We start from the raw sequence: 230,686 nt of genomic DNA on the forward strand, positions 1-230,686 counted from the left end.
TTGGCTTTAAATTGATCCCGGTAGCCAAGGGCATTGTAATCCCAAAGCAGCGCTACGGCAATTTCCCCTTTTTCGAGTCTTGCCAGAGAGAGCTCTCCTTTGTCCAGTCTGCCTTGCTCCGCCAGCGTTTTAAAATAATCGATGCCGGGCTGGATGTTGCTCTCTGATCCGCCGTTTGCAATGGCGGCTGAGAGAACTGCATTTTGAGCCTGAGAGGCTTTTACCACATCGCCGACACCCACCATATAATCTCCTTTGAGAATATCCGCAAAGGATTTCGGTGCTTCCGAAACCAGAGCTTTATTTGTAATGATAGCGATGGTTCCATAGTAACCGATGATCCAGTCTCCATTATCATCTTTAGCCCAGTCCGGAATATCATCCCAGTAGCTGGTCTTATAAGGAAGGGTCAGTCCTTTTTCCTCTGCAATTGGGCCAAAGGCTTGACCGACATCACCAATGTCTTTTGTAGCATTATTCTTTTCTGATTCAAAAACCGCAAGTTCTTCTGCCGAAGACATATCCACATCGGTATGGGTCAGTCCATAAAGTTCGTTGATCTCTTTCCATGTGTCGCCCCAGTTCGCCCATGTGTCAGGCATTCCTACTGATTCAACTTTGCCTTCCTGCTTAGCCTTCTCAATCATCTCTTCCAGGGAAATGCTGTTGAGGTCGACCTTTCCATCTCCTTCACCCGCACTGCTGCTTCCGGCACATCCGGTCATTAGGGTTGTTCCCAGAGTCAAAGCGAGAACTGCTGATATGATTTTCCTTTTCACAATAAATCCTCCTTGGTTTCTGACGAATTTATACGGAAACGCTGATTCGATGTGCACCTGGAGGAGTGCCGGAAAGAATCAGCATTTCTTTCTAACTGGATTATATGGAGAAAGTTCAGAGGGAGATAGCATAGTCTTGTTAGCGGTTCGTTAACTTTCTGTTAAATCCTTCCTCGCATTGACTTCACAAAGATAACGCATAGGAACCAAAAATCAGCTTCTGAATATTGTATTAAGGGGAAGTGTCTGATCAAGTGATCGGTTGCCTCAGCAGTTAAAACCAACGTATAAGAATGTTCGGCAATCTCCGAAAAACCTTGAGTCCAGGCCTTTTCTAAACTCCTATAGGAGTAATCTATTGAAAGGCGTGATCCTATGGCGATTATAAATGTGTCGCCTTCCGATAATCTAACCGAGCTAATCGCATCGGATGCCGTATCGGCTGGAGATGTACTGCTGCTTGCCGACGGTCTCTATCTCCAAACAGTTTTTATTGATAAGAACTTTATCAGAATCATATCCCGCAGCGGAAAAGCAGTATTTTCAGGATTCAGCCTGTTGCTGAACGGTTTTATTCTATCCGGAGTAATTGGGGTTGAAATCTATGGCGTAACCGTCAGAAACTATGTCCAAAACGGGATTGCGATTACCGGTGGCTCTGCTAACCGGATTGTGAGCAACACAATCCACGATATGGGAAACAACGGAATCAGAATAACAGGTTCTGCTGCAAATTTGATCTGGAAGAACAATATCAGGGATGTCGGGTTTGATGGAATCCTCATGATCTCAGGAAGCACTTCCAACTGGGTCATTTGCAACGAAGTAAACCGATGTGGTAATGACGGCATTGAAACCTTCCTGAGTAATGATGCTAATAATGCCATCGTCGAAAACCGTGTCTGTGATTGCGATGACAACTGTTTTGAAGCGTTCGGCGTGAACACGCTGCTTTTAAGAAATAAAGCTGCAAAAGCAGGCAGCAGTGCCTACTATATCGCAAGTGGAAGCAACACGATCTGCATTGAGAACGAGGGTGTATCCAGCGACCGAGGCGCTTTGGTCACAATCACAAATGTGTTTGCTGCATGCAACAATTTCAGTAATAACAGCGATACAGGACTACTGGCACTTGATGATTTTGGAATTTACCAGGGCAACTTCATTTCCAGAAATCGTGACTCTGGTCTGGTTTTCGCAGAGGGTGCAGACTACAACTTTATCTATTCTAACAAGATCGTATGCAATGAGCCAGCAGATATCCTCGATAACGGAACGGGAAACAATTACCTTAAGAATATTACCGGATAGTATAGCTGAGAAGAGATAGAAAGGTGGTATTACGATGAACGATTCGGAACGAATCAGCAAAATGATCGAACAACAGAAGGAACTTCTTGCCAAAGCAGAGGCGAAAATGGGTGAAGTCCCAGCTGAAAATCTCAAGACCCAGAACATTTCCTTGGATTTGATAAGAAAAGAACTGGCATATTTCGAACAGAGATTGGCCGAACTGGGATAGTTCGTTAATAAAGAGAAAATCAATCCGGATCGCCTCTGCTGCGATCCGGTTTCAATATATGAGATTTAGGGGAGCATATGGAATGAATCAGCGCTTCCTTAGAATGAATCAGATATAACGATAAGAAAGGCGTGGTTTTATGGCGATTATCAATGTATCGCCTGCCGACAATCTCACAGAACTCATTGCATCAGCTGCCGTGTCCCCGGGAGACGTACTGCTCCTTGCCGACGGCATTTACACCCAGTCTGTTGTGATTGAAAAGAATGATATCAGAGTCATATCCCAAAGTGGGAAAGCCATTTTCTCAGGGTTCTTCGTTTTGATTAACGGCTTTATTCTTAATGGGGTAACGGGAACTTTAATCTACGGAGTAGAAATCAGAAACTATTTTCAAAATGGAATTGTGGTGACTGGAGGTTCAGCAAACCGCATTGTAAGCAACCGCATCACAGTTGTGGGTGGCACTGGAATCGTAATCACCAGCTCTGCCGAAAATCTGGTCTGGAAAAACAGAATTTCAGAGGTCGGAGCTGATGGCATCCTTATGATCAGCGGAAGCACCGGTAACCGGATCCTCGAAAATCATATTTCTGACTGTGCATTTGATGGTATTGAAACCTTCCTCAGTCCCGATGCAAATAACGTAATTGTGGAAAACGATGTACGAGGCTGCGGAGATAACTGCTTTGAAATCTTCGGGATCAATTGTTTTGTCTATGGGAATAAAGCGGTTGAGGCAGCGCAAAACGCATATCTTGTTTTTTCCGGCCCGTATACTGCACTTTTGGAAAATAAAGGGTTGATCAGCGGCAGGGGCTTATATGTGAATATCAGTAACATTTTCGCAGCCTGCAACAGCATGGTCAGCAACGGCGGAACAGGTGTGCTTTCTCTTAATGACTACGGCATTTATCAGGAAAACCTGATTGAAAACAATGGCAACTCCGGTCTGCTGCTCAGCATTTCGGCGGACAATAATTTTATCTTTGAGAATCGGATCGTTGGAAATGATCCGGCGGATATTACGGATAGCGGCACGGGAAACACATTCCTGAAGAATCAAACCGGACCGATTTTTCCGCCGATCGTCTGTGATAAAGAATAAGGCGTGAATCGTTTCAATCACTCAAAGCAAGCGAGCGGCGATTAGGCTGCTCGCATGTAAAAAGGGCGGCTGTTTTACCGCCCTTTTCAAATTATTTGAAGTTTTTTGGTTTATCCGCTAGCGGATACTTTGTGGAAAGTGAAATACATTATACGGGTCATACCGATATTTCACACTACGGAGCGCATTGGCATTTCCGCCGTAGTAGGCATTCATATAGTTGGTCGTACGAAGGTAGGGGAAGTTGACATAGGAACCTTGCGTGATCGATTCCACGTAAGGGAATCTACGGGCAAGCCATTGACGGTTTCCCTCTGCATATCGATCTTCTTCCCATACAGTCTGAATTGCAAGGATATACTCAGCATCTCGATAGAAAAATGCAGTAGCCCTGGGACTTAACGCTTTGATTTTACCGCCTAGGGAGTAGAGGTTTAAAGCGTTATATACAGAACCCTGGGGTATTTCCCGAATTAGGGATGCGGCTTTTTCAATTTCCAGGTCCGTCAGTGGTTCCGTCACAAACCGTCCAGCAGTCTGGAATTTCTCAGAAGGAGGATATTGGGAGCCGATGAGCTTGATCGCTTCATAGAAGGACAAGACTTTGAAAGAAGTTTGGGCGCCGCCCAGACTGAGAATGGGGCGAAGCAGTCTTCTTGCTTCTTCCTCTGTTCCGTAGAACAAACCTCTGCCATAGATCGCATAACCATCGGTTGCATGCCAATAAACATTTGCCTGAAGGGACATCCGGATATCCAGTTCGGGAAGCCAGCTTTGCCATACCTTTATGAAAGAGGCTTGCTTTTCAAGCTCGGTATTAGGGTAATAAAACTCAAAATACGTCACGCGTTCCACTTTTTCCGGCAGCCGGAAGACCATGGATACCACGATTCCAAAATTTCCTCCGCCTGCACCGCGACAAGCCCAGAAAAGATCTGGATTCTCCCGGGCATTTGCTCGAATGATCCTCCCCTCCCAATCGACGAGCTCCAGCTCTACAAGGCTGTCACAGCCAAGTCCAAACAAGCGGCAGGACAAACCCCAGCCTCCTCCCGTGAAATAGCCGCTGACTCCTACGGTGGGACAGGTGCCTCCCGGAAAGGGATATCCCAGGGGGCCGATAAAATCATAAAGCTGTTCATTCTTCACACCCCCGTCCAGAAAGAGGAAGCCTTTCTGAATCCCGATGCGGTTCATTCTGCTGATGTCGATTACCAGAACGCCGTTTCCCGTGGAAAAACCTTCGTAATTGTGGCCGCCGCTTCGGATTCTTATGGGTATACATCGCTGCCTTGCCCAGATTACAGCATGGGAAACATCAAATTTGTTGTAACAATAGACAATTGCCAGGGGAAATCGCTGAATTGCACGGTTCCATTCCTGCCTGGCACTATGATAGAAAGGATTGTCCGGAGTGATAATCTCCCCGGTCAGTCCGTAAAAATACTGATTCACAAAAACACCTTCCTACTACTTGGATTCAAAGATACGAATCGTATTGATCTCTAACGGCGAATCCATTCTCTTACCCATAATGTTACAGGTCTCATACTCATAATATTACAGGCTGATGGAGAAGGTGAAGAATGCCACTAACAGCGGCACATTTGGTTTACAGTTAATCCCTGGTTTTCTTCGGATTGCTCTGAAGTGAGGACTACGAGATAATCTCCGGGAATCAATTTGGTACTGCCTTTAGGGATAATTTCTTTTGCACCACGTTTAATTCCTACGATCAACATGCCTTTGGGCCATTCGACTTCGCTGATCAGTTTCCCAGAAACCAGACTTCCAAGTTCCACGGGGACCTCCAGCAAAGCACTCTTTTCCATTTCACGATTAGTATAATTGCTACGGGAAAAAATTCGTTCCAACAGAGATTCATATAACGGATCGGTTTTTAGCATATCGGAAAACAACAGAGAAATAAAAGAACACGCGGCTACAGGCAGAAGATATCCGAAAGAGCCGGTCATTTCCGCCGCCAGCATGATGCCTGTGAGAGGTGCCTTTACAGAACCCGACAGAGCCCCAGCCATTGCGCAGACGGCAAAGAATGGGATATACTCGGGAGAAAGACCTAGCTTTACTGCGCCAAGTCCGAGGCAGCTGCCGGTTAATGCACCTATAGAAAGAATGGGCATGAAGATTCCTCCAGGTACACCGCTTCCAAAGCTCAGTGAGGTAAAAAGTATCTTTCCAAACAGACAGATGAGAACAAGGAGGATTCCGCTTTCCGGATTTTCTGAAAGTTTAATCAAATTCTGACCGCCTCCCAGAACCTGAGGAAGAAATAGCCCGAAGGGCAAAGCGATGAAAAACGCTGTTGCCGGGCGTAAATACCAGGGCAGTTTAAAATAAAGACTTTGAAAAGACAATAATGATCTGTTAATGATGACACCGGATAATCCTGAGACAATACCGACGGGAATCAACCAAAGATATAGATTCACAGGTAGCTGTTCAATTACGGAAAAGCGCAGAATTGGCTCCAGTCCGAAAACAAATTTTGATATTACGTCTGCTGTAAGTGCAGATGTTGTTGCTGCAATTAGGATGAGTGGAGAAAAGCTGCGGTGAACCTCTTCTAAAGCAAACAGCATTCCGGAAATCGGTGCGTTGAAAGCAGCGGCTAGTCCTGCTGCTGCACCTCCTGTAATCAGATAGTTTTCCTCCAGCTTATTTCTACTAATTCGCTTTGCCAGTGACTGAGCTCCTGCCGCTCCGATTTGTATGGATGGGCCCTCTCTTCCCAAAGACAGACCAAGAACGGAAGCAAGAAGTCCTCCCGAAAATCGGACCGCCAGAATTGTGTGCCACTTCATTTTCATCCCATAAAGCAGAACGCCTTCCACCTGAGGAATTCCGCTACCTGATGCCATAGGCTCCATCTTTAACAGCCATGCAACGAGCAGACCAATTATAGCAGCGACACATAGCCAGGGCAAGATCGCTACGGGATGGGATCTCAAATACCCGTAGATTTTTAATGATGATTCCGTACCATATTCATAAGCCAGACGATAAATAACGGACAATGATCCTGCCAATGCTCCGCAGAGCAGCCCCTTTACCGTTAGGCTCCATTTCAATTCATTCATACCGGATAATAATTTATGTATCTTTGTTTTGCTCATAAGTAGTTCCTATCAAATCTTTCTCTTGTTTCTAGTGATTCACATATCCAGTCAAATAGTATATACCTGTTTGCAAGCGGAAGTCAAATGCTAGGGGGGAGATGGATCGCGTCAAGTTAGGATAATCACATCATGATCAGAAGATCTTCTGCTAAAAACTAAAACCAAAGTATCTAGAGCTTGCGCCGCTTGCATAAAAAAAAGATTCTATGTTAGAATGAACAAAACAATGGATTATACTGAAATAAAAATAAACAGAGTGCTGCGCGATGCAGGGGGAGGTATGGAATGAGCAAATTATTGGTAGTGGTGGATTATCAGAAGGATTTTGTAGATGGGAGTCTGGGCTTTCCGGGCGCAGAGAAGCTGGATGAAGGAATTGCTGCAAAGGTTATCAACCATGACGGCCCTGTAATATATACGATGGACACCCACCCGGAAAACTATCTTGAAATGAGAGAAGGCAGAGCTTTGCCGGTGGATCACTGTATCAAGGGAACCCAGGGCTGGGAGGTGTTCGGAGAGACGAAGAAGGCACTGGCTCAAGTTGGTGCAAAGGGTCTTGAAAAACGAAGCTTCGGGTTGTCGCCTCAAGAACTGACCGCCATGAAGGAGGAGCTCTTTCAGAATGAGTGCTTTGAGGAGATTGAACTGGTCGGGCTTGTTACAAACATCTGCATTATAAGCAATGCCGTCATCTTTCAGGCAGCTTACCCTGAAACACAGATTATAGTGGATGGATCGCTGTGTGCAAGCTTTGATCATGAACTTCATGAAAAGACGCTGGATGTATTGACGGGACTTCAGGTTCGGGTCTTAAACCGAACGAATGACCCAATCTAAAAACATCAAAAGGTTCATCAGTCATGAAAGAAACCCTTGCCGGATATTGCAGCAACTTAATGCAGCATGAGTGGCAAGGGTTTGTTTTTTTATGACCTTTCTTACCATGAAATGGATTACCGTGACGGCGCTGGGACAGAAAAAATATGTTTACGAGAGGTTTGGAAACTGATATTATAAGATCTTAAAATAAAAATGCTTCGAGCAACAGCCTGAAGCACACTCCCTTTGTGAGTGCAATAGATAGGAGGAATGATATGAAGCCGCTGAAGATCGCTTGTACGATGGCGTCATTGGCGTACTTTACCACCGGACGGAGCATTGTGCTGGTTGATGAGACCGATTTTACCGACGTCGCCGCGGTGGTACTGACCGACATGGACCTGAAATGGGTCGATTCGGTAACCGAAACGAGATTTGGGATACCGCTGTTTCTTCTGATGAGAAGCAGCAGGGAGTTGGATGACGAAATCGAAGAAAAAATAAGCTGTACCTTCGACTGCAGCCGAGCGAGCAAGAAAGAAATCAGTCAGGAAATTGAGGTATTTGCAGGCGAGTACCAGGACAAGGTGCTTCCGCCTTTTTTTAAAACCCTGTGCAATTACGTGGAAATTCATAATACCCAGTTTGACTGTCCCGGACATCAGGGAGGGCAGTATTTTATGAAACATCCCTCGGGGAGGTATCTTTATGAATTTTATGGAGAGAACGTATTCAAAACAGATATCTGCAATGCGGATGTTGCTCTTGGTGATCTTTTGATCCACGAGGGGCCGGCTGTTGAGGCTGAAATGAATGCGGCCAGGGTATATAAAGCCGACAAAACGTATTTTGTAATGAATGGAACGAGTACCGCCAACACCATTACCGTCAATGCGCTGGTGGTTCCCGGTGATCTGGTTCTGTTTGACCGCAACAATCATAAGTCGGTTTATAATTCTGCACTGGTTCAGTCGGGAGGGAACGCGGTCTATCTGGAAACAGAGCGCAATCCGTACGGCTTTATCGGCGGAATAGACGATCACTGTTTTGAAGAGGAATATTTGCGAGAACTGGCATCTGCTGTTGATTCGGTAAAGTCAGAGGCGAAACGGCCTTTTCGTCTGGCTGTAATTCAGCTTGGGACTTATGATGGCACAATTTACAATGCAAGGCAAGTTGTAGACAGGATCGGACATCTTTGCGATTATATACTATTTGATTCTGCATGGGTTGGATATGAGCAGTTTATCCCTATGATGCGGGACTGTTCGCCGCTCCTTTTAGAATTGAACGAAGCGGACCCGGGCATTATCGTGACCCAATCAGTGCACAAGCAGCAGGCTGGATTCTCACAATCCTCCTATATTCATAAAAAGGATGAACATATCAAAGGACAGAAACGGTACATCGATCATAAGCGGTTCAATAATGCCTTCCGCCTGCACACGAGTACCAGCCCCTTTTATCCGTTGTTTGCGGTTTTGGACGTCAATGCCAGAATGCAGGATGGAGAAGCGGGCAGGCACTTATGGGCGGAGTGTGTCAAAATGGGAATTGAAGCAAGAAAGCAGATCATGAAACGCTGCACTATGCTGAAGCCCTTTATTCCTCCCAGAGTAAGGAATCGGAATTGGGAAGACTGGGATACGGAAGAAATTGCTTCCTCCATCGAATTCTTCAAGTTTGAGCCTGGAGCAAAGTGGCATTCTTTTGAAGGATACGGGGAAGATCAGTATTTTGTCGATCCCAACAAGCTCATGCTTACCACCCCCGGAATCAACGCAGAAAGCGGAGAATATGAGGACTTTGGCATACCGGCCTCCATTTTGGCCAATTACCTGAGAGAACACCGGATCATACCGGAAAAGAATGATCTGAATTCCATATTGTTTCTGATGACTCCGGCAGAATCCCCTCAGAAGATGGAGCTGCTGATCTCACAGCTGGAAGAGTTTGAAAGGCTGGTACGAGAGGATGCACCGGTCAGCGAAGTACTTCCTGACCTGTATCGGCAGAATCAGAAACGCTATGAGGGTTACACCATCAGAACGCTTTGTCTGGAAATGCATCAATTCTACCGGAAAAATGATGTAAAAACCCATCAGAAAAAGCTGTTCCGTGCAGCGTATTTTCCTGAACGGGTGATGACACCACAGGCTGCTCACTATGAGTTCCTGAAAAATAACACGAAGCTCGTGAAGCTTCAGGATATTCTGGGAGAGATTGCCCTGGAAGGGGCACTGCCATATCCGCCGGGCATCTACTGTGTTGTGCCGGGAGAGCGCTGGAATGAGACCGCTCAAAAGTACTTTCTGATCCTGGAAGAGGGAATCAATCAGTTTCCCGGCTTCGCACCCGAAATACAAGGTGTTTACCTTGAGAAGGAAGGGAACAGCGTGAAGGCATACGGGTATGTACTGGCAAAGGAAGATTAGCATCTGTTGAAAAGGGTCTGACCGGACATAATAGCTATGCCCAGTCAGACCCTTTTTTCTTTCTCATTCGCGCTCGTTGCGCCCATAGCCTGCAACGCCGGATTACGGTGGGGCCAACGACAGCTTGCGCGGAACGCTGCCTAGCGAATACTTTGAATGGCAGTCAGCATTTCCGTCTCGGAAATTCCTTCTGTAAAATCCAGGGAATAGGAATAGCCGTCGGACTGCCATATTGCCAGTACATACTTATCTCCGTCACCCTTCAAAGTAACGTTGCTTCCGTTGACCGCAAGGACCTTTGTATTGGAATACTCGGTACTGTTTCCGCTGATGTCTTCACTGCCTTGCGCCATTCGAAGCAGAACGGTATTCTCCTGGCCGGTGTACTGTACTTCCGCAAGTTCTTTCCAGTAGACTGTGTATTGTATCGTTTCAACTTCAAAAGGAAGCGATTGTACTTCCTTTGCCCCAAAGCCGACGGCTTTCGAGAGTTCCTCCACAGTATCGTAGTTGACGATATCCGGAACCACCTGCTCCTGAGGAGAATTCTGAATCAGATTGTGAACCATGACCGAACCAAAAAATAAGATCATAAAGCAGGCTGCAATGGAAAGGTACTTTCTGTATCTGGAGAAAGAGACAACCGTTCTGGGTGCTTCAACTTTTACCTGGTCAAAATCGAGATCATTGATATTATCCAGAATCCGATTTCGAATCTCCGGGGTGACTTCTATTTTATTCATAATTTTATCATATCTGTTTTTCAAAGTCATACACCTCCTTTAGCACCTCTTTCAGTCTGCTTCTTGCCCTTTGCAATAAAGAGCGTACCGTCGTTTCCTTTTTCGACAGCAATGAGGCTACTTGGGCGGTAGAGTAACCTTCGTGGTAATATAAATGAACAACTTCACTGTATTTAGAAGGCAACTGCTTTACGGCATCCCATACAAACGCCAGATCTTCTGCTTCTCCTGCTGCCAGAGTTTCGCTGAGCTCATCGGTCTTTCTGATGCTGTTATAGTTCAGCTTGTTTTTGCTGGTGTTAATGGCAACGCGTAAAAACCATGCTTTTTCGTGTTCAGACGTTTCAAACTGAGGCTGAGTTTTCAGAAACTGTATCAGCGTATCTTGAAGGACGTCTTCGGCATCACTCATATTGTGCAAATAAGAATAAGCGAGGCGGAGAACATTATTTCCATAAGCTGTCATTAATGTTTCGGCCTGATCATTGATCAGGGCAGAACGTAGCGTGTCCTGTATCTGTTTCGTTTTCCCGCAGCCCAAACCTTCTGAAGAAACCAGCGAAAAAAATAGATTATATATAAAGTTTTTCAGGAAGGAGATAGAATCCCCAAACCTTCTCTCGAATTGATATGCATCAACCATGCAGGTCACCTCTCTGAATCATAACCGCCGATACTGCTGCTATGCAGTATTGGCGGTTACTGATAATTTATTTTACCCTCATCTCTTTTGTGGATACCTTAATATTACTCAACATCATTCGCTTCCATACTGTTAATCATATCACTGATTGCAGTATTGGCAAGTCCATTGCCATCAGAATCAGCCATCAGCGCAAAGGTATATGCTCCATTCACCCAAGTGGCTACGCTAACGGTGCCTTCATTCCCCTTGACCGTAACCTCGAGGCTGCCAAGGGTCATCGTGTTTTCCTCCGGGTATTCGACGTAGCTGCCGCTGATATCATCGCTGCCCTTCGCTTGACGATAGGTTATTTCACCTTCGCCATTTTCATAGATCATTTGTATCAAATCGTTTTTGATAGCCTGAATGCTGTCCAAAGAATAGCCGTCCGGAATCCTTTGGGGAAGAATTGCGGTAAATCCAGCAAGATCCTCAGCTTCTTGGATGGTACTGCAATCTACAAAGGGGTTTGGGATTTGCGTGTTATCACCGGTTTTGCGGTCCGGGCCGTTGGCACTGCTTTCGCAGGCTGCAAAAGAGAATGCCATGACAGCACATAGAACAATTGTAATTACTTTTTTCATGATTTATCGTCCTTTCATCTTGGGATTTATTTTAATTCCCTTTTGTTGTTCTGTACTGTATACAAATGAGATCAGGATAATGTTGCATGCAAATCAAATCTTTTTTATTAAGTTGACAAAAAAAATATATGGCATAAACTGGATATGTGAGAAAATATATCTATGTACTTATTTACAAATGTTAGAGGAGAATCATAAAGAAATAGAGAGGAGGCATTATGTTTGCCATACGTAACGCATTGCTGAATGCAAAGCGCCATAAATTGAAAAGTATTTTGGTAATTCTGGCCTGTATGCTGATCGTTATCTTTTTATTTTTATACATAGGAGGATTGAAGGCCAATAGCCGGATGCTTGAAAATTTACCGGAAGCAATAACCATTCCTGCGCGCATCAGCAATTTGAGCGGAACACTTAGTACGGGCATGATGATTAAGGAATCGGTGATCCAGGGCATAGAAGAGAGCGATTACATAGCGGATTTTTTTTATACTGTCGAGCTGGGAGCGGCTTTGGGTGACATTCCGGAGGACCAGGTGCCTGAGATGGAACAGGGAAGGATGAACTTTCCACTCTGCCTGGGGGTCAACCGCTTGAGTGCTTACTCTGATCTGGACGACAAGGATATTACTTTTATCGATGGATATGGTCTTGAACTGATGGAAAGCGACGAGCCGGTATGCATTGTGAGAGATCGTGATCTGGCTCTATGGGAGCTAAATGCAGGTGACACCGTTGATATGACCTTGTTCAATATTACTTATCCAAGCGATAACGCGGTAAAAGATTTTCGTTGGCTGGGCTCCTATTCAGTAAGAATTGTTGGCAGTTCAAGGGAAATCATAAAGCCTGACGCCGAACGGCGGAGCATGCAGGTGATTTTCCCAATTAAGTGGCTCCAAAAGCTTTGTAACCAAAAGGGAACCATGTTTTTTGCAGACTCTGCGCGCTTTCTAGTTGCAAAGCCGCTGGAACTGAATGCCTTTAAAGGCGAGATGAAAGAATTGGGGCTTATGTCGGTAATCTCCCAGGCCAAGCCTTCGCCAAGAGGCATTTCATTGATTGTAAATGATGAAACCTTTATCAAATCAGCAACCCGTCTTAAAGAGAATATTAGCTTAATGAAGGCTTTCATGCCATTTCTGCTCATCGTTGTCGGACTTGTTGGCTTTGTTATTTCTTATCTTTTATTGAATAGTCGTAAGCCTGAATTTGCTGTCATGCGCTCTCTTGGAGTAAGCAAGAGAAGCTGTTTTGTGACACTGTTTCTGGAGCATGCTATCCTGGATTTTGTCGGAAGTTTTCTTGGGATTCTCACTGCTTCTATGTTTATCGGAATGACTGCAGGCTTAGCCGCAGCAGTTGTTATTCTGTTTTTTATCTCGTACATGGCAGGGACATCTGCCGCTGTTGTTATGCTGAACCGATTCAGTGTTATGGAGGTCTTGTCTGCGTTGGACTAGGGCTCGCGTTTCATAGTGTTGGCGCACCTGTTCTTTAGCAAATGAACTCAGGAAAGAATGGTGGGGCCGGAATTTGATCATGAAAGGAAAAAGAGACATGAGTATGTTGTCTGTCAGGGATGTCAGTTATATTTACCAAAGCAAATATCAATCGATCGAGGCGGTCCGGCACGTCAGCTGCGTCTTTGAGTCAGGAAAGCTGTATGCTGTCACAGGACCGTCAGGCAGCGGAAAAAGTACGCTGCTTTCCTTATTGGCTGGGCTGGATTTGCCTACCAGCGGGGAGATTTTGGTGGAAGGAAAGTCCATGGCTTCTTTAGACAGAGACCAGTATCGGAGAGAAATTGCATCCGTGGTGTATCAATCTTTTAATCTGTTCCCTCTTCTGACCGCTTTGGAAAACGTGATATATCCGATGGAACTGCTTGGAAAAAAGAAACCGGAGGCGGTGGAAATCGCCATGCAGTTGATTGGTGAAGTGGGGCTGGGTGAAAAGACCTATCAACAATTTCCAATCATGATGAGCGGCGGAGAGCAGCAGCGTGTTGCAATTGCACGTGCCTTGGCTGCAGGAGGAAAGATTCTTCTGGCTGATGAACCCACAGGAAATCTTGATTCCGCTAACGAAAAAAATGTTGTAGAGCTGCTCAGGACATTGGCACATAAACAAGGCTATCTGGTGATCGTCATTACCCACAATCCGTATGTGGCAGAACAGGCAGATGCGGTCTATCGCATGAGGGACGGAGAACTTCAAACGGATGGGAGGGCATGAGAATGAGGCATGTCGGCAATAGCTTGCGGCAGATGGCCCGTACCCCTGGGCGAACCATGCTGTTCCTGGTGCTGCTCAGCCTGTCATCGATCCTATTGACCCTTGGGGAAGGACTTTATCTGCTGAGTGAAGAAACTGTGAAAAAGCTGGAGAGTGTTTTCACAACAATCGGAACGGTGGAGCAGACCCCCGATGCGATGACGGAGCAAAAACTGTGGGATACAGAGAAAAAAGCCTACATGAACAGTACGCCGCAAGCGGAGTATCACACCATCATTCCTGTGGAAAAACTGAATTTTGAGGGTGCAGACTATATCCATCCACCGGTGCGCAGACCGTATTATGGGGCAACACACCCCGACTTTATTTATCGTGATGATTCTTTCATCAGAGTCATTGCACAGACCCGGGATCGATTACCGATTGTGGAGGTAACACCGCTTCAGGATTGCGTGCCGGATCACACTGTAAGGCTTAAACTCCTCCGTGAGCTGTACGGCAGAAATGGAGCTGCGGGGAGGGAGGTCCAGGAATGGGAGACCATATTGTTCTGCGACCACTATAACCCCAATCCGCAGACCTTGTATGCTGGAAAAACTTATGTAATGGCGCTGGAATGGAGGCGTTCTCACGCAGAATGGCAGAGAACACATACCGGCGTGGATCGGCTTTCCGGAGAGTACTTTCCGCGCTCCTCCGATACAAATTATGTTTTATCCACTCAGTATAGATCTAATGGGGAGAAGATTCCGGAACAACTACCAATGCAGGATAGATGGGATATTGTCACAGATGGGTTTTATGATACGCCGGAAGGGCAGCGGTGGCTTGAGCTTGCGAAAGCAATGGAGCAGCTTGAGCATGCCATTCCAGTGATTCCAACAGACAGCACGCAGCTTCTCATGTCTTTTTTCAATGGCAATGCAACCGTTATAGCAGGAAGAGACATTTCTAAGCAAGAATACCAAAGCGGTGAACGCGTTTGTCTGATCAGCCAGGAGTTTTCACAAATGCATGGATATGGCGTGGGAGATACCATACCACTTCCGCTGTTCTTTGCGGATTACAGGGATTCGGCAAGCCGTGATTTCCCGCCTGACAGCCTTCCAATAGGAATCCCGAATCACCCCCTCAATGCAGAGGGAAAGGCATATCAGGTTTTCGATGACCATCAATATGTTGTTGTTGGTATCTATAATGAGATCAATAAAGCTACTAGCTCATCCGGCTATGATATGGCGGGATACGGGGTAGTGGTTCCTGCCGCATCAATCCACAGCAGTGATGAAAACAATATACTGGATTATGGCCCCATGATGGGGTATAACACGGTCTTCCAAATCCCCAACGGTACCATTGATCAGTTTCGGGAAGCATGGGAAAAACAAGGAATGAAAGGGCTCAAAATCAACTTCTACGATAAGGGTTACACAAGGATCAAGGAGAGTTTGGATAAGATCAAACAGATTGCACTTGCCCTTTCTGTAGCTGGGATGTTGGTTGCTGTATTGATTTTACTACTGTTCTGTCATCTTTTTATCGGCAAACAAAAAAAGCGTACCGCTATTGAACGGTCGCTCGGTATGAACAAGTTTTCTTGCACCATATCCCTGCTTGCTGGAATCCTGGTTATCGTGCTGCTTGGCAGTGCTTTCGGCAGCGTGATCGGATATCTATTTACCGGCAGCGCCATGAGTCTCTTTTCAGCGCAGGCTCAGGGACAAATATACAGCACCGCATACAGCAGCTGGGCCAGTGCAGCCGGAGAATTGAATGAACTTCCTTTTGAAGCAGGAGCAGTTAGCCCATTTGTGTGCTTGTTCACGGTTGCATTTCTTGTGATCTTGTCCTTTGGGATTGCCCTTGCGCAGATTTGGCAGAATCTGAAAAGCGAACCACTGAAGCTTTTAAGCATGAGGGAAAATTGATAATCTTATTATTTTTCCCGAAACGATAGCAGGGAACTGCAGGGGGGTATAATGGTCAATGCAACAAATTAAATAAAATGTTATATTAGAGCCGACTATGAATAATATAACACTGTAGTTACAGGAATTCAATGATTTATGAAAATTTATACAATATTCGACATAATATATAATAAATTGACGCAACTTATTCCGTAAATTTGATTCAGCCTCTTATTTTTCAGAAAAATAAGAGGGCTGATCTGTTCAGTAATAAATTGCCATTTTATATCATTTGATCCTTAGAACCTTTACAGCACAAAGGCTTGTCTTAATCGTTTAAGTAACATTTTATTTAAAATGTTACATTGGGCTTTGGAGTCAGAACGAAATTTTAAAGAAGGGAGTTAAGGCATAGTATAATAGCAGTTTGATTGAAATTTGATAGGAATATATGAATAATGGAAGTATCTGTATCCTATTGTTTCCGAAGGTATCTATGTTTAATTAGAAAGCAGTATAAGATGCGCGTAAAGGAGAGAATGATGAAATGGTTTTATGATTTAAAAGTAGCAACAAAATTGATAATCGGCTTTACGATATTAGCAGTAATCGCAGGAATCGTTGGAGCGGTCGGCGTTATTAACATCCATAAAGTAAGCAATTTAAGTGCAGAAATGTACGAGACGCACACGGCATCGCTGCCGCCTCTTTCTGAGATTTCGAGAGCATATCTCAGGCAGCGCGTCGTATTAAGGAATCTGTATATTGAAAAGGATCCGGGAAAAAGACAGGAATATGTCAGTGAGTTTGAACTGCAGAAGACTAACGTTTTTAATGCAGCTGACAGCTTCCAATCCTCTATAAAAAGTGATGCAGTAAGAGAAAATTACAATACTCTGATGCAATCTCTGGAGGATTTTGAAGATTTGGGTGCTGAAACCATCAACATGATCGAACTGGGACGTATGGACGAAGCCTATAACCTGCTCAGCGGGACACGAGGCTCAGAGATTGCAAACACGGTTCAGCAGCAGACTGATAAGTTGATGGAAATGAAGACGAGTCAGGCAAAAGAAAGTGCTGATTATAATAAAGCTTCGGCGAATAAAGCCTCTGTAACTATGATTACTGTAATTGCAGTGAGTATTGCGATTGCTATCGGGTTGGGAATTGTGATTTCTCGGATTATTGCAGTTCCAGTGAAAAAGATTGTTGTGGCTGCAGAACAGATTGCAGACGGCGATCTGAATGTGGAGATTGATTATCATTCCAAGTGTGAAATTGGAGCTCTTGCCGCCGCCTTTAAGAAAATGTCCGATAATCTGAACGAGGTGATGACGGGGATCAATACTGCTTCGGAGCAGGTCGCGGTGGGGTCAAAGCAAGTTTCCGATTCCAGTGTCGCCCTTTCTCAAGGAGCTACAGAACAGGCCAGCTCCATAGAGGAACTTACTGCCTCCTTGGAAGAAATTTCTTCTCAGACGAAGCTCAATGCGCAAAATGCCAATCAGGCCAACGAACTGGCTGAGAGTGCAAAATCTAGTGCTGTAATGGGCAATGATCAGATGAAAGATATGCTTGTTGCCATGGAGGAGATTAATTTTTCTTCTGGAAACATTTCAAAAATTATAAAGGTAATAGACGATATTGCCGCACAAACCAATATTCTGGCACTTAACGCTGCCGTGGAGGCTGCCAGGGCCGGACAGCAGGGGAAAGGCTTTGCCGTAGTGGCGGAAGAGGTTCGAACACTGGCTGCACGGTCTGCCGGAGCTGCGAAGGAAACCACAGCGTTAATTGAAGGCTCTATCCAAAAGGTAGAAGGTGGAACTAAAATTGCGAAGGAAACAGCAGCTGCACTTGGTGAGATTGTCGGAGGCATTGAAAAAGTAGCCAATTTAGTCAATGAAATTGCTGTTGCGTCCAATGAGCAGGCGACAGGAATCGGTCAAATCAACCAGGGAATCATGCAAGTCTCAGAGGTTGTTCAAACCAATTCTGCCACATCAGAAGAGAGTGCTGCTGCCAGCGAAGAACTCTCTGGACAGGCATCCCTTCTTAGGGAGATGGTGGGTAAATTCAAACTAAGAAAAGTCAGAGCTTCCTACGGAAAGCTGGATGATCTTAGTCCGGAGGTCATGAAGTTTATCGAGAGTATGTCCGGCAGGATGAAAGGCGGAATGCTTACTGATGTTGGGGAACCATCAGATGAAAAAATGAAAAAACCGGCCAAGGAAAAGGGGATTATCCTAAGTGATCTGGAGTTTGGTAAGTACTAATATAGACATAGGAATATTCCAATGAATCAAAATGTTGTACAAGGAAAGGATATGCGGCCGTATGGTTGCCATAACGGAACAAGAATTCAGGAAATTATCGGAACATATAAAATCTCATTACGGGATTCATCTCAAAGATGAAAAAAAAACTATGATAGCCGGCAGGCTTCACAATGTATTACTGGAGCAAAATTTTGATAATTTTACCGATTATTATAACTATTTGATCACGGACTCGTCGGGAACCGCTGCCAGAACACTGATGAATAAGATTACAACCAACCATACCTTCTTTATGAGGGAATCTGATCATTTTACGTATTTAAGTGAGCAGGTATTACCCTATCTGAAAGGAACGGTGAAGGATCGTGATTTGAGAATTTGGAGTGCTGGATGTTCGTCGGGGGAGGAACCTTACACCATCGCAATGCTCCTCGACGAGTTCTTCGGTGGAGAAAAGTCTTCTTGGGATACAAAAGTTCTGGCAACTGATATTTCCGACAGAGTACTGGGGGAAGCAAAACAAGGCATTTATTCCAATGAAGGAATTAAAAAGCTGCCTGACAGCTGGAAGGGGAAGTATTTTCAGCGATATGACAGTGAAAACAGTCAGGTCGCATTAAAGATTCGAGATGAAGTCATCTTCAGAAAGCTAAATCTTATGGATAAAACCTTCCCTTTTAAAAGAAAATTCCATATTATTTTCTGCAGAAATGTAATGATCTATTTTGACAGTGAAACGAAATGGAAGCTTGCAAATCGCTTCTATGACATGACAGAATATGGAGGGTATCTCTTTATAGGTCATTCGGAATCACTGGACAGGAAAGAAACCAAATATCGTTATCTTATGCCTGCTGTTTACAGAAAGCTGTAAAAACAGCAATAAAAAAGAGGGCTTCTGCTCCCGCAAAACGGTACCAATATCAGTACCGTTTTGCACACCAATTGTGGTGGTGAGGGCAGAAACCCTTTTTTAATCATGAACAAATAGCTTAATCATGGACAAAAGCTTGATTTTGATTCAATAACTTAATTATGATCAAACAGTGTCGTGCTGAGATATTTTTCCCCTCTGTCTGCGAAGGTAACCACAACAAAACCTTCTTCTAGATCTCGGATGCATTCCAATGCTGCAACCATAGCAGCGCCGCTGCTCATGCCGACAAAGATGCCTTCCTTTAGAACGATCTCCCTTGCCATTGCAAAGGCCTCCTCGGATTCGATCATAACCGTTCGATCGATTTTTGAGGGATCGTAGATTTCAGGCACGATGGCTTCTTCCATGTTTTTCAGCCCCTGTATGTAATGGCCCTTGACCGGGTGCGCTTCCACGATTTGAATTGCCGGGTTTTTATCCTTCAGGCCCATACCCACTCCCATGATGGTTCCGGAGGTTCCCAAAGAGGAAACAAAATGAGTAACCTTGCCTTGGGTTTCTTCCCAAATCTCGTTGGCAGTGGTGCAGTAGTGGGCAAGTTTGTTGTATTGATTGGAAAACTGGTTGGGCATGAAATAAAGCTCAGGGTTGTCTTCTGCAAGTTCATGCGCTTTTCTGATAGCCCCGTCAGTTCCCAGTGCAGCGTCCGTCAGCAGCACTCTGGCACCGAAGGCTTCTATCATCTTTCTTCGCTCTACCGATACCGCCTCGCTCATGACGATCATGACCGGATATCCTTTTACCGCTCCGATCATAGCCAGACCGATTCCGGTGTTTCCTGATGTGGGTTCAATGATAATTTTTCCCGGAGTCAGTGCGCCGCATTCTTCTGCCTGTTCAATCATCTTCAGTGCGATGCGGTCCTTGATGCTTCCGGTTGGATTAAAGCCTTCAATCTTTGCATAGAGCGGAATTTGAGGCTTGGGGTTGAGTCTGTTGATGCGCACCAGCGGAGTCCGTCCGATGGCGTCGAGAATGTTGTCATACATTTTGTCAGTCCCTCCTGATTCGATAGTTACACTATACCACCGATAAGAGTTGGACTACAATATGAATTTCTAATCTGCATCTTTCAGCGCATGAAAAGCATCTTCTGCAATTTCGATGGATCGGTTGATGTCTTCTTCCGTCAGTGCCGCATTGATAAAATGATTGTGATGGGAGGTCAGGAAGATTCCGCGTTTCACACATTCTGCCACCCATTGTTGATGAAGCATCAGGGATTCATCATCGGCCAGCCTGAGATAGAATAAGGAGGGGGCACCGGATACTGCCAGATCAAACCCGTTATTTGCTGCTGCAGCTTTGAAACCTTCTGTAAGCTTCGTGCCAAGTTCGTGAAACAGCTTTGGAGCATTCAGGGCTTTCAGTTTGTTGATACAGGCAATTCCGGCAGCAAAGGGAACTGCACTCATCCAATAACTTCCGGTATAGGACAGGCTGCTGACCACATCGCGAAGGGAATCTCGGCCGCAGAGGGCGGATACGTTATACCCGTTGGCAAGTGCCTTGCAAAAGCAGATTAGATCAGCCTGAAAACCGAAGTAATGATCCGAACCGGCCAGGTCGAGTCGAAAACCACAGCGTACATCATCCACAATCAGCACACTCCCGCTTTCGTCACAGAGCTTCCGTATCTTCTGCCAATAACCTGCATCGGCAAAATAGTTATCATTAAAATTACCGTGGGCATAGGGCTGAGTTATGATTCCTGCAATTTCACCCCGGTGTTCATTGAATAGCTTTTCCAGAGCAGGATAATCATTAAATTTTACATAGAGGTTGTTTGCCACATCTTCTTCAAGGACACCGGGATAATCCAGCTTTTGCGTCCAGGGATGAACCCCATGATAGTAGCCGTTAAAGAAAATAATCTTTTTTCGTCTTGTTGCAGCTCTGGCGGTAAGTACAGCCAGTGTTGTCACATCACTGCCATTCTTGGCAAAAAAAGCCCAGTCCGCACTTGCTACGGTATCGACCAGAAGCTCTGCGAAATCAACCATAACAGAGGATGGAGCCGTTACGCAGTCCTCCTTTTTCCGCTGCTCCAGGGCGGCGGTGTCCACGTCGGAATCACCGTATCCAAGAACATTGGGCCCATAGCCGCACATGTAATCAATAAAATCATTGCCATCCAGATCCCAGAAATGAGCGCCCTTGGCATAAGAAGAAAACAGGGGGAAGGCGCTTTGAGGGATATAACACCCCTCAGAAGGCCCCTGATGTCCATAGATCCCCGAAGGAATTACACGGAGCGCACGCTGAAACGCCTCGCGGCTTTTGGGATATTCGTAAATCGGAAATTGCATCATGCACCTCCTAGCTTAAGTATTGGGAAACACGGTCGAGAATACGGTTCATATTGTCAATCATGTTGAGCATGCCGTGCATTTCAATGCTTCCATCGCTGATACAGGCCATAGCACTGACCTCTCCGGAAAGGAGCTTTCCTGCGACGTCAAGGCTTGAAAAGACCATGGATGATCTTGGGTTTCGGCACGGCTGTTTAATGGTTGTGAGCCGATGATTTTTTACATCGACCGTAATCCCCATCACGTTTTTTACATCAATGGCAATCTCTCCGTCTGGAATCTGACTTGCACTGACCATTCCGCTCTTATCGTTGTTGCCGACCTGTGCGACTGCAGCAGCTGCGGTATAGAGCATTAGTCTGGTGCTGATCTCGCGAAAGCCGGGGCTTTGAAGTGCAGCCTTCGAAGGCTTTAAGTAATTCTTCATTACTTCCGTCAAAGGAACAAAGGTTTTGGTTAGCAGGGCCAGCTTGGTGAAGCCTTTAGAAGGCATAGGAGAATAGGTTCCATTGATCATACCGTTAAATTTTTCGCATGAAGGGAACGGCAGCAATATGGTGCAGCCGCTGCTTCCTTCACGGAGCTCACAATGCCCGTTTTTAAATGCGAGAACCGCTTGGGGACCTCCTTTTACTGCAAATCCGATGGAAAAGGGCTCCTTGCCTTTTAAGATACTCTTTGCTTCAGGGGCGAGTTCACATAGATTTTCCAATGTACCCAGTACTGCAAAGAGGTTTACATAGGCAAGGGTTCTGCTGTCTATTTGCGTGAGCAAGAAATAACACCTCCTTCATTAGGGAGCCGCTGATTCATTCCAGGCGCACATCTTTTGGTTCATGTTTCGCTTGGTGCGTACCTTCCATTCAATCAGCGATTCCTTCCATACTTAATCTTATGTTTGATATATCATGAAATTTCTGATTTTGTATAGTAAAAATGGGAATAAGTCGATATAATATAGGAAAAATTCTGAAAATTCAGAGGGAATCTCGATGAAAAGCACGATCGTACCGGCAAATTACATCCCGTTTCAGCCCGGATTCGAACAGAAGATTCATTACCGGAATTTTGTGGTGCCTGCTGATCATCCCCTCCATGGTTTGGTGGCGGACTTCTATCAGTTTGATTCTATTTCGGCTGAAGGGGAGCTTTGTGTGATCCCTGATGGGTGTATTGATTTGCTCTTTCGATATGGTGGTTGCCGTGTGGTCATGACAGTAGAAGGGTATCATATGAAGAAGGTTCTCATTCCCATTGATCAAATTGGCTGTGCCTTTGGCGTGCGGCTTGCTCCCGGAGGGCTGAGTAATTTCACACGCATTAAGACATGGGAATTAGTAGGGAAGCAGCTTCCGCTGACGGATGTGCTGGAAGACAGTCCGATTCTTGAACGGATGGATCTTGCTGCGGCTTTTGAGGAACGGATTGCAATCGTGACGGAATATTTGGTGCGGCAGCTCCGTAAGTGTCTTGATTCGGCAGGAATTGTACGGTTTTGCACAGAGCGAGTCATTCATTGTCGGGGTCATCTACCAATCAGTGAACTTTCCAGAGAAACCGGATATTCGGTGCGCTATTTGAGAAATCTTTATCAGAGACACGTAGGCATTTCACCTAAGGAATTCTGTGAGATCATCCAGCTTCAAACATCCATTCTGCAATACACTTTGCTGATGAAGCAGAATCAACGTGTTGCCCTATCTGACCTTGCAATACAATTCGGATATTATGATCAATCCCATATGAATAAATGTTATCAGAAGTTAGTCGGTTCTCTTCCTCAGAAATTTTACTATGAGATACAACGCTGAACATTTCATCCCCGTATCCGGTTTTTAACCAACTGGAATACGGGGATTTTTTTATAAAAGTTGCTTGACAGAAACCATAAATAGTAATAATATAATTCCCATAGATATAGTATGAAATGATTACGAACAAAGCTTTGTAATCGTTTCTACATTACACTAGCACGAAATCAGAGTTCCAAAGGAGGTATGATCATGGCAGTTCTGACAGAAGAAATGAAAAAGGTCCTGCGTGTTGTGGGAAAAGGTGGAGCAGTGGTTCACCTGACCACTAGCAGCATTGACGGAAAGCCCAACATTGTAGCGGAACGTTTTGTAACCCATTATAAAGACGAGTACATATTGATCGCAGATATGTTCGCACAGAAAACCAAGGTGAATCTCAATGAAAATCCAGTAGCATGCATCTCTGTGGCACATCCCGTAAAAGACCACACGTGGGTGTTCAGAGGTCCCTGCACTGTGATCAGCAATGCAGCACCAGACCAATACCGCTGGCATGATATCGTCGCTGGTGAAGTTTTGGAAGACTGGGGTGATTGGGTCTCAAAAGAACCGCCGGATGAGGTTCCACCGGATATTGCACCGCCAAAGGTTGCGCAAAGAGGCATTATTGCTTTAAAGGTGGATGAGATATATGATTTTGACGCTGCAAACGCAGGTCAAAGTATTTTATAAGGAGGTGGGAGCATGTCGATAATTTTAACCCCAAGAATGAAAGATTGGTTTGCAGAAAATGGTGCGCATATTGCATTTGCAACAAAAAAGGGTTTCCCTTCTGTGATTGTTGCAGAAAAGATAAATGCGGAGGGTGACACGATACGAATCGCGCTCTCCTCCAGCCAAATCAAGCAGATCGAGCAGATTCTTTTAGAAAATCCATACGCTGCTTTAGCTCCCGGAAATCTTGGATCCGTTAGAGCTCCCTATCAGGTGAAAGGCTCTGCAAAACTTTGGAGTGAGCTCCTCGAGATCAAAGTGGAAGAGGTTTACTGCACAAAGCCGGGAGCTGAAGCTGGCATTCGGCTGGATACGCTTGGTTATGACGGTATGAAGGAATACGACGAAAGTCGCTGGACCGATCTTTCTCCGAAAGCGTAACGGGATCGTCCTGGAAAGGGGGGGAGTAAATGAGCACTGGAAGAGAAGACGGGAAACCTGTGACCCCTGTAGAAGCCGCTAAAACTGAAGGGAAACTACCGAAAAAGCTTCCTTGGGTCATTCCGGTGAATTGTGAAGGCTGCGGTTCCTGTGTAAATGCCTGCAAAAATGGTCTTATGATGAAAGAAACCAATGTTGCGGGTGTATTTGTACCGTGGCTGGATGAACCTAGACGCTGTACCGGATGCGGACGCTGTGCTGCGGTCTGCGTCATGGGTGCCATTTCAATGACGAGCTATGTTGAAATGGCTTTGAGCCGTTTTCTTGAGAAAAAACCGGAACTGCCGTATGAAGAAATCTCCTAAGCAACTAGAGCGTTCACCTGGCGGCAGGAACAAATTATAGAAGGATGAAACGAGGTGCGGAATGGGTAACATTAGAAGCAGTGACGAGCCTGTGGGGAGAATGGCCAAACTTATGGCGGAACTCTACCATTTTATGGCCAGCGAGCTCATCGCTCAGCTTGGCGAAGAAAAGGGAACGGAAGCGATTCGAAATGCCATCACGAGGTTTGGAGAAGCAAGGGCTTCGGTGATGAAGGAGGAAGCAGCGGAGCGGGGTCTGCCAATCAATGGAGAAACCTATGCTCTCGTCAGGGATATGCCTTCCGTCTCTTGGGAAAAAGACCCTGATCAGCCGACAGATATCACCTACTGCCCTATGCACGATATGTGGGAGCAGCTGGATGCTCTAAAGCTGGGTGCACTTTATTGCGAGATTGATGCAGTGCTTTACAGACAGTTTCAAGTTGATTTTGAGAGGCCACTCTGTAAAACAGACGGGGATAGCTGCTGCAGATTTTTAATAAAAGATTGATGAAAGCGGCTAAAACTTCGTTTCCGAAGTGCAGCCATACAGTCATATAGAGGAAAAGACTTAGAAGCGGTTTTACGTAAGCGTAAAGGCCGCTTTTTTTGTGCGAAGCCACTTTCTTGTGAATCAATAAAGGCGAGGACAGTAAAGTCTATTCCTGCAGATTCTAATTATAAAATCCATGGATATATTGCAAGAAACAAAAGGACATAGTACCACTTAAGCGGTTACTTTCACGATACCTTAGGGTATATAAAAACATTGATGTGATTTCGGTCGGCAATTTTGCCTAAGGTGAACTTGCTGAAAGAGGATAAAAAAGAAAAATCAAAATGGTGAAGAAATGTACAAGGAGGATATATTATGAGCAGAATCGTTGTGATTGGAGCGAATCACGCCGGTACGGCAGCAGTGAATACAATTTTGTCTAATTCGAAAGAGCATGAGGTAGTCGTCTTTGATTCAAATTCAAATATCAGCTTCTTAGGCTGCGGCATGGCCCTTTGGATCGGAAATCAAATCAGCGGACCAGAGGGACTATTCTACTCTAGCAAGGCTGCGCTGGAGGCAAAGGGTGCAAAGGTTTTTATGGAGACGCGGGTACTGGATCTCGACTTTGAAAGGAAGACAATCCTTGCCGAAGGAAAAGATGGGAGCATGATCCAGCAGCCTTATGATAAACTGATCTTAGCGACCGGATCCCTTCCCATCGTTCCAATGATTCCGGGGCATGATCTGAAAAACGTCCAGCCGGTAAAGCTGTATCAGCATGCACAGGATGTAATTGAAAAGCTGAAAAATCCAGAAATGAAAGATATCGTCGTAGTTGGAGCAGGTTATATCGGGGTAGAGCTTGCTGAAGCATTTAAAAGGCATGGCAGAAATGTAACGATGATCGATGTGGAAAAGACGTGCTTGTCGGCTTATTATGATGAATCATTCACTGATATGATGAAAAGGAATCTTGAAGAGCACGGGATCAGGCTGGCCTTCGGTGAGAAGGTTACCGAGATCAGAGGAAACGGCTGTGTTGAGGAAGTTGTGACTAATATGAATCGTTATAAAGCGGATATGGTTGTAATGGCCATCGGATTCCGCCCCAATGCTGAACTCGGGAAGAAACAGCTGGCTCAATTCAGAAACGGAGCATACCTCGTCAATAAACAGCAGGAAACCTCCGTTACGGATGTTTATGCCATCGGGGACTGTGCAACGGTTTACGATAATTCCATCGATGGAGAAAATTACATTGCACTGGCTACAAATGCGGTTCGATCCGGCGTTGTTGCAGCTCACAATGTACTAGGAACACCGCTGGAATCTGCCGGCGTCCAAGGCTCCAATGGCATTAGCATCTTCGACCTTAAGATGGTATCTACGGGGCTTACCCTGAACAAAGCCAAGCGTCGCGGGATCAATGCCCTGGCATCAGACTATGAGGATCTGCAAAAACCGGAATTTATAGAAAGTGAAAATGAGCCGGTTAAGATTCGGATCGTTTATGATGGGGAAACAAGAGTGGTTCTTGGGGCACAGATGGCTTCCAGGCATGATCTTTCCATGGGGATTCATATGTTTTCTCTGGCGATTCAGGAGAAAGTTACAGTGGATAAACTGGCACTTACCGACTTGTTTTTCTTACCTCATTTTAATAAGCCGTATAACTATATCACCATGGCTGCGCTTAGCGCTAAATAAGGAAATCGCAGATTAGAGGGTCTTAGAATTAAGAATGTAGTCTCAAATGGCAACGCGTAAACTCATTTGTGAAAAACTGAAAGAGAAATGTTAAAAATTTATCAATAATTCAAAAACCTCCTTGCTAAATAATAAAACACAGGGTATACTTAATAAAAAAAGTGGAAATGACGGAATCAAGGCTTCCTATTTCCAGATGTCGCCAGAGGCGACAACAACCAAAGTGCTTTCTTTGTTATTCCGTCAATATCACTTTCAGTGATATTTTCCTGCATAATAAAAAAAGTGGAAATGACGGAATCAAGGCTTCCTATTTCCAGATGTCGCCAGAGGCGACAACCAAGGTACTTTCTTTGAAACATAAGGAAATATCCACCACTGGATATTTCCTTTGTTATAAAAATAAGTTCTGGAAAGCAATGCTTCTCCCTTTAAAAGGAAGATCATTCCGCAGATTTTAGAAAAGGAATCATTACAGCTTTCCTCAGCCAATGCAAATACAAATACAATTCAGGAGGTTACGATGTCAATTAGAAAAAAACTAGGGATCGATTTTGGAAACATTGATCCGATCACTTCACGCGAAGATAGAATTCAGTACATCAACTTCAAATTGGCATCCCTCGGTCTGCCTATTTATCGCTCTGAATCCGATAATGAAACCGGCACATATTTCATCGATCTGTTTGAAGACATTATCAAGGACTATAAAGAGAAGAAAAGAATGGTTGATGTGAACGAGGTTGGCGTTTATAAGCGTATCAATCAGTTTTTCAGCAGCTATTTCAGTGATAGCTCCTATGTACCGAGGGTTGTTGATGAGTCCCTGACACTGGATCATTACGGCCTGGCAAGAGAAATGTCTCTGCCGCCTGACGGAAATACCTATAAAAATGAACTGATCAGCAGTTACAGGATTAAACAGGGCGTCCTGAACAATCCGAAGAATGACAGACGTACTACAGAAGGTTCGTTCCATATTGTCGAAGGGGGATTGCCCATTCCTTATGATAAAAAAGCTGTTCCGAAGGAGACTTTTGTAAAACTATATCAGTGTGCTGTGAATCCTCCGGAGGATATGAAGCTGCTGCCTTTTACAATCAATCAGGATAATCAGGCAAAAACCTTTGTTTCTCTTATGGTTAAGCCCACTGTATCCCCCAAGGTTCCCGGCGTTCAGGAAGAGAAAAGAATGGAAGTGTTCTTTGTAGCACCCGGCAATTTCGTATCGAATCTGGATTTTATAGAATCGGTGTTTGGAAACAGCGGAGATCCCAGCTCACATAGCAATGACTCCGGCCTTGACATCGACAAGTGGTCCGGGCATACGGGGTACATCCTGCTCGCGCCCCATCTATCCAAAATGAGAAAGATTGATCTGGGTCTTCCTCATTACGACGATGCAACGGAGCGTCAGCGCCGTGACGGCATGTGCTATAAAGATGAGAATGAACTGTACAACGACGGAAATGCATTCAAACTGACCTGCAGAGACAAGAGTGGAGTGGCTGTGACTTTGATCGCTGATAACTACTACGGCTATTCGAAAAAAGAGATCAAAACTCAGATCAGCTTTGCTGCTAACCTCTATGGAAACGTGGAAGAAGAGCATGCTGGAGGTACCATTGCATACCCACAGAAGAATCTTGGAGTGAACTACAATGCGGTTGAGGATGCCAGCCTTACTGGCTATACCTTCGAGGATGTGATCAAGACTTACGGTGATCTGATGGAACTTCAGATTGAAGAGCGTTATGGTATCGATAAGCAGAATAGTCAGATTATCTATGTGCCTGAGAACATCAAGGTCGATTTATATAAGAATGAAATTAAGTGGAATTACAATGAGAAGGAATGCAAGCTAAAGTTGCTGCCAGGCTACTTCTATGTTCTGCCTAATGGTGAAAAAATTCACATAGAAAAGCACCCGGAAGCTCCAGTCTGGAAGCTCATTAGTACCGAGGCAAAAGGAACCTTCTGCCACAAGCCCTGTACGGTTTCCGGCGGAGGTAAATCTGAGATCTCAAAATCCATCAGTAACTCTATTATTTACGGAACCTATTATGTAAATGATCTAGAGAAGGATTTGGACTATGTAGAGCGCATTCTGAACTATGATTACAGACGTCGCTGGAGAGATTGCCCTGATAGAACGAGACCTGCTCGCCCGATTCTTTCCATTGACAGAACCCTTGGATCCGTCATCAAGCTGCTGACGCCTTCCTCTTTGTATACAGATGAGTACAATGCATATATCGAAGAGATTCCAAACCATGTCAAGGCGTTGGTCTTCATGGTAAAGAGGTTCTATCGAACCTCTTGGGGAGATGCATGGAGAAACCACTTCACCGTTGATCTGATCAATGGAAAACCGGGGAACGAGCTGAAATTTGACAATAGAAGAATCAGACCCAGCTATCTGCGGGTCGGCTTTGGAAAAGATAAAGCCTGGAGAATCTTTAAACTCCGGATGGATTTTATGCCAAGCGAAAAGCTTCAGATGGAAGACGATATTACCGCTTCTGTCCTGATACCAGCAGGCAGTCTGAAGAATGTCAACCCGGAATACTGCAACAGCAGTTATAAATTCCCGGTGAACTGTGAGTATCGATTCTTCCAAAGGCCTGATGATGCTGTTCACAAGGGATACGATTTGCAGGCGGAAAAAGATCTGTCCAGCAACAATCTCTTTGCAACAAACTTTGAACCAATGACTAAGGCTGATGTTGAGGAATTAAAAAATGACGTAATGGGATACATCGCATACACTGAGCCGGTCAGAAATCATATTGAAGCATTCTTGAAAGGCAATGACGAATACTGCGTTGTTTCTTCTGAAAGCAGAATTGTTGACGGAAAGCCCAGCAAGAATCCGAGATATCTGGAGCACCGCTCCGATTTCATGAATCCGTTGAAAGGATATTTGGCTGAAGTAGGAGAGCGTCTTTCCAGAAAGATCCCGCTGTCTGAGTCGGTTCCCATGCCCGTGAATGCAGTACTGCCAGGTAGAAGAAATAATCCGCCGGGACTGGAAGGCGATAAAAAGGTTCCGCCGCTCAGCGTGTATAATCCTATTCACTACCAAGAACTCCCAGAGCTGTTTATGGATTTCATCAGCAGCCTGACTGGAAAATCTCCGTCAACCACGGGAGCAGGCTCCGAGGGAGCTCTGACGAAAGGCCCCTTTAATATGCTGCTGCCGGTATATGACCTGAATAACGCCCTGCTTTCTTACCTATTGGGGGATTACAATGTATATACCACACCGGCAGGACATATCGGATCGAATATCAGGGTGGATCATGACATTTCCATGCTGGTTCCTGAAATCTGGTCAAGGCTGAGGGAGTCTGAAAGAAATCCTCAGAAGATGATCCAGGAGGGTTCACTGGAAAAGATGGAGGACTTTGAATACAATGGCGTTCATGTTCCTGCAGGCAGATTGGGATATCGTATTACTGAGGTCTTCTGCTACAAGTATCTCGGCAAGATCTTTGATGAACCACAGTCTGTATTCAGTGAGGATATTCTGAAACCAGAAACTCAGGGAATGGAAGCATTTGTAGATGGAGTGCTGAATATCGTCAGCGGGCAAAAGAAAGCTGCAATGAATTATTTCCAGGATGGCAGTGTAGACGAGGCCATTCCGCCGATCAAAGCGCTGCTTCATATCATGGTCAACGGAGAATACCAGGGCCACACCCTAGAATCTCCTGAAATCAGAGATTTGTTTAAAAGAGAAAGCGTAATTGCAAGCGACTGGTATGCAGAAAGACTGAGAAATAAGCAGCAGATTGATATTCGTCTGATGGAAGAGATGATCTCCAATTTGGAAGCATTCATAGCAAACCCCATCAACACATCGGTGATCAAAGAATTTAAGTATAATGAGAAGCTTAAAAAAGCGACCGAAACCTTGGCCTACTACCGCTCTGATGATTATCTCAAAGCACTGGTAGGAACCCTGGGCGCTGCATCCATCGCACTGTAACAAAAGATCCAAAAGAACAATAAACTAATGAACCAATAAACAAAAGACAGGGCAACGGCTTTATGAGCATGCCCTGTCTTTTTATGTAAAGGAATATTTTATGGAAATGATCCGACGGAAATAATCGTTGTAAAAGATTCGGAATGATTCTCAACTCATATTTATGAAATTAGAATCGCGAAATAATTGTAATATTTCGTAAATATCTGGTAGAATAGAGGCAAGTTTAGTCTTGCGCAATGAGTGCTGCCCGCTGCAGCCGGCCAAGGGCTGTCGTTGCTGCTGCCGGTCGATATTGACTCGCAGTCATTCTATGGCGCATCAGGAGGGTTACCCATGAGAAGAATCGTCATTATCAATTTTATCATGGCGTTGTGTATGATCGTCATTTTATCACTCAACACGGGACAAGTGCCTGCGCCGATGTATGAGGCTTCCGGTTATTACGTTGATCCCGAGGGCTCTGACCGAAATCCAGGAACACTGCAAAAGCCTTGGAAGACAATTCAGAAAGCAGCAGACTCCGCTCTGCCTGGAAGTACGGTATCCATCAAGGAAGGAACCTACTATGAGCGGATCCGCATTAACGTTTCCGGAAATGCAGAACAGGGAGCCATTACTTTTACAAATTACAACGGTGGAAAGGTAATTCTTGACGGATCCCAATCCTCTGTACAAGATCAAGCGGAGCTGATCCTTATAGAAAATCAAAGCAATCTCATCATTAACGGATTAGAGCTAGTTAACAATGTGAATTCCGATCAGAATTATTTCGTTACAGGGATCAGTATCTGGGGTTCGGGAGACGGGATTACCATCAGCAATTGTAAAATTCATCAAATCTGGTACAACAATATTTCAGAGAAGAATGGAGCAGCGGCGATTGCTGTTTTTGGCAGGGATGGGAACGTTCCGGTACAGAATCTTACTATAGACGGAAATGAAATCTGGAATATCAAGTCCGGCACAGCAGAAGCTGTTTTTCTGACCGGCAATATAAAAGAATTTCACATAACAGATAATGTGATTCGTGATAACAACAACTCAGGCTTGGCAGTCAGAGGTGATGACTCCATGGGAGGCGAACCGGTGTGCTTGCCGGAGGAGAACAATCGGGTCAGAAACGGTCTGATCGCAGGAAATCAGCTTATTGGAAACAGCACCGAAGAAAATCCCTTCTATCAATCGGGCAGCTATTCTGCTGCGGGAATTTTAGCAGATGGGGCCGAAGATGTGGAGCTTGCATACAATACCTGTAAGGAAAACGACATTGGGATACGAGTAACCAATGAAAAACAAGAAAAGAGCTGCAGCGGCATCCTTGTGCGGGATAATCTGATCGTTTCCAATTACTCTTCTGGGCTGAGTGCAGGCGGGTCCGGTACCGATAAGGGCTGGACGGTTCAAATGAGAGTCAGGAACAATACCCTTTACGGGAACGATGTCAAAGGCTTGGGCAAAGGCGAAATTTCCATCGGGAAAAGCCATGATTTGAGTTTTACCGGCAATATCATCTATGCGGGCAATAGAAATCTTGTTGTGGCTGCGAAAGATTTTGGTAAGGAATATATCTACAATCTGGGCTTTAATTACAATATATACTTTGGGCCGGGTGGCGCAAAAGGACTTCGGTTCAAGGGTCCGGAAACAGCAGAGGTAGGACTCAATATGTGGAAGAGCAAAACTGGACAGGATAAAATATCAAAGATTGTTGATCCGGCTTTTGCGAATGCTGCAGCTGAGGATTTTCGCCTGACACAGCGTTCTCCAGCCATCGATTTCAGTGATCCTGCCTATACACCCGCAGAAGGGGTTCTGGATTATGCGGGCAATAAGCGTCTGAATGGCAAGGCAGTGGACTGCGGCGCCTATGAATCTATCTGATCGATTCAGAAAATCAGTATTGGAACTGGATTCAGAAATTTGATTTCAATTATGAGGCCGGGCGGCAGAAGTCCCGGCCTCTGTTCTCTTTTTGACGTCTTTCTCGTTGAAAACCATGAATATATCGGTAAAAAATGGGAGATATTATTTATTGGTATCATTTCAGCAAACCCTCTTTTGGCAAGAGACAACACAACTTAAGTGTTGGAATTTGAGCGCCAGTTGTGCTCAAAGGAGGGTAAGGATTAAAAGGAGACGCAAATTGTATTTAGATGGAATAATCATGATTAGCATTGCATTTTTTGCTGCAGTGCTCTTATATTTTGTTTTGATTCGGATCAGAGAAGGAAGAGATATTCAGGTCAGAGGAGCTGCCTTATCGGAAGAGGTGCTGGAAACCCATGCAAAAGCTATGGCTCAGGAACACTCTGTGGAATTCAAGAAATACAGCGCAGGATGGCCCATGCTCCGAATGAACGATAATTATAACATCATATTATCTGTTTGTAAGAGCTTAAATGAGGATATTGTTCAAAAACGGACCGTTCCTCCGGCAGCAGAGTGGCTTTTGGATAATTTCTATATCGTGGAGGAACAGGTCAAAAGCATTAGAAGAGATTTAAGCCGCAAGGAATACAACGATTTGCCGGTGCTGAAGAGAGGACCTTTCAAAGGGTATGCCCGTATCTTCGCAATATCCGCCGAATTTGTTTCTCATATTGACGGGCAAATTGAAGTTGAAACTCTTCTGAAATACCTGGATGCTTACCAGTCCCACACCGTTCTCCTTGAACGGGAAATCAGCATCATCCCCATCATGATTAAACTGGCTTTGATTGAAAAGATCAGAACCATCAGTGAAAAGGTAAAAGAAACCAAGGAGCAGTGGAATGCTGCAGATGAAATCTTTGAAACATGGATGGCGGGTGAAGGAGATACGGAAAGCATTGTCAGATTGATGAAAAGCAATCTTGACGTCATGGGCGTAGGTGCGGTGAATCCATCCTTCGTGGAGCATCTCTTTTATCGACTCAGAAGATCAGGAAGAAGCTATGCAGGCGTACTGAAATACATCGATGAAAACCTGGAAAAGTTCCATACATCTACGGAAGCAACAGCCCAGAAGGAACATAATGTTCAGGCGGTTCATACTGTTTCCATGGGCAACTGTATTGCCAGTCTGAAATATATCTCCAGCGTGAATTGGTCTGATATCTTTGAATCCATCAGTTTTCTTGAAAAGATACTGATGCAGGACCCAGATGGAACCTATCCGCAGATGGATATCAACTCAAGAAATCATTACAAGGTACAAATCGGCTCGCTTGCGCGAATCCATCAGGTATCTGAGCTTCATATCGCGCAGGAGGCGATCGAGCTGGCGAAAGAAGCAATGCATGAGATTGCGGCTGGACAAGAAGAACGTGTTGTAAAGTCAGACCGCATCCCCAAGGAAGCAGATCAGTCAAAGCAAAGAGCTGATATGAAACGCTGCCATGTGGGTTGGTATCTTGTCGGTAAGGGTCTTAAGACTTTGGAAGATAGGCAGAAGGGCGAAAAGACTTTTGCTGAAAAGCTAAAGCAGAAAATCACAGGCAGTATGGGAGTTCTTTATATGAGCTTCATCGCGGGTGCGACTCTTGTCACTGTTTGCCTTGCTGTTTTTTATGCAGGGAAAAAGCTGGAATCTGCTTCGGTATATCTGGTCATTCTTACGGCAGTAGTGGTACTTATTCCGGCCTCAGAGCTGGCCATTACTGTTGCAAACTGGCTTATCTGTAAAGTCAGAAAACCGGCATTCTTTCCCAGGATGGAACTTACGAGCGGGATTCCGGAACAGTTTTGCACCATGGTGGTCATTCCTGCACTGCTCTCGGACGAAAAGAGAGTGGAACACCTGATTGAAAACTTGGAGAGTCATTATCTGGCGAACAGAGAAAAGAATCTTTATTTTGCGATCCTGGGTATGTTTTCTGATGCAAAGGGACCCAGCAAAGAAAACGATACCGCCATACTCCATGCTGCATCCTACGGTGTGAAAGCGCTGAACGCCAAATATGCAAAGGATGGAAAGGATCTGTTCTACTTCTATAACCGCCTTCGAAAATATAATGAAAAGGACAACAAGTGGACCGGATGGGAACGAAAACGCGGCACCCTGATGGAATTCAATGAAATGCTGCTGGGCTCTCAGGAGACCAGCTTTATCTTCTATTCCAGCCGAAAGCTACCGGCGGAAAAGATCAAATATGTGATTACGCTTGATGCTGATACCATACTGCCCTTCGGCATGGCAGCAAAGATGATCGGAGCCATGGCTCACCCCTTGAACGCGCCCGTGATCGATCCGAAAAGAGGCATCGTAATCGATGGGTACGGTATCATGCAGCCAAGGATATCTTTTGATATAGAAAGTGCAAATCGGTCGATCTTTTCCAGAATCTATACTGGACAGGAGGGAATTGATCCCTATGCCTGTGCGATTTCCGACGTGTACCAGGATCTGTTCGGGGAAGGAATCTTCACCGGCAAGGGGATCTACGAGCTGGAGACCTTCCAAAACGTGCTGCGGGATGCATTTCCCGATAACGCTGTCTTGAGCCATGATCTGCTGGAGGGTTCCTACGTCAGAGCCGGTCTCGTCACTGATCTGGAACTGGTGGACTCCTATCCAACAAAATATAATTCCTATATGGCCAGACACCATCGTTGGATCAGGGGAGACTGGCAGCTCATTCCCTGGCTGAGACGGAACATCCGCAATCGAAGCGGAAATCGGATCAGAAATCCACTCTCTTCCATTTCCATATGGAAGATTACGGACAATTTGCGGAGAAGCCTGTTTATGCCATCGGTTCTTCTCCTGATTTTGCTTGGATTTAGCGTCCTTCCCGGAAATGGGAACCTATGGGCCGCGCTGGCATTGCTTGCCATGGGAATGCCTTTCATCCTGAATTTTCTGGATCAGCTGCGGAATCGAGTGAAATACGACAAAATCAAACGGTACATGCCGGGTTTCTTCGGGTTGAAATCCTCATTATTTCAGTTTTTGTTATCGATGATTTTCCTGCCCTATCAAGCTGTTCGAATCATGGATGCGGTGCTGGTGACTCTTTATCGAGTCTGGATCTCCAAGAAAAATCTGCTGGAGTGGATTACTTCCGCTGATGTGGAGCGATTCCAAAGCGGAACGCTGCAAAGCTATTGGCGAACCATGGTCACGAGTCCGCTCATAGGGATTCTTATAGCTGCTGCCGCGATGTTCTGGAAACCGGAAAGTGCAGTCTTTGGGATTGTTTTTTTAGTGATCTGGAGTGCGGCACCCTATATTGCGTACTTGATCAGCAGAGATGATGACGAGGAAGCGGAAGTCCTTACAAAAGACGAGCGCAATGAACTTGGGAAGATTGCACGAAGAACCTGGAGATATTTTGAGGAGTTTTCCAACTCAAAAAACAATTATTTAGCACCGGATAACTTTCAAGAGGACCCTCCAAGAGGGGTTGCCTACAGAAGCTCCCCTACCAATATCGGCTTAGGTCTTCTTGCCTCACTTTCCGGCAGAGACCTGGGATATACGGGAATTAAAGAAGCGGTGGAGATGATTTCAAAGACGATCTCTACCATTGAAAAAATGGAGAAATGGAACGGTCATCTGTATAACTGGTATGATACGAGAACGCTGGAACCTTTGCATCCACTGTATGTTTCAACTGTTGACAGCGGGAATTTCGTCTGCTATTTAATCATTTTACAGGAGGGTTTGAAAAAGTATCTTTCTGCGCCTTTGGTGGATGCTGTGTTTGTACGGGGAATCAAGGATACCCTGCGCAACGGCCTTGCTGACAATGAGCCAATCCCGGCAGAGTTTCACTATTTTGACTTTATGGATGAAGCCGCACCCATCGATCTGACCCAGTGGAATAGAGCCCTGGATGAAATGATGAAGGGACGTGTGGTGACAGGATTAAAACGACCCATCTGGAGAGCGAAAACGGAGAGAATGGGAAGAATGTTCAAGGAGGAATTGAACGCCTTTACACCATGGGTTCCATTGATTGAAGCCATACCGGAAGTATTATGCTGCGAGGAGCTTGCAGACGAATCGGGGCGTCTCCTGGAACTGCTGAATACCAACGTCTCGCTGGAAGGCATTGCGTTGCTGAATAAAAAAATTCTTCGACAGATTGATTCCATTACTAAGCGAACGGCTAAGATAAAGGATCAAAATTTTGAGGAAGGTTATCTGTGGCTAAACCAGATGATTGAGGCCATATTGGAGTCAAACCGATTCTCGCAGAGCTTTCTGCAGCGGTATCAAAGCTTGATTCATCGGATTGAGACCCTGTCCTCTGAAATCAGCTTTAGACCCCTATATAACGACAGTCGGCAGCTGTTTTCCATCGGATACAATGTGGATGAAAAGAAACTTACCAACTCCTATTACGATCTGCTTGCTTCTGAGGCAAGACAGGCTAGCTATATTGCCATTGCACGGGGTGAGGTTCCGCCGAAGCATTGGTTCATGCTGGGAAGACTGCTTACGGTAGTAGATCATTATAAAGGGCTGGTCTCCTGGAGCGGGACCATGTTTGAATATCTCATGCCGCTGCTGGTCATGAAGAGCTATCGGAATACCTTGCTGGATGAAACCTACTCCTTTGTGGTAAAGAGTCAGCAAAAATACGGTAAAGTCAGGAATATGCCCTGGGGTGTTTCTGAATCATCATTCCACTCCCTGGATATCAATCTGGATTATCAATACAAAGCCATCGGTGTGCCATGGCTGGGACTGAAGCGGGGACTCATCGAGGACGCGGTGACCTCGCCCTACTCAACCTTCATGGCATTGATGGTCAATCCAGCCGATGCGTTTAAAAATATCAAGTATCTGAAAGCAGAAGGACTGGAAGGACCCTATGGTTTTTATGAGGCTGCCGATTATACGCCCGAAAGAGTCAACTTCCAGGCGAAGAAGGTAATCATAAAAAGCTTCATGGCACATCACGAAGGAATGAGCTTACTGGCGCTGAACAATTACCTCAACGAAAATATCATGCAAACACGCTTCTCATCAGATCCGTCCGTAAAAGCAGCAAGGCTCCTTCTTCATGAGAAAGTACCTGTGGACATTCTATTTACCAAAGATAACAAAGAGAAGGTTGTTACTAGCAAGGCAAAGATTTATCGTGACAAGGGTGCAGTGAGACGGTTTACCGCTCCTGATTTTGATCTGCCTAAGGTTCATGTACTTTCCAATGGTCAATATTCTGTCATGCTGACGGACAAGGGGACAGGCTACAGCAGAAACAAAACCGTTGATATTTCACGCTGGAGGGAAGACCCGGTGCTGGATCAGTACGGAATGTTCTTCTATATCAAGAATGTGACGGAGAACCGCTATTGGTCTGCAGCCTATGCGCCCTGTAATGTGTTTCCAGAAAAATATGAGGTTGTGTTTACACCGGATAAGGCAACCTTTGAGCGGATGGATGGGGATATTGAAACCATCATGGAAGTTTCCGCAGCCTCAGAGGATCAGGCTGAAATTCGCAGAATCAGCCTTAAGAATAATGGGGATTCCACTTGTGAAATCCAGATAACAAGCTACTTTGAAATCGTACTGGCACCCAGAAACAGCGATATTGCCCATCCGGCCTTCAGCAATCTGTTTGTCAGAACAGAGTACGATTCGGCGCATAGCGCCCTGCTTGCCAACAGAAGACCAAGAACGCCAGAGGATAAGGAAATCTGGATGGGGCAAATGGCTGTAATTAATGGAGATCTGGCTGGTGAAATTCAGTATGAGACCGACCGGATGCATTTTATCGGCAGAGGACATTCCCCTGTCAATCCTGCAGTAATTGAACGGGACAGACCTCTTTCCGGCACCGTTGGACCGGTCCTGGATCCGGTACTGAGCCAGAGAATCAAGCTTACCATCGAGCCGGATGAGACTGCGTCGGTTTCTTTTGTCACCATAACAGCGGCGACGAGAGAATCCGTTCTGGAATTGATGGAGAAGTATGACAATATGGAGGCTTGCGATGCGGCGTTCTGGCTTGCACTGACCAGAAGTCAGGTGGAAACCAAATATCTTAATATCAAAGCGCAGGAGATGGAACTGTACCAGGATATGATTTCCAATATTGTATTTTCGGGTCCTCAGAAGCTACAGTACCGCCAGTTCATCAGGGACAACCGGAAGGGTCAGTCTTCCCTTTGGCCTTATGGCATCTCCGGCGACAGACCTATCGTGCTCGTCGTGCTGGAAAAGACGGAAGAGGTAGAGATTCTATATGAGGTGCTAAGAGCTCATGAATATTGGAGAATCAAGGATTTGCGGGTGGATCTTGTGGTACTTAGCCATGAGGAAAACAGCTATGCCAACCCTCTGCATTCACTGATTTCGGAAATTGTCTGTTCCAGTCAAGCAGCAGATATTTTAAGCTGCTATAACGATATCTATATCATCAATGCCAATAACATGCCTGCTGATGATTTATGCCTGTTCTATGCAGCAGCAAGAATGGTCTTCAAGGGGGGCGAGGGCACGTTGAGAGCACAGGCTAGATCAGGCTTTGACAAACTGATCTCTGTGCAGCCGGAAACGGAGAGGCAACCTCAGGGGAAAGCTTTGCGTAAAAACGTCAAGGAAGAGCACTCCATAAGGAAGCCCACCGAGAGTGATTATCTGGATTCGGCTGAGTACGATGGAAGAAAGGGCAATGAGAGAGAACCAGATCAGCTTGATGAGGGCGGCGGCTCTGCGGAGAATCAGCTTCAATTTTATAACGGATTGGGTGGATTCGATGCAGAAGGAAGAGAATATGTGATTGTGCTGGAGCAGGGACAGGCTACGCCTGCACCATGGGTGAACGTGATTGCAAATCAGGAATTCGGATTCATGGTAACCGAATCGGGAGGAGGATATTGCTGGAGCGAGAACAGCCGTGAAAATAAGCTGTCACCTTGGTCCAACGATCCGGTCAGCGATCGTCCATCGGAGGTGTTCTATCTGACAGAGCGATCAGCTTCTTCGGACGGAAATTCTGACGGTAGTGAGGCAGAAAAAAATGAACGGGAAACATGGAGCCTTACCCCTCTGCCCGTGCGTGAAGAGGAGGCGTACCGCATTCGCCATGGATTTGGTTATACGGAATTTCAACATACCAGTCATGGGATCGCGCAGAAATTAACTCAATTCGTTCCTCTGAAAGGAACCGTAAAAATCAATCTAATAAGTCTTTTTAATGAAAGTAACGCAGAGAAAAACCTGAACGTAACGTATTATGTAAGCCCTGTGCTTGGCGTCAATCAACGAGAGAACGCGATGCACTTAATCAGCGGCATGAGTGATGGCACACTAACGGTGAGAAACCACTATAACCGAGAGTTCCCCGACCGAGTTTTCTTTCTTGAGACTTCATCAAAGGAACGGTGGGTTACGGGAGACAGAAAAGCATTCTTTGGGCTGGGCGGAATGGAAGCTCCTGACGGGCTAAAGACGTCCCAGCTGGACGGCACCCTGGGAGTCGGGTATGATCCTTGCGCAGCGGTGCAGATCAAGCTCTCGCTGAAGCCTGGGGAAACAAGGGAAGTGGTATTCCTTCTTGGGATGACCGAGCAGGAAGAGCGGATCGGCAGTTTGATCGCTTCCTATGGTGATACGGATAAAGCAAAGTCTGCGCTTACAGAAGTGAAGCGTTTCTGGGCAGGCATGCTTCAGACGGTACAGGTCAATACACCGGATACCGCAATGAATTATATGCTGAACGGCTGGCTGCTTTATCAGTCACTAGCCTGCAGAATGTGGGCCAGAACGGCGTTCTATCAGGCTGGAGGCGCGTATGGCTTCAGGGATCAGCTTCAGGATAGTCTTTCTCTTCTGGCGATCAAACCGGAAGTGGCCCGAAGCCAGATTATCCGCCATGCAGGACGGCAATTCCTGCAGGGGGATGTGCTCCATTGGTGGCATGAACCGGCAGGGAAAGGTCCAAGAACTCGTTTCTCAGATGATTATTTGTGGTTAGCCTTTGTTACAGCAGAATATATCCGTGTAACAGGAGATGATTCAATCCTTCAGGAAGAAGCACCTTTCCTGGATGCAGAACCGCTGAAAAATCATGAAGACGAACGATATTGTCTTCCCCGGGTGACCGAGGAGAAGGGTACCATTTTGGATCACTGCCTGAGAGCCATCGAGTATGGTCTCAAATTCGGTGAGCGGGGAATTCCGCTGATCGGAGGTGGAGATTGGAATGATGGAATGAATACGGTAGGCAATGGCGGTAAGGGGGAAAGTGTCTGGCTGGGATGGTTCTTATGTGCAACCCTTCAGCGATTCATTCCCATCTGCAGCCGCATGGGCAGAGCAGAGCAGGCACAGCGTTATGATGAAATGATCCATAAAATTTCCGGAGCCATAGAGGAAAACGCGTGGGACGGCAACTGGTATAAGCGAGCATTTTTCGATAATGGAGCTGTGCTGGGTTCATCCAAGAACAAGGAGTGCAAGATTGACTCACTGGCACAGACCTGGGCAGTGATTTCCGGTAAAGGTGAACCGGGGAGAGTGAAAAAGGCGATGGGCTCTTTAGAGGATTATCTCGTCATGAGAGAGGAAGGACTGATCAAGCTCTTAACACCTCCCTTTGACAACGGTGATTTGGAGCCAGGCTATATCAAAGGCTATGTCCCGGGAGTAAGAGAGAATGGCGGTCAGTACACCCACGCAGCGGCATGGGTCATCATCGCTTTTGCCATGCTTGGAGATGGAGATAAAGCGCTGGAACTCTTTGACCTCATCAATCCCATCAACCACTCCAGAACAGGAAGAGAGGCTTCTATTTATAAAGTGGAACCCTATGTCATTGCAGCCGACGTCTACTCAGTATATCCTCATGTAGGAAGAGGCGGATGGACCTGGTATACCGGTTCTGCGGGCTGGGTTTATAAGGCTGGAGTAGAGAGCATTCTTGGCCTGAGTAAAGACGGGGAAACACTGACCATAAACCCATGTATTCCAAGGAAATGGCAGGGGTTCACTCTGACCTATCGGTACGGTACTTCCGAATATCGAATCACGGTGAAGAATCCGAAAAATCTCAGCAGCGGCATAGAACTTACTTCCGTCGACGGCAAGGAAATTAAGGGGAACACCATTGAACTTTCGGATGACGGAAGGACTCATGAGGTTGAAATTATGATGGGCTAACGAGGAAATATCATAGACCCCATGCCTTCGCATATGATATATTGATTATTAAGGAAGTGAGCAGCCCGCGAAATGCTATATTAATAAAAAGCTCATTGGCTAACAATTAAGTTCAATGACTGTAATCGGCTCAGTGGAGTATCATAAGCTTGGGCTTGATAAGGGAAAGGTATGGAGAATTTTATAGGCAGCGCTAACGGACTGACTGTCAGCGCTGCATCGATGATGGAACGTATCACGGCATGGTTTGGAAGTGTTGCCGCATGGTTTGGCAACGTTTTTGATTGGCTTGGAAGCGTTTCAGCCTGGCATGAAGGTATGAAAGCAGCCGTGGAAGGATATTTTGCAGATCCAATAGAATTCGTTGAATTCTATACCTTTGTGGTGCGATGGATTTTTCCGGTCTTGGCAGTCGCCATATTTTTTCGCTGTGTTTTGCCGCTGCTGCAGGGTGGTATCTCCAGCCGGATCTGGGGATTTCTCGAAATCAAGGGAGGCTACCGGATCGCTGTAAGGCACTGGGAAAATTCCATCGGAAGAAGCAAGCTTTCGGACATTGTGATTAATCTTCCCTTTGTATCAAGAAGCCATGCGGTTCTTTCCTATGGGGAAGAGGGCTGGAGCATTACGGATCTTGAGTCAACCGGCGGCGTTTTGGTAAATGGAACAAAAGTCGAGAAAACGGGAAGTGTTCAAATTGGTGACACCATCTCTCTCTCCGGAGCAGATTTTTTGTTTCTGCCAGGGGACGATAACTGTGAATCTCTGAAAAAGGAAGGTCGGTTTCAGTCGCTTCTCAAGCTGGGGAAGGGATTCTCATCGTGGAAAACACTGCTGCTGATTCTTGCCTTTCAATTACTAGGCGGTATTCAGCTTTGCCTTTCCATCGGCAGTGAATGGGCATTAAAGGCGGCTTATACCTTTTTCTTTTACATCATTGCGGAAAGTGTCTACTTTTTTCTGCTGCGAAAATTTACAAGAAAATATACGGAACTGGAGCTATTGATTTTTTTCCTCTGCGGAATGAATCTCTTTGTGGTGGCGGCGGCAGCACCGGAGCAGCTTTATAAGCAGCTGGCTGCCATCCTCTTAGGGCTGGCTTCTTATAGTGTAATCCAAATGTTGATCAGAGATCCCGGCCAAGGAAGAAAGCTCAAATATGCCCTTGTTGCATTCTCTATAGTGTTGATTTTACTCAACCTAACCATGGGCGAAGCCAGATTCGGAGCGCGAAACTGGATCAATCTGGGCTTTATCACCATTCAACCGATGGAATTTGTAAAGGTAGCCTTCGTTCTCGCGGGGACAGCTACTTTGGATAAATTGCTGACAACGAGAAATCTGACCGCTTTTATTGGTTTTTCCGGAGCATGTATTGGAGCTTTGATCCTAATGCGTGATCTGGGAACTTCCGTCATATTTTTTGTAACCTTTCTGGTGGTAGCTTTTATGCGTTCAGGAGATATCCGAACCATTGCGCTGATCTCGTCGGGAGCAGCGCTGGGCGCGTTTGCTGTTGTTTCTTTTCTTCCCTATATTGCATCCAGATTTCAAGCCTGGGGTCACGTTTGGGATTATGTGGACACCATTGGGTTTCAGCAGACCAGAACGTTAATCGCAGCAGCCAGTGGGGGACTGGTGGGACTCGGGGGCGGCAACGGATATCTGGTGGGAGTCGCGGCCTCGGATACGGATTTGGTGTTTGGCATACTCAGCGAAGAGTGGGGCTTTTTAATCGCTATGATCGTGGTACTGATCGTGGTGTTTCTTGCACTCCTGGCATTATATCTGATGAGAGATTGCAAATCTTCCTTCTATGCTATTTCAGCCTGCGGCGCGGCATCCATCTTTATCATACAAACGATTTTAAATGTGTTTGGTTCACTGGATTTACTGCCCCTTACCGGGGTGACGCTGCCCTTTGTATCCAATGGAGGATCCTCCATGGTGGTCTGCTGGGCTCTGCTTTCCTTCATTAAGGCTGCGGATGAAAGGGTTCGACCAGATCTTAGCAGTGAAGAAGCAGCCGCTGCAGGTTATGATGATGGATACAATCACGTTGAGGATGACCAAGGTTACAACGATACAGATAATAACGAGAATTCAGTTGCCGAGAACGTTGAGAAGGGATTCTATGGACGCACGGCGCAGATCATATACGATGAACGGGATGAATTTGAACGATGGTTTGATGAAGAGACTTCGAAACAGGCTGCAGATTCAGATGAAAATCATGGTAAGGGAGGCACGGAAGGATGAAAATACTTACAAAACGTGCTTTCGGACTTCTTCTTTTGGTGCTGATCTTATTATTAGGACTTACAGTGTTCACATTTCGGTACGTAAAGGATGCCCGCACATGGGCCCAGTATCCAACCAATAAGCACTTGTTTCAAAATGGACAGCTCCTGTCTACAGGGGAAATTCGGGATCGGAACGACGAAATTCTTTACAAAGCTGAGAACGGCGTGCAGCGTTTTCACAGCAGTGAAACCATCAGAAAAGCATTGATGCATACCACGGGAGATTCTTATGGGAATGTGGCGACCAGTGTTCAGGTTGCTTTTGGAGATAAACTATCCGGGTGGGGTCCGGTGAACGGAGCGTATCGGTTCAACGATAGCAGTTTTGGATCAAACCTCAAGCTAACGCTGGATGCGGAGCTTTGCGCCGAAGCCTATCAGGCATTGAAGGGCAGAAAAGGAACCGTCGGTGTGTACAATTATAAAACGGGTGAGCTTTTATGTATGGTCAGTTCTCCAACCTTTGATCCTGAAAATCATCCTGATGTTGCAGCAAATCCTGAAAAATATGAAGGTGTCTACCTCAATCGGCTGATTTCAGCTGCATATACGCCGGGGTCGGTCTTTAAGCTGGTTACTGCAGCCGCTGCAATTGATAAGCTGCCGGACTACAGCAACAGAGTTTTTCATTGCGAGGGTGAAAAGCTGATCGATGGTGATAAAGTGACCTGCCCATCTCCTCATGGAGATGTAACGTTAACCCAAGCGCTTGCGGTATCTTGTAATATCGCATTTGCAGAAATCTCCCTGGAGCTTGGGGGTGATACGCTCCAAAACTATGCAGAAAAAGCAGGCTTTAATGGGAATCTTGAGATAGACGGAATCAAAGCAGCGAAAGGGAAGATCAATACAGCGGGGGCAAAGGGGGGAGACCTTGCTTGGGCAGGGATTGGACAGTATAATGATACCGCAAATCCGCTGACCTTTATGGCATATATGGGATCCATCGCGAATCAAGGCATTCGTGTGAGCCCCAGACTGATCGATAAAAACAGCGGTATACTGAAGCTTCTGCCAGATCTCGGTCCGGAGAAGAAACGGATTCTCAACAAAGCGACAGCGGATACGCTTAAAGCGATGATGCGCAATAATGTCACTGAAGAATACGGCGAAAAAAACTATAAGGGGCTGGAGTTATGCGCAAAATCGGGTACTGCGCAGGTGGGAGGCGATAAGGCACCTCATTCCTGGTTCGCAGGCTTTATGGATCGCCAGGATTGCCCCCTTGCTTTTGTGGTTGTCGTTGAAAACGGAGGAGCAGGAAGTAAAGTCGCAGGCGCTGTTGCTGCAAAAGTGCTCAAGGCTGCTGCGGAAAGGATGGTCTCTGACAACACACAATAAATCAAAAATCCCTTGACAGAATAGGTTTATCGCGATAGACTCATATTGAAGTTTATCGCGATAAACCTATTCTTTTTACAAAAATGCCACATCAAGAGAAATGAGGAGGGGGAACAATGTACGGATATAAGCTTTTTGAAGCGGAGTACAAATTTATGGAAGTGATCTGGAAGCATGCGCCGGTGAATTCCACGAAGCTGGCTCAGTTGTGCTCAGAAATTTTGGGTTGGAAAAAGTCCACTACATATACAGTCCTAAGGAAGTTGTGTGAAAGGGGATTGCTGAAGAACGAAAACGCGGTGGTGACTTATTTGGTGGAGAAAGAGGAAATCGGGATACAGGAGAGCCTGGAACTCTTGGATAAGTCCTTTGGAGGTTCGCTGCCTATGTTTCTGACTACATTCCTGAAGGGAAAGCCACTGACGGAGCAGGAAGCGGCGGAATTAAAAAAGATTATTGACGAAAACAAAAATGGGAAGGGTGAGTAACATGGCGGATGTGTTCTTAACAGTGTTGAATATGAGCATAACCGCTGGTTTTGCCGCTCTGATCGTCCTGTTCATCAGGGGAAGTCTGGGACGAGTAATGCCGCAACTCTTTTCCTATGGGCTATGGATGATTGTCCTGTATAGAATGGTGTTTCCTTTTTCGTTCCCTTCTATTTTCAGCGTCTTCGGCGACCTGAAAAGAAGCCTGGATACCTATACGACTGTGCTGAAAGATATCCCTCTGAGAGGGACAGTCAATTCAGAGCTGCTAGGCAGTCAAGCACAGGAGCTGATGGCTTCTCCTATAAAAGAAACAATGACAGAAGGGGCAGGAGCCATGGGTGCCATTGGAAACGCCGCAGCTCCCACTTCCATAGATTCTATCTTCACTGCATTGATGGTGCTTTGGATTGCCGGAATCTTGATCCTTATGCTATATAACGGAATCTCCTACATCAGATTATGCAGAAGTCTGGCAACTGCAACGCTCTTTGAGAAATCGGAACTGACGGAGGAATGCAGATCCTTAGTCCGACTGGGAAGAACTGTAAGGGTGTTTGAGTCTGACAAGGTGGAGAACCCCTTTGTGTATGGAATTTTGTCTCCCAAAGTTGCGTTGCCTGCTTCCATATGCAAGGATCACGATCCAGAAGGCCAAGAACGGCTTAAACATATTCTTCTTCATGAGTTTTACCATATCAAAAGATGGGACTATCTCTTGAAGCCATTGGCTTTTCTGGTCTTATGTATTCATTGGTTCAATCCTGTTTTGTGGCTTGCCTTCCGGTTCTTTGACAAGGATATGGAGATGTCATGCGATGAAGGTGTGGTAACGTTTTTAAGTGCCGGGGAAAAAGAGAATTATGCGGTGACCTTGCTCAATATGGCTTTGGCAGCATCCGGGCAAGGGAGACGAAGTGTTCCGGCCTTCCATGCAAACGATGTGAAGGAACGGGTAAAACATATCGTAGCATATAAAAAGCCAGGACGGGCAGCAGTTTTGCTGTCAGCGGCCGTTCTGATCCTCTGCGCGGTAGGCCTTTTATCAAATCCGATCTCGTTGGCTACAGGGATGAAAGTGGATCAAGCCAACGTTCTGGTTCTGTGTAATGCGGAAGGCTCACAGTTTCCGGATACAATACTGCTGCTGGGTTACGACGCAGACAGAGAGGGGATCAACGTCGCCTTCGTTCCCAGAGATCTGCTTGTGGGAGAAGAACTGAACGGCGCAGGCAAACTCTCTGGATATGCAGCAAACAATCCGCCGCAAGCAGTAGTGGAAAAACTCGGTGAGATTCTTGGTATTGAAATCAATCATTACGTCAGATTTGATACCGGTGTTTTCCGCGATCTGGTGGATGCCGCTGGCGGGGTGGAGTTTGACGTCCCCACGAAAATGGTGTACGACGACCCAATGCAGAATCTGCATATTGATTTGCAGCCAGGAAAACAGATCCTAGACGGAAAGAAGGCCGAGATGCTGGTGCGGTTCAGAAAGGGTTATAAGGAAGGGGATCTTGCGCGCATCAATGTACAGAAGGAATTTCTCGAAGCGGCACTTGCACAAAAAGGAGAACTGAACCTACCGGCTGAAACGGTCTACCGCATGCTTTCTTCGGGGATGGAAACTGATCTGGATATGAAAACAGCGATGGCAATGATAACGCTGCTTCAAAAGCCTCCATCAAAAGGGGGGCAGGTAAATTTCGTTGAAATCCCAGTTATTGTAGACAATGACCCACCATGGATGCTGCATCTTGACCCGGAGAAAGCCGGTATGATAAGCGACAGCTTCTAACCATTCATAATAAAAGGAAATGTAAAAGGCTCCCGTCCTCTGCTCTGTGAAGTGGGCGGGGGCCTTTGGTCGTTTCTACAGCGGAAAAGACGGAAACTTGTTATCCCCGGCTGGTGCTACTGTATTTCGAACTCACAGTGAACGATCGCTGTAATTTCCTTTTCCAGAGAATAGGTGTCATTCATTCCGTAATCCGAAACCTCATTGGAATAGAGCGGCGTGATCTGAATGATACCCATGTCAGCGTATTTCAGACTTCCAAGCTTGTTTCCTGCATTCTCTGCGATCATTTCCGCGCGCTTTTTAGCGTCTTTCGTAGCTTCAGCCAGCATGGTTACCTTCATATCAGCGATTTTCGTGTACATGTACTGGGGCGGATTGGACTGGAATTGAATCCCCTCATTGATGAGCTCCGTAACCTTCCTGGAGATGTCAGTGATTTTCTCGATTTCTCCTGAGCTTATGGTAACGGTCTGATTCAGCTCATAATAATCAATATCGCTGGAATACATACCGTTAGGAAGGATCATGTAATTGGTGGTGGTGTTAATGGATGAAAATACGATAGCATCCTCTGGTACACCCTGGCTGATGAGATAATTATGAACCTTACTCTTGTCTGTTTCTAGAATTCCGTATGCCTCCTGCAGTGACGGAGATTTCGCGGAGAAGTTTCCGGTCCAGACGATCAGGTCGGAAGTGATCTGCTGTTTGGCCGATCCGGTAACAATGATACGGTTGCCTCCGCCTTTCACCTTTTCAACTCCATTTGCAAGGATCAGTGAAGCGGCAACGATGGCGGCTGCGGCAATGACGGCAATGATAATGTTCGCCGTGATTTTACTTTTCTGTTCATTCATTTTGTTTCATCCATACCCTTCTTTTTTCATGTCGTTTCTGTTGTTTAAATTTATATTTCTGGTGTGCTCTGTTTTCGACTATTTTCTTATGATAGCCGTTCCTGTATCTTACAATATCAAATTTCATAATAAAATAATTTACAAAATACTTAAAACTCATTACAGAAAGGTTAATTTAAAGAGCAGCTATAATAATACCTAAAAGCTCCTGCTGTTATACACCAGATACATTCTGAGATCATCTTGGAATGGGTAACTGCCTAGTAAAAAATATTTTATGGAAGTTATTGTAGAAAATTTTGTTATGTGCTATCATGAGAATGTTGTGAGAATGTTGTGAGAATGTTGTGAAAATACTTACTTTAATCTTGTAGTTACCAGGCCGGTAATATAATTTTTTTTTAACTAAATAAGCCATAAAATGGAAAAAATTGCATTGTTTACTAATTAACAATGCAATTAACTTTTTAACGAAGAAATTAATAAATTAACGATGCAATTAACTTTTTAACGATGCAATTTATCTTTTAACAAGCTGGAGAAACTTTTAACGAATCGTATTACAAAGTATTATCTAGTACTAATTTCAATTCAATCTATAGACACAAAACAGTTTAACAATATAAAAGGAGAAGAGAAGATGAATCAGAGAAGTTGTCATTGCGACAAAATGAAAGATGAAAGATACCTTGAATTAAAATCCTACCTCGAAGCTTTGACGGAGACTGATGGTATGGCAATGCAGATCCTCCAGGAAGCACAGCGTATTTTCGGCTACCTGCCGCTGGATGTGCACAAGTTTATTGCGGACAATACGCGAATTCCTATTTCCGAACTATTTGGAATCTCCACATTTTACAGTCAATTTTCCACATCTCCGAAAGGAAAACACCAGATATCTGTCTGTCTTGGAACAGCCTGCTATGTCAAGGGAGCACAGAAGATCGTAGACAAAGTTGCGGATGCGCTTGATATCAAGGTCGGGGGAACTACAACGGACGGCTATTTCACCCTTGATGCTGCACGCTGCATTGGGTGCTGCGGACTTTCCCCTGTCATGATGATCGACGAGGATGTGTATGCAAACCTATTGAATGTTGACGCGATTCCCGAAATTTTAGAAAAATACAGAGCATAGGGAGGACGGAGATGCATTCATTAAATGACATCAAGGAAGAAGCCTTGAACCATTATCAGCCGGAAGAAGGGTATCGCGTCGTCGTCGGTATGGGTACCTGCGGAATTTCGGCTGGTGCAAAACAGATCATGGAAACCCTGCAAAGAGAGACTGCAGCTAGGGGATTAAAAAATGTTCAGATCGTACCTGTCGGGTGCATTGGCATGTGCACCTATGAACCGATTGTAGAAGTATTTGAGCACGGCAAAGAAAAGGTTTCTTACATACACGTGGATGATCGCATTGCAAACTCCATCGTTTCCGAGCACTTGCAGAACGGGAGACCAATTGCTGAGTACACTGTTGACGGCGGTGAAGACGGTGCGCCGAAAAACCTTAATGACAGTTCGTTTTACAAGAAACAGGTCAGAGTGGTTTTACAGAACTGCGGAAGCATCAATCCCGAGGATATCCAGGATTACGTTGCGATGGATGGGTATCAGGCGCTGTACAGAGTACTGACGGAGATGTCGCCGAATGAGGTCATTGATGTAGTGAAGGCTTCGGGACTCAGAGGAAGAGGCGGTGCTGGATTTTCCACAGGGCTGAAGTGGAGCTTTGCGGCACCGAACCAGGCCGATCAGAAGTACATTATCTGCAATGCGGATGAAGGAGATCCGGGCGCTTTTATGGATAGAAGCGTTCTGGAAGGAGATCCTCATGCGGTGCTTGAGGCCATGGCCATAGGAGGCTATGCAATTGGAGCAACCAAGGGATTTATTTACGTTAGGGCCGAGTATCCCGTTGCGGTACAGAGACTTAGGCTTGCAATACAGCAGGCAAAAGAAACAGGATTTTTAGGGACAAATATCTTTGACAGCGGCTTTGACTTTGATATAGAGATCAGACTGGGGGCCGGCGCATTTGTCTGCGGAGAAGAGACTGCTCTGATTGCTTCGATTGAAGGTAAGAGGGGGATGTCCAGGAATAAGCCGCCTTTCCCTGCCAATAAGGGCTTATGGGGCAAGCCTACCTGCATCAACAATGTTGAGACGCTGGCAAATATTCCTCAGATCATACGAAAGGGAGCGGATTGGTTTAAAGGCTATGGAACAGAAAAATCACCGGGAACCAAGGTCTTTGCTCTGGGCGGAAAGATTAACAATACCGGTCTGGTTGAGGTTCCTATGGGAATTACACTTCGGGAGGTGATCTTCGATATTGGAAATGGCTGTCCTGGTGGAAAGGGCTTTAAGGCAGTTCAGACAGGAGGGCCCTCCGGAGGATGTATTACTTCGGTCAATCTGGATACCCCCATTGATTTTGACAACCTGGTAGCCATCGGTTCAATGATGGGTTCCGGCGGGATGATCGTGATGGACGAAGATAATTGTATGGTTGATATTGCAAGGTTTTTTCTTGAGTTTACCGTGGATGAATCCTGCGGAAAATGTACGCCTTGCAGAGAAGGAACCAAGAGAATGTACGAAATTCTCGGAAAGATCATTGAGGGGAAAGGTTCTTCTAGTGACCTGGCTGAGCTGCAGGATCTTGGAGAACATTTGAAAAACACATCATTATGCGCGCTGGGGCAAACCGCACCAAATCCGGTTTTATCAACAATGAAACATTTTAATGATGAGTATCAATCCCATGTTCTGGATAAGAAATGCCCTGCGGGCGTATGCAGCGGACTTTTATCCTACACAATCACAGAGGGGTGTAAAGGCTGTACCCTCTGTATGAAAAAATGTCCTACCGGAGCGATTTTCGGTGAGGTAAAGAAACATCATAGAATTGATACCGAAAAATGTATTAAGTGCGGAGCTTGCGTGGACTTCTGTCCGGTCAAAGCCATCGTGAAACTGTAGGAGGGTTGACACAATGACGAATTCAATAAAAGTTACCATCAACGGAATTGTGGTAGAGGCACAACCGGATGATACCGTGCTGCTTGCCGCGCAAAGAGCGGGAATTAAAATACCGTCTCTCTGCTATCTCAAGGGTGTGAATGATCCTGCTGCATGTAGAGTTTGCGTGGTGGAAGCAGAAGTAAACGGCGTGCCGATGAGAAATCTTCCCGCGGCCTGTGTTCTGCAGGTTCAAGAAGGCATGAATATCAGAACCAGTACTGGAAAGGTAAGAAAGGCAGTTAGAAAAAATCTGGAATTGATCCTGGCAAATCATGACAGAGATTGTCTGACCTGCGTACGGAACGGCAACTGTGAATTGAACAAACTTTGCGAAGAATTTGGCGTGGATCAGGTTCCATATGACGGCGCGGTGAGAGAGCGTCATATCGACGATTCCTCCTATTCTATCGTTCGTGACTCTGGCAAATGTATTCTCTGCGGAAGATGCATCAGCACCTGCAAAAACGTACAGGGAATTGGTGTTTTGGATTATACGGGAAGGGGCTTTAATACCAGAGTTGCTCCTGCATTTGAATATGGAATGAGAGATATTGACTGCATCTATTGCGGGCAGTGCATCGTCTCATGTCCTGTTGCGGCACTAAAGGAAAAATCCAATATCGATCAGGTCTGGGAAGCAATTGATGATCCTGAAAAATTTGTCGTCGTACAGACGGCACCAGCGGTCAGAGCGGCGCTCGGAGAAGAATTTGGTATCGCAATCGGTACTGCCGTTACCGGTAAAATGGTTGCGGCACTGAAACAAATCGGATTTGACAAGGTATTTGATACCAACTTTTCTGCTGATCTGACGATTATGGAGGAGGGGACAGAGCTGCTTCAGCGCGTCACAAAGGGAGGCGTTCTTCCCATGATCACATCCTGTTCACCGGGATGGATCAGATATTGTGAATTAAATTATCCTGATTTTTTAGAAAATCTATCCACATGCAAATCTCCACAGCAGATGTTTGGAGCTGTGGTCAAGTCCTACTATGCTGAAACGTTTCAAATTGATCCAAAGAAGTTGGTCAGTGTATCCATCATGCCGTGTACTTCCAAGAAGACGGAAGCAAATCGACCTGAAATGGAGGTTGATGGAATCAGGGATGTTGATTTTTCTTTAACAACGAGAGAACTGGCAAGAATGATCAAGCAAGCTGGGATAGACTTTCTGTCACTTCATGACGAAGCAACCGATAGCGTGATAGGAGAATATACCGGTGCGGGAGTGATCTTTGGAGCCTCAGGAGGCGTTATGGAAGCAGCACTCAGAACCGTTGCCGACATTTTGACAGGGGAGGATCTGGACGATATAGAATACAAAGAATGCCGCGGACTGGAAGGCATCCGGGAAGCGAGTGTCACACTACCCATCGAAGGGCGTGATACGGAAATTAAGCTTGCAATCGCACATGGGACCGCCAATGCGGCGAAGCTGCTGGAGTCCATAAGATCCGGTGAGAAAAACTATCACTTCATTGAAATCATGGGTTGTCCGGGAGGCTGTATCAATGGAGGAGGTCAGCCCCATATATCGGCTAGAAAGCGGATGGAACTGGATTCAAAAGCGCTGAGGTCAGCGGTGCTTTATGCAGAAGATGCAAGGCTGCCTGTAAGAAAATCCCATATGAACACAGAAATTCAGAAGCTATATTCCGATTATCTGAGTGAGCCATGCGGTCATAAGTCTCACAAACTGCTGCACACCCATTATCAGGAACGATATACCTACGAGAAGTAAGCGGGGTTTTGGGATTTATTGGGATATTTTTTTTATTGACAAATAAGCGTATGGTTAATATAATGATACCAATATATCAAAAGCAATGACCAGGAACCAGTAACGGTGATTCCTATCCTTACAGAGAGCTTTCGTTTGGTGGAAGAAAGCAGGAAACAGGTACCGCGAATTCATCCTGAGAGCTGCACACTCAAAGGCAAACGCCCTGTAGGCTGTGACGGAATCCAACCGTTATCATGGAGAAGCGATGGCTGTCGCTTACTGAGGTTGTTTTTTGAACAACAAAAACAAGGTGGTACCGCGAATCATATTCGCCCCTGTTAGAGATAACAGGGGCGTTTTTTTATTCCCTTGTCACTGATTTCTGACTCGGCGGGCGAAAAAAACGCATCAATGTCCGGGAAGATTCTTAACTGACTTCAATAAAACCTGGCCAGGTGAATTGAAATATATGAAAGGCCGACAGGCTATTCTGACGGCGAAACGATGAAGTGTCAAATAAATATATGGAGGAGTTCAATATGAAGAAGAATGGAAGATTAATTTTGATGTTAATGCTGTCCCTGTTGATCGCTATCGTGGGAACAGGCTGCGGTGGTTCCGGTGAAAAAGAATCTCAGAGCGGCGGAGAAACAGAAGTTCTTAAGGTAGGTATTGTACAATACATGGACCACGTTGCGCTCGATGCAGCGCGGGAAGGCTTTGTGGCTGCGCTTGCTGACAATGGATATGTTGACGGGGATAATATCGTCATCGATCTTCAGAATGCGCAAGGCGATCAGAGCAACCTTTCTACAATCAGCGACCGCTTCGTAAGCGAAAAGGAAAATCTGGTTCTTGCTATTGCAACGCCAGCAACGCAGGCTGTTGCTGGTAAAACCACCGAAATTCCTATCCTGGGGACGGCTGTAACTGACTATGTTGTAGCAAGACTTGTAGATTCCAATGAAGCTCCCGGAGGAAATGTAACCGGCACAACAGATATGAACCCCATCAAGGAACAGATTGACTTGCTTGTCAAATTGGTACCCGACGCGAAGACGGTAGGTGTACTCTACACCTCGAGTGAAGACAATTCCATCCTGCAAGCAGGAGTTGCAAAAGAAGCCATCGAAAAGCTTGGTCTGAATTACGTTGAAGTAACCGTTACCAACTCCAATGATGTACAGCAGGCAACTCAGTCCATTGTGGGTAAGTGTGATGCAATCTATATTCCGACTGACAACACCTTTGCTACTGCTATGCCGGTAGTATACGGCGTTACCTCTGCATCCAAAACACCTGTTATCTGCGGTGAATCCGGAATGGTAGACAACGGCGGACTTGCAACTCTGGGAATCAACTATTACGATCTGGGATATCAAACTGGCCTGATGGGCGTAAAAATACTCAAAGGAGAAGCGGAACCGGCTTCTATGCCAATTGAAGCATCTACTAAATTTGATTTTGCAATTAACGGAGCAGTTGCTGAAGAAATCGGACTAACGATCCCAGAGGATCTGCAGGAATACGTTATCAATAAAGAATAAGCAATTAAAGGAAGTTATTCTGTGGATACTTAGTTTCGTATGAATAACAGTCAGAATCTATAGGAGCGAGGAAATAATAATGTTGCAAATACTATTGAGTGCCATATCATTGGGCTTATTGTGGGCAATCATGACAATCGGCGTATACATTACTTACAGAATTCTGGATATTGCCGATCTGTCGGTGGAAGGAAGTATTACCATGGGAGCTGCCATCGCGGCAACTTCCATCTATCATGGGATGAACCCCTTTGCAGCTTGTGCTTTGGCAGTCCTTGGGGGTATGGTGGCAGGGCTGATAACGGGGCTGCTGCATACAAAACTTAAAATTCCCGCTCTGCTTTCTGGGATTCTGACAATGATTGCACTGTACTCAGTCAACCTGCGTATCATGGGAAAAGCCAATATATCACTACTTCGGATGGAGACTGTTTACTCCAAATTTGAAGCCATGGGCCTAGGCAAAACAGGAGCAGTCATTCTCTTTGGTTTACTTTGTGTTCTTGGCGTCATTGGTATTCTCTACTGGTTTTTCGGAACAGAAATCGGCTGCGGAATCAGAGCTACGGGAAACAATTCCCAAATGGCCAGAGCCCAGGGAATCAACACCAATCATATGATTATACTAGGACTCATTGTCAGCAATGGACTTGTAGCTCTCAGCGGCGCGCTTATTGCCCAGAGCCAGGGCTTTGCCGACATCCAAATGGGAATCGGATCCATCGTCATTGGTCTTGCATCTGTGATCATTGGTGAAGTGCTTTTCGGAAAGAAAAATTTCTTCAGCCGTTTGATTGCATTAGCTTTGGGAGCACTGACCTACCGGATTATTATTGCTGTTGTGCTGCAAATGGGCATGCCGGCCAATGATCTGAGAATGTTTACTGCCATTACTGTAGCCTTTGCACTTTCCCTTCCGGTTCTAAAAACTTATTTGGTGCCGCTTAAGAAATCTATGAAGGGGGGGATGTAAGGTGCTGATTTTAAAAGATGTATGTAAGAAGTTTAATCCGGGTACGATCAATGAGAAACAGGCCTTGACGGGAGTCAATCTTACCCTTGAAGAAGGAGATTTTGTAACGCTTATCGGAGGAAACGGAGCCGGGAAATCAACCCTTCTCAACTGTGTGGCAGGAGTCCACACCATCGACCAAGGTTCCATCATCATTGACGGCAGTGATGTGACGAAGCTTTCCGAGCATCGAAGAGCCGGTTCTATCGGACGAGTATTTCAGGACCCGATGATGGGAACCGCAGCCAACATGGGAATCGAGGAAAACCTCGCTCTGGCTTTTCGGCGCGGCCAGAACAGAAACCTGAAGTGGGGAATCAGCCACAAGGAGAGAGAGCAGTATAAGGAGTCTTTGAGACAATTGGATCTGGGGCTGGAAAACCGGCTGAGTGCCAAGGTGGGACTGTTGTCCGGCGGACAACGGCAAGCATTGACACTTCTGATGGCAACGCTGGTAAGACCCAAAATTCTTCTGCTGGATGAGCATACTGCTGCTTTGGATCCCAAAACTGCGGAAAAGGTTCTAAAGCTCAGTGATCATTACATCAGGGAGGGGAATTTAACCACCTTGATGGTTACCCACAATATGCTGAATGCTATTCAGTATGGAAACCGGCTGATCATGATGCATGAAGGCCGGATCATACTGGATATCAAAGGCGAGGAAAAGCAGCGATTGACGGTAGAAGATCTGCTGAGGCGGTTTGGCCAGGCCAGCGGCGAAGTCTTTGCAAACGACCGCGCGTTACTTTCTTAAACTGGACTGTATTCTAGTAAAAAAATGAACGGAAAAGAGCAGATGCCTTGGAATTCTTCCCGGGCGTCTGTTTTTTGTTGAATAAACAATTGGGTCTGCATACAATTGGGAAATATCTTTCTTTGCCTGATATCAAATGTTGGGGCACTATGTTATAATAAATGCGCATCTGAAACAAACCCCTTGGGCTTTGTATCTATGCATTTATTGTATCGGTGTGAAGCAAACCGGAGCAACGGTTTGTACGGATGATATAATAAATGCGCATCTGAAACAAACCCCTTGGGCTTTGTATCTATGCATTTATTGTATCGGTGTGAAGCAAACGGTCGCAACGGTTTGCACGAAATAATTCAACAGCAAAGAAGGGTAGCAATGAACGACAAATTTTCCTATACTAAGAATACAGCCGTAATCTTCATGGTAACCTGCGCGATACTTTGGAGTACCGCTGGAATTCTCATCAAGTTTCTTCCATGGAATCCCATGGTCATCGCAGGGACAAGAAGTTTAATCTCTGCAGCAATTTATATGATATACATGAGATATGAGGGAATTCATTTCGTAGTAAACAGGTCTTCCGTATTTGGCGGCGTCGCTCTTTCGGGTACCTTTCTCTTTTTTATCGCGGCAAATAAACTGACCACCTCAGCAAATGCCATTGTCCTGCAGTACTCGGCTCCGATTTTTATCCTGATCATATCAGCACTGCTGTTTCATCAGAGATTTCGAAGAGGGGATATCTTGGCCGTTGCAGTTACTTCGGTGGGAATTTCTCTATTTTTTCTCGATCAACTATCAGGAGGTTATCTTCTGGGAAACCTAATGGGCATTGCTGCCGGTATTTCCTTTGCTTTTATGTTTGTGATCACCGGCAGGGCCGATGGCGACGAACGGGGGAGTGGGATTTTGCTGGGCCACCTCATTACTGCTGTGATAGGAATCCCATTTCTCTTCTTTTATGAGACACCTTTCACGATGGTCAATCTCGCGGTCATACTTGCAATGGGGATCTTTCAACTTGGTATCCCCTATATCCTATATGGTCTTGCCATAAGAAAATGCTCTCCGCTGGCATGTTCCCTGATCAGTGCCGTCGAGCCACTGCTGAATCCGGTATGGGTATTCCTGTTCGATGGGGAAGCTCCTGGATTTTATGCTCTGGTAGGCGGAGCTGTGGTTATTGGAGCCGTCGTCTTCTGGTCGATTTGGAGCAACTTTCAGGAGCATCGGATAGAAAGCACATCCGTATCGGCTAAAGAGTTATAAAAGGTTATCAAATGATAATTTTATTGCCGCTACCGCTGTTCTCTATTTCATGAACTGCCGTGTTTTCCCCATCTTATAGGCAAGAAGGATCATCTGTCGTTCTTGTTCCGTCAGGCTTCGGTCGTACATTTTTTCAAATTGATCAATCAGCTTGGCGAAATCAATAATCTTTTTGGGTGCTCTTTGGTGTGTCGGTTTATCGTCTGGGTCATAAATTGCTGGTTGAATCGATGAATCGTATATTTTCCTCAATATTTCTGCAGTGTAATAAGCATCATAAAATGCGTTGTGGAAGGGATGGATCAATGGTATCTTAAGCAATTCAGCCGCTGTGCTCAATTTTAAGGAACGTCCTTTGGGCAGACCAAAATGCTGCGATACATAAAGCTGGAGGTTCATGTAGTTTCGAGGCATCTGTTTTTTATCCAAACCATGAAATTCGATATTGCGGTAGAATTCCTTTAGGTCGGCCATACCCCACACACACAGGACGGGGGTTTCTGATGAACTAAAGCCGATGAATTCCTGATAAATGTCAGGAAAGTAAGCCTCGGTTGAAAGATGTTCTGTTGTAATGCCTGTGAGCTCGGTGATAAAGGGGCTCACTTCCGGGTAGATCGATGGCTTCACATACCGGTTCAGTTCTGCTGTACGGTTCAGACGCTCATCCAGCTTGACTGCTCCAATTTGAATGATTTCAAAACAAGGCCTGATCTCATTCCCTCTTCCGTTTCCACTGCCGCTAACACTACTGCTGCCACTTTTACTCCCGCAGCCTTTGTCTCGTTCTCTATGAGCTTTTGCCGGTGAAAAATCCTGATTGAATTCCAAATCATATATAATAAAATCCATATCCGCTCCAATCTTAAAAGCTAAGTTTAAGTCTGTTAAGCTATTAGTATACCCAATCTTTCAAGAGTATTAATTTATAGCCGCTCTTTTAGAGCGATAATTACAATACCAATAATGACAAGAAAACCGCCGGACCACTGGCGGAAGCCTGCCTGTTCTCCTAAAAGGAGAACAGATAGCAAAAGAGAGGTGAAAGGCATCATCCCAGAAAAAGCAGCGGCTGTAATGGCGCTGCATCGGCGGATTCCTGCATACCAGCAGATAAATGCGAGAACGGTGACGAAAACTCCATACCACATCAGGGCAAACCAATCGGAATGTGTTAGTATGGACAGTCTTGCAACGGGGTTCTCAAGCGCAGAAGGAATGAGGCAAAGAGCCATAGTAATGGTGGATACCACAGCGGTTTGAACCAAGGGAGTAAGTCTGGTACCGTCTGCTGTAACTGTTTTTTTAACAAAGCTGCGTGAGAGGATATTGAAGATCGATTCGCAGCATGCAGCACAGAGCACAAGAATGTTCCCCAAAAAATGCGCCTTATTGAAATCCGCTCCGGCTGTCAGCCCCTGAATCAGAAGAATTCCTGCAACGGTAGACAAGATACCTGTAGCTTTCTGTCTGTTAATGCGCTCCTTTAAAAAAACTGCAGCAAGAATGGCGGTGATTGCCGGTGTAGCTCCTGTGAGAAGTCCTGCTTCTCCGGCACTGGTATGAAGCAAACCAAGAAGAAGGAATAATCGGAAGAGAAACATACCGAAAAAAGATTGGGCAAAGAGCTGCACCTTTTCTCGTTTGGATAAACCTGATAGAGAGCCAGGGAGGGCTTTTAAGCAGAAAGGTAGTAAAAAAAGCAGTGCGAAAAAAAGACTTACTGTTGTGATCGTGAAGATGCCTAGTTTTCCTGAAAGGTATCTTGCGGACAAAACTCCCGTTCCTGCCAGAGTAAAAGCAAGAAATAAGCAAATGGGGCCAGTGAGTTGTTTCATATTCGTTCTCCGATCATTATGGAGTTGCTGATGGATGTGTTTCCTTTGTCAGGAAAACACAATCATCAGCCTTTCTTAGTTTTTTGAAGTATGATAGAATCATACTAAATCAACCGGTATGGTAAAAGAGCCGGATCAACATAATTTTAAGAGAGCCAATATTCGCAGAAATATTAGAATAGAATAAGGGAGGATAGGATGAGATGCTGGGAATTAAGCTGGAGAAAAAGAAGGAATTGACGCTGAAGAGACAGCTATATCAGGCAATAAAAGAACGAATTGAGAGAGGAGAGCTTGACCAGGGAGATCTCCTTCCCTCCACAAGAGAACTTGCAAGCGCTTTGGATCTTTCTAGAAATACCGTTTGTGAAGCATATGATATGCTGATTGCTGAGGGGTATGTGATCAGCAGGTGTGGTACAGCTACACGGGTAGCGGAAGGGATCAAAAGGAATCAGAGACAGAACCAGACACTCGCCACACATTCCGGAGCATCAGAAGCAGTGCCTGCGAGACCAACTCTGGCAGACTTTCGAACCGGCCAGCCGGATCTGAGACTATTTCCCTGTTATTCGTGGCAGCAGATGGTACACCAGGCTGCAGCAGACCTTGGAGGAGCAGATTTGGGATATACTGGGCCGCAAGGTCTTTACGAACTGCGCGTAGAGCTGGCTGCGTGGCTTTACCGAGCCCGAGGTATGTCCGTTAAACCGGATGATATTTTCATCACCTCCGGTGCAACCTTTGGCCTCCATCTGGCAGCAGCACTTCTTAGCGGTGACGGCGGTGAAATCCTGACAGAAGATCCCTGCCATTCCGGAATGCGGCGAGCATTCCAAAACAGAGGCTGTCGTCTCCATCCGATCCCTGTTGATGAACAGGGAATGAGAACAGAGCTTCTGCCCTTAGGGGCTCAAATCAGAGGTATTTATGTTACGCCATCTCATCAATTTCCGATGGGTGGGATTCTGCCGGCTGTCCGCAGAGCTGCTTTAATCCGCTATGCTGATGCACAGAATGCATACGTGATTGAGGACGATTACGATAGCGAATTTCGGTACAGTGGCGAACCCATTGCTCCTATGCATGCCATGGCTCCCGACAGGGTGATTTACATTGGGACTTTCAGTAAGCTGGCTTTTCCGGCGTTAAGAGTCGGATATGCGATCGTGCCGGAGGCTCTGCAAAGCGATTGGAAGAGGTTAAGAACCCATATCGATGTGCAAAATCCGATCCTTGAACAAGCAGCACTTGCGAAATTTCTGAGAACAAGAAGGCTGGACAGACATGTTAAGAAGATGCGTCGTACTTATGGTGAAAGAAGAAAGGCTATTGCTGCGGCATTACAGGAGGCATTCTCTGATGAATGCAGGGTTTGGGGTGATCAAACAGGACTTCATTTAACTGCCGAATTCCCAAACAAGCATTTTGATCATAATTTTTATGATCGCTGCAGGGAAGGAGGCATTCTTGTTACGCCAGCGGAGAATCATGCAATTGTAAAGGGCAAGCACGAGAATAAGCTCTTGCTGGGATATGGGCACTTAACTCCAGAGGAAATACAAAAGGGTGTGAGGGAGCTGGCGAATTTTATACTTTAGTAGATGCCCCCAGCATGCTGCTGGGGGCATTGTCACACGGGAATGCTTTTCTTCTAATTTAATCTCTCCACAGATGCCAGAGGTGGTTATTCTGGCCACGGGCAAACACATCAAGGCGCGTTCCGCCCCAAGATACTGCAGCGGGATCAGATGTGATCATACCGCCCAGTGACTGCCAGGAGCTCCATCTGCTTCCGTTCCAGTTCCGATAGAGCAATTGATTTTGGGTACCTCTTGCAAAAACTTCAAGACGATTTTGACCTGTCGATGCGGCGGCGGGACCCGAAGTAATTGGTTCGCCTCCAAGATCCTCCCATTCACTCCAGCGCATTCCGTCCCACCATTTGTGCCAGAGAGAACGGTTTTGACCTCGACCAAATACATCAATCCGATTGGGCCCCCAGGATACGGCAGCAGGAGGCGAGGTAATGATGCCGCCTAAATCCTCCCAGTTGCTCCAGCGGGATCCGTCCCACCACTTGTGCCATAGAGCCTGGTTCTCCCCAGTACTGAAGACATCAATCCGATTAGGCCCCCAGGATGCTGCGGCAGGGGCAGTCATTAAAATACCGCCTAAATCTTCCCAATCACTCCAGCGGCGGCCATCCCACCATTTATGCCACAGCGCTCGATTTTGACCCACGGTAAAGACATCGGTGCCATTGGGCCCCCGGGAGACTGCACCGGGAGAAGATGCGAGTACTCCCCCAAGATCCTCCCAGTCGCTCCAGCGGCGGCCGTCCCACCACTTATGCCACAATGAATAATTTTGTCCTCTTCCGAACACATCAAGTCGGTTTGCCTGTGATGAGGAGACGGCGGGGGAAGAGGTCAGGATCCCGCCAAGATCCTCCCAACTGCTCCAATTCCGTCCCGGCTGAGGTCCTGGTCTCGGTCCCGGTCCTGGTCTCGGCCCTGGTCCCGGTCCTGGTCTCGGCCCTGGTCCTGGTGACGGCTCTGGGATATTAAGATTGTTCAAAACAAGAACAATCAATGCAATCAATGCCTGATCCATCACAGTTTGAGGGAGGCCATAGCCTTTTAGCATATTGAATATCATGGCATTGTCTTTTTTCAGATCTGCCAGCATCTTGGCAGCCTTCTGATCGTTTGTACCCTTGTAATTTCCGGCATTCCTAAGAACATAAGTAATTACGCTGATAAATAGCCACTGAGCAATTGACCTCTGTATACCGTAGCCCTGAAGCTGTGTGTAATACCCTGTCAAATCTCTGTCGATGGTTCGCATCATGCGATTAATATTATCGGGCATTTGATTCATCTGTATGTTTCTTTCCAAAGTACTCTGCATTCTATCCGATGCGTCTCTGTTTTCCAATGATATCAGCTTTGTTTCTGATATTTTTTGGTTTTCAGAAGACTTCAGAGCTGCCTCTGATACTTCCCTGGAAAATCTGCTGTGATCCAGTGTCAGCGGGCAGATCGAGCCGGGATTCAGAGGGCAGAGCATTGGTTGATCAAACATTTTATAGTGCATTTCATCACCTCATAAAAAATGATACAGTGCTGCGTTGATCCTTTGGAACGTAAGCATTCAGAGGATGTCTGGCAGCCACTATCATCATATTCAGAGAAAAATTAGAAGTGATAAAAAGAACACCTTCCGGTCAAATTACATATAATGCATCTATGGGAACGCTGACGATTCCATTGGTTAATTCGATCAGTGTTTTCTTAGTGTTTGGAGGTGTACTTATGTGTGGAATTGTCGGATGGACGGACTTTTCAGGAGTCTGCCTGAAAAACCGAGCAGACATATTAAAATCAATGGCGGACAAACTGACCAGCCGTGGGCCAGATGACTCGGGGTATTGGCTCAATGAGGAAGCCGCTTTGGGGCATCGAAGGCTGGTGGTTGTGGATCCGGAGGGCGGACGCCAGCCAATGCTAAGAAATAAGGGCAATCAGAACCATGTACTGATCTATAATGGAGAATTGTATAATACCGAGGATCTTCGCCATGACTTGACGGCAAAAGGATGGACATTTGAAGGCTGGTCTGATACCGAGGTACTGCTGACTGCCTATCTAGAGTGGGGTGAGGAGTGCTTACAAAGGTTGAATGGGATTTATGCCTTTGCAATCTGGGATGATGAAAGTAAGCAGCTGTTTCTTGCAAGGGATAGGATAGGTGTAAAACCGCTTTTCTATTATCAGAAAAATGATTTGTTTATTTTTGCTTCAGAGATCAAGGCAATTCTTGCTCACCAGGAGGTCTCACCCAGACTCGACCGAGAAGGGCTTGCAGAGGTTTTTGCTATCGGTCCTGCCCGAACGCCGGGAAATGGCGTGTTTGCAGGAATATCAGAATTAAAACCGGGTTATTGTATGACGGTGAAAAAGGGGAGTGTGAAAAGCAAACCCTACTGGACATTAAAAAGCCACTCACATGAAGAAAATTTTGAAGGAACTGTAAAGAGGGTCAGGGAGCTTGTTTATGATTCCATCAAAAGACAGCTTGTATCGGATGTGCCGCTATGTACACTACTATCCGGCGGACTGGATTCCAGTGCCATTACTTCGGTGGCATCTGAGGTCTATAAAGCGGAGGGAAGAGATCCCATCCACTCCTATTCCATCGACTATCTTGACAACGAAATTTATTTTCAGGCCAGTGAATTTCAACCAAATGCAGATGCACCATGGGTTACCAGAGTATCGGAGTATCTCGGCACAAAACACTCCATCTGTGTGATTGATACGCCAGAATTGGCAGAAGCCCTTTATCCGGCTGTGAAGGCAAGGGATCTGCCCGGAATGGCAGACGTGGATTCCTCCCTGCTGCTTTTCAGCCGATGGATCAAGCAGTTTGCTACAGTAGGGCTTTCTGGGGAATGCGCCGACGAAGTCTTTGGCGGGTATCCATGGTTTTATAGGAACACAGCAGGGATTCCCGGAAGATTCCCCTGGACACAGCAGCTGGAATCCAGAATGAAGCTCTATTCGCAAGAACTTCTGGACGGTATCAAACCGGAAAACTATGTTTCTATGAGATATGAGGAAGCCATTGATGAGGTTCCGAGGTTTGAGTCTGACAGCGAGAAAGAGAATCGAATGAGGGAATTATTCTACATGAACCTTACCCGTTGGATGCCTACGCTGCTGGATCGCAAGGATAGAATGAGCATGGCCTCGGGTTTGGAGCTTAGAGTGCCATTCTGTGATCATCGAATCGTGGAATACGCCTGGAATATCCCATGGGAAATGAAGTTCTATCGGGAGAGGGAAAAGGGGCTTCTTAGGCAGGCTTTGACAGGCCTTTTGCCTGAGGATGTGCTTTGGAGAAAGAAGAGCCCGTATCCAAAGACCCACAACCCATCTTATCTGGAGGCAATAAAAAAAATGACGCTTTCCATCATTCGGGATCCCCATTCTCCGATTCATCCCTTTATTGACAGGCAAGCGGTTCGTGAGATGATCCTGACAATAGACAGGAATTCAAATATCCCATGGTTTGGACAGCTGATGAATGCCCCTCAGTTGCTGGCATATCTGATCCAGATTGATTATTGGATGAGGGAGTATAACGTTACGGTGCTTTAATGCAGGTAAAATAAATATCTTTAGCTAGCCGTTATGGAGATGATTCAGTCTCACAAACGGCTTTTTTCTTTTCTGCGTAATTTTGTATCAAGAAAAGGATCGAAATGGGAAAATCAGGAACATATTGATTTGCGCAGGGCAGAAAACGTGATATAATGAATGCAAATATGCACGAGGTGATTGGTATTGTTTCGAAAGAAAATACTCCTGATAGACGACAGCGATTTCTTCGCTCGGTTGGTCAAAAATATCCTGGAAGAAGCCGGATATAACGTGCTTCATGCGAATAGGGGAGACTTGGGTCTCAAAATGGTAAGAGAAGAAAAACCTGATTTGGTGCTTCTCGATGTTGTGATGCCCGACATGGACGGTTTTCAAGTCTGCAGCATATTGAGAGATTCAGAAAGTAATAACCTGATGCCCATCATCATGCTGACTTCACAGGACAATCAGGAGGACAAACTCATCGGGCTTGAGCTTGGCGCAGATGATTATATCACAAAGCCTTTCAACAATCGAGAATTGCTCAGCAGAGTCAGAAATACCTTGCGGAGAATTGACCGGAACCGTGGAGCCAATCCACTGACAGGCTTGCCCGGGAACCTTGAGATTCAAGCGGAAATCAACTCAAGAATTGAAAAGAAACAAAGCTTTAACGTAATCCATGTGGATCTGGATAATTTCAAGGCATATAATGACGCCTACGGTTTTGCAAAAGGTGACATTGCCATTAAGCTCACAGCAGACATCTTAAAAGATGAAATTCGCGATTGCGGAAACCCCGATGACTTCATCGGGCATATTGGCGGTGATGACTTCGTTTTTATCACGAGACCAAATACTTCAGAGTTGATCTGTCAGGGAGTGATCAAACAGTTTGACTGGCGTATCAGAGATCTCTACAGTGTACATGATTTGCAAGCTGGATTCATCTGTACGAGCAACCGCTTGGGGACAACCATCCAATACCCAATCATGACAATTTCCCTTGCAATCGTAACAAATGAAAATTGTACTTTTCAGGATTACCTGGAGATGGGAGAAGTGGCAGCTGCTTTAAAAAAGAAAGCGAAAGCCATGTCAGGCAGCAATTTTGTAAAGGACGCAGAATAAGGACATTTTTCATCAAAGGAGCATAGAATAGATGGATTAGAATCTTGTTGATGAGGTGTCATATGGAAAGACTGGATCCTGACAAGCTCTCTGTGGAGTTTCGAACCGGTGTAACCTCGGAAGAGCCTGTGATCGGAAGGAAATATACCCTGACCCATTCGGATGAAACCGGAGAATTGTACTTAACCATAGGGCTGGACTATGCGGTTGATCAGATTAGCTGGATGAGGGATGAGGTGCTGGCTGAATGGGTGCCCCATGAAGAAACTCCCTTTTTACAAGTTTATGTCTATGTAGATGGGGCCAACGACTCCTTTGTATCGGAAATCCGTGACAAGATATTTCGGCGGGAACTGCCGCTGGCACTGGAAGCGATTCGATATGGGGATCGTTATTTTTTTGAAGTGCATCCTAAGCTGGACCAGGCTCCTATATGGATTTACTTTGGTTCAAAAGACCCGGACTACAACAGTTTTGAATACTGGGGAACGCCTGCAGATTATGCGTAGACATATTGAATCCAGAAACAAACAACCCCCTGATGAAATGGTATGACCATTCTATCAGGGGGAATTTTGTATCCGGTTGGTAATAGCTTTGAGGTTGAAAAATTTTTTACGAAGTCATAAAAGATGCTGTTGACATTTAAAATTATACTCGTATAATAGTTATGTTGATATAATTATTATGATTAAATAAGGATGTAAACAATCATTATCATAAATCAAAGGAGATCTCAAATGCAGAAAGCAAAGAAAATCGCCATTGTTGTCATTGCAGGAATCATCTTGTGCGGAGCGATGGCAGGAGGATATTTTATCTATGAGGCAATGTACTATTTCAAGACGAACAATGCTTCCGTATCGGCAAGAACTGTAAATGTCATGCCGCTGGTTTCCGGCACTGTAGCAAGCTGGAATGTTGAGGAAGGCCAGGATGTGAAAGAGGGGCAAGTCCTTGGTAAGCAGGACTTATCCTCATTGATCAGTAGCAGTAAGGTTGACCAGAATGCACTGGAAAACTCCGCTGATTCGCTGCTTTCCAAAGCGGAGATCAAAGCCCCCATCGACGGAAGGGTTGTCCAGTCCAATGTAATCAAGGGTTCGACCGCAGCTGCCGGATCGACTGTCGCAGTGATGGCCGATACCTCAAATCTGTTTATAAAAGCGAATATAGAGGAAACAGATATATTCAAAGTCAAAACAGGCCAGCGGGTAACCATAAAAATCGATGCATATCCGGGGAAAAAATTTAATGGCTATGTCGAATCCATCGGAGCAGCAACCCAAACTGCATTCTCTCAGACTGCATCTCTTAATACCAGTGGAACCTACAGCAAGGTAGTTCAGTTGATTCCTGTGAGGATCAGTTTAATTAACGACGAAGAACTTCCCTTGATTCTCGGTATGAATGCCACCGTTAAAATCAGCATCAAGTAGGGCCGTTTCGGCGAAGGAGTGAGACAATAAAATGATGAATTATTCGAATAGGATCAAGAAAACCGCTGCCCTGCTTGCAGTATTTCTGCTTTTGTTTCTGCCGGGGTGCGGCAGCAATGATAGCTTGATTCAGGTGAAAGCAGTGGAGGCAAAGACTGGAACCATCGAAGGGGTTTTCACGGTAACCGGCGCGCTGGTACCAGCCCAGACAGCTGATGTCTCGGCTACCATGACGGGAAAGGTTGCGGAAGTGAACGTGGAAGAAGGAGCTGCTGTCAGTGAAGGGCAGATTCTTGCAAAACTGGATGATTCCCAGCTGTCAGCCCAGCTCAGCCAGGCGGAAGCCACCCTAAGCGGTTCAAAGCAGAGCCTTGAACAAGCGAAGATCAATATGAGCAACGCAAAAGCGGCACTCGATCGAACCAAAGCCCTCTATGCAGAAGGTGCTGTTGCCAAGGTACAGCTTGATGCTGATCAGAAAACTTATGATTTGGCAAAGAGCCAGTATGAATCCAGCGCAGTGTCGGGAACCGGTGCGGCGAAAGCTTCTGTTGATTCCGTAAGCGTCCAGCTTGGAAACACAGTAATGAAAAGCCCCATTTCGGGGATTGTAGTCAATAAAAATATTACCATTGGAGAAACTGCTGCTGCGGGAAGTACTCTGATTACCGTTGCGGATATGAGTGTGCTGAAACTGAAGGGTACGGTTTCACAGGAGGCACTGCCATATATCAAAGAGAATGATACGGTGGAACTGACCGTTGATATCTACCCGGATCAAACCTTTCAAGGTACTATATCACAGATCGGCGCCATGTCCGTTAGCGCAGGAACGTATTTTCCCATTGAAATCAGTATGGAAAATACCCAGCAGCTTCCTTCCGGAGTTTCCGCTCATGCAGATCTGAAAGCAAAGAGCAGCAACAGGATTCTTGTTCCGCTCAAATCAGTGGTAACAAACAATGGCGAAAGCTACTTGTTCGTATTGGAAGATGGTGTGGCGAAAAAGACAAGTGTTGTAACCGGGCTGAAAAATGATGAAGAAATAGAGATCGTGAAAGGACTCAAGGGAGGAGAACAGGTTGCAGCAGATAACGCCAATCATCTCCTTGATGGGATGTCCGTAGAGATTATGAAAGATTAAAGATTATGCTGAAAATACTAATCAACCTAAGACCCTTCTCATGGACGGTAGTTGCCATCCTGATCTTCACGTTCGGTCAGGCGATGGCGGAGCTGGCGCTTCCGACGTTGATGTCCGATGTGGTCAACAACGGAATGATGCAGGGGGATACGGGATATATTCTGACCTACGGGGGGTACATGCTGCTTTTGGCACTCGTCAGTTCTGCCTGTTCTGTTATCGGAGCTTTCTTCTCAGCCAGAGTTGCGCTGGGTGTGGGAAGAAACCTGAGGAATATGGTATTTACAAGAATTGAGAACTATTCCCTCCATGAATTTGATAAACTTGGCACCTCATCACTGATTACGAGAACCACCAACGATATTGTACAGGTGCAGACGGTACTTGTGATGATGCTGCGCTTTATGATTTATGCGCCTATCATGTGCATCGGCGGCGTCACCATGGCGGTGTCCAGAGATAAAGGACTAACGTTGATTTTACTTGTCGCCATACCGGTGATGATGGGAATCATTGGCGGGCTTGCATCCAAGGTAATGCCTGCCTTTAAGGTCATGCAGAAGAAATTGGATCGGTTGAATATGGTTCTTCGCGAAAATCTCACGGGAATTCGGGTCATCCGTGCCTTTAACAAATTGGATCACGAGAAAAAACGCTTCGAAGAGGCCAATGGCGACCTGACCGATACAGCGATTAAAGTCAACCAGACCATGGCTGCAATGCAGCCAGTCATGATTTTGATCATGAACTTGACTTCCATTGGAATCACATGGTTTGGCGGTGTTCGAATCGCACAGAACAACATGCAGATCGGTGACATGATGGCGTTTATTCAGTACGCAATGCAGATCATGTTCTCCTTTATTATGGTTGCTGTGATGTTCGTTATGGTTCCCAGAGCCCAGGCGTCTGCGGAAAGAATCAATGAGGTGCTTGAAATGGTGCCTGAAATCAATGATCCTGCAGAGGCAAAGCTGTTAACAGGAGAGCTCCGCGGTCACATCGCATTTGAACATGTTACCTTCCGGTATCCGGGAGCAGAGCAGCCAGCTCTTGAAAATATCAGTTTTGAAACGGGTCCTGGGGAGATCACGGCAATCATCGGAGGAACCGGTTCCGGGAAATCAACATTGATCAACCTGATTCCGCGGTTTTATGATGCGGAGAATGGAATGATTTTGATCAACGGCGTTCCAGTGACGGATCTCAAGCAGACGGAACTGCGCAGCAAAATTGGATTTGTTCCCCAGTCTGCGGTCCTGTTTTCGGGAAGTATTTCGGAGAATATCCGGTATGGAAAAACCGATGCCACAGAGGACGAAGTGCTGCACGCTGCGAAAATCGCTCAGGCTGCCGAATTTGTAAAAGACATGCCGGCAGGGTATGAAACGCCTGTGGCGCAGGGAGGAACCAATCTCTCGGGAGGCCAAAAACAGAGATTGTCCATTGCAAGAGCTCTTGTCAGAAAGCCTGAGATCTATATCTTTGATGATAGTTTTTCTGCTCTGGACTTTAAAACCGATGCCCTGCTCAGAGCCGCACTGAAGAAAGAGACAAAAGAGTCTGCGGTAATTATCGTAGCACAGCGGGTGAGTACTGTAATGGATGCAGATCAAATCTTGGTTCTGGACGAAGGGGAACTGGTAGGAGCAGGTACCCACCGGGAACTGATGAAAAGCTGTCAGGTTTACCGCGAAATCGTGGCTTCCCAGCTTTCTGAAAAGGAGATGAGCAGCTATGAGTAACGATAATAGGCAAGGCGGAATGGGTCAGGGGCCGAAGGTAGGAACGCAAAGACCCGCTGGAGGTCCTATGGGAGGACCCATGGGGGGGCGCGGAGGCGGGCCTGGCGGAGCACTTGGAAGGCCTGTCGAAAAAGCAAAGGATTTTAAAGGTTCATTGAAGAGGCTATCTTCCTATTTAGCTCCACAGAAAACACGATTTTTCATCGTTGGAATTCTGGCCATCGTAAGTACCGTGTTTTCGATCTTTGGTCCGAAGGTTTTAGGAAAGGCAACCACAAAGATCGCTGACGGTGTCATAGCAAGGTATGTCTACCTTGCAAAGATTCAGGCTGCCATCAACCAGAATGCTCCTGCATCAGTGGTAGATCATTTGAGACAAGAGCCCATTTTGCTCTTTGACTTCGGATACATCGGGAAAATCATCATTCTAATGATTGTCCTGTATTTCATCAGTTTCTTATGCAGCTATGCCATGTCGTATGTGATGGCGGGAGTTTCGCAACGAACGGTTTATGCGATGAGAAATGAAGTAAAGGAAAAGCTGGATCGTTTGCCGCTAAAATACTTTGACGGCAGAACCCATGGGGAAATCCTCAGCAGGGTCACAAACGACATGGATACCATCGCCACAACACTGCAGCAGAGTTTGACCCAGTTGATTACGTCGGTGGTTACTGTTATCGGTATTCTTCTGATGATGCTGTCTATCAGTCCCGTTATGACGTTGATCGCACTTGTCACACTGCCTGCCTGTGGTGCGATGACAGTGATGATTGCCAAAAAGTCTCAGACTTACTTCTCCAAGCAGCAAAAATCTCTCGGGGAATTGAATGGGCATGTAGAAGAGATGCTGACAGGTCATAAGATCGTCAAAGCCTTTGGACATGAAAAGGAATCGGTGGAAACCTTCCGTAAAGTCAATGATGAACTTTACCGGGCTGGCTGGAAGGCGCAGTTCATGTCAGGAATTATCATGCCTGCATTGAACTTCATCAATAATTTGGGCTATGTATTTGTCTGTATCATCGGAGGACTTCTGGTTGCGAAGAAAGCCATTGACATCGGTGATATTCAGGCTTTTATCCAATATATGAGGCAGTTTACCCAGCCCATCGTACAGACGGCGAATATTGCCAATGTTCTTCAAAGTACTGTGGCAAGCGCTGAACGTGTCTTTGAAGTCCTTGATGAAGAGGAGCAGATCCCCGATGGAACTGACGCTGTAATCTTTGATAAGGAACATGTAAAAGGTGAGGTTCGGTTTGAGAAGGTCAGCTTCCGATATAAGGAAGAGGTTTCATTGATCGAAGATTTGAACATTCATGTCAAACCAGGGCAAATGGTGGCTATCGTAGGGCCTACAGGAGCAGGAAAAACAACTCTGATTAATTTGCTGCTGCGTTTTTATGAACTGAACAAAGGTAGGATCACAATTGACGGCAGCGATATTACGAAAATGACCAGGGGAGACCTGAGAGGACTGTTTGGTATGGTACTGCAGGACACTTGGTTATATAAAGGTACCATTCTGGAGAATATCGGCTACAGTTTAGAAAATCCTGAGAAAGATAAAATAATTGAAGCGGCGAAAGCTGCCCATGCCGATCATTTTATTCGCTCATTGCCCCTGGGGTATGATACAATACTAAATGAAGAGGCTTCTAACATATCGCAGGGTCAAAAGCAGCTGCTGACCATCGCCAGAGCAATTCTCGCTGATCCGCCGATTTTGATTCTTGATGAGGCAACTTCAAGTGTCGATACCCGTACAGAAGCCTTGATTCAGAGAGCCATGTCAACTCTGATGAAGGGGCGTACCAGCTTTGTAATCGCTCATCGACTTTCTACGATTAAAAATGCCGATATGATTCTTGTTATGAAAAACGGCAGTGTAATAGAGCAGGGTACTCATGATGAATTGATCAGCAAGAAGGGATTCTATGAGGAACTGTACAACAGCCAGTTCACAAATCCCAATGTTCAGGAGGAAGAAGCATGACGAAGGAATTAGTAAACGCGGTAGGAGAATCGTTAATTCGATTACGGTTTCTGGTGGGAAGACAATTCATTAAACCCATCAAAGAACTGGAGCGGGATCGGAGTGAACTTTCCCCAGGGCATATCCACCTGATGCGGTGGATGTATTCCAAAGGAAACGTACCTGTTTCGATGACGGATCTAGCCGCGGCGGCATGTATTTCTAAGCCCAACCTGACCACCATGGTGGACCGGCTCAACGGAGACGGCCTGGTGGAACGTTCCGCCGATCAAAATGACAGACGAATTGTCAATGTGGCCTTAACGGAAGAGGGAGTTGCATTTCTTCACAGGCACAAAGCAGAAGTGATGGAGTTTGTTGAGAAAAGACTGTCTCTCCTTGAGGATGATGAATTGATAAAGTTAAAAGAAGCTCTTGATGATATCATGGATGTTGTCACTATCATAGGGGAGAGACAGAAGCAAGAGAAATAACGACCTGATGACCTTCGATACGCTTTAAGGCCGCCAGCAGGAAATCCAATCCTCCATAATTGTGAGGGGGACTTTTCCGTTCATCGCATGAATCAAACGCCGTTCCACTTCGTACCAGTTGACCAGATCCCACCAGGAGTCGATGAATTTTTCCCGTAGGTTTTGATAGTCCAGGTAGTAGGCGTGTTCCCATACATCGCAGACCAGAATGGGGATTCCGCTCCATTGAGTCAGATCTTGATGTTTGCTGGCCTGAAGGATTTCCAGTCTGTTCCAGGTAGGCTGCCAGGTTACTACGCCCCAGCCGGAACCTTCGACTTTCAGTGAAGCATTTTTCAGTTGCTCTTTGAATGCTTCGAAATTGCCGAAATAGCAGTTGATCTGGTGCATTGTATGAGGGCCCGGGTCTCCTCCCTTTCCCAGAGGAGCCATGATCGTCCAGTAAATGCTGTGGAAGATATGGCCTGAACCCTGAAAAGCAAGTTCGTTCTCCCAGTACTTTATGTACTGATAGTCATTGTTTTTTCGTGCCTCTGCCAGGTTGATTTCGGCGTTATTGAGACCGTCAACATAGGCTTTGTGCAATCTGTTATGATGAATCCGAAGGGATTCTCTTCCAATCACCGGCTCCAGCGCGTCATAGCCGTAAGGAAGCGGCGGAAGCTGATGCTGCCCAATGGGCGTCATAATACAGTCCATTCATTAACCTCCAAGTTATGGTTGCATCGCCTGACGAAAATGATTGTTGTCCTAGACGGACGATCGCCCTGGCGTGTGTTAGTGCTGCCAATCGATGCTATGTTTGTATAGTATTCAAAGATCATGAACCTTGTGTTTCTATGTGAGAATTTCTTTCTGATTCAAACCTCTTGACAATGTTATACACTGGTAGTATGTTTGGTATAATGACAGTGTACTTTTTTGCGGATCGACATATTGGGAAGGTTGATGTGATGATGTTAACAAGAAGGGAAAAAGAGAGGCAGACAAGGGAACATAATATGATCAAGGCGGCTGAGCAAGTCTTTTGTCAATACGGGTTTGAAGCTGCCAGTATGGATGAAATTGCAAAGGAAGCTCAATTTACAAAGCGAACCCTGTATCAATATTTTGAAAATAAATATGAATTATATTTTGCAGTGACGCTGAGGGGGTATCAACTTCTCGATTCTTTGCAGACTGCGGTGGGGAAAAAAGAGAAGAATGGATATGATAAACTGGAGAGCATGTATCACAGCTATTATAAATTCTATCGGGAGAATCTGCAGCTTTTCCGATTGATGAACGGTTGGAGTCATATTAAAAATCAATCGGAAGGTGAAGGGCCATGGGAAAGTTCCTTAATTCTCTATCATAACAATATGATCCATAGAATAGCAGCGATGATTGAAGAAGGGAAAGCAGACGGTAGTATACAGCCAGAGACGGATGCACAAAAGACCAGTCGCAGCATCGTGTTTTTGATGAATGGTTTCTTTGATCAGCTTACTGCATCAGGTGATACCCTGCAGGCTGATTACGCGCTGGATCAGGAGTCATTCTGCCGTTTTACCATAGACCTAGTTATAAAACCATTCAAAAGGAGCAGAGCAATATTGGCCACCAGAAAGGGAACGGTCTAATCCCATATTAGATGACATATTTAAAATACCAAAATAACAAAGCAGAAAAAAAGCAAATAAGAAACAAAATAACATAGAAACAACATCGTAATAGAAAATCATATAAGTGCAAAACAGGAGGCTTTATATATGAATGAGAAAGATCGACAAGAGACAAATCTACAAGAAACGAAACCGCAAGAAATAAATTCGCAAGAAATCAAACTAAACTTGGAACAGAATGAATTAAATACATCGGGCTCAAGCCATGTGAAAAAAGAAATGGGAGCAAACCGATTGGGGGAGCTTCCTGTAGGCAAATTGCTGCTTGAATTTTCCGTACCGGCTATAATTGCAATGATAGCAAACGCTTTATATAACGTAATTGATAGTATCTTTGTAGGCAGGGGCGTAGGTTCACTTGCCCTGACCGCTGTGACCATAGCATTTCCCATTATGATCATCTTAATGGCCTTTGCTATGCTCATTGGAATCGGTGCTACCGCAATGATTTCGTTGAAATTGGGTCAGCAGAAAAAAGACGATGCAGAACGAATTTTGGGGACTGCGTTTGCTTCCTCTGTTGTCGTGGGCGTGTCGCTTACCGTAATCTTTCTGATTTTTTTAGATCCGCTTTTGCTTTTTCTTGGAGCAACACCGGACGTTTTCCTATATGCAAAACAGTTCAGCACCGTAATTTTAATTGGTGCGGTCTTCCAGTTCCTTTCCTTTGGACTGAACAATATTATCCGGGCAGAGGGGAATCCCGTTATTTCCATGGCAACCATGCTGTTTTCCGCAGGAATGAACTGCCTTCTGAATCCCTTGTTTATCTTTGTGTTTCACTGGGGCGTCATTGGTTCTGCACTGGCTACAGTTACCACACAGATATTGGTTTCGGCATACATCATCTACCACTTTACCATTGGAAAAAGCAATCTTAAGCTTCACAAAAAATATTTCAGACTTGCACCGGATTTGATGGGTAAGATAGCGTCCATCGGCTTGTCCCCATTTCTACTTCAGCTTGCAGCTAGTGTGACCCTGTTTATTTTTAACAGTCATTTGCTGGAATACGGCGGAGAGATGGCAGTTGCTGCGATGGGTGTCATCAACCGGACCGCGATGATGCTGCTGATGCCAATTTTCGGAATCAATCAGGGAGCACAGCCAATTATCGGCTATAATTACGGTGCAAAGAAATATGATCGGGTTAGAAAGACGCTGAGGCTGGCTTCCATTGCTGCAACAGCCATCTGTATCTTCGGTTTTGTTCTTTCAGAGCTGTTCAGTCCTCAGATTATCGGACTGTTCAACAAAGAACAAGAACTAATTGCTATCGGAACAAGAGGTATTAGAATTTTCATGCTGATGATTCCTGTGGTCGGAGTTCAGATCGTAATCACAAACTATTTCCAGGCTGTAGGAAAGGCATCAAAGGCAATCCTGCTGAGCCTGACAAGACAAGTCTTGTTTTTAATTCCTTTGATCCTGATCCTCCCTTCCTTCTTCCGCCTGGACGGAATTTGGATGGCGGGTCCGATCTCAGATTTTTCATCATCCATGTTGGCCATCGTCTTGCTGGTAAAAGAGTTCCGCTATCTGCAGGATAAGCATGATGAGGGCAGTTCGCTGCGATAGCGGAGGGGCCCTTTCGCTTAACGAAGATTCTCATTGAGAAAGAATAAGAGTACATTGGTTCTGTCCTGGCTTAGCTCCCAAATCATCGCGCCGCCCATATCGATCGATTTTAAGTAATCTGTTTTATATCGAATGGATTCGGGATCGTCATAGCTGATGAAAACTGAGCCGTCAAAAAGCCAGGGCACAAGGGACTGAGGGTGGAAGAACCGTGTGAAAAGTGCATTGTCTGCGTAATTTGCAATGATTTGATCATAGGTGATAGAGTTTGCTCCGAAGAATGGCTGATATAAACCATAATTGAAATTATTAACAGAAGCATAGAGATAACCATAGAAGGGAATTCCCATCATCAACTTATTCATGGGAAAGCCGCCTAGATCCCAGGTTTCGATTCCCGCAGCCACACTCCATTTATACTGAGGTGAGATATCGTTGTTTTCAAACAGTGGTGCATTAAAGTCGGTGTAAGTGTCCCATGTGCCGTGAATGTCATAGGACATGATGCATGCATAATCAAGATAGGGATGAATTCGTGACAATTCAACATTATTTGCATAAAAAGCACCATTCCCGCCAGCGATGGTAAGAAGATATGTAGTCTGATCAGCAGCGCCCTGCTCATCAAGCCGCTCTCTCATCCTTTGCAGCAGCAGCGTAAAATTCTCTTTGTCTTCCGGCCTTCGTATATTGGTGGGAAGACCTCCGCTGACGGGATACTCCCAGTCAAGATCTACTCCGTCAAAACCATATTGTTTTATAAAGTCAATGCAGCTGTCTGCAAAGACCGTGCGAGAATCGTCCGTAAGCGCTACATCGGAAAATCTTCCGGACCATGTCCAGCCCCCAACGGAGATTAATGTTTTCAGGTCGGGATTGATCCGCTTCAAATCATTGAGTTGGCTGAAGTTAAAGGGATCAAGATTTGGATATCCAAGGGTGATGGTCAGTTCCGGGCTGATATTAGCAAAGGCGTAATTGATATGGGTGAGCTTTGTTGCATCGATTTGCGACGGAGTATAGCCGGTATTAACAGACCAGGCTGTGTAATAGCCAATCAGCTTTCTTCCTGAAGGCAGCACCGACGGTGTGCGGGCAGCCTCTACATTTCTTAGCATGTTCCATAACTTCCTTTCACATAGTGATGGGCGCCAGTCAGACATCACCAAATGGATGTGATGTCAACCGAAGCTATGTATATCATATGCGCCGCTGTAATCTGTGGTGAGTTCTGCGATGATACTCATTTGAACCCTTCCTGAAGTGCATTGAGAAGATCCCCATTCTTATCATGACTAAGCTCCCAGATCATTGCCCCTGCCAGTTTCTTTGATTTGATATATTGGGCTTTAAAAAAGATAGATTCCTTGTCTTCGTATGAAATAAAATCACAACCGTTATATAGCCAGGGGACTTTTGACTGAGGATGAAAAAATCGTCGATATTCAGGATTCGTAACATATAATTCGATGATTTTCTGATAACTGATAGCTTTTCCCTTTGAAAAGGACTGATGCAGGCCATCGTTTCCACTTCCGGTGGTCGAATAGAGATATCCGTAAAACGGAACCCCGGCTACAAGCTTTTTTGCAGGAAAAGAGGCATTGAGCCAGCCGGTTACACCAGTATCAAAACTGGCCTGATACTGGGGAGACGAATTGCTGCTTATGTACAGTGGAGAAAGAAAATCGGTATACTTGTCCCATGGTCCGTGAAAATCATAAGTCATAATTACTGCGAAATCCAGGTACTCGTGAATCAGTGCCAGTTCGGTATTCTTAATATATGAAGAACCGGCGCCTCCTGCGATGGTGAGAAGATACTGCTTATCATCAGCAGCACCTTGTTGATCCAGGGCTTCTCTGAGGGTCTTGATCAAAAGTGTGAAATTTTTCTTGTCTTCAGGCCGGGTCTTATTAGAGGTAAGCCCACCTGCAACCGGGTATTCCCAATCCAGATCAATTCCATCGAAACCAAACTGCTTCATAAAAGTGATGCAGCTCTCTGCGAACACTTGCCTGTTCTTTTCAGTCAGCGCAGCGTCAGAAAATCTGCCGGACCAGGTCCAGCCGCCAACGGAAATGAGGGTTTTTAATTGAGGATTTTGCTGCTTCAATTGCTGTAACAACATGAAATTTTTTGGATCTATATCCGGATAGCCCATCCGAATACGAAGATCCGATCCGATCTCAGCAAAAGCGTAGCTGATATGTGTCAGCTGGGAGGCCTCAATCTGGTCTGGGGTATATCCGGAATAAGCAGACCAGGCCGTATAATAGCCTGCCAGTATGGGTTCCGTGAGTATGGGCTTCGTCAGTATGGGTACCGTGAGTTCGAGCTCCGTGAGTTTGAGCTCTGATGCTAAGGCATTATGGCTGAAAAAGCCTGTACCGAAAAAGACAATCAAGAAAAGAACAACGATTTTTTTTACGCGCATCAAGTCTGCCTCCAATATGCAATCAGGTATGATGAGGCAAGTATAGCATACCCTATCCTCTTTGCGCATTGGTAATTCATGGGGCTGCGGTTAGACTGCGCTTTTCCTCCTGCTTTACAATGTGATAGAAATAGGATACCATAAAACTGATGATGAAAGGATGGCATATGTCCTAAAGGGAGTGGTTTTATGAAACGAATAGACGATAGTGCACTGCTTACGCATTACATCCAAAAATATAAGATTGATGAGCTGATCGGGGAAAACCTGCTCCGCTACGCCTTTTTCTCTTTGTTTGAGAAGGATTCGTTTATTATGGAAGCAGATACGGAACTCAAGTATTTTTATCTGATGGTAGATGGTAAGGCAAGAGTTTCCTATGCGTTCGAAAATGGAAAATCGATGTTCTTAAAATTCTATCAGGGCTTTAACTTGCTTGGAGACCTGGAACTGATGAAGGAACTTCCTGTACTGTGTAATGTAGAGGCTGTAAGAGACAGCTATTTCATTCTGATTCCTGTTGAACGGCTGAGGGAGGAAGGGTTTCAAAACCCTAGACTGTTAAGATATCTGGTCAATACTCTAAGTGAAAAGCTCTATGCAACCATCAACAATAGCTCATACAATTATATCTATCCCTTGACCAACCGGTTGGCAAGCTATCTGACAGAGCATAATACGGAAGAGAACGAATTCTATCTGAAATCATCCTATGAAGAGATTGCGCAATTTCTCGGAACCACATACCGCCACCTTAACAGAACCTTCAAAGAACTAGAAGGAAAAGGTTTGATTCGTAATGAAGAGAAAAAAATATACGTTCTGGATTCTGCGGGTCTTCAGAAACTATCAAAGAATCTATATATCCAATCTATTTAAACCTGTGCTTAAGCTTGTTCTGTTTCTTCCACTGTTCTTTGCATGATGGAGGGAGGTTGAAACTCCTTGGAGCAAGCGTTCGGTGTTTAGACTGCTGTCGTTGCTGTAGACCGTATTAATTCCGATGCTGACCGTGATCTTTATGGTTTCGCCATTTGCCCAGAACACGAGGTTTTCTGTGAATTTCCTGATGTTTTCCGCTACAAAATAAGCATTGTCTTCCGTTGCTTCCGGCAGGATGACGAGAAACTCTTCCCCGCCGTAACGGCCGAACAAATCTGTTTTTCTCACTTTCTCCATGCAGGCTCCTGCAAGGATTTTCAGCACCTCATCCCCGGCTTGGTGGCCATACTGGTCGTTGACCTGTTTAAAATGATCGATATCAATTAAAAGGATTGAAAGGTAGCCGCCGCAGTGCTTCAGTCTCTGAAGTTCCTTCTCCAATTCCTCCATTAGTCTTCTTCGGTTGTAAACCTCGGTAAGGCTGTCATGGCTTTCGATATCGTGCAGCACTCGAATCATCTCCTTCTGTCCCGAAATATCCTGAATGAAGTAGACAGAGCCGAGAGCTTCGCTTCCTTCCGTAAGAATCGTTCTTCGAAATGCATAGTATTTGCTTTCTCTGTTGCGGATTAACTTTAACTCAAATTCCGGTTTTTTCTGCTCCACTATTTTTTTCCCTTCCGGAAAGATGGCAATATCAATTCCGATTCGGCCAAAATCCAGCCAGCTGAATATTTCTTTGCAGGCAAGATTAAAGTCAACCAGGCGGTTTCTTCTGTCAAGAACCAAGATCCCTTCGTTAATCTCCAGGAAAACGACCTCCTTCATGATTTCCTGAAACTCCAGAAAACCGTAACGGAAGATTGCGATATAAAAGAATATTCCTGAAACACAAAGTCCGAAGGGGGTAAGATCTAGATTTAAGGGCGAACCGCCGGAAAGATATATGAAATTCACAAGGACCGGCCATATGGAGCCAAACATCAACCAAAAAGATTGTGTCTTCATGTGGTAACCCCGTGATCTCCAGTCTTTAAAAAACACAGTCATTCCAAAGATCTGAACTGAGTAGGCATAGAGGATATTTGCGTAATACCAAGGACCCTTTTCCAGAATGGGAAGAAGGGAACCTTTGTAACTGACAAAATCAATTGAGGTATAGAGCAGATGATGAATTTCGTTTGTAGTACCCAGAAATAACGTGAGAAAGGGAATGATCATGAAGAGAAGTGCAATGTGAAGGGGGGCAGGCTGACGATGTCGAAATTTATAGGCAAAAAGCAACCAAAATCCAGACATAAAGGGAGCTCCGAAAAATTCTATCATTAGGAAGAACATAAACTGTTCTGGATTGCGGGCTTGCAGCTCAAGGGAGTAGCCTGTTATGTAGATTGCTATGGCTAGGCATAAGAAAGTGAATGGAACAGCGAGACTGTTCCTTTTTTTATTCAGGGAGTATAGAAAGAGTATAAAAAAGGATAAGCCAAAACAGAGCAGCAAAATGGATATAATATTGATCAAGCCGTTACCTTCCTTCTATGACAGAGATCATCCGCGGCAGAATTCTGAACAACACTGGAATGATATGCTATTTATAGCATAAAATATCACCAATGTAAACATGTCTATTGGTCTGATTCTGAATTAAAGCGCTGCAACTGCTTTCGAACCTTGCGAGTCCAGTCCAGTTCACTTTGGAAGGTAGACATCAAATTTACCGCAACCATATTCCATAGAAAGGTTTCTCTGGGAGAGCGATTGGGCCAGTCCTTTTCTCTGTCATATTTTTCCTTCTGTACGGTAAGCTGCGTCTCAATTGTCTTCTCATAGTCTGACAACAACTGTTCGAGCTCTTGATTACTGAGCATATCTGACCACACTAGCTGGATCAAAAATGGTTTTTTTATTTCGGGAGCCTCAGTTCCGGACAAGATCCAGGTCTTTAATGCGCTGATTCCTTTTTTCGTGAGGGCATATACCTTTTTTGATGGAGCTCCGTCTTGATGAATCGTTTCTCCTGATATCAAGTCTTCTTTCTGAAGCTGCATCAGGGACTTATAAATTTGGTTGTTGTTGCCGGACCAGTAAAGGTAAGGGGAATCCTCGAAGACCTTTTTAAGATCATAACCAGTAGAAGGCTTCCAACTCAACAGACCTAGAATCGCATATTGTATGGACATGGTAATACTCCTTTTTCTGACGCAGATGTGCTTAATAATGATACATACGAAGGGAAGATATAGTTGATTGATAATATGATAAATATATCATATGTTATATAATAAGTCAAACAGGAACAAGACAAGGTAAAACGTTGAATTTACAGATGAGTGAACTTTTTTTGTTTGACAATGCGACGATTGTGTCGTAAAATTTTATGAAAGAGACATTTGTGTCGCCGAGCTGAAACGCTTTCATTATAAAATAGAAAAATCATGCAGGACAAATAAGGAGATTGATATGGCTGAAAAAGGAGATAAAACAAAACAGTTCATCGTTACAACATCAGCGAGCATATTCTCGCAGAAAGGCTTTACGGCAGTAACGATGAAAGATATCTGCGAAGCTTGCAGCTTAAGCCGCGGCGGGTTATACAGGCACTTCGGATCTACGAAAGAAATCTTTATTGAGGTTCTGGAGAGGGATGAGAACGATGCGGAGGAGAGCTTGGATCAGGCCATTGCCTTAGGACTGTCTCCCAAAAGACTGCTGGAAGGGTTCTTTCAGCTCCAAAGGGATGATATCGCGTACAACAGAAACCGAATTGAGATGGCAATTTATGAATTCTCCATCGTATGTCCTGACCAGAAGGACTTTCTCAATGAACGGTTTCAGGCTGCTGTCAGATCTTTTTCAAAGCTGATTGAATACGGACAGCAGAAGGAAGAGTGCCATGAAGGAGATCCTCGCGTCATGGCAGAGCATATCGTTATCTTCTTAGAAGGTCTTAAGATGTCATCGAAGATCATTGCCCAATCTGATGATTTGCTGGAGGAACAGTTTCAACTGCTGATAGAAAAGGTAATTCGATAGGGAGAGGCCATCGAAGCCATCGGTTGATGGGCTTGCTGATTCTCCAATGCACTTCATCGGTACTGGATGGATCAGGAGTGTGATATAGAGGTGTAGTATCATAGGTTAATAATAACTCATATTTTATATAACCTATAAAAAAAGTTTAATTATGTGGATAAAGAGAGAAAGAACACGGAAAGATTTCATTGATATGGAGCAGATGGAGATAGAATCATTGCATTTTGCTGGGAATCGAAGTAAGCTTTACTGCCTGCTGTCTGATGATTTCTTAGAATATGGCCAGTCCGGAAGGGTCTATAATAAAAGAGACACAATTGACGCTTTTAAGTGATGCGGAAGAGAAATATTGAAATAAGTGCTGTTTCACCAGGGCACTTGCTGTAATGAGGAGGAAATCAAATGGGTCGAGAAGAGAACTTAGGGAGAATAGAATGTATAAAATACTAATTGTAGAGGACGACCACACCATTGCAGAGATTTTGGATGAGCATCTTAAAAAATGGGGCTACGAGACATCGGCAGTGGAGGAATTCAGTGAGGTTTTATCAGCATATGTCAAGTTTGAACCGCAGCTAGTCCTGCTTGATATTAATCTTCCTTATTACGATGGATTTTACTGGTGCTCTAAAATTCGCGAATTATCAGATGTGCCAATACTTTTTCTTTCCTCTAGAGACAGCGATGGGGATAAAATCAGAGCGATAACACAAGGCGGTGATGATTATATGGAAAAGCCTTTTTCGCTGGATCTTCTGACCGCAAAGATTTCCGCCATCTTAAGAAGAGCCTATTCTACTTCAGATCGGACACTGAATATTCTGCAACATGGGGAAATGATTCTCAATCTGGAAAAGATGCAGGTATTATACGGTGATACCTCGGTGGAACTTACGAGAAATGAGGGCAGAATTCTTTCGCTATTGATGAAAAGCCAAGGAAATACGGTTTCGCGAGGACGACTGATGCAATATCTTTGGGATGACGAAAGTTTTGTAGATGAAAATACATTAACGGTCAATGTCAATCGGCTGCGGAAGAAGCTGTCTGAAATGGGAATGAGTGAAACCATTAAAACACGAAAGGGAGAAGGGTATCAATTGATATGACGATCATCAAAGGGAAAGGGGACTTACCACATATGATCTTAATCAATTATTTGAAAGAGAGATGGCTTTTCTATCTGTTTCTTACTTTCTTTTTTCTGTTTTCTTTCTTTGTCTATCGTTTTGATCAGAGATTCTATATGACTGAGTCCAACGCTGTTTATATCCTGGCGGGGTGGATTCTGCTTCTTGTCTTATTTTTTGCAGTTGATATTCTATTGCTTCGCGCAAGCGAGGAAAAGTTCTATACCTATTGCAATCAAACTCCCGACGCAGATCCAGAAGAGATCTTCTTTCGCCCTGGAGATAGGAATAAAGCGGAATTGGTGAGAAATGCATCGCTTGTATATCGGACCTATAAGGCGGAATCGGATGCAAGAGCAGCAGAAGAGATGGAGTTTATCACAAAATGGCTTCACGATGTAAAGGTTCCTATCGCGGCGGCCAAGTTGATATTGGAGAGCCATGAAGAAAAATTACCTCGGGATTTTCAGCGAAATATGGATCGGGAGCTTTTTGCACTGGAAGAGTCTGTGATGAGAGTGTTCTACGAAATGAAAAGCAACAGGTTCTCGGAAGATTATAAAATCGTAACAACAGGAACAAAAAAACTCATTTCCATGGCCCTTAAGAACTACTCCAGTTTTTTTCAATATAAACAATTGTCTCTGTCGGTGGAAGGTGAGGATTATAAGGTTCTGACCGATGAAAAATGGAGCACTTATATTCTTTCCCAGATCATTTCCAATGCGGTAAAGTACTCTGATGAAGGCGGGTCAGTTGTCATCAGTACGGAGAAAAAACAAGGGAAGGTCTTTCTTTCTGTTAAGAATTCGGGAAGGGGGATTTCAGAAGAGGATATCGGTCAAATTTTTAAGAAAGGTTATACTTCTGCTGAGGCGAGAAGCGGTGCTAAAGCAACCGGTTACGGTCTTTATCTTTCAGCTAAGCTCTGCCGGCTTTTAGGCCATTCTTTGAAAGCGGAATCAAAATATGGTGAGTATGCTGTGTTTCATCTGATCTTCCCGGAGATCGATGCTTCACTAGATGTGACAAAAATGTAAGAATGCAAGGTTGCAATGTAAGTCCATTCGATTTTGTATTGTGGTATTTCGGTATAGAATGATAGAGAATTCGAATTCCAGAAAACAATGGAGGGGTAACATGCAGATTTTAAAAGTAGAAAATATCAGCAAGGTATACGGTTCGAAAAAAAATTCTAATCATTATACCGCACTGAAGAATATCAGCTTCGAGGTGAATCAGGGGGATTTTATCGGAGTAATGGGATCTTCCGGTTCCGGAAAGACTACGCTGCTCAACATTTTAGGCAGCCTGGACAAGCCTACGAGCGGAAGATTCTTTATGAACGGAAGCGAAGTGGGCGCGCTGAATCGGAATCAGTTAGCGAAGCACAGAATGGAGAACATTGGATTTATATTCCAGGATTACAACCTTTTGGAGACCATGACACTGAAAGAAAATATCATTCTTCCTCTAGCGCTTAGAGGAAAAGATACTGCCGCTATCGAGGCAAAGGTATCCTCATTGGCGGAGAATCTGGGAATTAGCCATGTAATCGGAAAATATCCTTATGAAGTATCTGGAGGGGAGCAGCAGCGGGCGGCAGCCTGCCGTGCTTTGGTAAACGATCCAAAAGTAATATTGGCAGATGAACCTACCGGTAATCTTGATTCCAAGTCGGGAAAGGATTTGCTGAAACTGCTGACCCAGATTAACACCGAGTTTGGAGCAACGATACTGATGGTAACCCATGATGTTTTTGCTGCCAGCTATTGCCGAAAAATCCTATTTATCAGGGATGGGGAGATTTATAACGAGCTGTATGGGGGCAGCGACAGAAAGCAGTTCTTTGATTCCATTATCAACGTGATGAGCATGCTGGGAGGAGGAGAAGGATGAATTTGTTTTCACTCGCAAGACGCAACATTCGGCTGAACGGGAAAAAATACAGTATGTACTTATTTTCCATGGGCTTTAGCGTTTTCACTGTATATACCTTCCTGGCACTGATGCGGAATGAAATCGTAAAGGCCGCCTTTCGATACGATGTAAGATATCAATCGTTACTCAGCAGTTTTGCGGTCATCATTCTAGTCTTTGTCCTATTTTTTCTCATCAGTTCCAACAACAGTTTTATCAGAGCCAGAAAGAAAGAACTTTCAACCTACGCGTTGTTCGGTATGCCAAACAGGAGAATCGGGGGACTTCTGTTTCTTGAAACGGCCCTCGTAGGGCTCGGAATGCTTGCTGCAGGGATTGGACTGGGGATCTTTTTTTCAAAGCTAATGGCTATGATATTGTTGGAAATGACCCTGGTAAACTTTGCCGGTAAAATTAACTTTTCCATAGATCCTGCAGCAGTCTATCAGACGGCGGTACTTTTTGGGGGGATTTTTTGTATTATGGGACTTTCCGGATGGAGAGTTGTATCAAGGTTCGAACTGGTGGATCTTTTTAAGGCTGATAAGGTTTCTGAGAAGAAAAGCAAAGGCTCCACGGCGATTCTCATTCTGTCCGTTCTGCTGATGGGCGCAGGGTATTTCATCGCAGTCAACAAAAATCCCTATGTAGTGGTTGTCGGCTCAATACCGATTCTGATTCTTGTGATTCTGGGAACCTATCTTTTCTTCTGGGGCGGGCTTCCTAAGGTTTTAGGAATGGTAAAGCGGAAGAAGGCACTCTATTACAAGGGGGCAAACCTGATCTCCGTTTCCGCTGTATCACACCGAATGAGATCTGTTGCATCGGTTATGGCTACCATTGCAGTGCTTTCAGCCGTAGCGGTAACGGCTGTGGCTACCGGATTCACACTCTATGCAAATGCGGAACGCAATACTTACAGCAATGTGGGCTTTGATTTGACCTTCAAGAGCGGAGAGGAAACGGTTCAGGAGAGCATCTCGGAACTGCTGCGAAAGAATGATGTCAAGGTGCTTGTGGATGAGGAACTGCCTCTTTATGAGACGGACACCCCAAAGACTTCCATTGAAATGGATGGTATGCCGCTGCTTACGCCAGGAAACCCGGTTAGGGTTTATTCGGAAAGCGACTTTAGCAAACTGGTATCGCTATCCAAAACAGCTTTGGAAACAGCCAGCGTTGCTTCCGGTGAAGCACTCTTTCTATTTCCTTACTCACCGGATCGTGTTGAAGAAGCCATGATTGGTCAGGAACTTGATATGAGCGGGTTTGCAATCAAAGTGACCGAAGTTGGACGATCGAATATTTCTGGTTTCGGGATGCTGAATACATTGGTACTGAATGACGGGGACTTTGCAAAACTTCTGGACGAGGGAAAACTGTCACCTTCTTTCGTGGATGGTAAGGCGATTCACGCAGCAGTCTATAATTATGAAGGCGCACTGAAAAACAGGCAGCTGAATCAGGATCTGAAAACAGTGCTTGAAAGTCGAGGAGTCAAATACAGCACGGCTTATGGCTTGTATAACGAATCCATGGAGACGTTTGGACTGATCTGCTTTATCGGGTTTTTTATGAGCGGGGTATTCATTCTGATGACGGCAAGTCTCCTTTATTTCAAGCAAATCATGGCGGCGGAAGAGGAACGGCATCAGTATCGAACACTGAGGAGAATCGGACTTGACGTCAGGACGGAGCGGCAGGTGGTGCGGCGCAGGCTTTTGCCCGTGTTCTTTATCCCGCTTGCAATGGGAATTCTTCACAGTGTGTTCGCAATGAAAACGGCGGATACGGTTGTGTTTTCACATATGATTCCGGCAACCAATTCATACCTTTATGTCCTAGGCTTTTCGGCAGTTATGTACGGAGTCTATGGGCTGGTATACGCAATCTTTTATTGGATTACGAAATCTCAATACGGTAGGATTGTCCGAAGCTGATTCAAACAATGTGCAGGTGAATAAATTCCCTGTCGAATCGTGAGGAGCAAAGATTCCCTGGCGAAAGCAACGCCATGGGAATCTTTCTTCTTTTGCTCCGCTTAATAAATTTTATTTCCGCCTTTAATACCCCAGATAAATCAGATAGATTACTTGACCGGGCCAGATGACGTTGGGATTTTTAATCTGCGGATTCTGGGAAACAACTTTTTGGTAATCCAGTTTAAATCGATTGGCGATGCCAAAAATAGAATCATCCGGCTGGACCACATATTCGATGTATCCTTCCGCGGGAAGGGCAATTATGTCGTGACCCGGGATCTCTAACGTCATTCCGGGATAAACGGGGACCGAATACAGTACGGGATTTGCTTTCATCATTTCGTTTTCGGAAACGCCGAAGCGGGAAGCGATGGTATCAATTGTTTCCCAAGTCTCCCATGGCTGTACGATGTACTTCATTTATAACCAACTCCTTTTCGTATGCCGCTCAATCCACTTGGCAGATTGGTGACGGATGCATGCGAAGAAATCACGAATCACTGAATCAAGTAGATTCCTTCTGCTATTGTATAATATTCAGCCTGCAGAAATCCGTCTCTGCCAAATCCCTGTTTTCTTTTGCAGAAGCATAAAATTTTCATCATTTTTCATATACTTTTAACGTAGTTTTAATGGTATAATATTTCAATGTGTTATAATAGAGAAAAAAGGACTTTGCAAAAGGAGGCAATAGATGGCGAAAGCGTTTCGATATATACTTCAAGGAGATGAGACAATCTTCCATTTTATAAACAGCAAGGTAAAATGCAGAATTTTGGATGTTCTTATGCCCATAGTCACACATTTGGGCAGTGCCTGTTTTACGATTGTTTTCGCACTTGCGGCACTTTACACCTATTGGAAGACAGAACGTGTGATTGCTGTTTATGCTGCGACTTCTCTGGCATCTAGCCATATTATCATTCATTTTATTAAAAAGGCTGTAGACAGACCAAGACCGAACATAACGCTGAGCAATGTACATACGTTCAATATACCACTATATAATTATTCCTTCCCATCAGGTCATACTACAGCAGCATTTTCCGTGGCTGTTTCGGCAGCTTTTCTTTTGCCGGCATTTGCTACCATCGCAATAATATTAGCCGCTTTGGTTGGATTTTCAAGAATCTATTTGGGCGTTCACTATCCTACGGATGTGATCATTGGTGCCTTTATCGGAAGCACCACTGCAATGTTTGTAAAATCAATTCTGGATTATTACTTCTATACTGGCTCCTCTATTATTATTACATAGTTCCTTTTGGTTCTTGGTAAAGTAATACGGTGTTGATCCCAATAAAAAAGACGCATGGAAATGCGTTTTTTGTTTTTGTTGCCATCTTATTTTTGTTGCCATATTATTTCCATTGGTCTGCTGCAGAAGAACTGACTGCTGCTTCTGACATTTGCACCGCAATGCGATGAACTACAGCGCGATTTTGAAATCCAGTTCGCTTCTTTGTGCTCTGATTTCCACAATAGTTTTAATCTGAAACCAATTCTTTACACGTGATACGTTATGGGGCAGTTTGCCTTTGTTATAGCTGCAGTCGATGAGAAGAACATCAAAGCCGGCTTTGGCAAGCTGAAGTGCGTTCGAATAATTATCCTCGATAAATAGGTCTGATTGCAGTTCTCTGGCTCTATCGACTTTATAGTGACTTCCCAGCAGGGAGATGGTATCAAGTGGCATTTGATGTTCGGCAAGCCACTCCATGCTGACCCCTCGCATCTCTTCCTCTCTTGCGGTTACAAAATGGATATTGTGCTCTTGATAAAACTTCTTAAGAACTTCACTGGCACCAAATCTGGCTTCCGCTTCCCTGTGCAGCAATTTGCCGTAAAGGTTATAGAATTCGTTATAGTCATCTTCTGAGATATCCAAGACCCTGTGGATTTCATATACACTAACATCATCAGGGGTTACCTGTTTTCCGAAGTACCTGTTTGCCCTGTTCAGCCAATAAAACGGTTCGGTAACCGTTCCATCAATATCAATACATAAATTTAATTTCTGCATTCTTTTTCCTCCTTTTTCTTTGTTTCTTTTCATTTCTTTTTCATTATATCGGGTTTCTATTAAGGATGTATGAGGTCAATGTAAAGATTTTGTTAAAAAAGTCAAAAAACATATTGACTAATTTAAATAGATATGGTATATAAGAATTAGCACTCACTTGAATAGAGTGCTAACAAAATATCGAAGATATACAAGATGGAAAGGAGTTGTTAATCATGACCGGATTGGTACCATTTAACAGGAGGAACACGAATCTGCTAAGCACGGGGTTTGAAGATTTTTACAACATGCTTGACGACTTTTTCAGCGATAATTTGTCGCCAAGAAGGAGCCTGGTCAAAGATACGTTCAAAATTAATGTGCAGGAGAATGATACAGAGTATTTCATTGAGGCAGAACTCCCCGGTGTGAATAAAGAGGAAATTGAGATTGACTTAACCGATGGCAGACTCAGCATCTCAGTGAAGAAAGAGGAGAATCTCAACGAAGAGAAGAAAAACTACATTCACAGAGAAAGCAGATACAGTTCGATGAGCAGAAGTATCTATCTTGCTGACGCAGAAAACAAAGGAATCAAAGCGAAGCTTGACAACGGAGTTTTGAATATCTCCATCCCGAGGCAGGAGAAATTTACTAAAACTGCAAAAATTGAAATCGAGTAGTAGCGAGAAAATTCTAAAGGAAAGTTTGAAATCTATCAGTCCAATAAGAAGTGAAAACACGAAGCGCAGTAGCTTGCCCTATGCGCTTCGTGTTTTCTATGACAGGAAATATTATTTTAGATACAAAATGAGGCTCATCAAGGAAAACCAAGATTACTTTTGCAGGTGGTCCGCAAAAATGAGATTGTAAATCTCTGCTGGGAAAGCTATGATAGATAAAAAAGGAATCAAAACTGTGAAGCAGTTTTGAAAATGAAATCTATTAAGAAGAGGAAGGTGTTAATAATGAGCTATTTATGGACGACTATTACTGTGAAGGACCTGGATGAATCCCTCACATTTTATCAGGAAATCGTAGGCTTGCCTTTAAATGCAAGGTTTCAGGCAGGACCGGAAACGGAGATTGCTTTCTTAGGAGATGGTGAAACAAAAGTTGAGCTCATCACATACAAAGGAAAAGATGCAGCACCGGTAGGAACGGGAATTTCGCTTGGCTTTTCCGTAGTTTCACTTGAGGATAAAATCACGTTTCTGAAAGAAATGGGGATTGGTATTGATGGAGAGATCATTTCCCCCAACCCTCATGCCAGGTTTTTCTTTATTCAGGACCCCAATGGGCTGCGCATCCAGTTTGTGGAACAAAAATAGAATTACTTCAGGCAGAACGCTTCATACTCCATGGGATCATTAATGTTTCGGAAGAAGACTTGAGGATCACCGAAGCCGCTCAGTTCAGATCCGGGTATCTCTTTGATCCGTATCATGGAATAGAATCTCGTAATTTTGCGAAGATCATTTTCCAGACAGTATCTTATGGGGTCGATGCAGGTTTTGCTGTACACGCTGCATAGGGGCTGGTACTGATCCTCAAATTTCGGCACAACTGCATCATATCCCTCGGCTTGACTGGCAAGATAAAGGAGCAGCTGAGAATTGATAAAGGGCATATCACATGGAACTACGATGCTGTACGCATTGCTTGCATGGGTGAGACCGGAATGGATACCGCTTAAAGGCCCCATTTGCGGGATAATATCTGTTACGGTTCTTACCCCTAGGGCGGCGTAATCTTCCGGCGTGTTGGAAACAATCAGGACTTCGTCAAATACGGCTACTTGACTGAGAATAATTTCAATGAGACGTTTCCCTCCCATTTTCAGGAGGGCTTTATTATTTCTGTTCATCCGGCTGCTGAATCCGCCGGCAAGAATAATTGCGGTTGCTGCTGTCATAATAACTCCCTGTAACCATCGGTTCTATGAATCACATCATGATTTCACGTAACCTTAATGCGCGATAGGAACCGTTTATGGGTATAAGTTTTTACAATGTGTTATTTTCAAGGCCCCATGTTATAATGATGGGGTACAAAATAATCCGGAATTGCTATATTGTAAGTATTCTTTGCAGACGTGAAATTGGGTCTGCTTTTTGTTATAACTGCGAAACGAGGAGAGCTTGATGGAATGTGAATTCATCCATATCAAAAACATGATACTGATCGGTGCGACGGGGCAAAACAGCGGAAAAACAACCTTTGCCAATGAGTTGATCCAAAGATGGCATCAGGAGATTCCGATCATAGCGCTGAAGATTACCACCGTCAATCAAAAACACGCACATTGCGTCCGCGGGGGAGCAGGATGCGGTGCATGCTCGAGTCTCTTCGGTGAATTTGAACTGACAGAGGAAACCAATCCGGATTCCGGGAAAGATACCTCGCTTTTGCTTGCAGCTGGGGCCAATAGGGTTTATTGGCTGAAATGCATGAAAGATCACCTTGGAGAAGCAATCCAGCAATTTCTCACCACTATCCCGGAGGATGCCTTAGTTTTGTGTGAATCCAACAGTCTTCGTAATGTCGTTCGACCTGGCTTGTTCGTCATGCTTCAAAATTCATCGGATTTAAGAATTAAGCCTTCTGCGGAAGAAGTGCTTTCAAAAGCCGATCTTATGATTATAAACCATTTTGAAGACGACATCAAAGACCATGTATCGCAGATCCAAATTCAGCGTGGCGTAAGCGGCTTGGAGATTGAACTTTTACAAACCATCTGAGCACCTACCGGTAAACCATCCATAAATTATCCGTCTAATTAACGCTCTGCTAATATTTTTTCTTCAATAATATTCGCGACGGAAAAAGCGTCATCAATATGATATACCGGCACATTTGCAAAGGGGAAGGGGATATCGGATGCCACTGCGATCAGATCCTCTGGAGCACTAAGCAATTCTCTGGATCTGCCGGACCAGACCACTTCGATTTTTGGTTTGCCGCTGAGGCGAAAGCCTTCTGCAATGATCAGATCTGCATCTGTGTTTAGATCCATCAGCTGGTCAATATTCCATTCCAGGTCAACCTTTTTCATCATAGTGACTCCGTGGGGAGATGAAATTGTGACACTGTCTGCGCCGGCTTGGGTGTGACGCCAGGTATCCTTGCCGGGCTGATCTACGTCAAAGCCGTGTGTATCATGCTTCAACGTAGCAATTCGATAGTTTCTGGCTTTGAATTCCTTGATTAGTTTTTCGATCAGGATCGTCTTTCCGCATCTTTTTTTTCCAACAATGCAAATGATCGGTGCCATAGCCGTAGCCTCCTACAATTTGAATATGGTAACCTTCTGCCCCTTCTCAAGCCCCAACGTTCCTGCTGGAATATCAATGAGACAGTTGCAGTCTGAAAAGGAACTTAAAACACCGGGAGAATGTTTGCTTCCCGGTTCCACAAATTCCCGGCAATCTTGCTGAATCAATTTCCCTCTGAGCATCCTTCTTTTTGAGCTCTCTTTCGGGTAGGGTGTTTCCATAAGCGCTTCTGTTTTCTGAAGGTCGATATCCTTACGATGGGAAACAAGTGAAAGGACGGGCCTTGTGAGCAGCTCGAAGGTAATTGCTGCGGCTGCCGGATTGCCGGAAAGGCTGATCACCGGTTTTCCTTCCAGGATGCTGCAGAGCGCAGGAGTTCCAGGTTTCATGTTGATCCTCCAAAAGAGGATCTCTGCTCCGAGTGCTTTCATCGCATCCTTCAGCAGGTCTTTTTTTCCTACGGATACACCACCAAGCGTGATGAGGATATCGCAGTTTCTGATTGCTGCAGATATGGCTTCGCAAAGCTGATCCAGCTCATCGGGGGCGCTGTCCAGCAGCAGTGGTTCCATCCCAAGCTCCTTAAGCCGCAAACCAATGGTATAAAGATTGCTGTTATAAATTTTTCCGGGAGAAAGCGCACTTCCGATATCTGTCAGTTCATCCCCGGTGCTGAGAACGGCTATCTTCGGTAAGCGGTAAACCGGAACCTCACGGAACCCCATGCTGGCAAGAATGCCGATTCCTACATAGTTCAGCAAGGCGCCTTCTTTTAATAAGAGACTTCCTTTTTTGATATCTTCCCCCTTAAAACAGTAGTTTTCTCCTGGGGACAGCTGCTGAATGATGGTTACGCGGTTCTCGGATTCGCAGGTGTCCTCTTGCCGTATGATACAATCGGCACCCTTGGGGATCGGGGCTCCTGTCATGATTCTGCAAGCTGTTCCCGCACTTAATTCTCGCTGTGGACAGCTCCCGGCGCAAACTTCTTCGATTACTTCCAAATGGACGGGATTGGCAGCTTCTGCGCCACGGGTGTCTGCGGCTCTGAGCGCATAGCCGTCCAGAGGCGAGCGATCGAAGGGCGGCTGGTCGATAGGCGCATAAATATCTTGTGCTAGAATTCTCTGATGTGCTAAGAGCAAGGGCACCGTCTCGTCAGGGGATGGGGATACCCGTGATGTGAGCATTTCCTGTGCTTCTTCTAATGTTACTTTTGTTTTCATCGATTCTTTTCTCCTTTCGCAGGAATCCATTATGACAACCCGGAAGCGCGTTTGATCGTTGGATTAACAGATAACATCAGCGTATGCTCCAGGCCGTTCAGTATGTCTGATATTGGTTTTTTTGCATCGTTATCAGGCAGTTTTTTCAGCAGACGATTTGCCTTTTTCAGATAGTCTTCTGCCAGACCTACGGTTTTGTCGATTCCGTGCATTGTTTCAATATGCTGACTGAGCTGATTGAAATCAGCAGAATCAATCAGCTCCCAAATCCGTCCATGATCTATCAGGGAGGTATAGATAACGGGCAGGGTGTAGAACCCCATCTTAATGTCATTTTGAACACTTTTTCCCGCGGATCCTTCGCTGGCAGTAAAATCCAGAATGTCGTCAATGATCTGGAAGGCGATTCCAAAATAGTAGCCGATCCTTTTTAATGTTCTGCATAAATAGTCATCACAGCCGGAGCTTTTCGCGCCAAGGTAGAAGCTGACGGCAAAGAGGGAAGCAGTTTTGTTTGCAGCAATTCGTATGTAACGGGCAATGCTGGCATTTCTGGAATAACGATTATTGTACTGCAGCATTTCTCCGTAAAAGATCTGATCCATGACCCGCAGAGCTTCCTGAGAATGGGAACCTTTGCTGATGAGGTGAAAGCTCCTGTTCAAAAGAAAGTCTCCCATAAATACGGCATAGTCCTTTCCGAATCTTGACTGGGCTGTAGCAATCCCTCTTCTGACAAGCGCCTCATCGATGATATCGTCGTGAATCAGCGTTGCCATGTGCAGCATTTCAATAGCTGCCGCAGTCTCATAAATTTCATCATTCTGACCCATCCCGAAATCCGATCCAAGGAGAAGAAACGCAGGCCGCAGTCTCTTTCCTCCGGAACCGATCATAGCGATTAAAGTCTCCTGAACATTATTATGCCTGCTTTTGACCTGGTTGTACATGATTTCTTCAACCCTGCGCATGCGTAGGGTAAGTGTTTCGTTTTTCTTTAAGCTATCCAGCATCGATTTATCTCCTAGTTATCATATGATTGCTCCAGCTCGACAAAGCCCTCAAGAATTAGGAGAAGCCCCTTGTAAAAGCCGGTCTTGGCGGTTTCGCCAGCTGCGCTGCAGTAATCTCCGATCCAGCTGCCAAGATGCTGATTCAAAAATTCTCTCTCGATGGTTTTTATGTCGCTGAGGCCATTTTGTGCTTCTGCCTCCATAAGGCAGAGCTGTTTCATAAAGTCCAGTTCGGTGCAGAAAAAATCAGGGGAGTCGTTGGCATAGCTTATCGGCATGATTCCCATGCGTTTGTAGAACTTTTTTACACTCAGGATAATTGTATGGGTGTCTTCCTTCTTTTTATAGAGACCCTCATAGGGGGCTCTTAGTTTTCCTTTGCCTGCAGAGCGGATGAGTCTGGTACGGTCCACAGCCAATTCTTCCATAATGCGATGGTTGTTCTCAGAACCAAGCTCGTTCAGGAAGTCTCTTGCCATTCCGATCCCCTTCCGAACTTTGGCATGATCCAGCTTTTGCAGTTGCTCCAGAAAGGTTTGCATTTGCGGGCTTGTGATTCTTTGGATGAATTCTTCGTTGGGCAGGCGGATAAAGGCTTCTGTCAAAAACCCGTATATGTTCCCCCTCCATAGGGCGATTCTTGTATTGTGTTTATGATCTGGCATATGTAACTCCTTTGAATTCTAAGTCTCTCCTTGTGCAAAGCATTTGGATTAATTCTCTCTAGAATCCTGCTTTGAGATAAAGCATTCCATAACCGACAAAGCCACAGATTGCAAAGCAGCCGATCAGAACCTGAATTTCCTTTGGCGATGGACGGTACCTGTACTTATCCTGAAACTGACTGTAAGGTTCCGGTATCATGCTTTGCTGCTGCGGGAGAATTACGGCGTTAAACTTCTCGATGAAGACCAGGACCAGTGAAAGAACAGCGGCGAGCAAGGAGAGCACATAACTCGATGACAAAAAATTCTCCGTAAGCTGTTTTGCCAAAAGGAGCAGGATGATGAGCAGATTTAAGATGATGACTTCCTTGCTGTCCTGATGGTTCTGCTTGAGGAGGGCGATTTTATGGGAAGCTGAGGCGCCGATCAGAAGCACCGCAAGAATCAGCAGCAGCTCTGGCAGGAACGCCTGGATGCCGGGTGCGGGCAGGAACGTCTGAATGCCGCCGGCGTTCGTTTGTATGCCGCCAGCGCTCGCTTGTATGCCGCTTGCAGATGTTGTGAGAATCAGAAAGGCAGTACCGCCCAATAGGCTTGAGATGAGTGTTTCCAGCCCCGAGAAGGCGTTGGTCTGATAGCCTCCTTTTGTTCTGGACAGGAAAAACATGGTGTGTACTGCCAGGCAGAGATTTGCGGTAATCAAGCAAAGGAGTGCCCAGACCAGCGTGATTCCTCTTGCCTCGGGAAGAATCCCAAGAAAGAAGACCAGGCTCAAAACAGTAGCCAAACCCAAGGTATAAAAATCCCACGTAAGCGGGGAGTGAAAGTTTTTGCTTTTTATCATGAGTAATGCTCGGGAAGGCTTTCCAAGATCAACCCCAAGCAGGATCTGAGAACCTAAAAGCAGGGAAAAAGCAGAGATACTGCCTGTCTCTGCCAGACGTTCTGCACCGTTTACCCCCAGTAGAATTGCTGCCGAGAGGATCATCAGAATTCCCGCAGCCAGAGAGGAGAGGTAAAAACAACCCTGTACATAAATTCCCCACACATAATGATCATTCAGATTGGTTTTCCGAAAGCCCTGGAGCAGCTGACGCAAAATGGCAGCGCCGCCTGCAAGGGCAAGGAAACAAAGGATGATCAGTATCATCAATTCGTTTTTCATCTCTTCTCCTCCTAACCGTTGATGTAATATACGGAAGGACTTGTTTCAAGATCCTCCCGGAAAGGGCGGGCATTCCCTGCGGCGATTGCTTTGGATAGATCGCTGGACGGATCGTCAAGATCACCGAAAACGCGGCATTGGGACGGACAGGTTGTTACACAGGCAGGATCCAGACCCTCCTGAAGCCGATTCAGGCAAAAGGTGCACTTAACCACCGTGCCCTGCTGATATTCCTTATGGCGCTTCTTTTCAAATAAAGTGACGGGAGCCTGCTCATAGTAGTTCTTGATTTCCCATACGAATTGTCTTGAGTCATAAGGACATGCGGTCACACAACCCCTGCAGCCCATGCATTGATCTGCCAGCACTTCGACAATTCCGCCAGGGCGTTTAACAGTTGCTCCGATCGGGCATGCCTTCTCGCAGGGTGCGTTGTCACACTGCATACAGGGCATGGGAAGAAATTTCATCTTGGAATGAGGGAATCTCCCTACCTCGTATTTCATAATTTTGTGAAGGCTGACGCCGGAAGGCGTGCCGTTATGATTTCTGCAGGCGACAGTACAAGCATTGCAGCCTACACATTTTGTCAAATCAATCAACATACCGTATCTCATTACGACAATCCTCCTTTTCTGATCAGTCTTACACATGGAGCAATTTCGATTCCGCCGCTGACACTGTCCAGTGTATCTTCCTTTGTGGTCAGAAGACGGTTGAACAGAGGGCCTTCCTTGCTCAGTGGATTGCTCTGGGCGGTACCCATACCATAAGCACCGGAAATTCCCACCGCATCGGGGTGGAACAGTTCAGAAATGCGCACGAGCCCTTCCAGACTTCCGTAGCGGGATTCTACAGTTACCCGGTCGCCGTCCTTGATGCCTTTTGTTTCAGCAGTTGCACTGTTCAGACAGATGACTGCCTCCCAGGGATCTTTTTTATAGATTTCTGCAAGCCAGGGATTCCCTACAACCCCGCCGATATCGGAAGAGTAGTAAGGGGTTTTCCAGTTAATAGCCCACAGGTCGTATTCTTCGGATACGCCGAATTCTGAACTGGGAACCCAATAGGGAACTGGCTTATAGAGGTCAAAAACAAGGCTGTCATCTTCCACGCCCGGGAACTGAATTTGATGCTTTTCGAGATTTTGCCTGAGCTGATCCGCTGTCTTTTTCAGATTGATGATATAAAACTCATGGCGTGTTTGGTTTCCTGGATGGTAATAGTAGTTGTATGCCGTCTTTTTGGGCTGCCACTTGGCGATATGTCCGTCCCGCTCCAAATCTTCCATGGTTTCGCCTTCTCCGAATTTCCAGCTCTTAACCTGAAGCTCATGAATTTCAGCCAGAGTATGTTTTTGATTGAGGTCAAGGAGGTAAGGTTCTCTCAGATTTAGACCATTTTCCTTGATGATGTAATCAACGTCCTTATTCAGATAATCGTACATGCCGTTTTCTCCATACAAGATGCCGATTCTCTCGGCCAGCTCTGTAAAGATATCGTCCACATGCATGGTGTTATAAATCGGCTTTACTGGCTGCCTCCTTTGGAGCATCTGCAGCGCGTGAACTTCATAGGACGCAGCCTGATGCTGAGGCCAGAAGGGAGCCACTCTGGAGCGTTCCATAAAGCTGTGCTCCGGCAAAACCACATCGGACATGATGGTCGGCTCATCCATATGGTAAGCAATGGAAACACTAAACGGTATCTTCCGCATCATATTGACATACTGCTCGGGATTTGCGTTGTACTTAATGATGTTTCCGCCGATATTCAGCCATGCCTTTACCTCGTATGTAAGGTAGTATTTTTCAGGGTCGGATAACGCGTGAGCTACCAGATGGGGGGTGGTATGGCTGTTGGGATAGAAGGTATGCATCCCAATATCAGGAGGGAAGACAAAGGGTCTGTCTTTGGCCTCATAGCCTGGCATCATCGTACCGTCAGGTCCCGGCGCCAGTGCCTGGGGACCTCTGTAACCGCAGCCCAGACAGCCTCCCGGAACTTCAATGGCTCCTGCCAGCATATTGATGATCTTTGCCACAAGGTCTGAATAGGTTCCGCCTCGGTGGTTCATAACATTCCGCTCAGTGTTGACGGAAACCGGCCGGTAAGGAAATTGAAAGCCCTCAATCTCAATGGTGCTTCCGATTCTCGCATGTTCGATAAATTCGCCTGCAATTCTTCGGATATCCTGCGCTGGTACAGTAGAGATGGATTCCGCCCATTCCGGTGTATATTCTAGGAAGCCTTCCTTGATCAGCTGAAAACCGGTCTTCACTTCTTTTTTGCCCACAGAAAAGCTTCCTTCAAGGGCAACCTCTCCAAATTCCGCGTCAAAGGTCTTTGCCTGACTGTCAGTCAGATCCCACATCATGGGCTTGCCCGTTTCCTCATCTCTCAGGTAATCTCCCTGGGAATCGATGAGATATGGACCGTTGGTTCTGTTTTTCAGAAACCAGATATCATATTTCTGAACATCGAAAATGATGGAATGAGCAAGACCCAGCAAAAATGCGAGATCTGTCCCAGGCCTGATGGGTACCCACTCGCCTTTGGCGGCCTCGTAGGAGGATCTGGGGTCCACAACCACCAGCTTCATGCCGCGCTTCAGTGCTTTTGTCAGCTTTCTCGTACCGGGAACGGTGGCGATATTGGGCCCGATGGATCTTCCAAGTGTGATATGATAGTCACAGTGCTCCAGATCAACGACAGAAATAGGAAAATTGCCATGGATTAAGCCTGTGCCATAATGCACCGTACAGAGCGAGCCATGGGCTCCGATTTCGTTGGGTGAGCCGAATGCGAGTCGAAATGGAATTCGCATGATGGTTTCCCTATTTCCCCAGCCTTCACAGACGGCCAGCCCTCTCGGATCTTCGTCACGGACTTCCTTTAGCTTTTTCGCGGTATAGTCCAGTGCTTCTTCCCAGCTGACTTCTTTCCACTTTGGATCGATTTCCAGACCCTTTTCCGGATTCGTGCGGATCAGAGGTGTCTTGACGCGATAGGGGTTATACAGATTCATCGTGGCCGAATTGCCGCGGGGACACAGACTGCCGTAGTTAGGAGGGACTTCCCTTCCTTCTACCTTGACGACCACACCATCTTCTAGATGAACGGAGGTAGCACAGTCTCCCTGCATGCACATACGGCATAGCCCGTGGAGAACCTGCTGATCACCTTCCACGGAAGGATCGCTGCTTTGCCACTGGTAGGTGGAATAACCAAAAACATTTTCGTTGAAATCCACCTCCGACAGAACATTGTCGTAGGCGCCTTTCCTTTTTTTGAACATATTGCCTCCTTTGCAGTTCCTTAAGAACGCTACAATTTATTTCAGACAGAGATCCGAAATCATAACCGCAATGATTACGGACAGTCCTGTTAGCTGATAGATCGTGACTGTGGCCTGATTTGCGCGTACCAGCATTCCGATATGATTATAATGCTGTCTTGCAATCCGGCAGGCTTTGAAAGCCATGGGAAAGCTGGAAAGACCAAGTATCCATAGTAGGTTTCCGGTGTAGACAGAGATGAACAAAAATGCGGCATAAGCTGCGATGAAATTGATGGAGTAAACCCTTAGCCCCTTTTTCTTGCCCAGTCTGACGACCCAGTTTCTCTTGTTATTCTTTTTGTCTGCTTCATAATCAGGATATTGGTTGATCCACAGTACATTGGCGATGAGTATGCCGATGGGTATGGAAACCAAGGCCGGAAGCAGATCGAGCTTTCCTGCCATGACAAGATACATTCCCAAAAAGATCAACGGCCCGTATGTAATGCCCACAGTCAGTTCCCCCAGACCTCGATAGCACAGCGAAAAGGGAGGGAGACTGTAGGCACAGGCCAGAAGTGTACCTAGAAGACCGATGACCAATACTCCCGGCTCGTGAAAGTATGCGATAAAAAGACCGATGGCAGAGGCCAGCGACAGCGTTATGATGCCAATGTATTTGGCTTCCTTCAAGGTCAGCAGACCTTCTGTAAGGACCTTTTTTCCTCCGCTGAAGGGCGTCACCTTATCGGGCTCGATGGAAAGATCCACTCCTGATTTATAATCAACAATATCATTAAAGCAGTGCTTGCCTGTTTCAATCAGCAGAATGCCAAGGATTGACAGCAAACCCCATTTCAGCTCAAAACGATCGGTTTCCGCATAAGCCATGACAGCAGCGGCAAGCATGGGAACCAGAGAGGCAATCCATATTCTGATCCCTGCGATTCGGCCAAGCCCCTTTAATATACGCTTCCATTCCATTTTAGTACCTCCAAAAACAAAATAACAAATTGAGGGAAAATAAGCAACAGAACGTTGAATTTTGAACTATAGGAGCTAATTATGGGTATAAGTAAAAGTAATGGCAAAGAAGTTTTTTCTCCCAGTTCGTCTGAAAACATGGTATACTTTTCTGAGAGATTTGTTAGGAGGGTATGATTTTGGATATTAAGAGTCTGGACTCTTTCGTTAAGGTTGCTGATGAGAAGAGTATTTCAAAGGTTGCCAATCAGCTTTACATCTCTCAGCCGGCATTGAGCCTGCAGATCAGGAAACTGGAGGAGTCCTTCGGACACAAGCTTTTGATCAGAACCAATAAAGGCGTCCAGCTCACCGATGCGGGCCATATTCTTGAGACCCATGCGAGAAGCATTCTGAAGATCTACAATCAGGCTTTTGAAGAAGTCAATAAGCTGTTTGGCGACAGGCAGGTGATTCGGATTGATTCCAATATCACCCTGGCTACCTACGCGCTGCCCTGTGCGGTCTATGTTGCCAAGTCTCAGCCTCAGTTTAAGGATTATTATCTGGATCTGACATTCAGCACAGTCAACCCTGTGGAAAAAAATATTATCAGCGGAATCAGTGATCTGGGATATGTTCACCAGAAAGGTGAGTATCAGGACATTAAGTATGTAAAGATCGGAACAGATAAGATGGTTCTGGTAGCCGCTTCGAACTTTCCTGTCCCGGACAGAATTACGGTAGAAGAGCTGAAGCAATATCATTTAATTAAACTCAATGACAAATTCAACGAAAGAAAGCTGCTGTCAGAGAGCCTCTGCTGCAGCCTGAAAGAATTTAATGTCGTTTTGGCACTGGACTCCACCGAATCCGTGAAGACCGCTGTCTTCAAGGAATTCGGCATGTCTTTCCTTCCCGAAAGCTCTGTCAGCAAGGAATTGCAGACAAGAATCCTGAAAGAGGTCGTGGTAGAAGATCTGTATGATGAATACCCGATCTATCTTTGCTACCTGAAAGAAAATGAGTATAATCCAAGACTTAAGCCTTTTCTAGACTATCTGAAGATGCGGAAGACCATGGATTTTTGCTGATCTTTTCCGGCTGACCCAACTTAAACCCTTTAAAAATAGCGGCTGGTACATCGTCTCTTAAATCCAGTTCCGTTAAAATACGCAGTACTAGGATTCTTGTAATACCCTTCTTAACGATGGAATAGATTATTATGATACTGAGGAAGCGCTGGTTCAATGGATGATGTTCTGATATGTGCACGGAACTCATCAGCACTTCCCAAACCAAGAAGGGGTGTTAATATGCTGATTTATACCGTAAAGCCCGGCGATGAGCTGGTGCAGCTTGCATCAGACTTTCAGGTGAGCCCGGAAATGATCATTGCGGTAAATGGCCTTCCCAATCCGTTCCGTCTATTGACGGGGCAGTCTCTCATCATACCCACTGCAGAACCGGAGATTCCTAAAACAGAAGCCAGTGTGAACGGCTATCTTTACTTTTTGGGAGAGAACGGAGTTCCGATTGTGAGGGAAACAGCACCATTCCTCACATCTGTGACGCCATTTTCTTACATTGTAAAGGAAAATGGAGGATTAAGGACTATAGATGACGAACCAATCATTGCTGCGGCCCTAGAGAATCAGGTAACGCCGGTTATGTGCATTACCAACTTTTCAGCCACCGTAAAAGGGCAAAATATTGCCAATGTCGTGCTGAATAATGAAGAATCCATTCAGAATCTGCTGAATAACATCATTTTTACGATGAAGTATAAGGGATACCAAGGGCTGAATATTGACTTTGAATATGTTCTTCCGGAAGACCGGGAAAACTACAATTCTTTTCTTGCACTGGCAGCAGACGCGCTCCATCGGGAGGGTTATTTTATTACAACTGCTGTTGCACCCAAGACGGGCCCTGACCAGAAAGGCTTGCTCTATGAGGCCATAGATTATCCTGTACATGGAATGCTCATGGATTATGTAATCCTGATGACCTATGAATGGGGCTATCGTTTTGGACCTCCTCAGGCAATCTCTCCTCTAAATCAAATCAAAAGAGTGCTGGATTATGCAGTAACGGTTATTCCACGCGAGAAGCTTTACTTTGGCTTTCAGATTTACGCCAGAGACTGGAAGCTTCCGCATATCCAGGGAAGAGAAGCGGAGACCATAAGCTGTCAGGCGGCTCTAGAACGGGCCGTATATTATGATGCGGTGATCCAATATGATGAATTGGCGGAATCGCCGTATTATCGATATCAAGATGAAGAGGGAAGAGAACATGAGGTATGGTTTGAGGATGCCAGAAGTGCGCAGGCAAAATTTAATGCAGTGAAGGAATACGGCTTGGAAGGGATCAGCTATTGGGTGCTGGGATATCCTTTTCCGCAGAATTGGACCCTGCTATATGAAAATTTTGATATTGTATCAAGTATAACCAGTACGATATAACCTTACATTTTGTTTGCCTATTTTCGCAGGCTGATCTTGAAATAATTTCTTTCGCTTAAAATTTAACATTGTATTCAATTGCCTCATTGACAATCGTCATAGTGAAAGATATATTATAAGGAAAGAATACAGATTTTTCCTTATTACCGTATTGCCTCAGTTTGAACGATTGAGGCTGATCCGCAGGATAGACCCGGAGCAGACAGATGACAAACACGAAGGAAGAATTATTATTACATATTAAGAGATTAGAGATGCTGCTTGACAGCCTTCCTTTTGATGTCTGGATGAAGGACAGGGAAGGCAGATATTTGTATGCAAACAAGAGTATTTCAGATGATACAGGGATACCGAAAGATGAGATCGTCGGGAAAAGCGCTATTGATCTTTATGAGAAAGTGGAAGCTGATTCCATTATAGCCAATGATAAGGCTATTCTGGAAGGACAGGAAAGCGGCTTTTTTATCTCTAGGCAGGATCAAGAGGTCTTTGAAGATTATAAAAGGATCGTTTATGACGAAAGCGGATCGCTGATGGGTCTGGTTGGATGCTCAAGGAATATCACACAGGAGGACAGGCTGCGGGATGAATTCGTTCGAAGTGAGGAGCAGTTCCGCACGATCTTTGAAGAAGCACCTCTTGGCATCGGGATCTTCGATTCAATAACTGGCAAAGCTGTTCAGCTGAATGAGCGCTTTGCTGAAATCGTAGGAAGGCGCAAAGATGAAGTTCTGAGTATGGATTGGGCTGACTACTCTCATCCTGATGAAGTTGAGGAAAACAGGTATAGAGTATCGTTGCTGCTGGAAGATAAAATTAGCGGGTTTTCCATGGAAAAGCGCTATGTCAGGCCAAATGGGGAAGAGGTTTGGGTGAACATGACAGTTAATCCCTTCCGCTCCTCGCATTTCCTCCCAACGCTCCATATGTGCATGATTGAAGATATCTCTGCCAGAAAGAAGGCTGAGGATGAGATTCTCTATCTCAGTTATTATGATCAGCTTACGGGTCTATATAACCGCAGATTTTATGAAGAAGAATTAAAAAGGATTAACACCACACGGAATCTTCCCATAACTTTGGTTCTTGCGGATGTCAACGGATTGAAATTGACAAATGACGCGTTCGGACATTCGCTGGGAGACAATCTTCTGAAGAAGATTTCTCAAATATTTAAAAAAGAATGCCGATCAGAGGATATGATTGCCAGAATCGGAGGAGATGAATTTGTGTTTTTGCTCCCAAAGACTGACGGAGCAGAAGCTAAGAAAATTATTGAGCGGATCAAAGCCGCCATATCAGACAAGAAAAAGGAACATCTCGTGTGCTCTGTCTCCTTTGGTTGGGCCACAAAGCATCATCAGAAAGAGGATATCCGGAAAATTTTCATGCAGGCTGAGGACTATATGTACCGGAACAAGCTATCGGAAAGTACAAGCATGCGGAATGAGACCATCAAGCTGATCACAAAAACACTTTATCAGAAAAATAAACGGGAGCAGCTTCACTGTGAACGAGTCGCAAAACTATGTGAACTGATCGGTAATGCGATGAAAATGAGCACAGATTCTGTTCGGGAGCTAAAGATGGCTGGATTGCTGCACGATATAGGAAAAATAGGCATTGACGAAGGGCTTTTAACGAAACGGGGGAAATTTACAGAGTCTGAATGGGCGGATATGAAACGTCACCCGGAAATTGGATATCATATACTGAGATCGGTAAATGAGTTTGCGCCCATTGCAGATTACGTGCTGCATCATCACGAAAGAGTGGATGGCACGGGATACCCAAGACAATTAAAAAACAGCGATATTCCTGCCCAGTCCAAGATTATCAGTATTGCGGATGCCTACGATGCTATGACAAGCCATCGCCCTTATCGGGATGACCGCAGTTTGTCCGAGGTAATTGCTGAATTGAAGAGAAGTGCAGGAACACAATTTGATGCAGAAATATTAAAAGTATTTATTGAGCAGATTCTAAAGCAGAGGGTCTGGAGACGTATGGACTAAGGGAAAAACTATATTGAAATAGAAAAAGAGAATCTCCCGGGGAACACTTCTTTCCGGGAGATTCTTTATTTTGTGGTTGCCCTCTCCGGGAAAGAGGTTGCCCGGGAGATTTTAATCATAGATCGATCTATGTTTTAATTGAAAGCATTATCATGCGATTTGCATCAATCCTCTACGAGAAAGCCGATTCCATCCAACTCTAGATTCTTTAGAAAAAAGTTTCTTTCGAGCCGGATTGTTACTGTTTCTTTTGCAGCCTCAATGGCTTTTGGAGACAGGAACAGTTCCATATCGTCAACGTGAAAAACCTTATGATTTGGATACGATTCGTTCTCCTTCAGAGGGCGAATATAAGGGGTGTAATACTTTTTTGATTTTCCGCAGCCACAGCCGGAGTTTGTCATATCAGGATTCATATCAATGAGCAGCCGGCGGATGCCGGATTTTTGCAGATATGCCTTTGCCTCCTGTTCAATTGCGATGTTCAAAATAACCACCTCCCTATGGGGACTGTCTGCTTTTAAGCGGTAGCCTCCTCTGATTTTTCTTCCTTTCCACCGTCTGCATAAGATTCGGAGATATAGTTCTCGTACTCCTTCTTGTTTCCGAGCATAATCAGCAGGCAGAGTACGATACCGACGGCCAGACCCCAGGCAGCGCCGCGGGTTGCAAGAACTGCACCCATAACGCCTGCAATTCCAAGATCATTGAAGGTTTTTGCCTTCATGACTCCAACTCGTACAGAAACGTAGCCCTGAATGAGCATTGTAGATGCCAGCGCGACACCTAATACTGGCTTGACGAGAGTGATGATGGGAAGCAGGAAGTATCCTGTCAGTGTACCGAAACGGAAGCTGCCTGCGCCGGAATTGATGGATTCCATGGCCTTCTCGCCATGCTTATATCGTTCGCATACAACAACCTGCATTGCAGCCCATAGTGGGCCGCACATGGTGATATCCGGTCCGAGGACGGACATGATGGTATTTCTGAGTCCGAATACGATATGGGATCTATTCGGATTGTAGTCTATCTTTTCATCAGGTCGGTATTTACCTGCATCTTCAAGAAGCGCCTGTGACTGAATCATATCGCCAAAGAGGATGACATAAGCAGAGAATACCATGGGAAAACCACTGATGAACATATGAAGCGGTGGGAAGCCGACTCCAAAGAAGGTCCACTCTCTGAAGAGCGTTCCAAAAGCAGGTATGGAGATACCCCATTCGATCACAGGCCATTCCGCTTCACCTACTAGGGGCGCCAGTACTACTGCTAGAAGAATGATGGGAAGGATCCCGAGATTGGATAGCGTTCTGGTAAAAATATTTCTTTTTGCAATACTTTTAAAGTGATTCGAAAACAATAGATAGAATGCAATACCGATACAGACGGTGATTGAAATAGGGAAGGTATCAAAGCGCTGACCTTCTTTAAAGATAACCATGACTGCGGCAAAACCTGAGCCGAGGATTAAGCCAGCCTGCATTGCATTGGGAACCAGGGAAATGATCTTCTTTCCAAGACCTGTAATACCTAAAATAATTGCTAGAATTCCAAGTGTTAATTCAAAGGCGATTAACGCCTGAACTCTTTCTGCCCCCATTTCAAACTCACTGACGTAAAGCATCAGAAGCGGGATTGCAGGGGTGACCCATCCAGGTACTACGGGATCACCTAAAAATACGTGCAGACAATAAAGAATTCCATTTAGAACAACAACTGCCAGGGCTACCTCGAAAGGCATTCCCAGATACTCCTGCAGCATGGGAATTGCGCTGAGACAAACGGCGCACATCAAAAGCCCTTGAACATAGTCAGCCACCTCAAAACGGTAGTGGACAAATGGGACTCTGATCTTGAACGGCCCTGCAGGCAGATGGGGCTGTTCTTTTCCATACTCTCTTTTGATTGACATAAATTTTCCTCCTTATTAAAGATAGATAAGACTAGGATTCTGTAACGCCTAATACCTTGCATAGTTTTAAGTGATTACAGAGCATTAACTTTTACGCTAATCACAGAAAAGAAAAGAGCAAGAACAGTGCCAACGTTGAAATTTAAATGGGCTGATGAAAGTAGGGTAAATAATTTATCTAAATTGTGCACAAACGCACAGAAAATAAGGTGTTGGTGGAATCGAGAACGTTCGTTATCGCTCAATTCAACCTTGGTTCCAAAAAGGGGTAGGCAAAACTTTGGAAGTATGCAATACTAGAAATGGATAGCGCCCTGTCAAACAGCATCCCGCTGAACGGCAGCACACTGCACCACTGGAGCGATAGCGGCTGCAGCACTGGCGTAGGAGATAAGATAATTGTAGAACGTAGAAAGAAGGGATCAAACCATGGAAGCGCAAATATTGGGACTTCCTGCAGAAACCTGGCTGATTATCGGCGGACTCTATTTTGTTGCGACTTTCCTTCCTACCATCATTGCCATTATTGCGCGACGCAGGGAAAGGAAGAAAAAGGATGAGTAGAGTCATAATCTATATGATCTATTTTACCCTCTACACTGTTGTGTTGCTGTTTTGGGGAAAAAGCGGTTTTAAAAAGACGAATACCATCAAGGACTTCTGCGTGGCGGGAAACAGCTTGGGCTTGTTTATTAGTGTTTCGACATTTACGGCGACGCTCTTTAGTGCGGTTTCCATGCAAAGCGTAACAGGTTCTGTCTATCAATTCGGCTACTCCACCATTCTGTACTCTGTAATCGGCTGGCTGCTTGGCGGGTCCTGCCTCATCTTTGTGGCATACAAGATCAAAGAATACGATATCGTGACCGTATCTGATTATCTGAGGATACGATATCACAGCAGAAACTATCAAGCTTTTACAGGTGCTGTCACGGTGATCTGTTATATTCTTTATATCATCATACAAATTAAGGGTTTTGGAATTGTTGTCTCAGAGTTGCTGGACATCAATTACAATATTGCGATTCTTTTGATCTACCTTTTTATCGTCTATACTGGGTTCGGTGGACTTTTCTCTGTGGCGAAGACCGATGCACTCAATATCATTCTGGTTCTGGCAGGCGTTTTACTGGTGGCGGGTAACATATTATTTGAGCTTGGGGGGATTACTGCAATTCATAAAGAGGTTGGCATGATTACTGGCGGCGCATCTTTGGATCCAACGACGGGAGGTCTATTCAGCCCTATTATGATTATAACCACGGGTATGGCCTGGGGTCTGGGAACGGCCGCTAATCCCCAGTATATTATCAGAATCTCATCTGCCAAGGATAAAAAAACGGGAATTATGATGATCTGTATCGCGGTGTATCTTCTCAGTCTTATCTATTTAGGGTTGATGGTAATCGGGATGGGCTCCCGGGTCATGGCGCCTACCATTGATTCGGTTCAATCTGTGGATGAAATTCTGGCATATATCATCAACACGAAACTATATGCGTACACAAGCGGAGTAATGTTCATCAGCATCATTGCTGCTGCTATCTCCACAGCTAACTCGCAACTTCTGCTGCTGTCAAGCAGCTTTACCTATGATATCTACATCAATCTTTTTAAACGGGAAATTTCTAACGAACGGTTTTTGAATATCAATCGGGTCATTATATTTATCGCCGGTACGGTATCCCTTTTGTTGTCGATACAGCCTTTGGAAACGCTGCTCATCTATGGAAGCTATATTTGGAGTATCGTGGCAGTGACCTTCCTGTGCCCGCTTTACGGTGGTTTATACTGGAAAAGAGCCACCAGACAGGGCGCTGTATTTTCTTCTGCAGGAGGAATTCTGGCGGTACTTTTCTTTTACCTTGCAACCCATGGAGGAGTTTTGAAAACGGAGGTACACCCTGTGCTTCCGAGTATTCTGCTTTCGATGGCCATTTTCTATGTTGTAAGCGTTCGCACATACAGGCCGCAGGAAGGGTAATATGAGATTAAAGCTTGATATTGAAAATAAAATCCTAATCCCATTTATGATTCTGGCCATATTACCCATCACGATCTTGGGTATTGTTTCCTATTGGAATGGTTATCAACTGCTCTTTCATGACCGGCTGCAAAGCCGAGAGGAGCTGTTGGGAGAGGCGCTGGCATATATTGAGATGATTGATAGCAGGGTGCTGGAGGGGGAAGTTTCCCTTGCTGATGGCAAAGAGGAAGCTGAAACAATTTTTCGAAATATGAAACGGAGCAATCTGATTCTGCTCGAGGGAGATCGATTCCTGATTGGAGATGAAACCAGCCTAGATCAATCTGTAAGAAAAAAAATCCTGGAATCAAAGGCGGCGTTTGTTGATGCTGGAAATCACCGGTATCTGTTGCGACACTACGATAAATGGAATTGGACCCTCGTAATGAGCATCAGCAAATCCATCTTTTTGGAGGAGCTTATTGCTATTCAGAAATATACGCTGCTTTTGACGATCATCTTTTTGGTGCTTTCCATGCAGTCTATCATTTTCATAGCTCATCATATTTCCAAGCCCATCAAGTATTTTGCAGAGGTATGCAGAAAAGTCGAGCTTGGTAATTTAAAGGTAAAGGTGGATCTGAATCGAGGAGACGAAATAGGCATCCTGGCTAGTTCTTTCAATCACATGATCGACCAGATGAATACAAGCACGGAAAAGCTCATTGAAATGACAAAATTCAATGAGGATATCTTAAAAAATATCGATATTGGAATTATGACCACAGATAGAGGAGGACGGCTCCTGACATTGAATCGATCAGGAAAAGAGATTCTAAAGCGATATCAAGATGTTCCCATCATGGAGGAATTAGAACTGCAAACCCTTCAGACCATCGATCGGAAATACAGTATTAACCAGATGATTACGCTGAATGGCAGCGGCGGCAAGACAATTTATATTGATGCCGGGACTTCTCTTCTTAGAAAAGAAGATGGAAGCTTTTACGGTGCGATTTGCAGCTTTAATGATATCAGTGAGAGAAAGATGATTGAAAACAATCTCATTCGAGTTGACCGGCTTGCTTCTGTAGGACAGTTTGCGGCGGGGTTGGCACATGAGATTCGAAATCCATTGACAGGGATTAAAACGGGGATACAGGTGATAAAAAATCGAGAGGCAAGCAAATGTAATGAGGACAGTGTGGAACTGATGGAAGGGCTAAAGGATGAAATCGACAGAATTAATAATCTGGTTACAGACCTTCTTGACTTTTCCAAGCCGAAGCAGGCGGTGAGGGAAAGGGCGGATGTAAATAAAATCATCAGAAAATCACTAGACATGGCAAAGGAAGGGATTCTCACCAAGGAAATGCAGGTATCGGTTATGTCGGAAGCGAATCAAAATTTCGTTTACGCAGACAAAGGACAAGCCGAGCAGATTTTTCTGAACATCATTACAAATGCAGTTGAAGCAGTGGAACGATGCGGCAGCCTTCGCATCCTTACCGAATTGGTACAGGAAGATGGAATTCCATGGATCCGTATCATTTTTGAGGACGATGGTATCGGAATGGATGAGTCGCTTCTGGAAAAAATTTTTAATCCCTTCTTTACCACGAAATTAAAGGGAACTGGGCTGGGGCTTGTGGTTGTTTCCAAACTCATCGAAGAGAACAATGGGAAAATATTTATTGAAAGTCAGTTGAACAAGGGGACGAAAATCAGCGTCTTGCTGCCGGAATATCGGAGGGATAGGAATGAAGAGTAAAGTATTGGTTATCGATGATGAAGCCATGATCTGTAAAACTTTAAAAGCAGGTCTCTGTGATATGGGGTATTCAGTGGAAACCGCATTCAATAAAGAGGACGCGCTGCGGAAGGCCGCATCCTTCAAGCCTAGTTTGGTTTTAACTGATATGAGACTTGGAAATGATAACGGAATTGAGCTCATCGATGATATCAAAAGGATCGATCATGATATTGAAGTCATCGTTATGACCGCTTACAGCGATATTGTCAGCGCAGTTTCAGCAATTAAAAAAGGGGCATTTGACTATATCAACAAGCCCTTTGAGCTTGATGAGATTGGTATTATTCTGGAACGAGCCTTGGAAAATTACAAAATTAAAAATAAAATCCTTATTTTAGAGAAACAAAACCAGTGCTTTGAAGAGACTATGGTTGGACAATCAGATCTCATGAAGGATGTCTATGAAAAAATCGAAATTCTGTCTCAGAATGACAGTGTTACGGTTTTGATTCTGGGTGAGACGGGAACAGGAAAGGAATTGGTTGCCGATGCCATCCATAACCACAGCATCAGGGGAGAATTTCCCATTCTTAAGATCAATTGCAGCGCGATTCCGGGACATCTTGTGGAGAGCGAACTGTTCGGTTTTGAGAAAAATGCGTTTACAGGAGCGGGAATGAAAAAAAAGGGTTTGCTGGAGATTGCCAATGGCGGAACGGTATTTCTCGATGAACTGGGCGAGATTCCCCTTGATATTCAAGCAAAGCTGCTGCGGTTTCTGGAGGAAAGAAAGTTTCGGAGAATTGGAGGGCTGGAAGATATTGAGGTCGATATCAGAATCATAACAGCAACCAACAAAGATCTGGGCCTGGCGGTGAAAGAAAAAACCTTCCGTGAGGATTTGTATTATCGTCTGAATGTGGTGCCGATTACGGTTCCCCCTCTGCGAGACAGAGGGAACGACATCTTGCTGCTTGCGAAATATTTTCTGAAAAAATATAATAAGACCTTTAAAAAAGAAATCAAAGGGTTTGACGGGCAGGCTGAGAGGGTGCTCCTTTTGTATCCCTGGCCGGGAAATATTCGTGAACTGAAAAATGTCATTGAGCGTATTGTTCTTCTTACCAATGATGAATGGATTGCACAGAAACATCTGCCTTTGGAAATCGGCAGGATTGGGCAGGCGGGATCAGAAGACTTCGCTGATGTTCCTGCTGAAACGGCGAAGGGAGATGAAAATAGCGGCAGTGATACGGGAAGTGAAGGTCGGTTTTCTCTGGATTACAAACTCGATGCAATCGAAAAAGGTTACCTTGTTAAAGCACTGGAGAAGCATGGCGGAAACCAGACAAAAGCGGCGGAAGAATTGGGCGTGAGCCGTTTTGCATTAAGGCGAAAAATGGAAAAGCATAACCTGCTTGAGAATTGAGAAGCAAAATACAGTCTGACTGCTGCCTTCGGGTTTCAAAACGAAAGCCCAAAGATAAGCTTTGGGCTTTCCGAGGAGGAGCTATATGAAAAATAAATCTCTGTTACTTTAGTTCATCTGAGGGGTTCCCGAGATATGGCTTAGCTGATTTCCACCTTGTCTGACTCTTGATAAGGAGCCAGTGTGGCGATGAGAAGTGCAACCTCGTTAGAATTGTTGATCAGATAATGGCTTTCCTCAGGCTCTACGTGTATAAACTGCCCTCTGGAAAGCGTGTGGGTTTTGCCGTCTACGACAATATCGATCACCCCTTCCATGACGTAGAAATTCTCTTCCATGATATTATGATAATGTGCCTTGAAGTCGGTGCCTGGAGGAAACTGGACGACTGCAAAGTTCATTCTGGGGCCTCTCATCAGGTATTTTGGGCCGCTGTCTCCATGGCGATATTCCAAGTCTTTTTCATCTATTATGTACATCTCTGTTCTCCTTTCTGCCTATAAGCCGGGTGCTGCCCACATCGGTGCTGTCAGGTCCAGGTTGGTCAATTCCAGGCTGTTATAATATACTTGACGCCAAACGGCGTAAAGCTCACTGTAGGTTTTGTGGTTTTCCATGTTGGGAACATATTCGCTGTCCCACTGAACCAGCGATTTTGCGGCTTCAGGTAGATCTTTATAGATCCCCACACCGATGCCGGCTGTAATGGCAGCGCCCAAAGCAGTTGCTTCTTTCACCTTGGGTACTTTTACGGGTATTCCCAGCACGTCAGAAAGAATCTGACACCATAAGGGACTTTTGGAAGCACCGTTTGCAAAGACGATTTGATCCGGTCGTTTTCCTGTAATCTGATATACCATATCCATATTGCCTTTTGTCACCAAGGCTGCATTCTCCATCAATGCGCGGTAGAAGGTGTACTTGTTGAATTTATCAGCATTCAAAGCAAAGTTCATAAAAGATGGTGCTGCATGCTTCCAGTTGATGAAATTCATCACATCAGAAAAGGTACATAGCATGCCATGGCATCCAGCGGGGATTTTTGCTGCTTCTTCATTCATGATGACATAAGGGTCGACGCCGTTTTCTTCGCCTTGAATTTTTTCCGCCTGACAGAAAGCGTCTCGGTACCAGCGCATTACCAGCCCTGGAAAGAAGGCGATGGCTTCATATTGCCATAGTCCGGGAACTGCGTGGCAGTTTATCCTGACTCGGCAATTGGGGTCTTGTATCACTTCATCAGTGTTGAATTCATATTGCCAGAAGCTGCCTCCGAATACGGCGCCCTGGTTTGCTTCCACTAAGCCGACACCCACGCAGCCCAGCTGTGCATCGCCTCCGCCGGTTACCACCGGCGTTCCTTCTGCCAGTCCTGTGACAGAGGCACATTCTGCTGATACCTTTCCTGCAATGGTACCGCTCTCGAAAACTGGCGGAAAAATATCGTCTCTCAAACCGCACTTGGCTGCGATCTCCGGGAGCCAAACTCTGCCTTTCAGATCGAAGATGCCTGTTGTGCACCCGTTTGAAGGCTCGGAGGTCATAAGCCCGGTCAGCTTTGCGATAAGCCAATCGTTGAACATGGTGATGGTTTTTGTCTTTGCATAAACTTCCGGAAGGTGATTCTTCACCCAAAGTATTCTTGGAAGTGCACCAAGGGCGAACGTCTGGCCTGAGGGCTCATAAACTTCTTCTTCAAGGTGCATCGCCAGTTTTTTTAATTGAATCACTTCCGCTGCAGCTCGTGCGTCTACATTGGCACAGGCCCAAATTTCACAGCCGGTTTCGTCGTAGAGGACGATGCCTTCTCTCATGCTGGTGGTTGCAATTCCTGCAATGTCCGCTGGGTTGATCCCGCTTTTTGCGAGAACTTCTTTCACACAGCAAATCGCCAGCTCCCAGTTTTTGATCCAGTTAAAGTCCATGGATCCGGGATATCTTGGATCCTCTTTGTGATCCCACTCTCTTTGGGATACGCTGAGCTGATTCCCGCTGGTATCAAATATGACTGCCCGGACACTGCCGGTGCCTGCATCGATCGCCATTAAATACTGAGCCATTTGATCCCTCCTCTATATATCCAAAACAGCCTTTGCTGTTTCTTCGTCTGTAATCAGGATGTTGATACAGCCGGTTTTCAAGGCGGCGTCGATGGCCTCTGCCTTTTCAACGCCTCCCGCAACCGCTATTACGTTGGGGAATTCTGCCAATGCATTCGGTGGTGTGCTGATCAGATGCTTGTGAATTACTGCATCTAATACACGGCCTTCTTTATCGATAAAGTAGCCAAGGATATCACCAACAGCGCTTTCCGCTTTAAGCCTGAGCAGGTCATTGGCCGTCATGTTTCCTTCCTTTACCACGGTTGCTTTCTCTGTTACGCCGCCGACACCTACGATTGTATAGCTTGCAAGGCTGGATAGGTTCAGGACATCCTTGACGGACGGTTCATCTTTAATGGCTGTGGCCATCTCGGGTGTTGATGCAATGAACGGTGCGGGAACGATGTACCCGGTAGCGTTGGAAATGCCGCCCTCGGAGGAGATTGCATAATGCTTGACACCGCCGGTGAGCGATACAAAAGAGATCTTGGAATCGTCTGGAAGATGTAAGTTGCGCAGAATGCGGGACATGGTATCTCCAAAACCGACGTTGATAAAAGCTCCGTTTGATAGATGTTCGCCGAGATACATTGCGGCTGCGCGGGCGACGGTTTCGTTGATATCGTTTGAAATGGAAGGTACCAGAACAATTTCTTTCAATGAATAACGCTCTTCTAACTTGTGCGTTATTTCTGCCTGCTGATAAGCTTCCGCGCTGATATTAAATTGAACCATCTTTTTTTCCCGACCTTTATCCAAAAGTTTTATGACTCGCATACGGGAGATCCCCAGCCGGTCGGCAATGGCCTGCTGTGTCATATCTTCAATATAATAACACCAAATAACCTTAATCATCAAAGAGTGTTCATAATCAATGCTCATTTTCTATCTCCTGTGTTCTATTTCTTATTTTCTGATGTGTTCTATTTCTTGTTTTCTGATTGTTCTCTTTACCACATTACCACAAATTTTACCTACTGAAACAAATTTGAAGTAGAATTTATTATTTCTATTACCTGTTAATAAAAGCAAGATTCGTTACAAATGTTTTTAAATTAATAATATGTTCTAATTTAAACCCATTATAAAGCGAAACGAAATTGCTGTCAACCTATTTATTTTGAAGGCAAAAACAAGAATTGAATTACATAAAATGGGATAATATCAAATATATTCGTGAAATTTGACGTGTATCTTCTATTTTATATATTGTAATGATGTGAGAATGAATGCAATGATAATATAAATTTTTGTGTAACAAATGTTGACAACGGGAACAAAAAGCATTATGATGAAACAAAATATTAAATGAATAACTAATGTTATGGACAGCTTGGGTTGACAAGGATGACTCATTTGCACCCTGTCAACCAATACTTATATTGTTTTCAAAATAGAATCATGGATATATTTGAAAACAATACAATGCTATTTCCCTTGCGGCAACGCCGCTTATAGACAACGTGGTTGTCTATCTATTTAATTAAAAATAGTATTAGGTCGTTTCAGATTGAGATGGAGGATTCTTTTATGAGTTCAAGCAACAACGACGGAGTCAGGATTCCTGCAATCAGCATAAAAGGAATCTGCAAATCATTTGCCTCTAACGTCGTGCTGCGGGGAGTGGACCTCGAGGTTTATGAGGGAGATGTCGTAGCGCTGATCGGAGGCAACGGGGCCGGAAAAAGTACCCTGATGAAAATTATCATGGGAATTCATCAGCCCGACGGAGGAGAAATTTCTATTTTCGGTAAAAGGGTAAACCTTTCATCTCCCTCCGCTGCACTGGCAAATGGTATTTATTTGGTACCACAGGAGCCGATGCTGTTTCCCAATATGACGGTTGAGGAGAACATCGTTCTGGGATTTCGTGAAAAGCGCAGTGAATTGCATCTGCGGCTGACGGCACTTGTAGAGAATCTTGGATGGGATCTTAAGCTGGACCGAAAAGCAGACAGCTTATCTATTGCAGAACAGCAATTGGTTGAGATTCTCAGAGGCTTGCTCAGAGATTCAAAGATTCTAATTTTGGATGAGCCCACCTCAGCATTGACCTTTCATGAAATTGAATCACTTTTTCGTATCGTGGCGGATCTGCAAAGCAATGGGATCAGCATATTTTACATAACTCATCGTCTGACAGAGGTCTTTGATATTGCCAATCGAGTGGTCATATTGAGGGATGGACAAATTACCATGGAAGGACCGGTAGGGCAATTTGATCAGGAAATGCTGATTCAGGGATTGCTTCCGCCAAATTATCAAAGGGCAGCAAAAAAGGAAAAGCTTTGCAAGGATTTTAGTTGTGCAGAGATAAATCCTGTGTTCGAGGTACAAAATTTATGCGGATACGGCTTTACAGATATCAGTTTTAAGGTTTTTCCCGGTGAAATACTGGGATTAGCAGGGGTTGTCGGTGCAGGGAGAACGGAATTTGCCGTAGCAGTTTTTGGCAAGGATATCATCAAAAGTGGGTCTGTTCTTTTGGATGGAGAGGACATCACAGGAAGAAAGAGCAGTGTGATCATTGAGAAAGGACTGACATACGTCCCTGAGGACAGGCATCTGAACGGGATTTATTCGATCATCGATGTAGAAGCAAATGTTACTTCCGGCGTACTTGGACATCTGAACAAATATTTCATTGATAAAAAGAAGGCAAATGCCTTGACCGATAAGTATATCGAAAATTTCAGGATTAAGGTAACGGGGCGAGACCAGCTGGTTACTTCCCTATCGGGAGGCAATCAGCAGAAAGTGGTTTTGGCCAAAGCGCTTGCGGCTCATCCGAAGATTGTCATTTTGGATGAACCTACAAGAGGAATTGACGCAGGTGCAAGAGGAGATGTGTACCGAATCATCCATGAATTGAAAGAAGAAGGGGTAGCAGTCCTGCTGATCTCTTCTGATATCGAGGAAATCGTAGAACTTTCGGATCGAGTGGCGACGATGTATCAGGGCCGAGTCAATCATACCTTTCAGGGTGATCGTATTACGGTGGATCATTTAATGGCGGCCTCCTTCGGGGTATATCAAGAGGAGGTGACGGCATGAACAAGCTGATTCAGGCAATGACAGAGACAAGAGAACTTTTTACAGTAGCTTTTCTAGTAGTGCTATTTCTGGGAACAGGGCTTGTAAACTCCAGTTTTCTATCACCGGACAATATTCTGCTTTGCTTAAATGGAAGTGTTATTTATATCCTTTTGGCCATCGGGGTCTCCTTCGTGATCATTGCAGGGGATATTGATGTATCTGTAGGGGCAACTTTAGGTCTGACTGCTGCGGTCTGCGCAAGTATGATTCGTGACGGAAGCTCCCTTTTGGCAGCGTCCGTTTCAGCACTCACCATCGGAGCCGCCATCGGGCTTGTAAACGGGCTTGGGGTTACAAAGCTGCGTATCCCTGCAATTATCATGACGCTTGGTGTTAACGGAGTCGTTAGAGGTTCTATTTACGTATATACACAAGGGAAATGGGTGGAAAACCTACCTGCAGTATTTAAAAGCTATGGTCAGATTACGCTGGCGGGTTTTGTAAATTTATTTCTTCTATTTACAGTACTGCTCGTTACGGGAATCCATCTTTATCTGAACAAGGCAAATAAGGGAAAGTATTTTGCTGCGATAGGAGATAATGTTGGGGGTGCTACACTAATCGGTATTCCTGTTGATAGGACCAGAATCATAGCATTTGTTTTATGCGGGATTTTTGCAGCGGTCGCAGGTATTGTCTTTGCCAGCAAAATCGGATTTGTCACACCTACTGCCGGAAGCGGATATGAGATGAAAGCTATTGCAGCATGTGTTCTTGGCGGAGTCAGCTTAACGGGCGGCGTGGGTTCTGTTGTGGGAGCCATGCTCGGTGCAGTTATTATGTCCTCCATCAGCAGAATTTTGGTTTTCCTTCAGTTTTCATCCAATTGGGATAATACCATAACCGGGATTCTTCTGATCATCATTGTTGTTGCGGATGCTTTGATTCAAAAATTCTTCAAGGAGAAGGCGAGGCGGGAACGTCTGGCTGCCAGGAATTTAAAAATAGAGTCGACTTTCGAGGAAACAGGAGGTGAACGCTGATGAACGTGTTTGCGCATATCAATTGGAAAAAGCTGCTGCTGCGGTGGGAAATGGCTTTAATCCTGATCTTGATTTTGGAAATCATCATCTTTGGATCGATTAATCAACGCTTTCTGAAGGTGCCTGTTCTGCTTGGCAGCATCAATGACTATATCAGTATTTGTATCATTGCATTGTTTGGAACCATTGTGATGATCACTGGCGGAATTGATATTTCCGGTGGAGCCATTGTTGGCCTTACCTCCATGATTCTAGGGCTTCTCTGGCAGGATGCGGGACTGAATATCTGGACAGCAGTGATTCTTTGTCTGGTCACCGGAATCCTATGCGGTGCGTTGAACGGCTTTCTCGTGTCCTATGTTGGCGTTCAAGCTATGGTTGTAACCCTTGCAGGCCTGTTCTTGTACTCCGGCCTTGCGGTGGTGCTTTCTACCCTGTCAGTGTCAAGTGCTTATGAAGGAATCGGAGGCTTTCCTGAGGAATTCATTCAGATTGCTGGGGGAAGACTCTTCGGTGTGATTCCGAATCCCTTTATTATCTTTTTAATCCTGGTGATCATAGCTTATGTGCTTTTACATAAGAGCCGTTACGGCAGATACGTGTTTCTGGTTGGAGTAAATCCAAATGCTGCAAGCTTTTCCGGCATCAATCACAAACTGGTCGCAATGTTTACCTATGTCTTATCTGGTCTGTCTGCATCCATTGCCGGTGTGGTTTTAACCAGTTATCTCGGTTCCTGCCGTGCTGATCTGGGCAATGGTCTGACCATGCCGATCGTAACAGCGGTGGTTCTTGGCGGTACTGCTATTACAGGTGGACGGGGCAGCATTCTAGGAACTGCATTGGCTGCCATTGTAATCGGTTTGCTGCGCTTCGGACTGCAGATGTCCGGCGTTAGCACACAATATCTCGACATTCCGGTTGGACTTCTTTTAATCGTTGCTGTGGCGGCGCGTGGGGTTAGCACCTACACGAAACGCCGTCCGTCTCTTAGGACTAAGGAAAAGAAAGCTGCATAATACTTGGCAGAGCGTTCCATAAGCGTTATTAATATTATCTTGCGATAATATTCAATAAGAAAAAATGATAGAGGAGAAAGAATTGAAAGGAGAGATTCAAAATGCGAAGATTTTTATTGGTACTTCTTGCTCTCGTGATGGTCGTTTCCATGTTTGGATGCGGAGGAGGAGCACAGGCACCTAGTGGTGAGAGCGGAGGAGATGCTTCCGACGCCTCTGATATCTCGGTTGCCTTTATCCCCAAACTCACCGGAAACTCATTCTTTGAATCGGCAAATCTTGGAGCGCAGGATATTGCTGCTCAAGTGGGCTTTGAATGTGTTTTTACCGGAAATCCCGAAGCGTCTGTTGCAAACCAGGTTCAGGTCATCAACTCCGCAGTTCAGCAGGGCTTCAGCGCGCTGGCCATATCCTCCGTTACTCCGGATGGATTAAACAACGCTCTTAAGGCAGCCAAGGATGCAGGCGTTAAAATTGTTTGCTGGGATTCGGATGTGCAGAATGATATGCGCTCTCTCCATGTGGCGCAGGGAACCCCGGAGCAGCTTGGAGAAATGCTCGTTGAAATGGTAGCAATGCAGCTTCCCGAAGACAAGAAGGACAGCGCAAAATATGTCTGGCATTATTCCTCCGCTACGGTAACGGATCAAAATTCATGGCAGGTCGCCGGTGAAAATTACATAAAGGCAACCTATCCGGGATGGGTAAATCTGGCACCGGATAACTATTACAGCGATCAGGATGCTGAGAAAGCGGTATCGGTAGGAGAATCCATCTTAAAATCTCATCCTGATATCGATGCGATCATCTGCAACGATTCCACGGCTCTTCCCGGGCAGGCTCAAGCCGCAGAGAATTTGGGATTGTCTGGAAAGGTCATCGTAACCGGATTCTGCACGCCGAACGGAATGAGAGATTTCGTAAAGAACGGTACTGTTCCTGTCTTTGGACTTTGGGATTGCAAAGTACAGGGAGCAATGGGTGCGTACCTGGCTTACTGGCTCGCCGCAGGGAATACCTTTAAAGTAGGCGATAAGATTGATATTCCGAGCATCGGACAGGTTGAAGTTCTTCCAAACACCGTTCTGGATCCAAAGGCTTACACTGCAGATGACTCTGGGGTTGTACTGCTTCCGGAAAGAACCATATTCACAAAAGACAATATCGACGATTATAATTTCTAAACAGAGCAGAAATAAATGAATGCAGCGCAGCTGTGGCATAACCACCACGGCTATGCTGCTTCTTCACAAAAAGGAGGATATTATGGCAGATAAAGACGGCAATAAAGTTGCGAAAGATTATAAGACTGATGTGGAGTTTGGCAGAAAAGGGGGCTTCCATGTGAAAGGAATGGAGGATGTGGATTGGGGAATGAAATCCCGCTTGTCAAAGATCTTTCAGCCTGAAAGCGGAAATACTGTGATGCTTGCCTTTGACCACGGATACTTTATGGGTTCTACTGCAGGCCTGGAACGGCTGGACTTGGCCATGCCGCCGCTGATTCCCCATGTGGATGTGCTCATGGCCACAAGAGGTGCACTTAGAAGCTGTATCTCCCCGCATTATAACAAGGGAATCGCCCTTCGGTGCAGCGCGGGGTCTTCTATGATGGACGACGATCTTTCCCATGAGGTGATAGCGGTTGACATTGAGGATGCGATCCGTATGAATGCATCCTGCATGGCAATTCAAACCTTTATTGGTGCGCCAGGTGAGAAATCCAGCATAGAGAATCTCTGCAAGACCATTGATGCGGGAAACCGCTATGGCATACCAACGCTTGGCGTTGTAGCAGTAGGAAAGGATATGGAGCGTACACCGGCATTTTTCAAGCTTGCCACCAGAATGCTGGCAGAGTTCGGAGCGCAGATCATAAAGACGTATTACTGTGATGACTTTGAAGAGATCACAGCAGCCTGCCCAGTTCCTATTGTTGTTGCAGGAGGAAAAAAGGTGACGGAAAAGGAAGCGCTGACCATGGCTTACCTCAGCATGCAGGGAGGTGCCAGAGGTCTTGACATGGGAAGAAACATCTTCCAAAGCGATTGTCCTGTGGGAATGGCAAAGGCTATCGGCGCAATTGTGCACAACAATGCGGATGTCAATGACGCATATGATATTTACAGAGAAGAAAAGGGCGAATAATTTGCTTGACAAGCTCTGTAAAACCAGGATATGATAGAAGCTGTTAAAAGGGAGTAGTTTGAAATACAAAGTCAACATACTGGTTTTGAACCTGGCTTTGTAGCCTGATTTGGTAACGAGACTTTTAGCATAACTGTTGATTCAGTTGTGCTGAGAGTCTTTTTTTTATAGTCGAAAATGTCATTTTCTACTATATAAAAACGGGGGAGTGCAGAGGGGGCACCCCTCGCCGATAAAAGAGGTTGCTCAGGCTGCTCATTTATAATGCTGTCCTGCCGGATTATAAAAACCGGCTATGCTTTTGAAATGGAAAGGATGATGAATATGTACACGAGTTTAATTGCTTATTTATTTGCTGGAGGCGCGGTAGTGCTGGCTGAAATGGGGGACAAGACCCAATTGCTTGCAATGGCATTTGCCACCAAATATAAGGCTTCCAAAGTTTTAATCGGTGTTTTGATCGCGACGACACTGAATCATGCATTGGCAGTTGCTGTAGGAAACTACATTACCCGGTTTGACTCCGCTCAGATTTGGATTCAAGGACTTGCCTCACTGTCCTTCGTATTCTTTGGACTTTGGACAATCAGAGGAGACAAGCTTGACGGTGAGGAGAATAAAATCTCAAAGTACGGACCCATTGTGACAGTCTCAATTGCATTCTTCATTGCTGAAATGGGAGATAAAACGCAGCTCGCAACCATTGCTCTTGCGGCAAAATTTCCTTTAGAGCCCGTCTGGGTGCTGCTTGGAACCCTTACCGGTATGATGATTGCAGATGCCATTGGAATTATCATTGGTGTAGTAATGTGCAAGAGGATTCCCGAGCGTACCGTTAAACTTGTCTCTGCCGGAGCTTTCATTGTCTTTGGTTTCATTGGCAGTTATCAGGTTTTAAAAGAGCAGATGATGTTGGATACAAGAGGAATCATTGTCTGTCTTATGCTTCTGCTGGTTGTAACCGCCGGATCTGCGTATTATCTGATCAGAAAGGATCATAATAAGGCAGAACGGGAGCGGCCGGCCGGAGCGTACTGCGAATTGAAAAGGGTATCTGCGGATCAGCCGGAAAAACTGAGATAAAGGGACAAAATAACGAATTGATTTCGTAGTGACGGTGTTCTAACTCTTTCTCCTGTATTAATATAATAGACTGGAGAAAGATAAGGAGAACGTTATTGATGGGGAATCTTGAGTTGGTTGCAATCGCATTGGGTTTGTCTATGGACGCCTTTGCGGTTGCGATAAGTAAAGGTTTATGTCTAAGAAAAGCCGGATTTCGCAATGCTTTTATCACGGGACTGTTTTTCGGCGGTTTTCAGGCATTGATGCCGCTGATCGGTTATTTTCTGGGAAGACAGTTTGAAGGGTACCTCACTGCTATAGATCATTGGATCATCTTTGCGCTCCTTGCGCTCATTGGGACCAATATGATCCTCGAATCGAGAAATGAAAAAAAGGAAAAACACGATACATTAAATTTGAAAAATTTGACCATACTGTCCTTAGCAACCAGTATTGATGCTTTGGCAGTTGGGATCACTTTTGCGTTTTTGCATATCAATATTTTTATAGGCGTTACTGTGATTGGATTGATCACTTTTATTCTCTCCTTTATAGGGGTTCGACTAGGCTGTGCTTTCGGCTCAAAATTCAGATCTAAGGCTGAAGTTGGCGGAGGCATCATTCTTTTGTTGATTGGCACAAAGATTCTGCTTGAGCACCTGGGAATGCTAGGCTGGTGAAGATCTCCGCAGCTAATGAAACATGTTGCACCCTGTTTCAAAGGCTTGTTTGACCGGAAAAAAGGAGCGAAAGAATGAAAGGAAAGAGTTTATATATCGTCAGCGCAATCATCATCGCATTGCCATGGATTTTTTTGCTGGAAATCCTGCCGCTACCCTATCACAGCATCGGTACCCTGACAGAAATCGCGATTGAATGTGCCATGTTTACCTCGCTGCTTGTGGTAGCGAGTCTCCTAAGAAAGGATCTGAAAAGGCAGAAACAACTTAAAAAGTCCGAACAAAATGAAGGGATTTCCAAGCCGGGAGGACGAGGGCTGAGAGTGATTGGCAGAATTCTGTTTGCTCTGACCTCATTAACGATCTTTCTCGTGGGACTGGTTCTGCTGCTGATCGGGATATCATATTCTGTATAAGATGGGAAAGCTTGAAGTGTCTGAAACAGCTGTTCAGTTTGTTTCAGATATTTTTATGATCAGAGATCAAAGAGAATATAGAACTTGACATTTTCTTAGAACAATCTATAATTTAATATAATCGATTATATAAAAACAATTATTAAAACAGAAATACTGCAGAAAGGACACTGATGAAATATGAAGATAGAAAATATAAACCATGTTGCAGTCATAGGAACCGGAATGATCGGTGCCAGTATGGCGGCGCTATTCACAGGAAACGGCTATTCGACAACGATGCTTGCATTCAGTGAGCAGGGATTGGAACGGGGCAGCCGCTTGTACGATACCTGCTTCGGCGACCTGATCGATAAAAATCTGGTAACGAAGGATCAGGCTGAGCGGTGCAGAAAATTACTTAGATTTACGTTTGATTACAGCGATATTGCTGATGCAGATATCATTTTTGAATGCGTTGCTGAGAAGCTGGACGTCAAGCTTTGCGTTTATGAGAATATCAACGCAAATTGCAAACAGTTTAGGGCTCTTGCATCCACAACCTCTGCCTTGTCTGCCGATGACCTTGCGGAGGGAATGACTGCCAATCGAGATAAGCTGGTTGTGGCGCATCCATATAATCCACCTCATTTAGTACCTTTTGTTGAAGTTGTAAAAAGTAAGTTCACGAAAGATGAGGCAGCTAAGACTGCATACGAAGTGCTGGAATCAGCAGGGCGAAAAGTGATTATTATGCAAAGATGCGCACCGGGCTTTGTTGCGAACCGTCTTCAGCATGCACTTCTGCGAGAGGCCATACATATTATTGAGGAAGGACTTGCGGAGCCGAGGGATATTGACAAGGCACTGATGTACAGTTTTATGCCCAGATATACCTCTGTTGGTCTGTTTGAACATCAGGATGCAGCGGGATTGGATTTGGTGAAAAGCATTGAAGATTACCTTCTTCCAACGTTGTGTAATGGATGTGCAGCTCCAGATTACATCAATAAACTAGTTGCGGAGAACAACCTTGGAATGAAGACCGGAAAAGGTGTCTATGAGTGGCCGGAGGAAGCGAAGGAAGACTTCCGCTGCAGAGCAGCTGCTCCATACTTACGTTATTTCAATTGGGATATTCCCAGTGAATAAGATACAGAGTCAGATTTTCTCTTTCTTAATTTTTATATAATGGAAAGAAGCCCTTAAGGGGCTTTTTTCGTTTATACAGGCGCAACTCGCACGATATCGTATCATAAAACAAGAAAAGGAAACATCTGTAAAGCTTCATATTAGTAACTTTACTGCGTTCATTTATCAACAATTATAGATAATCGATTACGTATTTAAGTATTGACTTTACAATAGTATCTTTGCTATGATACAAGTGTAAATTTATAGTTAGAGGTAGTAGAAAATGACAAAAATTAAGAGGAAGCCCATCGAAAAGCGGCCGTTATACAGAGAAGAGATCGGCAATGCGATTCGGGACGCTATCGCATCAGGGGATCTGAAGCCTGGCGACAGGATTGTTGAAACGCAATGGGCAAAGGATTTGGGCGTATCCCAGTCTCCTGTCAGGGAAGCCATTCGGGAGCTGGAAATGATGGGATTGGTGGAGAATATTCCATACCAGGGCTGTATTGTCCGCAAGATCACGGAGCGGGATATGAAGGATGCTTACCGCGTGCGTATGCATTTGGAAGTATTGGGGATACAAGGTGCTGTTGAGGGAGCGACGGACGAGCACCTGAAGGAATTGCATAAGATTTTGGTGGATATGGAAGCCGCTGCAAAGAAAAAGGCTTTTAATTCATATACAAAACTGAATGAGCTGTTCCATGAGAAAATCGTGGAAATTTCGCAGAATCAATTATTGCTGCGTCTGTGGAAGCAGAGTCATATTCAGGGGTCCACCTTTTTTGGAACTCAGCTCTCACCGCAGACACTGGAAGAATTGGCACTGCGCCACAAAGCACTATATGATGCCATAGCAGCTAAGGACGAAAAGTTAGCTCAGGAGGCAGTATTCCAGCACTTCCAGGAACTGATCGATGAGGTAGATAAAAGTACTTTGGTTGAGAGAAGCCAGGCGTAGTACAAAAACGATATCGATATGAAAAAAATAAGAGATAGAAAACAAAGAGCCGATTCGAAGGGATTTTGAGTCGGCTTTTTGATTGCAATTTTTCTTTAAATAAACAGGATAGCCGAGGAATTGTTTTTATTCAAAAACACCACCTTGACATCAAGATGATCAGTGCTATAATTAAATAATAAATATAATCGATTATATTAAAACGATCCTTTTTCAAGAGGAACGTTTGGACGAATCAAAATAAAAGGAGGTGAAGGATGGATACCTTAAAAAGAAAACCCATTGAAAAGAGGCCCCTGTACAGGGATGAAATCAGAAATGCCATTAAAAAGGCAATCATGCTGGGTGAACTGAAACCGGGGGATCGAATCATTGAAACCCGCTGGGCGAGAGAGCTGGGAGTCTCTCAGTCGCCTGTGAGAGAAGCGATTCGGGAGCTTGAGATGATCGGGCTGGTGGAAAACATTCCCTATCAAGGCTGTTTTGTAAGAAAAGTAACAAAAAAGGATATGAAGGATTCCTATAAGGTTCGTCAGCATCTTGAGATGCTGGGAGTTCAGGGCGCTGTGGAGCATGTGAATGAAGAGCAGATCCAGGAGATTTATTCTATATTAAAGGATATGGAGCATGCAGCGGCGGACAATGACTTTGATCTTTATATCAAGAAGGATGTTCTGTTCCATAAGAAGATCGTTGCAATTTCCAAAAACGATATTTTGCTCCGCTCCTGGGAACAATGCAACATCCATGATCTGACCTACATCGGGACATGGATTTCCCATCATACATTGGAGCAGTTGTCCGTCCGGCACGAAGGGCTGTATGAAGCGATTGCGGCGCGGGATACAGAACGTGCAGCCAGGGAGCTGACCAGACATTTTGAGCAGCTCATGGAAGAATTGGAATTGAGAGAAGATTAAGCAGGACGTTATGTAAGAAATAGATGCAGTGAATGATCTGCGGCATAGCAGCAGGCAGTGACTTCAAAAAAGCGGGAGGTAAGTTGTGGAAGGACGAATTGGTAAGGGCGAAAAAAGAATTGACGCCTACGACAAAGTAACAGGGAAAGGCTTATTTGCCAGTGATTATGTCAATCAATACCCAGTTTTGGCACACATGAAGGCACTACGCAGCCCCTACGCCCATGCAAAGATTAAAAATCTTAATCTGAGCAAGGCCAGGGAGCTGGAGGGTGTCATTTATATTATGACGGGAGAGGAACCGGGTATTGATTGGGATCAATATCCCAAGGCATCCATTATTGCTAAGGATGAAGCTCTCTGGGCAGGGCAGATGATTGCTCTGGTTTGCGCAGAAACCTTGGAAATTGCAGACAAGGCCATTGAACTCATCAATGTGGAATATGAGAAATTGCCTGCAGTGCTGGATTACTATGCTGCAATCGAGCCCAATCCGGCTTCAGTGGTTGACCCGGAATACGAAACACGCCCCCTGGGATTCAGTGACAGACCGGGAGACCGGGCATCTAACCGTGTATCCCCCAATGTGGTGGGTGCATTCAAATTACACGCCGGTGATGTTCCCGCGGCCATGGAAAAAGCAGAAGTGATCGTGGAAGGAGAATTCTGGACGGGAAAGAAAACCGCCAGTCCTCTTGAATGTGCCAACGCCATCTGCCGCTATGACTCTGACGGCGGTATCACTTTGGTTTCAAACGGCGCCGGTGTTCACGGCGTTATCAAGCAGGGAATCTGCAGAATCCTGAAACTGAAGGAAAGCCATGTCCGGGTCATCCAGCCTTATATGGGGGGAAGCTTCGGTTCACGGTTGAATCCCTATGTGGAAATCATCACGGCCTTAATGTGCCTAAGAACCAAAAGAACCGTGTCCTTCCAGTTCAACCGGGAAGAAATGTTTGTAGGAGCACCCTCCAATTGGCCCTGCATTACAAAGGTGAAGCTGGGTGCAATGAAGGACGGAACCCTCATCGCCAATGATTATTATCTGGCGGAAGAAATCGGCGCTTGCCTGAACAATACCTTTTTCAGCGGGAGGCTCTCATCCTCCGGTGTTCTCCCGGTTTACCGGATGCCCAATCTGAGAATGGATACCTGTGCGGTAGCTACCAATACGGTGCCTGCAGCGGAATATCGCGGACTCGGCTGCCCGGAATCGGAATTCGGAATCGAGTGCCTTGTGAATCAGCTTGCAGATGAACTGGGCATGAGCCCGGTGGAATTTCGGATGAAGAATATCATCGACAAAGGCGAAAGAGACCCCCACGGTGAAGTCATCACCAGTATCGGACTGAAGAAATGTCTGCAAAGCGTCGCCGATGCAATACAGGTTGATGAGACACCGGAGCAGGATATGGGTGTATGGAAAAAAGGCCGCGGCTGTGCTGTTGGAGGAAAGCAGAACACTCCACTGGGACGTTCTGAAGCAGAAGTCTGGTATAACAGTGACGGCAGTATCCAGCTCTTTGTCAGCTGCGACGAAAACGGCATGGGAGCAACGACAGCCCTGGCGCAGATCGCTGCCCACGAATTCGGCGTATCCGTTTCGGAGGTTAAGGTTACAAAAGGCGACACTGCCATAACGCCATATGACAATTATTCAGCGTCCAGCCGTACCACTTACAATACGGGAAATGCAGTGAAACTGGCATGCGAAGACGCCATCGGAAAACTAAAAATCGAAGTGGCCAGAGTTTACGGAATCCATCCTTCCAAGGTTGAGATCAAGGGAAAGAAAGCAATTCTGGCAGGATCGTACGTTCAGGAAGTGGAGATTCCGCCGTTGTTCCAGCCGACGTCCATGTTTACGCAAGGCAATTGGGGGCTTCAGAAGGGGACTCCAGTGATTGGACACGGATTATTCTGTCCGGCTCCCATCCATCAGTGGGATGAAAATGGTCTGTCCGACCGTGTTTGGAATTGGTTCCAGTATTCTGCAGCAGCAGTGGAAGTAGCGGTAAACGAAGAAACCGGCCAGGTTAAAGTTCTTAAAGTAGCCTCCTCGGCAGATACCGGAAATCCTATCAATCCGAAGCTGGTTGAGGTGCAGATTGAAGGCGGTGTACATATGGCAATCGGCTTTTCTGTCAATGAGGAGCACCTTTTCAATGAAGACGGAAAGATTGCAAACGCAAATTTCAGTGATTACCGGCTTCCGACGATTCTGGATATGCCTACGAGTGAGAATGTCCATGCGTTTATTAATCCTGATCCGCTGCCTGACGGTCCTTACGGTGCAAAGGGAATGGCTGAATCCATTACGATTCCTGTGGGTCCGGCAATCGCACATGCAATTTACAAGGCAGTAGGCGTTAGAGTAAACGGCTATCCAATGACGGCTGAGCGCATTTTAGCACTGATTCAGGAGAAGAAGGCAAAGGAGGCAGCGGAATAACATGAAAAGAATGGAAATTAATATTACAGTCAACGGCAGAAAGCATGAATTATACGTAAGCCCCGACAGAACGCTGCTGGAGGTTCTCAGGGAAGAGCTGAATCTTACTGGTACAAAAAAGGGCTGTGACGACTCCAACTGTGGTGTCTGCACCGTTTTGTTCGACGGCATGGCGGTCAAAAGCTGTACTATGCTTATCCCTCAGGCCAACGGGCATTCCGTCACCACCATCGAAGGATTGGAACGGGAAAACAGCCTGCATCCGCTGCAGCAGTCCTTTATCGATCATTTTGCTGTACAGTGCGGCTTTTGTACGCCAGGAATGATCCTCACAGCCAAAGCAATCCTGGATGAAAATCCAGGTGCAACGGAAGAGGACATCAGAGAAGGACTTCATGGGAACGTCTGCCGTTGTGTGGGCTACAAGAAGGTCGTGGAATCCATTGAGGCGGTACGGGACGGCGAATATGCGGAAAGCTGCGGGGAGGTATAGATCATGCGTTTTGAACAATATTTTGAACCCAAAACAACGGAAGAGTGTATCCGTTTGTTGGAGGAATATGGAGCCGATGGTAAAATTCTTGCCGGGGGTACTGATCTGGTTCCAAGGCTGAAGAATAAAATCTGGAAACCCCAGGCTGTGATCGGAATCGGCAGTTTGCCTGATATCGATATGATAAAGGTTGATCAAAACGGACTGGAATTGGGAGCCGGAGCAAAGCTGAGAAAGATCTCTATGGATCCATCTCTTGCGAAGGATTATAAAGTCATTATGGAAGCTGCCGGAAATGTTTCCTCCATGCAGGTCAGAAACGTTGCGACCATCGGGGGCAATGCCTGCAATGCATCCCCCAGCGCCGACGCCATTCACGGTTTGATCGTCATGGGAGCAAAGGCGGTGATCGCAGGACCGCAAGGAATCCGGGAGGTTGCTGTGGAGAATCTGTTCACAGGTCCGGGTAAAACCGTGCTGACTCGAGGGGAATTTCTGCTAAAATTCCTAATTCCTGCACCAAAAGCCGGAACGGGAGCAGTCTATAAGAAATTTGCTATTCGGGGCGATACGGATATCTCCATTGTTGGTGTGGGCTGCGGTATTACCCTGAAGGATGATGACACCATTGAAGCGGTATGCATCTCCCTTTCTGCGGTGGCACCGACACCGATCCGCGCGGCGGAAGCGGAGAAGCTGCTTCTGGGCAAGAAGCTCACCGACGAATTGCTTGATCTGGCAGCGGAGACTGCAGAAAATAATTGTACCCCTATTACTGACCAGCGGGCTACGGCAGCGTACCGCAAGGAAATGGTACGCGTATGGACCCGTCATGCAGTAAAAGAGGCGGCAGAAAGAGCCAAATCAGTCTGAGCAACAGTGAATGCAGGCTGAGTGACAATCAATAAGGAACGAAGAGGAGATCGTCAATATGCGAATGTTAACACCAAATGTATACGTTGAAACGGAAATCAGAGGTTGTAATCCAAGTATTGTCCTTACAAAAGAAGGCTCGGTCTTCATCGATACGGCACAATGGATTTCGACTTTACTGGAAATGAAAAAATTTGCTGAAGAGAAAGGGCCGATCAAATATCTGATCAATACGGAAGGGCATATTGACCACATCTTCGGCAATCACTGGTTTGCTGGTGTGGCTCCTGTCATCGGCCATGAAAAACTCAACGACCTTTTCTGGACTGTAGCGGGAGAGCTGGATTGCTATGATTACAGCTTAGATGTCATACAGCGTCAGGATCAAGATTTTCTGCACCTGATGCCTTCCAGAGAAGATTATATTGTAAACAGGCCCCAGATTACTTTTGGCGATCATATGACGCTGAAACTGGGAGACCATACCTTCGAGCTGTACCACACACCGGGACATTCTCCGTCTCAGATTTGTGTTTATGTTCCGGAAGAGCGGGTTGCATTTACTGGAGATACCTTGTTTTCCAATTGCCAGACCTGGCTGCATTCTGCGGAGATTGATCTTTTGCTAGGTACATTGAACTTTTTAGAAACCCTTGATGTTGACTGGTTCGTGCCCGGTCACGGTCCTGTGGTAGGAAAAGAATTCATTCGGGAGCAGAGAGCCTTTATCTATGAGTGGATTGCTGCGGTAGCAAAAGGAATCCGGCAGGGGTGGTCTTTGGAGGAATGCATCCAAAATATCAATTTTATAGACCGTTTCCCCGTGGATATCGGACAGGAAGAGATGATGGAGTACATACAGAGAACCAACGTTGTAAAATGCTACAACTACCTGATGAATCAGCAGAAGTAACAAAACAGTAATATGACGGAACAATGATTTGAAATAAACAGAGAAGCCCCCTGAGAGAATCGGCGGAATGTATCAAAAAAGAGAGAGCCTGACGGCATCTCTCTCGTTATGAAAACGTGAACCATTCACAATTTTAAAGATTGATATTTCGCTTGATTTCCAAGGGGGTCTTTTTTGAAGCCGTATTTTTATACAGATCAAACTGGTAGGTGCATTTATCTGCCCGGGTTACAGAAGTTGTATATTCAAAGGCAAACCCTGAGTTCAGATAAGAAACGCGCTTGATCTTATACCCGGCGCTTCTGGGCTTGGATTCCAGCAGTTCCGCCTCTTTCCGGGACAGGATGATTGCGTCAAGGGATTCTTTGGCATGATACATTTCAAGATGGTAGGTATCTGTGAGAATCCGATAAAGGGAGTTCTTATTAAAATCGTAAGACTCAATTTTGCTGCAAAGGTAGTAGGGGATATATGTGCGCTCCCAGAGGATAGGCTCGTCGTTGGCAAGCCGCAGACGTTCCAGATAAAACACCGGAGTCTGAGGCGTGGGAAGCTTCAAAATCTCAGCAATCTCCTCGGGGCATGTCTTAAGCACTTCGGATTTTAGCACCTTCGAACAGGGTGCCGCCCCCACGGTTTTCATGTCCTCGGTAAAGTTGTAGAGGTGATTCATATTGCGTTTGATTTTCATATTGGCAATAAAGGTGCCTTTGCCCCGATACCGGACGAGAAGCCCTTCCTCAACCAGTTGATTCATGGACTGCCTTACGGTGGTTCGGCTGATATTCAGGATTTCGCAAAGGCTGTTTTCCGCAAACATCATATCCCCGGGCTGTAAAACCCCGTTTTGGATCTGAATCCGCAGGTAAGCAGCCAGCTGGAGATACAGAGGTACCGCTGATGACTCAGAAAAACGAAAGGTATTTTTAAAATATTCAATATCCATAAGAAAAATCTCCTAAATTATATTTTGATTTCAGGATGCTCCAAGGCGTGTCCGAACCAAAGAACGAGAAAATCCTTTAATTCCTGAAGTCCGGGGCTCTTGGCATGGCGGACATAAAATCCGGAGGAGGCACATCCCAGGCAGAGACAGTCTGTAAAGGATAAATCACGGATCAGGCCGTACAAAAATCCAGCGTTGAAATTGTCGCCTGCACCTGTCGTAAGTTTCGGTTCTCTGCAGTACGGTCCCATGACCTCACAGTATTCATTATCATGCAGGCAGCAAGCCCGATCCACGAGGTGAATCACCGTACAGAAGAGGGGAAGGCAAGTGGATAGATATTCCAAAAGTTCCCTTGTGTCTGCACACCGGTAGTCGGGAATTTCCTTGCCCAGTACCTCACAGATTTCACACGCTTCCTTTAAATTCATACTCAGTGTAACACGAAATCCTGCTTCCGTAAATTTCATTATATAGGATAGAGCGGTTTGCAGATCTTCCTGGGTACGTTTTTCCGGATCAGCCAGATCAAAAAAGGCAGATTTCTCAGCAGCAGAAATGTTCGGCGCCACTTGCTTGAGAAACTCGCGAAAGATCTGGTTCATGCCGACGATCATGGACCAATTTGAAAAAACCAGATGGCTGCAATCCTCAAAAATACGGATGAGTTCCGTCAGGGAGCATCGGTTTAGGATCGTTTCCCAAGTGATAGAATTCAGCGCAGAAAGTTTGGAAGCGATGATCTTACCGTCGTTAAATTCCAAGGCATCTGTAGCAGCCGGAGGTGCCAGACCAATCAGCTTCCTGCAGCGGGTAAGCCCATGGAAGACCGGGTCCGGCTCGGGATAACCAATCGCTCCCATATAGGTTACATCCACTTCGTAATTTAACAGAGCATTTGCTAGAATTGGGCCGTTGCCACCCATTTTAACCTGCTGGCTTACCAGTTCAATGTTTGTGCTCATACCGCTTCCGCGAGCGATCCTGTCTGCGTAAGCCTGTATCGTAGGGATCCTTTTATAGGAGTCGGATTGATAGCGGATATCAACGACGTGAATAATTTCATCCACGAAACCGTCGAAGCCCACAAACACTTTTTGAGGGTTTACGGTATGCTCTAATGAATTGCACAGCGTCGACAAAGATGATGGTAAGGAGTTACTGTTTTCCAGATCCATGATGGCCCTCCGTTATATGTAATAATTGTATGATACATTTTATAAATCGCATTATATCGTTGTTTATAGAAAAAATCAAGAAAAAATGCATTGACAAAAATTATTTAATACTATATTTTAAATGTATCATACATTACATACATAATGTCTGGATGTAAGGACATCGGTAAAGGAGAACGAATATGAAACCAAGTAAAAAGGCAAGTGAAATGACGGCCAAGGAATTAGCCAGCTATATCGATTACTCTGTGCTGAAACCGGAATTTACGGAACAGGAGATTATCGATCTGACAAAGGATGGGGTGCGGTTAGGCTGCGCGACCATCTGTATTAATCCGGGTTATATTGGGTTGTGCGAGCCATATGTCAAGGAAAGTGAAACAATGCTCTGCCCGGTTTGTGATTTTCCATTCGGAACAAGTACGACAGAGTCCAAGGTAGGTCAGATTGAGATTGTTGCAGGGTATGATTCCGTAAAGGAAGTTGATATTGTTGCAAACTTCGGATGGATCAGAGGGGGTCTGTATGACAAGGTTACAGAGGATATCCGGGCTTGTGCTGATGCGGCTCATAAATACGGCAGAAAGCTGAAAGTAATTTTTGAAACCGACGCCTTAACAGAAGATCAGGTCAGAAAAGCCTGCCGCTGTGCAGTGGAAGCCGGAGCAGACTTTGTAAAAACCAGTACAGGGTTTCTCACCGGGTTTGAAGCCCACGGAGCAACGCCGGAAATTATCAAAGTGATGATGGAGGAAGTCGGTGACAGGTGTAAGGTGAAAGGCAGCGGCTGTATTCGGACCCGAGAACATTTTCTCCAGCTCATCGACATGGGAATCGACAGAATGGGAGTGGGTTACAAATCAGTTCCTGTTGTTTTGGATGAAAATAAGGAACCAGTTTCCAATGATACTTATTAAACTTTTTTAAAATGGCTTTCAACCTTATGTTTGTTGCGGCTCCAAAGAGTAAGTTAGAATGTGAACTTGAAAGGGGAAGAATCTATGAAAAAGATCAAGGCTGCAGTTGCCGGTATGGGCTTTATCGGCACTGCTCACGTTGAGGCGCTGAGAAGGCTGAACAATGTGGAAGTTACAGCGGTTTGCGGGAGCAAACGGTTCACTGCGGCAAAGGCCGAAGCACTTGGCGTTGAAACCTATTGCAGTGATTACAAAGATATTCTGGAAAACCCGGAAATCGACGCGGTACATATCTGTACGCCAAATTATCTCCATTACCAGATGGCCAAGGATGCTTTGAATGCAGGCAAACATGTTATTTGTGAAAAGCCGCTGACAACCACCAGAGAAGAAGCCTTAGAGCTGCTGGCTTTGGCCAAAGAGAAGGGCCTTGTTAATGCCACCAACTTCAATATCAGATTTTATCCTTTGATGCATCAGCTAAAAGCCATGGTGGACAGAGGAGACATGGGTGATCTCTTCTCCGTCAATGGCTCTTATCTCCAGGACTGGCTCTTTTACGATACGGACTACAACTGGAGACTGGAGCCTGAACAGTCGGGCGAATCAAGGGCCATCGCAGATATTGGATCCCACTGGATGGATCTCATTGAATTTGTAACAGGATTAAAGGTGACCGAGGTATTTGCCGATTTTGCGACCTTTCATCAGGTTAGAAAAAAGCCATTGAAACCCGTTGACACCTACTCTGGGAAGCTGCTGACTCCAGAGGATTATCAGGATGTACCTATCAATACCGAAGATTATGCAACGGTGATGATGCGGTTTGATAATGGGGGAAGAGGTGTCATGACAGTAAGTCAGGTATTTGCCGGAAAGAAAAATTGCCTGTCCTTTGATCTGGCAGGCTCTAAGAAATCCGCTTCGTGGGTTTCCGAACGCCCCAATGAAATATGGATTGGCCGAAGGGATACCGCCAATGAATCTCTGCTGAAAGATCCTTCTATTCTGTACCCTGAAGCCAGTGCATTGATCCACTATCCAGGAGGTCACAATGAAGGCTTCCCGGATACCTTTAAACAAAACTTTATTAAGATCTATCAAGCCATTGCTGAGAAGTCAGGCATAGAGCATGCCGGAGAACAGACGAGAGATCAGGCAGCAGATCAAGCCGAGGAACAGACTGGAAATCTGGCTGCAGATCATGCTGAATATCCTACCTTTGAAGCAGGCTTGAGAGAAATTCATCTCTGTGAGAAGATCATTGAAAGCAATAAAAAGGGTGGCTGGATAAAGCTGTAGGATAGAACAGGCGGTTGAAGATCAAGCGGATGAAGATCAAGCGGATGAAGATCAAAAGGATAACGATCATGCAGTTAAAATAACCGAAAGAACCAGATGTGAAAGGAGCGAAATGATGAAGTTAGGTTTGGTAAGTGCCATACTGGCAGGATTAAGCTTTGAAGAGGTTGTTGATTTTGCGGCGGAGAAGGGATTCTCTTGTCTTGAAATGATGTGCTGGCCGGTGGGAAAGGCGGAGAGAAGATATGCAGGGGTAACCCATATCGATGTGTCAGATATCAGTGAAGAAAGAATTCATTACATAAAAGACTATATGAATGAAAGAGGTGTGGAAATCTCCGCCCTTGGTTATTATCCTAATCCAATGGATCCGGATCAGGAGAAAAGTGATTTTTACGTTGCCCATATTAAGAAGATGATTGTTGCTGCAGAAAAGCTGGGGGTCAAGACGATTTGTACCTTCATCGGCAGGGATAAGAATAAAAATGTAGAGGAGAACTTTGAGAAGTTCAAGGAAATCTGGCCTCCTATTATTCGCTTTGCAGAGGAACACGATGTTAAGGTCGCCATTGAAAACTGCGCAATGTATTTTTCCTATGATGAATGGCCCGGCGGTGTCAACCTTGCTTCCTCTCCGGCAATTTGGAGAAGAATGTTTGCTGAGATCCCAAGCGATCATTTTGGACTCAATTATGATCCGTCCCATCCCCTTTGGATGCAGATGGATTATATCAAGCCGGTCTACGAATTTAAGGATAAGCTGTTCCATATCCATATCAAAGATGCAAAGGTGTTTCAAGACAAGCTGGATGATGTGGGCATCATGGCGACTCCACTTGAGTTCCATTCGCCCAAACTTCCGGGTCTAGGTGATGTGAACTGGGGCAGATTCATTTCTGCACTTACAGATGTTAAATACAAGGGATATGCTTGCATTGAAGTGGAAGATAAGTCCTTTGAAGACTCTCTTGATGATATCAAAGACTCCATCATACTCAGCAAGAGGTATATGGATCAGTTTATTCTTTAGATCTAAGGGCATTTCGGCATTGGGATCGCAATGCTTTTCTGTGCAGAGGGGGTAACATTGGATCTGATTGAAAATATAATCGATTATATATAAATAATTCTTGAATAAACGAGAAGTTGTGGTAAAATGTTATTAAAACAAATCATAATCGATTATATATAAATTGGCGACTCCGATTCTCATATTATCCTACGTCTCACATGATCCTACATTTTCATATTATCCGATGAAAGACCTTGACCTATCGTTTGGTAATCTTGATACCATATGGCTCAGGATTTCAAAATAAACAGATAACAATAATAAATGAGGAGGCAAATGTATGAAAAGAAAAGGAACCAAGCTTATCGCTCTGGCACTGGTGACATTGCTCATGAGCATCACCTTGCTCACAGGCTGCGGCGGAGCTGCACCAGAGGAATCATCCGGTCAGGATGGCGCAAAAGACCTTCCAACAGTTGGTATCACAACAGGATCATCTGGGACATCCTGGCGTAATATCATGATTGATGCGTTAGAGCAGGTTGGTACAGAGTATAAGGATGCCGGTAAAATTGCCGATTACAAAATTGTGAACAATGTGAACAACGGCGATGCAACAGAACAGGCTAACATCATACGTGATTTCATTTCACAGGGTGTTAACATCATACTCGTGAATCCCAATTCACCCGATGCATTAAACGGTGTTATTAAGGAAGCCCAGGATGCGGGAATCCTAGTACTTGCTTTTGATGCGACTGTAACTGCCCCTGATGTTGTAAATGTAACCCTTGATCATTACGCTTGGAATGAGAAGAACGTTCAGTTCATCGCAGATGCCATCGGCGGAAAAGGAAATGTGATTCAGGTCTATGGTCTTGACGGACATCCGGCGAACAATGAACGAATCCAGGCAACGGATGATGTTCTGGAGAGCTATCCTGATATCAAGATGATCGCAAGCACCTCCGGCGGGTGGGATCAGACAAAGGCTAAGGAAGTAACAACACAGATCATCGGCTCCGGACAGCAGATCGATGGGGTCATTACGCAGGACAGCATGGGCTTCGGCGTATTATCTGCATTCCAGGATGCAGGAAAGCTTCCTAAGGTAATGTTTGGTGATCCCGGAACGGCCTTCTTCAAAGAATGGAAAAAGCTTCGTGATGCAGGCGCTGACTTCAAAGCCTGTGCACAGCCCAATCCTCCGGGCATCGGCGGTACCGGGTTCAGAATCGCGTTGAATCTTTATAATGGTAAAGAATTCAGAGAAGGCCTCCTTGACGGCACTACATACTTCTATCAGGTCAGCTCATTCTATACCGACGAAAACTTTGACGAAGCATGGGAAATGTTAAAAGATAAGCCGGACGATTACCTTCTGAGCGAAATCATGCCTCAGGATAAGGTAGATGAACTGTTCCAGGATCCGATAACAGAATAAGAGAAAACGATTTGATTTTAGGAGGCAGGATATCCCTGCCTCCCTACCCTCCTTGTCAAAGGAGGGTAAATTATTCTGATCACAATGATACCTATGAGCTATTTTCGATTGATAAAGTGAATGAAAGTTGGGTGGAACTCGAATGATTTTGGAAGTTAAGGGAATCAGAAAATGTTTCGGCGGAGTGGTTGCCCTTTCTGATGGGAATCTTGTATGCCGGAGGGGAAGGATAACCGGGCTCCTTGGGGCGAACGGTTCCGGAAAAAGCACTATTTCAAAGATCATTACCGGCGTTTATAGTGCCGATTGCGGTGAAATCAATTACAACGGACAGTGTGTAAAATATAAAAACCCAAACGAGGCCAGGCAGGACGGAATCGCCATGGTTTTCCAGAACCTGAGTCTGGTGCCGGATTTGACGGTATGGCAAAATATCGTTTTGGGCGCGGAGCAGAAGAAAGGACTTGGGCTGGATAATCAATGCGCAAAAGAGCAATCTGAAGCCATCATTCATAAGCTGCAGCCGGGTCTTGATATCAGCAAGAAAGTAAACCAGCTCAATCCTGGTGAAATGCAAATTGTGGAAATTGCAAAGGCGATTTCGGCAAACCCCAGGCTGCTCATCCTTGACGAACCCACAGCAGCCCTGGAACAGGCTCAGGTAAAAAATCTTTTTGCTTATATGCGGGAGCTTGCAGAACAGGGTGTGTCCATGATTTTTACCTCTCACAGAATGTGGGAAGTTATGGAGATATGCGATGACGTCATCATCTTCAGAAACGGAGAAAATGTAGCGGGAATTGATTTTCATGAAGAAGGTAAAGATGCCGAAAAGATCATTGGTTATATCACGGGTGATACAAAAAAAGAAGAATGTCAGATTGGAGACAGACAGATAGACGGAGAAACCGTTTTAAGCATAAAGGGAATGAACTACGGCAAGATGCTGAAGAACATATCTTTTGATTTGAGAGCAGGAGAGGTTCTCGGAATCGGCGGATTGGCAGGTCAGGGACAGAATGAACTGCTGCTGGCACTTGCGGGTGCTTACCCGGAACTGAAATGTGATGCTGAAATCAAGGGGCGGAGGGTCAAGCTTACGAAGCCGGTCAATGCTGTGAGAAACAGTATTCTCCTTGTGCCGGGGGATCGGCAGCTGGAAGGGCTCTTTCTCAAGGATTCTGTCTATAAGAATACGATCTTTCCCAAACTTGCCCTGAAGCGGCAGCCGATCTTTACACCTGATAAAAAATACAGACAGGAATGTGAACAGATGGTCAAGTCCCTTTCTGTAAAGACCCACAATATTGACACTGCTGTGGGAACCCTTTCCGGCGGAAACCAGCAAAAGGTCGTTGTGGGAAAATGGCTTTCTTTTGATATCAATGTGCTGCTTCTTGCAGACCCTGCCAAGGGCGTGGATATCGGAGCCAAACGGGATCTTTATCAATATATCACAGACATGGTCAGGGAAAAGAATACCAGTGTTATTCTGTACGCCAGCGACAGCGAAGAACTGATCCAGTATTGTGACAGGGTTCTGATCATGTACGAAGGGCAGATTGTGGAAAGCCTTGAAGGATGCGATATCAATGAAGATGCCATCGTATCGGCTTCCATGTGCATCAATAAAGCCAAGGAGGTAGGCTAGATGATTCAGATCAAAAAGCTACTCGAAATCGAAAACATAAAGAAAATCGTTATGAAGCAGGAGTTTTCAAGTATGTTGATCCTGCTTGTAATGTTTGTGATTACAGCAGTACTGCAGAATAATTTCTTTGAACGCGGATCGATCATCAGAAACATCAATGCGTTTGCGCCTCTGATTTTACTGGCCATGGGACAGGCGGTAGTGATTCTTTCCGGCGCGCTTGATCTGTCTGCGGGGGCTGCTTTATCTCTTCAGACTTGTATCCTGACCTTTGTCATGAAACAGGCAGATCCCGTTACGGGCGTGTATGCACTCATCCTCTCTTTTATTGCGGCGGTACTGATCGGCGTGATCAACGGCATTGGAATCGGATATCTCAGAATTCCTCCCGTGATCATCACCTTCGCTACTTCGTACATATGGCTTGGTATCGCGCTGTTCATCAGACCGACACCGGGAGGAGAGGCGGTGAATTGGTTTAAGATCTTTTATGATGCAAAATCTGCAGAGGGCATTCCTGCGCTGATCAAAGCCATCGGAGGCATTATTCCGCCTGCGCTGATCCTTGTGCTGGTCGGCTGTCTTTTCTGGTATTTCATAAGCAGAACAAAGACCGGAAGATATATCTATGCCGTAGGGAGCAGCAATGACAGCGCCTATGCCACCGGCATCAACACCGCCAGAGTCCAGATGACTGCGTTCATTATCAACTCCGTATTCATATTTTTGGCAGCACTTTTCTTTGTAGGGCAGAATCAGTCAGGCGATGCGAGAATGGGAGATCCCATGACATTGAAAGCCATTGCAGCAGCAGTGGTTGGGGGAATCGCTCTCACCGGAGGCAAGGGAAGTGTTTATATGGCCATCGTCGGCGCCTTAATCCTGAGTTTTGTTAATAAAATCATATTTTTCGCCAATATTCCCAATGCGTATCAGACTCTGGTCAGCGGACTGATCATCATTGCGGCAATTGCAAGCTCTATGGCATATTCTCACATCAATAAGAAGGCAATGCTAAAGGAGAGTAAATGATATGAATCCTTTGAAAAATCAAACCAGCAGTATGGGTCTGGTTCAAAACAGTTCTCTGAGCACAATGTGGAACAACAATAAGAAGACGATTATTGCTTTTCTTTTGATCCTGTTCTTGTTTCTTCTCGGGGAGATCGTGGTCTCCAATTTTTTGAGTATGGGACAAATTCTTCTGACCATCAAGCTCTCCTCTTTTATTGCGTTATTTGCGCTTTGCCAAATGATTGTAATTGCAGCAGGCGGAGCAGGCCTTGACCTGTCCGTAGGCTTTACCGCAACGTTGACAGCGATCCTGACCGCATCCGTAATGGATGGGCAGAACGGAAATTTACTTCCTGCAGTCCTGGTTGCTTTGGCAGTGGGTGCGATGATTGGACTTGCAAACGGTGCTTTGATCGCATATGTCAAGCTGCCGCCCCTCGTTGTCACCATGGCCATGGCAAGCATCATTCAAGGTATCATCAACGTCTACACCGCAGGGAAAAACATTACGGGAAAACCGGCTCCGATCTTGGAGATCATAGCGGCTAAGTCCACCGGTATTTTTCCCAACATTCTTTTCCTGCTGCTGATTGTTGCCGTGGTTGTGATGATCCTCCTTTACAAGACCAAATGGGGGCTTAAGCTGTTCGGTGTGGGAACCAACGAAACAACAGCGTATTTGAGTGGAGTGAATGTGAAAGCGGTAAGGCTTGCCGCATTTGTCATCAGCGGGGTGACTGCCAGTCTGATTGGTCTTCTGCTGATTGGAAACATGGGAATTGCATTTAAAGATATGGGTTCAAGCTATGTAATGCCAAGTATTGCTGCGGTAGTAGTGGGAGGCGTTTCTCTTGTAGGAGGCGAAGGAAACTATTTCAGAGTCATTTTGGGGTCCATTTTCCTTCAGACACTAACAAACCTTCTGGTTGCTCTTGGTTGGGGCGATGCGGGGAAATGGCTGGGATTTGGGATCGTGCTCTTTGCTTTGCTGATTGCTTATGTCAGCGATAGGCGCAAACGGTAGCCAGGAAGCGAAGCCGGAAGAATCTGGGAACTGAAGCTTGAAAGAAGCCAGAAACTGAAGCTGTAACGGGAATATGAAACAAGGGGCTGAAGTAGATGCCCAGAACAAGAGAATCAGTGACAACTTATAGATTTCAGATACGAAAAAGAGTGGCAGGAAGGACTGGGCTATGGCAGGAGAGGAAGCAGTAAAACGACAGAAAAAGAAGAACAGCTTATTTCGGAAAGATATCTGCGACTACATAAAAGAGTCGATTCTTTCGGGAGAATTGAAGCCGGGAGACCGAATCGTAGAAACCCGATGCGCCAAGGAACTTGGAATCTCTCAGGCATCTGTCAGGGAGGCCATCAGAGAGCTTGAATTAATCGGACTTGTAGAGAATATCCCCTTTCAGGGCTGCTATGTAAGAGCGCATACCATTCAGGATGTCAGGGATTCCTATAGAGTTAGGATTAGCCTAGAGACCCTCGGAATTAAGGAAGCTGCTGAGAGCATAACAGAACGACAGCTCCGGGAGATCTATGAAGTGATGAAGGAGATGGAAGAAGCTGCGAGAAGACAAGAGTTCGATTTGTATATTAAACTCGATGCGCTGTTTCATCAGAAAATCATTGAGGTACCTCAGAATAAACTGCTCCTTCGTTTGTGGAATCAATGCCATATCAGGGAATGGACCCATATCGCGACCAAAAAACTTTCGGAAAAAGGTTTGCATCGGTTGGCTTTACGTCATGAATCGATCTACAGCGCCCTTGCAGAGCAGAATGCGGAAAAGGCGATGCAGGCTGTCACTTCTCATCTGGAGGAACTCATCGTCGATATGGAAGAAATGGAGAACGGTTATGTTAGAAAACAGTCTGTTTGAGAAGGTAAGAGCGATACCAAAAAGAAACTATATTACGCAGAAGACCCCGCTTCAGAAACTGCCTAACTTGTCGAAGGCACTGGGCGGGAAAGCAGAGATCTATATCAAGCGTGATGACATGCTGCCCTTCGGAGGCAATAAAACGAGAAAGCTGGAATTTCTGTTTCAGGAAGCAGTAGATATGGAAGCAGATACCATTATTACGGCAAGCACGGTACAGTGCAATCATAATCTGATGGCCCTTTTGATGGCCAACATGGAAGGAATGAAAACCGAGCTGATTCTTGAGAATTGGGCGAAATCGGATTATTCCTACGAGCTGGATCCAAACAAACATCTCTATGAGTTTGGCGGTGTTTCAGGGAAGGTCAGCTGCGGAGATCCTGTTTCCGGCCCTCTTCACACTATGAAACTTGCTTTGGACTGGAAGGATGAGCTGGAAGCAGCAGGCAAAAGGCCCTATATCCTTGCCCGGGGCGGAACCTGTCCGCTGGGTAACTGCGGATATATTCTCTGTGCGGAAGAACTTCTTCAGCAGGGAAAAGATATGGGCTTAGAATTTGACTGCGTCGTGTGCCCCAGCGGCACCGGCGGTACCCAGGCCGGATTGATCATCGGACTTACTCAGGCAGGCTGCGATATTCCTGTCATTGGAATTAATGTGGCTCAGATGAACGAGAAACAGAGGAAGTCTGTCTCCGGTGCCCTTGAAAGCACAGCCTCCTTCCTAAATCTTGAAGTTCCTTCTGAGGAACAGGTCCTCTGTTATGAGGAGTATGTGGGAGAAGGATACGCACGGCCTACAGAGGCATTACTTCAGGCCATTGCACTTCTGGCGCAGACGGAAGGAATACTGCTTGACCCGGTTTATTCCGGAAAAGCCATGGCAGGGCTAATAGGACTCATCCGAAACGGAGAGATCAAAGAGGGTTCCAAGGTGCTATTCCTGCATACAGGAGGCTTCAACCCCTATTATGACTATAGCAGCCTCAATCTATCCAAGTAAGATTCATCTTCGAACCAACTAAGGAGACAAAGATATGGAACAAGAAAATACGCGTCCTGTTGACAGGCAGGATGCTTACGGAAAGATTACCGGTAAAGCCAGGTATGTAGACGATCTGAAATTCCCTGGCATGCTCTACGTACATACGGTAAGATGTCCCTATCCTCATGCACGGATATTAGGTATTGACGGCACCGAGGCGCTTGCGCTCCCGGGAGTCGTGAAAATACTGACGGCGAAGGATGTTGTCGGCAGAAATCATCTTCCCCATGACAAACCCGTGCTTGTATCGGAAGTTGCCAAGTGTGTCGGTGACGGAGTAGCTGTGGTGGTCGCAGAAACAAAAGCGTTGGCAGTCAAGGCAGCGAGGCTTGTAAACGTTCATTATGAAGAGCTTCCGGCAGTTTTTACCCCGGAGGAAGCCTTGGCATCTGGAGCACCGCCGGTGCATGGAGATTCAAACTGCGCCATTACCCATAAAACCGTAAAGGGAGACATTAAGATAGGCTTTGCCGAAGCGGATATCATCATAGAAAGGGAATATTCTACCCAAAGAGCAATGCATTCTGCTCTGGAGCCTGATGGTGCATTGGTAGTGCCGGAGGCTGATGGAATCACTGTTTACTGTCCGGGAAAAGGACCCTTTAATGTAAAACGTGCAGTTGCTGCTGCCTGCGGACTTAGTGAAAACAGAGTCAGGCTGATTCAGCCTGCCATCGGGGGCGCGTTTGGCGGCAAGGACTGTGATATAAACGTCATTGCCTCTCGTGCAGCAATGGCTGCAATGATTACGGGAAGGCCCTGCAAAATGACCTGGAGCAGGGAAGAGGTACTGATTGAAGGAAGCAAACGGCATCCATTCAAGCTGAAGTACAAAATCGGTGCGAAAAAGGATGGCCGAATTACTGCAATTGAAATCAATGGTCTGGCTGATGTTGGTGCATACATTACAAAGAGTAAAGCGACAATCTGGAGAGCTACCGTTGAAGCAACAGGACCCTACAATATCGAACATGTATCCACCACCATCACAGGAGCGTATACCAACAATGTTTATTCTGATGCAGTCAGAGGGTTTGGTTCTCCACAAGTGGACTTTGCTTCCGAATCGCTGATGAATGAGCTTGCTCGGGAGCTTGACATGGATCCGCTTCAGATCAGGCGCATCAACGCCTATCGGGAAGGTTCTGTTACGGCAACCAGCCAGAAACTGAGGAGCGTCAACCTCATAGAGTGCCTTGATAAGCTGGAGGAAGTGTTTCCTTATCACGCAAAACCAAATGCAGCGGAGTCGGGGAAGGTCACGCTGACACCCGGTAAGGTCAGGGGAAGAGGCATCTCCTGTATCTTCCGAGGAGAAGCAAATGGTGCCGGTGTAACCACACTGGATGCGGCAGCGGTCAATATGCACATTGAGCGGGACGGCAGTGTCACAGTGCTGACCGGAATCGCGGAGATGGGTCAAGGCGGAAGCAATATTGTACTGCAGATGGTAAGTAAGGTGCTGGGGGTAAGCATTGAGAATATGAAGGTAAGCCCTCTGGATACGGCATATCTGCCTGACAGCGGCGCAACCGTTGGTTCCAGGGGAACCATAACAACGGGCAATGCTGCGGTGGTAGCTGCGGAGGATGCCAGGAAGAGAATCGCTGAGGTGATAGCAGAAGATTGGGGAGAAAAACCTGAGACCCTAATCTTCAGCGATAACAATATTTTTACCAAGGATGGAAATAAGAAAATCAGCTTTCAAGATGCAATCACAATCTGCTATACCAGGATACCGGGTGTTTTCGGCTATGGATGGTGGTCTCTGCCTCCCGTATGGTGGGATTTTGACAGAAACTGCGGAGATACCTACGCGTCCTTTAACTATGGAGCCTGCGGTGCAGAGGTTGAAATCGATCTGACGTCAGGAAAGGTTGATATTATCGATCTGGTTGCGATCCACGATGTTGGAAAAATCTTAAATGAACCTGAGGTGAAAGGCCAGATTGCCGGAGGAGCATCCATGGCACTGGGCTTTGCAATGACGGAAGAAGTGGAAATCAGGAAAGGACAGGTAAAAACGCTGAACTTTGATGGCTATTTGCTGCCCACGACTCTTGATTTCAACAATTTCAGGCCGGTTCCTCTGGAGGCAAAGCAGCCGGGAATCAATCCTCTTGGTGTAAAAGGCATTGGAGAGTCCTCCACCGCCACCCTTGCTCCGGCAGTTGTCAACGCTATTGAAAATGCTCTTGGGGTGAGAATACGGAATCTTCCTGCTGATCTGGAAAAGGTCTTTGCAGCCATCCAGGAAGGGGAGCGGCTGGGTACAATAGCGGGCTTGACTTCGAGCACTATGAAGCATGGGACTTGGGCAGAGACCCCTGATCCTGATTGGCAGCAGCATGAAAAAGGAGGGAAGTCATAATGTCCAGAACGTATTTTCAACCCACTGCGTTGGAGGAAGCACTGCAAATCCGAAGAGACAATAGCGAAGCGTCTCTGCTGGCAGGAGGAACCGATCTGGTGGTGGCCATGCGCCATGACAGAGGTCCTGCGGGAGATTTGATCGATCTGTCAAAGATAATGGAACTGAAGGGTATTCATGAGATCTCGGACAGCAACCATAAGGCAGTGGGCTGCATCCATGAGACGACGAATTGTGTCCATGAGAAAGCAGGCAGCATCCGAATCGGCCCCATGAGTACTTTTACTGAAATTATGGAATCACAGCTTCTGAGAGAGGCAGCGGGAATCTTATGTGAGGCAGCGGAAACGGTAGGCTCGCCTCAGATCAGAAACAGAGGAACCATCGGCGGGAATCTCTGCAATGCCAGTGCGGCTGCAGACTGCATTCCACCGCTCCTCTGTCTTAACGCTGCGGTGGAGCTTCTGTCCCTCGGATCTGACGGCAGCAAGTGCATCAGGATCCTGCCTCTGGAGATGTTTCTCCTTGACAGCAAAAAAACAGACATCAGAAGCGATGAAATTCTCACAGGAATATTCTTTCAGCGCTCAGCTGGAGATATGGGCTTCGCATTTCAGAAGATTGGAAGGAGGAACGCCCTTGCCATCGCAAGGCTTAATGGCAGCTGTGCAATTCGGCTCAACGGGAATACCGTTACATCCCTCTCCTTTGCTTTGGGTGCAGCTACTTCAAAACCGGAAAGAATCGAAAGTGCAGAGGAGTACCTTAAGGGCAGGGAGCTGACTGATGAAGCTTTGACCGCGGCAGGGAAGCGTGCTGCTGAGTATGTTTTGGAAAAGACCGGAGTTCGCGCCTCAAGCAGCTACAAGCTGCCGGTCATAGAGCGCTTCACGGCTTCTCTGATCAGAGCAGCTGCGGAAAGGAAGACTGAGATATGAAAAAAATGAAGATCCAGTTTATGTTAAACGAAAAGAGCGTGAGCATGGACATCGATCCGGAGACAACACTCTTAGCACTGCTGCGTGAAGAATTGTTTCTCACCGGCACAAAAGAAGGCTGCGGCTCCGGAGAGTGCGGAGCGTGTACGGTGCTGATGGACGGAGTTGCTGTGAATTCCTGTCTTGTATTAGCGCCTCAGATCAACGGCACGGAAATCATAACCATTGAGGCGCTGGAAACAGACGGTAAACTCGACCAGCTTCAACAGTCATTTATTGAACACCATGCGGTGCAATGCGGATTCTGCACACCGGGTATGCTGATGAGCGCAAAGGCTTTGCTTTTGAAAAATCCCAGACCTACTCAGGAAGAAATCAGGATTGCTCTTTCGGGAAACCTCTGCAGATGCACAGGATATCAGAATATTATTGCTGCAGTTGAAGGAGCAGTAGATTAAGGACTAGAAATGCTTTATAAACTGAATGATAAGCTACCAACACAGAAAAATATCATATACAGCCTTCAGCATGTGATCTTCATCGGCTTATCCACAGTGGTAATGCCCGTGGTGCTGGGGCCTCTCATAGGTCTATCTCAGGAGGAAATCGCCGGGATGCTCCAAAGAACCTTCGTTCTGAGCGGATTTGTTTCGATTATGCAAATGAAGTTTGGCCATGGATTTCCCATTGTAGAAGCCCCTTCAGGGCTTTGGATCGGTATTCTTACCCTGATTGCAGGTCTGGCTCCCTCTGTGGGGAAAGACCTGCCAACACTTCGCACGGATTTGGAGGGGGGGATGCTCATTGCAGGTCTTATCGTCATTGGCATTTCTGCTGGGGGGTGGATCCCTCATGTAACAAAATTGTTTACCCCAGCGGTAAACAGCGTTTTGATCCTGCTCATGGTTCTGCAAATCAGCCCCAGTATTGTCAAGTCCATGTATGGAATCTCTGAAACAAATCAGACTGCTGATTTTAAAATCACAGCGGTTTTCTTTTTCATTGTGATCGTGACACTTTCCATCAACCTGTTTGCCAAAGGTTTTTTGCAAAGCATCGCAACCTTGATCGGAATCATCGCTGGATGGGTGACCGCGGCGTTCCTCGGAATGACAAATCATCCCCTTGCAGCAGGCAAGGGGATGATTTCGCTGCCAAAACCGTTGGCTTGGGGGCCGCCGACCTTTGATGCAGGAATTACAGTTACGTGTCTTCTAGCAGCGCTTGTACTGCTTTCCATGACCTATACCAGCATAAAAAGTATGGCGGAATTGCTTGAAGAACCGGTTTCGCCGAGACAGTGGAAGCGATCTTTTGCCCTGCATGGATTCACAACCACACTGAACGGAATCTTTTCTGTAATCGCATTTATGCCGTACCTTTCGTCCACCGGATTTCTTGCTATGACAAGGGTTGCTGCAAGAACGCCCTTTGCGCTGGCGGGCGTCCTTATGATGATCATGGGAGTGATTACTCCTATCGGAATGATGCTTGCAACGATTCCAACGGCCGTTGGCTGCGGAGCGCTTCTCGTAGTATTCTCATTGATTTTGGGGCAGGGATTGAAGGAATTACAGCATGCGAAGATGACCAATCGAGAAAGCTTTGTCATAGGAATTTCTATGCTGGTAGGAATTGGTACGATGTTTCTGCCGCCATCAGCCTTTCAAGAGCTTCCTGGTATTGTACCATACATTTTGCCCAACGGGCTGGTATGTGGAATCCTCCTTGCTTTGATTCTGGATCACGTCCTCCCCGAGAAGAACGAGAAGGAAACGGAGGCTAATAACGGCTGAAAGCATTGCGCTGTCTTATGGGCGAGGACTGCGGATTGCTGCCGGATATTAGGTTCTTGCCGTCAATGATTTTGCCAATGATCTTGCCATCTGTTTTTCCATGGTTGATTTTGAATCGAGAGACCATTGCTTTCAGGAGTTCGGCTTGACCGGATAGCTCTTCGCTGGCTGCAGCGCTTTGCTCTGCTGTAGCAGAGTTATTTTGAACCACCTTGGAGATCTGTTCAATCCCTTGGTTGATCTGAACGATTCCGGTAGCCTGCTCCTTGGAAGCGGAGGCGATGATGCTGAGCTTTTCTGTTGAAATGACGGCTCCTTCTGCGATTTCTTTCAAAACTGCTGCAATTTCGTTTGTTATCTGCGTACCAACATGCACCTTCTGGATGGAGCCCTCAATCAATTCCGTTGTCTCTTTTGCGGCCTTTGCACTCCTGGCCGCTAGATTTCTAACCTCCTCTGCAACCACCGCAAAGCCTTTGCCGTGCTGACCTGCTCTAGCGGCTTCCACCGCAGCGTTCAGCGCCAAAATATTTGTCTGAAATGCAATGTCATCAATGACTTTGATAATTTTTGAAATATTCAAGGATGAATCGCTGATTTCTTTCATGGAGTGCAGCACATCTTCCATCGTTTGAAGTCCTGCTGCTCCTCCATCACGTGCGCCTTTGGCTAGTTCGTATACTTCGCTGGCTTTTCTGGCGTTGTCCTTGCTTTTCTCTGCGATTTCGCCGATGGACGCGGTTAATTCCTGAATCGAGCTGGCTTGCTCTGTTGAACCCTGTGCAAGTGTCTGACTGCCCTGCGAAACCTGCATGGAACCTATTGAAACCTGATCTGCCGCTGTCCGGAATCCTTGCATCGTTTGATTGAGATTCCCAATAAGATTTTTCAGCGAGGTCCCCATTTCAGCAAAGTTACCCTTATGCTCCATAGTTATGGCAATATCCAGGTTTCCTTGGCTGATTTCGGACAGAACTTCTATCATTTCATTCAAATAGGTTCGCTGCCGGTTTAGTGTAGTGTTCAGTGCGTTTTTAATGGCTGCGTGAGCTCCTTTGTAGTCGCCTTTGATCGAAAGATTGAGGTTGCCTTCTGACATTTCCTTTAAAACCTCGCTGACTTCGAGGGAAGAACTTGTCATGGCATCCAGAGTATTGTTGAATCCCAATATAATTTCCTCAAATACCCCGCTGAAGCGTGAAGCATTTCCTCGCTTTGTCAGGGCCCCTTCCGCTGCTGCCGTGGTCAGTTCTACTGTTTCTTCTGAAAGCTGCTGGATGGTTTCCATCATTTTAACCACAGCAGAAAGCAAGATCTGGTTTACTCCAAAGTCAACGTCATGGTTACCGCTTCTCTTCTCCATGGCCTTCAGCGCAGCCAGGTCCGAAAGATCTCCGGAAGAAAACTTTTCCATAACCACAGTAAGATTCAGCATCTGTTCAGAAATCGTCTTGATAGAAGTGGTGATCTCTTCGATGATCCCACGGTGATATCCGGATTCATTCGCTGTGAAGTCATCTTGCAGCATCCTTTTTAAAATAGCTCTCGTTTCTCCAAGCTGTTCGATGCAAAAAATGGCTTCGCTCAAAGGGATTGTTAGTGCATCAACGGAACGGTTGATGCGTTCTGCTGCCACAGAGCATCGGCTCTGGTACGCTGTGCAGTCAAGTCGTGTATCAAATCGACCGGACTCAAAATCTATTACGAGACATTCCATTTCCGAAGTAAGTCTTTGGAGATCCAAAGTAAGCCCATCAAAGTCTGAGGTGAGCCGTTCAAACTCAGCTGGGAAATTTTGATCTGCTGATAAATCAAACCTGCTTTGAGAAGCAAGCTCTTTCCAATGCTTCATATCGTCTTTCTGATTTTTCAAAACCTCAATGAGTGTATTAAACTCCTCCGCAAACAGATGATAGTCTGATACAGGCAACGCTTCGTCAAGATTGCCTTGGGACAATCTCAGGAGAAGATCACGGCTTTGACTTACATCTTGATCAATCTCCCCAGCAATGTTGCTGACCGCATCGGAGATCTCCCGCGCAGTTGTTTTACCAATCAGAACCATGGCAATGGTGACTGTAACTGTCCCTATTAGAATCATTACAGCATTTAGTTTGAAATCTGGAGAAATGTTGTCCCCCGTTTCCATACTGATCATACGGAAGGCAGCTGCAAAACCTGATGCTCCTGCAATGATTGCTGCGATGACAAACCGGATAAAAATTTTTCTGCCGATTTTTAATTGATGAAACCATTTCATTTGAATTTTCCTCCATTGATATTACGATAGCTGTTGGTAAGAATAAACGCAAGTATCGTGCCAATTTGACAAAATACGCCTTTGTTATTACTTCAGCAGAAAGACACAGATGGGGATGGTGATCAGACAGATCAGAGTGCTGAGACTCACTAGTTTGGAGGCATAAGAACCTTCAACGCCATAGTGCTCTGCCAGGATGGACGTTTGCATGTGACACGGCATGGCTGCTGTCAGCATAAAGACTTGGAAGGCAATGCCTTCGATGTGGAATAAACGAAGCAGAAGATACATATAGAGCGGACTGATGAGAAATTTACCGGCAAGAATGATCAATTCATCCGCTGTGATTTTCGGAACTCCTTTTGCAAATACCGTTAAATTTGCACCGATGACCAGCAGAGAAAGCGGCACTGTAAGATTACCTAGATAGCGAAGAGCAGTATCAAAGGCCACGGGAATCGAAAGCTCAACCTGCACCAGGAGCCCTCCAATTATGACGCCAACAAGGCCGGGGCTTACGATTTTTTTCAGAGAGAAGCCTTTTGAATCAATGGGGGAAGCCTTAGCAAGCTGGTAGGCTCCCAGACTCCAAAAGCCTGTAAGGGTCACGAGATAAAAGGTAAACAGGTAGGGAAGACCAGCATGTCCGTATACAATTTCGTTGATGGGCAAGCCAATAAAAATGGTATTGGAGAAGGTGAAGGTTACTTCAAAAACAGTTTTTTTCCCGCTTTCCAGCTGGAGCGCCTTTGACAGGATTTTGCCTGTCAGATAGAGCAAGACGGTATAGAGCGTAAGAATCAGAATATGAAAAGCAGATGCACGAAGAAGCTCTCTGGTAAAGCGATCCGAGATACTGATGATTGCCAGTGCTGGAGCGGCCGCTTTGACAACCAGAAAAGACAGCACGGATGGCGTAGCAGGAGGCCACGATTTTCTGTAGCTAAACCAAAAACCAACTGAGCAGATTAAAAAAATAACGATAACGCTGATGATTCCATTGATCAATTTCGTTTCCTCATATTAATGCCGGGGACCTCTTAAAACTTCAAAAATTTTGAGGATTTTGAGGTCCCGCTTAGGGAGGTGCTGAATGATAATCAACACTTTCCTAGATGTCTGATTTATTTGGTTGATTTGCTTTTTTTTTCGAAATTTGTGATCAGGCTTTTTACTGCCTGCTGGCCGCCTCTGTTAAGGGAAAGCATGGACGGATCGAGAGATGACAAGTTTTTGTCAATGAGATGGTCAAGGGGCTCAAGCCTTGGAATCGTAATGATCCTTGAGGCTTTCAGCAGCTTTGCATTTTGTACAGTTCCGTTACCATCCACTGCGGCAAAGGCATAGTAGCTCGTTCTGAGAAATCCGGCATCTCGTCCAAAATAAACTGTTCCTGTAGGCTCCAATACTTTATAAATGTTTTTGATATGAACCGATTGGATAAAGCTGACGATGCTCATAACGATCCAGAAAACACCTGCTATAACTACGATATCCCAAAACATAAAAAGCTCCTTTCAAATTCTGTGACAGTTAAAATTGTTTGATCTTATGGAAGTTTTAATATGCAAGAGTCATGCCTAAATCAGTTCTGAGGGTTATATTCGATATTGGTTGATATCTATTCCATATTTCTGCAGCTTCCGATAAAGGGTGCGCTTGGGAATTCCGAGAAGTGCAGAGGCATTGGTGATATTCCCGTCTTCCTTCTCCAGCGCTGCTTTAATTCTGTCAGGCTCCTTTCGTTTTCCCGTGTTTGCAGATTCCATCGTAACTGGATATGATGGTGGACTTTGCAAATTTTCGGAGAAAAATTCGCCAGGGAGTTCGGCTTCGCCGATGATGTCTTCTTGAGTCAGATTCAAGGCTCGTTCAATGATATTTTCCAGCTCTCGCACATTGCCGGACCAGCTATGTTCAATCATTCGATTCAGTGCTGCGGTGCTGAGGCCTTCCACTGATTTGCCAAGAGATTGATTATATACTTTGATAAAATGTTCAATCAGAACAGGAATATCTTCGGTTCTCTGCCGAAGCGGGGGGATCAGGATGGAAAGAACATTCAGCCGATAGTAAAGGTCACTGCGAAAGCTTCTGTTTTTCACTGATTCCGATAGATTTACATTGGTTGCAGCCATAATCCTGACATCAATCTTACGAGGCAGTCTTCCGCCGATCCTAGTGATTTCTCGCGTTTGTATCACTCTCAGCAAAGAGGTTTGCAGCTCCAGCGCCATATCGCCGATTTCATCCAGAAATATGGTGCCGCCGTTTGCAAGTTCAAATTTGCCAGGCTGTCCATCCTTGCTAGCCCCTGTGAAGGCGCCTCCCTCGTATCCGAAGAGCTCGCTTTCAATGAGCCCCTTGGGAAGTGAACCGCAGTTAATTGCAATAAATGGCCCGTTTGATCGATCGCTGGCATTATGAATGGACTGTGCCATGAGTTCCTTGCCGGTACCGCTTTCTCCCAGAATTAAAACATTGGAGTCGCTCTGAGCCGCCAGCTTTCCGATGGTGATAGCCTGTTTGATCTGATTGGATATCCCAATGATAGAATCAAAGGTAAACCGCGCGGTGAAGCCACTCATTTTACTGACCATTTTGTGAATTTGCCGCTGCTCCTCTATGACCAGTACGGTATTGATTTTTTCATGATGAGAATTGTGTATGATTGTAGCAGACAGGGATAGATTGAGCGTCGTTCCCAGGTGATTTCTGATGGTCAGTTCTCGATTGCTCACATCTCTTTTCAAATCAAGCAGGTTGATGTGAGCTCGCTTGACATCAAGGATATTGGCGAGGTTTTCGCCCTCACAGTTGTTGTTGGGAAGCTTTAGAAACTGCATGGCGCGGTTGTTATGATGCGTGATGATTCCCATGTTGTCTATCATGATGATCCCTGACGAAATGGACTGTATCGTGCTGGTTAGCTGATTATTTGCTGCTGAAATTCTATCATAGGCTTCACGCATTTTCATCTCTTTCTCAATGCCGTCAACTGCAGCACAAACCATCGCCAGTGTGTGAGAATGAACACCTCCCACTGGGCCGATAACATCAAGACAGCCTATAATTTTACCGTGCTGATTTCTGATGGGTGCAGCAGAACAGACATAGCTGTGATGGGGGGCAATATAATGTTCTCGCCCCCAGATTTGAATGGGCATACCGGTGACAAGACAAGTTCCGATTCCGTTCGTCCCGGAGTACTCTTCACTTCTGTTGCAGCCAATGGTAAGACCGCTTTTCTGGGCGCGAAGCTGGATTTCTCTATCTTCTCCTACCAGATCCAGAACAAAACCGCGATTATCTGTCAGTGCAATGATAAAATTGCTCCCCTTTACGTAGGAATATAATTTTGAAATATAAGAATGGGCCACAGACATCAGCGCCTCATTTCTGGCAAAGGTATATCTGAGTTCCGTTGGGCTGAGTTTTGCGTCGGCCACTTCACGGTGCGAGACTTTGTTTGCTTTGGAACGCTTCCAGGATTCATAGATAAGAGGCCTGATCTCATCTATCGTATCGGGCATGGGGGCATTTTTTTCTATGTATAAATTCCAATATTCGTATAGCTTTTTACTGTAATCATCTGCAAGCTCCATCATAACTTTTCCTCCCATCATAGATGCTATGCCATATCTGCGTCGTGCTCTGGCACAAATTGGCTCAAATGTGGCACGGCTTTGTCACTCCTGCTAACTCATTATGGCACGATTGTGTCACAGATAGTTCTGAAATGCAAGATGCCATTTCAGAATTTGATAAATTTTTATTAAAGTCGACCCCGGATTTAAGTTATAAAATATTTCTTTTGGAGGCGTCCTAAGAATTCAAATTGCAGCAAAAAATGAAACAAATCTCCTGAGCAGGTGCAGGTGATGCTCCTGCAAAAAAAATCTTTGGCACAGGAATTGCTCTTAGGGATTCATGCAATGATCGCACAACAAAGTGCATCACTGCGGTCATTTAATATTTTGAGTAGTTTTGTAAGGAGGAGTATAAATGCCAAGATCAGGAATGAATGGTGTTGATTTTGAATCGAATGTCAATTTTTATAGACTTCGAGAAGACAGGCTGGCTCGTGCCAAAAAAAGCATGAAGGATTACGGTCTCAGTGCGCTTGTTTGTTATGACTTTGATAATATCAGATATATTACCGGAACCCATATCGGTGAGTGGAACCGCAACAAAATGAACCGATATTGTATTTTAATCGACGGAGTAGAGCAGCCGTTTCTATTCGACCCTGCTGCACCTTCTAAGAGAAAGAGAGTTGACTGGCTGGACATCGATCATATCATGCCTGCAGTAGGATCCATGAGAGGTGCGATTCCTGCTGAAGTTGGTATGGTAGAAAAGGTTGCAGACCAGATTGCCGGATATCTGAAGGAATATGGAGCAGTGGGAAAGGTTGGTATGGATATCGTAGATATTCCGCTGATCAGAGCACTGGAAGGGCACAAGGTGGAGATCGTTGACGGACAGCAGGCGATGCTGGACGCAAGAATCATAAAAACAGATGATGAGATTCAGCTTTTGAAACAGTCTGCGGCAATGGTTGATGCAGCTTACTATGATCTTGCAAAGGCACTGAGACCGGGTGCTATGGAAAACGAATTGGTTGCCATTGCAAATTACAAGCTTTACGGCTGGGGCTCAGAACTGGTTGAATTCGTTAATAGCATATCCGGACAGAGAGGAAACCCTCATAGCCATACCTTCTCCAACAGAATGGTTAGACCCGGAGAACTGATCTATTTTGATATCGGTAACACCTACAACGGATATAAAACCTGCTATTACAGAACTTTCTCCTGCGGAGTGCCCAATGCCGACCAGCGAAAGGCTTATGATAGAGCGTCAAAATGGATTAAGGATTCCATCAAGGCAATCAAAGCAGGAAATACCTCTGCTGATGTTGCCAAGTGCTGGCCTGCAGCTACAGAGCTGGGATTCAAGAACGAAGAAGAAGCATTTCTGCTGCAGTTCGCTCACGGGATCGGACTAGGTCTTTGGGAAAAACCAGTTATTTCAAGGCTATTCTCAATCGACAACCCCTTCGAGCTCAAAGAAGGTATGACCTTTGCCATCGAAACCTGGTGTGCATCAGAAGATGGGTCGGGAAGCGCAAGAATTGAAGAAGAAGTTGTTGTAACAAAAGACGGATGCGAGGTAATTACCAAGTTCCCATCAGATGAAATTACATCCTGCGGGCTTCCGGGCTGCCATTTTCTCTAAAAAACGCACGATTCACAGCGCACGGGAAGGTACGCTGTGAATCGTGATACAATACCAGATATTTCGACAAAAAACACGTTTCTGATTGATAAATAATTGACAAACTCACACACATTTTATAAATTTTAAGGAGGATATTTAAATGGCTAAAATCGGTTGGATTGGACTTGGCAATATGGGAAATCCAATGAGCAAGAATCTGTTAAAAGCGGGACATGAAGTAACCGTCTGGAACAGGACAAAAGCAAAGGCTGACGAAATTCTTGCAGAAGGAGCAAAATGGGCTGATACTCCGAAGGAAATTGCTGAAACTTGTGATTTCATTTTTACAATGGTGGCAGACGGTCCCACGCTTCAATCCGTGACACTCGGTGAAAACGGTGTTGTTGCCGGCTTGTCTTCAAGCAAAATTGTTATCGATATGAGTACCGTTTCACCTGAGGAATCAATTAAGGTAAATGACGCAATCGAGGCCAAAGAATGCAAGTTCCTAAGAGCTCCAGTAACCGGAAGCACTGTTCTTGCGCAGAATGCAACTCTTGGAATTCTTACATCCGGTGACCGTGCCGCTTATGATAAGGCGCTGCCTTTATTTGAAGCAATGGGCAAAAACCAGTTTTACCTTGGCGGATCAGAAGAGGCCAGAGTACTGAAACTCAGCTTGAATGTTATGATCGGCGTTACCTCTCAGATGATGGCAGAAGCGGTTGTACTTGCGGAAAAAGCGGGACTTGATGTTGCTCAGGTTTGCGAGGTTATGGCGGGAAGCGCAGTAGGGTCACCGCTGGTAGGCTATAAAAAAGCTCTTGTCTCAAGTGGAGATTATAAAGCTGCATTCAGTGTAAAACTCATGATGAAGGACTTTGATCTTGCATTTGCAGCTGCAAAACAGTATGATGTTGCAATGCCGGTAACCGCAGTCACGAGACAGGCTTTGCAGGCAGCAGCAGCAACAGGTAGAGGAGACAAGGACTTCTCTGTTCTGACTCAGGTTCTGGAAGATCAGTGCGGATATAAGAGACCGTAACCCTATGGTGTAGGAAAATGTTAATCAATACAATTACATCTGTTTAATAACAAGGAGGAACCCAAAATGGCTAAAGCTTATGTGAAAAACTATTATGATCTTACCCCTGCTGCACCGGCCAGGCATCTGAATGCACACGCGTTTGCCTTCGGCTTACCAGCAACCATGGACTCAGACACTTACAATTTCTTCTCAATCTGTGAAATCAGATTCGGAGGTGCCGCAATTCTTGACAACCATAAGGATGCAGATCATTGCTACTTTATTCTGTCCGGTAAAGGGTATTCCATTATCAAAGGAAAGCGGTATGAATATAAGGTTGGGGATGTAATGTGGATTCCCGGAAACTCAGATCATGAAATGTATCCCATCGGCGTTCAGACTTTAAAATTCCTCGTAACGCTGACACCGAAAGAATTCAACCAGACAGAACCTTTCATCAGAAATATAAATGATGTAACTCCAGTTCCTGCAGCTGATGCAGAGAAAGCAACTGCATTTCCGATTTCCAATCCTAAAAACGGAGGCAGCAAAACTATCGAATTCCAAGTGGTTGAAATTTTGCCCGACGGCGTTGTTAGCGGGCAGGTTGCGGAATCTGATCAGATGTCTTACGTTATTTCCGGCAAGGGTTATGTCATTGCAGATGGAGAAAAGCTTCCGCTTTCTGTTGAAGACGGATTTTATATCCCCAAGGGCGTAAAATATGAGATCCATCCTGATGGATGTCAGGCATTGCGGATTGCTCAGAGTTTTGGACCTGCAAGATTGGCTTCGAGAGACTAGTACTAGAAAAAAGACCTTTATGATCGCGCAAAGAAGCGTGCATCAATAGACAGATGATATGGCGCATGAACTCCCTGCTTTTTAAATCTACGAGATGTTTTATGCGCCATAACTATGACCGATATTATTTTATTATTAGTAACAACGGATATTAAATGAGATTTAGGAGGTCTTAAAAAATGAGAATAGGTGTATTAGCAATTGTGCTGATCTATGAAATTCTGGTAATCTTCGGTGTAGGATTCTTTATTTCCAAGAAGAGAAATAAAGATGAGGAGGGCGGATTTGCTCTCGGCGGCAGGAACATGGGCGTATGGGTACTTGCTTCTACCATCGCACTGACCGTACTGGGAACAGCCCACATCTTAGGCGTTTTCGAAATGACTTATGGCATGGGCGCAGTCGCCTACTGGTTCAGCTTGGCCCACGTAGCACTGATTATCGTTGCCTGCTTTGGTACGGGATTATGGGTAAGAAGAATGGGCGTTACTACAGTACCGGAAGCCTTAAAGGGAATGTACGGCGCTAAGAATGCTCTGGCGATTTCCTGTGTAATGGCTGGATGTATCTGGGGAATCCTGACGCTGGAAACGCAGGGGGTTGGTATCGTTATCGCAACGATGACCGGCTGGGGTATCGTACAGGGTGCTGTTGTAGGCGGTATCCTTGGTATCTTCTATGTTGTACTTGCCGGTATGGAGGAAGTTGGTATCGTCAACGTAATCAATGCTGCTGTAATGTATATTGGTCTGATCGTTGCTACCATCTTTATTGCATTGGCACTTCCCGGCGGAAACTTTGATTCCGTTCAGGCATTTTATGACGCTGATCAGGCTAATCATTTTATGACGAGCATCTTTGGAACGCCTGATCTGTTCATCACCTTTGCAATTGCTCAGATTATTGCTGTTGTATTCTGTCAGGGTATCAGTCAGATGCTGCTTCAGGCATATATGTCAGCGAAGGACGAAAAGACCATCAGAAGATCTGTTTGGCTTGCTGCTCCCTTGAACGGACTCTTTGGAGTGTTCGCAGTTACCCTGGGATTGACTGCAAGATCCATTCCTGAATATGCAGAATTAGGACCTAAGATGGCTGCTACAACGATGATCGTTGACCTGATCCCTGCATGGGTTGCTGCATTGCTGCTGGCTGCACTGCTGGCTGCGATCCTGTCTACCTTCGCTATGACTTCTTTAACTCCCGCAACCATCTTTGCAATCGATATCTACAAAGGACTTTTCAAAAAAGATGCTTCAGAAGCTGAAGTTACAAAAGTCATCAGAATTATGGTTGTTATTCTCGGCGCAGTCGCCATTGGCGTTGCAGCTTATCTCCCTCCGATCCTTGCTGCCATCAACTGGCTGTTTGCCTGGATGGTGCCTGTATTCTGGCTCTTTGTTACAGGACTGTTTTGGAAGAGAAGCCACGGCGTAGCTACCGCAACGCTGGCAATTACCTGGATCGTCAATATGATCTGGACCTTCTCCTCACTGCCGGCAGCAATCGGCGGTCTGGTCGGTTCTTTGCCGAACGGCTACATAACGCTGGCCACATCACTGATTGTAATCATTATCGGAAATCTGACCACCAAAGGCGAACCTGGATATTTCAAGGTTCACGAGTATAAAGAAGTTTAAACAGAATTGTTTAAGCGTTGTAGCGTAAGGAGGAAATACGAATGTTCATTAACTTGCTTATTATGAGTGTCGTCGTTATCTTTGCAATGATCGCTGTTGGACAGGGAATTTACACCATTGCCAGCAAATCTTCTAAGAAATAATCGATACTTGTTGAATGAATGATAAGGAGGAAAGAAACATGGATGCAACAGTAGGCTGGATGCTTGGAGTTATGGGAGTTATGGTACTCTATGCAATCTGCGCGGTAGTAGGTTCCGCAAAAGGCAAAAACTAATCAATACAGAGAAATCTAGGCAGATAAAATCAAGGACCGGCTGAACAGAAAACAGCCGGTCTTTTCTTGTCTGTCATTATTTACTGAAGTTCATATCTGCCTGATGACTAATCGCGAAAATTACCATAATCGATGCCGTACTTGTCCATCCTTCGGTAAAGCGTTCTTCTGCTGATCCCGAGCAGGTCAGCTGTTTTTCTGATGTTGCCGCCGGTTTGTTTTAGTCCGAGATGTATGAGGTCGCAATCCTTTTTACCCAAATTGAAGGAGGAAACAGGCAGCGGTTGGTTCAACTGATTCAATTGCGATGCCATCTCATTCTTGGACTGATCAAATCGTTCTAAAGTGTTTTCCCATACCAGAATTTGCTCCGGAAGATGTTCAGGACGAATTTGATCGTCGTCTGTGATGTTGATCGCGCGCTCGATGGCATTTTCAAGCTCACGGATGTTGCCGGGCCAGGAATACTTCTTGAGCAAAGGATAGACTTGGGGCGAAATTGTCATTCTTCTCCCCCATGGATTGTAGAGGGTCTGTGCAAAATGATCTGCAAGCTCGCAAATGTCATCACCCCGATCTCTGAGAGGGGGCATCTGAATGGTCAGGACATTGAGCCGATAATAGAGATCTTGCCGGAAGGATTTGTTGCTCACCTCTTCTAACAAATTTCGGTTTGTGGCGGCGATAATCCGCACGTCGATTTTTTTCGTATATTTTGCGCCGATTCGAACAACTTCTCTTGTTTGAATCACTCTGAGAAGAGAAGCTTGAACATCTAGCGGCATATCTCCGATTTCATCGAGGAAAATCGTGCCTCCGTCAGCAAGCTCAAATTTACCGGGATTCCCCTCTTTTCCTGCGCCGGTAAAGGCTCCTTTTTCATAGCCGAAAAGCTCACTTTCAATCAATCCTTTCGGCAAAGCCGCACAATTGATCGCAACAAAAGGGCCATCTCGATAATAACTGGCGTTATGGATTGATTGTGCTGCCAATTCCTTTCCCGTGCCGCTCTCGCCGAGAAGAAGTACATTGGATGAGTTCCTGGCAGCTTTTTCACAGCTGCTGACCAGGAATCTTGCTGGGGAAGAACTGCCCATAATGTTGCTGAAATGATAGGAAGCCTTAAAACCACTGACCTTATTCACAAGCTTATTGATGTATTTCGCTTCGTCAAGGCGGATTACGGTACCCCTGTCATGCATTTTGTCTTGACCCACGAAGCTGACGCTGATACGAAACTTGATCGGTGCAGTATAGGAGCCAGCAAAATAGATGTCTGTTTCCTTGTCGCTGTATGCTGACTTTAGCGCGTAGAAATTGCATCTTTGATCAGGCTCGTCTATGCTGATGATGCTGTTGATATTCCTGCCGATAGCGTTTTGTCCGCTGATGTGCAGCATACGCTGTGCGTTGCCATTCATCTGGATAATCTCGTCGTCTTCGTTGAGTAGAATCAGCCCTGAAGTTACGGCCTCCAGGATGCTGTTCCTTTGGGCGCTCATGGATTCGATTTCATCATATGCCTTTCGTATTTTTAGTTCCTTGTTGATTCCGTCAACTGCGCTGAGCACCATGCCTAAGGTGTGGGTATGGATTTCCGTATTGCTTCCGGTAATGTTGAGACAGCCCAATAGTGCTCCCGTTGAGTCAAAAATAGGGCCGCTGCTGCAGGAATAATGCCTGTGACTGATCACATAATGTTCCCCATTCCAAATTTGTATCGGTGCTTGGATCGCAAGGCAGGTACCGATGGCATTGGTGCCTGCTACGGATTCTGAGCGATTGGCACCGACCACCAGCAGACTTTCCTTTGCTTGCTCTATCATCTCGTGATCTCCGATCAGATCCAGAACATAACCGTCTTTGTCACTGAGCAGCAGGAAATAGCCGGAACCCTCCACGATGGAGTAAAGCTTTTCCATATAAGGACGTACTGTTTTGATCAGCCTGCTGTTGGCTTTCGCAAGCGCTGCAATTTCTGAGAGATCCATGATGGCGGTCTTTTTTTCAAAGGGGTTAACCTGATACATTCTTGATCTGAGCCAGGATTGAAAGATCATCGGCCTTATGAAGGTATAGTCAAACTGTTCGTCATCTTCGCTTGTGAAATGCTCCCATGCGCTTTGTAATTTTTCCTGGTATTCCTTTGTAAATTGCATAAAAACCCCCTGTGTCACACAGTGTCATTGTCACATGCTGTCTCATGTGACATGTTGGCACATATTATATCAATGAACGCTGAGAAACGCAAACATGTAATCAAGACGATCCGCCTGATTTTTCTGAAATATACTATGCATCCATTGAAAAATCAAGGCTTTTTATAATGGAGTGAAAGATAATTTTATATCAACCAGTTTTGGCATAAGTCTTGCTCTTTATAATGTCATTCAATAAGAGTGAAAATGGGAGGTTACGGATGGAAACAAAATACAGCAAAAAGCATTTGTTGAGTCTTTATGAAATCATGTATAAGATGCGGAGATTCGAAGAAGAAGTTTTTGAATTTTATAAAAAAGGCATGATGCCAGGTCTGGCACATCTCTATCTCGGTGAGGAGGCTGTGGCAACAGGCGTTTGCGCCGCGTTGAAAGAGGATGATTATATCGGAAGCACCCACCGAGGCCATGGTCATCTGGTAGCAAGAGGCGCGGATCTCGGGAAAATGATGGCTGAAATTCTTGGAAAAGCAACCGGTTATTCCAAAGGTAAAGGCGGCTCCATGCATATTATGGCGATGGATAAAGGGATTTTGGGTGCCAACGGTATCGTGGGCGGAGAAATTCCCATTGCCACCGGTGCCGCATATTCTGCCAAGTACCGCATGACAGATCAAATCGCAGTTTCCTTTTTCGGTGATTCGGCTACCAACGAAGGAACCTTTCATGAAAGCATCAACATGGCAGCAGCATGGAATCTTCCGATTATCTATGTGATAGAAAACAATCTGTACGGCATTTCTGTAGATATTAGAGATGTTACCAATACGGCAAATCTTGCAGATCGGGCGCTGGGGTATGGAATTCCCGGTGTTGTCGTAGACGGTATGGATGTTTTGGCTGTTCAGAAAGCTGCGGAAGAAGCAGCAGAAAGAGCAAGGAGCGGCAACGGCCCAACTTTAATTGAATGCAAGACCTATAGATGGCAGGGACACCATGTGGGAGATCCGGCGGTATACCGCGAGAGAAAGGATTCCAACGAAAAAGCAAGCTGGATGGAACGCTGTCCCGTAGCCTGCTTCAGAGATCAGATCCTTTCAATGAAGATCACGGAAAAAGAAGTCGCTAAGATTGAGGATGCAGTGGAAGCAGAAGTCCAGGCAGCGGTTAAGTTTGCGGAAGAAAGCCCATATCCAGATCCTGCCGAAGCTTATACCGATCTGTTTTCCGATCTGTAATCAGACGAAAGGGAAGGATTCTACCAGCTATCGTCGTCAATGGCAAGCCGGACGAATTAATGTATCGCACCTTCCGACATTTGTACAGTAAGTGTGGACTGGTGTATAAGGAGGGAAATAAAGATGAGAGAAATTTTATATAGAGACGCGATCTGTGAGGCATTGGATGAAGAAATGGAACGGGATGACCGTGTCCTGCTCCTCGGTGAAGACGTCGCGTTCATCGGAGGGAATTTTAAAACCTCAGTGGGACTTTATGATAAGTACGGCGATCTTCGAGTAAAAGACACACCCATATCAGAGGCAGGCTTCGTCGGTATGGGTACGGGAATGGCATTGACAGGTCTTCGTCCTGTCATCGAGCTAATGTTCTCGGACTTCATGCTGGTGGCAGCGGATCAGATCATTAACAATGCAGCAAAAATTACGTATATGTCCGGCGGTCAGGTAACGGTGCCAATGGTAATCCGTACTCCCATTGGTGCGGGGCGTTCCTCAGCCGCGCAGCATTCACAGAGCATGCAGGCTTTTGCAGCTCATTTTCCGGGCATGAAGGTTGTGGTTCCTTCCAATGCACAGGAAGCCAAGGGGCTTTTGAAGACAGCTATCAGAGATGACAATCCGGTCTTATTCTTCGAGCACAAAATGGAATACTCCAATAAATATATGATTGATGATGTGGTTCTCCCCATCCCCTTCGGAAAAGCGAATATCGTAAGACAAGGAACGGACGTTACCATTGTTGCAACCTCATCTCAGGTGATGAAGTCAGTAAAAGCTGCTGAACTACTGGAAAAAGACGGCATTTCTGCGGAAGTAATCGATCTTCGGACCATTGTTCCCATGGATCGAGAAACCATCATCCAATCGGTGAAAAAGACTGGAAGGCTGCTTGTGGTGGATGAAGCCTATGAACGCTGCGGCATCGGAGCGGAAATCGGAGCGGATGTCATGGACGATGTGTTCTATTATCTGGAGGCACCGATTGCCAGAATTGGTACCCCCAACGTATCCCTGCCGTTCAGCCCAGCGCTGGAATTTCCGCTCATACCCACCGTGGAAAAAACCGTTGAAAAAGTCAGAAAGATGATGAAATAGAGGTGTGAGATGGCTGAAATTATCATTATGCCGAAACTCGGCTTCAATATGTCGGAAGGGAAGCTCGTTACCTGGTACAAAAAAGAAGGAGATCTGGTTTCAAAAGGGGAGCCGGTTTTTGCAATAGAGACCGATAAAACCTCCATCGACATCGAAGCCACACAGGATGGTTTCATGCGAAAAAGGTTTCTCGAGGAAGGGGAAGCCATTGCGGTAACCTACCCCATTGCTATCCTGGGCAGCGCAGAGGAAAACATAGACGCTTTGGTGCGAGAGGTCAACGAGAAGCTGAACAGAGCCGAGCAGGCAGGGGCCGTGAAAGAGGCTGAGAATGAGGCGGATACGAGTGCCGGTGCACCCGGCGGTGTTGAGGTTAAGCCCGAGTCAACGAGACCTTTGAGCTCCGCAAGCCTAAGCAGTGGTGGAGACCAGAACGGTGAAGGCAGAATCAAGATCACACCGAGGGCAAGAAGATGTGCAAAGGAAAAGGGAATTGACCTTAAGCGCTTGAATATAAAAGGAACCGGATATCAGGGCGGTATCTCAGAAAAGGATATTCTGGATTACCTGGCATCTTCTAAAATTAGAGTGACTCCTGTTGCTGCAAAAATTGCTGCAGATCAGGGAATTAACCTTGAGGGGATAACGGGCACAGGCGCCAGCGGAAAGATTATGAAAAAAGATCTTATGGCTGATACTGTAATGTCGGGCACTGTAATGGCTGACACTTCAAGTGAAATTGCTGCAGGACCCCAAACGGGGCAGGTCACTGCTGACGGAAAAGAAATCAAGGATATCCTTGCCTACAGCGGTGTTCGAAAAATTATTGGTGAGCGCCTGGCAAAGAGCAAGTTTACGGCACCCCATCTCTATTTTACACAAAAGGTGGATCTGGAGAAGCTGCTTGTGCTGCGAAAGCAGATTAACGACGCTCAGGAGAAGAAGACATCTGTTACAGACTACATCGCAAGAGCAGTGATTAAATGTCTGCAGAAATATCCGGACATGAACGCGTCGCTTGAAGGCGATCAAATGATACGATATCAGTCAGTCAATCTTGGGATTGCTGTTGCCGCTCCCGGCGGCCTGATCGTGCCGGTGATTAAGGATGCAAATCATAAGACTGTTGTGCAGTTGTCTACTGAAGCGGGAGTATTGTTTGAAAAAGCGAGAAATGGTAAGCTGGCTCCTCTGGAATATACAGGAGGAACCTTTACCGTATCAAATTTGGGGATGTTTGGCATTGAGAACTTTACGGCGATTATCAATCCTCCTGAGGTTGGAATTTTAGCTGTCAGCGCAACGAAGGACGAGGCTGTGGTGGTTCTCCATGAGGACGGAACGAAAACAATAGAAATCAAACCTATGATGAACATTACGCTCACAGTAGATCACCGGGTGATTGACGGACTTCTGGCTGCTCAGTTTGTTACAGATGTGAAGAGACTTCTGGAAAGCCCAATTCAATTATTCGTATAAAGACAATTTAAAGGAGGGAACCATGGCAGAAGTAATTATCATGCCAAAGCTTGGCTTTAACATGGACGAAGGCAAGCTGGTGCAGTGGTATAAAAAAGAAGGGGACCATATCGGCAAAGGTGAAGCCCTTTTTTCTATAGAAACAGATAAGACCAGCATAGACATTGAGGCCACCGGAGACGGCGTTGTCAGAAAGCTCTTTCTCAAAGAGGGAGAAGCCGTACCCGTGACACTTCCCATCGCAATCATCGCAGGTGCAGGGGAAGACATAGACGCACTGGTAAAAGAGGCGCTTGAAAAACTGGGTAAAGAGGAGTCAACGTCTTCGTCGGCTCAGACTGTTGCTTCAGCTCAGGCTTCTGGGGCCGCTCCCGCTGCGGCGGCAAAGGACTTTGATATCATTGTCATAGGAGGAGGCCCCGGAGGTTACGTTGCTGCTATCAAAGCCGCACAGCTGGGGAAACGTACTGCGGTGGTTGAAAAGGATCAATACGGCGGCGTCTGTATGAATCGCGGCTGTATTCCGACGAAGACGCTCCTGCGAAGTGCAGAATCGCTGAAAGAAATTAAAGAGTCGGATCAATTTGGTGTAGTGGGTTTGGATCTTACCAATCTTCAGCTTGATATGACAAAGGTTCAGAAGCGAAAGGCAGGAATCGTGGGTCAGCTTGTAGGCGGCATAAACGGCCTTTTTCGGAAGAATGGCGTAACACCAATTTCAGGAGAAGGGATCATCAAGGATAAAAATACAGTTTCTGTAGGAGGAAAAGAATACACTGCAGACTTTATTATCATAGCAACCGGATCAGGGATTAAGTCACTGCCGGTGCCAATCGACAGCGGCATGGAGGTGCTTACCAGCAATGAGGCGCTGGATCTTGCCGAAATTCCTGCGGATATTACAATCATTGGCGGAGGCGTAATCGGTGTAGAATTTGCTTATTTCTTTGCAAGCATCGGAACGAAGGTTACTGTTGTAGAATTTTTGGACAGAATCTTACCCATGGTGGATGAAGAAATCACGAAGCAGGTTACAAGCATGCTGGAACAGATGGGAGTCAAGGTATATACAAGTGCCAGAGTCACCGAAATTTCAAAAGCGGCTGTTCTATTTGAAAAAGATGGGAGCGTGGAACAAGCTGCGGCGTCAAAGGTGCTTATGGCTGTGGGGCGGGGGCCGGATCTTGGAGGTATTGACTGTGAGGCTCTGGGTATCAGGACAGAGCGCGGCGCAATCGTCACCGATTCAAATATGAGAACCTCCGTGGAAAACATATATGCGGTAGGAGATGTGAATGGCAAGGCTATGCTTGCCCATACCGCTTCTGCAGAAGGGATCATTGCGGCGGAAAATATCTGCGGTCATCATAAGGAGATGGTGTATGACAGAATCCCAAGCGCAATCTATATTCAGCCCGAGGTAGCCTGTGTCGGTCTGACGGAGGTTCAGGCCAGGGAAAAATACGGAGACGTTAAAATAGGAAGATTCCCGCTTGTGGGAAATGGCAAAGCGAAGGTGGCAGGAGACGACAGAGGGATGATTAAGGTAATTACTGAGCCCAAGTACCAGGAAATTGTAGGGGTTCATATCTTTGGAATTCATGCCACTGATCTCATTGCGGAGGCTGCGGTTGCTATGAATTTGGAGGCTACGGCTGAAGAGGTGGCAATGTCGATCCACCCGCATCCAACCATATCAGAGATCTATCATGAAGCATTTCACGCAGCCATTGACAAAGCCATCCACATATAACAGAACGAGGCAGGTGTAAAATATGAAAGACTACTCATTTGTGTCAAATACCGTGATCAAACGCTTACCGCGTTATCGAAGGATCCTTGGTGATCTTTCGGAAAAGGGTGTGAAGTCAGTTTCATCAACGGAACTCAGCCGGATTGCCGGATATACGGCATCGCAAATCAGGCAGGACCTGAACAATTTTGGAGCGTTCGGACAGCAAGGCTATGGGTATAATGTTGAGCGGCTCCAAAGACAGATTGGCGAGATACTGGGGCTGCGGAATGAGTATAAGATGATCGTTCTGGGGGCAGGAAATCTGGGGCAGGCAATTGCAAATTATACGCATTATTATAAGTCGGGCTATCAAATCATTGCAATATTTGATGTAAACCCCAGGCTGGTGGGTCTGAGAATTAACGATATCGAGGTACTGGATGCAGGCAGCCTGACAGAGTACCTGGAAAACAATCAGGTAGACATTGCCGTGATCACCACCGATAAAGACAGCGCCCAAGCTGTTACAGACGTTCTTGCAGGAAGCTGCATCCGGGGAATTTGGAATTTCACGGCTGCTGAGATTGATGTGCCGGAGGATATTGTTATCGAAAATGTACATCTGAGCGACAGCCTTCATATGCTTACATATTATATGAATCAGAATGGGCTTCGTATCAAAGAATTATCTTCTTAACAGATTTGAATAAGTGATACAGCCGCGGGATATCAATGTATCCTGCAGCTGTATTTTTTTGTTCAGCTTTAACCTGGCCTACGACCTGGAACATGATCCGCAAGTACAAGAACTTAGAAGGTTGACCGGGTATCGATTGTAACGGTATAATATTTTGGATATAATAGAAGAAAAGTGAATCAGAATGACAGGAATTGCCGGACAGGGTTTTGGCCGAGGTTCTGAACTGTCTTCCAATAAACCATATTATAGCAGGAAAGGATAAGATAAATGCTGAACTTTGATTACGAAAATAGGACAAGGATTATATTTGGAAAAGGAAAACAGGCTATGGTTGGAGAACTGATCAAGCCTTACGGAAATAAGATTCTGTTTCATTACGGTGGTGAGAGCATTAAAAAAAGCGGGTTATACGATGAAGTTCGAAGTGCACTGGAAGCTGCTGGTGTCTCTTATGTGGAACTGGGCGGAGTTAAGCCCAATCCCAGGCTTTCACTGGTCAGGGAAGGTATCCGAATCTGCAGAGAAGAGGGAATCGATTTTATATTGGCAGTGGGCGGCGGCAGCGTCATCGATTCTGCGAAGGCGATCGCACTGGGCGTGCTCTATGACGGAGATATCTGGGATTATTTCCTGACAAAAAAGCCTGCTGGTAAGGTACTTGATCTGGCTACGATCCTGACCCTCCCTGCCACCGGATCGGAATCCAGTGACAGTGTGGTGATTTCCCAGGAAGAGACGCAGCTGAAGATGGGATATCATAGCGACAAAATCAGACCTGTATTCAGCATTATGAATCCGGAGCTGTACTTCACTCTGCCGAAAAATCAGATTGCAAACGGTGTTTGTGACATGATGAGCCACATTCTTGAACGTTACTTTACCACAACGGTGAAGGCAGATGTCACCGATGGTCTTTGTGAAAGTACTCTGAAAGCGATTATGAAAAATGCGCTGATTCTGAATCGGAACCATAAGGACTACGATGCATGGGCAGAAGTTGCCTTTGCAGGAACCATTGCCCATAATGGACTGCTGGGGCTTGGCAGAGCGCAGGACTGGGCCTGCCATAAGATGGAACATGAACTCAGTGCGATTTATGATGTGGCTCACGGTGCCGGACTTGCTGTGCTTACTCCATCCTGGATGCGATATGTATACAAAACCAATATCAATATGTTTGTGCAATTTGCGGTAAATGTAATGGGTGTGGAAGGTACCTACAGAGACCCGGATGCTATCGTCAATGAGGGGATAGACAGACTGGAGCGCTTCTTCATTACCATCGGGCTTCCCATTACCTTGAGAGAACTTGGTATGGATGACAGTAACCTGGAGTTAATGGCGAAAAAAGCCACTTGGTACAGCGATGGAAAGGAAACACCGGTTGGAGGTTTCCAAAAGCTCTCTTGGAAGGATATTCTTGAAATCTACAAGATGGCTCAGTAAATCATAACAAAAAAGCTGGGTGAATTTAGGAAATTGATGAAAATCCTCTTGATTTCAGCGGGTAAATGTTTTAATATTAAAGTTGTTAGCACTCTATTGAAAAGAGTGCTAACAACTTTCGTTTATTGAATTGATTCAGCGAATGGGTCAGAAGTAAGATCAGTGATGAAAGAAAAATGAAGAAATAGGAGGGGTTTTTAAATGGCTAAAAAACAGTTTAAAGCAGAGTCAAAACGACTTTTGGATCTTATGATCCATTCTATTTATACCCATAAGGAGATTTTTTTAAGGGAGCTGATCTCCAATGCCAGCGATGCAATTGATAAGCTTTATTACAAAAGTCTCACAGAAAATGTGACAGGGATCACCAGAGAGCAATTTGAAATCCGCATTGCTGCTGATAAAGAAAGTAGATTGCTTACCATTACGGATAATGGGATTGGTATGACCAAAGAGGAGCTGGAATCCAATCTTGGGACCATCGCAAAAAGTGGTTCCTTAAACTTTAAGAAAGATAATGAGCAAAAGGAAGACATCGATATCATCGGTCAGTTTGGTGTGGGCTTCTACTCTGCATTTATGGTAAGCAGCGAAGTAAAGGTCATCAGCAAGGCATACGGAGAAGGACAGGCATATTGCTGGGAATCTTCCGGTACCGAAGGTTATTCTATAGCAGAGTGTGAAAAGGATGGCTGCGGAACCGAAATTATATTGAAGATTAAGGAAGACACTGAGGATGAGAAATACGATGAGTTTCTTCAGGAATATAGAATTCGCAGCTTGATCAAGAGGTATTCCGATTATATCAGATATCCTATAAGAATGAAGACCGAGCAGCGAAGACCGAAGGAAGGCAGTGAAGGCGAGTTCGAGACAGTGATTGAGGATCAGACGCTCAACAGCATGATACCGATCTGGCGGAAAAATAAAAATGAAATTACCGAGGATGAGTATAATGGGTTCTATCAAGAGAAGTTCTTTGATTTTGCAAATCCAGCCAAGGTGATTCATACGAACGTTGAGGGAATGGTTTCCTATAACGCGCTGCTTTTTATTCCTTCCAAGCCGCCATATAATTATTACACCAAAGAGTATGAAAAGGGGCTGCAGCTTTATTCCAGCGGAGTGTTGATCATGGATAAGTGCGCGGACCTGCTTCCTGACTATTTTAGTTTTGTGAAGGGATTGGTAGACTCGCAGGATCTTTCCTTGAACATCTCAAGAGAAATGCTGCAGCATGACAGACAGCTAAAAGCCATTTCCTCCAGAATAGAAAAGAAGATCAAGAGCGAACTGACAGAGCTGATGAATGTTGATCGAGAGAAGTACGAAGAATTTTTCAAAAACTTTGGACTGCAGATTAAATATGGAATTTATGATGGTTACGGTGCCAATAAAGAGACACTAAAGGATTTACTCCTGTTCTATTCCTCGACGGAAAAGAAACCGGTGACCTTGGCTGAGTATGTTTCCCGCATGAAGGAAGATCAGAAGTTTATCTATTATGCTGCGGGGGATACCGTTGAACGAATTGATCGGCTGCCCCAGACAGAACTGCTGAAGGACAAGGGTTATGAAATCCTTTACTTCACAGATGACATCGATGAGTTCGCAATCCGTATCCTGAGCGAATTTGACGGCAAAGAATTTAAGTCTGTGTCCGGAGATGATCTGGGAATTGAAGAGGATCAAAAGGAGACTGAAGAGGTCAAGAAAGAAACCGAGGACAACAAGGAATTACTGACCTTTATGAAGGATACACTCAGTGGAAAGGTCAGCGAGGTAAGAATTTCTCAAAGACTGAAAACCCACCCTGTTTGCCTGTCCAGCGGCGGCAGTATTTCCATAGAGATGGAAAAAATACTCAATGCAATGCCAAGTGATGATAAAGTGAAAGCTGAAAAAGTGCTCGAACTTAACGCATCCCACCCAGTCCTAAAGGCAATGAAGGATATATATGAAGCAGACAAGGATAAAGCCGGAACTTATACGGAGCTTTTATATAATCAGGCACTTATGATTGAAGGCCTTCCTATTGAAGATCCGGTTGCATTTTCCAATGCGGTATGTGATCTCATCGCATCGAAATAAGGCGTAAGTAAATTAAATAAGAATTTATAAGCGAAAGCCGGAGGCAGATGACTGCCTCCGTTTTTTTGTCTGCCGTTTTACAGGGATGCTCAAATCATAATCACAATTATTTCCAATCAGGATAACACTTAACTTAAGCCTCGAATAATATGAACTATAAATCAGTTTGTTGCGGTATCTGTGGATCCGGTTTGAAAGCACTTCTCAACTAGGCAACAACCGGCTGCCGGAACAACTGATCAGAAGGGGGTATGAGAGAATGCTCGTCTTCGCTTCGTTGTCGGCACTATTGCTTGTTTTTGTCATTTTAATTTATAGAATGATTTATAGCATAATCTGCAGTATTTATCCAAAGCCCGAAAAGACAGAAGCGAAAGCCTTTGATCAACTCCTCTCCTATGCAGGGTATCAATACGATCCGGAACAGGATATTTTTTTTTCCAGATTGGATGCATGGCAGAGGGAATTCGGTTATTGCCGGCTTTATGACGAGGCAGCAGCACCTGCAAGCATTATTATCGACGCAGAACCGGTGACGTTTGTGTATGGCGGAAAGAGATGGCTGATTCAGTTTTGGAAAGGGCAGTATTACCTGAATACGGGATGTGAAATCGGCGTTTATTATACAGATCAACAGGATCTTAATATTCCGGGGTTGTTTACCGGCACCTTTTATCAATGCGCCGCAGATGATGATCTGATGGAGCTGTCTTACGTTCTGTTTCAGAAAGGCAGAAAGCTGTTTGAGAGAACGGAGAAGCACTGGTGGCTCAGCGGTTTTAAGGCAGGAGTGTTTTCTGAACCTGAGGAGCTTGCCATGCACATCAAAATCACTTTTCTAGACGAAACAATGTGCGAAGCCTTCGTCGCTGCGCTGATAAAGATCGGCTATCAAAGGAGCCAGATCAAAATCAACGGTACTGATGCTGAGTTTATTTTTGACAGAACCCATACACCGAAACCTTTCACGAGGTCAGAGAAAACAGACAGGATCATCCAAAATTATAACCGGCTCGCCTGTAAAAGATATCGGCAAATAACTTCTAGATGCAGAACAATGGCAGAAAGAATCTGTATCATTCGAAGAAAAGAGCCGTTGTTTTATGAAGGGATGATTCGCATAGGAAAAACAAGGCGCATCATAAAGGCCTTTTATGAGTTGATCGAGCATGGCATTGACTGACAACATCGGGTTGTGAGACCTGAAGCTGTCTTCCATGTCCGATCATATGTAGAAAAATCGGGAGAGATTGTAATGAATTCGATGAAGCGTTTATCCCAGATATTCGAATCTTCAGTAAAGCTGCCAATTGATGATTCCAGCAAGCTTATCATCATGAGTGATTGTCATAGAGGTGATGGAAGCCAGGCGGATGATTTTTTCAAAAACGAAAATCTCTATATCTCAGCGTTGAATCACTATCTTGAACAGGATTTCACCTATATTGAAATCGGTGACGGTGATGAGCTTTGGGAGAATAAGAGAATGTCCGATATCATTTATGCCCACCAGGGTGTTTTTGAACTTCTAAAAAAATTTTATCAGAAGAATCAGGCATATTTCGTCTATGGGAATCATGATATGGTGAAACAGAGCGATAAATTTTTAAAAGCCAATTTATATGAGTATTATGACAAGAGAGAAAATAAAACTGTTCCGTTATTTGAGGATATGCGTGCCTATGAAGGACTTGTGCTGGAGTATGAAAGCTGGGGACTGAACCCCTTCTCCAAACAAATTCTCCTGGTTCATGGTCATCAGGTAGATGATTTGAACAGCAGCTTTTGGAAAGTCAGCAGATTTCTGGTGCGCTACCTTTGGAGACCGCTGGAATTATTCGGTGTCACGAATCCTACCAGTCCTGCACAGAACCAGGAAAAGAAGGAGATTGTAGGAAAACGGTTGACGGAATGGGTCATTAAGGAAAATCATATGCTGATTGGTGGGCATAACCATCGTCCGATGTTCCCGGAAATGGGGGAACCGCTGTATTTTAACGATGGAAGCTGTGTTCATCCGCAGTTTATTACGGGGATTGAAATTGACAGGGGAGAGATATCTCTTGTAAAGTGGGGCGTCAAAGTTAGGCAGGAGGGAAGCTTGTACGTCGGAAGAGATGTAATTGCTGGTCCAAGGAAACTAAGGGATTTCTTTATCACGAAAAGAATCTTTGAAACCTGCTCTCTTAAAGATCTAGGCTGATGCGATCAATTTAGTATTTTTCTCGCATTCGTGCGTTGTGTTCCCCGTCGGAGTATGATGCTTCGGCGGGGATTCTGTGGGTGAATGTTCCGCAGAATTCGATTTTTGACTTGTGTCAACCATAGGAACCAGCGCATAGTATATAGCAATAGGGGATACTTGGGAGGTAATATTTCCAATGCTTGATCAGACCATAAAACTAATGTATGAGACAATGTCTAAGCCGCCGGTAGTCTGTGCCCATTTAGAAGGCAGCTCGGAAATACATAAACTTGTAGGAGACGTCTATCTCTATCCTTTTCTGGATGGTACCCTGCTGGTGGTTGATGTTGAAGGAATTCCATTTTCGGGATTTTATGGATTTCATATTCATCAGCATGGACCATGTATCATGGGAGAGGGTTATACTGGATTTCATGATGTTGGAGGGCATTTTTCACTCAACCCGGATGCGCCTCATCCTTACCATTCCGGAGATCTTCCAGTACTAATGTCTTTTTATGGTCATGCATATATGATTGTTTACACAGACCGCTTCACCCCGGATCAAGTGCTGGGGAGGGCAATGATCATTCATGAGTGGCCGGATGATTATAGAACTCAGCCAACAGGTAACGCAGGACAGCATATCGGATGCGGAACTTTTTTTCCGTGCTGTTTTGACCAGAGAGAATACATGGGTGGGATGCAAGGTTTTCCTTTAGGTGAGCGGGTTGGTATTCCGCAGGAAACCATGCCGCAGCAAACCATGCCGCAGCAAACCATTCCCCAGGAAGCTGTTCCATTGGTGCCCCAGCCGATCGGCCCGCCGGGAGCTCCTCCTGTAGCACCCTCACTCAGCGGACCCACTGGGGGCTTGCCGGGACCATTCCCTAGTCCCATCCCCGGCATCATGCCGCCTAACAGTTCTACAGGAGCTATCCCCGGCATCATGCCGCCTAACAGTTCCACAGGAGCTATCCCCGGCATCATGCCGCCAGGCAGTTCTGTGGAAGGATTATCCGTCGCATATCACCCTCATCACAGCGGTGCACAGGAACATACTCAGGCAAGGTACTTCAACCGATTCTACGAATCATACCAGCCAATTTATTAATTTTATCTGCTGGCCTACTGCCGTCAAAACCGGCGGTTCCCTATAGAAAACCCCGCAGTACACTTTGTCCCGCGGGGTCTTCCTTTCTTTGTGATTCCTTAATTGCTTCCGTTCTCTTTGTGGTCTGGACTTTCTTTCAAAGCCTCCAGTTCCTGTTTCGTTAGAATCTTTGACTTTGACACAAGATGCTTGCAGGTATCACACATATAACCTACCGTACCGCATCCTGAGATCCGCTCCAGTTTATCTCCGCAATCAGGGCAATAATAGTCTTCCATCTCATCTTCCTTTCCAGCAGCTAGTTGCTGCGTATGCTTATTTCATGTTTTTATTTTCTGCTTTGTTTTGTTTCCTTTTGCTTATTGTTCTTACTCTTTATATGATACCAGTATTTTTTCACACAAGCTACAGAACATGTGAATGAATCTGTACGATGATGGGAAAAAAAAGACAAGGGGGTGAGAATTATGCTAGTTATGGAGAAAAGAATACGGCAGTGCGGGAAGAAAGTAAGGGTTGTTATGTTGATTGCAGCTGGTCTTGCTCTGTTCCTTTGGGGCTGCGGAAAGCAGGAGACAATCTCTTTTTCCGGAGAAATTGAAACAATCTCAGAAGGATCGATCTTGATGAAAAACATCAATTCAGGCAGTTTTGACAAAGCAAGTGTTGTGGTAGATGAGGCCGTATATAATTTCGATCCAGAGGAAGGTCAGCTCATAGAAGTGACGGCACTCCCGGAAATTAAAGAAAGCTACCCTGTTCAGGTTACGGCTGTAAAGCTTGTTTTAAAGAAGGATGCAGAGAGAAACATCTCGGATTATTTTCCGATGGAGAAGGATATCCGATATGTATATGAGGGAATGGGAAATGAGTATGCTTCCTTCGAGACCTATACGGATTACACTGAAGCTGGCAGGATGCAGCAGATGGTCAGCAATGGCGGAACGGTATCGGTCAGGGTATACGAACAAAAGGATGGCAAGCTGGTTAGGACATTTTCTAAGGGAGAAATCTACTACAGGGAAGATATGACGGATCAGAGTGATGGTTCAGAAGAGGTCCTGTTGATGGAACCCTTGAAAGAGGGGACTGCCTGGAATCTGAAGGATGGCAGGCAAAGGACTATCACAAAGGTCTCCGCTGATGTGAAGACTCCCTTGGGAACCTATAAAGCCATTGAGGTTCTCACGGAGGGGGGAGAGGGAACCAGTATTGATTACTATGTCAAACATATCGGTCTTGTAAAGACTCTTTATCAAACGGGTGGTCTTGAAGTCAGTTCCAGCTTAAAAGCCATAGAACAAAATGTTTCCAGAGAGCAACAGATTAAGTTCTACTATCCTGAGTTACAAAGTGGGAAGATTTTCTTTGTGAATAAAAAGGTTTCCTTCCGAACCAATGACGTTACAGCGAAGAATCTAGAAGACAAGTATAAGGAAGCGGTGAATGAAACCTTTGGTGCTGTTCTGACAACAGATGCAGCAATCAAGACCTTAAAGCTGGATGAAGAGGGTAAGGTGCATGTTGATATGAACGAAGCCTTTCTGAAGGAGATGAACGCTGGGGCCGGATATGAAGAGCTCATTTTGAAATGTATCGCCAACACCTTCGGACAATACTTTGGCAGCAATGCGGTTATCATCACCATTGACGGGGAACCATTCCAGTCGGGTCATATCAAAATGAAAGAGGGAGAATCCATTCCCGTGGAGACAGAGCATATTACAGAAAAGAGCTGATCCTCCCAATGGTCGGATAAGCTCTTCTTTCAACGAGGCGAGAGGCATTTCCGCCTCGTTATTATAAAACGAATAAGAATGTTATACTGTATGTTAGGGGGCGCAGCCGACGATCCCAGGTGTGATCTGCCCACGCCCCCATTGCTATTGTATTAATACCTTTTTTCGCGGCAATAAACGTTTATGCACTTATCCGGGGGCGGGCAGCATCTTCTTTCACGATGACATCCACAGCCGCCTCCGCCATAGTTATTCCATCCACAGCTTCTGCCGGCGATAAAGCCTAACACTAATGGGAAAAAACAATACATAGCTTCAACCTCCATTCTGTTAGTTTAATATATGCAGCATACAGATAATTGTTGAATGTTTCATAGAATCGTCTTATGATAATTCTGAGGTGATGGAATTGAAAAAAACAGCAATCGTTTATCGTTCTAAATCAGGGTTTACAGAAAAATACGCAAAATGGATTGCCAAGGCAGTTGACGGTGAGTTACTCGAGGCTAAAAAAGTAAGGGCAGAAGACCTTTTGCCATATGATACCATCGTTTACGGAGGAGGGCTTTATGCGGTGGGAATTAACGGTATTTCGCTGATTACAGACAATCTTAAGCTGTTAAAGGATAAAAAAATCATTGTATTTGGTGTAGGTGCGTCTCCTTGCAGGCCTGAAATTGTTGAGCATGTAAGAAATAAAAATATCGCTGCTGATCAGCGGAACGTGATTGAATTTCATCTTTTAAGAGGAGGCTTTGACAAGAACAAGCTTACCTTCGTGGATCAAATTTTGATGCAATTTTTAAAGCGCAGCTTGAAGAAGAAAAAAGAATTAACACCGGACGAAAGGGGTATGCTGAATGCGTATGAGCTTCCGGTGGACTTTACTGCTGAGAAGCAGATTCTGCCAATCGTTGAAAGTGTGCTGCAGGGTTGACTTTGGCCTGTGGCCATTATATAATCATTTCATAACATAATAACGGACTTCATTACTGACGGATAATTGTGGGTTACCACAGGGGAATGAAGATCTGTGCTGAGCCGACCGTCTGGGCAATATTTGGTGATACCGAATGTTGCTCTTTTTTTATTTCATTCGCAGAAAGCTGCCGATCGCTAAGGCCTTGCCTGTATTGGTAGGTGCGGCGTGTAGCATCAAGACAATGAAATAAGAAGAGAGCTGTGTATCGTCAAATATTTTCATTTTTTTTGAAGGAGACGCAAGCATGATTTTTACAGAATGGAATGGTTTTAAAGACGGAAGCTGGGTGGAGGAAATTAACGTCAGAGACTTTATACAGACGAACTATACTCCTTATGAAGGCAGTGAAGCGTTTTTGAGCGGGCCAACAGAGAGAACCAATGCGCTGATGAATAAACTGAACCGCCTCTTCGAACTTGAGCAGGAGTTTGGAGGAATTCTGGATATCGACACTCAAACAGTCAGCTCCCTCACCAATTATAAGCCGGGTTATCTGGATCAGGACAGAGAAATCATCGTCGGTCTGCAGACGGATCGGCCCTTGAAAAGAGGTGTGAACCCCTTTGGAGGAGTGCACATGACGAAACAAGCATGCGAGGCTTATGGATATCGCCTTTCGGAAAAGGTGGAGAACGAATTCCAATATCGAACAACACATAATGATGGCGTATTCCGTGTATATACTGATGAAATCAAGGCGGCAAGAAAAAGCGGAATTATTACTGGTCTGCCGGATGCTTATGGAAGAGGACGTATTATCGGTGATTACAGAAGAGTATCCCTTTATGGTGTTGATCGATTAATCAAAAATAAGAAAAAAGACAAAGAACTGCTGGGACAGCGGGAAATGGATGCTGACAACATTCGTCAGCTGGAGGAACTGTATCAGCAGATAAACTTCCTGAAGAAGCTGAAAGAAATGGCAGCCATGTATGGGTTTGATATTTCCAGGCCTGCAGCAGATGCGAAAGAAGCGGTGCAATGGCTTTATTTTGCTTATCTTGGTTCCATTAAGGAGCAAAACGGTGCTGCCATGAGCCTTGGACGTGTCAGTACCTTCCTTGATATTTATTTTGAACGTGATTTGGCGGAAGGGAAGCTGAACGAGGCGGGGGCTCAGGAGATTTTAGACGATTTTGTGATGAAGCTTCGTATGGCAAGGCATCTAAGGACACCTGACTATAACGAACTCTTTGCGGGAGATCCCATGTGGATCACCGAAGCGGTGGGCGGTATGGGGGAAGACGGCAGAACGCTTGTTACCAAAACCTCCTACAGACTCCTTCACACGCTATATAATCTTGGTTCTTCCGCGGAGCCGAATCTTACTATATTATGGTCTGACAAACTGCCGCCCAGCTTTCAGCGTTATACTGCAAAAGTATCCTGTGATACCGATGCGCTCCAATATGAAAATGATGATGTGATGCGTCCCGATTTCGGTGATGATTATGCCATTGCCTGCTGTGTTTCCGCTATGAGGGTAGGTAAGGATATGCAGTTTTTCGGAGCGAGGGCCAATCTGCCTAAGCTGCTTCTCATGAGCTTGAACGGAGGACGTGATGAACGGACGGGAGTTCAGGTAGCACCAGCCCGTGAGCCGTATGCGGGTGAACTGCTCAAGTATGAAGAGGTACTGGAAAAGATGGAATATTATCGGCGCTGGCTGGCAAAAACATACGTCAGTGCCATGAACATCATTCACTATATGCATGATAAATATGCCTACGAGAAAACCCAAATGGCGCTGCACGATACGGAGGTTCATCGCTTTATGGCCTTTGGCATTGCAGGCATGTCCGTTCTTGCTGACTCGCTCTCTGCAATGAAATATGCAAGCGTAAAGGTTGTCAGGGATAGCAGCGGACTCATTGTTGATTTTGAAACCATAGGCGAGTATCCCTGCTTCGGAAATGATGATGACCGCGTAGACACCATCGCGCAGGAACAAGTGAAACGCTTCGTAGAGGAATTGAAAAAGAATAAGACGTATCGGAACGCAGAGCACACACTCTCCGTACTGACCATCACTTCAAATGTTGTATATGGCAAGAAAACAGGAGCGACTCCTGACGGAAGGGAAGCAGGAGCACCCTTTGCTCCGGGTGCAAACCCCATGCATGGAAGAGAAAAAAGCGGAGCATTAGCCTCGTTGAATTCTGTGGCAAAGATTTCCTATGACGATTGCAAGGATGGGGTGTCCAATACCTTCTCTGTCATCCCTGAGGCACTTGGACATGGAGAAGAGGAACGGTATGCCAATCTGGTTTCCGTGATGCGGGGCTACTTTAACCAGAAGGCCCATCATCTGAATGTCAATGTATTGAGCAGACAGACTTTAGTGGAAGCTTACGAAAATCCAGAGCTTCATCCAAACCTAACGGTGAGAGTATCAGGGTATGCGGTTAACTTCCATAAATTGTCCAAGCTGCAGCAGAGGGAGGTCATTGCTAGAACCTTCCATGAGGCAATGTGATGAAAGGCAGAATCAACTCCTTTCAGAGCATGGGGGCGGCAGACGGTCCTGGAATACGGTTTGTGGTGTTCGTGCAGGGCTGCCCGCTGCGCTGTGTGTATTGTCATAATCCGGAAACATGGGATCCGTCAGCAGGAGAGGAATGGGAAACGGAAGAAATCGCAGAGAAAGTACTGCGATACCGGTCGTACTTCGGTACCCAGGGAGGCATTACAATTTCTGGCGGAGAGCCGCTCTTGCAGTGGGAATTTGTTGCGGAGCTGTTTCGGCAGCTGAAAGAGAAAGGGATCCATACAGTTCTCGATACCTCGGGAATCGGAAGCCTTGCCGGAGCCCGCGAAGTTTTGAAATACACGGATCTTGTGATGTGTGACCTGAAATTTGCAGGCAATAATGAATATCAGCGCTATTGCGGAGGATCAATGGATCAGGTGCTGCGATTTTTAAAGCTGACCGAGGAAAAAAAGATTCCGCTGCGGATTCGCCATGTTGTTGTGCCCGGATTGACAGACAGTATCAGTAGTGTCCGGCGTATCCGTAAGCGCGGAGAAAGCTTCTCCAATTATGAGGGGTTGGAATTACTTCCTTTTCGCAAATTGTGCCTTGGAAAGTATGAGGAAATGGGCCTGCCATTTCCCTTATCCGGCTGCCCAGAATGCCCTGATCGAGTGATACAGGAACTAGGAGCAATGGTTTGAACTATAATGGGCCGCTAAAGATAGTCGCTCAAAAAATTGTCTTTTTCAAAGCATCGGAAAAAGTCAGGTTGTTTGGTTGTTTCCCCTCACCGGATGTTATATAATGGATAAAATATTTCAGTTTCAATTGTCTATAAATTGAATCATACAAGATCACGAATGAATGAGATATAGGGGCAAGGGATTTAAAAAGGGGAAAAAATGGGAAAGATTCAAAGTGGGGCAATCAGGGTAATTAAGGGGTTTGTGATAGGAGCATCCATGCTAGTGCCTGGTGCAAGCGGAGGAACCATGGCCATTATCCTTGGGATTTATGATGAACTGATTCATGCGGTCAGCTGCTTCAGAAAAGACTTGAAGGATAATTTGATTCTGCTGGGAACTTACGGAATTGCCGGGATTTTAGGTATCTTAATCTTCTCTGGACCTTTACTCACCGCAGTTACCCTTTGGCATAAGCCTATGCTGTTCTTATTTTTGGGTGCAATCCTGGGGGGCATTCCTCCTTTGTACCGTAAGGTCAAGGTATCGAGAATCAAATCTGTTAATATTCTGGTTGCAACGATTGGTGCAGCTTTGGGAATTAGTACCATGTATCTGCCGGAAGGTATCTTCCAGTTGTCAACTAATTTTGATCTATATAATTTTTCCATGCTGATGGTTGCGGGAGTCATTATAGCTGTTGCTTTAATCCTGCCAGGCATCAGCGCATCCTACATTTTGCTGATGCTCGGGATGTATGACCTCACGCTGATTGCCATCAAGGAACTGGACCTGTTATACCTGATCCCTCTGGCCATCGGGATTCTAGGAGGAACTTTTTTTACAGCAGGACTTTTGGAACGGGAAATGAAACGACATCCCCAATTTACGTACATGCTGATCATCGGCTTTATGCTTGGATCGCTGGCACAGGTTTATCCGGGCTTTCCTGCGTCAAATGAAATCCTGCCTTGTATCTTAACTTTCTCAGCAGGGCTTGCTGTGATTCTTTTCCTTGGACAGCCTAAAAAAAAGTCGGAGAAAACAAATAAATAAAAGTCCAAACGGACAACTTATAGGAATCTATAGCATTTCGGCAACGCGAAACAGATTTTCTGCAAAGGATTATATGGACTGCTCTGCAGCCTTTAATAAAAAAGATAAATCAATGAAGAAGGAGATGTAAAATGATAAAACATCAGATTGAGAAAGGTCTTACCTATACTTATTCAAAGGTAACTACAACGAAGGATGCCTATGCTTCAAGCAATGCAGGCACCTTAGACTACCTGGTTTCCACGCCTTCCATCCTGTTAATGATGATTGATGCATCTACAGAAATGCTTGATCGGCGTTTGCCCTCTGATTTTATCACCGTAGGCAAAAAAATAGAATTAAATCACGAGCATCCCTCTCTGGTTGGGGAAGTAATCACGTTACATCTTGCGGTTGAAAATGTGGATCACCATTCGGTTCTGCTCCGATTTGAAGCAAGCGATTCAAAAGGCTCCGTCTGCTCTGGCAAATATGAAAGAGCGATTATCAATAAAACCAAGCTTCTGGACGTTGCCTATCAGAGATCACCGGGTTTACTGTAGCGGACAGCCAAGTACAAGCTCCGGTGCAGACTGACAAATTATCAAAATATAAAAAAGGGTAGATCAATATCCCGACTGGATCTGTCTACCCTTTCTTTTTTAGTGTTTTTACTCACTCATTGTTTTCTTTCAAAATCCTTTAAATCCTATTTTATTAAAAGTCTTCTGTCAAAAGCTTTCCGATGGTATGGACATCGTGTTCCATTGTAAGAGGTTCAACCGCCGGACCTTCAATGATCTTCCCTTCAAAGGAGAATCTTGATCCATGACAAGGGCAGTCCCAGGTTTTTTCCGCAGAGTTCCAATTCAGTTCACAGCCCATATGGGTGCAGGTCGTGTTGACGATATACAAAATCCCCGCATCGTCCCGGTAGGCGCCGGCTCTCTTGCCGTAAAGGGTGACAACCTTTCCCTCTCCTGGTGCGATATCAATCTCTTCTTCATTCGGAGGTGATGATAACTTGCCGCCGATGAGCTTCTCCGCAGTATTGAGGTTTTCAGCCATATAATGGACTGCCGTCTGCACATTGGTTTTTCTGGAGGGATCGTAAACTTCTTTCCAGGGGCTGTCTCCTTTGATTATTAAATCCCTCAACAGCATAGCAGATGCCATGCTGTTTGTCATACCCCATTTGCCGAATCCTGTTGTGATGTATAGATTGGGGGTATCCTCCGCATAGTTGCCTACAAAGGGAAGGCCGCTCATGGTCATGCAATCCTGTGCAGACCAGTGAAATGGTACATTCGAAATAGAATAATAGGGTGTTGCGAAATCCAGCAGCTCCTCATATTTTTTCATTGTGTCATCGCATTGTCCTGCTTTATGGCGCGCTCCTCCGATGAGGATTAATTCTTCTGAATCTGTTTTCAGGCTTCTGAGGGAGCGAACAGGGTCTTCTGCGTTGATGTACATGCCTCCTGGAAATTGCTCTGTAGCTTTGATTGCAGTGACATAAGATCTTTCCTGATAGATTCTTGTGAAATACATCCCATGCTTATTATAGAAGGGATAATGTGTTGCAATAATCAATTGATCCGTATCGACTCGGCAGCCATTTTCTGTGATAAGGGTGTAGGCGCTATCCTTCTCAATTTCAACCGCTCGAGTTTTTTCGAAGATTTTTCCTCCGCCTCTGACGAAAGCCTTTGCCAGATTAAGGGAATATTTTAACGGATGAAACTGAGCCTGCTGGTCGAACCGAAGAGCACCTTTCACTGTGAAAGGAAAAGGAATTGAGTCCTGATAAAAAGCAGGGAGCCCCAGTTTTTCTGCGGCTTTCATTTCGTCCTGCAGCATCGAAATCTTCTCGTCCTTCTCTGTGTAGATGATTGCAGGCTGAGGAATATAATCACAGGAAATGCCAAGTTCGTCAATCAGCGCTTTCATTTCTCGAAGAGCCGTTTCGTTTGCGTTTGCGTATTGCTGCGCCAGTTCTGTCCCAAGCTGTTTGATCAATTTATGATAGAGCAAATGATGCTGAGAAGTGATTTTTGCTGTCGTATGTCCGGTTGTTCCTCCTGCAAGCATGCCAGCTTCGAGAAGAATAACGGAAAGTCCTTCCTTTTTCAGCAGATAAGCACAGGTGATTCCCGCAATTCCTCCGCCCACAATGACAACATCCGTTTTTATATCTTCCTTTAAGGCAGGATACTCAGCTGCTATTTCCCTGGTTGATGTGATCCAATAAGATTCGGGCGGTAATTTTAAATACTTATGTTGATCCAATTTCATAAGACCTCCTTTTGCGGTACTGCTGTTTTTGGGACATAGTTATACGTTTGGTTGCTTCGCTTATTTTTCCAAGAAAATCAGGCCCTATACTTCGATCTTTTGTGTTTTGATGAAATCAATTTAATTCCCCCCCCAAAAAAAATAATCTGGACTGATCTCGAGAAATAAATAGACTGATTCCGAAAAATAACAGGAATAAAAATGCCGTAACGTGAAAAAATAACCATTAAAGAAGATTGAATCAGCCGCAGCACAGAACCTGCCAGGCCTGCGGCAGTATACCACAGCCCTCACACATTAAATATCATATACAACAGTACAGAAAAAAGCGGTTTCGGAGGCTCTGCTGATGAAGCTGCTTTTTTCTGTAAAATTTCTTGTATTAAGCAAACATTCTGTTATAATGAGATTGAATAGACTGAAAAATTCGAAAATTGTGAAAGGTGAGAACTCATGAACAGTATAGAACTTGCAATTAACCTGGAGATGGACGGTAAAAGATTCTATCTCGAGCAGGCTGAGAATACAACTGACCGAGGCTTAAAATCAATTTTTCATACCCTTGCCGAGGAAGAGAGTATCCATGCGAGAATCCTTAAAAACAAAGCGGAAACCCTGCCTTATGAATTAGTTGATACATATGCAGAAATAAAGAATCTGTTTATGGAAATCGGTGCATATAAGGATTTGATTAAGGTGACGCCGGATGCAATGGATGCTTATACTGCTGCGCTGGAAAATGAAAGAAAAAGCATTGCACTTTATACCGAAATGCTTCAGGAAACCAGCAATGAGAAAGACCGGGAGATTATCGAATTCATCATTGAACAGGAAAAGGATCATTATAAGGTGATGGAGCAGCTTGTTGAACTGGTAAGCCGTCCCAAGGAATGGGTGGAGTCGGCAGAATTTGGTATTCGCAAAGAGTACTAAATTTGTGTATAATAATTTCGTACGATTTAAAAGTTTGTGATTGTTTAAACAAAATCTTTTAGGGTATATTAATATCGCGGAGTCGTGCTATTCCGCGACTTTTATTTGCTTCACATGACTTTATTCAACAGAAGATCATAGTCTCAAACGTTGAAATATCGGCATTGCTGAAGCCTTTTCATGATACATAGCATCTGACGGAAGGTAGTTGTTGGTTACCCCTTTAACAGATGTAAAACGTGAAATTTGTACCAATAAATTATGAGGAGAAAAACATGGGAAAGAAAATCGTGATAGTTGGAGCTGGATACTCCGGAATACTGACTGCCAAGAAGCTTGCAAAAAAATTCAAAAAAGACACCGATGTTTCTGTAACGATTATCGATAAAAATCCCTTCCACACCATGCTTACCGAGCTTCATGAGGTAGCTGCCAATCGCGTGGATGAGGACAGTATCAAAATCAGTTTAAAAAAGGTGTTTGCAGGAAGAAAAGTTGATGTCAGGCTGGATACTGTGACTTCTGTCGACTTTGAGCAGAAGGTTGTTAAAGGTCAGGCTGAAAACTATGAGTATGATTATCTGGTCTTGTGCGCGGGTTCAAAGCCGACTTTCTTTGGTACCCCAGGAGCAGAAGAACATACCTACAAATTATGGTCATATAATGATGCCGTAAAACTGAAGGATCACATCCATAACATGTTCCGAAAAGCTGCTGTTGAGACAGACCCGAAAGAACGAAAGAAGCTTCTGACTTTCTTCGTCGTGGGTGCAGGTTTTACCGGCGTCGAAATGGTAGGGGAACTTGCTGAATATGCTCCTATCTTATGTAAAAATTTCGAGATTGACCGTGATGAGGTTACAATCTGTAACGTAGATATCCTTTCCCGTACAATTCCCAATATGCCAGAAAAGTTGTCCGTAAAAGTGGAAAAACGGATGAAAAAGATGGGAATTCGTGTTATGCTGAACACCGGTGTTGTAAGAGTCGGTGAAGACTTCGTTGAAACAAAGTATAACGATACGGTAACCAGTGAAGGTACCTATACTGTTGTTTGGGCCGCTGGTATTGAAAGTGCAGAAATTACAGCGGATGCTGCTAAGTCGCTGCAGTCTGGCGGACGCGGAAGAATTGCCCTTGATCCTTTCCTTCGTTCTCTTGATAATGAGAATGTTTATGTTGTGGGCGACAATATGCTCTATACTCCTGAGGGAGAAAAGATGCCGGTGCCTCAGATTGTTGAAAACTGTGAGCACAGCGCTGCAACAGCCGCTCATAATATCACCTGCGCGATTACAGGTAAAGGCGAGATGGAACAATACAAGCCGTCCTTCCATGGATTTATGGTTTGTATCGGAGGAAGATATGGCGTGGCAAGAGTTGGCCTCCCGAACATGATGTTCAATCTACCCTCATGGCTCGCAATGTTTTCTAAGCACTTTATTAACATTATATATTTTATTCAGGTACTTGGCTGGAATAAGGTGTTCAGCTATATGAGGCATGAATTCTTTACCATCAGAAACTGCAGAAGCTTTGTTGGCGGACACTTCTCCAACAGAACCCCAAGTTTCCTTCTTGTTCCGATGAGAGTTTGGCTGGGAGCGGTATGGCTTTATGAGGGAATCATGAAGGTCATGGAAGGCTGGATGACAACGCCAAAGCTGAAAGGTTTCTTCGGAGGCGCGCAGGCATGGTATGATACCATCATCAACGGCGGCGGAGGCGGCGGCGGAACTACCGATGGAACAAGCGGAGCAACCACTGCTGCAGCAGAAGGCGCAGGTCATTTGGTATCTTCTGTTGTGAATGCAATTTTCGAAGCAACCGGTTCGGTAGCCCATGCGGCAACAAAGATGGCAGATGCCGTATCGGCGGCCACGGGAACAGGTGCGGAAGAAGGCGCTGCTCAGACAGGAAATGCTGCCACTTCAGCGGGTACTGTAATCTTCAACTTTGATTTCCTCGGTCTGTTCCAGGCGTTTTTCGTAAGCGGCAAGGAACTTGCCCACTCCACGCTGCAGGATTTAGCCTTTAAGATCGATGTACCAGCTGTCAACTGGATGATTCAGCAGTTTATCATTCCGAATGATGGTGTTCAAATTGGAATGCAGGCATTCATCGTAATCGCTGAAATTTTGATCGGTCTTGCTCTCATCGGCGGACTGTTCACTGCTCCGGCAGCAGGATTTTCACTGATCCTGCAGTTTATGTTCGTTACAACTACAGGATTGTACCTTGGTACATTCTGGATGATTTTCGCCGGCATTGCGGTGCTCATTGGAGCAGGAAGAACCTTCGGACTGGATTATTATGCGATGCCAGCACTGAAAGACGGATGGAAGAAAATACCGGTTGTAAAAAAATCTTATCTCTATCATGATTAAGGAATAAGAAATGGAATCGACTTTAGATAAAAAGCTGACATATGAGGAAGCTATAGAGCAGATTAAAAGTGAGGTTGACAGCTTGCTGTCTTCCTCACCTTTGGTTATTCGCAGCTATACAAAGCACCTTGCGCTTTCTGTAGGGAAGTTCATCCGTGCCGCAGCAGTTGCTGCTTGTGCGCTGGACCGTGAGGGGTTTGTCTCAATGAAAGCGGTGAAACTGGCTGCAGCAATCGAAATATTACATCTGGCTACGCTGGTTCATGACGATGTCATTGATAATGCGGATCTGAGAAGGGGTCAAGTCACACTACAGAAAAAATTCGGACAGAAAACGGCAGTAATCTGCGGGGATTATCTGGTTTGCATGGCCATGAAGTTAACGGCTTCTGCAACAGAACAGTCTGATATAGAAGAACGAATGAACCTGCAGATGCCTGACTATATGGGACGCATCTGTTTAGGAGAATTGAATCAACATATTAATAACGGAAACATAGATTTGTCCGTTCACCAGTACTTAAGAATTATATCCGGTAAAACTGCGGCACTCTTCGAAGCTTCTTTTTTTGCTGGGGCAGCCCTTGTAGAGAAAGACTCGAACCTTGTCAGGAAATATACTAAGCTTGGAAGATACATTGGAATGATCTTTCAGCTTACTGATGACTGCATGGATTTTGAGGAGACCGAGAAAACAGCGCAAAAGCCAGTTCAATCCGATTATGAACAAAATGTGATTACTCTGCCGCTGATTTATGCATTTAAAAAATTGAGTGAACTCAAAGATAAGGCCAAGGAAACGAAGCTGACCAGAAATGAGATTAACAGTGCGGTGAAGAATACGGGCGGCCTGAATTATACCAGACTCATCGCCAAGCGATATTACGACAAATCCCTGTTGCTCATGGAAGAACTGGGTGCTCCGGAAGAAAAGCAGCACCACTTGAAGCTGTTGCTCGATAAGTCATTTCGACTGATCTGAAAAATGGAGAAGAATCAGTGATAGAGCGATTTTTGAATTATGTTGAAATAAGAACAAAGATCACGAGCACCTTCGCCTTTCTGCTGACCCTCGCCTTTTTGTTTTATAGCAATCAGCCGATTCAATGGAAATTAACATGCGTTTTTTTTGGTGCCATGTTTCTGTTCGATCTTACAACTACGGCGATCAATAATTATATTGATACCAAAACAAATGGTCAGCCCCTTCAGTTTAAACGAGGAGCCGCGCTGAGTATCATACTGATTTTATTAGGGGTCAGTGCCCTGCTTGGACTCTGGCTTGTCGTGCTGACGGATATCGTTGTCTTATTGCTCGGCGGCTTGTGCTTTCTTTGCGGAGTATTATATACCTTTGGGCCTGTTCCTATCTCGAGGCAGCCTTGGGGGGAAATTCTATCGGGAATTTTCTATGGTTTTTTCATTCCGTTTATTTTGCTATATGTCAATATGCCGGAGGGAACCTATCTGACTTTTCAATGGAACCTGCAATCGGTAATGGTTGAGCTGCAGCTTCTGCCGCTGATAACTGTTATAATGTTGTCCGCTTTGCCGGTATGTACGACTGCGAACATTATGCTTGCAAACAATATCTGCGATGTGGAAAAGGATATCCTTGTGAAGCGATATACGCTTCCCTACTATTTGGGAAAGAAGACATCGCTCCGTTTGTTTGCCGCAATCTATTACTGTACCTATCTGGTGGTGATTGTTATGACTGCGGCGAGAATGCTTCCATTGATCAGTCTATTGTTTCTGATCACCGTCATCCCGGTTCAGAAGAATATTAATGAGTTTTTTAAGGTGCAGGAGAAGTCAAAAACCTTCATTGTATCCATAAAAAATTATGTGATCATCATGGGCACAATCTCTCTTTTGGTATTTATTGGAGGGATATTGGGTTAAGGACGTGAATAATGGGTAATATGACATTTGTAAAGAAAACAGATGCCATCATCATACTGATCATACTCGTGATCAGTATAATCTCTTGGTGGGCCTATCAGCATTTCGCTGCAGAAAAGCAGGTGAAAGCTGAAATTTATTACTATTCAGATCTGGTGATGACTGTAGATCTGCAGGAGAACGAGGAACGCAGCTTTTCAATGCCCCAGAATGAGCATGTGGTCTTTCATGTATATAAGGACGGTTCGATTGCCTTTGAGGCTTCCGATTGTCCTGATCAGGTCTGTGTCCATGCCGGAAGAATTAGAACCTCCGGTCAGTTCGCAGCTTGCTTGCCCAATGGATTTGTTGCGAAAATCGTGCCTGAGGGAGAGCATGGCGAAGACGACGCGGATATTGTTGTAGGCAGATAGTGCTGTAGAGAGGATTGAATGAACGTTAAGTATAGCGGGAATACGATTTTGAAGAGTAAGAATAAAACCCAGTTGATGGTGTTGACTGCGATGGTTTTCGCTACAGCTCTCGTTCTTGCAGTCATCGAGAATGCGCTGCCTGCGCTGCCCATTGCGGTACCGGGGGTGAAATTTGGTCTCTCGAATATTGCTGTCATGTATGCTTTATTCTTCCTTGGAAGAAAAGAGGCATACACCATAGCGGTTCTGAAGTCTGGCTTTGTGTTTGTTACCAGAGGCGCAATTGCCGCTGCGCTGAGTTTGGCCGGGGGGATTTTATCCATAACGGTCATGGTTCTTTTAATTTTCCTTTTTCGGGAAAAAATTTCTTACCTGATACTCAGCATTTTTGGAGCGGTTTTTCACAATGTAGGTCAATTTGCTGTTATAACTATTATCTATACGGGTATGAATCTATGGGCATATTTTCCTGTCCTGCTCGTATCAGGTTTGCTCGCAGGAATTGTAACCTCAACACTGTTACGGTTTATTATGCCGGCTTTTAACCGGATCGGATGACATAAGCTCTTTGTTATGTTTTCTGCTGGTATTGCTGGCTTAATAAAAGATTGCTGAAATTTCTGTTCAGTAGTCTTCATAATAAAAAATTTGGAGGAGAAATTATGAGAAAGAAATTAGCACTATTAATGGTATTGGCCATGGTAATGCTCGCATTGGCTGCCTGCGGCGGCGGAGCAAAGGAAGAAGCACCGCCGGTTGATGACACTCCTGCAGCAGCTGCAGTAAAGACTGGTCTTGCGGTCATCACATCTATCGCGAAATCCGCTGATGCTGGTGAGAAAAACGGAGTTGGTCAGGCTGACTCTCTTGCGGTAGCAGTTACTGTTGACGATGCAGGCACAATTGTAAAGTGCTCCATCGATCAGGCTCAGACAAAGATTGAGTTCGGTAAAGATGGTAAAATTGTAACGCCACTTGATACTGTTTTCGTAGCAAAGAAAGAAATGGGAGCTGACTACGGAATGGCGAAAGCCTCCAGTATCGGAAAAGAATGGAACGAACAGGCTGACGCTTTTGCCGCTTATGTAGTAGGCAAGACTGTTGATGAAGTAAAGGGAATCGCAGTAAATGAAGAAGGCGTTCCAACCGGAAGCGATTTAACTTCTTCCGTAACAGTACATGTTACTGACTTCATCGCAGCGATCGAAAAGGCTGTTGGCAATGCGCAGCCCATCGGAGCTAATGCTGATGATACCCTTGGACTGGGAATCGTTACAAACATTGCGAAATCCAAGGACGCAGCTGATGAAGACGGCGTGGCTCAGGCTTACACCTACTACACAGCTACAACCTTTAATGCAGAAGGCGTAATCACAAGCAGCATCATTGATGCTTCTGTAACGAACATCAACTTCAACAAGGAAGGCAAAGTAACTTCTGACCTGAAAGCTGCGCTTCAGACAAAAAATGAACTGGGCGACGGATATGGAATGAGAAAAGCTTCCTCTATCGGCAAAGAGTGGAATGAGCAGGCTGACGCTTTCGCTAAGTATGTTGTTGGGAAGAATATCGACGAAGTGAAGGGCATTGCGGTAACGGAAGGTGTTCCGAGCGGCGATGATCTGAAGACTTCTGTAACAGTTCACGTTACTGACTTCTTCACAATCCTTGAAAAGGCGTTTAGCGACGCTGAATAATCCTACATAGGATAAACAGAGGCAAAGATCTATTGGTTGCAGCCTCTGTAAAATGAATGAATTTGCTGAGGGATAGACTACGGCCTTTTACTACGCCGAACGCTATCCCTTTCAGTGATATTGGAGGAAAGCTTTGATTAAGAAATTAACCGTCGTCATGATGGCATTGATTGTGGCTCTGAATGGAGCTTCCTGCGCTGCGCAGCCGGAAAACAAAAGATATGAGGCAGAATTCTTGTCGCTTTTTGATACCGTAACCAGAATCGTGGGGTATGCTGAGAGCAAGGAAAAATTCTCGGAGCAGGCGCAGCTGATTCATGACAGTTTGGAGGAATATCATCGATTGTATGATATCTATACTGATTATGAGGGTGTAAATAACATCAAGACCATTAACGAGCAGGCTGGTATCGCTCCTGTTAAAGTAGATCGGAGAATTATTGACCTTCTGATTTTTGCAAAAGAAGCTTACGGGACGACAAACGGACAGCTCAATGTGGCGATGGGTTCGGTTTTGAAAATATGGCACGATTATCGTGAGGCAGGGATCGATAACCCTGAGAATGCCAAACTTCCTTCTCTGGAGCAACTTGCGGCTGCGGCGGAGCATATTGATATCAATAAGGTAATAATTGATGAAGAGAACTCTACTGTGTTTCTGGAAGACCCGGAGATGAGCTTGGATGTAGGCGGAATAGCAAAAGGCTATGCAACAGAGCGGGTGGCTCAAATAGCCGAAGAAAATGGAATTACATCTGCCCTCATCAGTGTTGGAGGAAATGTGAGAGCCATAGGTACGAGAGGCGACGGGACACCTTGGAAAGTAGGGGTGCAAAATCCCATAGATGAAGCAGGAGATAATGTCTGTGATGTAACGCTGACGGATGCTTCTCTCGTAACAAGCGGTACGTATGAGCGATTTTATGTGGTGGATGGCCAGAAATATCATCATATCATTGATCCTGACACGCTGTTCCCTGCTAATTACTATGTGTCGGTTACCATTCTTTGCAAAGACTCAGGGATGGCAGATGCGCTGGCGAAAATTTTCAATATGCCTTATGAGGAAGGTCTCGCGTTGATTGAAAATCTTCCTGATACGGAGGCGTTATGGGTCTTTCCTGACGGAAGTTTGAAATACAGTTCCGGCTTCCCGATCGATTTGTAATATGATTTAATACAACTATTTTCATGATATCATTCAGATCTATGAATAGCCGTATCAGTTCGTACAGATACTAATACTGTTCTCAATGTCATTGAGAATCGTAGCATAACGGTTATTCATATTTTTTTAGTTTCAAAATAAGGAGTGATAATAATGAAAAAGTTACTGTTATTTGGATTGATTTGTTTACTGAGCGTTCTGCCCATGACGGCCTGCGGGAACAAAGACAACAAGCCTGGCGAAGAGACTCCTCCGGCAGCGGATTTTAAAGATGGAAGCTATCATGCGGAATACGATAGACCCGATGTTAGAAATTGGGTTGCTTACGTAGATGTAACGGTGAAAGACGGAAAAATAACGAAAGCATATTATGATTATACCAACGATGCTGGGGAAAAGAGAACGGAAAATAAGGGATATATTGAAGGATTCAGTGCCGCAAACAACGGTATGACTCCGAGAGAAGCTTTTGATGAGCTGGGTGTGAGACTGGTTGATACACAGGACATCGAAAAAGTCGATGCGGTCTCCGGAGCAACACATTCCTCCAGAAACTTTAATGAGTTGGTTGGTGCAGCCCTTGAAAATGCCATGGATGGGTCAACGACAGAAGCAAAGGTTGCCCTCTATGAAGACGGAAAGTACAGAGTAGAAGGGGACGCCTATGATGATTATGGGTGGAAACCTTTCGTAGAAGTACAAATTACCGACGGTGATATCGCTGGTGTTACGTTCGATTATGAAAATGAAGCGGGAGATCTGAAAACGAAGGATGAGGAATACAAAAAGAATATGGAAGCAAAAAGCGGAACATATCCAGAAAAGTATTCCAGTGAGCTTGAACAGCAGCTCATCGATAAGCAGATCATCTCAAAAGTAGATGCAATCTCTGGAGCGACTCAGTCTTCCAATAACTTCACCGCGTTGGTGGAATATGCTTTGGATGATATGGCAGAAGTGGGAGATACCCAGACTGCAGTGATCAAGCTTGACGAAACGGAATAATTGGAGGATCGAAATGAATCCTGCAACCCAATAAGCAGAGGGTAATGATAGAACCTGGAAGAAGAATAAAAGCCGCACTTCGTAAAGAAATGCGGCTTTGTTGCTTACCGATAGTAGGTGAGAACTTCTTCCGGTCTATGAATGATCACATCGGGTTCGTTTTTCTCAAGCATTTCGATCGGCTGATAACCCCAGGCTGCTGCGATGCAAAAAACACCGGCGCCGTTTGCTGTTTTGATATCCACATCCGTATCACCCACATAAATGCATTCGTCCTTTTGCAGTCCGAGCAAATCCACGACCCGAAGCAGAGCATTGGGATCCGGCTTTGCTGGTTTGTCCGGAAGTTGGCCTACACATAAATCGAAGGTGTCCGGGAATGTAGCGGCAATGACTTCTTGTGCAACGTGATCCGGCTTGTTCGTCAGCACCGCCAAGATAATATCCTTTTCTGCCAGTTTTTCGAGGATTTCTTTGATCCCTTCGTAGGGCTTGGTCAGATATAACGCGTCTTTCAGGTACGCCTGATGATCAAATCTTCCGACCTGATCGAAGAGCTCTTCTGTCCGATCTTCGGGACAACCGCCGAATTTCAGCAATGTTTGGTAATATTCTTTATAAGATAGTCTGCATAGTACCTGGTACTTCTCCAAAGGCAGCTTCTCGAAGCCGAAATGCTCCAGTGCCTTGTTGCTATAGTGAGCAATGGTATGGAGTGTATTCAGCAGTGTTCCATCCAAATCAAATATGCAGGCTTTATACATTGAGTACCTCCATGCTATCTGTGATTCACAGCCAGAAGTAAAGCCATGGTTGCGGCTGTGAATCGTAACGGATTAAAGTGTTTAAACGGCAGTGTAATCCTCGAAACGTACAGCCTCTAAATCCTCTTCTCTAATCCCAAAGTATTTGCCGGTAAGATTTTTGACCGCTTGGATCAAGGTCAAAGCATCGAGTCCATATTTCTTCATGAGATACATTTTAGAAGCCCCATGGGTGTATGTGTCTTGGATTCCTACTTTGATGAGCTTTGTTCCAATCCCTTCTTCGGCGATCACATCAGCTACTGCGCTTCCCAAACCGCCGATGGTAACGTGATTCTCCATTGTAACTGCACCGTATTTTACTTTTTTCAGGGTTTCAACGACAGTGGGGTCTGTAAACGGTTTTAAAGTTGAAATGTGTACGTGCTGTATGGACAAGCCTTTCTCTGTTAAGACTTTTGTGGCTCTCATGGCTTCTTCGGTACAAATGCTGGAGGAGAAGATTGCGATATCTGTTCCTTCTGTTAATACACGTCCTCTATTGAAAACCATCGGTTCATTTGCAGGGAACAATCTGGGGACTTCCTTCCGCAGCATGCGGATGAAGACCGGGCCATTCACGTCGTGGGCCACCTGGAGTACGGACTCGATTTCCGTAGCATCGCCGATATCGAAAATTGTCATGTTCGGAATGTTGCGGAGTACGGCAATATCGTTGGTCGCCTGATGGGTTACGCCGCCTGGCGTCATAATTCCAGGCAGGAATCCGACGAACGTAACGGGCAGATTGGGATATGCCACAGACATTTCAAGCTGGTCCAAAACGCGGCGATATAAAAAGACGCCGAAGGTATGAAGATAGGGGCGGAAGCCTTCTCTTGCAAGTCCTGCTGCCCAGCTTACCATATTCTGCTCTGCGATCCCCAACGAGAAATAACGATCCGGATAAGTGTTCAGAAATCCTTTGATCTCACAGGAACTGCCCAAATCACCTGATAATACAACGGCTTCCGGATGTTCGGATGCCCACTTGATCATATTTTTTTCATGTGTATTTACTTCTATTTTCATTCTAGGTTACCTCACTCCTAAGCTACATCTGATCGTAGAATTTTTTGAAATCATCCATTTCGTCATTACCGACCCGGACAAAATGAAGGAATGGTTTTCTCTTTTCCAAAAGCGGAATTCCATGGGCAGCAGATGTTCTGCACAGGACTACCAGAGGTTTGCCTTCGTGCTCAACTTTGGATGCATCGATCATTGCCTGGATATCGTGTCCGTCAACGTCCATCACTTTTGCGCCAAAGGCTTCAAGCCGCGCTGCTAAAGGTTCAATGTCCATTACATCCTTTGTATATCCTTCCAGCTGCTGTCCGTTTACGTCGATGAAGACGACTACGTTGTCTAGCTTGTAGAAAGAAGCGGCCTGGAAGGCTTCCCATGCTTGGCCTTCCTGGATTTCTCCATCGGAGAGCAATACGAATACTCTTCCTGTTTCCTGTTTCAGCTTTCTGGCATGTGCTGTTCCGCATGCGATGCTGATGGTCTGCCCAAGGGAACCGGCGGTGTTTTCGAATCCGGGTGAGTGTTCTGCGCCAATCATTTCCATATTCCAGCCGTCAACGTTAAATTTCTCAATGGCTTGGTGAGAGATTCTTCCTGTTTCTGCCAGTGTGCAATAAACTACAGAAGCATAGTGTGCTGGTGAAACAAAGAACCTGTCTTTATCGGCCTGGAATGCGCCGTGATATAAAGAACCCTTGGGATAATCCATGTTGTCGGGAGAAGGAACTCCCGGAAATGGAATGGCGTCCATGGAACCGAGGCTTGGACCGAGATTTAAAATTCCTGTATATAATGAGGCAAAAATTTCCGCGGAGGAACAAGCTTGGCCAAGATAGCAGCCGCCTCTTTCCAGCGTAAGCCTTAAGATATTTTTTCTTACTCTGGTAGCTACTTCTTGAATTTCTTCTTTTGAATAAACTTTTTCTGGCATCGATTTTACTCCTTTTCCAGTTCGATTCAATTCATTTCGGCTGGGAGGGCGTTCCGTGTGAGGAAGGCTGTTCTTCTCTGACTCGCCGAAGTGATGATCCGCAGCATATTGCAGATGGTGCGAACAAATATCGAAAAAATTGAACGGTTGATAAACACATTATTTCATATGAAAGAAGGAGTGTCAAGAGTCTGTATTCAGAAAATAACGAAGTAAAAACAGTAAGGATTCATCCGATAAAGCTGGTAAACCGTGAAAAAATCGTCGTTTGATTGTTGACAAGTCGTGAAATCTCCATTAATATTAATTTTATAAAAGAACTACAAAAACAAAAATAATGATGAACATATGATTAATAAACTTTACATATGCTCAAAATAGGAGGAAAACATTTTGAAAGTAGTGATGAAGACTGCTCAAGGGTATGACAACATGACCGTCATGGATATTCCTGAACCAAAGGTGGAAGGAGATCTGGTAAAAATTAAGATAGCCTATTCCGGAATATGCGGCACGGATCTCCATGCTTTTAAAGGGACGTATGCCAGCACGAAGACGCCTGTGGTTTTGGGGCATGAATTTTCCGGCATTGTTACTGAGGTGGGTCCGGAAGTTACGCGAATCAAGGTAGGGGACAGAGTGACCAGCGAAACCACTTTTGCTACCTGTGAGACGTGCGTTTACTGCAAAACGAAAGATTATAATCTTTGCTCCAATCGAAAAGGAATTGGTACCCACCAAAATGGAAGTATGGCGGAATATACACTTTCCAGGGAGGAAAGCATTCACGTGCTTCCGGATAATGTGAGTCTTCTTTCTGCTTCGCTGACGGAGCCTCTTGCTTGCTCTGTTCATGCAAGTATTGAGAAAGGCGACGTGCAAAAAGGCGAGACAATTTGTATTTTCGGTGCAGGAGCCATCGGCTTGCTTCTTGCTCAGGTTGCCAAAGCGCGAGGGGCTTACGTTATCCTGGCGGGACTTACCAGCGATGAAGAACGGTTTGCTGTTGGAAAAGAAAAAATTCTAGTAGACAGAACGGTAGATCAGATGAAAGAAAACCTTGCGGACGTGGTCAAGGAAATCACCGGTGGGGTCGGTGTGGACAAGGTGTTTGAATGCTCGGGAGCGGTTCCTGCTTTAAACAAAGGGCTGGAAATTGTGAAAAAGAAGGGGAAGGTCATTCAGATGGGCGTTTTTCCTTCGGAAAAGGAATGCATTGCAACGGATTTAATTCTGCACAAAGAGATTGAATATATCGGATCGAGGAGTCAAAAACCGAGTTCTTGGGAAAAATCCATCGAACTGCTTGCGGAGGGAACTGTTGTTCCGGAGGTGATCGTTACGAAGATCGTTTCTCTGGATGACTGGCGCGAAGGGTTTGACGCCTCCATAAACGGAGAAGGTGTCAAAGCGGTAATCTGCTGCAATGCGGGAATGGAATAAAAAACAACTTGATGTAGAAGGAAAAGTAGATGATAAGAAAACCTCCGAAGCGGATTGCTCAGGAGGTTTTTGTCGTTTTGTACGGAGAGGATGCTGCTGCGAAGATACTGCTGTAAAGGGAAGACCTTGATGTGTCAGTATTTGGTCATCGAAGCTCTAGCATACGTTTTGCCAAAGTTTCATCACAGATCATCGTGTTGATGTAGCCTGCTTTTACAGCTGCGACAGCAGGAAGTGCTTTCATTTCGGACACGGCGATTCCGATGGTCCATTTTGGTGTCTTTAATGCTTCCAATGGAGCTGCGATGACGTATTTGTTTTCCAGAGGGATTTCGTTGCCCTTGGCGTCGAACATTCGAGAAAGGAGATGTCCCACTACACCTTTGTTCAACAGGTTTTGGCGGTCGTCTTCCGTCAGATATCCAGCACGCTGCAGGGTGGACGTGCTGTCGAATAAAGAGCCGATCCCTGTCAATACTATATCTGTATTCAGTGTTCTTCTTAATGTGGACTGAATTTGAGGTTCTTTGGTCAGATAATTATGGACGATTTCGTTATCTACATAAGCGGGAGCATATATGTTGGAATAAGTTCCTTTTAACTTGGATGAAATTTTCATAGCGAGTTCCAGCCCGTCCAGAGAGGGATTTCCTGTTCCCAGGCACCCCACCATTTGAACGACATTAATGTTGTAAAATTCTCTTGGTTCAATGGCTTCGCACAAATGATTGGTGGCGGGGCCCCATGTGATGCCGATACTGATATTGTTATCCAGAATTGTACTTAAAAAGTGGGCTGCTGCTGTGCTGCATTTTTGGAGTGCTGCGTCGGTTTCGTAATTGCCGGAGATGACGACTGCGTCTTTGAGCTGAAAGCTGGTGCGCAGCTCTTTGGAAAGCTCCGGGTTTTTCTTGATGGGGCTGTGAATGATGATTTGGACGATGCCTGTTTCTCTCGCTTCGTCAAGAATGCGGGATACGGTGGGCCTGGAAGTACAAAGAATATCTGCGATGGCGTTCTGACTCAACCCTTGATGGTAGTATAATTCCGCTGCCCGTATCAGAAGGTCTTCTCTCGTTTCCATGTTATAAACTCCTTTGATGTATCGTTGGGTCTTTCAATCAAGAACATTGTATTACATAATTGAACATGTGTAAACTAAAAAATGGATGGACTATCAAAAAAGGGATTTCCGTCAAACTAATTGAAAGCATTGGAAAATGAATAAATTTAAGAAAGTTGTGGTTTGAGAAAACTAGTTTTTGTACAGAGAACTGATTCTTCATTACAAAAAATGTTGTTCCTGGTATGGTACAAACGTGCTACAATGAGTCCATTACGACAGCTAGTGAAAATGGAGAGTTTACTATGTATGAAAAACAAATCATAATTGAAAATCCGACAGGTCTTCACGCAAGGCCGGCGTCCCAACTGACCACTTTATGCAAGGGGTACTCTGATGCGGTGACAATACTTTGCGGTGAAACGGAGATTAATCCGAAAAGCATCGTCAGTGTTTTGTCGGGAGGGGTAAAAAAAGGTTCTGAAGTTATCGTTCGGGTTGTTGGACCTGAGGAAGAAAAAGTTGGAAATGAGATTGTCGCATTTCTTCAAAACTTAAAGGAGTAACACTTTGTTGTTACGGTAATGGTGTGTTATGGAACTGAACGGCAGAATGGTGAATGTTCTTAATGTAATGATTGACTCTTTTGAAAACGCGTGGGATACGGTATCTGTTTCCGACCTGCTTTCCGTACTCAAAATTACAAAAAGAAACTTCTACTACAATTTTGATAAGATAGGAAAATGGCTTAAGGAGAATAATCTGGGAACGGTGAGCCTAAATGAAGGCAGCTGTATCATGGAGTTTCCAAGGCTTGAAGAACTGAAAAAAATGCTGGAAAGCTCGACGGTTGATTATTTTATGTCAGCGGAAGAACGGCATGCCCTTGAGGTTCTTTATATCACCTTGTCGTCGGAGATCATTACCATCGACTATTTCCAGCAGATGTTCGATGTGAGTAAAAATACGATTCTTGCGGATATCAGAAAGCAAAAGGATAATTTGAGAGAATTTCAACTGGACATTAAATACTCTGCGAAACGGGGCTATTACATTGAAGGGGAAGAATTCTCGATTCGAAAATTTCTCGGGAATCAGGTTTACCGGCTGGAGCATATTCAATCAAAAAAAGAATTGTACACGCTGCTGGATCACGAGCTTTGTGAGATGACCGGAGAACGTCTTGATTTCAGGAAAAAGATACGGGAAGCGATTCGAATCTACGAAATGGAGATAGAAACGGACCTGGTACAAAGCTACGTGGAGCATGAGATGGTAATGATCTACATCGCTTACCGACGTTGTATGATGGGGCGGCATTTTGCAGCAGATGATCAAGAGAAAAAAACCCTCGAGAAGCTTCCTGAGTTTCGCGGTGTCCAGAAGATTGTCTCATACCTGAATGACAGCTGTGGGCTCTTGCTGTGCACCGAGGAGGCGTATTACATTACGATATTGCTGCTTGGTGTGAAGAACTTTGATTTCAACTCTATCATCGAGGAAAATGGATATATCAGCCGTGTAACGAAACAGTTCATCTCCAATGTGGAGAAAAATGCAAATATTACAATCAAGGACAGGGAACCTTTTTTCACCAGGTTGGCCTCTCATATCGGCCCCATGTACTACAGGGTAAAGTATGATATTAAGATTGAGAACCCGCTTTTGGATGACATCAGGTCTATGTACCGCAAGGCTTTTGAGATTACGAGAAACAGCATCTGCGAAGCGGACGGGGAGCTTGGCGGTCTTATTGATGATCGTGAAATGGCATATCTGGCCATGTATATCGGAGGGGAACTGCATCAGGTGGGGAGAGATAATCAGGAAGATATCATTCATGCTTCCAATGTGCTCATCGTATGCGGTGCCGGTGTGGCGGCTTCTGTGCTGATTAAGAGCCAGCTCATTGAACTCATTGGGGATCGTTTTGGTTTTGTCCTTTGCTCTGCTGGTAAGCTGAAAGATAAAGTCCTTGAGGAATATTCTTTGATTGTATCCACCATACGGCTCGACGAATTGCCGGAGCGTACCGTATATGTGGGCGCGGTATTGTCCGATCAGGATAAAAGGAAAATCATATCGGAACTGAACAAATCGAACATTAATTCGGTTCACGAATTTACGCTTGGGGACTTGATGAAAATTATTCAACAAGGCTCCCGGGGGAGCTTGAGTGCCGGAGAACTTGAAGAAATTAACTATGAACTGTGCAGGTTTTTTCATAACGGATAATCCGTTGCAGTATTTTCTTCAGGAAGAAAGCCTGGTATCAAAAGGGGAAGGGTGTGCTATTACGCAGAGTCAGTGCTATGACGCGTAACTGATGCCAACGGAAAAAGAAAAGGAGAGAGTGATATGGCAATTGTATTTAAAGAGCTTGTGAAAGCGTCTGTAACTGCGGTTGATAGTGAGGATGTGATTCGCCAGGTAGGGAAAATGCTTTATGACAATGGTTTTGTTAAGGATACCTATGTGGATGCAGTCGCGAATAGAGAGAAAGAATATCCTACGGGGCTGCAGTTAAAAGGAATTGCGGTAGCGATGCCGCATACGGACAGCTCTCATGTGCATAAGCCTGCAATCTGTGTGGCGAAGCTTGATAAACCTGTAGTCTTTGCGCACATGGGTGACCCGGATACCTTAGTTGAAGCGGAAATCATTTTTATGATGGCCATACAGAATCCGGATGAACAGATCGATAATTTGAGAAGTGTGCTCAAAGTATTTACCAGTGAAGAGGCGGTTAACGCTTTCCGAAATGCAAAGGATGACAGGGAACTGTACGAGGTTGCAGATCAATATCTAAATGAACAATAGAAAAATAATGAAGGACAATAGGGAGGAAAGAAAATGAAAAAAGTAAAAATTCTTTGTGTATGCGGCTCTGGTACAGTAAGTTCTGCAATGGTAGCTTCCAAACTGAGAGAACAACTGAAGGAAGTGGGATTTGACGCAGATACTGTTGAGACAAGCCCAAATGGAATTGAAACAGAAATTGCTGGTACGCATTATGATCTGATCGCATGCGTGAGCCCGGTTCACACTGACTACGGTATTCCAAAGGTTAATGCGGTTGGAATGCTCACGGGACTTGGTGAGGAAAAAGTCGTGGAAGACTGTGTTGCAATTCTAAAAACTGTTTAACAATTGCGGGAGGGCGCCTTGCAGTCTTGGGCAACGGAAGGTATCGATTCTCTTGTAACCCTTGGATCATACAAGGCGTCAAGCCTCTTGCAATGTTAATAGATGCTTAATTTAAAAGGAGGTTTTATTCATGACAGCAGGTTTTTTTCAAGCGCTAAGTAACGTATTCTCTACATTGGGCGCTGCCGTGTTTGTTCCGGTTATGCTATTTATTATAGCAAAGTTTATGGGCGTGAACAACAAAAAGGCATTTACATCTGCTTTGTTATGTGCGGTAGGTTTGACTGGCTTCAATTTAGTAATTGGAAGCTATAGCGGTGTTATTTCACCTGTGGTCAGTCAAATGGTTGAAAATGCAGGGGTTAATCTTCCTGTTCTGGATACCGGCTGGCAGTCCACGTCAGTTATCGCATATTCCACACAAATCGGACTTATCTTCATCGGTGTAGCAATCTTTTTGCAGATTGCATTGTTCTTCGTAAAATGGACCAATGTGTTCATGGCCAGTGACCTTTGGAATAACTATTCCTTCATGGTCTGGGGCTCCATGCTTTACGTTCTGACGAAGAATATCTGGCTTTCACTCGCTTTGATGATTGTTCAGAATCTTTACATCCTCTTATTCAGCGAAGTTGCTGCAAAACGGTGGTCTACGTACTATCAGTATCCGAACTGCTGTATGACGGCTCCTCACCATCTGGAATCTCTTCCTTTTGCGGTGCTGATGAATGTGCTTCTTGGCAAACTTGGGTTTGACAAAATCAAACTCAATGCAGAGGAACTTCAGAAAAAATTTGGAATTATGGGTGAGCCAATGTTTATCGGACTTGTTATTGGCGCACTGATTGCAATCATTGGTTATTACAATACGCTTGGTGAACTTGCGACTTGGGGTGTTGTTACCTCTTCTGCAATTTCAACAGCTGCGGTAATGGCTGTATTCCCGAAGGTTGCGGGAATCTTCGCTTCTGCTTTCACAACCCTTACAGATGCTTATAAGAAAAAGGCGGCTGCCAGCGGTCAGGGAAGAGAGTGGTACTTATCGGTTAATGATGCAGTAGGTTATGGAGAGCCGAACACGCTGGTAACCGGAATCCTGCTGATTCCAATCATGCTGCTCATTGCATTCATTCTGCCGGGAAATAAAATTCTGCCGATGCTTGACCTGGTTGCACTTCCATACATGGTAGAAGTATTTGTTGCTGTATCTCACGGAAACATTGCAAAGAGTATTGTGACGGGTGGTATCTGGTTCTCCCTGGGAATGCTGATCTGCTCCAATCTTGCTCCGACCTTCACTGAAGTTGCGGTGAATGCAGGATTCGAAATGTCTCAGGCTGGCGTTTATATCATCAGCTTCGGAATCATGTGTCATCCCCTGATTGCCGGATTGTTCTACGCCTTCTGGTCGCAAAACATATTTGTCATATCGGCGGTGGTCGTCCTGTATTTTGTTCTGTACTTCCTGTTCAGAAAATACAGAGTGCAGATTGTGGATTTCCTCGAAAGAAACAATCAGGATTCCCAGAAGCTTCCGGCTTAAAATTAACATAATCAATTCCATACCGCTGTTGTGACTGCAACAGCGGTTCGTTTTTAAAGACAGTAAAAAGGAGGGACTTGTATGTTGGAAGTGTTAAAGAATCAAAGAATAAAAGTAATTGCTGTGGGAGACTATTACGTATCTCCGGAAACCATGGTAAAGGCGGTGGAACAATCTCCTTTGAATGTATCGGAAATGATTACGTGTTTTTGGGGAGATGACGATCAACAGGCTTTTGCGGCGAGGCAGATCAATGTGGAACGAAATGGTCCTGAGGCAGAAGCTTATGCGGAAGGTATTGATGAGGAGATTGTAGATGCGGATGTTTTGATCACCCATTTTTCTCCAGTCCCTAGAAGCTTGATTGAAAAAGGAAAAAATTTAAAAGCGATTTTGACCTGCCGCGGAGGGTTGGAGCATATTTGCGTCGAGGCTGCCAGTGAACGAAATATCCCGGTGGTCAATGTGATCCGAAATGCAGAGCCGGTGGCGGACTTCGCACTGGGGATGATTCTTGCACTGACCAGAAACATTGCTGTTTCTCATTGCGGCATGATGCAGGGAGAGTGGATGAAGGACTTTCCGAATTCTGCCTTTACGACTACGCTGTCCCGGTTGACTGTCGGTCTGGCGGGCGTCGGCAACATTGGAATGGAGCTGGCCATTCGACTGAAAGCGTTAGGGGTAACACTCATTGCTCATGATGAATATACCACGCAAGAGAGGCTCGCAAAAAATGGGTTGGGAGATATGCGGCTGGTATCTTCTTTGGAAGAATTGTTTCGGGAAGCAGACGTTGTCAGTCTGCATTTGAGACTGACGGAGGAAAACCTTAAGGTGATCAATAGGAATTACTTCTCGTTGATGAAGCCTACTGCGTATTTTATCAATACGGCCAGAGGCGGACTGGTGAACCAGGAGGATTTGATACAGGCGCTAAAGGATAAAACCATTGCAGGTGCTGCGCTGGATGTTTATGATGCGGAACCTTTAGCTGCGGACTCGGAGCTGCGGAAGCTTGATAACGTTCTTTTGACCCCTCATATTGCGGGACAGACGGTAGATGCCATTCCCAATTCCCCCTTTATGCTGATGAAAGAGGTTGGGAAAATCATCAAAGACGGCATTGCGGACAGGATTGTCAACAATCATGCCTTGGAAAAGGAAGTGTTGTAACGGAATTTGCTTGCAGAACAGAATGTGTAAGAAAAATTACCCGTTGCAGAATGAAATGATGCAGAAAAATAATGAGATAAATTTAAGTAGAATGGACTTCTCCTTGCGGAGAATTGTATAGAAAAGATTACGAGGAGGTTACGATATGATATTGCAGCATGAAAGAGAACAGATTGTTGAATATGGGAAAAAGCTGATTGAAACAGGCCTTTCGGTAGGAACCTTTGGGAATCTCAGCATCTATAATCCCGCTGAGAATTTGATGGCCATCAGCCCCAGCGGGTTGGATTATTATCAAACAAAACCGGAAGACGTTGTTGTTCTGACACCGGGCGGAGAGCTGGTAGACGGAAAGCGAAGGCCATCCAGTGAATACGATATGCATCGGATTTTCTATCTGAAGCGACCGGGAATCAATGCGGTCGTCCATACCCATTCCAGATTTGCCACGACGCTGGCTTGCTTGAATTGGAGCATTGAGCCGCTCCATTATCTTGTGGGATATGCCGGAAAAGATGTACCTTGCAGTAAATACGTTCAATTTGGAACCTATGATCTGGCGGAATCTGCATTGGAAACCATGGGGGATCGGTATGCGTGCCTCCTTGGGAATCATGGTCTGCTGGCTTGTGGGGGAGAGATTGGTTATGCCTTTGATGTAGCACAGCAGATTGAATTTGTGTCGGAGCTTTATTATCGCTGCAAAGCAGCCGGTGAACCGGTTCTTCTCAGCGATGAGCAAATTTCCGGTGTGCTGGAAGGTTTTAAGACCTATGCGGTACGCGGATCAAAGTAGATGAAAAGGGAGAGGAACGAAACTATGAATCTTTTGCAGGGACTGATGGGCGCAGCGGGCTGCGCTTCGGGAACGGCGGTTGTGATAGAAAATCGGGATATTGTAATTGAAAAGAGGTTGGTGAAAGAACCTGAGACGGAGATTTCCGGAATCCAGGAAGCTAGAAAAAAATATGATCTTCAGTTGATGGAATTGGAGATGAAGGCGGAAAAGGAAGTGGGAGAAGACGGAGCTGGTATCTTCCTGGCCTATCGTGAAATGCTTTCGGATGACGTTTTTTTTGATAAGATTTTTAGTCAGATTCGTTTGGAAAAGGTGAATGCGGAATATGCGATTGACCAGGAGCGGGCCGAATTGGCTGGCATTTTTGAACAGATGGACGACGCATATTTGAAAGAGAGAGCAACGGATATTAACAACGTCTGTATAGAGCTGATTGCTGTGATTCAGAAGGTTGACCGCGGTATGGGCTTTGATCGGTCTCGCGGCAGCGACTTGATCGCTGTTGCTGAAGATCTGACGCCTGCTGATACCATCAAGATGGACAAGTCGATTCTGAAAGGGATTATAACGGAGACAGGAGGCGTTACTTCGCATACGGTGATACTGGCAAAAACTCTGGGGATTCCTGCGATCGTAGGTGTAAAGGGTGCTCGGTCTGCAATTTCTACAGGAGATGCTGTTCTGGTCTACGGCGATGAAGGGAAACTGGTCATTTGTCCGGGAGAAGCGGAGAAGAAAGAGTTTGAAACCAGATTGGATCAGGAAAGCCGCAAAAAAGCGCTGTTTGATTCTGCGAAAAGCCGTCCAGCAGTGACCCTTGACGGAAAAACGGTTCGTGTTAATATCAATTCCGGTGATTCGGACAGCATTGCGAATTTTAAATGTGATGAGTGTGACGGGGTGGGTCTTTTTAGAACGGAATTTATCTACATGGATCACAGTGACTATCCCACGGAAGAAGAGCAGTTTGAAATCTATCGCTCCATGGCGCAGATGAATCAGGGAAAGGAATTGATCATCAGAACCCTGGATATTGGCGGCGATAAACAACTGGAATATATGGATCTTCCCAAAGAGAGCAATCCGTTCCTCGGATATCGGGCCATCCGGCTCTGTCTCGAACGGGTGGATGTGTTTAAGACACAGCTGCGGGCCATTCTTCGTGCAGGTGTTTTCGGCGATGTAAAGATTATGTTTCCGATGATTGTAAATCTGGAAGAGCTTCTGAAAGCAAAAGAAATTCTTGAGGAAGCAAAGAAAGAGCTGAAGGCAGAAGGTACGGACTTCCGCGCTGATATTCCGGTTGGAATCATGGTTGAAACTCCGGCAGCTGTCCTGCTTAGCGACAAACTGGCTGAGGAGGTTTCTTTCTTCAGCATTGGCTCCAATGATTTGATTCAGTATACGACTGCGTCAGATCGTATGAATGAACGGGTACAGTCTCTGTATGACAGCTTTAATATATCGGTTCTCAGGAGCATTCGCATGGTTTGCGAAAATGCAGCACGTCATGGTGTGGCTGTGGGAATTTGCGGGGAAGCTGCATCGGATACAAAGCTTGTTCCTCTTTGGGTCGCGATGGGTGTGGATGAGCTCAGTATGGTGCCCTCTCAGGTTGCAAAAGTGAAATATATGATTGGAAGGCTTTCTAAGGAAGAGATGCAGCGGGAACTGGCTGAAGTTCTGGCTATGGGCAGGATTCAGGATGTGAAGGACAGGCTCGCAGAGATCGAGTCGAAGCTGCTGAATCAATAATGGCGATAACGAATATACAAAATTAACGAATTTATCAGGAGGAAGGGGTAATACGTGATGCATAAATGTGTTTACTGTGGAAAGAAATTTGAGGACGACTCCATAAAAGCCAGAGGGTTAACTCGTGAATTTGCAGTGTGCAGTGAAACCTGCAAAGAGGGAACGGAACGATATGTGCGGATGGATAAGAAGTACAAGCTTCATATGTACCTTGCAATTTTTGTAGCGGCTATCAGTATTTTGCTGAATTTGGTGTTGGGTAAGGGAATGATGCTAATCTACTGCATGCAGGTTCTGGCTGGCGTTGCGTTTTTGATCTTTCCTTATCCTATTTCCTCCTTTGAATCCTTTTATAGCTGCCCCATCAAGGCAGTGGTTTGGGTGTGCAGGATTATCGGAATGTTTTTCATCCTGTTCGGAATTTATCTAATCGCGGTGGCTTGAGGAGAAGGCGACTGGAATCCGCGGTAGAAGAATTCTGCTTGTGAGGGATGCTTGCAAAATCGTAATTGTTTAATAACGTCATGAGGTCAAATGGAAAAGCCGCAGGATTTTAGAAATCCTGCGGCTTTTCCTAATGGGAACAATTTGTCTACGACTCGATTCTCTTGACCAGTTCCTTAGGAATGGTCGCTGTATCCTGGCCATAGTATTTGAATACGTCGATGGACTGCTGGATCTGTTTGTCATTGAGCTTCTTTGTTTCACCGCATGCTCTTGCGGCAAGATAACATTTTGCCGACTCTTCCATGTAAACGGCGGCGTACAGTGCTTGCTTCAAAGAAGTGCCTACCGTCATGACGCCGTGGTTTGCAAGGATGACAGCGAGGCTGTCTCCAAGATTGTTGACTGTGTCGATTCCCATGTCGATGCTGCCCGGCGAGCTGAAAGGTGTCACTTTAACACTTCCTGCTGTTGCGTTGGCCAATGTAGTCAGATCGGCGCGGAATTCGTCCTCGATGAGACTGATGGCGGTGGCGTAGGGCTGGTGAGTGTGAATGACTGCGTTGAGATCCGGTCTTTTTTGGAAGATGTACAGAATGCCGTCTGTGTCGGAAGAAGGCTTTCTGTCTCCTTCGATGACCTTTCCTTCTATATCCATGACGATCACATCGTCGGCTTCCATATTTTCGTAGATCATTCCGGACGGGGTGATCAGAATTTCACCTGTGGCGGTTCTCAAACTGAGATTTCCTCCGGAAAGAGCAATCAGGCCATATCTATCCAAGGTCATTCCTGCTTTTATAATTTCTAATTTTTCTTTTTCAAACATTAGGCGTTACCTCCGCAATTCATCGTGTTGTTTTAAACCTATCATAACATAAATATGATCATACTTCAATGAAAATGGAAAAAATATAAGCAAAATTTCACTTAAGATTATTAGGAAATTTTTATGATTTATGCTGAATAATACTTAATAAAACCAGCAAAATTATTGAAATTCAAAGGAATTATATAAATGTACCTGTATAAATTCGTGATTGTTAACGTGAGGAAATCAGATGGATGTACTTGAACAAAAAGTACAAATGAAGAAATTGTGTTCAATGATATAATTTCTTTATTCTCCCTGTAATTTCTCCACATTATCTCCACACCAATCTGTTATGATAAACAAAATGAACGATGTTGATTTAGCAGTTGTGTAGCATAGCTGCTTATGTTATGCTTGAAATATACCATACGGGGGTATAGTATAAAAGTGAATAAAACGAGAAATGCTAGGAACAGTTCCTATAAGCCAGACGGAACAGAATGGAACGCAAGTGGAAATAAATGTGTGAGCAGGTGTCAATTCTGCCTGCAGTAAGGAGGACCTTCAATGCCAGAAATAAAGGATAGAAAAAAGACGGGGAAAGAGAGAGTCGAGGTGGATCAGATGTTTGCGAAGAGCGACGAAACGAGGCAAGCTCTTGAAAAGAGCAATGAGAATCCTTGTCATAGCTGCTCTGTTAAGAAGAACGCACAGGATGAGAATATCACCATCAGAGAAGAAAAGTTAAAAGCCAGCCTTGTTACGAGGCTCAATCGAGTGGAAGGCCAGGTGCGCGGTATCAAAGGTATGATTGAAAGAGACGTTTATTGCAACGATGTGCTCAATCAGATTGCGGCGGTTCAAGCAGCGCTGGATTCTGTCAGCAAGCTGGTTCTGGAAAATCATATTCGTGGCTGTCTTGTTGAAAAAATACAGGCTGGCGATGATAAAATCGTCGATGAATTGCTTGTTACCATTGGGAAAATGTTATAGAAAGGACGTGGATTTTGTGAAAGAGACATTAAAGATAACCGGAATGACCTGCGCTGCCTGCTCGGCCAGGATTGAAAAGGTTGTGGCCAAAATGGAGGGAGTCGAAGAGATTTCCGTGAATCTTGCCACAGAGAAGGCAGTGGTTGCTTATGATCCGGGCAGGACTACGCTGGATCAGATCAAGGAGCGGATCGAAAAAGCAGGATATGGAGCTGCAGAGATCCAAAAGAAGGCAGCTGTGGTGGATGAAGATAAACTTCAGAAGGAGAAAGAAATCAAAACGCTATGGATCAAATTCTGGGTCTCCACCGTATTTGCTGTGCCGCTGCTGTACTTTGCCATGGGCTCAATGATTTGGTGGCTGCGGTTTCCCATCCCGTTCGTTTTCAACCCGATGCAGTTTCCGCTGAACTATGCGATTCTGCAGATCGTGCTTACCATCCCCATCGTTGCAGCGGGGTACAGGTTCTATACGGTGGGATATAAGGCGATCTTAAACCGAAGTCCCAATATGGACTCACTCATTGCAATGGGAACGACGGCTGCAATCATATACAGTCTCTACTCGGTTTATGAAATAACACAAGGCAACTTTGGTGCAGTAGAAGGGCTCTATTTTGAAACTGCAGGGGTCATTATTACATTAATCCTGCTCGGTAAATCTCTGGAAGCAGTTTCCAAAGGGAGGACGTCAGAGGCGATCAAAAAGCTCATGGGTCTAGCACCGAAAACAGCTACCGTCATCAAAGATGGTAAGGAATATGAAGTACCCATTGAGGATGTTGAAATCGGCCACATCATTCTTGTGAAGCCGGGAGAGAAAATTCCTGTTGATGGCGTGGTTACCGAGGGTAATACCTCTGTGGATGAATCCATGCTCACAGGCGAAAGTATCCCTGTTGAAAAAAGAGCAGGGGATCCGGTCTATGCTGCCAGCATCAACAAAAACGGACTCATCCGGTTTGAAGCGAAAAAAGTCGGAGGGGATACTGCTCTTGCGCAGATCATCAAGCTGGTGGAAGAAGCACAGGGGTCCAAGGCCCCCATTGCACAGATGGCCGATGTGGTTTCCGGTTACTTTGTGCCTATCGTATTTGTCATTGCAGTGCTCGCGTTTCTGGCATGGTTTATCAGCGGAGAGTCTCTTGTATTTTCTCTCACCATATTCATTGCCATCCTCGTGATCGCCTGCCCTTGTGCACTAGGGCTTGCAACACCTACCGCTATCATGGTGGGTACTGGTAAGGGGGCTGAGTACGGCATCCTTATTAAAGGCGGTGAGGCCCTTGAAACAACCCATAAGATCAACACCATCGTCTTTGATAAAACGGGAACCATCACGGAAGGAAAGCCGGAAGTTACCGATATCATTACTGCAAATGGAATCCACCGAACAGATCTGCTCCAGCTGGCTGCCTCTGCCGAGAAGGGTTCTGAGCATCCGCTGGGTGAGGCAATCGTGAACAAAGCCGAGGCCGAAGCGCTTGAATTTCTTAAGGTAGAAGAATTTGCAGCAATTCCTGGGCATGGTATCGAGGTGGTCATCGCTGGAAAGAAACTTCTGCTCGGCAATCGTAAACTGATGAAGGAGCGATCCGTCGATTTGACAGGATTGGAGCAGGAATCAGACCGCCTTGCAGGGGAAGGAAAGACGCCGATGTACATCGCAGCAGACGGAAGGATTTCTGGAATCATTGCTGTTGCTGATGTGGTCAAAGCAAGCAGCCAAAAGGCTATTGACAAATTAAAATCCATGGGGCTTGAGGTGGCAATGATCACCGGAGACAATCGGAAGACTGCAGAAGCCATCGCAAAACAGGTAGGGATTGACCGTGTTCTTGCAGAAGTACTTCCCCAGGATAAATCCAATGAGGTGAAGAAACTTCAGAGTGAAGGAAAACAGGTTGCGATGGTTGGAGATGGAATTAATGATGCACCGGCACTTGCTCAGGCGGATATCGGTATTGCCATCGGTTCGGGAACAGACGTTGCCATGGAATCTGCGGATATCGTTCTGATGAAAAGCGATTTGATGGATGTTCCTGCGGCCATTCAGCTGAGCAAGAGTACCATCCGAAACATAAAACAAAACCTTTTCTGGGCATTTGGTTACAATGTGATCGGCATTCCCATTGCCGCCGGGGTACTCCATCTGTTTGGCGGACCGCTTCTGAATCCGATTTTCGCTGCCGCCGCAATGTCCCTCAGTTCTGTATCCGTATTGACCAACGCGCTGAGACTGAAGCGTTTCAAACCGTTTCGATGAGAAATCATTCCATTATGGAGGAACGAACCCCTCGTTTGAGTGATGTACAATTTGTTGAAGATATTGAAGAATGATAGAGATTGATAAATAGGATCGATTAGGCCGCAGCAGCGGCAGAATGGAGAGAAGTATGAAGAAAAAAATAATCATTGCCGCTCTGGCTATGGCGCTGCTGCCTGTACTGGCTGCATGCGCAGGCACGGATGTGGTGGGTAGTGAGTCTGTCAATTCTTTTCAAAAAGTGTTGACTGCGATGGATCAGAATGTTATCGAGGATGAAATGAACGGAGGCTGGGCGCTTGTTTCACCGGATGGGACAGAGCGGTTTATTTGGAGCAGAGATTACAGTTCGGGAAATCCCCATGACGTTATGCTGGAATTTGATGCCAAGCCCTTCCTGGATGCTGGGCTTGATCCGAGCAAACTCGCACCTGGAATTCTTGTAGAGGATAAAATCATGGTTGGATCTGATCTTGGCGATGAAAAGCTAAGCTACAAAGGGGACGTCACCCCACTGGCATCCTATGAGAAGCTGGTGGAGCTTTACCGGGATAGAATCAAATATCATGCAGATCTTGACCATTACGGAGTCAACGTCGGCGACAGAAATATGTTTGAATGGGCCAAGGATATGAGCACCAACGATAAGGACATTGTGTTTGTTGTAGATCCTGCGCAATTCATAGATGCTGGTGTCGAGCCGGAAAAAGTGGAAGGCTGGGTTTTTGCAAAGGTTAAAGTGATGGATGAAAATGGGAAGCCAATTGAAGTAGATAAATTTTTAAAGCCCTTTTCGATTCAATAAACATTGGGTACAATGAAAGTATCAAACGTTAAATTTGTAAGTTGAATGCTGTGATTTTCAGCATTCAATCCGATCTGGAGGTAAATACCATGGAAAAGAAAGTTTTAAATGTCGAAGGAATGTCCTGCCTGCATTGTGTTAACGCGGTGACAAATGCGCTGACCGCCCTGGATGGTGTGGGTGATGTGGCAATAGATCTTGAGGGGAAGACCGTTGCAGTGGAATATGATGGAGATAAGGTCTCTCTTGATGCCATTCGAGATGCCATTGAAGAAGAAGGCTATGATGTCGTGTGAGCGGCGGTATGAAGAATAATGGAAAGAAAGTCCTTGTAGTCGATGATGAGGTGAAAATACTGGAAGTCCTCCGATCCTTCCTGGAAAGCAAAGATTATACGGTATTCACCGCGGAAGACGGAAAACAGGCATTGTCCATCTTTGAGAAGGAAAGCATCTCTTTCGTGATTCTGGATCTAATGCTGCCGGATCTTACCGGTGAAGAGATCTGCGAGAGGATCAGGCAGAAATCGCGGGTGCCGATTATTATGCTGACGGCAAAGGTCGAGGAAGAAGCTATTCTGAACGGCCTTGCCGTCGGTGCAGATGATTACATCACCAAGCCCTTTCGCCTGAAAGAGCTCCATGCCAGGATGGAAGCAGTATCGCGCAGGTCTTCGGAGGACCTGCTTCCTCTCTATCGCAGAATGTCCTTTTGCAGTGGGGATTTGGAAGTGGATATGGATACGCGGGAGATTAAAAAGAGCGGGTGCCAAATCAGTTTGACACCCAATGAGTTTAAGATACTAGCCGCGTTGATCAAATATCCCAATAAGGTCTTTACCCGGGAAGAACTGATTGCTGCAGCGTTCGGAGAAGACTTTGAGGGGTATGATCGCTCTGTTGACAGCCATATTAAAAACCTGAGGCAAAAGATTGAGACGGATTCAAAAAATCCGCTTTACGTTGTCACCGTCCATGGAATTGGATACAAATTCGGAGGAAAATAGGATGAAGTTCAGTTTAAAAGCAAAGCTCTCAATGGCCATCGCCCTGGTGGCTTTGCTTACTGTCGCGCTGATCAGCCTTCTGGCCAATTATTTTATCCAGAGCAGGTTTGAAGGGTATATTGCTTCACAGCAGGAAAAGACTGCGGATCAGATCGTGGAAAGCATCAGTGTTCAGTACGACAGCGATGCAGATCAGTGGAATACGGATTTCGTCCATACCATAGGAATGTATGCACTCTATGACGGTTACATTGTAAAGGTCATTGATCAATATGGAAAGACGGTATGGGATGCATTGACCTGCGATATGAAGCTTTGCACGAAGGTGATGGATGACATCAGCCATCGCATGATGATGGAGTATCCGACGATGAATGGCGAATTCACCACAAGAGATTTTCCGGTGGAACAGGATGGAAAACAAATTGGTACTGTGGCTATCGGTTATTATGGTCCTTTCTTTTTCAGTGAGGACGATTTCCAATTTCTAAAAGCACTGAATCAAATTTTGATTCTGATCGGGGGGCTTTCTCTAATCATATCAGCAGGCACGGGCGTGTTTCTCGCCAGGCGGTTGAGTCGCCCTATCCTTAAAACTGCCGGTGCTGCGGGCGATATTGCCGCAGGAAAATATAATACCCGGATAGACGCAGAGACAGGCACGAAAGAGGTAGATGCCCTGATCAGTTCCATCAACCACCTTGCCGATTCTTTGGAGCAGCAAGAAACATTGAGGAGGCAGCTGACCGCTGACGTAGCTCATGAACTGCGAACTCCGCTTGCGACTGTCCAGACTCATGTGGAGGCGATGATGGAAGGAATTTGGGAGCCAACAAGAGATCGACTGGAAAGCTGCTATGAGGAGATGAGTCGACTTGGAAACCTTGTCAGCGACCTTGAGCGGTTGGCTCGAATTGAAAGCAGCAATCTGAAGTTGAATAAGACGGAACTTGATTTGGCTGCTCTGACAGCACGAATTCTTGTTAGTTTTGAAAAGGATCTTAAAGACAAAAACCTTAATGCTGAGATTCACGGGTCCTGTTCGCTGATCAGCGCTGACAGTGACAGAATGAGTCAGGTACTGGTAAACCTCATCTCGAATGCGGTGAAATATACGCTGGAAGGCGGAGAAATCAACATTACCTTATCAGATAAGGAAGCTTCAGTAGTATTCAATATCAGGGACAATGGGATCGGGATACCGAAAGAAGAGCTCCCGTTCATCTTTGAGCGATTTTACAGAGCAGATAAATCCAGAAACCGTAATACAGGGGGTACAGGTATCGGCCTTGCCATTGTAAAATCAATTGTATCAGCTCATGGCGGTACAGTGGAGGCCGAGAGCAGACTGAATGAAGGAAGTGATTTTACAATGATTCTTCCAAAAAATCTAGAAGAAAACGGAAGGCAGACGAAACTCACGTAACTGCCTAAAGGGGGAAATATGAAAAAGAGTACATTGATTATACTAGTAGTTGCTGTATTTGCAGCAGCTGCAGCAGCCTTTGTGCTGCTTGCACCGAAGGACGGCGATCTTGCTTTGAGTGGGAATCCTACGAAGGAAGCTGTGCTGAATGAAAACGGGGATCTGGTTATTTCCGGTTCGGATATCACAGAAACTGCTGCCTTTTACACATATAATGAACTGGATAAAAAGATGGAAATCATAGCGGTGAAAGCATCTGACGGCACGATCAGGACTGCATTTAATACCTGTCAGGTGTGTTACAGCTCGGGAAAAGGGTATTATATTCAAGAAGGTGAGTTTTTGGTCTGCCAGAATTGTGGGAATCGATTTGGAATGGATGAAGTTGAGCTGACGAAGGGTGGCTGTAATCCGGTTCCGATCACAGATGAATATAAGACGGAAGCGGATGGTGTGATTACAATACCAAAGGATTTCCTCGAAGAAGCGCAGGTCATTTTCGAAAATTGGAAGATATAGGCTGCCATCGATAACGGGCTATATTGGATTGGAAGGAAGGAATAGAGATGAACGAATTTAGAATGATCAAGCGAATCGTCAAAGGACAGCCGGCTCAGGATGGCGCCGGTGTTAAGCTGGTGAGGGTATTCGGACAGAACGATGTAAAGGAATTTGATCCCTTTCTTATGCTGGATGCCTTCGATTCGCTAGATCCGCTGGATTACATCAGGGGGTTTCCATGGCATCCTCATCGAGGAATTGAGACCATTACCTATTTGATAGAGGGAAAAATCGAGCACGGTGACAGTCTGGGAAACAACGGATTCATTGGAAGCGGAGACTGTCAGTGGATGACCGCCGGTTCCGGAATCATTCATCAGGAAATGCCAAAGCCTTCGCCGAGAATGCTGGGGGTTCAGCTCTGGCTCAATCTGCCGCAGAAAGACAAAATGACACATCCTCAGTATCATGACATTAAAAGCAGTGATATTCCAGTGATGAAAGAAGAAGGGGCTGTCATACGGCTGATTTCCGGCGAACTAAATGGGAATACCGGTGCAATGGAAGGGGATTATGTAAAACCGCTTTATTTTGACGCGGATGTTGCCCCTGGCAAAGAGTGGACCTTCGAGACAAATCCGGAAGACAATCTGTTTTTGTATATCCTGAAAGGTGCCGGTACCTTTGGCTCGGAAGAAGGAGACTATGCTCGGGAGAAAAGCGCAGTGCTGTTTGAAGCTGGAAACAAATTTCGGGTGAGGGCGGCTGAAGAGGGGATTCGTTTTCTTCTCCTTGCGGCGAAACCACTGAAAGAGCCCATCGCTTGGGGCGGACCCATCGTTATGAACACCAGGGAAGAGCTTGAGCTGGCTTTCCGGGAGCTGGATCACAATACGTTTATTAAAGAGACGCTGGTTTAGTCAGCGTTTTGCAAGATCGAATTCGACTTTAAATCCGGAATGGAGAAATAACGGAGAAATAAGAATGCCGAAAAAGAACCAAACCGAAGAAATAAAAACAACGCTCCAGCTTGTTCATCATGAGCTGGAGCCCATTTATGACTACGGCTCAAGAGTGCTGATCTTGGGTACCATGCCCTCGCCCAAATCAAGGGAAGAGGGTTTTTATTATGCGCATCCTCAGAATCGCCTCTGGAGGGTACTTTCCGAATTGATGGGGGAAACACTGCCAGTGTCAACAGCGGAAAAGAAGGCGTTTCTTCGAAGGCATCACATCGCCATGTGGGATGTGCTGAAATCCTGCCGTATCAAAGGTGCAGATGACAGCAGTATTTCCGGAGCGGAGCCAAACGATATCAATTCCATTCTGTCTGCGTCGAATATCCGGGCAGTTTTCACCACAGGGAAAAAAGCAACGGATCTTTATCAAAGACTATGTTACCCCATAACGGGAGTTCCTTCCCGATATCTTCCGTCGACGAGTCCCGCTAACTGCAGGAACTGTACGTTAGAGACACTGAAGGACGATTACCGGATAATTCTTGACTATTTATAGTGATTTGAGCTGTTTGGTTAGCAGTAAGGCTCGCAATAACCCTTCAATAGTGATAAAAATAATTGTCAAATATGCAAAAGATATTTATAATGTGACTATTGGAATATCGCATGGGGCTTAAAATCATCACGGAGGTTATTATGCTGGGATTATCTGCGATCAGAGATACCGTTATGAACGTTGCAGAGGCGATTACTGCTGCTTTGGAAATCGAGACGGAAATTGTTGATGCAAATCTGGAGATCATCGGCGGAACAGGACGCTATACTCATAAAATAGGGAGTTTTGAAGAAGATGGCAATATTGATTCAGGGGCGATTTATGGAAAGTTGCTGAAGTCAGGACGAAACTATGTTTGCGTCGATCCGGAATCGGATCTGGAATATGATCCTCAAGAAGGGGAAATGGCAGAAATTTGTTGTCCAATCAAGCTAGAAGGCATGATCGTCGGCTTGATCGGCCTTGTTGCCTTCAATGAAGAACAGCGGGATAAAATCGTCATGAATAAGGATACGCTGACGCTATTTTTGGAACGGATGGCTGAACTGCTTGCAAGCAAGCTGTCTGAGTCAGAAAAGAGAAATCAGCTGCAGAGTATTGTTGAATCCATTCATGAGGGCTTAATTGCCATAGACAATGATTGCAGAATTAAATCATGCAATTATGAAGCTGAAAAATTACTGGGGATCAAAAGAGAGTTCATTGAAGGCTCCTTGCTTTCTGAAATTTGGGAGATCAAAGATGCGGAACGAGTCATTAAGTCGGGCATTGCGGCAAAGGATAAGGAAGTCATCTATAGGGGAAGGGGAGAAGCGGAAAAACGGTTTCTTTGTTCAGTGGTTCCAATTCAAGCAGAAAACAGAGAGATGCGGGGGTTCTCTGCTTTGGGAGCCATGATACTCTTTCAGAATATTTCCGAGGTAAGAGAGCGGATGTATCAGATGACCGGCGTTGATAAGCACACAACCTTTCAAGATATTATTGGAGTGAGTGATCCGATGCTGCGTGCGAAGCGGAGAACCCTTCAGGTCTCTTCCAGTGATTCCACCATTTTAATCACCGGTGAAAGCGGCACAGGAAAAGAGCTGTTTGCTAGAGCGATTCATGCGGAGAGTCCGCGAAACGGATATCCTTTCATAGCGATCAACTGTGGCGCTATTCCTGAGATGCTCTTGGAAAGTGAGTTGTTTGGTTATGAAAAGGGAGCATTTACAGGTGCTGATTCCAGAGGAAAACCTGGCAAGTTCGAGATCGCCCACAAAGGAACCATCTTCTTGGATGAAATCGGTGATCTGCCGCTTCACCTGCAGGTAAAGCTTCTGCATGCTATTCAGAATCGCAGAATCGAGCGGGTGGGAAGTATCAGTCCCATTGATATTGACGTTCGTATTATCGCCGCTACAAACAAAAATCTTGAAAAGATGATCGCTGCTCGAGAATTTCGTGAGGATCTATTTTTCAGACTCAATGTTATCCCCATACAAATACCTCCTCTGAGAGAGAGAGACGGGGATATAGAGCTTTTGCTAAACTATGCGCTGGATAAATTCAACAAGCTTCTTGGGAAGAAGATCCAAAGATTCAGCCATGATGCGCTGCGCTCGCTGCTGAACTACGGCTGGCCTGGAAACGTCAGGGAGCTTGAAAATGTTGTTGAATATGCCATCAACATGGAGATGAGTGAAGAAATTAATAAGGGAAATCTTCCTGACAAGATCCTAAGATTGCAGCGAAGCACGGGAGGCAGGATCAGCTTGAAGGAAAAGCTGGATGACTATCAAAGGGTGCTGATTGAAGAATGCCTTAATGAAACGGGCAGATCTACCGAAGATAAGATCATCGCAGCCAAGAAACTCGGAATCAGTGAATCCACCCTCTACAGGAGAATCAGGGAGCTTGGAATTCGCGGATAAAAAAAGAAACTCTGCACAAAAAAAGATGCATGGACATCGGAGTCATGCATCTTTTTTTGTGTAGGTATGCCCGCAGAGTACCGCTCTAACCGTTAATCGCCCTGAATCCTCCCGGTAGAGAGAAGGGCGAAACAACCAAACGATCAATACTTATCATAGAAGTTATCTTCCAATATGATTCTGGGAGAAGATGGTTTTTCTGAGTCCGGATTTGCTTCGGACAAGAATAGGGGTCCACTGCCTTCAGGAAGTGCTGCATCAATTTTGATCCTGAACTTACCGACCAATTCCTTCAGGAGTTCCGCTTGACCGGAAAGCTCTTCGCTTGCGGCGGCACTTTCTTCCGCTGTAGCAGAATTGTTTTGCACAACGATGGATACTTGTTCAATCCCCTTGTTGATCTGAGAAATTCCTGTGGCTTGATCTCCGGATGCATCGGCAATGTTCTTAACAAGGTTTGCAGACTTTTCAATCCCTGTTACAATCTCCGCCAGTGCAGATGCTGTGTTATCTGCAATTTTTGTTCCTGCATGGATCTTTTCGATCGAACCCTCAATAAGCTGAGTGGTTTCCTTTGCTGCTTTCGCACTTCTTGCTGCCAGATTCCGAACTTCTTCCGCTACTACCGCAAAACCCTTGCCGTGTTGGCCGGCTCTTGCGGCTTCAACAGCTGCATTGAGGGCCAGAATATTTGTCTGGAATGCAATATCGTCGATGACCTTGATGATCTTGGAGATATTGGCAGAGGAATCGTTGATATCATGCATGGAAATCAGCATTTCCGACATGTGTTCGTTGCCTCTGACCGCATAATCCTTTGCCTCCTGCGCCAGCGTACTTGCTTCGCCGGCATTGACTGCATTTTGTCTTGTCTGCGATGCAATCTCGGCGATGGAAGCGGTAAGTTCTTGAATCGCACCAGCTTGTTCTGTTGTCCCGTGGGATAAGGTTTGCCCGCCGCTGGATACCTGTCTTGAGCCGGTATTTACCCGATCAGCAGCTTTGCTGATATCGCCCATGACTTGATTCAAGGACCCGACGATATGATTGAGAGAATTCTTGATCTGAATGAAATCTCCCTTATAATCCGCAGTAATTGCAACGTCAAGGTTGCCGCTTGCTATTTCTGAAAGAACCCCGGAAAGCTCTGATATATAGCTTCTAATATTTGTAATGGAACCGTTGAGTGCAGTCTTAATTGATCCGTGATCACCGAGATACTCACCGATCATGACTGCCTGAAGGTTGCCGGCCGCCATCTCTTTCAAAACGTCAAGTGCTTCTCGGACAGGTTGTTCAATGGCACTGAGTGTCTGATTAATCCCGCTGACAACATTTCTGAACTCCCCGTTAAATTTGTCTGCATCTCCTCTTGTGCTGAGGCTCCCTCCCGCAGCTTCTTGGGAAATGGTGGTGGTCTCCTCAACCAGCATCTTGACATTTTCCAGCATTCTGATCAGAGAAGGAAGGAGTGTGTCCATCTCACTTCGTCTGCCGATAGCTTTTAGTTCATCCAACTTGGACAGATTGCCGTCGGCAACTTCAGCAACGACATCAATGGTGTCTCTTACCGTAGCGATTACGTTGTTGATACTGTGTTTCATCTTCTCATAAATTCCAACGTAGGTGCCATCCATGGTCTGGGAATAGTCATTCTTGCTCATCTGTCGCAGGATATTGCTGCCTTCCACAAGAGCACCGAGGCCGTCGATACAGGAATTGATGCTTTCTTTAATCTGATTGTAATCACCTTGATATGCAGCCTCAAGCTTTTCAGGGATTTCTCCTCTTCCGATTTGCTCGATATATCCTGCTGTCACCTGAAGGGGATCAATGAGAGAATCCAGAGTTTGGTTAATTCCTGCAACGATTTTCGCATAGTTGCCGCTAAGCTTGCTCACCTCAGCTCGATAGGAAAGATTGCCGGCGGCGGCTGCTTCCGTAAGCTTTCCTGACTCTTCCAATAGAGATTGGAGCGAGGTTCTGACAAGATTGAGATTGTTAATCAGAAGGGAATAATCGCCCTTATATTCATTTTCCAGGAGCTCAAGATCTTCACCAGATGCAATCTTATCAATATAATCCAGGGCTGTATTCAGAGGTGTTACGATTGCTTCAATGGTGCTGTTGAAGCCTCCAATAATCTCTTTGTAACCGCCGTTAAAAGCATCGGCATTGCCTCGGATGTTCAGTCGGCCCTCTACCGCAGCTTCTGTCAAACGTTCTGCTTCCGTGACCAGATTTTGCAGGGTTTTGACGACAGAGATCATGCTATGACCTAGAACATCTTTTTCAGAGCGAGGAGCTAGTTCCACGGAAAGGTCACCCTCTGCGATTTTTTTTGCTATTTCCGATTGCTGTTTGATATTTTCTGCCATCTTGGCAAAGGCAACCGTCAATTCGCCTACCTCATCCTGGCCAAGGGCGTCAAAATCGGGATGGATATCCACCTCCACATCTCCAAGCGCCAGTTTGTCCGCTGCAGCTACAAGTTGTTTGATGGGGCGGACGATTCGTCTTGAGAGCAGAACGATGAGTGCAATAATGCTCAGCAGGACAATGATGAAGATTACCGTCATGGTTGTTCTTACCTCGAGGTAAGGCCCGTTGAAATCCTTGTCAGGAAGTCCGGTCGCAACGACCCAGCCTGTATCACCGATGGCGGAGACATATCCGTGGCTGGAGAGCCCTCCTGATGAAAAGCTGATGTCTCCAGTAATTTTCTTCGCAATGGCATCTTTAATGTTGTCGGATAAATCTGTTTCCGCTATATTCTTGTTTAATAAAGCTTCATCGGGATGGTAGATGATCTTGCCTCCATCACTTGCGAGAATGTAAAATCCTGTTTGGCCCAGGGTGTAATTCTCCATGAGCGTTTTCCAGCCAGAGACTGACAGGTTGATTCCCGCAGCACCGATGATATCGTCCTTGTTTTCACCATAAACAGGTGCAACCACGCTGACGACTGTTGCGCTGGATACTGCATCAACATAGGGATCTGTCATAACGATTTCTTTTTTTTCCAGCAGCTTTGCATACCAGGGGCTGCCCTCGATTTTCCAATCAGAACCTGAGATACTTCCATCTGACAGTATCATCTGGCTGGAATCAATGTCTGAGATCCATGCGCTGGTAATATTTTCGGAATCAGATTGTTGGATTCTATGTAAGGTATCTTTCACCTGGTCGAAGCCCGCGGAAGAGGAAATCTCCATTCCGGGGGAAGTATTGATTAGAATATCTTCAAACTGATGATTTGTAGGCATTTGTCCTGCGATTGCCATGTAGCCTCGGAAGTAACCGCCGATTTCATGGGATGCTGCCTGGGATTTCGCTGCTAGTTCGCTGGTTGTCAGGTCAGCTACGGTAGAGTGAACCGTATTTAATGAGGTGACCGCTGCAATGCAATACGTTACTGCAACAGGTACGCCGATCAAGACGAGAATTTTTGTTAATAAGCTTTTCATTTGCATACTGTCTGTTTTCTCCTTTCGTCAGCCTGGTACGCGTTAGTTCTATGCTTATTCTTGGTTGAATTCTGAGCATAGTATTAATAGTTTACATCTGATTGGAAAATATATCAATGATTGTGTTGCTGTCTTTTCTCCTACGATTAAACATTTGACAAAGGCACAACTATTAAATTTTTACCCTGTTATGATTCGGATAAACGAATGGAGTTAGTTAAAATTAACCCGGTTGCTGAAACGAAAGGATCAGAGAGTTTCTATAAAATATGAAAGGGTTAGAACAAATAGAGAAGAGCAGATTTCTCTGCTCTTCTCAGTCTCTAATAAATGATTAATGAACCAGCGGTGCCAGTTTATCTGCTTCAATTACTTTCTGACAGGGTATTTTTCATCGAATGTAATTTCGTCAGAACCATAGGTGATATTTTTTCTGATCTTACCGCGTTTCTTCTGGATCACATAGATCACGATTGGTACAAAGGTGGCGATGACGGAAATAACAAATACAGGCATGCCTCCATCCTCGAAGACCAGAAGGATCATTGCTCCGATCATGATCACATTACAGAAATACGCCAGCCCGGGATACCACTTTGCTTTTACAGTTAGAACCTCGTTTGGATCATAGCCTCTTTCCTTGAGCTTTTTACGAAATACGATCTGCGACCAGCAGATTGCAACCCAGCAAAGAGTACCAGTGAATCCGGAGATTCCAAGCAGATTTGCGTAAAGCGGAAGGCCCGCATCTCCCCAAAGTCCCAGCTCATCCGATGCGAAGCCGAGAAGGAATACGATCCACATGGGGACGATGGTAAAAATCGTAGCATTTTGAGGTGTATTAAACTTATTTAAATTAGAGAGGAATTTTGGTGCCATCCCTTCAACGGAGAGCCCGTAAAGTGCGCGTACCGTTCCGTATAATCCTGAGTTAGCACAGCTGAATGCTGCAATCAAGGTGGTAATTGTAAAGAGTCCGGCAGCCCATTTCAGGCCGTATGCACCAAGGGTGTATGCGAAGATGGATTCGTCAAGACCAGCTTCCGCATAGGGTACAATAAGCGTTAGGGAAAAAACGGGGATTACGTAGATCAATATGATACGGAGTGCAACCCTTTTACAGGCAAGCGGTACATTGACTTCGGGGCTCTGAGTTTCTGCCGCGGATAGTCCTACGATTTCGGATCCCTGGAAATTGACAAGAGTCCAGATCATGTAGGTGATGATGATGAACGTACCTGCCGGGAACAGTTTTTCAAATGTAGAGCCGTCTCCGGAAAGAATGATCTGTGAACCGATGAACCCTCCGCTTTCGGTGAATGGATGCAGGTTGCCGCCGATGACACCCATGAAGATTCCGGCTGCACAGATTGTGAATACGATGATTGCCAATACTTTTATAATTGCCATAATTGACTCGATATGGCCAAACCATTTCACGTGATATACATTCACAAGAGTTAGCAGGAATAATGCAACGATCCCCCAGACAAAGGTACTCCATGCCGGGTTTTCAAAAGGAAGCGTAATGAAATAATTCATAAAGACCGCACAAGCCAGAGCTTCGGAAGGCACATAAGCCACCCAGTTGGTCCAGTATGCCCAGGCGATACCCGTTGCAGCAGTATCTCCCATAAATTCTCTTGAGTAAGAGACGAAGGAGCCTCTTCTTGGTATATTTACAAGCAATTCTGCGAAAGACTGCATGACACCATAGATGGTAATACCGGCAATTATGTATGCGATCAGCACAGCACCGGGTCCCATTTCAGAGAACGTCAGGCCAAGTCCCAAGAAGTAACAGGAACCGATAATTCCGCCAATGGCAATCAATGATACATGCCAAGGCAGAATGCCGCGCTGCAGGGTACGTTCTTCGGCACCGCTATCAGTAAGATTTTTTTCAGTCATGAATGATTCCTCCTAACAAGATTTCTAAAATTCAGCAAATTAATAAAATTAAGAAAATTATAATAATACTTAACGAATTAGACAATAGCAAAAATTATGCCAGTTTTAGTAGAATGAAAATGGGATTGGATCCTATCAGAAATGGCCATTTTGTTGCTCAAGAAAGGTGCTGTACCGTATCTTGGTTTTCAAAAATGATTAATAATTGTCAGAATTGAAAATTATTAATCACTCATTGGCTGAATATTGTGAAAAAATTTCCCAATAAATTACGAAAAAAAGAGTTGACCTTAACGCAGCGGAAAGGTTTATGATAAAACTAACCTCAATTGAGAGAATCATATTTCTGGCAATCGAGGAGAAGATATTGTCTTATAAATAGAGAAGAACAGGAGGTGGTCGTGTGGAATATACGGTTCAAAGACTTGCGGCACTGGCTGGAATCAGTGGGAGAACATTGCGATATTATGATGAAATTGGAATTCTTAAGCCGGCTAGAATCAATTCGTCAGGATATCGGATCTATGGCAAAAAAGAAGTGGAGACCTTACAGCAGATTTTGTTTTACCGCGAACTGGATGTAGATCTTGATACCATAAAGAAAATCCTAAAATCCCCCGGATTTGACAGTGCTGATGCTTTGAGAAACCATCGAAGCAGACTTCTTGAAAAAAGAGAGCAACTGGAACGATTGATTGAAAACATCGATAAGTCAATCGCCACTGCTGAAGGGAGAATGACTATGAGCGATAAAGAAAAATTTGAAGGCTTTAAAAAAAGCTTAGTGGAAAATAATGATAAAAAGTTTGGAAAGGAGGTAAGAGAGAAATATGGTGAGGAAGCGGTAATGAAATCGAATCAAAAAGTGTTAAATATGTCTCAGGAGGAATATGACAAAACCGTTCGGTTGGAGGAAGAACTTCGAATGACACTGGCATCTGCTATGCAGTTAGGGGATCCTGGCAGTGAGGGGGCCCAGAAGGCAGCAAACCTTCACCGCAAATGGCTTTGCCTGTACTGGGATCAATATTCTGCGGAGGCCCATGCTGGCCTGGCAAATATGTACGTAGAGGATGAACGCTTCCGTGCATATTATGACAAGGAGCAGCCTGGTACAGCAGAATTTCTCCGGGATGCGATTTTGATTTATACGTCCCACAGTAAGAAGAATACAGAGCTTTAAATTGCAGGACGAGGATAAGCATCGGTGTTCTATAATATAGTCTAATGACAAATAAAATAACAACTCCTTTGAGGGATGGAATCAAATCAAAGGAGTTGTTGTTTGAGGACAGAATGTCATATGTATGGGGTTATTTCTTCGCTGCTTGTGAAGAGATAACCTTTATTGTTCCCATTAGAGCTGTTATCTGAGCCGCACTGCAGCCATGGCACAGGCGCCTTCATGGACAACCTTGAAGCCCTTAGACTCTGCAAAGGATACGATCTCTTTATCGTAGGTTCCAGGCTGGAGCCAAATGTTGGGATAGGTTTCCGGATCCATCTCTTCCAGACTCTTCAGCGTAACCGAAGGTGGAATTACAAAATCGATACAGTCAGGTACCTTTGGAAGATCCTCAAGGCAGGCGTAACATTTTGTCCCATCTTCCATTTCTGAGTAGTTGGGATTAACCGCATAGGTCTCATATCCATATTTTTTCAGCGTATGATAGATTCGGTTTGCGGTTTTCTCTGTATTGGGTGTGGCACCGATAACTGCCCAGACCTTTTTGTTCAGCATCTCGTTCATTTTCTTTTCATTATTCATTGTTATACCTCGTTTTCAATATGATAAATACTGATGAAATCTGTTTTGTACTCGGGGATATCATGTGAGCAATAAGGCTCATTCATCCTTCGAATTCATTATTCCCGTTTTGTTTTGGTTGAAACAAATGAAAGCAATATGAAATATCATCTTTCTTTTTTTCTGTTATTATATGCTTTTTAAAGTCATTGCACAAGGTTAGAAAACGAATCAATAACCCTTTGAGCTCCTTTCATTAAAGGCATAGGATTAAATAAGACCGGAGGAACATAAGAAGGAAATTTATAATTGGCATGGGACAATATATTAGCTGTATTTTTCTCTATGGTTATGATAAAATAATATAATTCTTATAGAAAAAATTTATAGTTTGATGGACGGAGGAATAAAAAAATGAGAGCAGTAATCACTGTTATCGGTAAAGATATGGTTGGAATATTAGCAAAGGTAAGTACGACTTGCGCAGAAGCAAACGCCAATGTGATTGAAGTGACTCAATCTGTGCTGCAGGAGTTTTTCTGCATGGTCATGCTGGTTGACATCGAAAAGATGAACTGTGAAATAGGAGAACTGAACGAGCGCATGAGAAACAACGTGCCAGGCATGACGATTCACATCATGCACGAGGATATTTTCAATTCTATGCACCGAATTTAAGGGATTCAAATCAAAGCGGGAAGCAGCTCCGGAAGGAAGCGTGCTTGTCGAAAGATACGGAAGAAAAAAGCCGGAGGTAAAAATATATGCTTAATATGAGCGATATCGTGGAAACCATCACCATGATACAAGATGAAAATTTGGATATCAGAACAATAACGATGGGAATTTCCTTGTTGGATTGCTGTGACAGCGATATTGATCGGTCCTGTGAGAAGGTTTATGAAAAGATTTACAGATGCGCGAAGGATCTGGTCAAAACGGGCTGTGATATTGAACAGAAATACGGAATCCCCATTATCAATAAAAGAATTTCCGTAACGCCCATTGCAATGCTGGTGGGAGCATCAGGCGGTGATCCGCTCAAGTATGCTTTGACCTTAGATCGGGTGGCGAAGGATGTTGGTGTCAATTTTATCGGTGGATTTTCCGCCTTGGTGCACAAGGGCTTTTCGCCGGGAGACAAGGAACTGATTGAAGCGATTCCCAGAGCACTCTCTGAGACGGAATTTGTCTGTTCTTCTGTGAATATCGGTACCTCCAAGTCAGGTATCAATATGGACGCTGTCAGAACAATGGGAAAGGTTGTCAGGGAAGCTGCGGAGCTTACCGCAGATCGTCAGTGTATCGGGGCCGCCAAGTTGGTTGTGTTCTGTAATGCGCCCGAGGATAACCCGTTCATGGCGGGAGCCTTTCACGGACCGGGAGAACCGGACTGTGTGATTAATGTGGGTGTATCGGGGCCTGGGGTGGTCCGCGCGGCTCTTGCAAAAGCCGGAGATGATCTGGATTTGACGCAAGTGGCGGATATCATCAAAAAAACAGCCTTTAAAATAACAAGAATGGGCCAGTTGGTGGGCAGTGAAGCTTCCAAACGTCTCGGTGTCCCCTTTGGTATTGTAGATCTGTCCCTTGCGCCTACGCCAGCCATCGGTGACTCTGTTGCGCATATTCTGGAAGAGATCGGCCTTGATATGTGCGGTGCTCATGGAACGACTGCTGCACTTGCCATGCTCAACGATGCTGTGAAGAAGGGCGGTGTCATGGCGTCCTCCAATGTCGGCGGCCTTTCCGGTGCATTCATACCGGTTTCAGAGGATGCGGGCATGATTGATGCGGCAAGAAGCGGAGTGCTGACCATAGAGAAGCTGGAAGCCATGACCGCGGTTTGCTCCGTAGGTCTTGACATGATCGTAATCCCGGGAGATACCCCAGCAGAAATCATTTCCGCCATCATCGCTGATGAAGCGGCTATCGGAATGGTGAATTTCAAGACAACTGCGGTGAGAGTCATACCAGCCATCGGAAAGAATGAGGGTGAAGAGCTTGAATTCGGCGGATTGCTGGGACAGGGTCCTGTTATGAAGATTAACAAAACCTCTCCGGCAAAGATGATAAACAGAGGCGGGCGGATACCCGCACCGCTCCATAGCTTAAAAAATTAGTTTAAGATCAGCGTTTCTCCAGAACAAAGACGCCATCAGGCAGTGAATGATCCACATGGAAGGAAATCCTTACATGTGGATATTTTTTTTCAAAATACAACCGGTTGGACTTTCCGTTACCGACCATATTGGAAAAGGATGGCCCGCTGCTGTAAAACCGGTAACTGCCTTGCAAGCTGTCTTGCGTGCTGCCCTGCTCATTACATTGATAACTTGAAAGACAGGCAGTCAGCTGTGCTTCCATCTGATCCTTTGCAATTTCCGACTCCACCAGCTGGCGGAATGCTGGGTGGTAACCACCGATGACCGCACCGTTCTCGCTGATGAGGTCCGTGCTTTTTAAACCGATGCGAATGACGTTGATGCCAGCTTTCGTGAGAATGAGATACATTTCCTTTGTGGTGTACACTGCCGCTTCAATGGTGAGCGGCTGATACTTTCCTGTCTGGTACAGCTCATACAGATCCGTATCTCTGATGATTACTGTGGGATAGAGTCTGGCGATGGAAGGTCCGATTTCTACCACTTCTCGCGCTGACTTCACCGATTTTTCATGGGTATCACCGGGAAGTCCGATCATGAGCTGGAGTCCAAGGGTAAAACCATAGGATTGAATCAATTCTGAGGCTTTGAAAACACATTCCCTGTCATGCCCTCTGTTTGAGAGTCGTAGAACCTCTTCGTCAAGGGATTGAACCCCAAGCTCTATAATATCTACGTCGTATTTCTTCAGATTCTCCAGAATTTCTTCATTGATATAATCGGGACGGGTGGAAAGATGAATTTTTTGGATCAGGCCACGGTCTTTATAATCTTTTGCGACCGCCAGATATTCCTGTTGAAGCTCCATAGGGATGCCCGTAAAGCTTCCCCCGTAGAATGCCATTTCTATGGTCTCAACCTCGGAAGAGGAGAGCGTGGAGAGGTATCGCTCCGCTGTGGCCTTCATATCTTCAAGGGTTACCGGTGATGTTTGGGCTGTTATTTTTTTCTGATTGCAGAAGATGCAATCGTTGGGACAGCCCAGATGGGGAATGAATATTGGGATGATGGCATGGGACTTCATTGGATTTCCTCTTTCCTAATAGTTTCTGATTTCGTAATAGATTCTAATTCATAATAGATTCTAAAGAATGATTTTTCTCTTAATGGTATTCCGTTACAATTGTATGATTGAACCGATATCCTCAAGTTCATAATCCTTGAAAAATACCGGGTTAAGTCCTTTCGATTTTATAAACGCTGTAATTTT

General features: G+C 45.2%; 189 protein-coding genes (2 of these 189 only partly in view). 136 read left to right on the forward strand and 53 right to left on the reverse strand.

Features of this window, described 5'->3' with window-relative positions:
* On the reverse strand, positions 1-779 hold the 5' portion of the coding sequence (locus FRZ06_01165) for an extracellular solute-binding protein (protein QOX62055.1). It extends 334 nt beyond the left edge of the window; only the first 779 of its 1,113 coding nucleotides appear in the window; it begins with the start codon at positions 777-779; its stop codon lies off the left edge, out of view.
* A gap of 375 nt (positions 780-1,154) precedes the next feature.
* Here FRZ06_01165 and FRZ06_01170 point away from each other — a divergent pair, with 375 nt between their 5' ends.
* Together FRZ06_01170 and FRZ06_01175 are read left to right on the forward strand one after the other, a co-directional pair.
* Entirely contained in the window at positions 1,155-2,090 is a 936-nt protein-coding gene (locus tag FRZ06_01170; protein QOX62056.1) for a right-handed parallel beta-helix repeat-containing protein, read from the forward strand.
* 350 nt (positions 2,091-2,440) lie between these two features.
* Positions 2,441-3,409 (forward strand): right-handed parallel beta-helix repeat-containing protein, encoded by a 969-nt coding sequence (locus FRZ06_01175; GenBank protein QOX62057.1) that lies wholly within the window; start codon positions 2,441-2,443, stop codon positions 3,407-3,409.
* 117 nt (positions 3,410-3,526) lie between these two features.
* On the opposite strand, the gene FRZ06_01180 is transcribed toward FRZ06_01175, so the two are convergent.
* Positions 3,527-4,864 carry an FAD-binding oxidoreductase gene (locus FRZ06_01180; GenBank protein ID QOX62058.1) on the reverse strand — a complete coding sequence of 446 codons (1,338 nt, stop codon included), beginning with the start codon at positions 4,862-4,864 and terminating at the stop codon, positions 3,527-3,529.
* Positions 4,865-5,001: 137 nt separating this feature from the next.
* Complete coding sequence (locus FRZ06_01185; protein ID QOX62059.1) at positions 5,002-6,546, reverse strand: ClC family H(+)/Cl(-) exchange transporter; 1,545 nt, start codon at positions 6,544-6,546, stop codon at positions 5,002-5,004.
* Positions 6,547-6,834: 288 nt separating this feature from the next.
* Between FRZ06_01185 and FRZ06_01190 the strand changes: the two genes are divergently transcribed.
* On the forward strand, positions 6,835-7,389 hold the full coding sequence (locus FRZ06_01190) for a cysteine hydrolase (GenBank protein QOX62060.1): 555 nt from the start codon (positions 6,835-6,837) through the stop codon (positions 7,387-7,389).
* Positions 7,390-7,646: 257 nt separating this feature from the next.
* On the forward strand, positions 7,647-9,806 hold the full coding sequence (gene speC / locus FRZ06_01195) for an ornithine decarboxylase (protein ID QOX62061.1): 2,160 nt from the start codon (positions 7,647-7,649) through the stop codon (positions 9,804-9,806).
* Between the two features lie 140 nt (positions 9,807-9,946).
* Here speC and FRZ06_01200 read toward each other — a convergent pair whose 3' ends face one another.
* The 3 genes from FRZ06_01200 to FRZ06_01210 all read right to left on the reverse strand — a co-directional run bounded on the left by FRZ06_01200 (position 9,947) and on the right by FRZ06_01210 (position 11,818).
* On the reverse strand, positions 9,947-10,573 hold the full coding sequence (locus FRZ06_01200) for a hypothetical protein (protein QOX62062.1): 627 nt from the start codon (positions 10,571-10,573) through the stop codon (positions 9,947-9,949).
* Complete coding sequence (locus tag FRZ06_01205; GenBank protein ID QOX65790.1) at positions 10,557-11,015, reverse strand: sigma-70 family RNA polymerase sigma factor; 459 nt, start codon at positions 11,013-11,015, stop codon at positions 10,557-10,559. Before FRZ06_01205 ends, FRZ06_01200 begins: the two co-directional genes overlap by 17 nt.
* 281 nt (positions 11,016-11,296) lie before the next feature.
* Complete coding sequence (locus tag FRZ06_01210) at positions 11,297-11,818, reverse strand: DUF4367 domain-containing protein (GenBank protein ID QOX62063.1); 522 nt, start codon at positions 11,816-11,818, stop codon at positions 11,297-11,299.
* 218 nt (positions 11,819-12,036) lie between these two features.
* On the opposite strand from FRZ06_01210, the gene FRZ06_01215 reads away from it, so the two are divergent.
* The 5 genes from FRZ06_01215 to FRZ06_01235 all read left to right on the forward strand — a co-directional run bounded on the left by FRZ06_01215 (position 12,037) and on the right by FRZ06_01235 (position 19,122).
* Complete coding sequence (locus FRZ06_01215; GenBank protein ID QOX62064.1) at positions 12,037-13,281, forward strand: ABC transporter permease; 1,245 nt, start codon at positions 12,037-12,039, stop codon at positions 13,279-13,281.
* Between the two features lie 97 nt (positions 13,282-13,378).
* On the forward strand, positions 13,379-14,056 hold the full coding sequence (locus FRZ06_01220; GenBank protein QOX62065.1) for an ABC transporter ATP-binding protein: 678 nt from the start codon (positions 13,379-13,381) through the stop codon (positions 14,054-14,056).
* On the forward strand, positions 14,053-15,984 hold the full coding sequence (locus FRZ06_01225; protein ID QOX62066.1) for an ABC transporter permease: 1,932 nt from the start codon (positions 14,053-14,055) through the stop codon (positions 15,982-15,984). The genes FRZ06_01220 and FRZ06_01225 overlap by 4 nt, the downstream gene beginning before the upstream one ends.
* Positions 15,985-16,508: 524 nt before the next feature.
* Positions 16,509-18,245, forward strand: a complete 1,737-nt coding sequence (locus FRZ06_01230) for a HAMP domain-containing protein (GenBank protein QOX65791.1) — start codon at positions 16,509-16,511, stop codon at positions 18,243-18,245.
* Positions 18,246-18,306: 61 nt separating this feature from the next.
* Positions 18,307-19,122, forward strand: a complete 816-nt coding sequence (locus FRZ06_01235; protein ID QOX62067.1) for a protein-glutamate O-methyltransferase CheR — start codon at positions 18,307-18,309, stop codon at positions 19,120-19,122.
* 155 nt (positions 19,123-19,277) lie between these two features.
* On the opposite strand, the gene FRZ06_01240 is transcribed toward FRZ06_01235, so the two are convergent.
* From FRZ06_01240 to FRZ06_01250, 3 genes are all read right to left on the reverse strand, one after another.
* Entirely contained in the window at positions 19,278-20,174 is an 897-nt protein-coding gene (locus tag FRZ06_01240) for a cysteine synthase family protein (protein ID QOX62068.1), read from the reverse strand.
* A 69-nt stretch (positions 20,175-20,243) separates the two neighbouring features.
* Positions 20,244-21,494 (reverse strand): aminotransferase class III-fold pyridoxal phosphate-dependent enzyme, encoded by a 1,251-nt coding sequence (locus FRZ06_01245; protein ID QOX65792.1) that lies wholly within the window; start codon positions 21,492-21,494, stop codon positions 20,244-20,246.
* Between the two features lie 10 nt (positions 21,495-21,504).
* Positions 21,505-22,272: a hypothetical protein gene (locus FRZ06_01250; GenBank protein ID QOX62069.1), complete on the reverse strand. Its 768-nt coding sequence runs from the start codon at positions 22,270-22,272 to the stop codon at positions 21,505-21,507.
* A 217-nt stretch (positions 22,273-22,489) separates the two neighbouring features.
* Here FRZ06_01250 and FRZ06_01255 point away from each other — a divergent pair, with 217 nt between their 5' ends.
* The 13 genes from FRZ06_01255 to FRZ06_01315 all read left to right on the forward strand — a co-directional run bounded on the left by FRZ06_01255 (position 22,490) and on the right by FRZ06_01315 (position 47,999).
* The gene (locus tag FRZ06_01255) at positions 22,490-23,308 is read left to right on the forward strand and encodes an AraC family transcriptional regulator (GenBank protein ID QOX62070.1); all 819 of its coding nucleotides are present in this window, start codon (positions 22,490-22,492) and stop codon (positions 23,306-23,308) included.
* A gap of 192 nt (positions 23,309-23,500) precedes the next feature.
* Positions 23,501-23,983 carry a pyridoxamine 5'-phosphate oxidase family protein gene (locus tag FRZ06_01260; protein ID QOX62071.1) on the forward strand — a complete coding sequence of 161 codons (483 nt, stop codon included), beginning with the start codon at positions 23,501-23,503 and terminating at the stop codon, positions 23,981-23,983.
* 12 nt (positions 23,984-23,995) lie between these two features.
* The gene (locus tag FRZ06_01265; GenBank protein QOX62072.1) at positions 23,996-24,406 is read left to right on the forward strand and encodes a pyridoxamine 5'-phosphate oxidase family protein; all 411 of its coding nucleotides are present in this window, start codon (positions 23,996-23,998) and stop codon (positions 24,404-24,406) included.
* Positions 24,407-24,435: 29 nt separating this feature from the next.
* Entirely contained in the window at positions 24,436-24,771 is a 336-nt protein-coding gene (locus FRZ06_01270; protein ID QOX62073.1) for a 4Fe-4S dicluster domain-containing protein, read from the forward strand.
* Between the two features lie 61 nt (positions 24,772-24,832).
* On the forward strand, positions 24,833-25,282 hold the full coding sequence (locus FRZ06_01275; GenBank protein QOX62074.1) for a hypothetical protein: 450 nt from the start codon (positions 24,833-24,835) through the stop codon (positions 25,280-25,282).
* Positions 25,283-25,642: 360 nt separating this feature from the next.
* Positions 25,643-26,977 carry an NADH oxidase gene (locus FRZ06_01280; protein ID QOX62075.1) on the forward strand — a complete coding sequence of 445 codons (1,335 nt, stop codon included), beginning with the start codon at positions 25,643-25,645 and terminating at the stop codon, positions 26,975-26,977.
* Between the two features lie 523 nt (positions 26,978-27,500).
* The gene (locus FRZ06_01285) at positions 27,501-30,968 is read left to right on the forward strand and encodes a hypothetical protein (GenBank protein ID QOX62076.1); all 3,468 of its coding nucleotides are present in this window, start codon (positions 27,501-27,503) and stop codon (positions 30,966-30,968) included.
* 336 nt (positions 30,969-31,304) lie between these two features.
* Entirely contained in the window at positions 31,305-32,852 is a 1,548-nt protein-coding gene (locus FRZ06_01290) for a DUF1565 domain-containing protein (GenBank protein QOX62077.1), read from the forward strand.
* Between the two features lie 115 nt (positions 32,853-32,967).
* Entirely contained in the window at positions 32,968-42,069 is a 9,102-nt protein-coding gene (locus FRZ06_01295) for a glycosyl transferase (GenBank protein ID QOX62078.1), read from the forward strand.
* A gap of 171 nt (positions 42,070-42,240) precedes the next feature.
* Positions 42,241-44,328 carry an FHA domain-containing protein gene (locus FRZ06_01300; GenBank protein QOX62079.1) on the forward strand — a complete coding sequence of 696 codons (2,088 nt, stop codon included), beginning with the start codon at positions 42,241-42,243 and terminating at the stop codon, positions 44,326-44,328.
* Complete coding sequence (locus FRZ06_01305; protein QOX62080.1) at positions 44,325-45,713, forward strand: penicillin-binding protein; 1,389 nt, start codon at positions 44,325-44,327, stop codon at positions 45,711-45,713. Before FRZ06_01300 ends, FRZ06_01305 begins: the two co-directional genes overlap by 4 nt.
* A 116-nt stretch (positions 45,714-45,829) precedes the next feature.
* Positions 45,830-46,201 (forward strand): BlaI/MecI/CopY family transcriptional regulator, encoded by a 372-nt coding sequence (locus FRZ06_01310; GenBank protein QOX62081.1) that lies wholly within the window; start codon positions 45,830-45,832, stop codon positions 46,199-46,201.
* On the forward strand, positions 46,185-47,999 hold the full coding sequence (locus FRZ06_01315; protein QOX62082.1) for a hypothetical protein: 1,815 nt from the start codon (positions 46,185-46,187) through the stop codon (positions 47,997-47,999). The genes FRZ06_01310 and FRZ06_01315 overlap by 17 nt, the downstream gene beginning before the upstream one ends.
* Before the next feature lie 116 nt (positions 48,000-48,115).
* On the opposite strand, the gene FRZ06_01320 is transcribed toward FRZ06_01315, so the two are convergent.
* Positions 48,116-48,859, reverse strand: a complete 744-nt coding sequence (locus FRZ06_01320; protein QOX62083.1) for an SIMPL domain-containing protein — start codon at positions 48,857-48,859, stop codon at positions 48,116-48,118.
* Between the two features lie 640 nt (positions 48,860-49,499).
* Here FRZ06_01320 and FRZ06_01325 point away from each other — a divergent pair.
* The 7 genes from FRZ06_01325 to FRZ06_01355 all read left to right on the forward strand — a co-directional run bounded on the left by FRZ06_01325 (position 49,500) and on the right by FRZ06_01355 (position 58,200).
* A complete protein-coding gene (locus tag FRZ06_01325; GenBank protein ID QOX62084.1) occupies positions 49,500-49,997 on the forward strand; it encodes an NAD(P)H-dependent oxidoreductase subunit E in 498 nt (165 codons plus the stop codon).
* 11 nt (positions 49,998-50,008) lie between these two features.
* Entirely contained in the window at positions 50,009-51,847 is a 1,839-nt protein-coding gene (gene nuoF, locus FRZ06_01330; protein QOX62085.1) for an NADH-quinone oxidoreductase subunit NuoF, read from the forward strand.
* Positions 51,848-51,860: 13 nt separating this feature from the next.
* The gene (locus FRZ06_01335; GenBank protein ID QOX62086.1) at positions 51,861-53,633 is read left to right on the forward strand and encodes a 2Fe-2S iron-sulfur cluster binding domain-containing protein; all 1,773 of its coding nucleotides are present in this window, start codon (positions 51,861-51,863) and stop codon (positions 53,631-53,633) included.
* A 521-nt stretch (positions 53,634-54,154) separates the two neighbouring features.
* Positions 54,155-55,162, forward strand: a complete 1,008-nt coding sequence (locus FRZ06_01340) for an ABC transporter substrate-binding protein (GenBank protein QOX62087.1) — start codon at positions 54,155-54,157, stop codon at positions 55,160-55,162.
* A gap of 79 nt (positions 55,163-55,241) precedes the next feature.
* The gene (locus FRZ06_01345) at positions 55,242-56,135 is read left to right on the forward strand and encodes an ABC transporter permease (protein QOX62088.1); all 894 of its coding nucleotides are present in this window, start codon (positions 55,242-55,244) and stop codon (positions 56,133-56,135) included.
* A gap of 1 nt (position 56,136) precedes the next feature.
* Complete coding sequence (locus FRZ06_01350; protein QOX62089.1) at positions 56,137-56,931, forward strand: ATP-binding cassette domain-containing protein; 795 nt, start codon at positions 56,137-56,139, stop codon at positions 56,929-56,931.
* Positions 56,932-57,228: 297 nt separating this feature from the next.
* Positions 57,229-58,200 (forward strand): EamA family transporter, encoded by a 972-nt coding sequence (locus tag FRZ06_01355; protein QOX62090.1) that lies wholly within the window; start codon positions 57,229-57,231, stop codon positions 58,198-58,200.
* A 42-nt stretch (positions 58,201-58,242) separates the two neighbouring features.
* Here FRZ06_01355 and FRZ06_01360 read toward each other — a convergent pair whose 3' ends face one another.
* Together FRZ06_01360 and FRZ06_01365 are read right to left on the reverse strand one after the other, a co-directional pair.
* On the reverse strand, positions 58,243-59,052 hold the full coding sequence (locus tag FRZ06_01360) for an exonuclease domain-containing protein (GenBank protein ID QOX62091.1): 810 nt from the start codon (positions 59,050-59,052) through the stop codon (positions 58,243-58,245).
* Positions 59,053-59,126: 74 nt separating this feature from the next.
* Positions 59,127-60,038, reverse strand: a complete 912-nt coding sequence (locus FRZ06_01365; protein ID QOX62092.1) for a DMT family transporter — start codon at positions 60,036-60,038, stop codon at positions 59,127-59,129.
* A gap of 203 nt (positions 60,039-60,241) precedes the next feature.
* On the opposite strand from FRZ06_01365, the gene FRZ06_01370 reads away from it, so the two are divergent.
* Entirely contained in the window at positions 60,242-61,639 is a 1,398-nt protein-coding gene (locus tag FRZ06_01370) for a PLP-dependent aminotransferase family protein (protein QOX62093.1), read from the forward strand.
* Between the two features lie 58 nt (positions 61,640-61,697).
* Here the strand turns inward: FRZ06_01370 and FRZ06_01375 are convergent, their stop codons facing one another.
* On the reverse strand, positions 61,698-62,687 hold the full coding sequence (locus FRZ06_01375) for a carbohydrate-binding protein (protein ID QOX65793.1): 990 nt from the start codon (positions 62,685-62,687) through the stop codon (positions 61,698-61,700).
* 668 nt (positions 62,688-63,355) lie between these two features.
* On the opposite strand from FRZ06_01375, the gene asnB reads away from it, so the two are divergent.
* The 8 genes from asnB to FRZ06_01415 all read left to right on the forward strand — a co-directional run bounded on the left by asnB (position 63,356) and on the right by FRZ06_01415 (position 73,116).
* A complete protein-coding gene (asnB, locus tag FRZ06_01380) occupies positions 63,356-65,203 on the forward strand; it encodes an asparagine synthase (glutamine-hydrolyzing) (protein ID QOX62094.1) in 1,848 nt (615 codons plus the stop codon).
* Between the two features lie 186 nt (positions 65,204-65,389).
* Positions 65,390-66,316: a response regulator gene (locus FRZ06_01385; protein QOX62095.1), complete on the forward strand. Its 927-nt coding sequence runs from the start codon at positions 65,390-65,392 to the stop codon at positions 66,314-66,316.
* A 62-nt stretch (positions 66,317-66,378) separates the two neighbouring features.
* Positions 66,379-66,825 carry a hypothetical protein gene (locus FRZ06_01390; protein ID QOX62096.1) on the forward strand — a complete coding sequence of 149 codons (447 nt, stop codon included), beginning with the start codon at positions 66,379-66,381 and terminating at the stop codon, positions 66,823-66,825.
* 231 nt (positions 66,826-67,056) lie between these two features.
* On the forward strand, positions 67,057-67,755 hold the full coding sequence (locus FRZ06_01395; protein ID QOX62097.1) for an HlyD family secretion protein: 699 nt from the start codon (positions 67,057-67,059) through the stop codon (positions 67,753-67,755).
* A 31-nt stretch (positions 67,756-67,786) separates the two neighbouring features.
* On the forward strand, positions 67,787-68,899 hold the full coding sequence (locus FRZ06_01400) for an efflux RND transporter periplasmic adaptor subunit (protein ID QOX62098.1): 1,113 nt from the start codon (positions 67,787-67,789) through the stop codon (positions 68,897-68,899).
* 5 nt (positions 68,900-68,904) lie between these two features.
* Positions 68,905-70,644 (forward strand): ABC transporter ATP-binding protein, encoded by a 1,740-nt coding sequence (locus FRZ06_01405; protein ID QOX62099.1) that lies wholly within the window; start codon positions 68,905-68,907, stop codon positions 70,642-70,644.
* A gap of 67 nt (positions 70,645-70,711) precedes the next feature.
* On the forward strand, positions 70,712-72,643 hold the full coding sequence (locus FRZ06_01410; GenBank protein ID QOX65794.1) for an ABC transporter ATP-binding protein: 1,932 nt from the start codon (positions 70,712-70,714) through the stop codon (positions 72,641-72,643).
* The gene (locus FRZ06_01415) at positions 72,640-73,116 is read left to right on the forward strand and encodes a MarR family transcriptional regulator (protein ID QOX62100.1); all 477 of its coding nucleotides are present in this window, start codon (positions 72,640-72,642) and stop codon (positions 73,114-73,116) included. The genes FRZ06_01410 and FRZ06_01415 overlap by 4 nt, the downstream gene beginning before the upstream one ends.
* A gap of 24 nt (positions 73,117-73,140) precedes the next feature.
* On the opposite strand, the gene FRZ06_01420 is transcribed toward FRZ06_01415, so the two are convergent.
* Positions 73,141-73,815: a superoxide dismutase gene (locus tag FRZ06_01420; GenBank protein QOX62101.1), complete on the reverse strand. Its 675-nt coding sequence runs from the start codon at positions 73,813-73,815 to the stop codon at positions 73,141-73,143.
* Between the two features lie 170 nt (positions 73,816-73,985).
* Between FRZ06_01420 and FRZ06_01425 the strand changes: the two genes are divergently transcribed.
* Positions 73,986-74,738 (forward strand): TetR/AcrR family transcriptional regulator, encoded by a 753-nt coding sequence (locus FRZ06_01425; GenBank protein QOX62102.1) that lies wholly within the window; start codon positions 73,986-73,988, stop codon positions 74,736-74,738.
* Positions 74,739-74,999: 261 nt separating this feature from the next.
* Entirely contained in the window at positions 75,000-76,358 is a 1,359-nt protein-coding gene (locus FRZ06_01430) for an MATE family efflux transporter (GenBank protein QOX65795.1), read from the forward strand.
* A gap of 17 nt (positions 76,359-76,375) precedes the next feature.
* Here FRZ06_01430 and FRZ06_01435 read toward each other — a convergent pair whose 3' ends face one another.
* Complete coding sequence (locus FRZ06_01435) at positions 76,376-77,527, reverse strand: glycoside hydrolase family 18 protein (protein QOX62103.1); 1,152 nt, start codon at positions 77,525-77,527, stop codon at positions 76,376-76,378.
* Positions 77,528-77,601: 74 nt separating this feature from the next.
* Positions 77,602-78,864, reverse strand: a complete 1,263-nt coding sequence (locus tag FRZ06_01440) for a glycoside hydrolase family 18 protein (GenBank protein QOX62104.1) — start codon at positions 78,862-78,864, stop codon at positions 77,602-77,604.
* A 120-nt stretch (positions 78,865-78,984) separates the two neighbouring features.
* On the opposite strand from FRZ06_01440, the gene FRZ06_01445 reads away from it, so the two are divergent.
* Positions 78,985-79,674, forward strand: a complete 690-nt coding sequence (locus FRZ06_01445; GenBank protein QOX62105.1) for a cyclic nucleotide-binding domain-containing protein — start codon at positions 78,985-78,987, stop codon at positions 79,672-79,674.
* Here the strand turns inward: FRZ06_01445 and FRZ06_01450 are convergent.
* Together FRZ06_01450 and FRZ06_01455 are read right to left on the reverse strand one after the other, a co-directional pair.
* Positions 79,654-81,198, reverse strand: coding sequence for a diguanylate cyclase (locus tag FRZ06_01450; GenBank protein ID QOX62106.1), 1,545 nt, complete (start codon positions 81,196-81,198; stop codon positions 79,654-79,656). The two genes, FRZ06_01445 and FRZ06_01450, sit on opposite strands and share 21 nt — an antisense overlap.
* A 104-nt stretch (positions 81,199-81,302) precedes the next feature.
* Positions 81,303-81,857, reverse strand: a complete 555-nt coding sequence (locus tag FRZ06_01455) for a PadR family transcriptional regulator (protein ID QOX62107.1) — start codon at positions 81,855-81,857, stop codon at positions 81,303-81,305.
* Positions 81,858-82,137: 280 nt separating this feature from the next.
* On the opposite strand from FRZ06_01455, the gene FRZ06_01460 reads away from it, so the two are divergent.
* The 5 genes from FRZ06_01460 to FRZ06_01480 all read left to right on the forward strand — a co-directional run bounded on the left by FRZ06_01460 (position 82,138) and on the right by FRZ06_01480 (position 87,700).
* Positions 82,138-82,710: a TetR/AcrR family transcriptional regulator gene (locus FRZ06_01460; GenBank protein QOX62108.1), complete on the forward strand. Its 573-nt coding sequence runs from the start codon at positions 82,138-82,140 to the stop codon at positions 82,708-82,710.
* 434 nt (positions 82,711-83,144) lie between these two features.
* Entirely contained in the window at positions 83,145-83,819 is a 675-nt protein-coding gene (locus tag FRZ06_01465; GenBank protein QOX62109.1) for a response regulator transcription factor, read from the forward strand.
* A gap of 32 nt (positions 83,820-83,851) precedes the next feature.
* Positions 83,852-84,880: a HAMP domain-containing histidine kinase gene (locus FRZ06_01470; GenBank protein QOX62110.1), complete on the forward strand. Its 1,029-nt coding sequence runs from the start codon at positions 83,852-83,854 to the stop codon at positions 84,878-84,880.
* A gap of 100 nt (positions 84,881-84,980) precedes the next feature.
* Complete coding sequence (locus tag FRZ06_01475) at positions 84,981-85,739, forward strand: ABC transporter ATP-binding protein (GenBank protein QOX62111.1); 759 nt, start codon at positions 84,981-84,983, stop codon at positions 85,737-85,739.
* Positions 85,736-87,700, forward strand: a complete 1,965-nt coding sequence (locus FRZ06_01480) for an ABC transporter permease (GenBank protein QOX62112.1) — start codon at positions 85,736-85,738, stop codon at positions 87,698-87,700. The genes FRZ06_01475 and FRZ06_01480 overlap by 4 nt, the downstream gene beginning before the upstream one ends.
* 123 nt (positions 87,701-87,823) lie before the next feature.
* Here FRZ06_01480 and FRZ06_01485 read toward each other — a convergent pair whose 3' ends face one another.
* Positions 87,824-88,162, reverse strand: a complete 339-nt coding sequence (locus FRZ06_01485; GenBank protein QOX62113.1) for a LysM peptidoglycan-binding domain-containing protein — start codon at positions 88,160-88,162, stop codon at positions 87,824-87,826.
* Between the two features lie 274 nt (positions 88,163-88,436).
* Here FRZ06_01485 and FRZ06_01490 point away from each other — a divergent pair, with 274 nt between their 5' ends.
* Positions 88,437-89,000 (forward strand): phosphatase PAP2 family protein, encoded by a 564-nt coding sequence (locus tag FRZ06_01490; protein ID QOX62114.1) that lies wholly within the window; start codon positions 88,437-88,439, stop codon positions 88,998-89,000.
* Positions 89,001-89,171: 171 nt separating this feature from the next.
* On the opposite strand, the gene FRZ06_01495 is transcribed toward FRZ06_01490, so the two are convergent.
* Positions 89,172-89,765, reverse strand: a complete 594-nt coding sequence (locus FRZ06_01495) for a hypothetical protein (GenBank protein ID QOX62115.1) — start codon at positions 89,763-89,765, stop codon at positions 89,172-89,174.
* A 215-nt stretch (positions 89,766-89,980) separates the two neighbouring features.
* Here FRZ06_01495 and FRZ06_01500 point away from each other — a divergent pair, with 215 nt between their 5' ends.
* Positions 89,981-90,427 carry an Hsp20/alpha crystallin family protein gene (locus FRZ06_01500; protein QOX62116.1) on the forward strand — a complete coding sequence of 149 codons (447 nt, stop codon included), beginning with the start codon at positions 89,981-89,983 and terminating at the stop codon, positions 90,425-90,427.
* Positions 90,428-90,712: 285 nt separating this feature from the next.
* Positions 90,713-91,075: a VOC family protein gene (locus FRZ06_01505; GenBank protein QOX62117.1), complete on the forward strand. Its 363-nt coding sequence runs from the start codon at positions 90,713-90,715 to the stop codon at positions 91,073-91,075.
* A 2-nt stretch (positions 91,076-91,077) separates the two neighbouring features.
* Here the strand turns inward: FRZ06_01505 and FRZ06_01510 are convergent, their stop codons facing one another.
* On the reverse strand, positions 91,078-91,659 hold the full coding sequence (locus FRZ06_01510) for a molybdenum cofactor guanylyltransferase (GenBank protein QOX62118.1): 582 nt from the start codon (positions 91,657-91,659) through the stop codon (positions 91,078-91,080).
* Positions 91,660-91,888: 229 nt separating this feature from the next.
* On the opposite strand from FRZ06_01510, the gene FRZ06_01515 reads away from it, so the two are divergent.
* Complete coding sequence (locus FRZ06_01515; GenBank protein QOX62119.1) at positions 91,889-92,485, forward strand: hypothetical protein; 597 nt, start codon at positions 91,889-91,891, stop codon at positions 92,483-92,485.
* Positions 92,486-92,523: 38 nt separating this feature from the next.
* On the opposite strand, the gene mobB is transcribed toward FRZ06_01515, so the two are convergent.
* Genes mobB through FRZ06_01555 form a run of 8 tightly spaced genes read right to left on the reverse strand, consistent with a single transcriptional unit; the run spans position 92,524 to position 101,352 of the window.
* A complete protein-coding gene (gene mobB, locus FRZ06_01520) occupies positions 92,524-93,018 on the reverse strand; it encodes a molybdopterin-guanine dinucleotide biosynthesis protein B (GenBank protein QOX62120.1) in 495 nt (164 codons plus the stop codon).
* A 12-nt stretch (positions 93,019-93,030) separates the two neighbouring features.
* A complete protein-coding gene (locus FRZ06_01525) occupies positions 93,031-94,275 on the reverse strand; it encodes a molybdopterin molybdotransferase MoeA (protein ID QOX62121.1) in 1,245 nt (414 codons plus the stop codon).
* Complete coding sequence (locus FRZ06_01530; GenBank protein QOX62122.1) at positions 94,275-95,258, reverse strand: polyprenyl synthetase family protein; 984 nt, start codon at positions 95,256-95,258, stop codon at positions 94,275-94,277. The genes FRZ06_01525 and FRZ06_01530 overlap by 1 nt, the downstream gene beginning before the upstream one ends.
* Before the next feature lie 11 nt (positions 95,259-95,269).
* Positions 95,270-95,923 carry a hypothetical protein gene (locus tag FRZ06_01535; GenBank protein QOX62123.1) on the reverse strand — a complete coding sequence of 218 codons (654 nt, stop codon included), beginning with the start codon at positions 95,921-95,923 and terminating at the stop codon, positions 95,270-95,272.
* 58 nt (positions 95,924-95,981) lie between these two features.
* On the reverse strand, positions 95,982-97,088 hold the full coding sequence (locus FRZ06_01540) for a hypothetical protein (protein QOX62124.1): 1,107 nt from the start codon (positions 97,086-97,088) through the stop codon (positions 95,982-95,984).
* Positions 97,089-97,099: 11 nt separating this feature from the next.
* A complete protein-coding gene (locus FRZ06_01545) occupies positions 97,100-97,741 on the reverse strand; it encodes a 4Fe-4S dicluster domain-containing protein (GenBank protein ID QOX62125.1) in 642 nt (213 codons plus the stop codon).
* The gene (locus tag FRZ06_01550) at positions 97,705-100,386 is read right to left on the reverse strand and encodes a molybdopterin-dependent oxidoreductase (protein ID QOX62126.1); all 2,682 of its coding nucleotides are present in this window, start codon (positions 100,384-100,386) and stop codon (positions 97,705-97,707) included. Before FRZ06_01550 ends, FRZ06_01545 begins: the two co-directional genes overlap by 37 nt.
* Positions 100,387-100,422: 36 nt before the next feature.
* Entirely contained in the window at positions 100,423-101,352 is a 930-nt protein-coding gene (locus tag FRZ06_01555; protein ID QOX62127.1) for a prenyltransferase, read from the reverse strand.
* A gap of 173 nt (positions 101,353-101,525) precedes the next feature.
* Here FRZ06_01555 and FRZ06_01560 point away from each other — a divergent pair, with 173 nt between their 5' ends.
* The 3 genes from FRZ06_01560 to FRZ06_01570 all read left to right on the forward strand — a co-directional run bounded on the left by FRZ06_01560 (position 101,526) and on the right by FRZ06_01570 (position 105,814).
* The gene (locus tag FRZ06_01560) at positions 101,526-102,425 is read left to right on the forward strand and encodes a LysR family transcriptional regulator (GenBank protein ID QOX62128.1); all 900 of its coding nucleotides are present in this window, start codon (positions 101,526-101,528) and stop codon (positions 102,423-102,425) included.
* A 222-nt stretch (positions 102,426-102,647) separates the two neighbouring features.
* The gene (locus FRZ06_01565) at positions 102,648-103,799 is read left to right on the forward strand and encodes a LysM peptidoglycan-binding domain-containing protein (protein ID QOX65796.1); all 1,152 of its coding nucleotides are present in this window, start codon (positions 102,648-102,650) and stop codon (positions 103,797-103,799) included.
* Positions 103,800-104,005: 206 nt separating this feature from the next.
* Complete coding sequence (locus FRZ06_01570; protein ID QOX62129.1) at positions 104,006-105,814, forward strand: diguanylate cyclase; 1,809 nt, start codon at positions 104,006-104,008, stop codon at positions 105,812-105,814.
* A 164-nt stretch (positions 105,815-105,978) separates the two neighbouring features.
* Here FRZ06_01570 and FRZ06_01575 read toward each other — a convergent pair whose 3' ends face one another.
* Together FRZ06_01575 and FRZ06_01580 are read right to left on the reverse strand one after the other, a co-directional pair.
* The gene (locus FRZ06_01575; GenBank protein ID QOX62130.1) at positions 105,979-106,302 is read right to left on the reverse strand and encodes a hypothetical protein; all 324 of its coding nucleotides are present in this window, start codon (positions 106,300-106,302) and stop codon (positions 105,979-105,981) included.
* A 32-nt stretch (positions 106,303-106,334) separates the two neighbouring features.
* Positions 106,335-107,732: a hypothetical protein gene (locus tag FRZ06_01580; protein QOX62131.1), complete on the reverse strand. Its 1,398-nt coding sequence runs from the start codon at positions 107,730-107,732 to the stop codon at positions 106,335-106,337.
* A 556-nt stretch (positions 107,733-108,288) separates the two neighbouring features.
* Here FRZ06_01580 and FRZ06_01585 point away from each other — a divergent pair.
* Genes FRZ06_01585 through FRZ06_01595 form a run of 3 tightly spaced genes read left to right on the forward strand, consistent with a single transcriptional unit; the run spans position 108,289 to position 112,880 of the window.
* Positions 108,289-109,716, forward strand: a complete 1,428-nt coding sequence (locus FRZ06_01585) for a sodium:solute symporter family protein (GenBank protein ID QOX62132.1) — start codon at positions 108,289-108,291, stop codon at positions 109,714-109,716.
* Position 109,717: 1 nt separating this feature from the next.
* Complete coding sequence (locus FRZ06_01590) at positions 109,718-111,469, forward strand: HAMP domain-containing protein (GenBank protein QOX62133.1); 1,752 nt, start codon at positions 109,718-109,720, stop codon at positions 111,467-111,469.
* Positions 111,459-112,880 (forward strand): sigma-54-dependent Fis family transcriptional regulator, encoded by a 1,422-nt coding sequence (locus tag FRZ06_01595; protein QOX62134.1) that lies wholly within the window; start codon positions 111,459-111,461, stop codon positions 112,878-112,880. The genes FRZ06_01590 and FRZ06_01595 overlap by 11 nt, the downstream gene beginning before the upstream one ends.
* Positions 112,881-113,020: 140 nt before the next feature.
* On the opposite strand, the gene FRZ06_01600 is transcribed toward FRZ06_01595, so the two are convergent.
* The 3 genes from FRZ06_01600 to FRZ06_01610 are packed head-to-tail and all read right to left on the reverse strand — an operon-like array spanning position 113,021 to position 115,864.
* The gene (locus FRZ06_01600) at positions 113,021-113,359 is read right to left on the reverse strand and encodes a cupin domain-containing protein (protein ID QOX62135.1); all 339 of its coding nucleotides are present in this window, start codon (positions 113,357-113,359) and stop codon (positions 113,021-113,023) included.
* Between the two features lie 18 nt (positions 113,360-113,377).
* A complete protein-coding gene (gene lsrK / locus FRZ06_01605; protein ID QOX62136.1) occupies positions 113,378-114,940 on the reverse strand; it encodes an autoinducer-2 kinase in 1,563 nt (520 codons plus the stop codon).
* A 12-nt stretch (positions 114,941-114,952) separates the two neighbouring features.
* A complete protein-coding gene (locus tag FRZ06_01610; GenBank protein QOX62137.1) occupies positions 114,953-115,864 on the reverse strand; it encodes a sugar-binding transcriptional regulator in 912 nt (303 codons plus the stop codon).
* 648 nt (positions 115,865-116,512) lie between these two features.
* On the opposite strand from FRZ06_01610, the gene FRZ06_01615 reads away from it, so the two are divergent.
* The 15 genes from FRZ06_01615 (at position 116,513) to FRZ06_01685 (ending at position 132,117) form a co-directional block, all read left to right on the forward strand.
* Complete coding sequence (locus FRZ06_01615; protein ID QOX62138.1) at positions 116,513-118,036, forward strand: sugar ABC transporter ATP-binding protein; 1,524 nt, start codon at positions 116,513-116,515, stop codon at positions 118,034-118,036.
* The gene (locus FRZ06_01620; GenBank protein ID QOX62139.1) at positions 118,033-119,061 is read left to right on the forward strand and encodes an ABC transporter permease; all 1,029 of its coding nucleotides are present in this window, start codon (positions 118,033-118,035) and stop codon (positions 119,059-119,061) included. Before FRZ06_01615 ends, FRZ06_01620 begins: the two co-directional genes overlap by 4 nt.
* On the forward strand, positions 119,061-120,080 hold the full coding sequence (locus FRZ06_01625) for an ABC transporter permease (GenBank protein QOX62140.1): 1,020 nt from the start codon (positions 119,061-119,063) through the stop codon (positions 120,078-120,080). Before FRZ06_01620 ends, FRZ06_01625 begins: the two co-directional genes overlap by 1 nt.
* A gap of 101 nt (positions 120,081-120,181) precedes the next feature.
* Positions 120,182-121,264, forward strand: a complete 1,083-nt coding sequence (locus tag FRZ06_01630; protein ID QOX62141.1) for a substrate-binding domain-containing protein — start codon at positions 120,182-120,184, stop codon at positions 121,262-121,264.
* Positions 121,265-121,346: 82 nt separating this feature from the next.
* Complete coding sequence (lsrF, locus tag FRZ06_01635; GenBank protein QOX62142.1) at positions 121,347-122,228, forward strand: 3-hydroxy-5-phosphonooxypentane-2,4-dione thiolase; 882 nt, start codon at positions 121,347-121,349, stop codon at positions 122,226-122,228.
* A 324-nt stretch (positions 122,229-122,552) separates the two neighbouring features.
* Positions 122,553-123,311 (forward strand): TMEM165/GDT1 family protein, encoded by a 759-nt coding sequence (locus FRZ06_01640; GenBank protein QOX62143.1) that lies wholly within the window; start codon positions 122,553-122,555, stop codon positions 123,309-123,311.
* A gap of 98 nt (positions 123,312-123,409) precedes the next feature.
* Entirely contained in the window at positions 123,410-123,973 is a 564-nt protein-coding gene (locus tag FRZ06_01645) for a manganese efflux pump (protein ID QOX62144.1), read from the forward strand.
* A gap of 74 nt (positions 123,974-124,047) precedes the next feature.
* Complete coding sequence (locus FRZ06_01650; GenBank protein ID QOX62145.1) at positions 124,048-124,389, forward strand: hypothetical protein; 342 nt, start codon at positions 124,048-124,050, stop codon at positions 124,387-124,389.
* 180 nt (positions 124,390-124,569) lie between these two features.
* Positions 124,570-125,520 carry a 3-hydroxyacyl-CoA dehydrogenase family protein gene (locus tag FRZ06_01655; protein ID QOX62146.1) on the forward strand — a complete coding sequence of 317 codons (951 nt, stop codon included), beginning with the start codon at positions 124,570-124,572 and terminating at the stop codon, positions 125,518-125,520.
* Positions 125,521-125,785: 265 nt separating this feature from the next.
* On the forward strand, positions 125,786-126,466 hold the full coding sequence (locus FRZ06_01660; protein QOX62147.1) for a GntR family transcriptional regulator: 681 nt from the start codon (positions 125,786-125,788) through the stop codon (positions 126,464-126,466).
* 257 nt (positions 126,467-126,723) lie between these two features.
* Positions 126,724-127,386 carry a GntR family transcriptional regulator gene (locus tag FRZ06_01665; protein ID QOX62148.1) on the forward strand — a complete coding sequence of 221 codons (663 nt, stop codon included), beginning with the start codon at positions 126,724-126,726 and terminating at the stop codon, positions 127,384-127,386.
* A gap of 85 nt (positions 127,387-127,471) precedes the next feature.
* Positions 127,472-129,838 (forward strand): xanthine dehydrogenase family protein molybdopterin-binding subunit, encoded by a 2,367-nt coding sequence (locus FRZ06_01670; protein ID QOX62149.1) that lies wholly within the window; start codon positions 127,472-127,474, stop codon positions 129,836-129,838.
* Position 129,839: 1 nt separating this feature from the next.
* Entirely contained in the window at positions 129,840-130,331 is a 492-nt protein-coding gene (locus FRZ06_01675; GenBank protein ID QOX62150.1) for a (2Fe-2S)-binding protein, read from the forward strand.
* 3 nt (positions 130,332-130,334) lie between these two features.
* A complete protein-coding gene (locus FRZ06_01680; GenBank protein QOX62151.1) occupies positions 130,335-131,204 on the forward strand; it encodes a xanthine dehydrogenase family protein subunit M in 870 nt (289 codons plus the stop codon).
* Positions 131,205-131,262: 58 nt separating this feature from the next.
* The gene (locus tag FRZ06_01685) at positions 131,263-132,117 is read left to right on the forward strand and encodes an MBL fold metallo-hydrolase (GenBank protein QOX62152.1); all 855 of its coding nucleotides are present in this window, start codon (positions 131,263-131,265) and stop codon (positions 132,115-132,117) included.
* 133 nt (positions 132,118-132,250) lie between these two features.
* Here the strand turns inward: FRZ06_01685 and FRZ06_01690 are convergent, their stop codons facing one another.
* The gene (locus FRZ06_01690; protein QOX62153.1) at positions 132,251-133,063 is read right to left on the reverse strand and encodes a GntR family transcriptional regulator; all 813 of its coding nucleotides are present in this window, start codon (positions 133,061-133,063) and stop codon (positions 132,251-132,253) included.
* 17 nt (positions 133,064-133,080) lie between these two features.
* Complete coding sequence (locus FRZ06_01695; protein ID QOX62154.1) at positions 133,081-134,241, reverse strand: carbohydrate kinase family protein; 1,161 nt, start codon at positions 134,239-134,241, stop codon at positions 133,081-133,083.
* Positions 134,242-134,423: 182 nt separating this feature from the next.
* Here FRZ06_01695 and deoC point away from each other — a divergent pair, with 182 nt between their 5' ends.
* From deoC to FRZ06_01760, 13 genes are all read left to right on the forward strand, one after another.
* Complete coding sequence (gene deoC, locus FRZ06_01700) at positions 134,424-135,158, forward strand: deoxyribose-phosphate aldolase (GenBank protein ID QOX62155.1); 735 nt, start codon at positions 134,424-134,426, stop codon at positions 135,156-135,158.
* 84 nt (positions 135,159-135,242) lie between these two features.
* Complete coding sequence (locus FRZ06_01705; GenBank protein QOX62156.1) at positions 135,243-136,460, forward strand: Gfo/Idh/MocA family oxidoreductase; 1,218 nt, start codon at positions 135,243-135,245, stop codon at positions 136,458-136,460.
* 115 nt (positions 136,461-136,575) lie between these two features.
* The gene (locus FRZ06_01710; GenBank protein QOX65797.1) at positions 136,576-137,490 is read left to right on the forward strand and encodes a sugar phosphate isomerase/epimerase; all 915 of its coding nucleotides are present in this window, start codon (positions 136,576-136,578) and stop codon (positions 137,488-137,490) included.
* A gap of 373 nt (positions 137,491-137,863) precedes the next feature.
* Positions 137,864-138,916 (forward strand): substrate-binding domain-containing protein, encoded by a 1,053-nt coding sequence (locus FRZ06_01715; protein QOX65798.1) that lies wholly within the window; start codon positions 137,864-137,866, stop codon positions 138,914-138,916.
* Positions 138,917-139,058: 142 nt separating this feature from the next.
* A complete protein-coding gene (locus FRZ06_01720) occupies positions 139,059-140,567 on the forward strand; it encodes a sugar ABC transporter ATP-binding protein (protein QOX62157.1) in 1,509 nt (502 codons plus the stop codon).
* Positions 140,568-141,599, forward strand: a complete 1,032-nt coding sequence (locus tag FRZ06_01725) for an ABC transporter permease (protein ID QOX62158.1) — start codon at positions 140,568-140,570, stop codon at positions 141,597-141,599.
* A 31-nt stretch (positions 141,600-141,630) separates the two neighbouring features.
* Positions 141,631-142,605 carry an ABC transporter permease gene (locus tag FRZ06_01730; protein ID QOX65799.1) on the forward strand — a complete coding sequence of 325 codons (975 nt, stop codon included), beginning with the start codon at positions 141,631-141,633 and terminating at the stop codon, positions 142,603-142,605.
* 169 nt (positions 142,606-142,774) lie between these two features.
* Complete coding sequence (locus FRZ06_01735) at positions 142,775-143,470, forward strand: GntR family transcriptional regulator (protein ID QOX62159.1); 696 nt, start codon at positions 142,775-142,777, stop codon at positions 143,468-143,470.
* Complete coding sequence (locus tag FRZ06_01740) at positions 143,337-144,476, forward strand: D-cysteine desulfhydrase family protein (GenBank protein ID QOX62160.1); 1,140 nt, start codon at positions 143,337-143,339, stop codon at positions 144,474-144,476. The genes FRZ06_01735 and FRZ06_01740 overlap by 134 nt, the downstream gene beginning before the upstream one ends.
* A gap of 34 nt (positions 144,477-144,510) precedes the next feature.
* Positions 144,511-146,889 carry a xanthine dehydrogenase family protein gene (locus tag FRZ06_01745; protein QOX62161.1) on the forward strand — a complete coding sequence of 793 codons (2,379 nt, stop codon included), beginning with the start codon at positions 144,511-144,513 and terminating at the stop codon, positions 146,887-146,889.
* Complete coding sequence (locus tag FRZ06_01750) at positions 146,889-147,827, forward strand: xanthine dehydrogenase family protein subunit M (GenBank protein ID QOX62162.1); 939 nt, start codon at positions 146,889-146,891, stop codon at positions 147,825-147,827. The genes FRZ06_01745 and FRZ06_01750 overlap by 1 nt, the downstream gene beginning before the upstream one ends.
* The gene (locus FRZ06_01755; GenBank protein ID QOX62163.1) at positions 147,824-148,285 is read left to right on the forward strand and encodes a (2Fe-2S)-binding protein; all 462 of its coding nucleotides are present in this window, start codon (positions 147,824-147,826) and stop codon (positions 148,283-148,285) included. Before FRZ06_01750 ends, FRZ06_01755 begins: the two co-directional genes overlap by 4 nt.
* A 9-nt stretch (positions 148,286-148,294) precedes the next feature.
* Complete coding sequence (locus FRZ06_01760; GenBank protein ID QOX62164.1) at positions 148,295-149,623, forward strand: xanthine permease; 1,329 nt, start codon at positions 148,295-148,297, stop codon at positions 149,621-149,623.
* Here the strand turns inward: FRZ06_01760 and FRZ06_01765 are convergent.
* The 4 genes from FRZ06_01765 to FRZ06_01780 all read right to left on the reverse strand — a co-directional run bounded on the left by FRZ06_01765 (position 149,610) and on the right by FRZ06_01780 (position 155,509).
* Positions 149,610-151,781, reverse strand: a complete 2,172-nt coding sequence (locus FRZ06_01765) for a methyl-accepting chemotaxis protein (protein QOX65800.1) — start codon at positions 151,779-151,781, stop codon at positions 149,610-149,612. The genes FRZ06_01760 and FRZ06_01765 overlap by 14 nt on opposite strands.
* Positions 151,782-151,970: 189 nt before the next feature.
* A complete protein-coding gene (locus FRZ06_01770; GenBank protein ID QOX62165.1) occupies positions 151,971-152,891 on the reverse strand; it encodes an AEC family transporter in 921 nt (306 codons plus the stop codon).
* Positions 152,892-153,007: 116 nt separating this feature from the next.
* The gene (locus FRZ06_01775) at positions 153,008-153,388 is read right to left on the reverse strand and encodes a hypothetical protein (protein QOX62166.1); all 381 of its coding nucleotides are present in this window, start codon (positions 153,386-153,388) and stop codon (positions 153,008-153,010) included.
* 93 nt (positions 153,389-153,481) lie between these two features.
* On the reverse strand, positions 153,482-155,509 hold the full coding sequence (locus FRZ06_01780; GenBank protein QOX62167.1) for a hypothetical protein: 2,028 nt from the start codon (positions 155,507-155,509) through the stop codon (positions 153,482-153,484).
* Positions 155,510-155,888: 379 nt separating this feature from the next.
* Here FRZ06_01780 and FRZ06_01785 point away from each other — a divergent pair, with 379 nt between their 5' ends.
* From FRZ06_01785 to FRZ06_01800, 4 genes are all read left to right on the forward strand, one after another.
* The gene (locus FRZ06_01785; GenBank protein QOX62168.1) at positions 155,889-157,124 is read left to right on the forward strand and encodes an aminopeptidase P family protein; all 1,236 of its coding nucleotides are present in this window, start codon (positions 155,889-155,891) and stop codon (positions 157,122-157,124) included.
* Between the two features lie 142 nt (positions 157,125-157,266).
* Entirely contained in the window at positions 157,267-158,151 is an 885-nt protein-coding gene (locus FRZ06_01790; protein ID QOX62169.1) for an NAD(P)-dependent oxidoreductase, read from the forward strand.
* A 66-nt stretch (positions 158,152-158,217) separates the two neighbouring features.
* Positions 158,218-158,937 (forward strand): cupin domain-containing protein, encoded by a 720-nt coding sequence (locus FRZ06_01795; GenBank protein QOX62170.1) that lies wholly within the window; start codon positions 158,218-158,220, stop codon positions 158,935-158,937.
* Positions 158,938-159,116: 179 nt separating this feature from the next.
* A complete protein-coding gene (locus FRZ06_01800) occupies positions 159,117-160,577 on the forward strand; it encodes a sodium:solute symporter family protein (GenBank protein QOX62171.1) in 1,461 nt (486 codons plus the stop codon).
* A 384-nt stretch (positions 160,578-160,961) separates the two neighbouring features.
* Here FRZ06_01800 and FRZ06_01805 read toward each other — a convergent pair whose 3' ends face one another.
* On the reverse strand, positions 160,962-163,013 hold the full coding sequence (locus FRZ06_01805; GenBank protein QOX62172.1) for a PAS domain-containing protein: 2,052 nt from the start codon (positions 163,011-163,013) through the stop codon (positions 160,962-160,964).
* Positions 163,014-163,273: 260 nt separating this feature from the next.
* Between FRZ06_01805 and FRZ06_01810 the strand changes: the two genes are divergently transcribed.
* The 10 genes from FRZ06_01810 (at position 163,274) to FRZ06_01855 (ending at position 176,099) form a co-directional block, all read left to right on the forward strand.
* Positions 163,274-164,251, forward strand: coding sequence for a thiamine pyrophosphate-dependent dehydrogenase E1 component subunit alpha (locus tag FRZ06_01810; GenBank protein ID QOX62173.1), 978 nt, complete (start codon positions 163,274-163,276; stop codon positions 164,249-164,251).
* Between the two features lie 123 nt (positions 164,252-164,374).
* The gene (locus FRZ06_01815; protein ID QOX62174.1) at positions 164,375-165,349 is read left to right on the forward strand and encodes an alpha-ketoacid dehydrogenase subunit beta; all 975 of its coding nucleotides are present in this window, start codon (positions 164,375-164,377) and stop codon (positions 165,347-165,349) included.
* Positions 165,350-165,358: 9 nt separating this feature from the next.
* Positions 165,359-166,828 (forward strand): 2-oxo acid dehydrogenase subunit E2, encoded by a 1,470-nt coding sequence (locus FRZ06_01820; protein ID QOX62175.1) that lies wholly within the window; start codon positions 165,359-165,361, stop codon positions 166,826-166,828.
* 22 nt (positions 166,829-166,850) lie between these two features.
* The gene (lpdA, locus tag FRZ06_01825; GenBank protein QOX62176.1) at positions 166,851-168,581 is read left to right on the forward strand and encodes a dihydrolipoyl dehydrogenase; all 1,731 of its coding nucleotides are present in this window, start codon (positions 166,851-166,853) and stop codon (positions 168,579-168,581) included.
* A gap of 22 nt (positions 168,582-168,603) precedes the next feature.
* Positions 168,604-169,260 carry a redox-sensing transcriptional repressor Rex gene (locus FRZ06_01830; GenBank protein ID QOX62177.1) on the forward strand — a complete coding sequence of 219 codons (657 nt, stop codon included), beginning with the start codon at positions 168,604-168,606 and terminating at the stop codon, positions 169,258-169,260.
* A 270-nt stretch (positions 169,261-169,530) separates the two neighbouring features.
* Complete coding sequence (locus tag FRZ06_01835; protein QOX62178.1) at positions 169,531-170,709, forward strand: iron-containing alcohol dehydrogenase; 1,179 nt, start codon at positions 169,531-169,533, stop codon at positions 170,707-170,709.
* 201 nt (positions 170,710-170,910) lie between these two features.
* On the forward strand, positions 170,911-172,800 hold the full coding sequence (gene htpG / locus FRZ06_01840; protein ID QOX62179.1) for a molecular chaperone HtpG: 1,890 nt from the start codon (positions 170,911-170,913) through the stop codon (positions 172,798-172,800).
* A 259-nt stretch (positions 172,801-173,059) separates the two neighbouring features.
* On the forward strand, positions 173,060-173,983 hold the full coding sequence (locus FRZ06_01845) for a DUF4474 domain-containing protein (GenBank protein QOX62180.1): 924 nt from the start codon (positions 173,060-173,062) through the stop codon (positions 173,981-173,983).
* Between the two features lie 72 nt (positions 173,984-174,055).
* Entirely contained in the window at positions 174,056-175,003 is a 948-nt protein-coding gene (locus FRZ06_01850) for a serine/threonine protein phosphatase (protein QOX62181.1), read from the forward strand.
* 178 nt (positions 175,004-175,181) lie between these two features.
* Positions 175,182-176,099, forward strand: coding sequence for a superoxide dismutase family protein (locus tag FRZ06_01855; GenBank protein ID QOX62182.1), 918 nt, complete (start codon positions 175,182-175,184; stop codon positions 176,097-176,099).
* A gap of 98 nt (positions 176,100-176,197) precedes the next feature.
* On the opposite strand, the gene FRZ06_01860 is transcribed toward FRZ06_01855, so the two are convergent.
* Positions 176,198-176,377, reverse strand: coding sequence for a hypothetical protein (locus FRZ06_01860; GenBank protein ID QOX62183.1), 180 nt, complete (start codon positions 176,375-176,377; stop codon positions 176,198-176,200).
* Between the two features lie 189 nt (positions 176,378-176,566).
* Here FRZ06_01860 and FRZ06_01865 point away from each other — a divergent pair, with 189 nt between their 5' ends.
* From FRZ06_01865 to FRZ06_01890, 6 genes are all read left to right on the forward strand, one after another.
* A complete protein-coding gene (locus tag FRZ06_01865; protein QOX62184.1) occupies positions 176,567-177,838 on the forward strand; it encodes a GerMN domain-containing protein in 1,272 nt (423 codons plus the stop codon).
* Between the two features lie 403 nt (positions 177,839-178,241).
* Entirely contained in the window at positions 178,242-178,775 is a 534-nt protein-coding gene (locus tag FRZ06_01870; GenBank protein QOX62185.1) for a flavodoxin, read from the forward strand.
* 289 nt (positions 178,776-179,064) lie between these two features.
* Complete coding sequence (pflB, locus tag FRZ06_01875) at positions 179,065-181,296, forward strand: formate C-acetyltransferase (GenBank protein QOX62186.1); 2,232 nt, start codon at positions 179,065-179,067, stop codon at positions 181,294-181,296.
* Positions 181,296-181,994: a pyruvate formate lyase-activating protein gene (pflA, locus tag FRZ06_01880; protein ID QOX62187.1), complete on the forward strand. Its 699-nt coding sequence runs from the start codon at positions 181,296-181,298 to the stop codon at positions 181,992-181,994. Before pflB ends, pflA begins: the two co-directional genes overlap by 1 nt.
* A gap of 201 nt (positions 181,995-182,195) precedes the next feature.
* Complete coding sequence (locus tag FRZ06_01885; protein ID QOX62188.1) at positions 182,196-183,032, forward strand: DUF368 domain-containing protein; 837 nt, start codon at positions 182,196-182,198, stop codon at positions 183,030-183,032.
* 131 nt (positions 183,033-183,163) lie between these two features.
* On the forward strand, positions 183,164-183,574 hold the full coding sequence (locus FRZ06_01890; GenBank protein QOX62189.1) for a hypothetical protein: 411 nt from the start codon (positions 183,164-183,166) through the stop codon (positions 183,572-183,574).
* A gap of 154 nt (positions 183,575-183,728) precedes the next feature.
* On the opposite strand, the gene FRZ06_01895 is transcribed toward FRZ06_01890, so the two are convergent.
* Complete coding sequence (locus FRZ06_01895; protein QOX62190.1) at positions 183,729-185,306, reverse strand: FAD-dependent oxidoreductase; 1,578 nt, start codon at positions 185,304-185,306, stop codon at positions 183,729-183,731.
* A gap of 453 nt (positions 185,307-185,759) precedes the next feature.
* On the opposite strand from FRZ06_01895, the gene FRZ06_01900 reads away from it, so the two are divergent.
* From FRZ06_01900 to FRZ06_01940, 9 genes are all read left to right on the forward strand, one after another.
* Positions 185,760-186,239, forward strand: coding sequence for a rubrerythrin (locus FRZ06_01900; GenBank protein QOX62191.1), 480 nt, complete (start codon positions 185,760-185,762; stop codon positions 186,237-186,239).
* Positions 186,240-186,514: 275 nt separating this feature from the next.
* Positions 186,515-188,626: an NAD(P)/FAD-dependent oxidoreductase gene (locus FRZ06_01905; GenBank protein ID QOX62192.1), complete on the forward strand. Its 2,112-nt coding sequence runs from the start codon at positions 186,515-186,517 to the stop codon at positions 188,624-188,626.
* Between the two features lie 10 nt (positions 188,627-188,636).
* Positions 188,637-189,608: a polyprenyl synthetase family protein gene (locus FRZ06_01910; protein QOX62193.1), complete on the forward strand. Its 972-nt coding sequence runs from the start codon at positions 188,637-188,639 to the stop codon at positions 189,606-189,608.
* 17 nt (positions 189,609-189,625) lie between these two features.
* Complete coding sequence (locus FRZ06_01915) at positions 189,626-190,531, forward strand: prenyltransferase (protein QOX62194.1); 906 nt, start codon at positions 189,626-189,628, stop codon at positions 190,529-190,531.
* Positions 190,532-190,542: 11 nt separating this feature from the next.
* Positions 190,543-190,944 (forward strand): NusG domain II-containing protein, encoded by a 402-nt coding sequence (locus FRZ06_01920; protein ID QOX62195.1) that lies wholly within the window; start codon positions 190,543-190,545, stop codon positions 190,942-190,944.
* Between the two features lie 18 nt (positions 190,945-190,962).
* Positions 190,963-191,502 carry a Gx transporter family protein gene (locus tag FRZ06_01925; protein ID QOX62196.1) on the forward strand — a complete coding sequence of 180 codons (540 nt, stop codon included), beginning with the start codon at positions 190,963-190,965 and terminating at the stop codon, positions 191,500-191,502.
* A 104-nt stretch (positions 191,503-191,606) separates the two neighbouring features.
* Entirely contained in the window at positions 191,607-192,641 is a 1,035-nt protein-coding gene (locus FRZ06_01930) for a hypothetical protein (protein QOX62197.1), read from the forward strand.
* A gap of 157 nt (positions 192,642-192,798) precedes the next feature.
* On the forward strand, positions 192,799-193,809 hold the full coding sequence (locus tag FRZ06_01935) for an FAD:protein FMN transferase (GenBank protein QOX65801.1): 1,011 nt from the start codon (positions 192,799-192,801) through the stop codon (positions 193,807-193,809).
* A gap of 153 nt (positions 193,810-193,962) precedes the next feature.
* Positions 193,963-194,814, forward strand: a complete 852-nt coding sequence (locus tag FRZ06_01940; GenBank protein QOX62198.1) for an FMN-binding protein — start codon at positions 193,963-193,965, stop codon at positions 194,812-194,814.
* Positions 194,815-194,918: 104 nt separating this feature from the next.
* On the opposite strand, the gene FRZ06_01945 is transcribed toward FRZ06_01940, so the two are convergent.
* The 3 genes from FRZ06_01945 to FRZ06_01955 form a co-directional block, all read right to left on the reverse strand.
* A complete protein-coding gene (locus tag FRZ06_01945) occupies positions 194,919-195,578 on the reverse strand; it encodes an HAD family hydrolase (protein ID QOX62199.1) in 660 nt (219 codons plus the stop codon).
* Between the two features lie 81 nt (positions 195,579-195,659).
* Positions 195,660-196,649 (reverse strand): transketolase, encoded by a 990-nt coding sequence (locus FRZ06_01950; protein QOX62200.1) that lies wholly within the window; start codon positions 196,647-196,649, stop codon positions 195,660-195,662.
* 22 nt (positions 196,650-196,671) lie between these two features.
* Positions 196,672-197,577 carry a transketolase gene (locus FRZ06_01955; protein QOX62201.1) on the reverse strand — a complete coding sequence of 302 codons (906 nt, stop codon included), beginning with the start codon at positions 197,575-197,577 and terminating at the stop codon, positions 196,672-196,674.
* Positions 197,578-197,970: 393 nt separating this feature from the next.
* Here FRZ06_01955 and FRZ06_01960 point away from each other — a divergent pair, with 393 nt between their 5' ends.
* A complete protein-coding gene (locus FRZ06_01960) occupies positions 197,971-199,020 on the forward strand; it encodes a zinc-binding dehydrogenase (GenBank protein ID QOX62202.1) in 1,050 nt (349 codons plus the stop codon).
* A 145-nt stretch (positions 199,021-199,165) separates the two neighbouring features.
* Here the strand turns inward: FRZ06_01960 and FRZ06_01965 are convergent, their stop codons facing one another.
* Positions 199,166-200,104, reverse strand: a complete 939-nt coding sequence (locus tag FRZ06_01965) for a hypothetical protein (protein QOX62203.1) — start codon at positions 200,102-200,104, stop codon at positions 199,166-199,168.
* 284 nt (positions 200,105-200,388) lie between these two features.
* Here FRZ06_01965 and FRZ06_01970 point away from each other — a divergent pair, with 284 nt between their 5' ends.
* The 9 genes from FRZ06_01970 to FRZ06_02010 all read left to right on the forward strand — a co-directional run bounded on the left by FRZ06_01970 (position 200,389) and on the right by FRZ06_02010 (position 208,947).
* On the forward strand, positions 200,389-200,649 hold the full coding sequence (locus FRZ06_01970; protein ID QOX62204.1) for an HPr family phosphocarrier protein: 261 nt from the start codon (positions 200,389-200,391) through the stop codon (positions 200,647-200,649).
* A gap of 28 nt (positions 200,650-200,677) precedes the next feature.
* Positions 200,678-202,318 (forward strand): transcription antiterminator, encoded by a 1,641-nt coding sequence (locus FRZ06_01975; GenBank protein QOX62205.1) that lies wholly within the window; start codon positions 200,678-200,680, stop codon positions 202,316-202,318.
* Positions 202,319-202,441: 123 nt separating this feature from the next.
* Positions 202,442-202,903 carry a PTS sugar transporter subunit IIA gene (locus tag FRZ06_01980; GenBank protein ID QOX62206.1) on the forward strand — a complete coding sequence of 154 codons (462 nt, stop codon included), beginning with the start codon at positions 202,442-202,444 and terminating at the stop codon, positions 202,901-202,903.
* Positions 202,904-202,936: 33 nt separating this feature from the next.
* On the forward strand, positions 202,937-203,230 hold the full coding sequence (locus FRZ06_01985) for a PTS fructose transporter subunit IIB (protein QOX62207.1): 294 nt from the start codon (positions 202,937-202,939) through the stop codon (positions 203,228-203,230).
* A 130-nt stretch (positions 203,231-203,360) separates the two neighbouring features.
* The gene (locus FRZ06_01990; protein QOX62208.1) at positions 203,361-204,773 is read left to right on the forward strand and encodes a PTS galactitol transporter subunit IIC; all 1,413 of its coding nucleotides are present in this window, start codon (positions 203,361-203,363) and stop codon (positions 204,771-204,773) included.
* Between the two features lie 81 nt (positions 204,774-204,854).
* Positions 204,855-205,949 carry a phosphoglycerate dehydrogenase gene (locus tag FRZ06_01995; GenBank protein QOX62209.1) on the forward strand — a complete coding sequence of 365 codons (1,095 nt, stop codon included), beginning with the start codon at positions 204,855-204,857 and terminating at the stop codon, positions 205,947-205,949.
* Between the two features lie 145 nt (positions 205,950-206,094).
* Positions 206,095-206,745, forward strand: coding sequence for an L-fuculose-phosphate aldolase (locus FRZ06_02000; GenBank protein QOX62210.1), 651 nt, complete (start codon positions 206,095-206,097; stop codon positions 206,743-206,745).
* Positions 206,746-208,503 (forward strand): phosphoenolpyruvate--protein phosphotransferase, encoded by a 1,758-nt coding sequence (gene ptsP / locus FRZ06_02005; GenBank protein ID QOX62211.1) that lies wholly within the window; start codon positions 206,746-206,748, stop codon positions 208,501-208,503.
* Positions 208,504-208,557: 54 nt separating this feature from the next.
* A complete protein-coding gene (locus FRZ06_02010; protein ID QOX62212.1) occupies positions 208,558-208,947 on the forward strand; it encodes a hypothetical protein in 390 nt (129 codons plus the stop codon).
* Positions 208,948-209,095: 148 nt separating this feature from the next.
* On the opposite strand, the gene FRZ06_02015 is transcribed toward FRZ06_02010, so the two are convergent.
* Complete coding sequence (locus FRZ06_02015; GenBank protein ID QOX62213.1) at positions 209,096-209,776, reverse strand: class II aldolase/adducin family protein; 681 nt, start codon at positions 209,774-209,776, stop codon at positions 209,096-209,098.
* 552 nt (positions 209,777-210,328) lie between these two features.
* Here FRZ06_02015 and FRZ06_02020 point away from each other — a divergent pair.
* The 10 genes from FRZ06_02020 (at position 210,329) to FRZ06_02065 (ending at position 220,186) form a co-directional block, all read left to right on the forward strand.
* A complete protein-coding gene (locus FRZ06_02020) occupies positions 210,329-210,754 on the forward strand; it encodes a metal-sensing transcriptional repressor (protein QOX62214.1) in 426 nt (141 codons plus the stop codon).
* Positions 210,597-213,020, forward strand: coding sequence for a copper-translocating P-type ATPase (locus tag FRZ06_02025; protein QOX62215.1), 2,424 nt, complete (start codon positions 210,597-210,599; stop codon positions 213,018-213,020). The genes FRZ06_02020 and FRZ06_02025 overlap by 158 nt, the downstream gene beginning before the upstream one ends.
* A 130-nt stretch (positions 213,021-213,150) precedes the next feature.
* Positions 213,151-213,825, forward strand: a complete 675-nt coding sequence (locus tag FRZ06_02030; protein ID QOX62216.1) for a hypothetical protein — start codon at positions 213,151-213,153, stop codon at positions 213,823-213,825.
* 89 nt (positions 213,826-213,914) lie between these two features.
* Positions 213,915-214,121, forward strand: a complete 207-nt coding sequence (gene copZ, locus FRZ06_02035) for a copper chaperone CopZ (GenBank protein ID QOX62217.1) — start codon at positions 213,915-213,917, stop codon at positions 214,119-214,121.
* Between the two features lie 8 nt (positions 214,122-214,129).
* Positions 214,130-214,831, forward strand: a complete 702-nt coding sequence (locus FRZ06_02040) for a response regulator transcription factor (protein ID QOX62218.1) — start codon at positions 214,130-214,132, stop codon at positions 214,829-214,831.
* Position 214,832: 1 nt separating this feature from the next.
* On the forward strand, positions 214,833-216,257 hold the full coding sequence (locus FRZ06_02045) for a HAMP domain-containing histidine kinase (GenBank protein ID QOX62219.1): 1,425 nt from the start codon (positions 214,833-214,835) through the stop codon (positions 216,255-216,257).
* An 18-nt stretch (positions 216,258-216,275) separates the two neighbouring features.
* Positions 216,276-216,776, forward strand: coding sequence for a DUF2318 domain-containing protein (locus FRZ06_02050; GenBank protein ID QOX62220.1), 501 nt, complete (start codon positions 216,276-216,278; stop codon positions 216,774-216,776).
* A gap of 47 nt (positions 216,777-216,823) precedes the next feature.
* The gene (locus FRZ06_02055; protein QOX62221.1) at positions 216,824-217,678 is read left to right on the forward strand and encodes a pirin family protein; all 855 of its coding nucleotides are present in this window, start codon (positions 216,824-216,826) and stop codon (positions 217,676-217,678) included.
* 64 nt (positions 217,679-217,742) lie between these two features.
* Positions 217,743-218,273, forward strand: a complete 531-nt coding sequence (locus FRZ06_02060; protein QOX62222.1) for a DNA-deoxyinosine glycosylase — start codon at positions 217,743-217,745, stop codon at positions 218,271-218,273.
* 140 nt (positions 218,274-218,413) lie between these two features.
* The gene (locus FRZ06_02065; protein QOX62223.1) at positions 218,414-220,186 is read left to right on the forward strand and encodes a PAS domain-containing protein; all 1,773 of its coding nucleotides are present in this window, start codon (positions 218,414-218,416) and stop codon (positions 220,184-220,186) included.
* A gap of 143 nt (positions 220,187-220,329) precedes the next feature.
* On the opposite strand, the gene FRZ06_02070 is transcribed toward FRZ06_02065, so the two are convergent.
* Together FRZ06_02070 and FRZ06_02075 are read right to left on the reverse strand one after the other, a co-directional pair.
* The gene (locus FRZ06_02070; protein ID QOX62224.1) at positions 220,330-223,659 is read right to left on the reverse strand and encodes a HAMP domain-containing protein; all 3,330 of its coding nucleotides are present in this window, start codon (positions 223,657-223,659) and stop codon (positions 220,330-220,332) included.
* A 363-nt stretch (positions 223,660-224,022) separates the two neighbouring features.
* Positions 224,023-225,564, reverse strand: a complete 1,542-nt coding sequence (locus FRZ06_02075; GenBank protein ID QOX62225.1) for an amino acid permease — start codon at positions 225,562-225,564, stop codon at positions 224,023-224,025.
* A gap of 403 nt (positions 225,565-225,967) precedes the next feature.
* Here FRZ06_02075 and FRZ06_02080 point away from each other — a divergent pair, with 403 nt between their 5' ends.
* Positions 225,968-226,747 (forward strand): MerR family transcriptional regulator, encoded by a 780-nt coding sequence (locus FRZ06_02080; GenBank protein ID QOX62226.1) that lies wholly within the window; start codon positions 225,968-225,970, stop codon positions 226,745-226,747.
* A 183-nt stretch (positions 226,748-226,930) separates the two neighbouring features.
* On the opposite strand, the gene FRZ06_02085 is transcribed toward FRZ06_02080, so the two are convergent.
* Positions 226,931-227,332 carry a CoA-binding protein gene (locus FRZ06_02085; protein QOX62227.1) on the reverse strand — a complete coding sequence of 134 codons (402 nt, stop codon included), beginning with the start codon at positions 227,330-227,332 and terminating at the stop codon, positions 226,931-226,933.
* 393 nt (positions 227,333-227,725) lie between these two features.
* Between FRZ06_02085 and FRZ06_02090 the strand changes: the two genes are divergently transcribed.
* Both FRZ06_02090 and FRZ06_02095 read left to right on the forward strand, forming a co-directional pair.
* Positions 227,726-227,989 carry an ACT domain-containing protein gene (locus tag FRZ06_02090; GenBank protein ID QOX62228.1) on the forward strand — a complete coding sequence of 88 codons (264 nt, stop codon included), beginning with the start codon at positions 227,726-227,728 and terminating at the stop codon, positions 227,987-227,989.
* A gap of 86 nt (positions 227,990-228,075) precedes the next feature.
* On the forward strand, positions 228,076-229,434 hold the full coding sequence (locus FRZ06_02095) for a PFL family protein (protein ID QOX62229.1): 1,359 nt from the start codon (positions 228,076-228,078) through the stop codon (positions 229,432-229,434).
* Positions 229,435-229,441: 7 nt separating this feature from the next.
* On the opposite strand, the gene FRZ06_02100 is transcribed toward FRZ06_02095, so the two are convergent.
* Complete coding sequence (locus FRZ06_02100) at positions 229,442-230,500, reverse strand: radical SAM protein (protein QOX62230.1); 1,059 nt, start codon at positions 230,498-230,500, stop codon at positions 229,442-229,444.
* Positions 230,501-230,593: 93 nt separating this feature from the next.
* Positions 230,594-230,686, reverse strand: partial view of a hypothetical protein gene (locus FRZ06_02105; protein ID QOX62231.1) — the end only. 606 nt of this gene lie beyond the right edge of the window; only the last 93 of its 699 coding nucleotides appear in the window; its start codon lies beyond the right edge, outside the window; it ends in the stop codon at positions 230,594-230,596.

Source organism: Clostridiales bacterium (genome assembly GCA_015243575.1).
GTDB lineage: Bacteria > Bacillota > Clostridia > Peptostreptococcales > Anaerovoracaceae > Anoxybacterium > Anoxybacterium hadale.

Bases quoted from the DNA above. Each gene is read 5' to 3' on its own strand.
- FRZ06_01280 (QOX62075.1), top strand. From the start codon at position 25,643: ATGAGCAGAATCGTTGTGATTGGAGCGAATCACGCCGGTACGGCAGCA.
- FRZ06_01410 (QOX65794.1), top strand. From the start codon at position 70,712: ATGGGAGGACCCATGGGGGGGCGCGGAGGCGGGCCTGGCGGAGCACTT.
- FRZ06_01655 (QOX62146.1), top strand. From the start codon at position 124,570: ATGAAGATAGAAAATATAAACCATGTTGCAGTCATAGGAACCGGAATG.
- FRZ06_01315 (QOX62082.1), top strand. From the start codon at position 46,185: ATGGGAAGGGTGAGTAACATGGCGGATGTGTTCTTAACAGTGTTGAAT.
- FRZ06_01405 (QOX62099.1), top strand. From the start codon at position 68,905: ATGCTGAAAATACTAATCAACCTAAGACCCTTCTCATGGACGGTAGTT.
- FRZ06_01985 (QOX62207.1), top strand. From the start codon at position 202,937: ATGAAAAAAGTAAAAATTCTTTGTGTATGCGGCTCTGGTACAGTAAGT.
- FRZ06_01270 (QOX62073.1), top strand. From the start codon at position 24,436: ATGAGCACTGGAAGAGAAGACGGGAAACCTGTGACCCCTGTAGAAGCC.
- FRZ06_01530 (QOX62122.1), bottom strand. From the start codon at position 95,258: ATGCTGGATAGCTTAAAGAAAAACGAAACACTTACCCTACGCATGCGC.
- FRZ06_01795 (QOX62170.1), top strand. From the start codon at position 158,218: ATGGCTAAAGCTTATGTGAAAAACTATTATGATCTTACCCCTGCTGCA.
- FRZ06_01325 (QOX62084.1), top strand. From the start codon at position 49,500: ATGAATCAGAGAAGTTGTCATTGCGACAAAATGAAAGATGAAAGATAC.
- FRZ06_02000 (QOX62210.1), top strand. From the start codon at position 206,095: ATGATATTGCAGCATGAAAGAGAACAGATTGTTGAATATGGGAAAAAG.
- FRZ06_01965 (QOX62203.1), bottom strand. From the start codon at position 200,104: ATGGAAACGAGAGAAGACCTTCTGATACGGGCAGCGGAATTATACTAC.
- FRZ06_01535 (QOX62123.1), bottom strand. From the start codon at position 95,923: ATGCCAGATCATAAACACAATACAAGAATCGCCCTATGGAGGGGGAAC.
- FRZ06_01355 (QOX62090.1), top strand. From the start codon at position 57,229: ATGCATTTATTGTATCGGTGTGAAGCAAACGGTCGCAACGGTTTGCAC.
- pflA (QOX62187.1), top strand. From the start codon at position 181,296: ATGAAAGGCAGAATCAACTCCTTTCAGAGCATGGGGGCGGCAGACGGT.
- FRZ06_01690 (QOX62153.1), bottom strand. From the start codon at position 133,063: ATGGATATTGAATATTTTAAAAATACCTTTCGTTTTTCTGAGTCATCA.
- FRZ06_01320 (QOX62083.1), bottom strand. From the start codon at position 48,859: ATGAATGAACAGAAAAGTAAAATCACGGCGAACATTATCATTGCCGTC.
- FRZ06_01240 (QOX62068.1), bottom strand. From the start codon at position 20,174: ATGTATGACAACATTCTCGACGCCATCGGACGGACTCCGCTGGTGCGC.
- FRZ06_01335 (QOX62086.1), top strand. From the start codon at position 51,861: ATGACGAATTCAATAAAAGTTACCATCAACGGAATTGTGGTAGAGGCA.
- FRZ06_01905 (QOX62192.1), top strand. From the start codon at position 186,515: ATGGGAAAGAAAATCGTGATAGTTGGAGCTGGATACTCCGGAATACTG.
- FRZ06_01745 (QOX62161.1), top strand. From the start codon at position 144,511: ATGGAACAAGAAAATACGCGTCCTGTTGACAGGCAGGATGCTTACGGA.
- FRZ06_01805 (QOX62172.1), bottom strand. From the start codon at position 163,013: ATGCAATTTACAAAGGAATACCAGGAAAAATTACAAAGCGCATGGGAG.
- FRZ06_02050 (QOX62220.1), top strand. From the start codon at position 216,276: ATGAAAAAGAGTACATTGATTATACTAGTAGTTGCTGTATTTGCAGCA.
- speC (QOX62061.1), top strand. From the start codon at position 7,647: ATGAAGCCGCTGAAGATCGCTTGTACGATGGCGTCATTGGCGTACTTT.
- FRZ06_01375 (QOX65793.1), bottom strand. From the start codon at position 62,687: ATGCTAAAAGGCTATGGCCTCCCTCAAACTGTGATGGATCAGGCATTG.
- FRZ06_01935 (QOX65801.1), top strand. From the start codon at position 192,799: ATGATGGCATTGATTGTGGCTCTGAATGGAGCTTCCTGCGCTGCGCAG.
- FRZ06_01500 (QOX62116.1), top strand. From the start codon at position 89,981: ATGACCGGATTGGTACCATTTAACAGGAGGAACACGAATCTGCTAAGC.
- FRZ06_01645 (QOX62144.1), top strand. From the start codon at position 123,410: ATGGGGAATCTTGAGTTGGTTGCAATCGCATTGGGTTTGTCTATGGAC.
- FRZ06_01765 (QOX65800.1), bottom strand. From the start codon at position 151,781: ATGATCAGTATGGAAACGGGGGACAACATTTCTCCAGATTTCAAACTA.
- FRZ06_01835 (QOX62178.1), top strand. From the start codon at position 169,531: ATGCTGAACTTTGATTACGAAAATAGGACAAGGATTATATTTGGAAAA.
- FRZ06_01710 (QOX65797.1), top strand. From the start codon at position 136,576: ATGAAGTTAGGTTTGGTAAGTGCCATACTGGCAGGATTAAGCTTTGAA.
- FRZ06_01510 (QOX62118.1), bottom strand. From the start codon at position 91,659: ATGACAGCAGCAACCGCAATTATTCTTGCCGGCGGATTCAGCAGCCGG.
- FRZ06_01845 (QOX62180.1), top strand. From the start codon at position 173,060: ATGCTCGTCTTCGCTTCGTTGTCGGCACTATTGCTTGTTTTTGTCATT.
- FRZ06_01735 (QOX62159.1), top strand. From the start codon at position 142,775: ATGGCAGGAGAGGAAGCAGTAAAACGACAGAAAAAGAAGAACAGCTTA.
- FRZ06_01665 (QOX62148.1), top strand. From the start codon at position 126,724: ATGGATACCTTAAAAAGAAAACCCATTGAAAAGAGGCCCCTGTACAGG.
- FRZ06_01265 (QOX62072.1), top strand. From the start codon at position 23,996: ATGTCGATAATTTTAACCCCAAGAATGAAAGATTGGTTTGCAGAAAAT.
- FRZ06_01945 (QOX62199.1), bottom strand. From the start codon at position 195,578: ATGTATAAAGCCTGCATATTTGATTTGGATGGAACACTGCTGAATACA.
- FRZ06_01730 (QOX65799.1), top strand. From the start codon at position 141,631: ATGGGTCTGGTTCAAAACAGTTCTCTGAGCACAATGTGGAACAACAAT.
- FRZ06_01345 (QOX62088.1), top strand. From the start codon at position 55,242: ATGTTGCAAATACTATTGAGTGCCATATCATTGGGCTTATTGTGGGCA.
- FRZ06_01490 (QOX62114.1), top strand. From the start codon at position 88,437: ATGGCGAAAGCGTTTCGATATATACTTCAAGGAGATGAGACAATCTTC.
- FRZ06_01460 (QOX62108.1), top strand. From the start codon at position 82,138: ATGGCTGAAAAAGGAGATAAAACAAAACAGTTCATCGTTACAACATCA.
- FRZ06_01505 (QOX62117.1), top strand. From the start codon at position 90,713: ATGAGCTATTTATGGACGACTATTACTGTGAAGGACCTGGATGAATCC.
- FRZ06_01590 (QOX62133.1), top strand. From the start codon at position 109,718: ATGAGATTAAAGCTTGATATTGAAAATAAAATCCTAATCCCATTTATG.
- FRZ06_01640 (QOX62143.1), top strand. From the start codon at position 122,553: ATGTACACGAGTTTAATTGCTTATTTATTTGCTGGAGGCGCGGTAGTG.
- FRZ06_01900 (QOX62191.1), top strand. From the start codon at position 185,760: ATGAACAGTATAGAACTTGCAATTAACCTGGAGATGGACGGTAAAAGA.
- FRZ06_01475 (QOX62111.1), top strand. From the start codon at position 84,981: ATGCAGATTTTAAAAGTAGAAAATATCAGCAAGGTATACGGTTCGAAA.
- FRZ06_01215 (QOX62064.1), top strand. From the start codon at position 12,037: ATGTTTGCCATACGTAACGCATTGCTGAATGCAAAGCGCCATAAATTG.
- pflB (QOX62186.1), top strand. From the start codon at position 179,065: ATGATTTTTACAGAATGGAATGGTTTTAAAGACGGAAGCTGGGTGGAG.
- FRZ06_01855 (QOX62182.1), top strand. From the start codon at position 175,182: ATGCTTGATCAGACCATAAAACTAATGTATGAGACAATGTCTAAGCCG.
- FRZ06_01570 (QOX62129.1), top strand. From the start codon at position 104,006: ATGACAAACACGAAGGAAGAATTATTATTACATATTAAGAGATTAGAG.
- FRZ06_01420 (QOX62101.1), bottom strand. From the start codon at position 73,815: ATGGACTGTATTATGACGCCCATTGGGCAGCATCAGCTTCCGCCGCTT.
- FRZ06_01480 (QOX62112.1), top strand. From the start codon at position 85,736: ATGAATTTGTTTTCACTCGCAAGACGCAACATTCGGCTGAACGGGAAA.
- FRZ06_01395 (QOX62097.1), top strand. From the start codon at position 67,057: ATGCAGAAAGCAAAGAAAATCGCCATTGTTGTCATTGCAGGAATCATC.
- deoC (QOX62155.1), top strand. From the start codon at position 134,424: ATGAAACCAAGTAAAAAGGCAAGTGAAATGACGGCCAAGGAATTAGCC.
- FRZ06_01400 (QOX62098.1), top strand. From the start codon at position 67,787: ATGATGAATTATTCGAATAGGATCAAGAAAACCGCTGCCCTGCTTGCA.
- FRZ06_01705 (QOX62156.1), top strand. From the start codon at position 135,243: ATGAAAAAGATCAAGGCTGCAGTTGCCGGTATGGGCTTTATCGGCACT.
- FRZ06_01210 (QOX62063.1), bottom strand. From the start codon at position 11,818: ATGAAAAAAGTAATTACAATTGTTCTATGTGCTGTCATGGCATTCTCT.
- FRZ06_01440 (QOX62104.1), bottom strand. From the start codon at position 78,864: ATGCGCAAAGAGGATAGGGTATGCTATACTTGCCTCATCATACCTGAT.
- FRZ06_01600 (QOX62135.1), bottom strand. From the start codon at position 113,359: ATGTACATAATAGATGAAAAAGACTTGGAATATCGCCATGGAGACAGC.
- FRZ06_01910 (QOX62193.1), top strand. From the start codon at position 188,637: ATGGAATCGACTTTAGATAAAAAGCTGACATATGAGGAAGCTATAGAG.
- FRZ06_01305 (QOX62080.1), top strand. From the start codon at position 44,325: ATGAAAATACTTACAAAACGTGCTTTCGGACTTCTTCTTTTGGTGCTG.
- FRZ06_01555 (QOX62127.1), bottom strand. From the start codon at position 101,352: ATGGAATGGAAGCGTATATTAAAGGGGCTTGGCCGAATCGCAGGGATC.
- copZ (QOX62217.1), top strand. From the start codon at position 213,915: ATGGAAAAGAAAGTTTTAAATGTCGAAGGAATGTCCTGCCTGCATTGT.
- mobB (QOX62120.1), bottom strand. From the start codon at position 93,018: ATGGCACCGATCATTTGCATTGTTGGAAAAAAAAGATGCGGAAAGACG.
- FRZ06_02045 (QOX62219.1), top strand. From the start codon at position 214,833: ATGAAGTTCAGTTTAAAAGCAAAGCTCTCAATGGCCATCGCCCTGGTG.
- FRZ06_01695 (QOX62154.1), bottom strand. From the start codon at position 134,241: ATGGATCTGGAAAACAGTAACTCCTTACCATCATCTTTGTCGACGCTG.
- FRZ06_01565 (QOX65796.1), top strand. From the start codon at position 102,648: ATGCTGATTTATACCGTAAAGCCCGGCGATGAGCTGGTGCAGCTTGCA.
- FRZ06_01720 (QOX62157.1), top strand. From the start codon at position 139,059: ATGATTTTGGAAGTTAAGGGAATCAGAAAATGTTTCGGCGGAGTGGTT.
- FRZ06_02020 (QOX62214.1), top strand. From the start codon at position 210,329: ATGCCAGAAATAAAGGATAGAAAAAAGACGGGGAAAGAGAGAGTCGAG.
- FRZ06_01455 (QOX62107.1), bottom strand. From the start codon at position 81,857: ATGTCCATACAATATGCGATTCTAGGTCTGTTGAGTTGGAAGCCTTCT.
- FRZ06_01750 (QOX62162.1), top strand. From the start codon at position 146,889: ATGTCCAGAACGTATTTTCAACCCACTGCGTTGGAGGAAGCACTGCAA.
- htpG (QOX62179.1), top strand. From the start codon at position 170,911: ATGGCTAAAAAACAGTTTAAAGCAGAGTCAAAACGACTTTTGGATCTT.
- FRZ06_01290 (QOX62077.1), top strand. From the start codon at position 31,305: ATGAGAAGAATCGTCATTATCAATTTTATCATGGCGTTGTGTATGATC.
- FRZ06_01465 (QOX62109.1), top strand. From the start codon at position 83,145: ATGTATAAAATACTAATTGTAGAGGACGACCACACCATTGCAGAGATT.
- FRZ06_01975 (QOX62205.1), top strand. From the start codon at position 200,678: ATGGAACTGAACGGCAGAATGGTGAATGTTCTTAATGTAATGATTGAC.
- FRZ06_01275 (QOX62074.1), top strand. From the start codon at position 24,833: ATGGGTAACATTAGAAGCAGTGACGAGCCTGTGGGGAGAATGGCCAAA.
- FRZ06_01255 (QOX62070.1), top strand. From the start codon at position 22,490: ATGAAAAGCACGATCGTACCGGCAAATTACATCCCGTTTCAGCCCGGA.
- FRZ06_01235 (QOX62067.1), top strand. From the start codon at position 18,307: ATGGTTGCCATAACGGAACAAGAATTCAGGAAATTATCGGAACATATA.
- FRZ06_01760 (QOX62164.1), top strand. From the start codon at position 148,295: ATGCTTTATAAACTGAATGATAAGCTACCAACACAGAAAAATATCATA.
- FRZ06_01340 (QOX62087.1), top strand. From the start codon at position 54,155: ATGAAGAAGAATGGAAGATTAATTTTGATGTTAATGCTGTCCCTGTTG.
- lsrK (QOX62136.1), bottom strand. From the start codon at position 114,940: ATGGCTCAGTATTTAATGGCGATCGATGCAGGCACCGGCAGTGTCCGG.
- FRZ06_01260 (QOX62071.1), top strand. From the start codon at position 23,501: ATGGCAGTTCTGACAGAAGAAATGAAAAAGGTCCTGCGTGTTGTGGGA.
- FRZ06_01815 (QOX62174.1), top strand. From the start codon at position 164,375: ATGAGAGAAATTTTATATAGAGACGCGATCTGTGAGGCATTGGATGAA.
- FRZ06_01560 (QOX62128.1), top strand. From the start codon at position 101,526: ATGATTTTGGATATTAAGAGTCTGGACTCTTTCGTTAAGGTTGCTGAT.
- FRZ06_01540 (QOX62124.1), bottom strand. From the start codon at position 97,088: ATGAAAAACGAATTGATGATACTGATCATCCTTTGTTTCCTTGCCCTT.
- FRZ06_01630 (QOX62141.1), top strand. From the start codon at position 120,182: ATGCGAAGATTTTTATTGGTACTTCTTGCTCTCGTGATGGTCGTTTCC.
- FRZ06_01740 (QOX62160.1), top strand. From the start codon at position 143,337: ATGAATCGATCTACAGCGCCCTTGCAGAGCAGAATGCGGAAAAGGCGA.
- FRZ06_01545 (QOX62125.1), bottom strand. From the start codon at position 97,741: ATGTGTAAGACTGATCAGAAAAGGAGGATTGTCGTAATGAGATACGGT.
- FRZ06_01495 (QOX62115.1), bottom strand. From the start codon at position 89,765: ATGCAGAAATTAAATTTATGTATTGATATTGATGGAACGGTTACCGAA.
- FRZ06_01895 (QOX62190.1), bottom strand. From the start codon at position 185,306: ATGAAATTGGATCAACATAAGTATTTAAAATTACCGCCCGAATCTTAT.
- nuoF (QOX62085.1), top strand. From the start codon at position 50,009: ATGCATTCATTAAATGACATCAAGGAAGAAGCCTTGAACCATTATCAG.
- FRZ06_01870 (QOX62185.1), top strand. From the start codon at position 178,242: ATGGAATTGAAAAAAACAGCAATCGTTTATCGTTCTAAATCAGGGTTT.
- FRZ06_02025 (QOX62215.1), top strand. From the start codon at position 210,597: ATGTGCTCAATCAGATTGCGGCGGTTCAAGCAGCGCTGGATTCTGTCA.
- FRZ06_01205 (QOX65790.1), bottom strand. From the start codon at position 11,015: ATGACAGCTTATGGAAATAATGTTCTCCGCCTCGCTTATTCTTATTTG.
- FRZ06_01685 (QOX62152.1), top strand. From the start codon at position 131,263: ATGCGAATGTTAACACCAAATGTATACGTTGAAACGGAAATCAGAGGT.
- FRZ06_01800 (QOX62171.1), top strand. From the start codon at position 159,117: ATGAGAATAGGTGTATTAGCAATTGTGCTGATCTATGAAATTCTGGTA.
- FRZ06_01650 (QOX62145.1), top strand. From the start codon at position 124,048: ATGAAAGGAAAGAGTTTATATATCGTCAGCGCAATCATCATCGCATTG.
- FRZ06_01860 (QOX62183.1), bottom strand. From the start codon at position 176,377: ATGGAAGACTATTATTGCCCTGATTGCGGAGATAAACTGGAGCGGATC.
- FRZ06_01920 (QOX62195.1), top strand. From the start codon at position 190,543: ATGGGTAATATGACATTTGTAAAGAAAACAGATGCCATCATCATACTG.
- lpdA (QOX62176.1), top strand. From the start codon at position 166,851: ATGGCAGAAGTAATTATCATGCCAAAGCTTGGCTTTAACATGGACGAA.
- FRZ06_02060 (QOX62222.1), top strand. From the start codon at position 217,743: ATGCCGAAAAAGAACCAAACCGAAGAAATAAAAACAACGCTCCAGCTT.
- FRZ06_01245 (QOX65792.1), bottom strand. From the start codon at position 21,494: ATGCAATTTCCGATTTACGAATATCCCAAAAGCCGCGAGGCGTTTCAG.
- asnB (QOX62094.1), top strand. From the start codon at position 63,356: ATGTGTGGAATTGTCGGATGGACGGACTTTTCAGGAGTCTGCCTGAAA.
- FRZ06_02055 (QOX62221.1), top strand. From the start codon at position 216,824: ATGAACGAATTTAGAATGATCAAGCGAATCGTCAAAGGACAGCCGGCT.
- FRZ06_01675 (QOX62150.1), top strand. From the start codon at position 129,840: ATGAAAAGAATGGAAATTAATATTACAGTCAACGGCAGAAAGCATGAA.
- ptsP (QOX62211.1), top strand. From the start codon at position 206,746: ATGAAAAGGGAGAGGAACGAAACTATGAATCTTTTGCAGGGACTGATG.
- FRZ06_01785 (QOX62168.1), top strand. From the start codon at position 155,889: ATGCCAAGATCAGGAATGAATGGTGTTGATTTTGAATCGAATGTCAAT.
- FRZ06_01830 (QOX62177.1), top strand. From the start codon at position 168,604: ATGAAAGACTACTCATTTGTGTCAAATACCGTGATCAAACGCTTACCG.
- FRZ06_02095 (QOX62229.1), top strand. From the start codon at position 228,076: ATGCTTAATATGAGCGATATCGTGGAAACCATCACCATGATACAAGAT.
- FRZ06_02075 (QOX62225.1), bottom strand. From the start codon at position 225,564: ATGACTGAAAAAAATCTTACTGATAGCGGTGCCGAAGAACGTACCCTG.
- FRZ06_02085 (QOX62227.1), bottom strand. From the start codon at position 227,332: ATGAATAATGAAAAGAAAATGAACGAGATGCTGAACAAAAAGGTCTGG.
- FRZ06_02040 (QOX62218.1), top strand. From the start codon at position 214,130: ATGAAGAATAATGGAAAGAAAGTCCTTGTAGTCGATGATGAGGTGAAA.
- FRZ06_01470 (QOX62110.1), top strand. From the start codon at position 83,852: ATGATCTTAATCAATTATTTGAAAGAGAGATGGCTTTTCTATCTGTTT.
- FRZ06_01950 (QOX62200.1), bottom strand. From the start codon at position 196,649: ATGAAAATAGAAGTAAATACACATGAAAAAAATATGATCAAGTGGGCA.
- FRZ06_01995 (QOX62209.1), top strand. From the start codon at position 204,855: ATGTTGGAAGTGTTAAAGAATCAAAGAATAAAAGTAATTGCTGTGGGA.
- FRZ06_01170 (QOX62056.1), top strand. From the start codon at position 1,155: ATGGCGATTATAAATGTGTCGCCTTCCGATAATCTAACCGAGCTAATC.
- FRZ06_01990 (QOX62208.1), top strand. From the start codon at position 203,361: ATGACAGCAGGTTTTTTTCAAGCGCTAAGTAACGTATTCTCTACATTG.
- FRZ06_01725 (QOX62158.1), top strand. From the start codon at position 140,568: ATGATTCAGATCAAAAAGCTACTCGAAATCGAAAACATAAAGAAAATC.
- FRZ06_01625 (QOX62140.1), top strand. From the start codon at position 119,061: ATGAACGTGTTTGCGCATATCAATTGGAAAAAGCTGCTGCTGCGGTGG.
- FRZ06_01955 (QOX62201.1), bottom strand. From the start codon at position 197,577: ATGCCAGAAAAAGTTTATTCAAAAGAAGAAATTCAAGAAGTAGCTACC.
- FRZ06_01940 (QOX62198.1), top strand. From the start codon at position 193,963: ATGAAAAAGTTACTGTTATTTGGATTGATTTGTTTACTGAGCGTTCTG.
- FRZ06_01715 (QOX65798.1), top strand. From the start codon at position 137,864: ATGAGCATCACCTTGCTCACAGGCTGCGGCGGAGCTGCACCAGAGGAA.
- FRZ06_01925 (QOX62196.1), top strand. From the start codon at position 190,963: ATGAACGTTAAGTATAGCGGGAATACGATTTTGAAGAGTAAGAATAAA.
- FRZ06_01430 (QOX65795.1), top strand. From the start codon at position 75,000: ATGGGAGCAAACCGATTGGGGGAGCTTCCTGTAGGCAAATTGCTGCTT.
- FRZ06_01620 (QOX62139.1), top strand. From the start codon at position 118,033: ATGAACAAGCTGATTCAGGCAATGACAGAGACAAGAGAACTTTTTACA.
- FRZ06_01885 (QOX62188.1), top strand. From the start codon at position 182,196: ATGGGAAAGATTCAAAGTGGGGCAATCAGGGTAATTAAGGGGTTTGTG.
- FRZ06_01485 (QOX62113.1), bottom strand. From the start codon at position 88,162: ATGAAGTACATCGTACAGCCATGGGAGACTTGGGAAACAATTGATACC.
- FRZ06_01525 (QOX62121.1), bottom strand. From the start codon at position 94,275: ATGGATTCCTGCGAAAGGAGAAAAGAATCGATGAAAACAAAAGTAACA.
- FRZ06_01890 (QOX62189.1), top strand. From the start codon at position 183,164: ATGATAAAACATCAGATTGAGAAAGGTCTTACCTATACTTATTCAAAG.
- FRZ06_01595 (QOX62134.1), top strand. From the start codon at position 111,459: ATGAAGAGTAAAGTATTGGTTATCGATGATGAAGCCATGATCTGTAAA.
- FRZ06_01365 (QOX62092.1), bottom strand. From the start codon at position 60,038: ATGAAACAACTCACTGGCCCCATTTGCTTATTTCTTGCTTTTACTCTG.
- FRZ06_01360 (QOX62091.1), bottom strand. From the start codon at position 59,052: ATGGATTTTATTATATATGATTTGGAATTCAATCAGGATTTTTCACCG.
- FRZ06_02015 (QOX62213.1), bottom strand. From the start codon at position 209,776: ATGTTTGAAAAAGAAAAATTAGAAATTATAAAAGCAGGAATGACCTTG.
- FRZ06_02065 (QOX62223.1), top strand. From the start codon at position 218,414: ATGCTGGGATTATCTGCGATCAGAGATACCGTTATGAACGTTGCAGAG.
- FRZ06_01615 (QOX62138.1), top strand. From the start codon at position 116,513: ATGAGTTCAAGCAACAACGACGGAGTCAGGATTCCTGCAATCAGCATA.
- FRZ06_02070 (QOX62224.1), bottom strand. From the start codon at position 223,659: ATGCAAATGAAAAGCTTATTAACAAAAATTCTCGTCTTGATCGGCGTA.
- FRZ06_01220 (QOX62065.1), top strand. From the start codon at position 13,379: ATGAGTATGTTGTCTGTCAGGGATGTCAGTTATATTTACCAAAGCAAA.
- FRZ06_01515 (QOX62119.1), top strand. From the start codon at position 91,889: ATGGAATGTGAATTCATCCATATCAAAAACATGATACTGATCGGTGCG.
- FRZ06_02030 (QOX62216.1), top strand. From the start codon at position 213,151: ATGAAGAAAAAAATAATCATTGCCGCTCTGGCTATGGCGCTGCTGCCT.
- FRZ06_01660 (QOX62147.1), top strand. From the start codon at position 125,786: ATGACAAAAATTAAGAGGAAGCCCATCGAAAAGCGGCCGTTATACAGA.
- FRZ06_01185 (QOX62059.1), bottom strand. From the start codon at position 6,546: ATGAGCAAAACAAAGATACATAAATTATTATCCGGTATGAATGAATTG.
- FRZ06_01970 (QOX62204.1), top strand. From the start codon at position 200,389: ATGTATGAAAAACAAATCATAATTGAAAATCCGACAGGTCTTCACGCA.
- FRZ06_01755 (QOX62163.1), top strand. From the start codon at position 147,824: ATGAAAAAAATGAAGATCCAGTTTATGTTAAACGAAAAGAGCGTGAGC.
- FRZ06_01295 (QOX62078.1), top strand. From the start codon at position 32,968: ATGAATATATCGGTAAAAAATGGGAGATATTATTTATTGGTATCATTT.
- FRZ06_01390 (QOX62096.1), top strand. From the start codon at position 66,379: ATGGAAAGACTGGATCCTGACAAGCTCTCTGTGGAGTTTCGAACCGGT.
- FRZ06_01775 (QOX62166.1), bottom strand. From the start codon at position 153,388: ATGTTTTGGGATATCGTAGTTATAGCAGGTGTTTTCTGGATCGTTATG.
- FRZ06_01580 (QOX62131.1), bottom strand. From the start codon at position 107,732: ATGTCAATCAAAAGAGAGTATGGAAAAGAACAGCCCCATCTGCCTGCA.
- FRZ06_01175 (QOX62057.1), top strand. From the start codon at position 2,441: ATGGCGATTATCAATGTATCGCCTGCCGACAATCTCACAGAACTCATT.
- FRZ06_02100 (QOX62230.1), bottom strand. From the start codon at position 230,500: ATGAAGTCCCATGCCATCATCCCAATATTCATTCCCCATCTGGGCTGT.
- FRZ06_01820 (QOX62175.1), top strand. From the start codon at position 165,359: ATGGCTGAAATTATCATTATGCCGAAACTCGGCTTCAATATGTCGGAA.
- FRZ06_01980 (QOX62206.1), top strand. From the start codon at position 202,442: ATGGCAATTGTATTTAAAGAGCTTGTGAAAGCGTCTGTAACTGCGGTT.
- FRZ06_01930 (QOX62197.1), top strand. From the start codon at position 191,607: ATGAGAAAGAAATTAGCACTATTAATGGTATTGGCCATGGTAATGCTC.
- FRZ06_01585 (QOX62132.1), top strand. From the start codon at position 108,289: ATGAGTAGAGTCATAATCTATATGATCTATTTTACCCTCTACACTGTT.
- FRZ06_01445 (QOX62105.1), top strand. From the start codon at position 78,985: ATGAAACGAATAGACGATAGTGCACTGCTTACGCATTACATCCAAAAA.
- FRZ06_01790 (QOX62169.1), top strand. From the start codon at position 157,267: ATGGCTAAAATCGGTTGGATTGGACTTGGCAATATGGGAAATCCAATG.
- FRZ06_01550 (QOX62126.1), bottom strand. From the start codon at position 100,386: ATGTTCAAAAAAAGGAAAGGCGCCTACGACAATGTTCTGTCGGAGGTG.
- FRZ06_01610 (QOX62137.1), bottom strand. From the start codon at position 115,864: ATGAGCATTGATTATGAACACTCTTTGATGATTAAGGTTATTTGGTGT.
- lsrF (QOX62142.1), top strand. From the start codon at position 121,347: ATGGCAGATAAAGACGGCAATAAAGTTGCGAAAGATTATAAGACTGAT.
- FRZ06_01865 (QOX62184.1), top strand. From the start codon at position 176,567: ATGCTAGTTATGGAGAAAAGAATACGGCAGTGCGGGAAGAAAGTAAGG.
- FRZ06_01230 (QOX65791.1), top strand. From the start codon at position 16,509: ATGAAATGGTTTTATGATTTAAAAGTAGCAACAAAATTGATAATCGGC.
- FRZ06_01415 (QOX62100.1), top strand. From the start codon at position 72,640: ATGACGAAGGAATTAGTAAACGCGGTAGGAGAATCGTTAATTCGATTA.
- FRZ06_01300 (QOX62079.1), top strand. From the start codon at position 42,241: ATGGAGAATTTTATAGGCAGCGCTAACGGACTGACTGTCAGCGCTGCA.
- FRZ06_01310 (QOX62081.1), top strand. From the start codon at position 45,830: ATGTACGGATATAAGCTTTTTGAAGCGGAGTACAAATTTATGGAAGTG.
- FRZ06_01285 (QOX62076.1), top strand. From the start codon at position 27,501: ATGTCAATTAGAAAAAAACTAGGGATCGATTTTGGAAACATTGATCCG.
- FRZ06_02090 (QOX62228.1), top strand. From the start codon at position 227,726: ATGAGAGCAGTAATCACTGTTATCGGTAAAGATATGGTTGGAATATTA.
- FRZ06_01850 (QOX62181.1), top strand. From the start codon at position 174,056: ATGAATTCGATGAAGCGTTTATCCCAGATATTCGAATCTTCAGTAAAG.
- FRZ06_01780 (QOX62167.1), bottom strand. From the start codon at position 155,509: ATGATGGGAGGAAAAGTTATGATGGAGCTTGCAGATGATTACAGTAAA.
- FRZ06_01225 (QOX62066.1), top strand. From the start codon at position 14,053: ATGAGAATGAGGCATGTCGGCAATAGCTTGCGGCAGATGGCCCGTACC.
- FRZ06_01370 (QOX62093.1), top strand. From the start codon at position 60,242: ATGCTGGGAATTAAGCTGGAGAAAAAGAAGGAATTGACGCTGAAGAGA.
- FRZ06_01190 (QOX62060.1), top strand. From the start codon at position 6,835: ATGAGCAAATTATTGGTAGTGGTGGATTATCAGAAGGATTTTGTAGAT.
- FRZ06_01680 (QOX62151.1), top strand. From the start codon at position 130,335: ATGCGTTTTGAACAATATTTTGAACCCAAAACAACGGAAGAGTGTATC.
- FRZ06_01810 (QOX62173.1), top strand. From the start codon at position 163,274: ATGGAAACAAAATACAGCAAAAAGCATTTGTTGAGTCTTTATGAAATC.